The 212,688-nt window shown below is 68.4% G+C and carries 189 protein-coding genes, 1 tRNA gene and 7 pseudogenes; 123 read left to right on the plus strand and 74 right to left on the minus strand.

The window, feature by feature from the left end:
• Window positions 1–127 precede the first annotated feature (127 nt).
• From AWB92_RS12095 to AWB92_RS12115, 5 genes are all read left to right on the plus strand, one after another.
• Window positions 128–517 (plus strand): polyketide cyclase / dehydrase and lipid transport, encoded by a 390-nt coding sequence (locus AWB92_RS12095; protein WP_142282060.1) that lies wholly within the window; start codon window positions 128–130, stop codon window positions 515–517.
• A 101-nt stretch (window positions 518–618) separates the two neighbouring features.
• Entirely contained in the window at window positions 619–1,056 is a 438-nt protein-coding gene (locus AWB92_RS12100; RefSeq protein ID WP_068184891.1) for an SRPBCC family protein, read from the plus strand.
• Window positions 1,049–2,308 carry an ArsA family ATPase gene (locus AWB92_RS12105; protein WP_193376473.1) on the plus strand — a complete coding sequence of 420 codons (1,260 nt, stop codon included), beginning with the start codon at window positions 1,049–1,051 and terminating at the stop codon, window positions 2,306–2,308. The genes AWB92_RS12100 and AWB92_RS12105 overlap by 8 nt, the downstream gene beginning before the upstream one ends.
• Window positions 2,305–2,694: a hypothetical protein gene (locus AWB92_RS12110; protein WP_085185845.1), complete on the plus strand. Its 390-nt coding sequence runs from the start codon at window positions 2,305–2,307 to the stop codon at window positions 2,692–2,694. Before AWB92_RS12105 ends, AWB92_RS12110 begins: the two co-directional genes overlap by 4 nt.
• 87 nt (window positions 2,695–2,781) lie before the next feature.
• Complete coding sequence (locus AWB92_RS12115; protein WP_068184901.1) at window positions 2,782–3,510, plus strand: lysophospholipid acyltransferase family protein; 729 nt, start codon at window positions 2,782–2,784, stop codon at window positions 3,508–3,510.
• Here AWB92_RS12115 and AWB92_RS12120 read toward each other — a convergent pair.
• Window positions 3,507–4,802, minus strand: a complete 1,296-nt coding sequence (locus AWB92_RS12120; protein WP_085185847.1) for a glycosyltransferase 87 family protein — start codon at window positions 4,800–4,802, stop codon at window positions 3,507–3,509. The genes AWB92_RS12115 and AWB92_RS12120 overlap by 4 nt on opposite strands.
• 113 nt (window positions 4,803–4,915) lie before the next feature.
• On the opposite strand from AWB92_RS12120, the gene AWB92_RS12125 reads away from it, so the two are divergent.
• Genes AWB92_RS12125 through AWB92_RS12135 form a run of 3 tightly spaced genes read left to right on the plus strand, consistent with a single transcriptional unit; the run spans window position 4,916 to window position 7,745 of the window.
• The gene (locus AWB92_RS12125; protein ID WP_173817409.1) at window positions 4,916–5,776 is read left to right on the plus strand and encodes a hypothetical protein; all 861 of its coding nucleotides are present in this window, start codon (window positions 4,916–4,918) and stop codon (window positions 5,774–5,776) included.
• Between the two features lie 32 nt (window positions 5,777–5,808).
• A complete protein-coding gene (locus AWB92_RS12130) occupies window positions 5,809–6,312 on the plus strand; it encodes a polyadenylate-specific 3'-exoribonuclease AS (protein WP_085185851.1) in 504 nt (167 codons plus the stop codon).
• 44 nt (window positions 6,313–6,356) lie between these two features.
• Entirely contained in the window at window positions 6,357–7,745 is a 1,389-nt protein-coding gene (locus AWB92_RS12135; RefSeq protein WP_068184911.1) for a 3-deoxy-7-phosphoheptulonate synthase class II, read from the plus strand.
• Here the strand turns inward: AWB92_RS12135 and AWB92_RS12140 are convergent.
• Together AWB92_RS12140 and AWB92_RS12145 are read right to left on the minus strand one after the other, a co-directional pair.
• On the minus strand, window positions 7,742–8,713 hold the full coding sequence (locus AWB92_RS12140) for an alpha/beta hydrolase (RefSeq protein ID WP_241523436.1): 972 nt from the start codon (window positions 8,711–8,713) through the stop codon (window positions 7,742–7,744). The genes AWB92_RS12135 and AWB92_RS12140 overlap by 4 nt on opposite strands.
• Before the next feature lie 34 nt (window positions 8,714–8,747).
• The gene (locus tag AWB92_RS12145; RefSeq protein WP_142282061.1) at window positions 8,748–9,947 is read right to left on the minus strand and encodes a protein kinase; all 1,200 of its coding nucleotides are present in this window, start codon (window positions 9,945–9,947) and stop codon (window positions 8,748–8,750) included.
• Between the two features lie 68 nt (window positions 9,948–10,015).
• On the opposite strand from AWB92_RS12145, the gene AWB92_RS12150 reads away from it, so the two are divergent.
• Entirely contained in the window at window positions 10,016–10,420 is a 405-nt protein-coding gene (locus AWB92_RS12150; protein ID WP_068109517.1) for an Rv2175c family DNA-binding protein, read from the plus strand.
• Here the strand turns inward: AWB92_RS12150 and AWB92_RS12155 are convergent.
• Window positions 10,407–11,918 (minus strand): alpha-(1->6)-mannopyranosyltransferase A, encoded by a 1,512-nt coding sequence (locus tag AWB92_RS12155; RefSeq protein ID WP_085185853.1) that lies wholly within the window; start codon window positions 11,916–11,918, stop codon window positions 10,407–10,409. The two genes, AWB92_RS12150 and AWB92_RS12155, sit on opposite strands and share 14 nt — an antisense overlap.
• 4 nt (window positions 11,919–11,922) lie before the next feature.
• The gene (gene idsA2, locus AWB92_RS12160) at window positions 11,923–12,972 is read right to left on the minus strand and encodes a bifunctional (2E,6E)-farnesyl/geranyl diphosphate synthase (protein ID WP_085185855.1); all 1,050 of its coding nucleotides are present in this window, start codon (window positions 12,970–12,972) and stop codon (window positions 11,923–11,925) included.
• 188 nt (window positions 12,973–13,160) lie between these two features.
• On the opposite strand from idsA2, the gene AWB92_RS12165 reads away from it, so the two are divergent.
• Window positions 13,161–14,045 carry a mycobacterial-type methylenetetrahydrofolate reductase gene (locus AWB92_RS12165; RefSeq protein WP_085186104.1) on the plus strand — a complete coding sequence of 295 codons (885 nt, stop codon included), beginning with the start codon at window positions 13,161–13,163 and terminating at the stop codon, window positions 14,043–14,045.
• A gap of 55 nt (window positions 14,046–14,100) precedes the next feature.
• Here AWB92_RS12165 and AWB92_RS12170 read toward each other — a convergent pair whose 3' ends face one another.
• Together AWB92_RS12170 and AWB92_RS12175 are read right to left on the minus strand one after the other, a co-directional pair.
• A complete protein-coding gene (locus AWB92_RS12170; protein ID WP_068108890.1) occupies window positions 14,101–14,748 on the minus strand; it encodes a DUF3153 domain-containing protein in 648 nt (215 codons plus the stop codon).
• A gap of 125 nt (window positions 14,749–14,873) precedes the next feature.
• Window positions 14,874–15,482, minus strand: coding sequence for an N-acetyltransferase (locus tag AWB92_RS12175; RefSeq protein WP_085185857.1), 609 nt, complete (start codon window positions 15,480–15,482; stop codon window positions 14,874–14,876).
• A gap of 315 nt (window positions 15,483–15,797) precedes the next feature.
• Between AWB92_RS12175 and AWB92_RS12180 the strand changes: the two genes are divergently transcribed.
• The 20 genes from AWB92_RS12180 to AWB92_RS12275 all read left to right on the plus strand — a co-directional run bounded on the left by AWB92_RS12180 (window position 15,798) and on the right by AWB92_RS12275 (window position 37,925).
• The gene (locus AWB92_RS12180) at window positions 15,798–16,199 is read left to right on the plus strand and encodes a DUF3040 domain-containing protein (protein WP_068126470.1); all 402 of its coding nucleotides are present in this window, start codon (window positions 15,798–15,800) and stop codon (window positions 16,197–16,199) included.
• Window positions 16,200–16,589: 390 nt separating this feature from the next.
• Window positions 16,590–17,021: a division/cell wall cluster transcriptional repressor MraZ gene (gene mraZ, locus AWB92_RS12185; RefSeq protein WP_067159148.1), complete on the plus strand. Its 432-nt coding sequence runs from the start codon at window positions 16,590–16,592 to the stop codon at window positions 17,019–17,021.
• Window positions 16,996–18,192 (plus strand): 16S rRNA (cytosine(1402)-N(4))-methyltransferase RsmH, encoded by a 1,197-nt coding sequence (gene rsmH / locus AWB92_RS12190; protein ID WP_142282062.1) that lies wholly within the window; start codon window positions 16,996–16,998, stop codon window positions 18,190–18,192. Before mraZ ends, rsmH begins: the two co-directional genes overlap by 26 nt.
• A complete protein-coding gene (locus AWB92_RS12195) occupies window positions 18,192–19,364 on the plus strand; it encodes a hypothetical protein (protein WP_085185861.1) in 1,173 nt (390 codons plus the stop codon). Before rsmH ends, AWB92_RS12195 begins: the two co-directional genes overlap by 1 nt.
• Window positions 19,361–21,373: a penicillin-binding protein 2 gene (locus AWB92_RS12200; protein ID WP_142282063.1), complete on the plus strand. Its 2,013-nt coding sequence runs from the start codon at window positions 19,361–19,363 to the stop codon at window positions 21,371–21,373. The genes AWB92_RS12195 and AWB92_RS12200 overlap by 4 nt, the downstream gene beginning before the upstream one ends.
• A 175-nt stretch (window positions 21,374–21,548) precedes the next feature.
• Window positions 21,549–23,075 (plus strand): UDP-N-acetylmuramoyl-L-alanyl-D-glutamate--2,6-diaminopimelate ligase, encoded by a 1,527-nt coding sequence (locus tag AWB92_RS12205; protein WP_085185864.1) that lies wholly within the window; start codon window positions 21,549–21,551, stop codon window positions 23,073–23,075.
• A complete protein-coding gene (murF, locus tag AWB92_RS12210; protein WP_085185866.1) occupies window positions 23,072–24,577 on the plus strand; it encodes a UDP-N-acetylmuramoyl-tripeptide--D-alanyl-D-alanine ligase in 1,506 nt (501 codons plus the stop codon). The genes AWB92_RS12205 and murF overlap by 4 nt, the downstream gene beginning before the upstream one ends.
• The gene (gene mraY, locus AWB92_RS12215; protein ID WP_068184952.1) at window positions 24,574–25,653 is read left to right on the plus strand and encodes a phospho-N-acetylmuramoyl-pentapeptide-transferase; all 1,080 of its coding nucleotides are present in this window, start codon (window positions 24,574–24,576) and stop codon (window positions 25,651–25,653) included. The genes murF and mraY overlap by 4 nt, the downstream gene beginning before the upstream one ends.
• A 1-nt stretch (window position 25,654) precedes the next feature.
• Window positions 25,655–27,106 carry a UDP-N-acetylmuramoyl-L-alanine--D-glutamate ligase gene (gene murD, locus AWB92_RS12220; protein ID WP_085185868.1) on the plus strand — a complete coding sequence of 484 codons (1,452 nt, stop codon included), beginning with the start codon at window positions 25,655–25,657 and terminating at the stop codon, window positions 27,104–27,106.
• 5 nt (window positions 27,107–27,111) lie between these two features.
• On the plus strand, window positions 27,112–28,797 hold the full coding sequence (ftsW, locus tag AWB92_RS12225; RefSeq protein ID WP_085185870.1) for a putative lipid II flippase FtsW: 1,686 nt from the start codon (window positions 27,112–27,114) through the stop codon (window positions 28,795–28,797).
• Window positions 28,794–29,984 carry an undecaprenyldiphospho-muramoylpentapeptide beta-N-acetylglucosaminyltransferase gene (gene murG / locus AWB92_RS12230; RefSeq protein ID WP_085185872.1) on the plus strand — a complete coding sequence of 397 codons (1,191 nt, stop codon included), beginning with the start codon at window positions 28,794–28,796 and terminating at the stop codon, window positions 29,982–29,984. Before ftsW ends, murG begins: the two co-directional genes overlap by 4 nt.
• Entirely contained in the window at window positions 29,981–31,450 is a 1,470-nt protein-coding gene (gene murC / locus AWB92_RS12235; RefSeq protein ID WP_085185874.1) for a UDP-N-acetylmuramate--L-alanine ligase, read from the plus strand. Before murG ends, murC begins: the two co-directional genes overlap by 4 nt.
• Complete coding sequence (locus AWB92_RS12240; protein ID WP_085185876.1) at window positions 31,447–32,379, plus strand: cell division protein FtsQ/DivIB; 933 nt, start codon at window positions 31,447–31,449, stop codon at window positions 32,377–32,379. Before murC ends, AWB92_RS12240 begins: the two co-directional genes overlap by 4 nt.
• 260 nt (window positions 32,380–32,639) lie before the next feature.
• Window positions 32,640–33,785, plus strand: coding sequence for a cell division protein FtsZ (gene ftsZ / locus AWB92_RS12245; RefSeq protein WP_068108701.1), 1,146 nt, complete (start codon window positions 32,640–32,642; stop codon window positions 33,783–33,785).
• A gap of 49 nt (window positions 33,786–33,834) precedes the next feature.
• Window positions 33,835–34,542, plus strand: coding sequence for a peptidoglycan editing factor PgeF (pgeF, locus tag AWB92_RS12250; RefSeq protein ID WP_085185878.1), 708 nt, complete (start codon window positions 33,835–33,837; stop codon window positions 34,540–34,542).
• Window positions 34,543–34,547: 5 nt separating this feature from the next.
• Window positions 34,548–35,324, plus strand: a complete 777-nt coding sequence (locus tag AWB92_RS12255) for a YggS family pyridoxal phosphate-dependent enzyme (protein ID WP_085186107.1) — start codon at window positions 34,548–34,550, stop codon at window positions 35,322–35,324.
• A gap of 65 nt (window positions 35,325–35,389) precedes the next feature.
• On the plus strand, window positions 35,390–36,019 hold the full coding sequence (locus tag AWB92_RS12260) for a cell division protein SepF (protein WP_085185880.1): 630 nt from the start codon (window positions 35,390–35,392) through the stop codon (window positions 36,017–36,019).
• Window positions 36,020–36,138: 119 nt separating this feature from the next.
• Window positions 36,139–36,441 carry a YggT family protein gene (locus AWB92_RS12265; protein WP_067149893.1) on the plus strand — a complete coding sequence of 101 codons (303 nt, stop codon included), beginning with the start codon at window positions 36,139–36,141 and terminating at the stop codon, window positions 36,439–36,441.
• Between the two features lie 239 nt (window positions 36,442–36,680).
• A complete protein-coding gene (locus AWB92_RS12270) occupies window positions 36,681–37,484 on the plus strand; it encodes a DivIVA domain-containing protein (protein WP_085185882.1) in 804 nt (267 codons plus the stop codon).
• Window positions 37,485–37,565: 81 nt separating this feature from the next.
• Window positions 37,566–37,925, plus strand: coding sequence for a hypothetical protein (locus AWB92_RS12275; protein ID WP_085185885.1), 360 nt, complete (start codon window positions 37,566–37,568; stop codon window positions 37,923–37,925).
• A gap of 3 nt (window positions 37,926–37,928) precedes the next feature.
• On the opposite strand, the pseudogene AWB92_RS12280 reads toward AWB92_RS12275, so the two are convergent.
• Window positions 37,929–38,615: pseudogene (locus tag AWB92_RS12280) on the minus strand (phosphoribosyltransferase); the annotation flags it as partial.
• A gap of 144 nt (window positions 38,616–38,759) precedes the next feature.
• Here AWB92_RS12280 and AWB92_RS12285 point away from each other — a divergent pair.
• On the plus strand, window positions 38,760–38,960 hold the full coding sequence (locus AWB92_RS12285; RefSeq protein ID WP_085185889.1) for a hypothetical protein: 201 nt from the start codon (window positions 38,760–38,762) through the stop codon (window positions 38,958–38,960).
• Window positions 38,961–39,122: 162 nt separating this feature from the next.
• Here the strand turns inward: AWB92_RS12285 and AWB92_RS12290 are convergent.
• Window positions 39,123–39,208, minus strand: a tRNA-Leu gene (locus AWB92_RS12290).
• A gap of 123 nt (window positions 39,209–39,331) precedes the next feature.
• On the opposite strand from AWB92_RS12290, the gene AWB92_RS12295 reads away from it, so the two are divergent.
• Window positions 39,332–40,678: a M20/M25/M40 family metallo-hydrolase gene (locus AWB92_RS12295; protein WP_085186109.1), complete on the plus strand. Its 1,347-nt coding sequence runs from the start codon at window positions 39,332–39,334 to the stop codon at window positions 40,676–40,678.
• Between the two features lie 25 nt (window positions 40,679–40,703).
• Entirely contained in the window at window positions 40,704–41,234 is a 531-nt protein-coding gene (locus tag AWB92_RS12300; protein ID WP_085185891.1) for a YbhB/YbcL family Raf kinase inhibitor-like protein, read from the plus strand.
• 77 nt (window positions 41,235–41,311) lie between these two features.
• Here the strand turns inward: AWB92_RS12300 and AWB92_RS31040 are convergent, their stop codons facing one another.
• The 4 genes from AWB92_RS31040 to AWB92_RS12320 form a co-directional block, all read right to left on the minus strand.
• Window positions 41,312–43,309 (minus strand): PE family protein, encoded by a 1,998-nt coding sequence (locus tag AWB92_RS31040; protein WP_085185893.1) that lies wholly within the window; start codon window positions 43,307–43,309, stop codon window positions 41,312–41,314.
• A 183-nt stretch (window positions 43,310–43,492) separates the two neighbouring features.
• Window positions 43,493–44,611: a quinone-dependent dihydroorotate dehydrogenase gene (locus AWB92_RS12310; RefSeq protein ID WP_085185895.1), complete on the minus strand. Its 1,119-nt coding sequence runs from the start codon at window positions 44,609–44,611 to the stop codon at window positions 43,493–43,495.
• Complete coding sequence (locus AWB92_RS12315; protein WP_068108689.1) at window positions 44,611–44,817, minus strand: DUF5703 family protein; 207 nt, start codon at window positions 44,815–44,817, stop codon at window positions 44,611–44,613. Before AWB92_RS12315 ends, AWB92_RS12310 begins: the two co-directional genes overlap by 1 nt.
• Before the next feature lie 53 nt (window positions 44,818–44,870).
• On the minus strand, window positions 44,871–45,923 hold the full coding sequence (locus tag AWB92_RS12320) for a hypothetical protein (RefSeq protein WP_085185897.1): 1,053 nt from the start codon (window positions 45,921–45,923) through the stop codon (window positions 44,871–44,873).
• A gap of 125 nt (window positions 45,924–46,048) precedes the next feature.
• On the opposite strand from AWB92_RS12320, the gene AWB92_RS12325 reads away from it, so the two are divergent.
• The 7 genes from AWB92_RS12325 to AWB92_RS12355 all read left to right on the plus strand — a co-directional run bounded on the left by AWB92_RS12325 (window position 46,049) and on the right by AWB92_RS12355 (window position 51,671).
• Window positions 46,049–46,351: a hypothetical protein gene (locus AWB92_RS12325; protein WP_085185899.1), complete on the plus strand. Its 303-nt coding sequence runs from the start codon at window positions 46,049–46,051 to the stop codon at window positions 46,349–46,351.
• Between the two features lie 37 nt (window positions 46,352–46,388).
• Window positions 46,389–47,156, plus strand: coding sequence for a histidine phosphatase family protein (locus AWB92_RS12330; protein ID WP_085185901.1), 768 nt, complete (start codon window positions 46,389–46,391; stop codon window positions 47,154–47,156).
• 63 nt (window positions 47,157–47,219) lie between these two features.
• Window positions 47,220–47,807, plus strand: a complete 588-nt coding sequence (locus AWB92_RS12335) for a DUF3090 domain-containing protein (RefSeq protein WP_068108432.1) — start codon at window positions 47,220–47,222, stop codon at window positions 47,805–47,807.
• Window positions 47,791–48,615, plus strand: coding sequence for an SCO1664 family protein (locus tag AWB92_RS12340; protein WP_346962950.1), 825 nt, complete (start codon window positions 47,791–47,793; stop codon window positions 48,613–48,615). The genes AWB92_RS12335 and AWB92_RS12340 overlap by 17 nt, the downstream gene beginning before the upstream one ends.
• Window positions 48,616–48,723: 108 nt before the next feature.
• Complete coding sequence (locus AWB92_RS12345) at window positions 48,724–49,491, plus strand: inositol monophosphatase family protein (protein ID WP_085185903.1); 768 nt, start codon at window positions 48,724–48,726, stop codon at window positions 49,489–49,491.
• Window positions 49,492–49,517: 26 nt separating this feature from the next.
• Window positions 49,518–50,753 carry a cysteine--1-D-myo-inosityl 2-amino-2-deoxy-alpha-D-glucopyranoside ligase gene (gene mshC / locus AWB92_RS12350; RefSeq protein ID WP_085185905.1) on the plus strand — a complete coding sequence of 412 codons (1,236 nt, stop codon included), beginning with the start codon at window positions 49,518–49,520 and terminating at the stop codon, window positions 50,751–50,753.
• An 18-nt stretch (window positions 50,754–50,771) separates the two neighbouring features.
• Window positions 50,772–51,671, plus strand: a complete 900-nt coding sequence (locus AWB92_RS12355; RefSeq protein ID WP_085185907.1) for an SDR family oxidoreductase — start codon at window positions 50,772–50,774, stop codon at window positions 51,669–51,671.
• Between the two features lie 4 nt (window positions 51,672–51,675).
• Here the strand turns inward: AWB92_RS12355 and AWB92_RS12360 are convergent, their stop codons facing one another.
• Entirely contained in the window at window positions 51,676–52,545 is an 870-nt protein-coding gene (locus AWB92_RS12360; RefSeq protein WP_173817410.1) for a PAC2 family protein, read from the minus strand.
• 462 nt (window positions 52,546–53,007) lie between these two features.
• On the opposite strand from AWB92_RS12360, the gene metH reads away from it, so the two are divergent.
• Window positions 53,008–56,670: a methionine synthase gene (gene metH / locus AWB92_RS12365; RefSeq protein ID WP_241523441.1), complete on the plus strand. Its 3,663-nt coding sequence runs from the start codon at window positions 53,008–53,010 to the stop codon at window positions 56,668–56,670.
• A gap of 10 nt (window positions 56,671–56,680) precedes the next feature.
• On the opposite strand, the gene AWB92_RS12370 is transcribed toward metH, so the two are convergent.
• Window positions 56,681–57,106, minus strand: a complete 426-nt coding sequence (locus AWB92_RS12370; RefSeq protein WP_085185909.1) for a nuclear transport factor 2 family protein — start codon at window positions 57,104–57,106, stop codon at window positions 56,681–56,683.
• 104 nt (window positions 57,107–57,210) lie between these two features.
• Between AWB92_RS12370 and AWB92_RS12375 the strand changes: the two genes are divergently transcribed.
• The 4 genes from AWB92_RS12375 to AWB92_RS12390 all read left to right on the plus strand — a co-directional run bounded on the left by AWB92_RS12375 (window position 57,211) and on the right by AWB92_RS12390 (window position 60,352).
• On the plus strand, window positions 57,211–57,492 hold the full coding sequence (locus tag AWB92_RS12375) for a phosphoribosyl-ATP diphosphatase (RefSeq protein ID WP_068126071.1): 282 nt from the start codon (window positions 57,211–57,213) through the stop codon (window positions 57,490–57,492).
• Window positions 57,493–57,494: 2 nt separating this feature from the next.
• Window positions 57,495–58,352 carry an ATP phosphoribosyltransferase gene (hisG, locus tag AWB92_RS12380; RefSeq protein WP_085185911.1) on the plus strand — a complete coding sequence of 286 codons (858 nt, stop codon included), beginning with the start codon at window positions 57,495–57,497 and terminating at the stop codon, window positions 58,350–58,352.
• A 126-nt stretch (window positions 58,353–58,478) separates the two neighbouring features.
• Window positions 58,479–58,988, plus strand: coding sequence for a DUF4126 domain-containing protein (locus tag AWB92_RS12385; protein ID WP_085185913.1), 510 nt, complete (start codon window positions 58,479–58,481; stop codon window positions 58,986–58,988).
• Window positions 58,985–60,352, plus strand: a complete 1,368-nt coding sequence (locus tag AWB92_RS12390) for an FAD-containing oxidoreductase (RefSeq protein ID WP_085185915.1) — start codon at window positions 58,985–58,987, stop codon at window positions 60,350–60,352. Before AWB92_RS12385 ends, AWB92_RS12390 begins: the two co-directional genes overlap by 4 nt.
• Before the next feature lie 8 nt (window positions 60,353–60,360).
• Here the strand turns inward: AWB92_RS12390 and AWB92_RS12395 are convergent, their stop codons facing one another.
• The 3 genes from AWB92_RS12395 to AWB92_RS12405 all read right to left on the minus strand — a co-directional run bounded on the left by AWB92_RS12395 (window position 60,361) and on the right by AWB92_RS12405 (window position 62,975).
• Entirely contained in the window at window positions 60,361–60,576 is a 216-nt protein-coding gene (locus tag AWB92_RS12395) for a hypothetical protein (RefSeq protein ID WP_068126080.1), read from the minus strand.
• A 7-nt stretch (window positions 60,577–60,583) separates the two neighbouring features.
• Complete coding sequence (locus AWB92_RS12400) at window positions 60,584–61,861, minus strand: DEAD/DEAH box helicase (protein WP_085185917.1); 1,278 nt, start codon at window positions 61,859–61,861, stop codon at window positions 60,584–60,586.
• Between the two features lie 247 nt (window positions 61,862–62,108).
• Window positions 62,109–62,975, minus strand: a complete 867-nt coding sequence (locus AWB92_RS12405; protein ID WP_085185919.1) for a RecB family exonuclease — start codon at window positions 62,973–62,975, stop codon at window positions 62,109–62,111.
• A 74-nt stretch (window positions 62,976–63,049) separates the two neighbouring features.
• Here AWB92_RS12405 and trmI point away from each other — a divergent pair, with 74 nt between their 5' ends.
• Entirely contained in the window at window positions 63,050–63,892 is an 843-nt protein-coding gene (gene trmI / locus AWB92_RS12410) for a tRNA (adenine(58)-N(1))-methyltransferase TrmI (RefSeq protein ID WP_085185921.1), read from the plus strand.
• A 2-nt stretch (window positions 63,893–63,894) separates the two neighbouring features.
• On the opposite strand, the gene AWB92_RS12415 is transcribed toward trmI, so the two are convergent.
• Together AWB92_RS12415 and AWB92_RS12420 are read right to left on the minus strand one after the other, a co-directional pair.
• A complete protein-coding gene (locus tag AWB92_RS12415) occupies window positions 63,895–64,197 on the minus strand; it encodes a DUF503 family protein (protein WP_085185923.1) in 303 nt (100 codons plus the stop codon).
• Between the two features lie 5 nt (window positions 64,198–64,202).
• On the minus strand, window positions 64,203–64,793 hold the full coding sequence (locus tag AWB92_RS12420) for a hypothetical protein (RefSeq protein ID WP_085185925.1): 591 nt from the start codon (window positions 64,791–64,793) through the stop codon (window positions 64,203–64,205).
• A gap of 282 nt (window positions 64,794–65,075) precedes the next feature.
• On the opposite strand from AWB92_RS12420, the gene arc reads away from it, so the two are divergent.
• Entirely contained in the window at window positions 65,076–66,905 is a 1,830-nt protein-coding gene (gene arc, locus AWB92_RS12425) for a proteasome ATPase (protein WP_068178408.1), read from the plus strand.
• 40 nt (window positions 66,906–66,945) lie between these two features.
• Here the strand turns inward: arc and AWB92_RS12430 are convergent, their stop codons facing one another.
• The gene (locus AWB92_RS12430; RefSeq protein WP_142282074.1) at window positions 66,946–67,560 is read right to left on the minus strand and encodes a hypothetical protein; all 615 of its coding nucleotides are present in this window, start codon (window positions 67,558–67,560) and stop codon (window positions 66,946–66,948) included.
• A 36-nt stretch (window positions 67,561–67,596) separates the two neighbouring features.
• A complete protein-coding gene (locus AWB92_RS12435; protein WP_085185929.1) occupies window positions 67,597–68,778 on the minus strand; it encodes a hypothetical protein in 1,182 nt (393 codons plus the stop codon).
• Between the two features lie 146 nt (window positions 68,779–68,924).
• On the opposite strand from AWB92_RS12435, the gene dop reads away from it, so the two are divergent.
• From dop to AWB92_RS12490, 11 genes are all read left to right on the plus strand, one after another.
• Complete coding sequence (gene dop, locus AWB92_RS12440; RefSeq protein ID WP_068105196.1) at window positions 68,925–70,433, plus strand: pup deamidase/depupylase; 1,509 nt, start codon at window positions 68,925–68,927, stop codon at window positions 70,431–70,433.
• A gap of 103 nt (window positions 70,434–70,536) precedes the next feature.
• Entirely contained in the window at window positions 70,537–70,731 is a 195-nt protein-coding gene (locus tag AWB92_RS12445) for a ubiquitin-like protein Pup (protein WP_066913345.1), read from the plus strand.
• Window positions 70,728–71,618, plus strand: coding sequence for a proteasome subunit beta (gene prcB / locus AWB92_RS12450; protein WP_085185931.1), 891 nt, complete (start codon window positions 70,728–70,730; stop codon window positions 71,616–71,618). The genes AWB92_RS12445 and prcB overlap by 4 nt, the downstream gene beginning before the upstream one ends.
• Complete coding sequence (prcA, locus tag AWB92_RS12455; RefSeq protein WP_085185933.1) at window positions 71,615–72,397, plus strand: proteasome subunit alpha; 783 nt, start codon at window positions 71,615–71,617, stop codon at window positions 72,395–72,397. Before prcB ends, prcA begins: the two co-directional genes overlap by 4 nt.
• A 70-nt stretch (window positions 72,398–72,467) precedes the next feature.
• A complete protein-coding gene (pafA, locus tag AWB92_RS12460; protein WP_096866143.1) occupies window positions 72,468–73,826 on the plus strand; it encodes a Pup--protein ligase in 1,359 nt (452 codons plus the stop codon).
• A 209-nt stretch (window positions 73,827–74,035) separates the two neighbouring features.
• Window positions 74,036–75,028, plus strand: a complete 993-nt coding sequence (locus AWB92_RS12465; RefSeq protein ID WP_085185935.1) for a YafY family protein — start codon at window positions 74,036–74,038, stop codon at window positions 75,026–75,028.
• Window positions 75,025–76,002: a YafY family protein gene (locus AWB92_RS12470; RefSeq protein ID WP_085185937.1), complete on the plus strand. Its 978-nt coding sequence runs from the start codon at window positions 75,025–75,027 to the stop codon at window positions 76,000–76,002. The genes AWB92_RS12465 and AWB92_RS12470 overlap by 4 nt, the downstream gene beginning before the upstream one ends.
• A 50-nt stretch (window positions 76,003–76,052) precedes the next feature.
• Window positions 76,053–76,307: a Sec-independent protein translocase subunit TatA gene (gene tatA / locus AWB92_RS12475; RefSeq protein ID WP_068105216.1), complete on the plus strand. Its 255-nt coding sequence runs from the start codon at window positions 76,053–76,055 to the stop codon at window positions 76,305–76,307.
• Between the two features lie 49 nt (window positions 76,308–76,356).
• Window positions 76,357–77,325 (plus strand): twin-arginine translocase subunit TatC, encoded by a 969-nt coding sequence (gene tatC / locus AWB92_RS12480; protein ID WP_142282067.1) that lies wholly within the window; start codon window positions 76,357–76,359, stop codon window positions 77,323–77,325.
• A gap of 24 nt (window positions 77,326–77,349) precedes the next feature.
• Complete coding sequence (locus AWB92_RS12485; RefSeq protein ID WP_085186115.1) at window positions 77,350–80,115, plus strand: RNA helicase; 2,766 nt, start codon at window positions 77,350–77,352, stop codon at window positions 80,113–80,115.
• A 65-nt stretch (window positions 80,116–80,180) separates the two neighbouring features.
• Window positions 80,181–80,960, plus strand: coding sequence for a DUF4333 domain-containing protein (locus tag AWB92_RS12490; protein WP_085185939.1), 780 nt, complete (start codon window positions 80,181–80,183; stop codon window positions 80,958–80,960).
• A gap of 6 nt (window positions 80,961–80,966) precedes the next feature.
• Here the strand turns inward: AWB92_RS12490 and AWB92_RS12495 are convergent, their stop codons facing one another.
• The gene (locus AWB92_RS12495) at window positions 80,967–81,923 is read right to left on the minus strand and encodes a 5'-3' exonuclease (RefSeq protein ID WP_085185941.1); all 957 of its coding nucleotides are present in this window, start codon (window positions 81,921–81,923) and stop codon (window positions 80,967–80,969) included.
• 36 nt (window positions 81,924–81,959) lie between these two features.
• Here AWB92_RS12495 and AWB92_RS12500 point away from each other — a divergent pair, with 36 nt between their 5' ends.
• The 3 genes and pseudogenes from AWB92_RS12500 to AWB92_RS12510 all read left to right on the plus strand — a co-directional run bounded on the left by AWB92_RS12500 (window position 81,960) and on the right by AWB92_RS12510 (window position 88,567).
• A complete protein-coding gene (locus tag AWB92_RS12500; RefSeq protein WP_085185943.1) occupies window positions 81,960–83,087 on the plus strand; it encodes a Xaa-Pro peptidase family protein in 1,128 nt (375 codons plus the stop codon).
• Between the two features lie 35 nt (window positions 83,088–83,122).
• Window positions 83,123–85,369: pseudogene (locus tag AWB92_RS12505) on the plus strand (alpha/beta hydrolase-fold protein).
• A 63-nt stretch (window positions 85,370–85,432) separates the two neighbouring features.
• Window positions 85,433–88,567, plus strand: a complete 3,135-nt coding sequence (locus AWB92_RS12510; RefSeq protein WP_085185945.1) for a TNT domain-containing protein — start codon at window positions 85,433–85,435, stop codon at window positions 88,565–88,567.
• 762 nt (window positions 88,568–89,329) lie between these two features.
• On the opposite strand, the gene AWB92_RS12515 is transcribed toward AWB92_RS12510, so the two are convergent.
• Complete coding sequence (locus AWB92_RS12515; protein WP_066913250.1) at window positions 89,330–89,740, minus strand: F420-dependent biliverdin reductase; 411 nt, start codon at window positions 89,738–89,740, stop codon at window positions 89,330–89,332.
• Window positions 89,741–89,775: 35 nt separating this feature from the next.
• Between AWB92_RS12515 and AWB92_RS12520 the strand changes: the two genes are divergently transcribed.
• The 4 genes from AWB92_RS12520 to AWB92_RS12535 are packed head-to-tail and all read left to right on the plus strand — an operon-like array spanning window position 89,776 to window position 93,168.
• On the plus strand, window positions 89,776–90,525 hold the full coding sequence (locus AWB92_RS12520) for an SDR family NAD(P)-dependent oxidoreductase (protein WP_085185947.1): 750 nt from the start codon (window positions 89,776–89,778) through the stop codon (window positions 90,523–90,525).
• Entirely contained in the window at window positions 90,522–91,688 is a 1,167-nt protein-coding gene (gene cbiE / locus AWB92_RS12525) for a precorrin-6y C5,15-methyltransferase (decarboxylating) subunit CbiE (RefSeq protein ID WP_085185949.1), read from the plus strand. The genes AWB92_RS12520 and cbiE overlap by 4 nt, the downstream gene beginning before the upstream one ends.
• Complete coding sequence (gene cobM / locus AWB92_RS12530) at window positions 91,685–92,437, plus strand: precorrin-4 C(11)-methyltransferase (protein WP_085185951.1); 753 nt, start codon at window positions 91,685–91,687, stop codon at window positions 92,435–92,437. Before cbiE ends, cobM begins: the two co-directional genes overlap by 4 nt.
• Window positions 92,437–93,168 carry a cobalt-precorrin-6A reductase gene (locus tag AWB92_RS12535; protein ID WP_085185953.1) on the plus strand — a complete coding sequence of 244 codons (732 nt, stop codon included), beginning with the start codon at window positions 92,437–92,439 and terminating at the stop codon, window positions 93,166–93,168. The genes cobM and AWB92_RS12535 overlap by 1 nt, the downstream gene beginning before the upstream one ends.
• Here the strand turns inward: AWB92_RS12535 and sigC are convergent.
• Both sigC and AWB92_RS31045 read right to left on the minus strand, forming a co-directional pair.
• Entirely contained in the window at window positions 93,158–93,712 is a 555-nt protein-coding gene (gene sigC, locus AWB92_RS30500; RefSeq protein WP_241523442.1) for an RNA polymerase sigma factor SigC, read from the minus strand. The genes AWB92_RS12535 and sigC overlap by 11 nt on opposite strands.
• A gap of 168 nt (window positions 93,713–93,880) precedes the next feature.
• A pseudogene (locus AWB92_RS31045) lies at window positions 93,881–94,513 on the minus strand (DUF2275 domain-containing protein); the annotation flags it as partial.
• A 138-nt stretch (window positions 94,514–94,651) separates the two neighbouring features.
• On the opposite strand from AWB92_RS31045, the gene AWB92_RS12545 reads away from it, so the two are divergent.
• The gene (locus AWB92_RS12545; protein ID WP_085185955.1) at window positions 94,652–96,133 is read left to right on the plus strand and encodes a PPE family protein; all 1,482 of its coding nucleotides are present in this window, start codon (window positions 94,652–94,654) and stop codon (window positions 96,131–96,133) included.
• A gap of 3 nt (window positions 96,134–96,136) precedes the next feature.
• Here AWB92_RS12545 and AWB92_RS12550 read toward each other — a convergent pair whose 3' ends face one another.
• From AWB92_RS12550 to cobG, 3 genes are read right to left on the minus strand one after another with little or no spacing between them, the layout of a single operon-like run.
• Complete coding sequence (locus AWB92_RS12550; protein ID WP_085185956.1) at window positions 96,137–97,609, minus strand: precorrin-2 C(20)-methyltransferase; 1,473 nt, start codon at window positions 97,607–97,609, stop codon at window positions 96,137–96,139.
• Entirely contained in the window at window positions 97,606–98,232 is a 627-nt protein-coding gene (locus tag AWB92_RS12555) for a precorrin-8X methylmutase (RefSeq protein WP_085185958.1), read from the minus strand. The genes AWB92_RS12550 and AWB92_RS12555 overlap by 4 nt, the downstream gene beginning before the upstream one ends.
• 4 nt (window positions 98,233–98,236) lie before the next feature.
• A complete protein-coding gene (gene cobG, locus AWB92_RS12560; RefSeq protein WP_085185960.1) occupies window positions 98,237–99,346 on the minus strand; it encodes a precorrin-3B synthase in 1,110 nt (369 codons plus the stop codon).
• Between the two features lie 74 nt (window positions 99,347–99,420).
• On the opposite strand from cobG, the gene AWB92_RS12565 reads away from it, so the two are divergent.
• The 4 genes from AWB92_RS12565 (at window position 99,421) to AWB92_RS12580 (ending at window position 105,025) form a co-directional block, all read left to right on the plus strand.
• A complete protein-coding gene (locus AWB92_RS12565; protein WP_241523437.1) occupies window positions 99,421–100,092 on the plus strand; it encodes an alpha/beta fold hydrolase in 672 nt (223 codons plus the stop codon).
• Window positions 100,093–100,095: 3 nt separating this feature from the next.
• Window positions 100,096–103,671 carry a cobaltochelatase subunit CobN gene (gene cobN / locus AWB92_RS12570; protein WP_085185961.1) on the plus strand — a complete coding sequence of 1,192 codons (3,576 nt, stop codon included), beginning with the start codon at window positions 100,096–100,098 and terminating at the stop codon, window positions 103,669–103,671.
• A gap of 98 nt (window positions 103,672–103,769) precedes the next feature.
• Complete coding sequence (locus AWB92_RS12575; RefSeq protein ID WP_085185963.1) at window positions 103,770–104,165, plus strand: PPOX class F420-dependent oxidoreductase; 396 nt, start codon at window positions 103,770–103,772, stop codon at window positions 104,163–104,165.
• 5 nt (window positions 104,166–104,170) lie between these two features.
• A complete protein-coding gene (locus AWB92_RS12580; RefSeq protein WP_085185965.1) occupies window positions 104,171–105,025 on the plus strand; it encodes a type 1 glutamine amidotransferase domain-containing protein in 855 nt (284 codons plus the stop codon).
• Between the two features lie 11 nt (window positions 105,026–105,036).
• On the opposite strand, the gene AWB92_RS12585 is transcribed toward AWB92_RS12580, so the two are convergent.
• Window positions 105,037–105,735, minus strand: a complete 699-nt coding sequence (locus AWB92_RS12585; RefSeq protein ID WP_085185967.1) for a dienelactone hydrolase family protein — start codon at window positions 105,733–105,735, stop codon at window positions 105,037–105,039.
• Between the two features lie 73 nt (window positions 105,736–105,808).
• On the opposite strand from AWB92_RS12585, the gene AWB92_RS12590 reads away from it, so the two are divergent.
• From AWB92_RS12590 to lnt, 3 genes and pseudogenes are all read left to right on the plus strand, one after another.
• Window positions 105,809–106,330 (plus strand): FxsA family protein, encoded by a 522-nt coding sequence (locus AWB92_RS12590; RefSeq protein ID WP_085185969.1) that lies wholly within the window; start codon window positions 105,809–105,811, stop codon window positions 106,328–106,330.
• A 162-nt stretch (window positions 106,331–106,492) separates the two neighbouring features.
• Window positions 106,493–108,025 (plus strand): amidohydrolase, encoded by a 1,533-nt coding sequence (locus AWB92_RS12595; protein WP_142282075.1) that lies wholly within the window; start codon window positions 106,493–106,495, stop codon window positions 108,023–108,025.
• A gap of 187 nt (window positions 108,026–108,212) precedes the next feature.
• A pseudogene (gene lnt, locus AWB92_RS12600) lies at window positions 108,213–110,800 on the plus strand (apolipoprotein N-acyltransferase).
• Here lnt and rbpA read toward each other — a convergent pair.
• Window positions 110,797–111,132 carry an RNA polymerase-binding protein RbpA gene (rbpA, locus tag AWB92_RS12610; protein ID WP_067015244.1) on the minus strand — a complete coding sequence of 112 codons (336 nt, stop codon included), beginning with the start codon at window positions 111,130–111,132 and terminating at the stop codon, window positions 110,797–110,799. The pseudogene lnt and the gene rbpA sit on opposite strands and share 4 nt — an antisense overlap.
• Before the next feature lie 154 nt (window positions 111,133–111,286).
• On the opposite strand from rbpA, the gene AWB92_RS30175 reads away from it, so the two are divergent.
• The 4 genes from AWB92_RS30175 (at window position 111,287) to AWB92_RS12630 (ending at window position 128,582) form a co-directional block, all read left to right on the plus strand.
• Complete coding sequence (locus tag AWB92_RS30175) at window positions 111,287–111,637, plus strand: hypothetical protein (RefSeq protein WP_193791400.1); 351 nt, start codon at window positions 111,287–111,289, stop codon at window positions 111,635–111,637.
• 322 nt (window positions 111,638–111,959) lie between these two features.
• Complete coding sequence (locus tag AWB92_RS12620) at window positions 111,960–124,445, plus strand: type I polyketide synthase (protein WP_085185975.1); 12,486 nt, start codon at window positions 111,960–111,962, stop codon at window positions 124,443–124,445.
• Window positions 124,446–124,454: 9 nt separating this feature from the next.
• Window positions 124,455–127,028 (plus strand): sugar epimerase family protein, encoded by a 2,574-nt coding sequence (locus tag AWB92_RS12625; protein ID WP_085185977.1) that lies wholly within the window; start codon window positions 124,455–124,457, stop codon window positions 127,026–127,028.
• Window positions 127,029–127,274: 246 nt separating this feature from the next.
• Window positions 127,275–128,582, plus strand: coding sequence for a cytochrome P450 (locus AWB92_RS12630; protein WP_085185979.1), 1,308 nt, complete (start codon window positions 127,275–127,277; stop codon window positions 128,580–128,582).
• Between the two features lie 290 nt (window positions 128,583–128,872).
• Here the strand turns inward: AWB92_RS12630 and AWB92_RS12640 are convergent, their stop codons facing one another.
• The 9 genes from AWB92_RS12640 to AWB92_RS12675 all read right to left on the minus strand — a co-directional run bounded on the left by AWB92_RS12640 (window position 128,873) and on the right by AWB92_RS12675 (window position 136,055).
• The gene (locus AWB92_RS12640; RefSeq protein WP_085186123.1) at window positions 128,873–130,084 is read right to left on the minus strand and encodes a cytochrome P450; all 1,212 of its coding nucleotides are present in this window, start codon (window positions 130,082–130,084) and stop codon (window positions 128,873–128,875) included.
• Between the two features lie 26 nt (window positions 130,085–130,110).
• Window positions 130,111–130,527 carry a hypothetical protein gene (locus AWB92_RS12645; protein WP_085185983.1) on the minus strand — a complete coding sequence of 139 codons (417 nt, stop codon included), beginning with the start codon at window positions 130,525–130,527 and terminating at the stop codon, window positions 130,111–130,113.
• 20 nt (window positions 130,528–130,547) lie between these two features.
• Window positions 130,548–131,603, minus strand: coding sequence for a dihydrodipicolinate reductase (locus tag AWB92_RS12650; RefSeq protein WP_085185984.1), 1,056 nt, complete (start codon window positions 131,601–131,603; stop codon window positions 130,548–130,550).
• Window positions 131,600–132,031 carry a hypothetical protein gene (locus tag AWB92_RS12655; protein ID WP_085185986.1) on the minus strand — a complete coding sequence of 144 codons (432 nt, stop codon included), beginning with the start codon at window positions 132,029–132,031 and terminating at the stop codon, window positions 131,600–131,602. The genes AWB92_RS12650 and AWB92_RS12655 overlap by 4 nt, the downstream gene beginning before the upstream one ends.
• Before the next feature lie 21 nt (window positions 132,032–132,052).
• Window positions 132,053–132,760, minus strand: a complete 708-nt coding sequence (locus AWB92_RS12660; protein ID WP_142282068.1) for a hypothetical protein — start codon at window positions 132,758–132,760, stop codon at window positions 132,053–132,055.
• A complete protein-coding gene (locus AWB92_RS31050) occupies window positions 132,757–132,885 on the minus strand; it encodes a hypothetical protein (RefSeq protein ID WP_277622289.1) in 129 nt (42 codons plus the stop codon). Before AWB92_RS31050 ends, AWB92_RS12660 begins: the two co-directional genes overlap by 4 nt.
• Before the next feature lie 15 nt (window positions 132,886–132,900).
• Complete coding sequence (locus tag AWB92_RS12665) at window positions 132,901–133,683, minus strand: CbbQ/NirQ/NorQ/GpvN family protein (RefSeq protein ID WP_085185989.1); 783 nt, start codon at window positions 133,681–133,683, stop codon at window positions 132,901–132,903.
• The gene (locus AWB92_RS12670) at window positions 133,680–135,209 is read right to left on the minus strand and encodes a VWA domain-containing protein (RefSeq protein ID WP_085185991.1); all 1,530 of its coding nucleotides are present in this window, start codon (window positions 135,207–135,209) and stop codon (window positions 133,680–133,682) included. The genes AWB92_RS12665 and AWB92_RS12670 overlap by 4 nt, the downstream gene beginning before the upstream one ends.
• A 141-nt stretch (window positions 135,210–135,350) precedes the next feature.
• The gene (locus tag AWB92_RS12675) at window positions 135,351–136,055 is read right to left on the minus strand and encodes a hypothetical protein (RefSeq protein WP_085186125.1); all 705 of its coding nucleotides are present in this window, start codon (window positions 136,053–136,055) and stop codon (window positions 135,351–135,353) included.
• Window positions 136,056–136,334: 279 nt separating this feature from the next.
• On the opposite strand from AWB92_RS12675, the gene AWB92_RS12680 reads away from it, so the two are divergent.
• Window positions 136,335–137,438, plus strand: a complete 1,104-nt coding sequence (locus AWB92_RS12680; RefSeq protein WP_085185993.1) for a dihydrodipicolinate reductase — start codon at window positions 136,335–136,337, stop codon at window positions 137,436–137,438.
• Window positions 137,439–137,454: 16 nt separating this feature from the next.
• Here the strand turns inward: AWB92_RS12680 and AWB92_RS12685 are convergent, their stop codons facing one another.
• On the minus strand, window positions 137,455–138,054 hold the full coding sequence (locus AWB92_RS12685) for a TetR/AcrR family transcriptional regulator (RefSeq protein WP_085185995.1): 600 nt from the start codon (window positions 138,052–138,054) through the stop codon (window positions 137,455–137,457).
• A gap of 211 nt (window positions 138,055–138,265) precedes the next feature.
• Here AWB92_RS12685 and AWB92_RS12690 point away from each other — a divergent pair, with 211 nt between their 5' ends.
• From AWB92_RS12690 to AWB92_RS12700, 3 genes and pseudogenes are all read left to right on the plus strand, one after another.
• Complete coding sequence (locus tag AWB92_RS12690; protein WP_085185997.1) at window positions 138,266–139,054, plus strand: SDR family oxidoreductase; 789 nt, start codon at window positions 138,266–138,268, stop codon at window positions 139,052–139,054.
• Between the two features lie 53 nt (window positions 139,055–139,107).
• Window positions 139,108–140,190 (plus strand): dihydrodipicolinate reductase, encoded by a 1,083-nt coding sequence (locus AWB92_RS12695; protein WP_085185999.1) that lies wholly within the window; start codon window positions 139,108–139,110, stop codon window positions 140,188–140,190.
• Between the two features lie 48 nt (window positions 140,191–140,238).
• Window positions 140,239–141,023, plus strand: a pseudogene (locus tag AWB92_RS12700) (mycofactocin-coupled SDR family oxidoreductase).
• A gap of 6 nt (window positions 141,024–141,029) precedes the next feature.
• On the opposite strand, the gene AWB92_RS12705 reads toward AWB92_RS12700, so the two are convergent.
• On the minus strand, window positions 141,030–141,659 hold the full coding sequence (locus AWB92_RS12705; RefSeq protein ID WP_085186001.1) for a TetR/AcrR family transcriptional regulator: 630 nt from the start codon (window positions 141,657–141,659) through the stop codon (window positions 141,030–141,032).
• 93 nt (window positions 141,660–141,752) lie between these two features.
• Here AWB92_RS12705 and AWB92_RS12710 point away from each other — a divergent pair.
• A pseudogene (locus AWB92_RS12710) lies at window positions 141,753–142,965 on the plus strand (cytochrome P450).
• On the plus strand, window positions 142,962–143,936 hold the full coding sequence (locus AWB92_RS12715) for an SDR family NAD(P)-dependent oxidoreductase (protein ID WP_085186129.1): 975 nt from the start codon (window positions 142,962–142,964) through the stop codon (window positions 143,934–143,936). Before AWB92_RS12710 ends, AWB92_RS12715 begins: the two are co-directional and overlap by 4 nt.
• 3 nt (window positions 143,937–143,939) lie before the next feature.
• On the opposite strand, the gene AWB92_RS12720 is transcribed toward AWB92_RS12715, so the two are convergent.
• Together AWB92_RS12720 and AWB92_RS12725 are read right to left on the minus strand one after the other, a co-directional pair.
• The gene (locus AWB92_RS12720; protein WP_085186003.1) at window positions 143,940–144,794 is read right to left on the minus strand and encodes a hypothetical protein; all 855 of its coding nucleotides are present in this window, start codon (window positions 144,792–144,794) and stop codon (window positions 143,940–143,942) included.
• A gap of 40 nt (window positions 144,795–144,834) precedes the next feature.
• Window positions 144,835–145,512: a hypothetical protein gene (locus tag AWB92_RS12725; RefSeq protein ID WP_085186005.1), complete on the minus strand. Its 678-nt coding sequence runs from the start codon at window positions 145,510–145,512 to the stop codon at window positions 144,835–144,837.
• Window positions 145,513–145,592: 80 nt separating this feature from the next.
• Here AWB92_RS12725 and AWB92_RS12730 point away from each other — a divergent pair, with 80 nt between their 5' ends.
• From AWB92_RS12730 to AWB92_RS12750, 5 genes are all read left to right on the plus strand, one after another.
• Entirely contained in the window at window positions 145,593–147,098 is a 1,506-nt protein-coding gene (locus tag AWB92_RS12730) for a carboxylesterase/lipase family protein (protein WP_085186007.1), read from the plus strand.
• 19 nt (window positions 147,099–147,117) lie between these two features.
• Window positions 147,118–149,115, plus strand: coding sequence for a phosphotransferase (locus tag AWB92_RS12735; protein WP_085186008.1), 1,998 nt, complete (start codon window positions 147,118–147,120; stop codon window positions 149,113–149,115).
• Complete coding sequence (locus tag AWB92_RS12740; RefSeq protein ID WP_085186131.1) at window positions 149,112–149,603, plus strand: gluconokinase; 492 nt, start codon at window positions 149,112–149,114, stop codon at window positions 149,601–149,603. Before AWB92_RS12735 ends, AWB92_RS12740 begins: the two co-directional genes overlap by 4 nt.
• Before the next feature lie 86 nt (window positions 149,604–149,689).
• A complete protein-coding gene (locus AWB92_RS12745; protein ID WP_068187196.1) occupies window positions 149,690–150,079 on the plus strand; it encodes a hypothetical protein in 390 nt (129 codons plus the stop codon).
• Window positions 150,080–150,091: 12 nt separating this feature from the next.
• Entirely contained in the window at window positions 150,092–150,670 is a 579-nt protein-coding gene (locus tag AWB92_RS12750) for a zeta toxin family protein (protein WP_085186010.1), read from the plus strand.
• A 6-nt stretch (window positions 150,671–150,676) separates the two neighbouring features.
• On the opposite strand, the gene AWB92_RS12755 is transcribed toward AWB92_RS12750, so the two are convergent.
• Window positions 150,677–151,657: a DoxX family protein gene (locus AWB92_RS12755; RefSeq protein WP_085186011.1), complete on the minus strand. Its 981-nt coding sequence runs from the start codon at window positions 151,655–151,657 to the stop codon at window positions 150,677–150,679.
• A 107-nt stretch (window positions 151,658–151,764) separates the two neighbouring features.
• Here AWB92_RS12755 and pncA point away from each other — a divergent pair, with 107 nt between their 5' ends.
• From pncA to AWB92_RS29810, 3 genes and pseudogenes are all read left to right on the plus strand, one after another.
• Complete coding sequence (gene pncA, locus AWB92_RS12760; RefSeq protein WP_085186133.1) at window positions 151,765–152,325, plus strand: pyrazinamidase PncA; 561 nt, start codon at window positions 151,765–151,767, stop codon at window positions 152,323–152,325.
• Window positions 152,325–153,172, plus strand: a pseudogene (locus AWB92_RS12765) (ketosteroid isomerase family protein). The gene pncA and the pseudogene AWB92_RS12765 overlap by 1 nt, the downstream one beginning before the upstream one ends.
• A gap of 111 nt (window positions 153,173–153,283) precedes the next feature.
• Window positions 153,284–153,916: a hypothetical protein gene (locus AWB92_RS29810; RefSeq protein WP_085186013.1), complete on the plus strand. Its 633-nt coding sequence runs from the start codon at window positions 153,284–153,286 to the stop codon at window positions 153,914–153,916.
• 6 nt (window positions 153,917–153,922) lie between these two features.
• Here the strand turns inward: AWB92_RS29810 and AWB92_RS12775 are convergent, their stop codons facing one another.
• Complete coding sequence (locus AWB92_RS12775; protein WP_085186135.1) at window positions 153,923–154,273, minus strand: DoxX family protein; 351 nt, start codon at window positions 154,271–154,273, stop codon at window positions 153,923–153,925.
• A gap of 177 nt (window positions 154,274–154,450) precedes the next feature.
• Between AWB92_RS12775 and AWB92_RS12780 the strand changes: the two genes are divergently transcribed.
• The 5 genes from AWB92_RS12780 to ugpC are packed head-to-tail and all read left to right on the plus strand — an operon-like array spanning window position 154,451 to window position 159,577.
• Window positions 154,451–155,446: a sigma-70 family RNA polymerase sigma factor gene (locus AWB92_RS12780; RefSeq protein WP_085186015.1), complete on the plus strand. Its 996-nt coding sequence runs from the start codon at window positions 154,451–154,453 to the stop codon at window positions 155,444–155,446.
• Window positions 155,436–156,758 carry a sugar ABC transporter substrate-binding protein gene (locus AWB92_RS12785; RefSeq protein ID WP_085186017.1) on the plus strand — a complete coding sequence of 441 codons (1,323 nt, stop codon included), beginning with the start codon at window positions 155,436–155,438 and terminating at the stop codon, window positions 156,756–156,758. The genes AWB92_RS12780 and AWB92_RS12785 overlap by 11 nt, the downstream gene beginning before the upstream one ends.
• Window positions 156,755–157,666 (plus strand): sugar ABC transporter permease, encoded by a 912-nt coding sequence (locus tag AWB92_RS12790; protein WP_085186019.1) that lies wholly within the window; start codon window positions 156,755–156,757, stop codon window positions 157,664–157,666. Before AWB92_RS12785 ends, AWB92_RS12790 begins: the two co-directional genes overlap by 4 nt.
• Window positions 157,653–158,495, plus strand: a complete 843-nt coding sequence (locus AWB92_RS12795; protein WP_085186020.1) for a carbohydrate ABC transporter permease — start codon at window positions 157,653–157,655, stop codon at window positions 158,493–158,495. The genes AWB92_RS12790 and AWB92_RS12795 overlap by 14 nt, the downstream gene beginning before the upstream one ends.
• A 2-nt stretch (window positions 158,496–158,497) precedes the next feature.
• Complete coding sequence (ugpC, locus tag AWB92_RS12800; RefSeq protein WP_085186022.1) at window positions 158,498–159,577, plus strand: sn-glycerol-3-phosphate ABC transporter ATP-binding protein UgpC; 1,080 nt, start codon at window positions 158,498–158,500, stop codon at window positions 159,575–159,577.
• A 4-nt stretch (window positions 159,578–159,581) separates the two neighbouring features.
• Here the strand turns inward: ugpC and AWB92_RS12805 are convergent, their stop codons facing one another.
• Complete coding sequence (locus AWB92_RS12805; protein ID WP_085186137.1) at window positions 159,582–159,869, minus strand: DUF3349 domain-containing protein; 288 nt, start codon at window positions 159,867–159,869, stop codon at window positions 159,582–159,584.
• Window positions 159,870–160,141: 272 nt separating this feature from the next.
• Between AWB92_RS12805 and AWB92_RS29375 the strand changes: the two genes are divergently transcribed.
• From AWB92_RS29375 to AWB92_RS12845, 9 genes are all read left to right on the plus strand, one after another.
• Window positions 160,142–160,837: a rhomboid family intramembrane serine protease gene (locus AWB92_RS29375; protein WP_142282069.1), complete on the plus strand. Its 696-nt coding sequence runs from the start codon at window positions 160,142–160,144 to the stop codon at window positions 160,835–160,837.
• The gene (gene glgX / locus AWB92_RS12810; RefSeq protein WP_142282070.1) at window positions 160,837–162,933 is read left to right on the plus strand and encodes a glycogen debranching protein GlgX; all 2,097 of its coding nucleotides are present in this window, start codon (window positions 160,837–160,839) and stop codon (window positions 162,931–162,933) included. Before AWB92_RS29375 ends, glgX begins: the two co-directional genes overlap by 1 nt.
• Window positions 162,934–162,969: 36 nt before the next feature.
• Window positions 162,970–163,806 (plus strand): DUF3097 family protein, encoded by an 837-nt coding sequence (locus AWB92_RS12815; protein ID WP_085186023.1) that lies wholly within the window; start codon window positions 162,970–162,972, stop codon window positions 163,804–163,806.
• 326 nt (window positions 163,807–164,132) lie between these two features.
• Entirely contained in the window at window positions 164,133–164,657 is a 525-nt protein-coding gene (locus AWB92_RS12820; RefSeq protein ID WP_085186025.1) for an OsmC family protein, read from the plus strand.
• A gap of 41 nt (window positions 164,658–164,698) precedes the next feature.
• Window positions 164,699–165,775, plus strand: a complete 1,077-nt coding sequence (locus tag AWB92_RS12825) for an acyl-CoA dehydrogenase family protein (protein ID WP_085186027.1) — start codon at window positions 164,699–164,701, stop codon at window positions 165,773–165,775.
• 10 nt (window positions 165,776–165,785) lie between these two features.
• Entirely contained in the window at window positions 165,786–166,415 is a 630-nt protein-coding gene (locus AWB92_RS12830; protein WP_085186028.1) for a sigma-70 family RNA polymerase sigma factor, read from the plus strand.
• Window positions 166,412–166,681, plus strand: coding sequence for a hypothetical protein (locus AWB92_RS12835; RefSeq protein ID WP_085186029.1), 270 nt, complete (start codon window positions 166,412–166,414; stop codon window positions 166,679–166,681). Before AWB92_RS12830 ends, AWB92_RS12835 begins: the two co-directional genes overlap by 4 nt.
• The gene (locus AWB92_RS12840; protein ID WP_085186030.1) at window positions 166,678–167,601 is read left to right on the plus strand and encodes a formate/nitrite transporter family protein; all 924 of its coding nucleotides are present in this window, start codon (window positions 166,678–166,680) and stop codon (window positions 167,599–167,601) included. Before AWB92_RS12835 ends, AWB92_RS12840 begins: the two co-directional genes overlap by 4 nt.
• Before the next feature lie 180 nt (window positions 167,602–167,781).
• Window positions 167,782–168,657: a universal stress protein gene (locus AWB92_RS12845; protein ID WP_085186031.1), complete on the plus strand. Its 876-nt coding sequence runs from the start codon at window positions 167,782–167,784 to the stop codon at window positions 168,655–168,657.
• An 87-nt stretch (window positions 168,658–168,744) separates the two neighbouring features.
• Here the strand turns inward: AWB92_RS12845 and AWB92_RS12850 are convergent, their stop codons facing one another.
• From AWB92_RS12850 to AWB92_RS12860, 3 genes are read right to left on the minus strand one after another with little or no spacing between them, the layout of a single operon-like run.
• Complete coding sequence (locus AWB92_RS12850; protein WP_085186032.1) at window positions 168,745–170,271, minus strand: bifunctional 3-(3-hydroxy-phenyl)propionate/3-hydroxycinnamic acid hydroxylase; 1,527 nt, start codon at window positions 170,269–170,271, stop codon at window positions 168,745–168,747.
• Window positions 170,268–171,212, minus strand: coding sequence for a fumarylacetoacetate hydrolase family protein (locus AWB92_RS12855; protein ID WP_085186033.1), 945 nt, complete (start codon window positions 171,210–171,212; stop codon window positions 170,268–170,270). The genes AWB92_RS12850 and AWB92_RS12855 overlap by 4 nt, the downstream gene beginning before the upstream one ends.
• Window positions 171,209–172,339, minus strand: a complete 1,131-nt coding sequence (locus AWB92_RS12860; protein WP_085186139.1) for a VOC family protein — start codon at window positions 172,337–172,339, stop codon at window positions 171,209–171,211. Before AWB92_RS12860 ends, AWB92_RS12855 begins: the two co-directional genes overlap by 4 nt.
• 108 nt (window positions 172,340–172,447) lie before the next feature.
• Between AWB92_RS12860 and AWB92_RS12865 the strand changes: the two genes are divergently transcribed.
• Complete coding sequence (locus AWB92_RS12865) at window positions 172,448–173,092, plus strand: TetR family transcriptional regulator (protein WP_085186141.1); 645 nt, start codon at window positions 172,448–172,450, stop codon at window positions 173,090–173,092.
• Here the strand turns inward: AWB92_RS12865 and AWB92_RS12870 are convergent.
• The 13 genes from AWB92_RS12870 to AWB92_RS12930 all read right to left on the minus strand — a co-directional run bounded on the left by AWB92_RS12870 (window position 173,089) and on the right by AWB92_RS12930 (window position 187,150).
• Entirely contained in the window at window positions 173,089–173,310 is a 222-nt protein-coding gene (locus tag AWB92_RS12870; RefSeq protein WP_081665446.1) for a hypothetical protein, read from the minus strand. The two genes, AWB92_RS12865 and AWB92_RS12870, sit on opposite strands and share 4 nt — an antisense overlap.
• A 113-nt stretch (window positions 173,311–173,423) precedes the next feature.
• Entirely contained in the window at window positions 173,424–173,921 is a 498-nt protein-coding gene (locus AWB92_RS12875; protein WP_085186034.1) for a hypothetical protein, read from the minus strand.
• Between the two features lie 252 nt (window positions 173,922–174,173).
• Entirely contained in the window at window positions 174,174–175,724 is a 1,551-nt protein-coding gene (locus AWB92_RS12880) for an MlaD family protein (RefSeq protein WP_085186035.1), read from the minus strand.
• Complete coding sequence (locus AWB92_RS12885; protein WP_241523438.1) at window positions 175,718–176,896, minus strand: virulence factor Mce family protein; 1,179 nt, start codon at window positions 176,894–176,896, stop codon at window positions 175,718–175,720. Before AWB92_RS12885 ends, AWB92_RS12880 begins: the two co-directional genes overlap by 7 nt.
• Window positions 176,893–178,458: a virulence factor Mce family protein gene (locus tag AWB92_RS12890; RefSeq protein WP_085186036.1), complete on the minus strand. Its 1,566-nt coding sequence runs from the start codon at window positions 178,456–178,458 to the stop codon at window positions 176,893–176,895. The genes AWB92_RS12885 and AWB92_RS12890 overlap by 4 nt, the downstream gene beginning before the upstream one ends.
• Window positions 178,455–180,014: a virulence factor Mce family protein gene (locus AWB92_RS12895; RefSeq protein ID WP_085186038.1), complete on the minus strand. Its 1,560-nt coding sequence runs from the start codon at window positions 180,012–180,014 to the stop codon at window positions 178,455–178,457. Before AWB92_RS12895 ends, AWB92_RS12890 begins: the two co-directional genes overlap by 4 nt.
• Complete coding sequence (locus AWB92_RS12900; RefSeq protein WP_085186040.1) at window positions 180,011–181,051, minus strand: virulence factor Mce family protein; 1,041 nt, start codon at window positions 181,049–181,051, stop codon at window positions 180,011–180,013. The genes AWB92_RS12895 and AWB92_RS12900 overlap by 4 nt, the downstream gene beginning before the upstream one ends.
• Window positions 181,048–182,373 (minus strand): MCE family protein, encoded by a 1,326-nt coding sequence (locus AWB92_RS12905; RefSeq protein ID WP_085186042.1) that lies wholly within the window; start codon window positions 182,371–182,373, stop codon window positions 181,048–181,050. Before AWB92_RS12905 ends, AWB92_RS12900 begins: the two co-directional genes overlap by 4 nt.
• 6 nt (window positions 182,374–182,379) lie before the next feature.
• A complete protein-coding gene (locus tag AWB92_RS12910; RefSeq protein ID WP_068187061.1) occupies window positions 182,380–183,252 on the minus strand; it encodes an ABC transporter permease in 873 nt (290 codons plus the stop codon).
• Window positions 183,252–184,046: an ABC transporter permease gene (locus AWB92_RS12915; RefSeq protein WP_085186044.1), complete on the minus strand. Its 795-nt coding sequence runs from the start codon at window positions 184,044–184,046 to the stop codon at window positions 183,252–183,254. Before AWB92_RS12915 ends, AWB92_RS12910 begins: the two co-directional genes overlap by 1 nt.
• Before the next feature lie 570 nt (window positions 184,047–184,616).
• Window positions 184,617–185,288: a TetR/AcrR family transcriptional regulator gene (locus AWB92_RS12920; protein WP_085186046.1), complete on the minus strand. Its 672-nt coding sequence runs from the start codon at window positions 185,286–185,288 to the stop codon at window positions 184,617–184,619.
• 78 nt (window positions 185,289–185,366) lie between these two features.
• Entirely contained in the window at window positions 185,367–185,681 is a 315-nt protein-coding gene (locus tag AWB92_RS12925) for a hypothetical protein (RefSeq protein ID WP_085186048.1), read from the minus strand.
• Window positions 185,682–185,806: 125 nt separating this feature from the next.
• Window positions 185,807–187,150, minus strand: a complete 1,344-nt coding sequence (locus tag AWB92_RS12930; RefSeq protein ID WP_241523439.1) for an acyltransferase — start codon at window positions 187,148–187,150, stop codon at window positions 185,807–185,809.
• Window positions 187,151–187,205: 55 nt separating this feature from the next.
• Between AWB92_RS12930 and AWB92_RS12935 the strand changes: the two genes are divergently transcribed.
• Window positions 187,206–188,177 (plus strand): aldo/keto reductase, encoded by a 972-nt coding sequence (locus AWB92_RS12935; protein WP_085186052.1) that lies wholly within the window; start codon window positions 187,206–187,208, stop codon window positions 188,175–188,177.
• A complete protein-coding gene (locus tag AWB92_RS12940; protein ID WP_085186054.1) occupies window positions 188,162–189,160 on the plus strand; it encodes an NAD-dependent epimerase/dehydratase family protein in 999 nt (332 codons plus the stop codon). The genes AWB92_RS12935 and AWB92_RS12940 overlap by 16 nt, the downstream gene beginning before the upstream one ends.
• Before the next feature lie 3 nt (window positions 189,161–189,163).
• On the opposite strand, the gene AWB92_RS12945 is transcribed toward AWB92_RS12940, so the two are convergent.
• Genes AWB92_RS12945 through AWB92_RS12955 form a run of 3 tightly spaced genes read right to left on the minus strand, consistent with a single transcriptional unit; the run spans window position 189,164 to window position 191,634 of the window.
• Window positions 189,164–190,258, minus strand: coding sequence for an NAD(P)-dependent oxidoreductase (locus AWB92_RS12945; RefSeq protein WP_085186056.1), 1,095 nt, complete (start codon window positions 190,256–190,258; stop codon window positions 189,164–189,166).
• A gap of 7 nt (window positions 190,259–190,265) precedes the next feature.
• Window positions 190,266–190,784: a nuclear transport factor 2 family protein gene (locus AWB92_RS12950; RefSeq protein ID WP_085186058.1), complete on the minus strand. Its 519-nt coding sequence runs from the start codon at window positions 190,782–190,784 to the stop codon at window positions 190,266–190,268.
• Between the two features lie 40 nt (window positions 190,785–190,824).
• Entirely contained in the window at window positions 190,825–191,634 is an 810-nt protein-coding gene (locus AWB92_RS12955) for a thioesterase family protein (protein ID WP_085186060.1), read from the minus strand.
• A gap of 137 nt (window positions 191,635–191,771) precedes the next feature.
• On the opposite strand from AWB92_RS12955, the gene AWB92_RS12960 reads away from it, so the two are divergent.
• The 6 genes from AWB92_RS12960 to AWB92_RS12985 all read left to right on the plus strand — a co-directional run bounded on the left by AWB92_RS12960 (window position 191,772) and on the right by AWB92_RS12985 (window position 196,843).
• A complete protein-coding gene (locus tag AWB92_RS12960; protein ID WP_085186062.1) occupies window positions 191,772–192,794 on the plus strand; it encodes an NAD(P)-dependent alcohol dehydrogenase in 1,023 nt (340 codons plus the stop codon).
• 17 nt (window positions 192,795–192,811) lie between these two features.
• The gene (locus tag AWB92_RS12965; protein ID WP_085186064.1) at window positions 192,812–193,177 is read left to right on the plus strand and encodes a DUF1801 domain-containing protein; all 366 of its coding nucleotides are present in this window, start codon (window positions 192,812–192,814) and stop codon (window positions 193,175–193,177) included.
• A gap of 87 nt (window positions 193,178–193,264) precedes the next feature.
• Window positions 193,265–194,512 (plus strand): acyl-CoA dehydrogenase family protein, encoded by a 1,248-nt coding sequence (locus AWB92_RS12970; protein WP_085186066.1) that lies wholly within the window; start codon window positions 193,265–193,267, stop codon window positions 194,510–194,512.
• Window positions 194,509–195,384, plus strand: a complete 876-nt coding sequence (locus tag AWB92_RS12975; RefSeq protein WP_085186068.1) for a hypothetical protein — start codon at window positions 194,509–194,511, stop codon at window positions 195,382–195,384. The genes AWB92_RS12970 and AWB92_RS12975 overlap by 4 nt, the downstream gene beginning before the upstream one ends.
• Before the next feature lie 234 nt (window positions 195,385–195,618).
• Complete coding sequence (locus AWB92_RS12980) at window positions 195,619–195,948, plus strand: DUF732 domain-containing protein (RefSeq protein WP_158090376.1); 330 nt, start codon at window positions 195,619–195,621, stop codon at window positions 195,946–195,948.
• A 112-nt stretch (window positions 195,949–196,060) separates the two neighbouring features.
• Window positions 196,061–196,843: an SDR family oxidoreductase gene (locus AWB92_RS12985; RefSeq protein ID WP_085186070.1), complete on the plus strand. Its 783-nt coding sequence runs from the start codon at window positions 196,061–196,063 to the stop codon at window positions 196,841–196,843.
• A gap of 88 nt (window positions 196,844–196,931) precedes the next feature.
• Here AWB92_RS12985 and AWB92_RS12990 read toward each other — a convergent pair whose 3' ends face one another.
• The 4 genes from AWB92_RS12990 to AWB92_RS13005 all read right to left on the minus strand — a co-directional run bounded on the left by AWB92_RS12990 (window position 196,932) and on the right by AWB92_RS13005 (window position 202,082).
• Window positions 196,932–199,829 (minus strand): MMPL family transporter, encoded by a 2,898-nt coding sequence (locus tag AWB92_RS12990; RefSeq protein ID WP_085186072.1) that lies wholly within the window; start codon window positions 199,827–199,829, stop codon window positions 196,932–196,934.
• Complete coding sequence (locus AWB92_RS12995) at window positions 199,826–200,260, minus strand: MmpS family transport accessory protein (RefSeq protein ID WP_173817408.1); 435 nt, start codon at window positions 200,258–200,260, stop codon at window positions 199,826–199,828. The genes AWB92_RS12990 and AWB92_RS12995 overlap by 4 nt, the downstream gene beginning before the upstream one ends.
• Before the next feature lie 238 nt (window positions 200,261–200,498).
• Window positions 200,499–201,116 (minus strand): TetR family transcriptional regulator, encoded by a 618-nt coding sequence (locus AWB92_RS13000; RefSeq protein WP_085186074.1) that lies wholly within the window; start codon window positions 201,114–201,116, stop codon window positions 200,499–200,501.
• 39 nt (window positions 201,117–201,155) lie between these two features.
• Entirely contained in the window at window positions 201,156–202,082 is a 927-nt protein-coding gene (locus AWB92_RS13005; protein ID WP_085186076.1) for an alpha/beta hydrolase, read from the minus strand.
• Window positions 202,083–202,179: 97 nt separating this feature from the next.
• Here AWB92_RS13005 and AWB92_RS13010 point away from each other — a divergent pair, with 97 nt between their 5' ends.
• The gene (locus AWB92_RS13010) at window positions 202,180–203,529 is read left to right on the plus strand and encodes an aldehyde dehydrogenase family protein (RefSeq protein WP_173817412.1); all 1,350 of its coding nucleotides are present in this window, start codon (window positions 202,180–202,182) and stop codon (window positions 203,527–203,529) included.
• Window positions 203,530–203,595: 66 nt separating this feature from the next.
• On the opposite strand, the gene AWB92_RS13015 is transcribed toward AWB92_RS13010, so the two are convergent.
• Together AWB92_RS13015 and AWB92_RS13020 are read right to left on the minus strand one after the other, a co-directional pair.
• Window positions 203,596–204,201, minus strand: coding sequence for a methylated-DNA--[protein]-cysteine S-methyltransferase (locus AWB92_RS13015; RefSeq protein ID WP_085186078.1), 606 nt, complete (start codon window positions 204,199–204,201; stop codon window positions 203,596–203,598).
• The gene (locus AWB92_RS13020; RefSeq protein ID WP_085186080.1) at window positions 204,198–204,704 is read right to left on the minus strand and encodes an RNA polymerase sigma factor; all 507 of its coding nucleotides are present in this window, start codon (window positions 204,702–204,704) and stop codon (window positions 204,198–204,200) included. The genes AWB92_RS13015 and AWB92_RS13020 overlap by 4 nt, the downstream gene beginning before the upstream one ends.
• Before the next feature lie 133 nt (window positions 204,705–204,837).
• On the opposite strand from AWB92_RS13020, the gene AWB92_RS13025 reads away from it, so the two are divergent.
• The 3 genes from AWB92_RS13025 to AWB92_RS13035 are packed head-to-tail and all read left to right on the plus strand — an operon-like array spanning window position 204,838 to window position 206,752.
• Window positions 204,838–205,350 (plus strand): methylated-DNA--[protein]-cysteine S-methyltransferase, encoded by a 513-nt coding sequence (locus AWB92_RS13025; RefSeq protein ID WP_085186082.1) that lies wholly within the window; start codon window positions 204,838–204,840, stop codon window positions 205,348–205,350.
• Window positions 205,350–206,063 carry a 2OG-Fe(II) oxygenase gene (locus tag AWB92_RS13030; RefSeq protein WP_085186084.1) on the plus strand — a complete coding sequence of 238 codons (714 nt, stop codon included), beginning with the start codon at window positions 205,350–205,352 and terminating at the stop codon, window positions 206,061–206,063. Before AWB92_RS13025 ends, AWB92_RS13030 begins: the two co-directional genes overlap by 1 nt.
• A 23-nt stretch (window positions 206,064–206,086) precedes the next feature.
• A complete protein-coding gene (locus AWB92_RS13035) occupies window positions 206,087–206,752 on the plus strand; it encodes a nitroreductase family protein (RefSeq protein ID WP_085186149.1) in 666 nt (221 codons plus the stop codon).
• Window positions 206,753–206,755: 3 nt separating this feature from the next.
• Here AWB92_RS13035 and AWB92_RS13040 read toward each other — a convergent pair whose 3' ends face one another.
• Window positions 206,756–207,043, minus strand: coding sequence for a hypothetical protein (locus AWB92_RS13040; RefSeq protein WP_241523440.1), 288 nt, complete (start codon window positions 207,041–207,043; stop codon window positions 206,756–206,758).
• 172 nt (window positions 207,044–207,215) lie between these two features.
• Between AWB92_RS13040 and AWB92_RS13045 the strand changes: the two genes are divergently transcribed.
• From AWB92_RS13045 to AWB92_RS13060, 4 genes are all read left to right on the plus strand, one after another.
• Entirely contained in the window at window positions 207,216–207,836 is a 621-nt protein-coding gene (locus tag AWB92_RS13045; RefSeq protein WP_085186088.1) for a TetR/AcrR family transcriptional regulator, read from the plus strand.
• Window positions 207,837–207,891: 55 nt separating this feature from the next.
• Window positions 207,892–208,470, plus strand: a complete 579-nt coding sequence (locus AWB92_RS13050; RefSeq protein ID WP_085186090.1) for a carboxymuconolactone decarboxylase family protein — start codon at window positions 207,892–207,894, stop codon at window positions 208,468–208,470.
• Window positions 208,471–208,533: 63 nt separating this feature from the next.
• Window positions 208,534–208,731: an antitoxin Phd gene (locus AWB92_RS13055; protein ID WP_085186092.1), complete on the plus strand. Its 198-nt coding sequence runs from the start codon at window positions 208,534–208,536 to the stop codon at window positions 208,729–208,731.
• Entirely contained in the window at window positions 208,728–209,108 is a 381-nt protein-coding gene (locus AWB92_RS13060; protein ID WP_085186094.1) for a type II toxin-antitoxin system death-on-curing family toxin, read from the plus strand. The genes AWB92_RS13055 and AWB92_RS13060 overlap by 4 nt, the downstream gene beginning before the upstream one ends.
• A gap of 731 nt (window positions 209,109–209,839) precedes the next feature.
• Here AWB92_RS13060 and AWB92_RS13065 read toward each other — a convergent pair.
• On the minus strand, window positions 209,840–210,571 hold the full coding sequence (locus AWB92_RS13065) for an alpha/beta hydrolase (RefSeq protein WP_085186096.1): 732 nt from the start codon (window positions 210,569–210,571) through the stop codon (window positions 209,840–209,842).
• Window positions 210,572–211,193: 622 nt separating this feature from the next.
• On the opposite strand from AWB92_RS13065, the gene AWB92_RS13075 reads away from it, so the two are divergent.
• The gene (locus AWB92_RS13075; RefSeq protein ID WP_142282072.1) at window positions 211,194–212,288 is read left to right on the plus strand and encodes a cytochrome P450; all 1,095 of its coding nucleotides are present in this window, start codon (window positions 211,194–211,196) and stop codon (window positions 212,286–212,288) included.
• The last annotated feature ends 400 nt before the right edge of the window (window positions 212,289–212,688 follow it).

The raw sequence follows: 212,688 nt of genomic DNA on the forward strand, positions 1-212,688 counted from the left end.
TAGACAGCTCGCACTTCACTCGGAGGTCTTCGTCATGTCACCACGCCACGCCGTCACCAACGTCCGTGGTCAGTACACCTAGCCCCGCACGTCGGGCGTGACGGGATCGGTGTGTGAAGCTATGGCGGTGAACAGCATTCAGATCGCCGACCAGACGTTCGTCGCCGCCGACGGCGCTCGGGTGGGCGCCGTGGTCGCCGACCCGTCGTCGTGGCGCCGGTGGTGGCCGGACCTGCGGCTGCAGGTCGTCGAGGACCGCGCCGAGAAGGGGATCCGGTGGACGGTCACCGGCGCACTGACCGGCACCATGGAGATCTGGCTCGAGCCGTCGCTGGACGGGGTGGTACTGCACTACTTCCTGCATGCCGAACCGACCGGCGTGGCGGCCTGGCAGCTGGCAAAGTTGAATTTGGCGAAGATGACGCACCGCCGTCGGGTGGCGGGCAAAAAAATGGCCTTCGAGGTCAAACGGACGGCGGAACGGTCGCGTCCGGTCGGCGTTTCTCCGGTAGCTTAACCGGATCAAGGTTCCGCGGTAGGAGTACCGTTTCGCCCCGAAGGCCGGGGTAGTCCTGTACATGCGGGGTACTCGCTTGCGGGAGAGAGGGCATCAGCCAGGTGGCGGAGAAGACGACGCAGACCATCCACATCGACGCCGATCCGGGCACGGTCCTGGAGGTGATCGCCGACATCGATTCGTACCCCGAGTGGATCTCGGAATACAAGGAAGCCGAGGTGCAGGAGCGGGGCGCCGACGGCTACCCGAAGACGGTGCGATTCGTCATGGACGCCGGGGTCATCAAGGACACCATGGTGATGTCGTACAAGTGGCCCAAGGACCGCCAGTCGCTGAGTTGGACACTGGTCTCCAGCTCGCTGTTGCGCTCGCTCGAGGGCTCGTATCGCTTGGCGCCCAAGGGATCCGGCACCGACGTCACCTATGAGCTTTCGGTCGACCTGGCCATCCCGATGATCGGATTGCTCAAGCGAAAGGCCGAGCGGCGCCTGACCGACACCGCGTTGAAGGATCTAAAGAAACGAGTCGAGGCTGAGTGAGTCCAGCGCCACCCCGGCCCGGATCAGCCTGTTCGTTGGGAAGGGCGGGGTAGGAAAGTCCACCCTGGCAGCTGCCACCGCGGTCGGCGACGCGGGCACGGGGCAGCGGGTGCTGGTGGTGTCGACCGATCAGGCGCACTCGCTGGGCGACGTGCTCGGTGTCCCCGTCCCGCCCAGTGGCGAGGGCGAGCTGGTGCGGGTGCTCGCCGATGACGCGGAGGCCGGCGGCGGCTTCCTCGACGCGCTGGCGCTGGACACCCTGGCACTGCTGGAGGCCCGGTGGCACGACGTGGTCAGCACGTTGGACGGCCGGTTTCCCGACTCCGAGTTGAGCACCATTGCGCCCCAAGAGCTTTCGGCGTTGCCGGGCGTCCAGGAAGTGCTGGGCCTCTACGCGGTCGGGCAGCTGGCGGCCTCGGGGCGCTGGGATCGCATCGTCGTCGACTGCGCCTCGACCGCGGATGCGTTGCGCATGCTTACCCTGCCTGCCACCTTCGGGCTCTACGTGGAACGCGCGTGGCCACGGCATCGCCGGCTGTCCATCGCCGCCGACGACGCCCGCTCGGGCGCAATGGTCGAGCTGCTGGAGCGCATCAGCGCCAGCGTCGATCGCCTCAGCGAGTTGCTGACCGACGGGGAGCTCGTCACCGCGCATCTGGTGCTCACCCCCGAGCGGGTGGTGGCGGCCGAGGCGGTGCGCACGCTGGGTTCGCTGGCGCTGATGGGGGTGCGGGTCGAGGAGCTGATCGTCAACCAGGTCCTGACCGAGGACGAGTCCTACGAGTACCGCAACCTGCCCGAGCACCCGGCGTTCTATTGGTACGCCGAGCGCATCGCCGAACAACGCGTCGTGCTCGACGAGCTCGACGCCACCATCGGCGACGTGGCGCTGGTGCTGACCCCGCACCTTTCCGGCGAGCCGATCGGCCCCAAGGCCCTGGGTGCGCTGCTCGACAGTGCCCGTCGACGCGGCGGAGCGGCGCCGCCGGGGCCGCTGCGGCCCGTCGTGGACCTCGAATCCGGGTCGGGGCTTGGGTCGATATACCGTATGCGGCTAACGTTGCCCCAACTTGATCCCGGAGGGCTTTCGTTGGGCCGAGTCGATGACGACCTGATCATCAGCGCTGGAGGGTTGCGGCGCAGGGTTCGGTTGGCGTCGGTGCTGCGGCGTTGCACGGTGCTCGACGCGCATCTGCGGGGCGGTGAGCTGACTGTTCGTTTTCGACCGGATCCGGAGGTGTGGCCTAAGTGAGTGGGGCTCATTCCGAAGTCGGTCCTGAGTTGCGCAGGCTCGCCCAGGCGATCCTGGACGGGATCGACCCGGCGGTGCGAACGGCGGCGGCGTTGACGGCGGGCGCCGGCGTCGGGACCGGCAAGTGCCAGCAGGTGTGGTGCCCGGTGTGCGCGCTGGCCGCGTTGGCGACCGGTGAGCAGCACCCGTTGCTCACCGTGATCGCCGACCACAGCATCGCCCTGCTGGAGGTGATCCGCGGGATCGTCAACGACGTCAACGACATCGACCGTTCGCCGACGCCGCCACCCGACGGGTCGCCCGGCGGCCCCGGCGCGGAGCCCCCCGACGGTGACGGCACCGTCAAGACCCGATACCAGCCCATCCCGGTCACCGTCGAGGAGTGACCCGCCCGCGGACAAGGTGGTCCCTTGCGCCGGGGATCGGTACAGTTGGCCAGAACACTGCGGGTGGCGGGAGCGAGAGGGAGGGCCATGTGGTACTGGCTATTCAAGTACATCCTGCTGGGCCCGCTGCTGTCCCTGCTTGGCCGACCGAAAGTTGAAGGGCTGGAATACGTTCCGACTTCCGGGCCGGCGATCCTGGCGAGTAATCACCTCGCCGTGATGGACAGCTTCTTCCTGCCGCTGGTGGTCCGTCGCCGGATCACCTTCCTGGCGAAGTCCGAATATTTCACCGGCACCGGCCTGAAGGGCTGGTTCAGCCGGTGGTTCTTCACCGCCGTCGGGCAGGTGCCGATCGACCGCACAGACGCCGACGCCGCCCAGGCCGCGCTCAACACCGCCGAGCAGGTGCTGAAGCAGGGCAAGCTGCTGGGCATGTACCCCGAGGGCACCCGCTCGCCCGACGGCCGGCTGTACAAGGGCAAGACCGGGCTGGCGCGGCTCGCGCTGCACACCGGTGTCCCGGTGATCCCGGTGGCGATGATCGGCACCAATGTGGTCAACCCGCCGGGCACCACGATGCTGCGCTTCGGGCGCGTCACGGTCCGGTTCGGCAAACCGATGGACTTCTCCCGGTTCGAGGGAATGGCCGGCAACCGCTTCATCGAGCGGGCCGTCACCGACGAGGTGATCTACGAGCTGATGCGGCTCTCCGGGCAGGAGTACGTCGACATCTACGCGGCCAGCATCAAGGAGCGCAGCAACGGCGACGAACCGACCGGCGAGGCGGCGCGCATCCCCGAGACGGCCGTCGGCTAGCTCGCGGCTGACACCGGCGTCAGCGGGCGCGTCGCCGAATCCCGCGACGTCGCCCGCGCGGTGACCGTCAACCCGGCCACGACGATGACCGCCAGCGCCCACCACACGTAGGACGCCCCGACGAGTTGGCGCCACCAGTTGGCGGTGGTCTCGTGGTGCTTGGGCAGCAGGTCGATCGGCGTCCACCTCATCAGCGCCACCCCGACGGCGCTGAGCACGCCCAGCGCGACGTTGCGGCGCCGCCAGGCCAGCACCGCGGTCACCAGCACCGTCGGCAGCGCCCAGACCCAGTGGTGCGACCACGACACCGGGGAAACCACCAACCCGAACAGCGCGACGCAGATCACCGCCATGGTCGGCTCGCCGGCCCGCAGCACCCGCCGCATCGCCCAGATCGTCGCCGCCAGCACCAGCAGGCACGCGGCGACCCATAGCGGGAACCGCTCGTGCTCGTCGAGCCCCAGCCGGGCCAGGGTGCCCGCGATGTTTTGGTCGGTGTTCAGCGCGGCCTCACCGATCCGGTCGGTGTGGTGGACGGTGCGGGTCCAGTACTCCCACGAATCGCTCCAGGCCAGCGCGAAGCCCAGCAGGGTCATCGCCACGAACGACGCCATGGCGGTCAGGGCCGCGCGGTTGTCGCGGCGCAGCAGGAAGTAGAGCAGGAAAACCGCCGGGGTGAGTTTCAGCGCGATGCCCAGGCCCAGCAGCACTCCGCGCGGCCACGGCGTGCGGCGCGGCACGCAGTCGGCAATCACCAATGTCATCAGCACGACGTTGATCTGGCCGAACGCGAAATTGGAAACCACTGGCTCCAGCCAGGTGGCCGCCGCGGCTGTGATGAGCACCGCCAACCACAGCCTCCGCAGCCACGCCGGGCCGCCCAGCACGGCCGAGGTGCTCCAGACGTCCAGGCCGGTCAGCAGGATCGTGGTCGAGACGATCAGCAGCACCAGCGTCAACACCGTGATCGCCACGCTGGCTGCCGGCATGTGCAGCCAGGAGAACGGGCAAAACACGATGGCGGCCAGCGGGGGATAGGTGAACGGCAGATTCAGCCCGATCGGTGTGTGGAACTTCACGTCGCCGCGGTAGAGGGGATGGTTGTCCAGCCAGGCCTGCCCGCCCATCTGGTAGACGTCGATGTCGATGCGGTACGGGGTGTGCCCGAACAGGTCCAAGGCCACGTAATACATCGCCGCGGCCGCGACCAGCCAAGCCAGGCACCACAGCAGTACCCGCCCGGGGCCACGTTCCGTTACGAAGCCCGCGCCGGGCGCCCGCCATCTACTCATGTCGAAAACAGCGTAATGGGTGCGGGGCCCGGCAACGTGTCGCAGCGCGGCTCCCGCGTTGCCCGGAGCTGCAGGCGTACGTTTCTAGAGTGCTGCACTGGTTCGTGTTCGGGGTGGCCCACTGGTTCGCGCACGACATCATCGACCGTGGCCGGCTGCCGTTGCTGTGCTGCCTGGTCGCGTTCATCCTGACCTTTTTCGTCACGCGGACGTGCGTGCGGGTGATCCGCCACCGCGCCCAAACCGGTCGTCCGGCGCGGTGGTGGCAACCGCGCAATGTCCATATCGGGGAAGTGCACATCCACCACGTGGCGTTCGGGGTGGTTCTGGTGATGCTCTCCGGGTTGACGTTGGTGACCCTGTCCGTCAGCGGGCAGGAAACCGAATTCACGTTGGCGGCAACCCTTTTCGGGATCGGCGCCGCGCTGGTTCTCGACGAGTACGCGTTGATCCTGCACCTGTCCGACGTCTACTGGGAAGAGGACGGCCGCACGTCGGTGGACGCGGTGTTCGCGGCGGTGGCGGTGGCCGGGCTGTTGATGATGGGCCTGCACCCGCTGATGTTCTTCCTTCCGTTCTGGCACGGCGCCGACGCGGTGGTGCTGCGCGCCGGGGTGGCCGGTGAGCTGGTGTTCACGCTGCCCCTGGCCGTGGTGGTGGTGCTGAAGGGCAAGGTGTGGACCGGTTTGCTGGGCATGTTCATCGTCGTGCTGCTGGTCATCGGTGCGATCCGGTTGTCGCGTCCGCACGCCCCGTGGGCCCGGTGGCGCTACACCACCCAGCCGGACAAGATGCGGCGCGCCCTGCAGCGGGAACGGCGGCTGCGCCGCCCCGTGGTGCGGGTCAAGCTGTGGGTGCAGTGCGCAATCGCGGGGACCCCGCGGCTGCCCGACAAGCGCCTGGTCGACGCCACGCTCGACCACGACGTGCACGCCGCACCGCCGCCGACGGGGCCCATCCTGATCAGCCGATAGTTTCCGCCGGGGCTTGTCCTAGGCTTTCGCGGGTGCGGTACTTCTACGACACCGAATTCATCGAGGACGGCCGCACCATCGAGCTGATCTCCATCGGGGTGGTCGCCGAGGACGGCCGCGAGTACTACGCCGTGTCCACCGAATTCGATCCCGAGCGCGCCGGCAGCTGGGTGCGCGCCAACGTGCTGCCCAAGCTGCCGCCCCCGTCGTCGCAGTTGTGGCGCTCGCGCAAGCAGATCCGCCAGGACCTGGAGGAGTTCTTCGGCGTGGGCGGGACCGAGCCGATCGAACTGTGGGCCTGGGTGGGCGCCTACGACCACGTGGCGTTGTGCCAGCTATGGGGCGCGATGCCCGCGCTGCCCCAGGCGATACCCCGCTTCACCAGGGAAGTGCGGCAGCTGTGGGAGGAGCGGGGATCCCCCCGGATGCCGCCGCGGCCGCGGGACGCCCACGACGCCCTGGTCGATGCCCGCGATCAGCTCCGCCGATTCCGGCTGATCACCTCCGGCGAGGGCGCGGGGGGACGTTCGCCCTGATCAGTCGTGATCAGGCACTGTTCGGACCCGGTTACCATGGACCGATGAACTGGACCGTCGACATACCGATCGACCAGCTGCCGCCGCTGCCGCCGCTCTCGACCGAGCTGCGTACGCGGCTGGACGCCGCGCTGGCCAAGCCGGCCGCCCAGCAGCCCAGCTGGGACGCGGAACAGGCCGCCGCGATGCGCACGGTCCTCGAGAGCGTGCCGCCGGTGACGGTGCCGTCCGAGATCGTGCGGCTGCAGGACCAGCTGGCCCAGGTCGCGCGGGGCGAGGCGTTCCTGCTGCAGGGCGGCGACTGCGCCGAGACCTTCGTCGACAACACCGAACCCCACATCCGCGGCAACATCCGCACCCTGCTGCAGATGGCCGTCGTGCTGACCTACGGCGCCAGCATGCCGGTGGTCAAGGTGGCCCGCATCGCCGGCCAGTACGCCAAGCCCCGGTCGGCCGACATCGACGCGCTGGGCCTGAGGTCCTACCGCGGCGACATGATCAACGGCTTCGCCCCGGACGCCGCCGCGCGCGAGCACGACCCGTCACGGCTGGTGCGCGCCTACGCCAACGCCAGCGCGGCGATGAACCTGGTGCGGGCGCTGACGTCGTCGGGGCTGGCGTCGCTGCACCTGGTGCATGACTGGAACCGCGAATTCGTCCGGACCTCGCCGGCCGGCGCGCGGTACGAGGCGCTGGCCAGCGAGATCGACCGGGGCCTGAAGTTCATGAGCGCCTGCGGGGTCGCCGACCGCAACCTGCAGACCGCCGAAATCTACGCCAGCCATGAGGCTTTGGTGCTCGACTACGAGCGGGCGATGCTGCGCCTGTCCGACGTCGAGGGCGGCGAGCCGCAGCTGTATGACCTGTCGGCGCATACCGTGTGGATCGGCGAACGGACCCGCCAACTCGACGGCGCGCACATCGCGTTCGCCGAGGTGATCGCCAACCCGATCGGTGTCAAGATCGGCCCGACGATGACCCCCGAGCTGGCCGTCGAATACGTGGAGCGCCTCGACCCGCACAACAAGCCGGGACGGCTGACGCTGGTGAGCAGGCTGGGCAACAACAAGGTGCGCGACCTGCTGCCGCCGATCGTCGAGAAGGTGCAGGCCGCCGGGCACCAGGTGATCTGGCAGTGCGACCCGATGCACGGCAACACGCACGAGTCGTCCAACGGCTACAAGACCCGCCATTTCGACCGCATCGTGGACGAGGTGCAGGGGTTCTTCGAGGTGCACCGCGCGTTGGGCACCCATCCCGGCGGCATCCACGTCGAGATCACCGGCGAGAACGTCACCGAGTGTTTGGGTGGGGCGCAAGACATTTCGGACACCGACCTGGTGGGGCGCTACGAGACCGCCTGTGACCCGCGGCTGAACACCCAGCAGTCGCTGGAGTTGGCGTTCCTCGTCGCCGAGATGCTGCGCGACTAGTCCCCCGCGGGGGGCTCCAGCGCGTCCACCCACTCGCTGACTGTCGCGACGTACGTTCGCGGGTCGGCGCCGTGCATGGCGTGGGGCATTTCAGGAAAGGTGCGCAGGGTGAAGGAGTTCCCTGCGCCTTCGATCAGCTTGCGGGCGTGCTGGACCTGCCGATCGGAAATCGCTCCCAGCAGGTTGCCGGTCTCGGGATCCTCGAAGTGGAAGTGGTGGGTGAAAAGAACCGGCACCTTGACGTGGCTCAGCATGGACTCGTGGTCGCAGTTGAGCGCGACCCGACCGGAGAAGAACGCATCGCCCCATTCGGGGTCGTATTCGCGGAGGTTTTGCGGTGGTTCGGCCGAACTGTCGGGCGCGTCAGCGCCGGCCTGCAGCTGCCGAAGCCATTCGGGCAATTCGCGGGCCATGGCGGCCTGCAAGCCGGCGTAGTCGCCGATGGACCATTGCGGGCCCAACCATTTGTGCCACAGCCGGAAGATCGCCCCGATACATTGCCGGATCGATTGCCCGACAGCCGGATTGGTTTCCGAGGTAAACAGCGGTGGGTCTTCGTAGACGGCCGCGCGGACCTGACCCGGCGCGGCGAAGGCCGACAACCATGCCGCGATCACCCCACCGGATGACAACCCACTGACCACCACCGGCCGGCCGATGACGCGGTCGATGAACCGGACCAGGTCACCACCGAAAAGGTCCAGGCTGTATCGGCCCGGCGTCCAGGTGGAGCGCCCCTGCCCGCGCAAGTCGACGGCATATACCTGGTACCGATCGGCCAAGAGCTTCATCGCCTTTTCGTAACCCCACCAGGATTCGCTCTGACCCGGTATGAGCAGCAGGGCGGGGTTGTCGGGCGAACCGGCGACCGCATAGTTCATCCGGATCTCACCGAGGTCCACCAGGTGTTCCGGGTAGTCGTGCTCGACGAAGATCTCCGGATGGTCGCTGTATTCGAGATAGGCCACGAGGCTTTACTCCTTGGGTGCCGTTCGCCGTTACCTAGAGCAGTCCGCTGAGGTTGCTGCCGATCGTCCAGGCCACGGTGGCGACCAGCCCGGTGAACGCGATCACGACGGCCACCCACACCAGCACCATTCGCCGCGCGTGCTGGCGGGCCCAGACGAACTCGCTCATCGCGATGCCCGCGAATTCGCCTGCGACCGGCTGGTATTCGTTCTCCTGGTCATCGGGTTGGCGGGGGAGCTGCCGGGTGGGGTTGCGGACCGGTGCCGCGGCCGGCGGGCGTGATTGCGGGGCGACGGACGGGCGCTGGGTCATCCGGCTTCGGTGCAGCGCCGCCGACCGATGCTGGGCGGAGTTGCTTGGCGCGGGCACCCGGAAGTCCGGCAGCGCGAGTTCTTCGGCGATCGCCGCGAGGTCGGCGCCCATCTCGATGGCGTCGGCGTAGCGATCGGCGGGGTCGCGCGCAGTCGCCCGTGCCACCAATTCGTCGAATTGCACTGGCACGCCGTCGATTGCGGTGCTGGGTGGCGGCACGTCGGCGTCCAGGCGCCGGTAGGCAATCGACAACGCCGAGTCGCCGGTGAACGGCGTGCGCCCGGTCAGCAGCTCGTAGGTGAGGATCCCGGCGGAGTAGACGTCGCTGCGGGGCCCGGCGTTGCCGTCGCGCACCTGCTCGGGCGACAGGTAGGCGGCGGTGCCGAGAATGACGCTGGTGGAGGTGATTCCGGCGGCGGCGACGGCGCGGACCAGCCCGAAGTCGGCGATCTTGACGTCGCCGTCGTCGGAGATCAGGACGTTCTCGGGCTTGACGTCACGGTGCACCAGGCCGGCGCGGTGCGCGGCGGCCAGGCCGCCCAGCACCGGGCGAAGCACCGCCGCCACGGCGTGCGGCGGCATCGGCCCGCGCTCGGCCAGCAGCTCGCGCAGCGTCCCGCCCTCGATGAGCTCCATCACCAAAAACGGATGCCGGGCGTCCATGCCCTGGTCATAGACCGCGACCAGGCCCGGATTTTTCAGGCGGGCGACCGTGCGCGCCTCGAGCTGGAAGCGGGTCAGGAACTGGTCGTCGCCGGCGTAGCGCGAGTCCATCACCTTGACCGCGACCGGGCGGTCCAGTCGGACGTCGAGGCCGCGGTACACCGTCGAGGTGCCGCCGCTGGCAATCCTGGACTCGACCAGGTAGCGGCCGTCCAGCAGCGTGCCCTCCAAGGGGTCGCGGATCCCGGCTTCGCTCACCGGGCCATCGTAGGTGCGGGTCGCGAAAACCTGGGTCCAAGGCGCTAAGCAGGGCCTACACTGGCGCCGTGAGCAGTATTCCGGCCGGCGACGACGTCCTGGATCCCGACGAGCCGACCTACGATCTGCCGGGGGTGGCCGAGGTGCTCGGCGTACCGGTCAGCAAGGTGGCCCAGCAGCTGCGCGAGGGCCACCTGGTCGCGGTCAAGCGCGGCGGCGGTGTGGTGGTGCCTCAGGTGTTCTTCACCAAGTCCGGTGAGGTGGTCAAGAGCCTGCCCGGGCTGCTGACGATCCTGCACGACGGCGGCTATCACGAGACGGAGATCGTGCGCTGGCTGTTCACCCCCGATCCGTCGCTGACGATCACGCGCGACGGCAGCCGCGATGCCGTCACGAACGCCCGGCCCGTCGACGCCCTGCATTGCCACCAGGCGCGCGAAGTGGTGCGGCGCGCGCAGGCTATGGCGTACTAGTAGCCGATTCCGGCGCCCGGTACAGCGCGTACCAGGCGGCCAGCGCGCAGGCGGTGGCCAGCGAGAAATGCAGCCACGAGTACATGCCGTGCGACCCGTCGGGTTTGAAGATCACCATCACCCAGGTCGACAGGCCGGCGATGGTCGCGACCGCCCGCCGCGACTGGGCCAGCGGGGCCGCCACCGCCAGGGGCCAGGAGTAGTACCAAGGCAGTGCGGCCGGGACGAACAAGACCACGATCAGCATCGACCACGCGATCCCGGCCAGCGCGGCGCGGTCGTCGCGGCGGAACCGCCACCACAACAGCGGCAGCGACACCGCGATGATCGCGATGCCGATGAACCGGGTGATTCGCAGCGTGGCGTAGAAGTCGACCGGGAAAAAGCCGCTGCCCAGAGCGTGGATCAGGTTGGCGACCGCGGTGGGCACGGTCAGCCAGTTGATGATCTTCACCGACCCCGCCAGCGCGGTCAGCCATCCCAGCCCGACGCCGGCCGCCGCGGACAGGATCGCGAACACGACGGCGAAAACCGCGAGAGACATCGCGGTGGCCGCCAGAAACGCCGGCACCGCCCGATATCCCCGCCGGTCGCGGAGATGCCGCATCCACACCCACACCATGAAGGGCAACGAGATTCCGGCGGTGGCTTTGACCGCGATCGCCGCCGTGATCAGCACGACGCCCAGGACGTGGCGACCCTGCAAGGTGAGCGCGATGCCGGCGGCCATCAGGCCGACCATCAGCATCTCGTTGTGCACGCCGCCCATCAGATGGATGAGCACGAGAGGGTTGAGCACGCAGATCCATAGCGCCAGCGCGCCGTTGGTGCCCAGATGATGGGCGAGCCGGGGAGTGGCCCAGATCAGCAGCGCCAAGCCGGGCAGCATACACAGGCGCAGCAGCATCGTCCCGGCGATCACGTGGTTGCCCACCACCATCGTGACCAGCTTGGCGATCAGGATGAATGCCGGCCCATAGGGCGCCGTGGTGATCGTCCAGATCGGACTCACGTTGTCCAGCAAGGGGTTTGGATTGGCGACCGGGCCGACGGCGTAGGGGTCGAAGCCGTCGCGCAGCAGCGCGCCCTGCGCCAGGTAGGAGTAGGTGTCGCGGCTGAAGACGGGCACCGACAACAGCAGCGGCGCCAGCCAGAAGGCGGTGGTCGCCCGCATGGTGAACTCGGTGGCGTGCCCGCCCAGCGCGCGCCGGCCCAGCACCACCCACGCGATCAGCATGAGGCCCACGCCCGTCCACAACACGATCGAGGACAGCACCAGTCCGTGGCCGAAGCGCAACCAGGACAGGTGCAGCGCCTCCAGCAGCGGGTCCTGCGGTTTGGTGCTGCCGGCGCCCAGCCCGCCCAGGGTGATCAGCACCGAGCCTAGGAAGCCCAGCTTCGCCGGCCCGGCCTGTGGCGTGGCGGCGAACGCGACAAGCCGCGAAAGATGCTGCGCGACAGGTTGTTTGGCGGCCGTGGCCTGGGCGGGACTCGTCATCGGCTCAGGCGGACCGATTCGTGGCCATCCTGGCGAGCTCGGCCAGCCCCGCCTTGGCCGCCGCATTGATGGGGGCAGCCGCGAGCGTGGCCAGCGCTCGTTCGGTCAGCGCGGCGATGCGTTGCTCCGCCGCGGCCAGCGCGCCCACCGACTCGATGACGTCGCGCAGTTCGGCAACCTGCGCATCGGTGAGCTGCGCACCGATCGAGCCGCGTAACCGGTTGGCCGCCAAGGGGTCCGACTTGTCCGCCAGCTCCACCGCCTCGGCCAGCAGCACGGTTCGCTTGCCGGACCTCAGGTCGTCGCCGGACGGCTTGCCCGTCACCGCGGGGTCGCCGAACACGCCCAGTACGTCGTCGCGCAGCTGGAACGCGACGCCGATGTCGGTCCCGAATTCTTTGAAGGCTGCCTGCACTTCGGGCTGGTCGGCGGCGGCGGCCACGCCCAGCTGCAGCGGCCGCGCCACCGTGTAGCAGGCGGTCTTGAAGGTGTCGACGTTCATCGCCGACGCGATCGACTCGGCGCCGCTGTTCTCGGCGACGATGTCGAGGTATTGCCCGCCCAGCACCTCGGTGCGGATGTCGGCCCACACCCGCTGGACCCGGCCGCGCGCGTCGGGCGCCAGTGTGGCCCCGAAGACGATGTCGTCGGCCCAGGCCAGCGCGAGGTCGCCGAGCAGGATGGCCGCCGACGTCCCGAACTGCTCGGGTGAGCCGCGCCAGCCCCGGTCGCGGTGCAGCGCGGCGAAGCGCACGTGCGCGGTCGGCTTGCCGCGGCGGGTGGAGGAGGCGTCGATCACGTCGTCGTGCACCAGCGCGCAGGCGTGCAGCAGTTCGAGCGCGGAAAACAGCAGCAACACTTCGGGTTCGGGCTCCCCGCTTGCCACCGACCGCCAGCCCCAGTAGGCGAACGCGGGCCGCAGCCGCTTGCCCCCGTTGAGCACGAAGTCCTCCAGGGCGGCGACCAGGACGTCGTAGTCGGCGCCGATGTAGGCCGTCCGCTCGCGCCGGTCGCGCAGGTACCGCCGGAGTTGCTCGGTGATCGCGCCGGTCAACTCGCCGGTTGCCGCTGCCTCTGAAGCATTCAGGCTCAGCGCGGCGCCCCTTTCTGCTCGGCCTGTCCCTGGGCCGACAGTGTATGTCGCTTCCGGGACCCCAGTTGCTTCGACTGCCTCACTATTCCGCCCCTATGCTGGCGATCTGGGAAGCAAGTCGTCTGGTGGATCTGATCGATAGGAGCCGCGTGACCCTCAACACCATCGCGCTCGAGTTGGTGCCCCCCAACGTCGAAGACGGTAAGGAACGGGCCCTCGAAGACGCGCGAAAAGTGGTGCGGTATTCGGGTGAATTCGGCCTCGACGGCCGGATCCGGCACGTGATGATTCCCGGGATGATCGCCGAGGACGACGATCGGCCCGTCGCCATGAAGCAGAAGCTCGACGTCCTGGACTTCTGGTCGATCATCAAACCCGAATTGCCGGGCCTCCAGGGCCTGTGCACCCAGGTGACCGCGTTCATGGACGAGGTGTCGCTGCGCGGCCGGCTGACCGACCTGTGCGCCGCCGGCATGGAGGGCGTCGTCTTCGTCGGCGTCCCGCGCACCATGAACGACGGCGAGGGCTCCGGCGTCGCGCCGACCGATGCCCTGTCGATCTACCGCGACCTGGTGACCAACCGCGGCGTGATCGTGATCCCCACCCGCGAGGGCGAGCAGGGCCGGCTGAACTTCAAGTGCAACCAGGGCGCGACGTACGGCATGACCCAGCTGCTGTACTCCGACGCCATCGTCGGCTTTTTGACCGATTTCGCCAACAACACCGATCACCGGCCCGAGCTCCTGCTGTCCTTCGGATTCGTTCCAAAGGTGGAGAGCCGCGTCGGCCTGATCAACTGGCTGATTCAGGACCCGGGCAACGCCGCGGTGGCGCGCGAGCAGGAGTTCGTCCAACGGTTGGCCGGCAGCGAACCGGACCAAAAGCGCCGGCTGATGGTCGACCTGTACAAGCGCGTGATCGACGGGGTCGCCGAGCTCGGCTTTCCGCTGAGCATCCACTTTGAGGCGACCTACGGGGTTTCCGGGCCCGCGTTCCAGACCTTCGCGGAGATGCTCGACTACTGGTCGCCCTAGGCTGCCCACGGGCGACCCGCAGCGCCCGGCGAAATACGCCGCGCTTGCGATCGCCCTAGCTGGGCGGCTGGTCGCGCGGCGCGGTGAGCCGCGGCGAGCGGTCGCGGCTCATCCAGGCCAGCACCGCCACCACCCCGGCCGCCGCGAAGGACGCGATGCCCAGCCACACACCCGCGCCGGTGAAGTTGCGGGTGTTCGGGTCGGTGTAGCGGGCGTTGGCGCTCATGGTGGTCACTACGCCCGGTTTGAGCTTCCACGACACCACGTCGGACTCAACGCGATCGCCGTTGGTTGACGTCACGACGCCGGGGAAGGCGACCGTCAGCTCGACGTCGGCGTCGTTGTCGGTCACCGAAGTCAGGTCGGCCCGGCCCTCGAGGATCACCAGGTTGCCGTTGCGGCGCAGCGACAGGTTCACTCCTTGGGCGTCGGAGTTCATGTTCGCCAGCTGCGGCAACTCGGCGAAGGTCAGATCGGAGAACACCGCCTGCGAGCCCACGTAGCCGTCGCTGTCGTAGTTCGACACCGCCACCTTCTGGCCGAACGGCAGGTTATTGGTGTCGAGCTGCGGGCCGGTGTCCTTAGGTGTCTTCGGCTTGGCCGCCGCGATGATCTCGCCGGACACCAGGTCGTCGGGCGAGACGGTGAGCGACGCCCGGACCCGCAGGCACCCGCTCGCCAGGGGCACGATCAACAGCAGCATCGCGATGGCCAGGGCGCGGCGCCGCCGGGGCGTGAAGCCGCGGGGCCGAACCGGGGCGGGGCTGGCGTGCACGAGGTCATCGTGCCAGATCCGGCGCGTCGGGTGTGGCGCCCCGGGCGGTGTCGCTACAGCGGAAGGGTGCGGCCCAGGATCGCGAACGCCCGTGGGTCCCCGGCGAAGTGGTAGCGGCGGATGACGTCGGTGAAACCCAGCCGCCGGTACAGCCGCCAGGCCCGGTTCGGTTCCCCGTTGATTTCCGGGGTGGAGAGCAGGACGTTCTCCTCGGAGCGCCCGGCCAGCAGCCGGCGGGCCAGCGCCTCGCCCAGGCCGCGGCCCTGAGCGCGGGGGTGGATGTGCAGCTCGGTCAGCTCGAAGTAACTGTTCATCAGCCGCGCGATCTCCTGGGGCGGCGAGCCGCCGCGTTGCAGGCCCAAGACCACCTGCTGCTGCCACCACTGCCCGGGCGCCCCGGGGTACCCGTAGGCCACGCCGAGCAGCGGGGCGTCGCTCAGTTCGGCGGCCGACGGCGGCTGGGCGCCGGGACCCTCGGGCGCCTCGGCCTCGACGGCGGCCACCCCTTGCCAGCCGTGCCGGCGGATGTGTTCGAGCCACATGGCGGCGCGCTGGTTCTCGGTGCCCCGCGGGTATCGCATCGCTTCGACGTAGACGCCGAGGGCGTCGGACAGGCGGCGCTCCATATCGCTCGGCGGCAGATCGATGAGGAATATCGCCAACTCGCGGTGTCCTCCTCATCGGTGGCTTCAGGTGTGAGTTCGGTCCCGTGGCGCTGTCGCCATTATCCGACCCCCGCGGCCCGGCGCGCCCGGCGGCTGTGGGTAGCAGCGGGGCGAAACGAGCCGGTTTGGCAAGCGGGTTGCGGCGCACCGTCGTTGCGAGGTCGACCGGCGCGCGAACCCGCCCAGGATAGAATCGCTGCCGAACCAGTGGTACGCCACAGATTGACCTCGTATCATTTGTGGTAGTTGCCCTTAACGGGCATCCGCGTGCTATCGATAGTTACGTGCCAAACTGTCGGCAAGGAGGGACGAATGCCACTCTCCGATCATGAACAGCGGATGCTCGATCAGATCGAGAGCGCCCTCTACGCGGAGGACCCTAAATTCGCGTCGAGCGTCCGTGGCGGAGGGTTGCGCGCGCCGACCGCGCGGCGGCGCCTGCAGGGCGCGGCGCTGTTCGTCATCGGCCTGGCGATGTTGGTCTCCGGGGTGGCGTTCAAAGCCACGATGATCGGAAGCTTCCCAATTCTGAGCGTCTTTGGCTTCATCGTGATGTTCGGCGGCGTGGTCTATGCGATCACCGGTCCACGGCTGGCGGGCAGGCCGGACCGTTCCGGATCGGCGCCCGGATCGGCGCGCCAGCGGCGCAACAAGAGCGGCGGCTCGTTCACCAGCCGCATGGAGGATCGCTTCCGCCGGCGCTTCGACGAGTAGCCGGCACAGCGCTTAGTAAGAGGTAGCCATCACGGCTACCTCTTTTTTGCGCTCGAGCGAGCGATGCGCGGTGCGTAGTTCATTTCGTCTCCCAATCGAGCCCAAATCGAGCCCGGCACGCGCGATACGCCCCACCCGGCCCCACCGGAAAGCCCCACTGCGCCCCACCCGGCGATTTCACGACCCTGAAGTGCGGTTTTCCGGCCCGACGACAGGGCCGCAATGCGATGTCCGGAGCCGTCGGCCAGCGGCCGGACCCCGCATGGTGGCGGAAGAGCGGGAAAACTCGGCCACGACACTCTAGAAATGGGGCGAAGTGGGGGATGGTGGGGTATGGTGGCTGAAGCGTTTGGGTGAGGCGAGAGCCGGGTCTCCACGGGAGGTGAGCTGGTGTTTCTCGGCACCTACACGCCCAAGCTTGACGACAAGGGGCGGCTGACGTTGCCCGCCAAGTTCCGCGACACGTTGGCAGGGGGGTTGATGGTCACCAAGAGCCAGGACCACAGCCTCGCGGTCTACCCGCGGACGGAATTCGAGGCGCTGGCGCGCCGGGCCAGCAAGACCTCACGCAGCAACCCCGAAGCCCGAGCCTTCCTGCGCAATCTCGCCGCCGGCACCGACGAGCAGCATCCCGATGCGCAGGGCCGCATCACCCTGTCGGCCGACCACCGCCGCTACGCGAACCTGACCAAGGACTGCGTGGTGATCGGGGCGGTCGACTACCTCGAGATCTGGGATGCGCAGGCCTGGCACGACTACCAGCAGACCCACGAAGAGAACTTCTCCGCGGCCAGCGATGAAGCACTCGGCGACATTATCTGAGGCGCGTGCCCGTGCATCGTGGCCTCTGCCCGAACCGACCCTGGCGTACTTCCCCAACGCCAGGTTCGTATCTTCGGACAGAGACCTGGGTGCAAGGGCGGCCCTTCGGGCCGACGGGGCTGCAAGGGCGGCCCTCCGGAGAGGCGTTGCGGTGGCTGAGAATTCGGACGACTTCGGGCATGTGCCCGTCCTGCTGGATCGCTGCGTCGAGCTGCTCACCCCCGCACTGACGCGCCGGCACCCCGACGGCAGCGGAGCGGTCCTCCTCGACGCCACGCTGGGCGCCGGCGGTCACGCCGAGCGATTCCTGACCGACCTGCCCGGCCTGCGGCTGATCGGGCTCGACCGCGATCCCAGCGCCCTCGACATCGCCCGAGGCCGACTGGGCCGGTTCGCCGACCGGGTCACCCTGGTGCACGCCCGATACGACGACCTCGCCGACGCGCTGGCCGAATCCGGCTGTGCCGCAGCCGAATCCGTCGACGGGATGCTGTTCGACCTCGGCGTGTCCTCCATGCAGCTCGACCGCGCCGAACGGGGCTTCGCCTACGCCCAGGACGCGCCGCTGGACATGCGGATGGACCCGTCGTCACCGTTGACCGCGGCCGACATCGTCAACACCTACGACGAGGCCTCGCTGGCGGACATCCTGCACCGCTACGGCGAGGAGCGTTTCGCCCGCCGCATCGCCAAGCAGATCGTCGCCCGGCGCGCCCGCGCCCCGTTCACCTCGACCGCGGAGTTGGTAGAGCTGCTGTACCAAGCGATTCCGGCGCCCGCCCGGCGCACCGGCGGGCATCCGGCCAAGCGGACGTTCCAGGCGCTGCGGATCGCCGTCAACGACGAACTGACCTCGTTGCGCGACGCTCTCCCCGCCGCGCTGGACGCGTTGACGGTCGACGGCCGCATCGCGGTGATGGCCTACCAATCGCTGGAGGACCGGATCGTCAAGCGCGTGTTCGCCGACGCGGTCGCGTCGCGCACGCCGGTGGATCTTCCGTTCGAACTTCCCGGCCACGAGCCGAGATTCCGGTCGTTGACGCGCGGCGCCGAACGCGCGGACGCCGCCGAGGTCGAACGCAATCCGCGCAGCGCCGCGGTGCGCCTACGGGCGGTGCAACGGCTGGGGACAGACGGGCAATCACGGCAGGCTAGCGGGAAAGGCGGCTGATGAAGGTAAAGCGCGAGACGCCCAAGCGGCGGGGCGGACGCGACGGATCCGCCCGCAAAGGCCGGCGCGCCGCGGCCGACTCGCCGTCGGCTCGCCGCACCCGGCCCGGGAGCGCCTCGGCCAATGCCCGCGAGGGTCGGACGCATCACTCCGGGCCGCAAACCAGCCCGATCGCCCGGCCGGTCGAGCGGTCGGGCCGGCCCAAGAATGCGAGCCAGGCCAAGGCGCGGGCCAAGGCACGAAAAGCTAAGGCGCCCAAGGCTATCCGGCCTCGGTTGACCGAACGGCTGGCCACCCGGCTGGCGTCGATCGACCTGCGGCCGCGGACGCTGGCGAGCAAGGTTCCGTTCGTCGTGCTGATCATCGGCGCGCTCGGCCTGGGGCTGGGCCTGACGCTGTGGTTGTCCACCGACTCGGCCGAGCGTTCCTATCAGTTGAGCCACGCCCGCGAGAAGAACCGGATGCTGCAGCAGCAGAAGGAGTCGCTGGAACGTGATGTGCGCGAGGCGGAATCCGCACCCGCGCTGGCCGAAGCGGCCCGCAAACAGGGCATGATCCCGACGAGGGACACCGCGCACCTGGTCCAGGACCCGACCGGTAACTGGGTGGTCGTCGGCAGCCCGAAGCCCGCCGACGGCGTTCCGCCGCCGCCGCTGAACAGCAAGATCTCCGACGCGCCCCCACCGGTCCCACCGCCTCCGCCGCTTCCGCCGGAGGTCCCGGTCCGGGTGATGCCGGCGCCCGGGGCGCCACCGGTGCCGGCGCGGTCGGGACCTGAGGCGCTGTTGCGGGCCCCAGACGGCTCGTCGACCGTGGGCGGCCAGCACCTGCCCGCGCAGCTGCCCGTCGGGCCGCTGCCGGGGATGCCGGGCGGCCCCGCAATCGGGCACTTCCAGGGTGTGGTGCCGGTGCTGCCGACGCCGGGACTGCCGTCCCCGGCGGGCCCGGCACAGCCTCCGGTGCCCGCCGAGGTCTCGATTCCCATGGGCGGCCTGCCGATCCCGGCCCCCGCACCGGTGCCCGCTCCGCTGCCCGCGGAGGTGCCGGTTCCGGTGCGGCCGGCAATGCCCGGTCCGGCCGCGCAAACCCCTCAGGCCCCGCAACCTGGCGCGCCGGCTAACGGCCAACAGTTCGGGCCGCCCACCGCCGCGACGCCGGGTGGCGCCCGGTGAGCCGCGGCGAGGACAGGCGGGCACGCCGGTCGCCGTCGGTGCGGCCGACGCGCCGGCCCCGTAAACCGCAGGAGCCCAAGGACCTCCGGCAACCGAAGAATCCCCGTAAAGCCAAGCAGGCCAAGCAAACCCGTCCGGCCGAGGCGGCGGGCGTCGGACACTCGGCGCGCGAGCGGCGCACCCGCCAGATCGTGGAGGTGGGGACGCGCGGCGCGTCGTTCGTCTTCCGGCATCGGGCCGGCAACATCGTGATCGTGCTGCTGATGGCGGTCGCCGCGGCGCAGCTGTTCGTCCTGCAGGTCACCGACGCCCCGAAGCTGCGCGCCCAGGCGGCCGGACAGCTGAAGGTCACCGACGTGGAGAAGGCGGTCCGCGGCAGCATCGTGGACCGCAACAACCAACAGCTGGCCTTCACCATCGAGTCCCGCGCATTGACGTTCCAGCCCAAGCGGATTCACCAGCAGCTGGAAGAGGCGAAGAAGAAGAACCCCGCCGCCCCCGACCCGCAGGAGCGGCTGCGCGACATGGCCAAAGAGGTCTCCACCCGGCTGAACAACAAGCCGGACTACGCGACCGTGCTGAAGAAACTGCAAAGCAACGAAAACTTCGTGTACCTTGCGCGCGCCGTCGACCCCGCCGTCGCCAGCGCCATCTCGGACAAGTTTCCCGAGGTCGGTTCCGAACGCCAGGATCTGCGCCAGTATCCGGGCGGGTCGCTGGCGGCCAACATCGTCGGCGGCATCGACTGGGACGGCCATGGGCTGCTCGGGCTGGAGGACTCGCTGGATTCCGTCCTTTCCGGCACCGACGGCTCGGTCACCTATGACCGCGGATCCGACGGCGTCGTCATCCCGGGCAGTTACCGCAACCGGCACCGGGCCGTCAACGGTTCGACCGTCCAGCTGACCCTCGACGACGACATCCAGTTCTACGTCCAGCAGCAGGTCCAGCAGGCAAAGAATTTGTCTGGGGCGCACAACGTTTCGGCGGTCGTCCTGGACTCGAAGACGGGCGAGGTGCTGGCGATGGCCAACGACAACACCTTCGATCCCTCCCAGGACATCGGAAAGCAGGGCGACCGGCAGCTGGGCAACCTGGCGGTGTCCTCGCCCTTCGAACCGGGATCGGTGAACAAGGTGATCACCGCGTCGTCGGTCATCGAGTACGGCCTGTCCAACCCCGACGAGGTGTTGCACGTGCCCGGCTCGATCCAGATGGGCGGGGTCAGCATCCACGACGCCTGGGACCACGGCGTGATGCCCTACACCACCACCGGCGTGTTCGGAAAGTCGTCGAACGTCGGCACTTTGATGCTGGCGCAGCGCGTCGGCCCCGAACGCTTCTACGACATGGTCCGCAAGTTCGGGCTGGGCCAGCGCACCAACGTCGGGCTGCCCGGTGAGAGCGCGGGCCTGGTGCCGCCCATCGACCAGTGGTCGGGCAGCACCTTCTCGAACCTGCCTATCGGCCAAGGGCTTTCGATGACCCTGCTGCAGATGACCGACATGTACCAGACGATCGCCAACGACGGGCTGCGGGTCCCGCCGCGGATCATCAAGGCCACCATCGCACCCGACGGCACCCGGACCGAAGAACCGCACCCGGACGGTGTCCGGGTGGTGTCGCCGCAGACCGCGCAGACCGTTCGCGGCATGCTGCGCGCCGTCGTGCAAAGCGACCCGATGGGCTACCAGCAGGGCACCGGGCCGTCGGCCGCAGTGTCCGGCTATCAGATGGCCGGCAAGACCGGGACCGCCCAGCAGATCAACCCGGGCTGCGGCTGCTACTTCGACGACGTCTACTGGATCACCTTCGCCGGCATGGCCACCGTCGACAATCCCCGCTACATCATCGGCATCATGATGGACAACCCGCAGCGCAACGCGGACGGCACGCCCGGGCACTCGGCGGCCCCGCTGTTCCACAACATCGCGGGCTGGCTGATGCAACGCGAGAACGTGCCGCTGTCACCCGATCCGGGGCCGCCGCTCACCCTGCAGGCCACGTAGGTGATCGCAAGGGCAACCGGAGTGAACGCAGGGCGGAATCCGGGTCCGAATCACGCCCTCGGCGCAGACTGAAGGCCCCCAACGCACACTCAATTGACGAGCCCACCCGGTCGGCCGCTGCCCCTCGGTAGGGTGTCATGGCCGATCAAAAGGACCACGCGGGTGGACGGGAGGTGTGTCGGTGCCCACTGGTTTGCGCCCCAGCGCCGGCGCGGGTGCCCGATTGCCCCAGTTGGCGGCCCAGGTCGGCGCGGTGATGGCCGACGGGGTAGCGGTGCCCGACGTCCCGGTCACCGGCGTGACGCTGCGCGCGCAGGACGTGCGGCCCGGTGACCTGTTCGCCGCGCTGCCCGGCTCGACCACGCACGGCGCCCGGTACGCCGCCGACGCGATCGACGGCGGCGCCGTCGCGGTGCTCACCGACGCCGCCGGGGTCGCCGAGATGGGCGAGGCGGCCGCGACCGTGGCCACCCTGCTGCACCCCACGCCCCGCGGCGTGCTGGGCGGCCTGGCCGCCACCGTGTACGGCAACCCGTCGGAGAAGGTCACGGTCATCGGGATCACCGGAACGTCCGGCAAGACCACCACCACCTACCTGGTCGAGTCCGGCCTGCGTGCCGGCGGGCGGACGGCCGGGCTCATCGGCACCATCGGCATCCGCGTCGACGGCGCCGACATCCCCAGCGCGCTGACCACCCCGGAGGCCCCCGCGCTGCAGGCGATGCTCGCCGCGATGGCCGAACAGGGGGTGGACACGGTGGTCATGGAGGTGTCCAGCCACGCGCTGGCCCTGGGGCGCGTGGACGGCACCGGGTTCGCGGTGGGCGCGTTCACCAACCTGTCCCGCGACCACCTCGACTTCCACCCCACCATGGCCGACTACTTCGAGGCCAAGGCCGCGCTGTTCGACCCCGAGTCGCCGCTGCGGGCCCGCCGGGCCGTCGTGTGCATCGACGACGACGCCGGTCGCGCGATGGCCGCCCGCGCTGAGGAACCGATTACCGTCAGCGCCGCCGGCGAACCCGCCAACTGGCGCGCCGTGGACGTGGCACCGATGGGCCCGGGGGCCCAAGAGTTCACCGCGGTGGACCCCGCCGGCGTGCACCACCGCGTCGGCATCCGGCTGCCCGGCCACTACAACGTCGCGAATGCCCTTGTGGCGCTGGCGATCCTGGACGCGGTGGGCGTCTCTCCGGAGCAGGCGGCCCCGGGGTTGCTGCAAACCCGCGTCCCGGGGCGGCTGGAAGAGATCGACCGCGGCCAGGATTTCCTCGCGCTGGTCGACTACGCCCACAAGCCCGAGGCGCTGCGCGCGGTGCTGACCGCGCTGGCGGGTCCGGGGCGCCGGCTGGCGGTGGTGTTCGGCGCCGGCGGCGACCGCGACCCGGGCAAGCGGGCGCCGATGGGCGAAATCGCCGCGGAGCTGGCCGATTTGGTCGTCGTCACCGACGACAACCCGCGCCGGGAGGATCCGGCGGCCATCCGCGGGGAGATCCTGTCCGGGACGGCGGGCGGCTCGGCGCAGGTCGTCGAGATCGGCGACCGCCGGGCCGCGATCGAACATGCGGTGGCCTGGGCCGGCCCCGGCGACGTTGTGCTGGTAGCGGGCAAGGGCCACGAAACCGGGCAGCAGGGGGCCACCGAGACCCGCCCGTTCGACGACCGGGTGGAGCTGGCCCGCGCGTTGGAGGCCCGCCGGTGATCGACCTGACCGTCGCGCAAATCGCCGAAATCGTCGGCGGCACACTGGCGGACATCACACCGGAGGACGCCGCCGAACTGCGCGTCACCGGGACCGTCGAGTTCGACTCGCGCGCCGTCGGCCCGGGCGGGCTGTTCCTGGCGCTGCCCGGCGCGCGATCCGACGGCCACGATCACGCACCCTCGGCCGTAGTGGCCGGGGCGGTGGCGGTGCTGGCCGCGCGTCCGGTCGGGGTGCCCGCCATCGTCGTGACCCCGACCGGAGCGGACGACACCCGGGCCGGGGTGCTCGAGCACGACGCCGACGGCTCGGGCGCCGCGGTCCTGGCCGCGCTGGCCAAGCTGGCCCAGACGGTGGCGGCCGAACTGGTCGCCGGCGGGCTGACCATCATCGGGATCACCGGCTCGTCGGGCAAGACCTCGACCAAGGACTTGGTGGCCGCCGTGCTGGCGCCCCTCGGCGAGGTGGTCGCCCCGCCGGGGTCTTTCAACAACGAGCTGGGCCACCCCTGGACGGTGTTGCGCGCGACGCGGCGCACCGACTACCTCGTTCTCGAGATGTCGGCGCGGCACCCCGGCAACATCGCCGCGCTGGCCGAGATCGCCACCCCGGCGATCGGCGTGGTCCTCAACGTCGGCACCGCCCATCTGGGCGAATTCGGCTCGCGGGAAGCCATCGCGCGAACCAAATCCGAGCTGCCCCAAGCCGTTCCGTCGTCCGGCGTCGTCATCCTCAACGTCGACGACCCGGCCGTGGCGGCGATGGCCGACGTCACCACCGCCCGGGTTGTCCGGGTCAGCCGCGCGAGCCAGACGGACGCCGGTCCGAGCGACGTGTGGGCGGATGGAGTGTCGCTGGACGAACTGGCCCGGCCGCGCTTTACCCTGCACGCGATGGACAGCGCCGCGCCGGTACAACTCAGCGTGTTGGGCGACCACCAGGTCACCAACGCGCTGTGCGCCGGTGCGGTCGCCTTGCAATGCGGCGCCGGCGTCGAGCAGGTCGCCGACGCCCTGGCCGGGGCGGGGCCGGTGTCGCGCCACCGCATGCAGCTGACCACCCGCGCCGACGGCGTCACGGTGATCGACGACGCCTACAACGCCAACCCCGACTCGATGCGGGCCGGGCTGCAGGCGCTGGCCTGGATCGCCCACGGGGCGGGCGAAAAGCGCCGGAGCTGGGCCGTGCTGGGCGAGATGGCCGAGCTCGGCGACGACGCGATCACCGAGCACGACCGTATCGGCCGGCTCGCCGTGCGCTTAGATGTGTCTCGACTCGTTGTCGTCGGAACCGGGAGGTCGATGAGCGCCATGCACCATGCGGCGGTCATGGAAGGCTCGTGGGGTTCCGAGGCGGTCAACGTGCCCGACGGCGACGCCGCGCTGGCCCTGTTGCGCGCGGAGCTGCGGCCCGGTGACGTCGTCCTGGTCAAGGCGTCCAACGCCGCCGGCCTGGGCGCGCTCGCGGACGCGCTGGCGGCCGACACCGGGGCGCGCCCGTGAGACAGATCCTCATCGCGGTCGCGATCGCGCTGACCGTGTCCATCCTGCTGACCCCGGCGCTGATCCGGCTGTTCACCCGCCAGGGCTTCGGCCACCAGATCCGCGAGGACGGGCCGCCGACCCACCACACCAAGCGCGGCACCCCGTCGATGGGCGGCGTGGCGATCCTGGCCGGGATCTGGGCCGGGTACCTGGGCACCCACCTGGCGGGTCTGGCGTTCGACGGCGAGGGCATCTCCGCGTCGGGCCTGCTGGTGCTGGGCCTGGCCACCGTGCTGGGCTTCGTCGGCTTCCTCGACGACCTGATCAAGATCCGCCGGTCGCGCAACCTCGGGCTGAACAAGACGGCCAAGACGGTCGGGCAGATCGTCGCCGCCGTGCTCTTCGGCGTGCTGGTGTTGCAGTTCCGCAATCCCAACGGCCTCACACCGGCCAGCGCGAACCTGTCCTACGTGCGCGAAATCGCCACCGTCACACTGGCTCCCGGGCTGTTCGTGCTGTTCTGCGTCATCGTCGTCAGCGCCTGGTCCAACGCGGTCAACTTCACCGACGGCCTGGACGGGCTGGCCGCCGGGTGCATGGCCATGGTCACCGCCGCCTACGTGCTGATCACCTTCTGGCAATACCGCAACGCCTGCGTCACCGCGCCCGGCCTCGGCTGCTACAACGTGCGCGACCCCCTGGACCTGGCGATCGTCGCGGCTGCCACCGCCGGCGCGTGCATCGGCTTCCTGTGGTGGAACGCCGCGCCGGCCAAGATCTTTATGGGCGACACCGGCTCGCTGGCGCTGGGTGGCATCATCGCGGGCCTCTCGGTCACCAGCCGCACCGAGATTCTGGCCGTCGTGCTGGGCTCGCTGTTCGTCGCCGAGGTCACTTCCGTCGTCCTGCAGATCCTGGCCTTTCGCACCACCGGGCGCCGGGTGTTCCGGATGGCGCCCTTCCACCACCATTTCGAACTGGTCGGCTGGGCCGAGACCACGGTGATCATCCGCTTCTGGCTGCTCACCGCGATCACCTGCGGGCTGGGCGTGGCCCTGTTCTACGGTGAGTGGCTGGCCACGATCGGAGCCTGACGTGCTTGACCCGCTCGCGCCGGGCGCGCCCGTGCTGGTGGCCGGCGGTGGCGTCACCGGCAAGGCCGTGCTCGCGGCCCTGACCCGGTTCGGTGCCGTCCCCACCCTGTGCGACGACGACCCCGAAACGCTGCGCCGGTTCGCCGACGGCGGGGTCGCGACCGCGACGACGTCGACGGCCGCCGAAAGGGTCTCCGACTACGCCCTATTGGTGACCAGCCCCGGCTTCTCGCCGTCCACGCCGCTGCCGGCCGCCGCCGCGACGGCGGGCGTGCCCATCTGGGGCGACGTCGAGCTCGCCTGGCGGCTCGACGCCGCCGGCCACTACGGGCCGCCGCGCCGGTGGCTGGTGGTCACCGGGACCAACGGCAAGACCACGACGACGTCGATGCTGCACGCGATGCTGGTCGCCGGCGGGAAGAGCAGCGTGCTGTGCGGCAACATCGGTGACCCGGTCCTCGACGTGCTGGACCGGCCCGCCGACCTGCTGGCCGTCGAGGCGTCCAGCTTCCAGCTGCACTGGGCGCCCTCGCTGCGGCCCGAGGCCGGCGTCGTGCTCAACATCGCCGAGGATCACCTGGACTGGCACGCCACCATGGCCGAATACACCGCGGCGAAGGCCCGGGTGCTGGATGGCCGGGTGGCCGTGGCCGGGCTGGACGACGCCCGGGCCGCCGCGCTGCTGGACACCGCGGCCGCGCCGGTGCGGACCGGTTTCCGGCTCGGCGAACCGGCCGCGGGCGAACTCGGCGTGCGCGGCGGAATGCTGGTCGACCGCGCCTTCGCCGACGACCTGGCGCTGCTGCCGGCCGAATCGATCCCGGTGCCCGGCCCGGTCGGGGTGCTGGACGCCCTGGCCGCCGCGGCCCTGGCCCGCAGCGTCGGCGTGCCGGCCGAGGCGATCGCCGGCGCCGTCGCGTCGTTCCGGCTCGGCCGGCACCGCGCCGAGGTGGTGGCCGTCGCCGACGGGATCACCTACGTCGACGACTCCAAGGCGACCAACCCGCACGCCGCGCAGGCGTCGGTGCTGGCCTACCCGCGGGTGGTGTGGCTGGCCGGCGGTTTGCTGAAAGGCGCATCGGTGGACGCCGAGGTCGCCATCGTCGCATCGCGGCTGGTCGGCGCCGTGCTCATCGGCCGAGATCGCGCGGAGGTTGCACAGGCGTTATCGCGACACGCGCCGGATGTCCCCGTCGTCCACGTTGTGACAGGCGAGGATGCTGATATGGATGCGACTGCTGTGGTTCCTGATGCTTCTGTGACAGAAGTGAGACCTTCCGACGGCGACCTCGGCGCTCGCGTGATGACCGCGGCCGTGGCCGCCGCGCGGGACCTCGCCAAGCCGGGCGACACGGTGCTGCTGGCACCGGCCGGCGCGTCGTTCGACCAGTTCGCCGGTTACGCCGCCCGCGGCGACGCGTTCGCCGCCGCCGTCCGCGCGGCGATCCGGTAGCCGCTGTGGGAAACGCGCTGACCCGGCGGCTGCGCCGGGGCAAGGGCAGTAACCAGGCCGCCACCCCCGAGCGGGACGAGGCGGCTGCCGACGACGCTGCCGACGCCTCGATCGACGAGGACGCGACGGACGCCTTCGAAACCGCCGATCCGCCGAACGCCAGGGCCGGGGGCGGCGCAGCAGGCGTGAAGGCCCGGGTCGCGGCCCTGCCGGCCGGCCTGCGCGGCCGGTTCGGCGCTTGGCTGGGCCGGCCGATGACGTCGTTTCACCTGATCATCGCCGTCACCGGGCTGCTGACCACGCTCGGTCTGATCATGGTGCTGTCCGCCTCGGGGGTGCGCTCGTACGGCGCCGACGGGTCGGCGTGGGTGATCTTCGGCAAGCAGGTGCTGTGGACGATCATCGGGCTGGTCGCCGCCTACGTCGCGATGCGGGTGTCGGTGCGCTTCATCCGGCGCGTGGCCTTCACCGGTTACCTCGTCACGATCATCTTGCTAGTCCTCGTGCTGGTTCCCGGGATCGGCAACCTGGCCAACGGCTCGCGTAAGTGGTTCGTGATCGCGGGCTTCTCGATGCAGCCGTCCGAGCTGGCCAAGATCGCGTTCGCCATCTGGGGCGCCCACCTGCTCGCGGCGCGGCGAATGGAGCGGGCCTCGCTGCGCGAGATGCTGATCCCGCTGGTCCCGGCCGCGGTCATCGCGCTGGCGCTCATCGTCGCCCAGCCCGACCTGGGGCAGACGGTGTCGCTGGGCATCATCCTGCTGGCCCTGCTGTGGTACGCGGGCCTGCCGCTGCGGGTCTTCGTCACCTCGCTGCTGGCCGTCTTCATGGCCGGCGCGGTCCTCGCAATGTCCGCGGGGTACCGCTCGGACCGGGTGCGGTCCTGGATCAACCCCGAAAACGACCCGCAGGACACCGGCTATCAGGCCCGGCAGGCCAAGTTCGCGCTGGCCCACGGCGGCATCTTCGGCGACGGCCTCGGTCAGGGCGTCGCCAAGTGGAATTACCTGCCCAACGCCCACAACGACTTCATATTCGCGATCATCGGCGAGGAGCTCGGCTTCATCGGCGCGTTCGGGTTGCTGGCGCTCTTCGGGGTGTTCGCCTACACCGGGATGCGGATCGCGCGCCGCTCTGCCGACCCGTTCCTGCGGCTGCTGACCGCCACCACGACCATGTGGATCCTCGGGCAGGCGTTTATCAACATCGGCTACGTGATCGGCGTGCTGCCCGTCACCGGCCTGCAGCTGCCGCTCATCTCCGCCGGCGGAACATCCACGGCCGCAACACTTTTCATGATCGGGATTATGACCAACGCGGCCCGGCACGAACCGGAGGCGGTGGCCGCGCTGAGGGCCGGTCGCGACGACAAGGTGACCCGGCTGTTGCGGCTGCCGCTGCCCCAGCCGTACGTGCCCAGCCGCATCGAGGCGTTCCGCGACCGCAAGAAGGTGGGACCGCAGGCCGCCGGCAAGGGGCCGAAGGCGCCCGCACGCAAGGCGCCCCGCGCCGCCGACGCCCCGGTGCGGGGGGCCGCGGGACGAAAGGCCGCCCGCCCGACGCGCCAGTCTGGGGGCGGCGCCCGCGGGCGGGGAGGGCATCATGGATCTGGCCAGCGCTACGCCAGTCAGGGCGCCGGCCAGCGTAAGGCACGGCGAACTCGCGCATTGGAAGGTCAGCGTTACGGGTGAACGGCACGATCAAACAGCCGGCCGGCGGGCTGGGGGCAAGCCCCTCGCCCGCCGGTGCTGCATCATCGGCCCTTGATTCCGTGTCGGTCGTGCTGGCCGGTGGTGGGACGGCCGGGCACGTTGAGCCCGCCATGGCCGTCGCCGACGCCCTGCGCGCCCTCGACCCGAGCGTCCGGATCACCGCCCTGGGCACCCGCCGTGGGCTGGAGACGAGGCTGGTGCCCGAGCGCGGCTATCACCTGGAGCTGATCACGCCGGTCCCGCTGCCGCGCAAGCCCAGCGGCGACCTGGCCCGGCTGCCGCCGCGGGTGTGGCGCGCCGTGCGCGAGACCCGCGCGGTGCTCGACGCCGTCGACGCCGACGTGGTGATCGGCTTCGGCGGCTATGTGGCGGTACCGGCCTACCTGGCCGCCCGCGGCATCCCCGGCATTCGGCGCCGGGTGCCGGTGGTGATCCACGAGGCCAACGCCAGGGCCGGCATTGCCAACCGCGTCGGCGCGCGCACGGCCGACCGGATCCTTTCCGCGGTGCCGGATTCTGGGCTGCGCGGCGCCGAGGTGGTCGGGGTGCCGGTCCGGGCGACCATCACCACGCTGGACCGCGCCGCGCTGCGCGCCGAGGCCCGCAAGCACTTCGGCTTCGCCGACGACGCGCGGGTGCTGCTGGTGTTCGGCGGCTCGCAGGGCGCGGTCTCGCTGAACCGGGCGGTGTCGGCGGCCGCCGCCGACCTCGCCGCCGCCGGCGTCTCCGTGCTGCATGCCCACGGTCCCAAGAACACCCTCGAGCTGCGCACGCCCGCGCCGGGCGATCCGCCCTATGTGGCGGTGCCCTACCTGGACCGGATGGACCTGGCCTACGCCGCGGCCGACCTGGCCATCTGCCGATCTGGGGCGATGACGGTCGCCGAGGTGTCGGCCGTCGGCCTGCCGGCCATCTACGTGCCCCTGCCGATCGGCAACGGCGAGCAGCGGCTCAACGCGCTGCCGGTGGTCAACGCCGGCGGCGGCATGATCGTCGCCGACGCCGACCTGACCCCGGCCCTGGTGGCCCGCGAGGCCGGCGGGTTGCTCAACGACCCGGCGCGGGTGGCGGCCATGACGACGGCCGCCGCGCGGGTGGGACACCCGGACGCGGCGCGACGGGTGGCCCAGGCGGCGCTGGACATCGCGGCGCGGAGGCGAGGGTGACCGCCGAGCAGCTGCCGCCCGAGCTGCGGCGCGTGCACATGGTCGGCATCGGGGGAGCCGGCATGTCGGGCATCGCCCGCATCCTGCTGGACCGGGGCGCGCTGGTCTCCGGGTCCGACGCCAAGGAGTCGCGCGGCCTGCACGCCCTGCGCGCCCGGGGCGCGCTGATCCGCGTCGGCCACGATGCGTCGTCGCTGGATCAGTTGCCGGGCGGCGTGACGGCGGTCATCACCACCCACGCCGCCATCCCGAAGACCAACCCCGAGCTCGTCGAGGCGCGCCGGCGCGGCATCCCGGTGGTCCTGCGGCCCGTCGTGCTGGCCAAGCTGATGGCCGGGCGCACCACGCTGATGGTCACCGGCACGCACGGCAAGACGACGACGACGTCGATGCTGATCGTGGCCCTGCAGCATTGCGGGCGCGACCCGTCGTTCGCGGTCGGCGGCGAGCTCGGCGAGGCCGGCACCAACGCCCATCACGGCAGCGGCGACTGCTTCGTCGCCGAGGCCGACGAGAGCGACGGCTCGCTGCTCGAGTACACGCCCAACGTCGCGGTGGTCACCAACATCGAGACCGATCACCTGGACTTCTACGGCAGCGCCGACGCGTACGTCGAGGTGTTCGACGCGTTCGTGGAGCGACTCGCGCCCGGGGGAGCGCTGGTCGTGTGCACCGACGACCCGGGGGCGGCGGCGCTGGCCGAGCGCACCGCCGAGCTGGGCATCCGGGTGCTGCGCTACGGCTCCGCGGGGGAAGGCCTGGCCGCCAGGCTGTTGTCGTGGGAGCAGCAGGGGATCGAGGCGGTCGCGCACATCCAGCTCGCGGGCGAGGAGCATCCGCGCGTGATGCGGCTGTCGGTGCCCGGGCGGCACATGGCGCTCAACGCGCTGGGCGCGCTGCTGGCGGCGCTCGAGATCGGGGCGTCGGCCGACGAGGTGCTCGACGGGCTGGCCGGATTCGAGGGCGTGCGGCGCCGCTTCGAACTGGTCGGGACCTCGGGAACCGGCCCGGAGGCGGTGCGGGTGTTTGACGACTACGCCCACCATCCCACCGAGATCGCCGCCACGCTTGCGGCGGTCCGCACCGTCCTCGAGCAGAGCGGGGACGGCCGCTCCATCGTGGTGTTCCAGCCCCATTTATATTCGCGCACAAAGGCTTTCGCCGCCGAGTTCGGCCGGGCGCTGGACGCCGCCGACGAGGTGTTCGTGCTCGACGTCTACGGCGCGCGCGAACAACCGCTCACCGGCGTCAGCGGGGCCAGCGTCGCCGAGCACGTCAGCGTGCCGGTGCGCTACCTGCCGGATTTCTCCGCGGTCGCCGGGGAGGTCGCCGAGGCCGCGGGCCCCGGCGACGTCGTCGTCACGATGGGTGCGGGCGACGTGACGCTGCTGGGTCCGGAGATCGTGACCGCGCTGCGGCTGCGGGCCAACCGCAGCGCGCCGGGCCGGCCGGGGATACCGCGATGACCGAGCCGAACGAGGCCAGCCCGCCCGAGCCCGGCTCCGACACCGCCGACGGCGTGATCACCGAACCGCTCGCGACGGGGCAGCAAGGCGAGGCCGCAGCCGAGGATCAGGCCGAGTTCGAGGGGCCGCGCCGGCGGGCGCGCCGCGAGCGGGCCGAGCGCCGCGCGGCGCAGGCGCGCGCCCGGGCCATCGAGGAGGCCCGCCGCGAGGCCAAGCGCCAGGCCAGCGGGCGCATCGTCAACCAACCCATACCTGCCCGCGGCGTGGTGCGGGGGCTGAAGATGCTGCTGATCAGCGTGGTGGTGGCCGTCGTCGGTGTAGGGCTGGGGCTGGTGCTGTACTTCACGCCCGCGATGTCGGCGCGCGAGATCGTCGTCACCGGAACCGGCACGGTGACGCGCGAGCAGGTGCTGGACGCGGCGCGGGTGCGGCCCGGGACGCCGCTGCTGCAGATCAACACCAACCAGGTCGCCGAGCGGGTGGCCGCGATCCGGCGGGTGGCCAGCGCGCGCGTGCAGCGGCAGTACCCGTCGGCCCTGCGCATTACGATCGTGGAGCGGGTGCCGTTGGTGGTGAAGGACTTTCCGGACGGCCCGCACCTATTCGACCGCGACGGCGTCGACTTCGCGACCGCCCCGCCGCCCCCCGCGCTGCCCTACATCGACGTCGCCGACCCCGGCCCGAGCGACCCGGCGACCAAGGCCGCGCTGCAGGTGCTGATCGCGCTGCGCCCAGAGGTCTCGGGCCAGGTGGGCCGGATCGCGGCGCCGTCGGTCGCCTCGATCACGCTGACGCTCAACGACGGGCGGGTGGTGATCTGGGGGACCACCGACCGCACCGAGGAGAAGGCCGAGAAACTGGCCGCGCTGCTGACCCAGCCCGGCCGGACCTACGACGTGTCCAGCCCCGATCTGCCGACCGTGAAGTAGCCGCGCCTAGCCCATCGAGCGTCACGCCAGCGTGGCGCCCGGCGGCGAATGCCGCGCTGGCGTGACGCTCGGCGGACACACAGCGCCGCGCTAGCCAAAAATTTGCGTGCCGCGCGTCGGCGCGCCTGCGGGATTAGCGCCCGCCTGACCCATACCGTTCTGTTTGCGCGGAACTACTTGACATAACTCTAACTCTATGGTTGAGGTTGAGGGTTTGCCAAGCGGACACACCGAGTCCCACCAGGGAGGAAGAAGTAATGATGACCCCCCCGCACAACTACCTGGCCGTCATCAAGGTTGTGGGTATCGGTGGCGGCGGCGTCAACGCCGTCAACCGGATGATCGAGCAGGGCCTCAAGGGCGTGGAGTTCATCGCCATCAACACCGACGCCCAGGCGCTGTTGATGAGCGACGCCGACGTCAAGCTCGACGTCGGACGCGACTCCACCCGCGGGCTGGGCGCCGGAGCCGACCCGGAGGTCGGGCGCCGGGCCGCCGAGGACGCCAAGGACGAGATCGAAGAGCTGCTGCGCGGGGCCGATATGGTCTTCGTCACCGCCGGCGAGGGCGGCGGCACCGGCACCGGCGGGGCGCCCGTCGTGGCCAGCATCGCCCGCAAGCTGGGCGCGCTGACCGTCGGCGTGGTCACCCGGCCGTTCTCCTTCGAGGGCAAACGGCGCGGCAATCAGGCCGAAAGCGGCATCGCCGCGCTGCGGGAAAGCTGCGACACGCTCATCGTTATCCCCAACGACCGGCTGCTGCAGATGGGCGACGCCGCGGTATCGCTGATGGACGCGTTCCGCAGCGCCGACGAGGTGCTGCTCAACGGCGTCCAGGGCATCACCGACCTGATCACCACGCCCGGCCTGATCAACGTCGACTTCGCCGACGTCAAGGGCATCATGTCCGGCGCGGGCACCGCCTTGATGGGCATCGGCTCCGCCCGCGGCGAGGGCCGCTCGCTCAAGGCCGCCGAGATCGCGATCAACTCGCCGCTGCTGGAGGCGTCGATGGAGGGCGCCCAGGGCGTGCTGATGTCGATCGCCGGCGGCAGCGACCTGGGCCTGTTCGAAATCAACGAGGCGGCCTCGCTGGTGCAGGACGCCGCCCACCAGGACGCCAACATCATCTTCGGCACCGTCATCGACGACTCGCTGGGCGACGAGGTGCGCGTCACCGTGATTGCCGCCGGGTTCGAGGCCAGCGGACCGGGCCGCAAGCCGGTGATCGGCGCCGGGGAGAAAGCCGGCGCGCACCGGATCGAGTCGGCGAAGGCCGGCAAGCTCACGTCGACGCTGTTCGAACCCGTCGACGCGGTGAGCGTGCCGGTGCACACCAACGGCGCGACGTTGAGTATTGGCGGTGACGACGACGACGTCGACGTGCCGCCGTTCATGCGCCGCTGACGTCGTGCGCGTGACACGGGAACGGCCCGGCCGTCCGGATACTGGTCACGTGAGCGTTCGCATCCGGCGGGTGACCACCACCCGCGCGGGCGGTGTCTCGGCGCCGCCGTTCGACACCTTCAACCTGGGTGACCACGTCGGTGACGACCCGGCCGCGGTGGCCGCCAACCGATCCCGGCTGGCCGCGGCCCTCGGACTGGGCACCGACCGGGTCGTGTGGATGAACCAAATCCATGGCGATCGGGTCGAGGTGGTCGACGCGCCGCAGCAAGCGGCAGTCGACGGCACCGACGCGCTGGTGACCAGCACCCCGCGATTGGCGCTGGCGGTGGTGACCGCCGACTGCGTCCCGGTGCTGATGGCCGACGCGCGCGCCGGCGTGGTCGCCGCCGTGCACGCCGGTCGCGTCGGCGCGCAGCGTGGGGTGGTGGCGCGCGCGGTGGAGGCGATGCTCGGGCTCGGCGCGCAGGCCGGCGACATCTCGGCGCTGCTCGGGCCGGCGGTCAGCGGCCGCAACTACGAGGTGCCCGCCGCGATGGCCGACGAGGTCGAGGCGGCGCTGCCGGGCAGCCGGACCACCACCTCGGCGGGCACGCCCGGACTGGATCTTCGGGCCGGAATCGCTTGCCAGCTAAGGGATTTGGGTGTCACGGCGATCGACGTCGACCCCCGCTGCACGGTGGCCGACCCGACCCTGTTCAGTCATCGCCGGGACGCGCCGACCGGTCGGCTGGCGTCGCTGATCTGGATGGAGTGACCTCGATGGCGGGGGACATGCCGGCCGGGCAAGACCGCGAAACGGAATTGACGCACGCATTGGCCGCGGTGCGTTCGCGACTTGCGGCGGCCGCGGAAGCGGCGGGCCGCAATGTCAGCGAAATTGAACTTCTCCCCATTACCAAATTCTTTCCAGCAACCGATGTCGCGATTTTGTCTCGATTGGGTTGTCGGTGCGTTGGCGAATCCCGCGACCAGGAAGCCGCGGCGAAGGTCGCCGAAGTCGCGCGGTTGGCCGGTAGTTCAGCGCTTGCGGACTTGCCGAATATGCACTGGCACATGGTCGGCCGCATTCAGCGCAATAAGGCGCGGTCGCTGGCCAACTGGGCGCACACCGCCCACTCGGTCGACAGCACCCGGCTGGTGACCGCGCTCGATCGGGCGGTGTCGACGGCGCTGTCGGAGGGACGCCGGTCCGAGCCGCTGCACGTCTACGTCGAAGTCAGCCTCGACGGCGACGTCTCCCGCGGCGGCGTCGACATCACCGGGCCCGGCGCCCTCGATCAGGTCTGCGCGCAGGTCGCGGACTCCAAAAGCCTGAAGCTGCTCGGCCTGATGGGCATCCCGCCGCTCGACTGGGACCCCGAGCGGGCCTTCGACCTGCTGCGATCGGAGCACCGCCGGGTGCTCGAATCGCACCCGGATGCGGTGGGCTTGTCCGCCGGCATGTCCAGCGACTTCGAAATCGCCGTCAAACATGGTTCGACATGTGTGCGTGTCGGTACCGCGCTATTGGGTCCGCGGCGGCTACCGTCACCGTAATTAGTCACTGTAGTCACACCTTCATCACAGACACCAATAATCCCAGGGGCTAGAAGGGTTAAGCGATGAGCACACTGCACAAAGTCAAGGCCTACTTCGGTATGGCTCCGATGGAGGACTACGACGACGAGTACTACGACGACCGCGCGCCCTCTCGCGGATTCCCCCGCCCGCGCTTCGACGACGGCTACGGGCGCTATGACGGGCGCGACTTCGACGACCCGCGCGGCGAGCCCGCCGACTACCCGCCGAGCTACCGCGGCGGCTACCCGGAGGAGCGGGGTTACACCCCCCGCGAATTCGACCGTCCCGAGATGGGCCGCCCGCGCCTCGGGACGTGGCTGCGGAACTCCACCCGCGGCGCGCTGGCGATGGACCCGCGCCGGATGGCGATGCTGTTCGAAGAGGGCAGCCCGATGTCGAAGATCACCACGCTGCGGCCCAAGGACTACAGCGAGGCGCGCACCATCGGCGAACGTTTCCGCGACGGCACCCCGGTCATCATGGACCTGGTGTCAATGGACAACGCCGACGCGAAGCGGCTCGTCGACTTCGCGGCCGGCCTGGCCTTCGCGCTGCGCGGCTCGTTCGACAAGGTCGCGACCAAGGTGTTCCTGCTGTCGCCCGCCGACGTCGACGTGTCACCCGAAGAGCGTCGCCGGATCGCCGAAACCGGCTTTTACGCTTACCAATAGGCGCGCCCGTGCCGCCGCCTAGCAGGTCGGCGGCCGTGAGGTGTGTGCCCGCACCGTTGACTCGGTACGCTGGCGGCTGATATTCGGGTCATCTCATCGGTTAGGTCGGGGCGTCGGAGTTGGTGCTGTTCTTTCAGATCCTTGGGTTCGCGCTGTTCATCTTCTGGCTGCTGCTGATCGCCCGGGTCGTCGTCGAGTTCATCCGTTCGTTCAGCCGTGACTGGCATCCGACCGGCATCACTGTCGTGGTTCTCGAGATCATCATGTCGATCACCGACCCGCCGGTGAAACTGCTGCGGCGGCTGATCCCGCAGCTCACCATCGGGGCGGTCCGCTTCGACCTGTCGATCATGGTGCTGTTGCTGGTCGCGTTCATCGGCATGCAACTGGCGTTCGGCGCCGCCGCGGGAGCCGCGCCGTGAGCGCGCCGACGGAGCCGGGAGACGGTTCGGCCACGTTTTAGCGTCGGTTCGGCGGCCGCGATTTAAAAACTTTAAGGGTTTGGATTTTATTGGTCTTAGTGTTTGAAATTGGTTCTTAATTATTGGGCTAATCGGCTACCGCCGGGTCTGGTGTGACAGGATGGACGGCAGTTGCACGACGGCAACCACTCCGTTCTACACTTTCCAGATCGTTTGACAGGAACTCGAGGGGACGAACAATGCCGCTTACACCAGCCGACGTCCACAATGTGGCGTTCAGTAAGCCGCCGATCGGCAAGCGCGGTTACAACGAAGACGAGGTCGACGCCTTCCTCGACCTGGTGGAAAACGAGCTGACGCGGCTCATCGAGGAGAACTCCGATCTGCGTCAACGCATCGAGGAGCTGGACCGCGAGCTGGCCGCCGGGGGTGGCGGCGGCGCCGCTCAGCCCACCCAGGCGATCCCCACCTACGAGCCCGAACCCGAGCCGGTCAAACCGGCGCCCGTCGTGGCGCCTCCGCCGCCTGCGGCCCCCACGGGAACCAACGAGGAGCAGGCCCTCAAGGCCGCCCGGGTGCTGAGCCTGGCCCAGGACACCGCCGATCGGCTCACCAGCACCGCCAAGGCCGAGTCCGACAAGATGCTTGCCGACGCGCGCGCCAACGCCGACCAGATCCTCAGCGAGGCCAAGCACACCGCCGAGACCACCGTCGCGGAGGCCCGGCAACGCGCCGACGCGATGTTGGCCGACGCCCAGAGCCGCTCGGAGACCCAGTTGCGGCAGGCCCAGGAGAAGGCCGACGCCCTGCAGGCCGACGCGGAACGCAAGCACTCCGAAATCATGGGAACCATCAACCAGCAGCGCACCGTGCTGGAGGGCCGCCTCGAGCAGCTGCGCACGTTCGAGCGCGAGTACCGCACCCGCCTCAAGACCTACCTCGAATCTCAGCTCGAGGAACTCGGCCAGCGCGGCTCGGCGGCACCCGTCGACTCCAGCGCCGATGCCGGCGGGTTCGACCAGTTCAATCGGGGTAATAACTAGCCTGGCAGCCGCGCCAAGCCACGACGCGGCACTAACCTGCACTGGACCTGGCAGTCCCGCTCGTCGCCTGGAGGATGGCCGATGCTGATCATTGCGCTGGTACTCGCCCTGATCGGGCTCGTCGCGTTGGTGTTCGCGGTCGTCACCAGCAACGAGTTGGTCGCCTGGGTGTGCATCGGCGCCAGCGTCCTGGGCGTGGTGCTGCTGATCATCGACGCCCTGCGGGAACGCCAGCGGCGCGACGCCGGCGGCGAAGTCGCCGAAGACGCTGCAGCAGCGGGGGACGGCGAGGACGCGACGGTCGATTACCCCGAGGAAGTCCCGGAGGAGGGCGAACGACCCGCCGAGGACACCACCGTCGGCGAGTCTTCACAGGGGCTCGAAACCAGCGAGGAGTCGGCGGTGCCCGCCGACGGCCGCGGCGAGAACCGCACCACGTAGCCGTCAGCGGGTCGGCGTATTCAGCAGCTCGCGGACCTCATCGTCACTGACCTGATGGAAGTCGGCGTACACCTGCCCGACGGCTTCGAAACCCGGGGGCATGGTCGCGCACACCACGTCGTCGGCTTCCTGCCCGATCTCGCGGCACGTCGACGGGGGGCCGACCGGAACCGCGACGACGATCGACCGCGGGCCCGCGGCCCGCAGGGCGCGGACGGCGACCAGCATGCTGGCCCCCGTGGCGATGCCGTCGTCGACCAGGATCACGATCTTGCCCCGCGGGTCGGCCACGGGTCGGCCGCCCCGGTACGCCTGCTCGCGCCGGTGGAGTTCGGCCGTTTCGCTGGCGATCACCTCGCGGACCTGCTCGTCGGTGATGTGCAGGCTCGAAACCACGTTGTCGTTCATCACCACCGCACCGCCGCTGGCCAGCGCGCCCATCGCGAGCTCCGGCCAGCGCGGCACCCCGAGCTTGCGGACCAGGAACACGTCGAGCGGGGCGTGCAGCGCCGCCGCGATTTCCCACGCCACCGGGACGCCGCCGCGGGCGAGCCCGAAAACCAGTAGATCGTCCTTGCCCCGGTAGGACGCCAACTGCTCGGCGAGCACGCGGCCGGCCTCGCGACGGTCGCGGAACGTGCGCGTCGCTGTTCGCCGAAGAAAGCCGCTCGGTGGGTTCATTGGTCGCATTCGCCAGGCTTGGCCTTTATCTAGCCTACGTGCGGCGTCCAGGTGCGCGAAGAAGGCCAGAGGGCCGGATTCTCGCGGTGAGTTTCATCACGCAGTAGCCTTGTGCGCGAGGGGAATTCGCGGCGGCACGAGAGGAATGGCGAAATGGGTCGGCGCACTTACACGTCCTACAGCATCGCCTGCGCGGTGGTGTGGGCTGTGATCTTGGTCGGGGTTTCGGCGGTGGCGGGCGCCGACACCCGGCGCACGTTCCTGCTGGTCGGCCTTGGATGGGGGATCGGCTGGCTGTCGGCGACGATCGCTCGGGCCGTGTACCCGCCGCCCAAGCGGCATGCCGGGCCGTAAAACCGGTGTGTGATCGCGGCTTCGCCGCTCAACACACTCCATCGGCTCGGACGTGAATGCGAGCATTCACGTCGCCGGATGTGTGCTCGCGGCTTCGCCGCTCAACACACTCCGTCGCCTCAGGAATGAATGCGAGCATTCATTCCATTCGGCTCGGTCGTGTGTCCGAGGGGGGACTTGAACCCCCACGCCCATTAGTAGGGCACTAGCACCTCAAGCTAGCGCGTCTGCCATTCCGCCACTCGGACAAGACCAACGAGAGTTGGCAGCTAAGGCTATCGGATCGGCCCGCGCGGACCCAAGTTAGCTCGCCGCGCGCCGGGGGTTCCGGCCCGAGCCCGGCGGCGCCGGCAGTGGTAGGAAGGGTGGTTGTGACCGAGCGCACCGAGCTGTCGTCCAATCGCTTCGATGACGTGGTCGAGGTCGTCAGCAGGTTGATCCGGTTCGACACCACCAACACCGGCGATCCCGAGACCACGCGGGGCGAGGCCGAGTGCGCGCAATGGGTCGCCGAGCAGCTGCAAGAGGTGGGCTACCTGCCGCAGTACATCGAGTCCGGCGCGCCCGGCCGCGGCAACGTGTTCGCCCGCCTACCGGGCGCGGACAGCTCGCGCGGCGCCCTGCTGATCCACGGGCATCTCGACGTGGTCCCGGCCGAGCCCGCCGATTGGACCGTGCACCCGTTCTCGGGCGCGATCCGGGACGGCTTCGTCTGGGGCCGCGGCGCGGTCGACATGAAGGACATGGTCGGCATGATGATCGTGGTCGCCCGGCAGTTGAAGCGGGCGGGCATCGTGCCGCCCCGCGATCTGGTGTTCGCGTTCGTCGCCGACGAGGAGCATGGCGGTCACTATGGGGCGCAATGGCTGGTCAACAACCGGCCGGAGCTGTTCGACGGCGTCACCGAGGCGATCGGCGAAGTGGGCGGGTTCTCCCTGACCGTGCCGCGCCGCGACGGGGGAGAGCGCCGGCTCTACCTGATCGAGACGGCCGAGAAGGCGATGTCGTGGATGCGGCTGAGCGCCCAGGGCCCGGCCGGACACGGGTCGATGGTGCACGACCAGAACGCCGTCACCGCCGTCGCCGAGGCGGTCGCCCGGCTGGGCAGGCACCAGTTTCCACTCGTGGTGACCGACACCGTCCAGCAGTTCCTGGCCGCCGTGAGCGAGGAGACCGGGCTGAGCTTCGACATCGATGCGCCCGACCTGGCGGGGACGATCGACAAGCTCGGCCCGATGGCCCGCATGCTCAAGGCGGTCCTGCACGACACCGCCAACCCGACGATGCTCAAGGCCGGGTACAAGGCCAACGTGATCCCCGCGACGGCGGAGGCGGTGGTGGACTGCCGCATCCTGCCGGGTCGCAAGGCGGCATTCGAGGCCGAGGTGGACCAGCTGATCGGCCCCAACGTGGCCCGCGAATGGATCAGGGACCTCCCGTCGTACGAGACCAGCTTCGACGGTGAGCTAGTCGATGCCATGAACGCCGCCGTGCTGGCGGTCGACCCCGACGGCCGGACGGTGCCCTACATGCTTTCCGGTGGCACCGACGCAAAATCCTTTGCGTGCTTGGGGATTCGCTGTTTCGGCTTCAGCCCGCTGCGGCTGCCGCCGGACCTGGACTTCGCCGCGCTGTTCCACGGGGTCGACGAGCGGGTACCCATCGAGGCGCTGAGGTTCGGCACCGAGGTGCTGGAACACTTCCTGACACACTGCTAGTAGACAACCAAAGAGAGGATCGCCCATGAGCCTGCCGCCCGACCCCTACGACGCGCTGCCGAAACTGCCGTCGTTCGGCCTGAATTCGAACTCGATCACCAACGGGCAGCCGCTGGCCACCCCGCAAGTCAGCGGGATCATGGGCGCCGGCGGGGAGGACGTCAGCCCGCAGCTGAGCTGGTCGGGCTTCCCCGAGGAGACCCGCAGCTTCGCGGTCACCGTCTACGACCCCGACGCCCCGACACTGTCCGGATTCTGGCACTGGGCGGTGGCCAACCTGCCCGTCGACGTCACCGACCTACCCGACAACGCCGGCGACGGCAGCGATTTGCCCGGCGGCGCACTGACTTTGGTGAACGACGCCGGCATGCGCCGGTACGTCGGCGCCGCGCCGCCGCCGGGGCACGGCCCGCATCGTTACTATGTCGCGGTGCACGCCGTGGACGTCGAGAAGCTCGACCTGCCCGAAGACGCCAGCCCGGCGTTCCTCGGGTTTAACCTGTTCCAGCACGCGATCGCGCGCGCCTACATCTACGGGACTTACGAGCAGAAGTAGCCCGCACGTTCGCGAAAGTGCAACTGCCGACAGGCCACTCGGGCAACGCGTCGCCAGTTGCACTTTCGCGACAGGGACTAGCCGGTCGGTGTGATTGCCGCGGCGATCGCTTCCGGAATGGTGTTGAACAGCGTCGGGAACAGGCCCCCGAATTCCGTGCCGCCGAGGGTCTGGTTGATGGGGATACTGATGCCGAGCAGGTTCAACGGAATCGTGACCGACAGCGGTTCCGGCGGAGTAAGAAGCCCGTCGAACGGCACGTGGGCCGTGGCCGGCAGGATGATGACGCCCACCCCCGGTTCCGACACGGCCACCGGCAGCGGCAGGTCCACCAGCAGTTGGCCGTTGAGGAAGCCGTTCATCGCGTAGGCGGGCATGTCGCCGACCGCGTTGAGCATTCCCAGGACGTTGCCGGTCTGCGCCGCAGTACCGAACGCCGTCGCGCCCTGCGCGACCCCGTTCGCCATCGCGAATGGCGGACCCAATATCGCGAAGCCCAGCTGCAATGGCAGCCCGAATATGGCCTGGCCGGCCAGCGTGCCGCCCGGAGGCAAAGCCGCCAGGGTCACCGTGAAGTTCGCCGAGACGCCGGCGTTGGTGAGTACGCCGACCGCGTTGGCCAAGTTGTGCAGCATCTGCCCTGGGACAGAGCCGGCAGGGACCAGGCTGGCGACACCCTGAACCTGCTGTCCGGTGGCGGTCAGGATGGGAAGCAGCGCTGCCGCCGGGCCTTCCAACCCGACCGGGCCCACGATGGAGATCGTGGCGTTGAGGTTCGCAATGGAACCACTGACATTGGTCGTCAGGTGGCTGGTATCGAATCCGGTGATGAACAGGTCGATCGGCGCGTGCGCTGCGTCCTGCACCGCCGCGTAGTAGTTGCCGGCGGCTACTGCTGCCTGGGCCGCCGCGATGTCGCGGGTCGCGGCGGGCAAAGTGCCCTGGATGCCGGAGCCGATTTGCTGCAGCGACGTGCTCACCGTCCACCCATAGCCGGTCACGCCGTTGACGAACGTCTGCCCCAGGGCCACCGGGTTGAAGGTCGCGGCGCCCTGAACGGCCAGTTGAATGTTCGTCGGAACGTTCGCGGGGAAACCCTGCAGGTCGCTCGCGACCCCACTCGCGATGAGCTGCGCGTAGTGACTCTGGTTGGCGATGATCTGGCTCAGGATCGGGAACGGATGGCTCGCGAACTGCGCGCCCATCAGGCTCAGATTCGTCGCCGTGTTCTCAAAGAGGACCGTGTACGGGTTGGGATAGGGCGCCGGGCTGCCGGATGGCACCGGCCCGAACAGCCCGGGCAGCAACGAGTTCAGCAGGGGTTGAAGTCCCTGGAGCAGCGGCACGTCCTGGAAGAGCCCGGTGACGGTTCCGCCCACGTCGCTCAGGGTTATGCCGTGGGTCAGCTCGTTGGACAAGAAGGTGCCCAGGTCCAGTCCGACGCCGTTGAGGGTCGGCCCCAGCAGGGCGCCGAGGGGTCCCGAGGTGAGGCTCAGGCCTGGGGTCAAATTGCCGAGGTTGAACGGCCCGAAGAAGTCGCTCAGGGTCGGGAAGCCACTAAGAATCGCCGGGAAGGCGCCCAAGCCGTTGGCGAATGCGCCGCCGATGCTGTTGAAGATGCCGTTGAAGGGGCTGAGGAGTTGGTTTAGCCCGCTGCCCAAACCACCGAGCAGCCCGGTGCCCGGGGCACCCAGGCCGAGCAGTCCGTCGCCCCCGCCGAGCAGTCCGCCGAGCAGCGGGGCGGACGCAGCCGCACCGTTGGCGGTGAATTCGCCGATCATGGCCTGCTGGGCATTGGCGAGCTCGGTGCCGAGGTAGGCCGCCGCCCCACCGTTCAGCAGGTTCACAAACTCGTTGTGAAATGCCGCCGCCTGGGCGGTCATCGCCTGGAATTGCTGCCCGTACGCACCGAATAGCTCCGAGACGGCCAGCGACACGTCATCGGCGGCAGCGGTGGTGATGGCGGTCGTCTGGCCCGCTGCGGCCGCGGTGGCCTCTCGCAGCGCGGAACCGATGCCCGCCAAATCCCCGGCGGCGGCCCCGACCGTTTCCGGCGCAGCAACGACAAATGACATGGCAGTCTCCCCTCGAAGGCTCTCCCGATTAGCCTGCTGAGATACCGGTCACAATGTTCACCAAATTGTGACGGGCTAAACCCGTTTCTAGCAGCTAGTTATACAAATGCACAACCCGCAACGCGCGGCGTCGTATTGGCAAGGCGTTCAACCGTTTTAATTGACACACGCCAAATAGGACGGCTATCCCGGCTCCCCAAGCCGTTCCGAGCCCCCCGTCGGTCGGCCCGGGTCGATGGCCGCGGACCCCACCGCGTCGCCGAGTGACGCGAACCCGCCGTCATGCAGGCGGCGGGCAATGCCGTCGTGAATGTGCTTGGGCCACAAGCCTCCTCCGTAGATGAAGCCGGTGTAGCCCTGCAGCAGCGACGCGCCCGCGGTGATCCGCTCCCACGCGTCGTCGGCCGTCTCGATGCCGCCCACGCTGATGAGCACCAGGCGGTCACCCACCCGGCCGTAGAGCCGACGCAGCACCTCGACGGCCCTGCGCGCCACCGGCGGCCCCGAGATACCGCCCGCGCCAAGCTTTTTCACCCCCGGCGTGTTCAGTCCCTCCCGCGACACGGTGGTGTTGGTCGCGACGATGCCGGCCAGGCCCAGCTCGATGGCCAGGTCGGCGATGTCATCGACGTCGGAATCGGAAAGGTCGGGTGCGATCTTGACCAGCACCGGCGTCGACGTCGTCGAGGCCTCCAGCAGGACGCCCTGCAGGATCGGCCGCAGCGATTCCACGGCCTGCAGGTCGCGCAGCCCCGGCGTGTTGGGCGAGCTGACGTTGACCACCAGATACGACGCGAGCGGTCCCACCAGCCGGGCGCTGGCCCGATAGTCGCCGATGGCGTCGGCGGCCGCGACCGCCTTCGTCTTGCCGATGTTGACCCCGATCGGCACGTCGGGGCGGCGGTGGGTGAGGCGGATCGCCAGCGCGCCGGCGCCGCGATTGTTGAACCCCATCCGGTTCAGCAGGGCCCGGTCGGCGGGCAGCCGGAACAGGCGGGGGCCGGGGTTGCCGGGCTGGGGTTGCGCCGTGACGGTGCCCACCTCGGCGTACCCGAAACCCAACGCGCCCCAGGTGAGCAGGCCCTTGCCGTCCTTGTCGAAGCCGGCGGCCAGGCCCAGCGGTCCGGGGAAACGCACCCCGAACACCGTGCTGGCCAGCACCGGGTCGGTCGGGCCGAGCCGTCGGTGCAGCGACCGCCGCGCGACGGGCAGGGCCGTGACGGCGCGCAGCAGTGCGAACACCAGCGTGTGAATGCGTTCGGGCGGGAACAGGAATAACAGCCGGCGGGTAAGCCGGTACATCACAATTCCGGTTGGTCGGGCCGTCGGCTGTCGAGACGAGTTTTCTTGCGGCGCAACAACACCCGTCGGCTGCCGTCGGTGTAGAGGCGCACCCGGGTGAGCTCCCAGCCGCGATATTCGGCCTCGATGGACAGCCGGATGGACGCGCTGAGCCGCGTCACTTCCGGCGGCAGGCGCAGCGGGATCCATTCGTATTCGTCGGACATCTCCGCTTCCCAGCCCGCCGGCAGCCGACTCCACCGCGGTTCTTGACGGCTCGTCACGGCGTGCCCGCCGCGTGCTCGATGACCTGGACACCCGCACCCGACCCCGACACCACGTACAAGGTGCCCGACGCTTCGTCAAAAGCCAGCGAGTTGGGTTGCTGCACGGTTGGGTATCGCACCCTTTCGACGGGAATTCCGGTTGACAGATCGTAACCAATGACGACGTTCGCCGCGGTGAGGGACACCCAGGCCAGCCCCCGGGAACCGGCCAGGCCGTAGGGGGACTGCCGCACCGGGTAGGCCTGCCGCAGGATCAGCGGATCGGCTCCGTAGACCAGCAGCTGCCCGCCGCGGGTGTCGGCGACCAGGACGCGGCCCAGCGAGTCGGCGGCCAGGGTGGTGGCGCCCTCCCCGGCACGCAGCGCCTGCTCGGCGCGTCCGTCGGCGCCGATCGTCGTCACCGAGGTCTGGCCCCGATCCAGCACCACTATCGTATTCCCTTGTGCCACAATCGCATCCACACGCGCGAAGATCTTGTTGCGGGTACTGATGGTGGCGCTGCGTACGGAAGTCGGTGTCCGGGACGCGAAGGTGTAGAGGGCGCCGTCCGCGCTGCCCAGCACCAGCGTTCCGTCGGCTCGCTCGGCGACGGCGGTGAAGTCGACCTGCTGGGCGTTGGCGACGGGCACGCGGGTCGCGCGTCCGGCGGACAGGTCGACCACGAAGTAGCCCCCCCGGGTGGCCAGGAAGGCCGTGCCGCGGCCGTCGCCGGTCAACGCGGTCGCCGGGCCCGGCAGGTCGACCACCCGCGGCGCGGACTGCGGGTCGCCGAATTCGGTGAGACTGGCGGGCGCCTCCGGGTCGGGGCCGGGGACCAGGACGGCCAGTTGACGGGTGGCCGCGTCGAAGATTGCCGCGGCGCCGTGGCCGGCCAGCTGTCGCACCGTGCCGGCCGGGGGTTGCGACGCCGGCGGGGAGACGGCCGGCTGGGCCGGTTCGATCGTGGGCGGCGCGCTAGCGAGCGGATCGCCCGAGCAACCCGCGACCGCTACCAGCAAAAACGCCAGCGCAAGGAAGGCGCCCTGGGCTGCCGGTTTGTCGACCATATGTCGTCGCAGCAATTATTTTCCCTCGCGTCACCAACGTGAAATTCAAATTTTAGGGAACGGTTTCGCATCCAATATGGCCATGTTGCCTGCATGGGGTCGGACTGGAGAGGTATGGTCGCGTCATGACCGTCATCGTTGACCGGCATGTCGCAGACAAAGAGTTTGCTGTCGAGGACATCTCGACGGGAATCTTTGCCAGCGGGTACGGACAACTCGGTGATGGGCGCAGCTTCTCCTTCCACATCGAGCACCGCTCGCTCGTCGTCGAAATTTACCGCCCACGCCTCTCCGGCCCCGTTCCGCAGGCCGAGGACGTGGTCGCGCGGGCTGTCCGCGGCCTGGTCGACATCGACCTCACCGACGAGCGCAGCCTGACCGCCGCGGTACGCGACTCGATCGCGCATGCGGTGCCGGTCTCCCGCTAACGAACCACCCACGCCCTTACCGAGTACGGTCGTCGTCGTGACCGTCATCCTGCTCAGGCACGGCCGCTCCACCTCGAACACCGCCGGTGTGCTGGCCGGGCGCTCGGAGGGCGTCGACCTCGACGACAAGGGCCGCGAGCAGGCCGCCGGGCTGATCGACCGGATCGGCGACCTGCCGATCCGCGCGGTGGTCACCTCCCCGCTGCTGCGCTGCCGGCGCACCGTCGAGCCGCTGGCCGAGGCGCTGTGCCTCGAGCCGCTCATCGACGAGGAACTCGCCGAGGTGGACTACGGCGACTGGACCGGCCGCAAGATCGGCGAGTTGACGAAGGAGCCGTTGTGGCGGGTGGTCCAGGCCCACCCCAGCGCGGCGGTGTTCCCGGGCGGTGAGGGCCTGGCGCAGGTGCAGGCTCGCGCCGTCGCGGCCATCCGAGCGCACGACCGCCGGTTGGCCGCAGAACTTGGCGGAGCAGACGGCGCCGACGCGCTCTGGGTGGCCTGCACCCACGGTGACGTCATCAAGTCCGTCGTCGCCGACGCATACGGCATGCACCTGGACGGGTTTCAGCGCGTCACCGCCGATCCCGGGTCGGTAACGGTGATCCGCTACACCCCGCTGCGGCCATTCGTGTTGCACGTCAACCACACGGGCGGCCGGCTGTCCGCCGCGTTGCGGGCGGGGCCCCCGCCGAAGGACGAGACCAAGGGTGATGAGGCTCACGATGAGTCGAAAGGGGAGTCGCAAACCGGGCCGGCCGAAGCGGTGCCGACGAGCGACGCGGTGGTCGGCGGGTCGACTGATTAGTTTCGCTGCGGCGGGGCAATCGAATCGCACGGCGACGGCAACAGCCGGTATTTTGGAGGTGCCATGGCCCGCGCAATTCACGTCTTCCGCACGCCCGACCGCTTCGTGGCCGGGACCGTCGGCCAGCCCGGAAATCGCACGTTTTACATACAGGCCGTGGGCGATTCGCGGGTGGTGTCGGTGGTCTTGGAGAAGCAACAGGTCGCGGTGCTCGCGGAGCGCATCGGCGCGCTGCTGCTCGAGGTGAACCGCAGGTTCGGCACGCCGGTTCCGCCGGAGCCCGCCGAGATCGACGACCTCAGCCCGTTGATCACGCCCGTCGACGCGGAGTTCCGGGTCGGGACCATGGGCCTCGGCTGGGACTCGGAGGCGCAGACGGTGGTGGTCGAGTTGCTGGCCGTCACCGACGCCGAGTTCGACGCCTCGGTCGTGCTCGACGACACCGAGGAAGGCCCCGACGCGGTGCGGGTCTTCCTGACGCCGGAGTCGGCACGCCAGTTCGCCACCCGTTCCAACCGCGTCATCTCGGCCGGCCGTCCGCCGTGCCCGCTGTGCGACGAACCGCTGGACCCCGAGGGCCACATCTGCGCGCGCACCAACGGCTACAAGCGCAGCGCGCTTCTCGGGCCCGACGATGACGCCGAGGAATAACGAGGCGCACGAGCGGGAGGTGCTGCGGGACGGCGAACTGACGGTCCTCGGACGCATCCGCTCCGCCAGCAACGCCACCTTCCTGTGCGAGTCGACACTCGGCGACGCCAGCGTGCACTGCGTCTACAAACCGATCTCCGGTGAGGCGCCGCTGTGGGATTTCCCGGACGGGACCCTGGCCGGGCGCGAACTCGGGGCGTACCTGGTATCGGTGCAGCTGGGCTGGAACATCGTGCCCTACACCATCATTCGGCATGGGCCCGCGGGGCCGGGCATGCTGCAGCTGTGGATACAGCAGCCCGGTGACGCGGTGGATTCGCCCCCCACGAACCTGCCCGATCTGGTCGACTTGTTTCCCGCCGACAAACACGAGCCGGGTTATCTGCCGGTGCTGCGGGCCTACGACTACGCCGGCGACGAGGTGGTCCTGATGCACGCCGACGACATCCGGTTGTGGCGGATGGCGGTGTTCGACGTGCTGATCAACAACGCCGACCGCAAGGGCGGCCACGTCCTGCGCGACCTCGAGGGCCACATCTACGGCGTCGACCACGGGGTGTCCCTGCACGTGGAGAACAAGCTGCGGACCGTGCTGTGGGGCTGGGCCGGCAAGCCGATCGACGACAACACGTGCGAGGCGATCGCCGGGCTCGCCGATTCCCTGGCTGGCTCGTTCGCCGACGAGCTGGCCGAGCACATCACCAGCGCGGAAATCGCGGCGCTGCGCCGGCGCGTGTGCCGGCTGCTGGACAACCCGGTCATGCCGGCGCCCAACCGGCACCGCCCCATTCCCTGGCCGGCGTTCTAGTGCGCCGATCGCAAGCGCGGCGAAGCCGGGCGCTGCGGGTCGCCGCCACAAGTTAAAGCGGGCCAGGTCGTCGGCGATACTGAACCGGTGACTTCCGCGCCGGGTGAGATGACGGACGCCGCCCTCGCCGCCGATCTCGCCGCGGACGCGGGGGAGCTGCTGCTCAAGGTGCGCGAGGAGGTTGGTTTCGGCCATCCCTGGGCGCTCGGCGACGCGGGGGACAGCCTGGCGAACGCGTTGATCCTGCGCCGGCTGCGGGACGAGCGGCCCGGCGACGCGGTGCTCAGCGAGGAGGCCTACGACGACCTTTCCCGGGTCAATCACGATCGGGTGTGGATCATCGACCCGCTGGACGGCACCCGGGAGTTCTCTACGCCGGGCCGCGACGACTGGGCGGTCCACATCGCGCTGTGGCAGCGCCCGACCGACGGGCAGCGCGAGATCACCGACGCCGCCGTCTCGCTGCCCGCGCGCGGCAACACGGTGTATCGCAGCGACACCGTGACCGCCGGCGCCGCGCGCACCGGCATTCCGGGCACCATCCGGATCGCCGTCAGCGCCACCCGCCCGCCCGCGGTCCTGTACCGCATGCGCCAGACGCTGCACATTCAGCCCGTGGCGATCGGCTCGGCGGGCGCCAAGGCGATGGCCGTCGTCGACGGCGACGTCGACGCCTACGTGCACGCCGGGGGCCAGTGGGAATGGGACTCGGCGGCCCCGGCCGGGGTGGTGATGGCCGCCGGCATGCACGCCTCGCGGCTCGACGGTTCGCCGCTGCGCTACAACCAGCTCGACCCGTACCTGCCCGACTTCGTCATGTGCCGCGCCGAGCTGGCTCCGGTCCTGCTCGGCGCGATCCGCCAGGAATTTCGCTGATCCCGTGCGCGTTTAGAGTCGACGTTATGCAGACGTGGTCTTCCGCACAGGTCCCGGTGGTGCCGGGGCGTGGCCCGGAGCTGCGGCTGTACGACACCTCCGACCGGCAGGTGCGCCCGGTGGCGGCCGGGTCGAAAGCCACCATGTATGTCTGCGGCATCACGCCCTACGACGCGACCCACCTGGGACACGCGGCCACCTACCTGGCCTTCGACCTGGTGCACCGGCAGTGGGTGGACCTCGGCCACGACGTGCATTACGTGCAGAACGTCACCGACATCGACGATCCGCTGCTCGAGCGCGCCGAGCGCGACGGCGTCGACTGGCGCGAGCTGGGCGATCGGGAGGTGGCCCTGTTTCGCGAGGACATGACGGCGCTGCGGATCCTGCCGCCGCGGGAGTACGTCGGGGCGACCGAGGCGATCGCCGAGGTGGTCGAACTCGTCGAAAAGATGCTGGCGTCGGGCGCGGCCTACGTCCTCGACGACGAATACCCCGACGTCTACTACCGGGCGGACGCCACCATGCAGTTCGGCTACGAGTCGGGCTATGACCGCGACACCATGCTGGCGCTGTTCGCCGAGCGCGGCGGCGACCCGGGCCGCCCCGGCAAGAGCGACGAGCTCGACGCGCTGTTGTGGCGCGCCGCGCGGCCCGGCGAGCCCAGCTGGCCCTCGCCGTTCGGGGACGGCCGGCCCGGCTGGCACGTGGAGTGCGCGGCGATCGCGCTCAGCCGCATCGGCAGCGGCCTGGACATCCAGGGCGGCGGCAGCGACCTGATCTTTCCGCACCACGAATTCACCGCCGCCCACGCCGAATGTGTGCGCGGCGAACGGCGATTCGCCCGCCATTACGTGCACGCCGGGATGATCGGCTGGGACGGCCACAAGATGTCCAAGAGCCGCGGCAACCTGGTACTGGTGTCGGCCCTGCGCGAACAGGGCATCGAGCCGGCGGCCATCCGGCTGGGCCTGATGGCGGGGCACTACCGCGCGGACCGGTTCTGGAGCCCGCAGGTGCTCGACGAGGCGACGGCCCGGCTGCAGCGCTGGCGAACGGCGATCGCGCTGCCCGCGGCGCCGGACGCCGCCGACGTCATCGCCCGGGTGCGGCGCTACCTGGCCGACGACCTCGATACCCCGAAAGCCCTTGCGGCGCTTGATGGTTGGGCCACCGACGCGCTCGAGTACGGCGGCCACGACGCCGGGGCGCCGGCGTTGGTGGCGACGGCGGTCGACGCGCTGCTGGGCGTGCAGCTGTAAAGAGGGTACGTTTCGGCCATGATGTCGCTGCACGGCAAGGTCGTCTTCATCACCGGGGGCGCTCGCGGAATCGGGGCCGAGGTCGCCCGCCGGCTGCGCGACAAGGGCGCCAGGCTGGTGCTGACCGACCTCGACAAGGCCGAACTGGCCGCGGTCGCCGCCGAACTCGGCGAAGAGCGGGTGCTCACCGCCGTCGCCGACGTGCGTGATCTCGCCGCCATGCAGGCCGCGGCCGCCAAGGCCGTCGAACGCTTCGGCGGCATCGACGTCGTCGTGGCCAACGCCGGCATCGCCAGCTACGGCTCCCTGTTGCACGTCGATCCGGAGGCGGTCAAGCGGGTGCTGGACGTCAACCTGCTCGGCGTCTTCCATACCGTGCGCGCGACGCTGCCGGCCGTGATCGACCGGCGCGGCTACATGTTGGTGGTTTCGTCGCTAGCCGCATACGCGGCGGCCCCGGGGCTGGCGCCCTACAACGCGACGAAGGCCGGCAACGAGATCCTCGCCAACGCGCTGCGGCTGGAGGTCGCCAACCTTGGCGTGAGCGTCGGCTCGGCACACATGTCCTGGATCGACACCGCCCTGGTCCGCGACAGCAAGGCCGACATTCCCGCCTTCGGCGAGATGATCGCGAAGCTGCCGTGGCCCCTCAACAAGACCACCACCGTCGACGAGTGCGCGGACGCGCTCGTCAAGGGCATCGAGGGCCGTCGGCGCCGGGTCTTTTGCCCGCCGTGGGTCGGGCTGCTGCGCTGGCTCAAGCCGGTGCTGTCCAGCCCGGCCGGCGAATTCCCCGTCCGCAGCGTCACCGACAAGCTGTTGCCCCGGATGGACGCCGAGGCCGCCGCGCTCGGCCGCTCGCTGTCGGCGTTCAACGTCGAGTCATTGCGCGAAACGCGCGGGCTCGCAGGCGATTAGGCGATTATTTGCGACGCCGGCGCAGGTAACGCTCGAACTCGGCGGCCAGCGCGTCGCCGTCGATCTTGCCCAGGGCCTCGTTCATGTCGACCTCGGCGTCGCCGCGCTGCTCGAGCGACGACACGTATTCGGCCAGGTCCTCGTCCTCGGCGGCCATCTCGGTGATGGCCTGCTCCCACTCCTCGGCCTGCATCGGCAGGTCACCCAGCGGCACCTCGATGTCGAGGACGTCCTCCACTCGGCGCAGCAGCGCCACGGTCGCCTTCGGGTTCGGCGGGTTCGACACGTAGTGCGGCACCGCGGCCCAGAACGTCACCGCCGGGATCCCGGCGGCCACGCAGGCGTCCTGGAACACCCCGGCGATCCCGGTCGGGCCCTCGTAGCGGGTCTCCTCGAGGCCGAAACGTTTCGCCGACTCGGGGGAGTACGCCGCGCCCGACACCGGAACCGGGCGGGTGTGTGGGGTGTCGGCCAGCAGGGCCCCGAGGATGACGACGGTGTCGACGTTGAGCTTGTCGGCGATCGCCAGCAGCTCGGCGCAGAACGTGCGCCAGCGCATGTTGGGCTCCACGCCGTGCATCAAGACGACGTCGCGGTCGCTGCCCGGTGGCCGGCAGTGGGTAATCCGCATCGCCGGCCACACCAGCTCGCGGGTGACCCCGTCGATCTGCCGGATGACCGGGCGATTCACCTGGTAGTCGTAGTAGGCCTCGTCATCGATCTCCACGATCGGGTCGGCCTCCCAGATGGCGTCCAGGTGTTCGAGCGCGTCGCTGGCCGCGTCGCCGGCGTCGTTCCAGCCCTCGAACGCCGCCACGACGATGGTGTTGTGCAGTTCGGGCAGCGCACGGGCTTCCGGGCCACGATCCGGCAGGGTCACAGAATCAGCGTACGGCCTGCCGCAAACCGCCCGCGCCGTTCCGCGAGCCTTGCCTGGCAGGGATCTGCCAACCGCCGGGCCTATTCCATAGGCCGACTATCCTTGTGGCGTGATTGCCGCCAACGAACACCGCTGGGAAATTCGTTCGGCTGCAAACTGGTTAACCTTGGTAACTACCACGTCGCCGGCACGATCCGCGAGCTGTCGATCACGGCGACGAGTTGGGCGTCCAGACGTCGATCGGGGAGCGACGTAGACTTTTCTGGTCGAGAGGCGTTGCAACGGTTGTCCGGCCCACGCCGATAACCGCCACGCTCGGCAGAGTCGACGTTGTTGACGAGAAGGACGCCTTCCGCTACGGAAGGAACGTACGTGAACGCCGTGAAGACAGACTTCGCACCGAACATCCGGCCCGACTGCACCGAGGCACTGACGGCTGCTCTCCGCCAGCGGATCATGGTGATCGACGGCGCGATGGGCACGGCGATCCAGCGGGACCGGCCGGACGAGGCCGGCTATCGCGGCGACCGGTTCACGGAGTGGCCGACCGCCCTGCAGGGCAACAACGACCTGCTCAACCTGACTCAGCCGCAGATCATCGAGGGGATCCACCGTGAGTACCTCGACGCGGGCGCCGACATCCTGGAGACCAACACGTTCAACGCGAACGCGATCTCGCTCTCCGACTACGGCATGCAGGAACTGGCCTACGAGCTGAACTACGCCGGCGCCGCCCTGGCCCGCAAGGCCGCCGACGAGTACAGCACCCCGGAGAAGCCCCGCTACGTCGCCGGCGCCATCGGGCCTACCACGCGGACCGCATCGATCTCGCCGGACGTGAACGACCCCGGCGCCCGCAACGTTTCCTACGACCAGCTGGTCGCCGCCTACCTCGAAGCCGCCAACGGCCTGGTCGACGGCGGCGTTGACCTCCTCATCATCGAGACCATCTTCGACTCGCTCAACGCCAAGGCGGCGGTGTTCGCCGTCGAGACGCTGTTCGAGGAGCGCGGGCGCCGCTGGCCGGTCATCATCTCGGGCACCATCACCGACGCGTCGGGGCGCACGTTGTCCGGTCAGGTGACCGAGGCCTTCTGGAACTCGATCAGGCACGCGAAACCGATTGCGGTGGGCCTCAACTGCGCGCTGGGCGCGCCGGAGATGCGGCCCTACATCGCCGAGATGTCGCGGATCGCGGACACCTTCGTCTCCTGCTACCCGAACGCCGGCCTGCCCAACGCCTTCGGCGAGTACGACGAGACCCCGGAGCGTCAGGCCGGCTACATCGCCGACTTCGCCGAGGCCGGCCTGGTCAACCTGGTCGGCGGCTGCTGCGGGACGGCGCCGCCGCACATCGCCGAGATCGCCAAGGTCGTCGAGGGCAAGGCGCCGCGCCAGGTGCCGCAGATCCCGGTGGCCACCCGGCTGTCCGGCCTGGAGCCGCTCAACATCACCGACGACTCCCTGTTCGTGAACATCGGTGAGCGCACCAACATCACCGGCTCCGCCCGGTTCCGCAACCTGATCAAGGCCGAGGACTACGACACCGCGCTGTCGGTCGCCCTGCAGCAGGTCGAGGTCGGCGCGCAGGTCATCGACATCAACATGGACGAGGGCATGATCGACGGCGTCGCCGCGATGGACCGCTTCACCAAGCTGATCGCGGCCGAGCCGGACATCAGCCGCGTTCCGGTAATGATCGACTCCTCCAAGTGGGAGGTCATCGAGGCGGGCCTGAAGAACGTGCAGGGCAAGCCGATCGTCAACTCGATCTCCATGAAGGAGGGCGAGGAGAAGTTCATCCGCGAGGCGCGGCTGTGCCGCAAGTACGGCGCCGCCGTGGTCGTGATGGCCTTCGACGAGCAGGGACAGGCCGACAACCTGGAGCGCCGCAAGGAGATCTGCGGGCGCGCGTACCGGATTCTGACCGAAGAGGTTGGCTTCCCGCCCGAGGACATCATCTTCGACCCGAACTGCTTCGCACTGGCCACCGGCATCGAGGAGCACGCGACCTACGGGATCGACTTCATCGAGGCCTGCGCCTGGATCAAGGAGAACCTGCCCGGGGTGCACATCTCCGGCGGCATCTCGAACGTGTCGTTCTCGTTCCGGGGCAACAACCCCGTGCGCGAGGCGATCCACTCGGTGTTCCTGTTCCACGCCATCAAGGCCGGCCTGGACATGGGCATCGTCAACGCGGGCGCGCTGGTGCCCTACGACTCGATCGACCCCGAGCTGCGGGACCGCATCGAGGACGTCGTCCTGAACCGTCGCGAGGACGCGGCCGAACGGCTCCTGGAGATCGCGGAACGATTCAACAAATCAGAGAAGACCGACGACGCCGCGGCGGCCGAGTGGCGATCCTTGCCGGTCCGCGAGCGGATCACCCACGCCCTGGTGAAGGGGATCGACGCCCACGTCGACGAGGACACCGAGGAGCTGCGGGCCGAGATCGCCGCCGCGGGGGGCCGCCCCATCGAGGTGATCGAGGGCCCGCTGATGGACGGCATGAATGTCGTCGGTGACCTATTCGGCTCGGGCAAGATGTTCCTGCCCCAGGTGGTGAAATCGGCCCGGGTGATGAAGAAGGCCGTGGCGTACCTGCTGCCGTTCATCGAGGCGGAGAAAGAGCAGAACGGCGCCGCCTCATCGAAGGACACCAACGGCACGATCGTGATGGCGACCGTCAAGGGCGACGTCCACGACATCGGCAAGAACATCGTCGGAGTTGTGTTGCAGTGCAACAACTTCGAAGTGATCGACCTCGGCGTGATGGTGCCCGCCGAGAAGATCCTCAATGCGGCCAAGGAGCACGACGCCGACATCATCGGGCTGTCCGGGCTGATCACGCCGTCGCTGGATGAGATGGTCAACTTCGCCGTCGAGATGGAACGCCAGGGGCTGGAGATCCCGCTGCTGATCGGCGGCGCGACCACGTCGCGCGCCCACACGGCCGTGAAGGTGGCGCCGCGCCGCAGCGGTCCGGTGGTCTGGGTCAAGGACGCGTCCCGCTCGGTGCCGGTCGCCGCGGCGCTCCTCGACGACAAGCAGCGTCCGGCGCTGCTGGAGGCCACCGAGAAGGATTACGCATCGCTGCGCGAACGGCACGCTCAGAAGAACGAGCGGCCGATGCTGACGCTGGAGAAGGCCCGCGCGAACCGGACGCCGATCGAGTGGGACGGCTACATGCCACCGGTGCCCGCACAGGGCTTGGGCGTGCGGGAGTTTCACGACTACGACCTGGCCGAGTTGCGCGAGTACATCGACTGGCAGCCGTTCTTCAACGCCTGGGAGATGAAGGGCCGCTTCCCGGACATCCTCAACAACCCGGCCTCGGGCGAGGCCGCCCGCAAGCTGTACGACGACGCCCAGGAGATGCTCGACACCCTGATCAAGGAGAAGTGGCTGACGGCCAACGGGGTGATCGGGTTCTTCCCGGCGAACGCGGTCGGTGACGACATCGAGGTCTACACCGACGACACCCGCACCGAGGTGCTGACCACGCTGCACAACCTGCGCCAGCAGGGCGAGCACCGGGACGGCATCCCCAACCGGTCGCTGGGCGACTACATCGCGCCCAAGGACACCGGTCTGGCCGATTACGTGGGCGCCTTCGCCGTCACCGCGGGGCTGGGCAGCCAGGAGAAGATCGCGGAGTTCAAGGCGGCCGTGGACGACTACAGCGCGATCCTGCTGGAGTCGCTCGCCGACCGGCTGGCCGAGGCGTTCGCCGAGCGCATGCACCAACGGGTCCGCAAGGAGTTCTGGGGATTCCAGCCCGACGAGCAGCTCGACAACGAGGCGCTCATCGAGGAGAAGTACGTGGGAATCCGCCCCGCCCCGGGCTACCCGGCGTGCCCGGAGCACACCGAGAAGGTGACGCTCTGGAACTTGTTGGACGTCAAGGAGCGGACCGGCATCGAATTGACCGAGTCGATGGCGATGTGGCCCGGTGCCGCCGTCAGCGGCTGGTATTTCTCGCACCCGGACTCGCAGTACTTCGTGGTCGGGCGGATCGCCCAGGACCAGGTCGCCGACTACGCGAAGCGCAAGGGCTGGACCCTGCGGGAGGCCGAGCGCTGGCTCGCCCCCAACCTCGGCTACAACCCGGAGGACTGACCCACAACTTTCAGGACGGCCGCCCCGGCGGCCGACCGGAAGTCCAGGTGACGTGCATGGCGGTGCGGGCGATGCGCCAGCCCGCGGGGGCACGGACGAACTCGGCCTCACACCAGGTGCCGCTGGTGAACAGATCGCCATCGGGGTGGACGTGATGGTTGACCTGGTTCCAGCGCACCGACGCTCCACTGCTGCCGGGGTCCGCGTCGACAAGGTAGTTCAACCCGAGGTGTTGGGTGCGGGCGAACTGCAGCACGCCGCGGCGTGTGTTGGCCACGATCGAATCAATCCCCTCGGCGTTCCCGATGGGAAACGTGACGACCGCGTCCTCGGTGAAAAATTCACGCGCCCATTCGTCGTCGAATTTGCGTTCGTCCAGTGAGCACAGGTATCGGTCCACCAGTTCGGCGACCTCGCTCTTGATGCCAATGTCCATGGGCCCGAGGCTAAAACTTCGACAGCGCTTTAGGTCAAGTCGATATTAGGGGCCTAGCTTGTCGTCCGGTCCCGCGAAACCGCCGTGACTTTGCTGGCCGGCACGTGGAACAATCGCTGGCCGTGAAGACCTTCGAGGATCTGTTCGCCGAACTCGGCGATCGCGCGCGTACCCGGCCGGCCGGTAGCGCCACGGTCGCGGCGCTGGACGGCGGCATACACGGGCTGGGCAAGAAGATCCTGGAGGAGGCCGGCGAGGTGTGGCTGGCCGCCGAACACGAACCCGACGACGCGCTGGCCGAAGAGATCAGCCAGTTGCTGTACTGGACGCAGGTGCTGATGATCGCGCGCGGACTGTCCCTCGACGATGTCTACCGGAAGCTGTGAGCATGCTGCGCGTTGCGGTTCCCAACAAAGGCACGCTGAGCGAGCCGGCCAGCGAGATCCTCTCGGAGGCCGGCTACCGTCGCCGCACGGATTCCAAGGACCTCACCGTCGTCGACCCCGTCAACCAGGTCGAGTTCTTCTTCCTGCGGCCCAAAGACATTGCGATCTACGTGGGTTCGGGGGAGCTGGATTTCGGCATCACCGGTCGGGACCTGGTGCGCGATTCCGACGCGCCGGTGCGCGAGCGCCTGGCGTTGGGTTTCGGGTCGTCGAGCTTCCGCTATGCGGGCCCGGCCGGGCGGGACTGGTCGACGGCCGACCTGGCCGGCAAGCGGATCGCCACCGCCTACCCGAACCTGGTCCGAAAAGACTTGGCAGAAAAGGGCATTGACGCGACGGTCATCCGGCTCGACGGCGCGGTGGAGATCTCGGTGCAGCTCGGGGTGGCCGACGCCATCGCCGACGTCGTCGGGTCCGGGCGCACCCTGAGCCTGCACGACCTGGTGGCGTTCGGTGAGCCACTGTGCGATTCGGAGGCGGTGCTGATCGAGCGGGCCGACGACCACGGCCACGGCGAGACCAAGGCCGTGCGCGATCAACTCGTCGCGCGGGTCCAGGGCGTGGTGTTCGGCCAGCAATACCTGATGCTCGATTACGACTGCCCGCGTTCGGTGCTGGACAAGGCCACGTCGATCACGCCGGGATTGGAATCGCCCACGATCGCGCCGCTCGCCGATCCGGATTGGGTGGCGATCCGCGCGCTGGTGCCCCGCCGCGGCGTCAACGAGATCATGGACGAGCTCGCCGCCATCGGCGCCAAGGCGATTCTGGCTTCGGACATCAGGTTCTGCCGGTTCTGATCATCGTGCCGCGCCCGCGGCTGTGTTAACGTCCGCCTTGGGGCTGATGAAAAACCAACGCCCATTTTCTCCGCGGGCTGTCATCCCTTGCCCTTGCCGCGCTGTTCGTCCCCCAGGAGGGTCCTCGTGACACACGCGCTTATTCTGCTGCTGGCTCTAGCAATTGGTGTCGTCGCCGGGTTGCGTTCGCTGACGGCCCCCGCCGTCGTCGCCTGGGGCGCCTATCTCGGCTGGCTCGACCTGCACGGCACGTGGGCGTCCTGGATGGGCAACATCATCACGGCCATCGTGTTCACGGTGCTCGCCGTCGGGGAATTGGTCAACGACAAGCTGCCCAAGACGCCGGCCCGCACGGCCCCACCGATCTTCGCCGCCCGGATCATCACGGGCGGGCTGGCGGGCGCCGCGTTGGGCGCGTGGCCGCACTGGACCTTCTCGGCGCTCGGCGCCGGCATCATCGGGGCGGTGCTCGGCACCTTCGGCGGCTATCAGGCGCGCAAACGTCTGGCCGCGGTGGCCGGCAAGGACCTGCCGATCGCGTTGCTCGAGGACGCCGTCGCGATCTTGGGTGGGTTCGCCGTCGTTGCGGTGACGGGTCACGTGCTGACGGAATACATCCTGTCGGCCGTTAAGTGACGGAGCATTTCGACGCCATCATCGTCGGTGCCGGGCAGGCCGGCCCTCCACTGGCGGGCCGGCTGACCGCGGCCGGGCAGCGCGTCGCGATCATCGAGCGCAAGCTCGTCGGCGGCACCTGCGTCAACACCGGATGCATCCCGACCAAGACCCTGGTGGCCAGCGCGCACGCCGCCCATTTGGCCAGGCGCGGCGCCGAATACGGCGTGGGGACCGGGTCGGTCAGCGTCGACATGGCAAAAGTCAAGGCGCGCAAAGACGACATCATGCTCAGCGACCGCAAGGGCGTTGAAAGCTGGCTCGAGGGCATGGACGGCTGCACCCTGATTCGCGGTCACGCCCGCTTCACCGACCCGCACACGATCTCCGTTAACGGCGAACTGCTGCACGGCGAGCGAATCTTCCTCAACGTCGGCGGCCGCGCCGTGGTGCCCGACATCCCGGGACTGTCCGACATCGACTACCTCACCAACGTCTCGATCCTCGAACTCGACACGCTGCCATCGCATCTCGTCATCGTCGGTGGCAGCTATATCGCGCTGGAGTTTGCGCAGATGTACCGGCGCTTCGGGGCCCGGGTGACCGTGGTCGAGCGCGGCCCGCGGCTGGCGTCCCGCGAGGACGAGGACGTCTCCGCCACGGTCAAGGAGATCCTGGAGGCCGAGGGCATCGACATCGTCGTCGGCGCCGACGACGTGCGAATCACCAAGATCGCCAACGGGTTTGAACTGACGCCGCGAGCCGGTGCCGAGCCCATCGCCGGGAGCCATCTGCTGATGGCGGTGGGACGGCGCCCCAACACCGACGACCTCGGTCTCGAGGCCGCCGGGGTGCAGACCGAACGCGGCTACATCGTCGTCGACGATCAGCTCAAGACCAGCGTCGACCACATCTGGGCGATGGGCGACTGCAACGGCAAGGGCGCCTTCACCCACACGTCGTACAACGATTTCGAGATCGTCGCCGCGAACCTGCTTGACGACGACCCCCGCCGGGTAAGCGACCGCATCACCACCTACGCGCTCTACATCGACCCGCCGCTGGGGCGCGCGGGCATGACCGTGAGCCAGGTTCGCGCGTCCGGCCGCAAGGCATTGGTCGGCAAGCGGCCGATGACGCGCGTCGGCCGGGCGGTGGAAAAGGGTGAGACGCAAGGCTTTATGAAGGTGGTCGTGGACGCCGAAACCGACGAGATCCTGGGGGCCGCCATCCTCGGCGTCGGCGGCGACGAGGCGATCCACGCCATTCTGGACGTCATGTCGGCCAAGGCGCCGTACACGACGCTCTCGCGCACGATGCACATCCACCCGACCGTCAGCGAGCTGATTCCCACGATGCTGCAGGAGATGTCGCCGCTCGAATGACCCGGTGACTATGGCGCTTTGGCGTACCTGCGAACGACGTCGTCCTCGCCGAACGAGCTTGTGTGCTGTTGGCCCTGAGCGTCGCGGCCGAAAAATGTCCACCGCTGCGGGCTTGTCTGCGGCCCGCTGATGATCTTGACCGTATACCGAAGCTCGGTGCGGTTCGCCGTGCCGATGACGTCACCGACACGAACCTTCGAAGGATGAATCTGCTGTTCGGCCATGAGTCCCCTAGTGGTGGGTAGTCGTTGCGGGGCGTCGAGATCGGCGGCGTCTGCTACGCGCGCCGGAGGGGCGATGGGAGGGCACCGTGACGGCGCTGCGGGGCCTGTCCTCGCCGACGGGCCTGTCCTCGCCGACGAGGGCGTGGATGGCGGGGGAGGCCGCGCTGACCGTTTGGGGCACCGCGCGAATGGCCGCCTTGCGCATCATCGACTCGGTTTCCCGGCGCTGCTCGGGCAGCACGATGGTGACGACGTCGCCGGAGGCGCCTGCGCGGGCCGTGCGGCCGGACCTGTGCAGGTAGGCCTTGTGTTCGGCGGGCGGGTCGACGTGCACCACCAGTTCGATGTTGTCCACGTGCACGCCGCGCGCGGCGATGTCGGTTGCCACCAGCACCCGGGCGTGTCCGGCGGCGAAGGCCGCCAGGTTTCGGTCGCGCGCGGGTTGCGACAGGTTGCCGTGCAGTTCCACCGACGCGATACCGGACTGGGTGAGCTGGCGGGCCAGCTTTCGCGCCTGATGCTTGGTCCTCATGAAGAGGATTCGCCGGGAGTCTCCCGCGGCCAGCCGGTGCACCAACTCCTTCTTGGCTTGGACCCCGTCGACGCAGAAGAGGTGATGCGTCATCTCCGGAGCCGACGACGTCGCTTCGACCACCGACCGCGTCACCGGATCGGTGAGGAATCGCTTGACCAACGTGTCGACGGCGCCGTCCAGGGTGGCCGAAAACAGCATCCGCTGGCCGACGGCAGGGGTGGCCGCCAGGATGCGGGTGACGGTCGGCAGAAAACCGAGGTCGGCCATGTGGTCGGCTTCGTCGATGACCGTGACCTGAACGGCGTCCAGGCTGACCACGCGTTGTTTCATCAGGTCGTCGAGGCGGCCCGGGCAGGCCACGACGATGTCGATGCCCGCCCTCAGCGCCGCGGCTTGCCTGTTCTGCGAGACCCCGCCGAAGATCGTGGCAACGCGCAGGCCTCGCACCTTGGCGAGGGGCTGGATGGTCGCGGCGATCTGGGTCGCCAGCTCGCGGGTGGGTGCCAGCACCAGCCCCGTCGGCCGGCCCGGTTGCCGGTTCGCTGGATCAAGCCGAGTGACAAGGGGAATCGAGAACGCGAGCGTCTTGCCGCTACCGGTCTTGCCGCGGCCCAGGACGTCGCGGCCGGCGAGCGTGTCCGGCAGCGTCTGCACTTGTATCGGAAACGGGTGGTGGACGCCCCGCGCGGCGAGCGCGTCGACCAGTGGCGGGCTCACGCCGAGGTGAGCAAAGGTGTTGTCTTCCAGCATGTTTTGGTGTCCCTAAAGCTTCGATGGAGGCGAGATTGCCGGTGTGGCAATATCGGTCGCCGCGACTCGAGCTTCCGCAGGTGCGCCTGGTCGTCTTGGACTCGGCGCCCCGGAGGGGATCTGAGCAAAGAAAACAAAGAATCGATCACGACTCGCCGGCAACCCAGTGGGTCGCCGACGCTTTAGACAGGGTACCGCACTTGCGGGCGAATCCGCGTTTCGGACGGTTTCTCGTCCGCCCGACGCCTCAAGCGGCCGGTTCGGTCGGATGCGAGATTGGTTGCGCCGCAGCAACGTCCGGCCAACCCGGGTAGGGCGGTGGTGTTCCGCCGAAGGTCGGGCAGAGTTGCTGGTGGGGGCACCACTCGCACAACCGCGACGGGCTGGGGCGGAAGTCGCCCGTCGGCGCCGCGGACTGGATGGCGCGCCAGATCGCCATCAGCGTCTTCTCGAAGCGCAGCAGCTCGTCGTGGTCGGGCGCGTAGTCCAGCACCTGGCCGTCGGCCAGGTAGATGAGGCGGAGCCGGGTGGGCAGCACGCCGCGGGAACGCAGCAGGGCCACCGCGTAAAACTTCATCTGGAACATCGCCTTGAACTCGGCCAGCGCCCGCGCTTCGGGCGGCGCCTTGCCGGTCTTGTAGTCCACCACCCGCAGCTCGCCGGTGGCCGCGACGTCGATCCGGTCAATGAAGCCGCGCAGCAGCGTGCCGTCGGCGAGTTCGACCTCGACGCGCTCCTCGCAGCTTTGCGGGTCGAACCGGGTCGGGTCCTCCAGCCGGTAATAGCCGGTGAGCAACGCGCGGGCCTCCGCCAGCAGTTCGGTGCGCTGTTCGGGGTGCAGGTCGCCGGCCAGATCGGGCTCCGCGCCCACGACCCGGTCCCACGCGGGTACCACCAGCGACGTGGCGGTGTCGGGGCCGCGCAGCTCGGCGGGCAGGCCATAAAGCTGCTCCAGCGCCGCGTGCACCACCGAACCGCGCAGCTGCGCCGTCGACGGCGCCTCGGGCAGCCGGTCGATCGCCCGGAAGCGATACAGCAACGGGCATTGCTTGAAGTCCGCGGCGCGCGACGGTGACAGCGCAGGTCGGCTGCGCTCCTCCGGCTGGTCCGTCATGTCCGCAGCCTAGAACCGGGCGCCGACAACCCCCAAGCACCGGCCGCGGCGCGTCGGCTGGCACGCTGGACGGCGTGTCCGCGACCGGCCCATTCAGCGTTGGCGAACGGGTCCAACTCACCGACGCCAAGGGCCGGCACTACACGATGACGCTCACCCCGGGCGCGGAGTTCCACACCCACCGCGGGTCGATCCCACACGACGCCGTGATCGGCCTGGAGCAGGGCAGCGTGGTCAAATCCAGCAACGGCGCCGACTACCTGGTGCTGCGCCCGCTGCTCATCGACTACCTGATGTCGATGCCCCGCGGTCCGCAGGTGATCTACCCCAAGGACGCCGCCCAGATCCTGCACGAGGGCGACATCTTCCCGGGTGCCCGGGTGCTGGAGGCGGGGGCCGGATCCGGTGCGCTAACCTGCTCGCTGCTGCGCGCCGTCGGGCCCGAGGGGCGGGTGGTCTCCTACGAGCAGCGCGCCGACCACGCCGAACACGCCCGCCGCAACGTCTCGGTGTTCTTTGACGGGGAGCCCGACAACTGGCAACTGATCGTCAGCGACCTGGTGGACTCCGACCTGCCCGACGGCTCCTTCGACCGCGCCGTGCTCGACATGCTCGCGCCGTGGGAGGTGCTCGACGCGGCGGCGCGCCTGTTGATCGCCGGCGGGGTGTTGATGATCTACGTCGCCACCGTCACCCAGCTGTCGCGAACCGTGGAGGCACTGCGGGCCCAGCAGTGCTGGACCGAGCCCCGGGCGTGGGAGACGCTGCAACGCGGCTGGAACGTCATCGGGCTGGCCGTCCGGCCGCAGCACTCGATGCGCGGGCACACGGCGTTCCTGATATTCACCCGACGGCTCGCGCCGGGCGTCGTCGCCCCGGCACCGCTGGGCCGCAAGCGCCCGGGCCGCGACGGTTAGGACTAGTCGTCACTCCTGGTCAGGCCCCGCCGCACCGACAGCAGCTCGAACTCGGGACGCGACGCCACCAGGCGTTCGGCCGCGTCCAGCACGTCGACCGCGTGGCGGCGGTCACCGGACACCAAGGCCACGCCGATGCCCGCCCGTCGGTACAGCTCCTGCGCGCCGGTTTCGGCGGCCGACACGGCGAACTTGCGCTGCAGCTCCGCCACGACGGGCCGAATGACCGACCGCTTCTGCTTGAGTGATCGCACTCCAAGCTCCGGGCCCAGCAACACGTCGAACTCGAGCCAGCCGATCCACATCGCGGCTAGCCCGCGGGAGTCGGCGGGGGCGGGGCCGGAGGGGGCGCCGGGCTGGGGGCAGGCGCGGTCGGCGTCGTCCCGGTAGCCGAGTTGCCCAATGCCAGCAGCGTTTCCGCGGTAGGGCGGGAGAGCTGCCATCCGCCTTGGAACGGGGTGAACTCCATCGGGAAGGTGAAGTTGCCGTTGTTCGACTGGGCGGTTTTGACGGTCACGGTGGCCGTCACGTGCGACGGGTTCTTGTCCGACCAGGCGACGTCGTTGGCCGCGAAGGTCATCGGCAGGTAGCCGTTGTCCCGCAGCGCGTTGGTGAACTTGTCCAGGGTGCCCGCGCTGTCCGGGGTCGCGCCGTCGACAAGGTTCACCTTGTTGACGCCCGGCACGTTCGGGTCGGCGAGCCGGTTCAGGACGTCGATCAGGGCGTCGGGCGGGGGCAGCGGCGCGGTCGGGGGAGCCGCGACGATCAGCGGGGTCGACGTCACCGGAACCGCCGACGAGGACGACGACACGACCTTGGTTCCGGTGTGCGCGCAGCCGGCCAGCCCGACCGCCGCCACCGCCGCGACGGCACTCAGCGCAACGGTCAAGCGTCGGTGCATAAGGTTCGTTCTGTGTCTAGGCGATCGGGCCCGCCGTCGGGCCAACGGGTGCAATGGAAGTCACACCGGGCCCGGCCCGCCGGAGAAGACGGTGCCGGCGGAGCCGGTGGCAAGGGCTTTTAGGGCCACGGCTGTCCTTTCGCTCGGCAAGATTCGTGGCAGAGATTACCAGTGGAACCAAAGTCTTAACTTTTCGTGAGCATTTGACTCCGCACATCAACCGGCAATCGCCGGTAGCGTTGAAGTACCACCGCACATTTCGGGGCGGGAAAGGAGCGCAACATGGGTGACTCAGAGCGTTCTGAAGCATTCGGCAATGCCCGTGAAACTGGCATGTCCAGCGGCGATGCTGCCGAATTGGAACAGTTACGCCGTGAGGCAGCGGTGCTGCGCGAGCAACTGGACCATGCGGTCGGGTCGGCAGGCGGCACACGATCCGCACGCGACGTGCATCAACTCGAGGCTCGCATCGACTCCCTCGCGGCGCGAAACTCAAAGTTAATGGAAACCCTCAAAGAGGCCCGTCAGCAACTGTTGGCGCTGCGCGAAGAGGTCGACCGGCTGGGTCAGCCGCCCAGTGGCTACGGCGTTCTGTTGGGGGCACATGACGACGACACGGTCGACGTGTTCACCTCGGGTCGCAAGATGCGTTTGACGTGCTCGCCCAACATCGAGGTCGGTTCGCTGCGCAAGGGCCAGACGGTCCGGCTCAACGAGGCCCTGACCGTCGTCGAGGCCGGCACGTTCGAATCGGTCGGCGAGATCTCGACATTGCGCGAGGTGCTGAACGACGGTCACCGCGCGTTGGTCGTCGGCCACGCCGACGAGGAGCGCATCGTGTGGCTGGCCGAGCCGCTGGTCGCCGAGGACCTGCCGGAGGGCCACCCCGACGCGCTCAACGACGACAGCCGCCCGCGCAAGCTGCGGCCGGGTGACTCGCTGCTGGTCGACACCAAAGCCGGTTACGCGTTCGAGCGCATCCCCAAGGCCGAGGTCGAAGACCTGGTGCTGGAAGAGGTGCCCGACGTCAGCTACCAGGACATCGGCGGCCTGACGCGCCAGATCGAGCAGATCCGCGACGCCGTCGAGCTGCCGTTCCTGCACAAGGAGCTCTACCGCGAGTACGCGCTGCGCCCGCCCAAGGGTGTGTTGCTCTACGGCCCGCCCGGTTGCGGTAAGACCCTGATCGCCAAGGCGGTCGCGAACTCGTTGGCCAAGAAGATGGCCGAGGTGCGCGGCGACGATGCCCGCGAGGCGAAGTCGTACTTCCTCAACATCAAGGGCCCCGAGCTGCTCAACAAGTTCGTCGGCGAGACCGAGCGGCACATCCGCCTGATCTTCCAGCGGGCCCGCGAGAAGGCCTCGGAAGGCACGCCGGTGATCGTCTTCTTCGACGAGATGGATTCGATCTTCCGCACCCGCGGCACCGGGGTCTCCTCGGACGTCGAGACGACGGTGGTGCCGCAGCTGCTCAGCGAGATCGACGGCGTGGAAGGCCTCGAGAACGTCATCGTCATCGGCGCGTCCAACCGCGAGGACATGATCGACCCCGCGATCCTGCGGCCCGGGCGCCTCGACGTGAAGATCAAGATCGAGCGCCCGGATGCCGAAGCGGCGCAAGACATCTTCTCGAAGTACCTGACCGAGACGCTGCCGCTGCACGCCGACGACCTCGCCGAGTTCGAGGGCGACCGCACCGCCTGCATCAAGGCGATGATCGAGAAGGTCGTCGAGCGGATGTACGCCGAGATCGACGACAACCGGTTCCTGGAGGTCACCTACGCCAACGGTGACAAAGAAGTCATGTACTTCAAGGACTTCAACTCCGGGGCCATGATTCAGAACGTCGTCGACCGGGCGAAGAAGAACGCGATCAAGTCGGTGCTGGAGACCGGTCAACCCGGCCTGCGCATTCAGCACCTGCTCGACTCGATCGTCGACGAGTTCGCCGAGAACGAGGACCTGCCCAACACCACCAACCCCGATGACTGGGCGCGGATTTCGGGCAAGAAGGGCGAGCGGATCGTCTACATCCGCACCCTGGTCACCGGCAAGTCGTCGAGCGCGTCCCGGGCCATCGACACCGAGTCGAACCTGGGCCAGTACCTGTAGCGAGCCGCCGCGCCCTGGCGCACGTCTCGGCGCGGCGGGCCTACGTCTCGAGCGAGTAGCTGTTGGTCAGGTTGTCCTGCAGCACCTGCGCGGCCTCGGTTCGGGTGTCCACCCGCAGCTCCTCGGTTAGCACACGCGGCTTGTAGCTCCACCCGTCGGGCAACTCGAGCCGGCTCGCCAGCCCGGGCAGGTCTTCCCGCTTGAGGTTGGGGTCGGTGACCTGGCTCCAGGTCTGCATCACCCAGCGTTTCCCGTGCGGATCGATGAGTTCGTAGACCTCCTCGCCGGCGTTGAACACGAAAACCGTGTGGCGGCTCACCTTGTTCACGCTGAAGGGCGCGGGGTTCATCGACGACAGCAGGACGGTGGCCTGCAGGATCATCTCGATGCCCCCGAAGGTCTTCGTCACTTGCGGGCCCTGCCGCTCTTTTTCGATGGAGTTCATCAGCCAATAGCGGGGGCCGTTGAGCAGGGCCGCGGCCGCGCCGTTCTCGGCGGCGATCGCGTGGGGGTCCAACGCCGACCATAGCTCGGCGGGACAGTCGTTGAGCGGGAAGCTGTTGTAAACCGACGCCTGCGGGCCGGCCTCGCCGGGAGTCACGAGAAGCACTTCCCCGTAACGCTTCCCGGCCAGGTCGCCTACCGGTTCGTCCACTTCCTCTTCGGCGCGGTGGCGAGACACCCTGTGAAATTAATCACTGCCCTGGTTGGCGTCAACTTCACACGCCGGTGCGGCAACGGCCCCGCGGTAGCGGTTGCGCGCGATCAGGGTCGTGTGCAAGTCGTCGATGAGCGGGTCGAGGAACGTCGACCGGTATTCGGCGTCGCCCGCCGCGCGGGCGCTGATGTACATGAACGTCAACGCGCCGAGGAACAGCGTCATGTGGATCAGCGAATCGGGCACCGGCAGCGTGAATCCCAGCACCGTCGCGGTGCTCGTGTAAGTGTGGGTCCATTCGTTGAGCAGCGACGGGCTGAGCACGATCAGCCCCAGGATCAGGTAGATGGTGGCCGTGACCACCGCGACCACCAGAATCTGCGCCAGCTGCGACGCGGCCAGCACGAAGATGACGTTGAGGCGTTCGGATCGCTTCAGCGGTGCGCAGTCGGGCGTATCCGGCATGGCCGCGAAGGGGGTATCGGCAAGCCCCGTGGTGTCGGTGGGCAGCGCCGCCGTCGACCGCAGCATCGGCCGGGCCCGATCGCGGGTGGCGGAGACGACAAAGGCCGCGGCGATCGAGACGAGGAATGCCATTGCCAACCCCAGACGTTCCCCGCTGATCGTCGCCGCCATCAGCCAGACGTAGGTGTTGAAGAACACCAAGGCGGTCAGCAGCACGACGGGCAGCGCCCGCACCGCCAGGGCCCCGACCGTCGTCAGGTGCGACAGCATCATGCGCACCGCCCACCCGACGACCGACCCGACACCGCAGCCGGTCAGGACCAGTACCGCGGCCACCACGACGGTTTCCTGCGCCAGTTGCGCGGGCCCGCCCACGACGGTTCCGACGCACGCCACGACGGCCACGGCGACCGTCGACACGGCCGCGCGGGTGCGGCCGATGTGTGACCGCGAGACCAGCCAGCCAACGACGGCCATCAGCGGAAGGGCGAGCCCGATGATCGTCAGCAGGATCACCTCGGAGGTCGTCGGCTCCCCGTTTATATGGACGTCGCGGCCACCCGTGATCAGGTAGATGGGCAGGACGCAGGCCTGCAACGTCGCGTACGCCGCCAGCATCGGGGCCGACCGCGGCCAGAGCCGCCGCCAGCGCGACCGCCTCGTCAGCACCGACGGCAAACCCCGGTTCAGGAACCAGCTTTCGGCCGCGGCATTCGCCGTCCCGCGCGAGGGGCGAAGGGAAAGCTCCATGCGGGCCAACCTAGCGGCACCGCGCCGCCAGCTGGCGCTTATCGCACCCGATTTCGGGCTTCATCGTCGCTGGCCGGGGGTCGGTCGCCCGGCCGGTCACAACCCCGCCTCGGGGTCTACATCCTCACCCGGCCTATCTTGAAGTAATGCAAAGGATTATCGGGACGGAGGTCGAGTACGGCATCTCGTCGCCGTCGGACCCGACCGCCAACCCGATCCTGACTTCGACGCAGGCGGTCCTGGCCTACGCGGCCGCCGCCGGCATCCAGCGCGCCAAGCGCACCCGCTGGGACTACGAGGTGGAATCGCCGCTGCGCGACGCCCGCGGCTTCGACCTGAGCCGCTCGGCCGGGCCCCCGCCGGTGGTCGACGCCGACGAGGTGGGCGCGGCCAACATGATCCTGACCAACGGGGCGCGGCTCTACGTCGACCACGCGCACCCGGAATACTCCGCCCCCGAGTGCACCGATCCGCTGGACGCGGTGATCTGGGACAAGGCCGGTGAGCGGGTGATGGAGGCCGCCGCGCGGCACGTCGCCAGCGTGCCCGGCGCCGCGAAACTGCAGCTCTACAAGAACAACGTCGACGGCAAGGGCGCCTCCTACGGGTCCCACGAGAACTACCTGATGTCGCGGCAGACACCGTTCTCGGCGATCATCGCCGGCCTGACCCCCTTTCTGGTGTCGCGGCAGGTGGTCACCGGTTCCGGCCGGGTCGGCATCGGGCCCGCCGGCGACGAGCCGGGCTTCCAGCTGTCGCAGCGCTCCGACTACATCGAGGTCGAGGTCGGGCTGGAGACTACGCTCAAGCGCGGCATCATCAACACCCGCGACGAGCCGCACGCCGACGCCGACCGGTATCGCCGGCTGCACGTGATCATCGGCGACGCCAACCTGGCCGAGACGTCGACGTATTTGAAGCTGGGCACCACGGCACTGGTGCTCGATCTGATCGAGGACGGCCCCGCCCACGGGATCGACCTGAGCGACCTGGCATTGGCGCGGCCGGTGCACGCGGTCCACGCCATCAGCCGCGATCCGTCGCTGCGGGTGGCTGTGGCCCTGGCCGACGGGCGCGAGCTGACCGCCCTTGCGCTGCAACGGATTTACCTCGACCGGGTGGCGAAGCTGGTCGACAGCCGCGACCCCGATCCGCGCGCGGCCGACGTCGTCGAAACGTGGGCGGACGTGCTGGACAAGCTCGAGCGCGACCCGATGGACTGCGCCGAGCTGCTGGACTGGCCGGCCAAGCTGCGGCTGCTCGAGGGCTTCCGGCAACGCGAGAACCTGAACTGGTCGGCGCCGCGGCTGCACCTGGTCGACCTGCAGTACTCCGACGTGCGGCTGGACAAGGGGTTGTACAACCGGCTGGTCGCGCGCGGTTCGATGAAGCGCCTTGTGAGCGAACACCAGGTGCTCGATGCCGTCGACAATCCGCCCACGGACACGCGCGCGTACTTCCGCGGCGAATGCCTGCGCAGGTTCGGCGCCGACATCGCCGCGGCCAGCTGGGACTCGGTGATTTTCGATCTCGGCGGTGATTCGCTGGTCCGCATCCCGACGCTGGAGCCGTTGCGCGGCAGCAAGGCCCACGTCGGAGCTTTGCTGGACTCCGTCGACAGCGCGGTCGAACTGGTGGAACAACTGACCAGCTAAGTGGCGTTGGACCGGGCAACGTCGGCGTTGACCGGTACTGTAGAGAGACCGGCGGGCGTGTGACGCCGGTTAACACGAGCCGATTACAAAGCAGGAGGCGGCGATGGCTCAGGAGCAGACCAAGCGTGGTGGTGGCGGCGGCGACGAAGACGATTTCGCCGACGGCACGGCCGCGGGCCAGGAGCGTCGCGAGAAGCTTGCCGAAGACACCGACGACCTGCTTGACGAGATTGACGACGTCCTTGAGGAAAACGCCGAGGATTTTGTCCGCGCGTATGTCCAAAAGGGCGGACAGTGACCTGGCCGTTTGCCGATCGACTGTCCTTTAACTCCCCACTTCCCGGGAATCCGGCCGTAGACCTGTCCTCGTTTGCTGACCACCTCCGCCGCCACGCGCCGGAACTGCTGCCGGCGAGTTTTGGCGGCGGCGCGCAAACCGTTGCAGCGGGCGACCAGCTGCCGCACGGGACCACGATCGTCGCGTTGAAGTACCCGGGCGGCGTCGTCATGGCGGGTGACCGGCGCTCGACGCAGGGCAACATGATCGCCGGGCGCGACGTGAAGAAGGTGTACATCACCGACGACTACACGGCCACCGGCATCGCCGGGACCGCCGCGATCGCCGTCGAGTTCGCCCGGCTTTACGCCGTGGAACTCGAGCACTACGAGAAGCTCGAAGGCGTGCCGCTCACGTTTGCCGGCAAGGTCAATCGGCTCGCGATCATGGTGCGCGGCAACCTGGCCGCGGCGATGCAGGGGCTGGTCGCCCTACCGCTGCTGGCCGGGTACGACATCCAGGCGGCCGACCCGGAAAGCGCCGGCCGCATCGTGTCTTTCGATGCCGCCGGCGGGTGGAACATCGAGGAAGAGGGCTACCAGGCGGTGGGATCGGGCTCGATCTTTGCCAAGTCGTCGATGAAGAAGCTGTATTCGCAAGTGTCCGATGCCGATTCCGCGTTGCGGGTGATCGTGGAGGCGCTCTACGACGCCGCCGACGACGATTCCGCCACCGGCGGCCCGGACCTGGTCCGCGGCATCTACCCCACGGCGGTCACCATCGGTGCCGAGGGTGCGGCCGAGGTGCCGGAGAGCCGCATCGCCGAACTGGCCCGGGAAGTCATCGAAAGCCGCTCGCGGGCGGACACTTTCGGGCCCGACGCCGAACCGCGGGGTAAGAAGAAGTGAGCTTCCCGTATTTTATCTCGCCCGAACAGGCGATGCGCGAGCGCAGCGAGCTCGCGCGCAAGGGCATCGCGCGGGGCAAGAGCGTGGTGGCGCTGGCCTACGCCGACGGCGTGCTGTTCGTCGCGGAGAACCCGTCGCGGTCCTTGCAGAAGATCAGCGAACTCTACGACCGCGTCGGCTTTGCGGCCGCGGGCAAGTTCAACGAGTTCGACAATCTGCGGCGCGGCGGCATCCAGTTCGCCGACACCCGGGGCTACGCCTACGACCGCCGCGACGTGACCGGGCGGCAGCTGGCCAACGTCTACGCGCAGACCCTCGGCAGCATCTTCACCGAGCAGGCCAAGCCCTACGAGGTCGAGCTGTGCGTCGCCGAGGTCGCCCACTACGGCGAGTCGAAACCGCCTGAGCTGTACCGCATTACCTATGACGGGTCGATCGCCGACGAGCCGCATTTCGTGGTGATGGGCGGGACCACCGAGCCGATCGTCACCGCGCTCAAGGACTCCTACGCCGAAAACGCCCACCTGCGTGAGGCTTTGGGCATCGCGGTTGCGGCGCTGCGGGCGGGCAGCTCTGACGCGTCCAACGGCGATCAGCCCGGACTCGACGTGGGGAGCCTCGAGGTGGCCATCCTGGATGCCAACCGGCCGCGCCGGGCGTTCCGGCGGATCAATCGCCCCACCCTGGAAAACTTGCTGAAGAAGTCGGACGGCCCGAAGTCCAAGGACGCAAAATCCGGCGGGGAAGAGTCGGAAACGAAGGGCGAGTCCCCGGACTAGATCCGCCCGATAACATCCCCGGGCGCGGCTTCTGCACCTTTGCGGCGCGACAACCAGTACCCTCGATTACGTGCAGCGACGAATTATGGGCATCGAGACCGAGTTCGGTGTCACCTGCACGTTCCACGGCCATCGCCGGCTGTCTCCGGACGAGGTCGCCCGGTACCTGTTCCGGCGGGTGGTGTCGTGGGGCCGCAGCTCCAACGTCTTCTTGCGAAACGGCGCGCGTCTCTACCTGGACGTGGGCAGCCATCCCGAGTACGCCACGGCCGAGTGCGACAGCTTGGTGCAGCTGGTCACCCACGACCGGGCCGGCGAATGGGTGCTGGAAGACCTGCTGGTAGACGCCGAGCAGCGGCTCGCCGACGAGGGCATCGGCGGCGACATCTACCTGTTCAAGAACAACACCGACTCCGCGGGCAACTCCTATGGCTGCCACGAGAACTACCTGATCGTGCGGGCCGGCGAGTTCTCCCGGATCTCCGACGTGCTGCTGCCCTTCCTGGTCACCCGCCAGCTGATCTGCGGGGCCGGCAAGGTCCTGCAGACCCCCAAGGCCGCGACGTTCTGCCTTTCCCAACGCGCCGAGCACATCTGGGAGGGCGTCTCCTCGGCCACCACGCGCAGCCGCCCGATCATCAACACCCGCGACGAGCCGCACGCCGACGCCGAGAAGTACCGGCGCCTGCACGTCATCGTCGGCGACTCCAACATGTGCGAAACGACCACCATGCTCAAGGTGGGCACCGCGGCGCTGGTGCTGGAGATGATCGAGGCCGGCGTCCCGTTCCGTGACTTCTCGCTGGACAACCCCATCCGCGCGATTCGCGAGGTGAGCCACGACGTCACGGGCCGGCGGCCGGTGCGACTGGCGGGTGGGCGGCAGGCCAGCGCCCTGGACATCCAGCGCGAGTACTACAGCCGCGCCGTCGAGCACCTGCAGACCCGGGAGCCCAACGCGCAGATCGAGCAGGTCGTCGACCTGTGGGGCCGGCAGCTGGACGCAGTCGAGAGCCAGGACTTCGCGAAAGTGGACACCGAGATCGACTGGGTGATCAAGCGCAAGCTGTTCCAGCGCTACCAGGACCGCTACAACATGGAGCTGTCCGACCCCAAGATCGCCCAGCTGGACCTGGCGTACCACGACATCAAGCGCGGTCGCGGCGTCTTCGACCTGCTGCAGCGCAAGGGGCTGGCCGCGCGCGTGACCACCGACGAGGACATCGCGGAGGCGGTCGACCACCCGCCGCAGACCACTCGTGCGCGGCTGCGCGGTGAGTTCATCAGCGCCGCCCAGGCGGCGGGCCGCGACTTCACCGTCGACTGGGTGCACCTGAAGCTCAACGACCAGGCGCAGCGCACCGTGCTGTGCAAGGACCCGTTCCGGGCGGTCGACGAGCGGGTCAAGCGACTCATCGCAAGCATGTAGCCGGGTGGTCGGTTCACGGCCAGTCACATCAGTCACATCGGCGCCGTCGTGGCACCCCATGTTGAACCCCAAACGTGATAGCGCAGGCGCCATCAAGTTTCAGCGGCAGTGCCCCCGGCCAGCTCGCGACCGGTATGGCCGCCGTGAATCGTGCGACGCGGCCCGCCGGCGTAAGCGCCGCGCGGGGACCATCGAATAACCTGGGACAAATGGCGACCTCGAAAGTCGAGCGGCTGGTTAATCTCGTGATCGCCCTGCTCTCCACCCGCGGCTACGTCACCGCCGAAAAGATCAGGTCCAGCGTCGCCGGCTATTCCGACAGCCCAAGCGCCGAGGCGTTTTCGCGGATGTTCGAGCGCGACAAGAACGAACTGCGCGACCTCGGCATCCCGCTGGAGGTCGGCCGGGTGTCGGCCATGGATCCCACCGAGGGCTACCGGATCAACCGCGACGCCTACGCGCTGGCGCCGGTCGACCTCACCCCGGACGAGGCGGCCGCGGTGGCCGTCGCCACGCAGCTGTGGGAGTCGCCCGAACTGATCACCGCCACCCAGGGCGCCCTGCTCAAGCTGCGCGCCGCCGGCGTGGACGTCGACCCGGACGCGCCGGTGGCCATCGCATCCCCGGCGGGCGTGCCGGGCCTGCGCGGGTCGGAGGAGGTGCTCGGAATCCTATTGTCCGCCATCGCTTCCCGTCAGGCGGTGCAGTTTCCGCACCGGCCATCGCGGGCCGAGCCCTACACGACGCGCACCGTCGAGCCCTGGGGTGTGGTCACCGAGAAGGGCCGCTGGTACCTCGTCGGCCACGACCGCGACCGCGATGCCACCCGCACCTTCCGGCTGTCCCGGATCGGGGCCGAGGTCGCGCCGATCGGCCCGCCCGGCGCGATCACCATGCCCGACGGCGTCGATCTGCGCAAGCTCGTGGCCCAGACGGTCAGCGAGTGGCCGGCCGTCGGGCAGGCCCGGGTGTGGGTCGCCGACGGGCGGGCCACCGCGCTGCGCCGCGCCGGCAGGTCGACCGGGCCGCAGCGGCTGGCTGGCCGCGACGGCGAGGTGATCGAGCTCGGCATCGGTTCCGGCGACCAGCTGGCCCGCGACATCGCCGGCTACGGGGCCGACGCCGTGGTGCTCGAGCCGCAATCGCTGCGCGACGAGGTGCTGGCGCGGCTGCGAGCGCATGCGGAGGTGCACAGCTCATGACTCCCGTGTCCACCCGGCTCGTTCGGCTGCTCAACATGGTCCCGTATTTCCAGGCCAACCCGAAGGTCACCCGGGCCAAGGCCGCGGCCGACCTCGGGGTGTCGGAGAAGCAGCTGGAGGAGGACCTCAACCAGCTGTGGATGTGCGGTCTTCCCGGCTACTACCCGGGCGACCTCATCGACTTCGAGTTCTCCGGCGACACCATCGAGGTGACGTTCTCGGCGGGCATCGACCGGCCGCTCAAGCTCACGTCGCCGGAGGCGACCGGCCTGCTGGTGGCGCTGCGGGCGCTGGCCGACATCCCGGGCGTCGTCGACCCGGAGGCCGCGCGCAGCGCGATCGCCAAGATCGAGGCCGCCGCCGGCGCCGTCGGGCACGATGCTTCGGCGGCCGTGGCAGCGGTCGACGAGCCCGCACCCGTCGAAAGCCGCGCGGCCGCGGCCGTCCGCACCGCGGTGCAGTACAAGCGCGCGCTGGCCATCGACTACTACTCCGCCTCGCACGACACCCTGACCAGCCGGGTCGTCGACCCCATCCGGGTCCTGCTGATCGGCGGCCAAAGTTACCTGGAGGCCTGGTCGCGCGAAGCCGAAGGCGTAAGGTTGTTCCGCTTCGACCGGATCGTGGACGCCACCGAGCTGGGCGAGCCGGCGGCCCCGCCGGAACCGGTGCTGCACGCGCCGCCGGACACATCGCTGTTCGACGGCGACCCGTCGCTGCCGTCGGCGCGGCTGTGGGTGGCGCCCGCGGCCTCGTGGATGTTCGAGTACTACCCGATGCGCGAGGTGCTCGAGCTGGCCGACGGCTCGTGCGAGGCCGTCATGACCTACGCCTCGGAGGACTGGATGACGCGGCTGGTGCTGGGCTTCGGGTCGGCGGTGCGGGTGCTCGAACCGGAGTCGCTGGCCCGTCGTGTACGGGATGCCGCCGCGGCCGCCCTGGAGTCCTACCAGGTCGCGGCGCGGCCACAATAGCCGCGACCGTTGCTGCGGTAGCATCGGGTGGACGTCTGGAGGTAATCAAAGTGGGCAGTCTTAGTCCGTGGCACTGGGCGATCCTCGCTGTCGTAGTGATCCTGTTGTTCGGTGCCAAGAAGCTCCCCGATGCCGCGCGCTCGCTGGGCAAGTCGATGCGCATTTTCAAGTCCGAGATGCGGGAAATGCAGACCGAAGGCAAGTCCGAGGCGCCTTCCATCGAGACCCCCCAGCCCGTGCAGTCGCAGCGAGTCGACCCGCCGGCGACCACCGAGCAGGGGCACACCGAAGCGCGCCCGGCCTAGCCGCGCCGCCGCGGTGCCCGAGCGCCCCTGATCGACCGCAAAGACCACCGTGAAAGGTTTCAAGGTTTCAGCGCGCACCGCGGGCCTGCTGAAACGGCTCAACCCGCGCAACAGGCGCAGCCGCACCAACCCCGACGCGACGATGTCGCTGGTCGACCACCTGACTGAGCTGCGCACCCGGCTGCTGATCTCGCTGGCCGCCATCCTGGTCACGACGATTTTCGGGTTCTTCTGGTACTCGCACGGGATCTTCGGGCTGGAGAGCCTCGGCGAATGGCTGCGCCACCCGTACTGTTCGCTGCCGCAATCGGCGCGCGCGAGCATCAGCGCCGACGGGCAGTGCCGGCTGCTGGCCACCGCGCCGTTCGACCAGTTCATGTTGCGCCTCAAGGTCGGGCTGACGGCCGGGCTCGTGCTGGCCTGCCCGGTCTGGCTCTACGAGCTGTGGGCGTTCATCACGCCCGGGCTCTATCAGAAGGAGCGCCGCTTCGCGGTCGGGTTCGTGGTGCCCGCCGCGGTGCTGTTCGTCGTCGGCGCCGTGCTGGCCTACTTCGTGCTGTCCAAGGCGCTGGGGTTCCTGTTGACCGTCGGCAGCGACGTGCAGGTGACCGCGCTGTCCGGGGACCGGTATTTCGGCTTTCTGATCAACCTGCTGGTGGTCTTCGGGGTCAGCTTCGAGTTCCCGCTGCTGATCGTCATGCTCAACGCGGTGGGGGTGCTGAGCTACGAGCGGCTCAAGTCCTGGCGGCGCGGGCTGATCTTCGGCATGTTCGCCTTCGCGGCCATCTTCACGCCCGGATCGGACCCGTTCTCGATGACGGCGCTGGGGATCGCGCTGTCGGTGCTGCTCGAGTTCGCCATCCAGATCTCCCGATTGCACGACCGGCGCAAGGCCAAGCGCGAAGCCCAGGTCACGATTCCCGACGACGAGGCATCGGTCATCGAGCCGCCCGAGCCGATACCGGGGCCCATACCGGAGCCGTCGTTCACGGCCGGGCAGCATGACGACGTCACGTAGATGCCGCCGTCGCATGGCAGCGGCGTGACCGAGCTGCCCGAGCTGGCGCGGTTCGCCACGGAACTCAGCTTCACGCTGGACGACTTTCAGCGGCGCGCGTGCGAGGCGCTGGAACGCGGCCACGGCGTGCTGGTGTGCGCGCCGACCGGGGCCGGCAAGACCGTGGTCGGCGAATTCGCCGTGCACCTGGCGTTGGCGTCGGGCGGCAAATGCTTTTACACGACTCCGCTGAAGGCGCTGAGCAACCAGAAGCACACCGACCTGAGCGAGCGCTACGGCCGCGACCGGATCGGGCTGCTGACGGGCGACATGTCGGTGAACGGCGACGCGCCCGTCGTGGTGATGACCACCGAAGTGCTGCGCAACATGCTCTACTCCGATTCGCCTGCGCTGCAAGGCCTTTCGTATGTGGTGATGGACGAGGTGCATTTCCTGGCCGACCGGATGCGCGGCCCGGTGTGGGAGGAGGTGATCCTGCACCTGCCCGACGAGGTTCGCTTGGTCAGCCTCTCGGCGACGGTGAGCAACGCCGAGGAGTTCGGCGGCTGGATCCAGACTGTGCGCGGCGACACCACCGTCGTCGTCGACGAACACCGGCCCGTTCCGCTGTGGCAGCACGTGCTGGTCGGCAAGCGGCTGTTCGACCTGTTCGACTACTCGCACGCCGTGCCGGACGCCGGCGGCAAGCCGCGCGTCGACCCGGACCTGGTGCGCCACATCGCCCATCGCCGCGAGGCGGACCGGATGTCGGACTGGCAACCGCGGCGCGGGCGGTCGGCGCGACCGTCCCGCCCGCGCTTCTACCGGCCGCCCCCGCGGCCGGACGTGATCGGGATCCTGGATTCGCAGGGCCTGCTACCGACGATCACGTTCGTGTTCTCCCGGGCCGGCTGTGACGCCGCCGTCCAGCAGTGCCTGCGATCGCCGCTGCGGCTGACCAGCGAGGAGGAGCGCGCGCAGATCGCCGAGGTGATCGAGCACCGCTGCGGCGACCTGGCCGACGCCGACCTGGCGGTGCTCGGCTACTACGAGTGGCGCGAGGGGTTGCTGCGCGGGTTGGCGGCCCACCACGCGGGGATGTTGCCGGCGTTCCGCCATACGGTCGAGGAGCTTTTCACCGCGGGCCTGGTCAAGGCGGTGTTCGCCACCGAAACGCTGGCGCTGGGCATCAACATGCCCGCCCGCACGGTGGTGCTCGAGCGGCTGGTCAAGTTCAACGGCGAGCAGCACGTGCCGCTCACGCCGGGGGAGTACACGCAGCTGACCGGGCGCGCCGGGCGGCGGGGCATCGACGTCGAGGGCCACGCGGTGGTGCTGTGGAATCCCAGCGAGGAAACCACCGAACCGTCCGCGGTGGCCGGGCTGGCGTCGACCCGGACCTTTCCGCTGCGCAGCTCGTTCGCGCCGTCGTACAACATGACGATCAACCTGGTGCAGCAGATGGGCCCCGAGCAAGCGCACCAATTGCTCGAGCAATCGTTCGCCCAGTATCAGGCAGACCGTTCCGTCGTCGGCCTGGTCCGCGGCATCGAGCGCGGCCAGCGGATGCTTGACGAGATCGCCGCCGAACTCGGCGGACACGACGCGCCGGTCTTCGAATACGCGCGGATGCGTGCGCGGATCTCCGAGATGGAGCGTGCGCAGTCCCGCGCGTCGCGGCTGCACCGACGGCAGGCCGCCAGCGATGCGCTGGCCGCGCTGCGCCGTGGCGACATCATCACGATCACCCACGGCCGGCGCGGCGGGCTGGCGGTGGTGCTGGAGTCGGCGCGCGACAGCTCCGACCCGCGCCCGCTGGTCCTCACCGAAAACCGTTGGGCGGGAAGGATTTCCTCGGCGGACTATTCGGGCGCGACGGCACCCGTCGGCTCGATGCCGTTGCCCAAGCGCGTCGAACACCGTCAGCCGCGGGTGCGCCGCGACCTGGCCTCGGCCCTGCGGTCGGCGGCCGACGGGCTGGCCGTTCCTACAGCGCGCCGCGGCGGTCGCGGCGACGGGGACGGGGCGTTCCACGACCCGGAGCTGGCATCGCTGCGCACCGAACTGCGCCGGCATCCCGCGCACAACGCCCCCAACCTCGAGCCCCAGATGCGCCAGGCCGAGCGGTACCTGCGCATCGAACGCGACAACGCACAGCTGGAGAAGAAGGTCGGCGCGGCCACCAACTCGTTGGCGAGCACGTTTGACCGGATCGTCGGGCTGCTCACCGAGCGCGGCTTCATCCAGGGCCCGGCCACCGATCCGCACGTCACCGACGACGGCCGGCTGCTGGCGCGGATCTACAGCGAGAGCGACCTCCTGGTCGCCGAATGCCTGCGCACCGGCGCGTGGGCGGGTTTGAAACCGGCCGAGTTGGCGGCGGTGGTGTCGGCCGTCCTGTACGAGTCCCGCGGCGGTGACGGTGCCGGCGCCGCCTTGGCCGCCGAGGTGCCCACCCAGCGGCTGCGGCAGGCGCTGCAGCAGACCTCGCGGCTGTCGATGGCGCTGCGCGCCGACGAGCAGGCACACCGGATCGCCCCGAGCCGCGAACCCGACGACGGCTTCGTCAACGTCATCTACCGGTGGGCCCGGACGGGAGACCTGGCCGCGGCGCTGGCCGTCGCCGATGTGGCCGGCGGCGGCTCGCTCCAACAGGGAATGTCGGCGGGGGACTTCGTGCGGTGGTGCCGCCAGGTGCTCGACCTGTTGGACCAGGTTCGCAACGCTGCGCCCGATCCGGAGCTCCGGGCGGCCGCCAAGCGGGCCATCATTGACGTCCGGCGCGGCGTCGTCGCAGTTGACGCCGGGTAGGCTGGGCGCGAGCTACCGTTACATGGCGCTAATGGCGCGAGACACAAGGGAACTGAGGAGAAGCAATGAGCGGACCGCAGGGGTCGGACCCGGGTCACCAGTGGCAACCGCCCGGTCAGAGCGGCGATCAGTCCTCGGAGCCCACCCAGGTGGCGCCAACGCACTGGCAGCCGCCGCAGCAGCAGCCCGGCCAGGAGCAGACGTGGCAGGCCCCGGCCTACACGCCGCCCGCCGACTACCCGCAATACCAGCAACCGGCCGAGCAGGCATACCCGCAGCAGTACCCCCAGCAGCCGGGCTACGGCCAACCCCCGCAGTACGGCGAACAGCCCCAGCAATACGCCCAGCCCGGCCAGTACACCCCATACGGCCAACCGGGCCAGTACGGCCAGCCGGCGCAGCCGGGCCAGCCCGGCCAGTACGGCCAATACGGTCAGCCGGGTCAGTACGGTCAGCCCGGCCAATACCCGCAGCAGTACGCGCCCTACGACCAGCAGCCCGCGAAGAAGCGCTCGATGGCGCTGATCGGGGGCGTGGTCGGCGTGATCGCGTTCCTGGTGATCGCCGTGGTGCTGGTGCTCGGCTTCTGGCAGCCCGGGTTTTTCGTCACCACCAAGCTGGACGTCAACAAGGCGCAGGCCGGTGTGCAGCAGGTACTGACCGACGAGACCAACGGCTACGGCGCCAAGAACGTCAAGGACGTCTCCTGCAACCACGGCCAGGACCCCGTCGTCAAGAAGGGCGCCACGTTCGACTGCGACGTCAGCATCGACGGCGCCAAGAAGCACGTGACGGTGACCTTCCAGGACAACAAGGGCACCTACGAGGTCGGCCGGCCCCAGTAGGGGCCGTCAGCCGGGCAGGCCGTCGAGCGCCTTTTGCAACCGGGCCACCGGCGACCCGACCCCCAGCTCGGTCGCCAGCTTGGCGGTGCGTCGCGGGTGGGCGGCGGCCAACGGCAGCGCGTCGGTGGGTGTCGACAGTGTGACCGGCGCATCGGTAGCCACCCGCACCACCTTGCCGGCGGCCTCGATGTAGTCGGTCGCGCCCAGCAGCTTCGCCCGTAAACCCTTGGCCATCTTTGACTTTGGGTCGTGGGCGGCGGCCAGGATTGATTCCAGTGAGCCGTGCTGGGCCAGCAGCGTGGCCGCCGTCTTCTCGCCGACACCCGGGACGCCGGGCAGCCCGTCGGACGGATCGCCGCGCAACAGCGCGAGCTCGGCGTAGGCCGGCCCGGCCCGTTCCCGCGGCACGCCATAGTGCTCGGCCACCTCGGCCGGCCCGAACAACGTGGCCTTGGTCAGCCCGCGGCCCAGGTAGAGCACCCGAACCGGGATGGGGTCGTCCGCGACCACCTGCAACAGGTCGCGGTCCCCGCTGACCACGACGACCGGGTCGGTGCGTTCCCGCGCCGCCAGCGTGCCCAACACGTCGTCGGCCTCGAAACCCTCCGCGCCCGCCGTCGGGATCCCGAACGCGTCGAGCAGCTCCATGATCATGTCGATCTGCGGCGTCAGGTCGTCGGGCACTTCCTCGATGTCGGGCTGGCCCTGCGGCTCGGGCTCGGCGACCCGGTGCGCCTTGTACGACGGGATGAGGTCGACCCGGAACTGTGGCCGCCAATCCAGGTCCAGGCACACCACCAGCCGGCCGGGCCGCTGCTGGCTGATCACCACGGCCATCGAGTCGAGGAAGCCGCGCACGGCGTTGACAGGCCGGCCGTCGGGCGCTTTGATCGACGACGGTACGCCGAAGTACGAGCGGAACCACATGCTGGCGCCGTCGAGGAGCACGAGCGGTTCGGGCATGCGGGCTATCCTGCCAGCGCCGTTAATCTGGCTGCCATGGACTCGCATCGATTCGACGCGGGGGTGTACGCGCGCCGGCTCGCCGCGGCGGCTGCGGCGACCGCCGACGCCGGGCTCGCCGGCCTGGTGATCACCCCAGGCTACGACCTGCGTTACCTCGTCGGCTCGCGGGCGCAGACCCTCGAGCGGCTCACTGCGCTGGTCCTGCCGGCCACCGGCGACGCGACGATCGTGGTGCCCCGACTGGAGCTGGCTTCCCTCAAGGAGTCCGCCGTCGCGGAACTGGGCCTGGCGGTACGGGATTGGGTGGACGGCGACGACCCCTACCGGCTGGTGAGCGAGGCGTTGGGCGGCGCACCCGCCGCGACCGCCGTCACCGATTCCATGCCCGCGCTGCACCTGTTGCCGCTGGCCGAGGTCCTGGGCGTGCTGCCGGTGCTGGCCACCGACCTGCTGCGCGAGTTGCGGATGGTCAAGGAGGAATGCGAGGTCGACGCGCTGCGCAAGGCCGGTGCGGCCATCGACCGGGTGCACGCCCGGGTCCCGGAGTTCCTGCGGCCGGGCCGCACCGAGGCCGACGTCGCCGCGGATATCGCCGAAGCGATCGTCGCCGAAGGACATTCGGAGGTGGCGTTCATCATCGTCGGCTCGGGCCCACACGCGGCCGACCCGCACCACGGCTATTCGGATCGGGAATTGCAGGTGGGCGACGTCGTCGTCGTGGACATCGGCGGAGCCTACGAGCCGGGCTACCACTCCGACTCGACCCGCACCTACAGCATCGGCGAGCCGAGATCCGATGTGGCACAACAGTATTCGGTGCTGCAACGAGCTCAGCGCGCCGCGCTTGACGCGGTCCATCCCGGCGTCACCGCCGAACAGGTCGACGCCGCCGCCCGCGACGTGCTGGCCGAGGCCGGGCTCGCGGAGTTCTTCGTGCACCGCACCGGACACGGCATCGGGCTGTCGGTGCACGAGGAGCCTTACATCGTCGCCGGCAACGACCTGCCGTTGGCGGCGGGCATGGCCTTCTCCGTCGAACCCGGCATCTACTTTCCCGGGCGGTGGGGCGCCCGGATCGAGGACATCGTCGTCGTCACCGAGGACGGCGCCCTGGCCGTCAACAACCGGCCGCACGAACTGATCGTGGTGCCCGCGTCCTAGCTGGCATGACGGTGGCGCCGCGTAGGTTGGGCGACGTGTCGATCCTGGACCTCACGCTGCTTCCGCTGCGCATCGCGCGGCACGTCGCCGACGCACTGCTGCACCCCGCGGCGCCCGCGCCGGCGCCGCCGGGCGAGCTCGTCGTCGTCGACGGGATGCCCGAGGGCGTGCCGCCGGCCGCCCGCCGTCCCGAGCCGCGGCTGCCCGTGCCGTCGAATTGGCCGTTCGGAGAGGAGTTTCCGCGCACCTGCGGCGCGGGCCGGCTGGCCGGCGGTGCCCTGTTCTGGACGGACTTTCTCTACGACGACCACGGCGCGACGGGCATCCCGGTCGGGGACCTGAAAATCCAGGCGCCGCCGCGCGGCACCTACATCTACCCCGACGGGCCCGCCGCCCGCAACGGCGCCGACATCTTCCGCGTCGCCGTCGGGCTCACCGACACCCACACCTGGTGGCGGGTCGACTGGAACACCCTGCTGGACGCCTCGGTGCCCGTCGCGCTGTTCACCTTCGACACCGACCCCGCCCGCACGGCCGCCGCCGACTGGCCGGCCGGGGCGGGCGTGCGCTCGGCGGGCATCGACATGGCGCTGCTGCTGTCGGGGCGGGGCGCCACGTTGATCGAGCTGACCACCCAGGCGACGACGGCGGTCGAGCACAGCGTGGATATGCAGTCGCGGTCGTTTATTGCGCAAGTCCCGCGGTCGCTGGTGGAACCGGAAGGGAGCTGGACGGTCCGGCTGGCCGCCGGGCTGGCCAACCCGGCGGGGGACGGGTTCGCCGACGTTCCCGCCGAACACGGTGCGCTGCCCGGGCAGCCCAACGTCTACAACGTCGCGTTTCGCACCAACCAGCAGGAGCCGCCGCACCTGAACTTCTGGTCGGATTCGGCCCAGGCCGCGGCTTTGACGCATGGCGACGTGTCGGCGTTCGCGGTGACGGTGCCGTGGGCCCGGCTGGCGGTCCGCGAAACCGAGCCCGAGCCGGTGCTCACCGGCCCGTCGACCCGCTGGTACGTGTCCTCGGTGGAACTCGGCCAGGGCTTGTCGGGCGACGACATCTTGAGCACCAAGCCGCAATTCCTCGGGCGCGTGCAGCCGTATTCGGTCTGCCTGCCGTCCACCTAAACCCCGGGTCGTGCGCTGCCGCTGACACTCTTGTTGCACTCGCTTGCCTTGGGCCAGAGCCAGTTCGCGGCGATCGACCCGCGGCTGCTGCACGAGGTGTGTGAGGGCCGCGACTCGGTGGTGGTCACCCCGCTGGCCCGCGGCCCGTCGACCTGGTACTTCGACACCGGGGAACTCGACGTGTGGGAGGTGTGGGCCCGGGTCGCCGAACAGCTGGGCACGGACCCGAATCGCACTGTCGTATCCGGCTATTCGATGGGCGGGTATGCGGCCTACAAGCTCGGGCTGAGCTATCCGCAGGTCTTCTCGCAGGCGGTGGTCCTGGCCGGGCCGCCGGCGTGCGGGGTGCGGCTGCTTCCCGACGTTGACATCCCGGCCGACCTCGACCTGGACTCGCCGTGCGCCCGGGAGGGTGACAGCTGGAAGTTGCTGGTGAATGCCCGCTGGCTGCCGTACGTCATCGCCCACGGGCTGGTCGACGAACTGGTGCCGTTCGCGTCGGCGGCCGAGCAGGTGCTCGAACTCGACCGGCTGGGCTACCGCCACCGTTTTACGGTGTATCCGCTCGAGGATCACCTCGCCTGGGTGTTGCAGGACAAGTTCGAGGACCCGATCGCCCACATGGGAACCGGTCTGCGCCAAGCGGATCCGGGACACATCACGTTCGCGTGGTATCCGCAATTGGTGCGCGCGGATCTGGGTATCGGGCCGCACCAGGTGTGGTGGCTCTCGGAGCTGGCCGCCGATCCCTCGGTAACCGCGCGGCGTGGGGCCGTCGCCGAGGTCGACGCGCGGTCGTATGCCCGTCCGGATCCGACGCACACGATTCGCCACCACCGCGGCGTGCTTTTGAACTTCGAGCCGACGCCGGGGTTGTACAGCGAGCTGGACTGGCAGGTGGGACGTCCCGTCGGCCCGCTGCCGTACCTGACGCTGCGCCTCAGCGGGGTCGCCGGCCTCACGGTCGACGTTGCGCGCGCCGGGCTGGCCGCGTTGCCGTCGTCGACGATCACGGTCACCACCGACAAGGCCGCGCGGATCACGCTCGGCGGGCTGCCCGACGGCGCATCGGCGCAGCTCGACGGTGAGCCGGCCGGGGCGACCGTCGCTGTGCCGGCGGGGCGCCACCGCATCACGTTGCGTGTCGCTAGGTGAGTCTTCCGGCCCTGCCACCTGGGTGAATAGCGTCGCGCAGGGCGGTCCGCGAGAATTTCGCGCGTGGGCCCGTTGGCGGTTGATCCTGAGGCGCTGTTCGCAGCCGGCAGCGCCGTGGCTGCCGCAGGTGATGGTCTGGCCGCGAATCTGACCGTGTTGACGGCGGGTTTTGCGGCCCACACCGGCATGGATCCCGCCGGCGAGGTGTTCGGCCTCGGGTACCAGGACGCGGCCGGGTCGCTGTTGAAGGCCGCGGCTGCTGCGGTCAACGCCTGCCGGCAGAGCGGGGCCCTGATACAGCAGGGCGCGTCGAACTATTCCAAGGCCGAAGCAGCCTCCACGCTGGGTGGCGGTGACGGTGCGCTGCCGACCCCGGCAGAGCCGGCCAAGATCTCGGCGCCCGGCCCGCCGGGGACCTGGGGGAAAGGAGAGCCGCCGCCGCTGCTGTGGGCGGTAGTGCAGTCTTTCGTCGACTCTGTGTGGCCGGACGGCGACGTGGCCGGGATGCACGCGGCCGCGGCAAGTTGGCGGGGCTTCGCCACGTCGGTCATTGGGATGCAGGGCGCACTCAACGCATCGAAGACGCTGCTGGCTGGGCAGCAGATACCCGAGGGCGGCAAGATCGACGAGGCGTTGTCGCACATCGCCACCGGGATGGGGCAAATCTTCGAGGCGTACTCCAAGATTGCGACCGCGCTCGACAATTTTGCCAACGACGTGGGTCGTGCACAGAACGCGATCCGCGACCTGCTGAACCGGCTGGGGTCATTGACCGACCTCGGACATGACCTGATGTTGATCGTCAAAGGCGATGCGCTCGACGAGATCAAGAAGATCGCCAGGGACGTCAACGACGTGCTTCACAACTTGGGGCGGGAAGCCCGGGCCTCCGAACAGGCGGTCAAGCTGGGTTTGGGGGTCGTCGACGGCCTGGTCGTCAAGCTGGAGAAATACGTGCGCGGCGAGCTCAAAGAGTTTCTCGGCGACGCGGTCGGAAACCAGCTGGCAACGGTTTTCGATGTCTTTGCCAATGCCAACGAGGGAGTTCTAAAGGGCGCCGTCGGGATGGCGACGTCCATGGCGGATCTCGACCCGCGCTGGTTCGTCATAGATCCCCAAGGTGCGGCGGCGACCTGGTCCGGGCTTGGTAAAGGCCTCTGGAAGGGAAGCCTCTTCAACGCCCTGATTAACCCGCAGGAGGCTGGCGAAGCTCAATTGCAGCAGCTGAAAGGCCTTCTGCACCTTGATGATTGGAGTACAGCTCGCCCAGGATTGGGGCTCGGGGAGAACGCTTTCGACGTTGCGACGCTATTCATCCCGGGAGGCGGTGAAGCGGCTGCCGCGGCCGATGGTGCGGGGGCGGCTGCGCGCGGCGCCGAGGCGGCAGTGCAGGCGGAGCGTGCCGCCGGCAGAGCGGCCGACGGGCTCGCGGGTGTCGTGGGTTCCCGCGGTGCACTGGCCGATATCACCGGGAAGGGCAGCAGCCTGACCAAAGACCTCGAAGGCGTGACTGGAGAGCTGCCCAAGATCGAGCCTCCGGTCGGTGGCCAGCCTGTCGCGTTGCCTCCGAAGCCGATTGACGCGCCGGTCGGGCCGGCGCCTCGTGTGCCTGATGTGGCGCCGGGTGCACCTCATGAGCCGACCTCCGCGCCAGGCCCAGCATCACCGGAGCCGCCCGGGCCGCCGGGGGGTCATCCAGCACCCGCGGTAGGCGGTCCACACGATCCGGGGGGCGGCCCACCTGCTTCAGCACCCGCGCCCGCGGGTGGGGCTCATGAGCCTCCGCCTGAGCCGGCGCCCGCTGCGCCTGCCCCGGCATCGCAGCCGGGTGGTCCGCATGAGCCGGGATTCGACCCGCCAGCCGCCGCGGCTCCGGCGTCCGCTGGGCCCCACGGTGCGGGGTCGGTACCCGAGAGCCATTCGCCGACACGAGCGTTGCCGGTTGGGGAGGGTCCGCATGAACCGGGGTTTGAGCCGGAGTCGGCACCTGCGCAGGCGGGAGCTACGTCAGGTGGTCCGCACGATCCCGGTTCGATGCCGAGTGGCGGTCCCCATGAGTCGGTTTCAGAACCGGCCGGTGGTCCCCGTGAACCGGCGTCTCTACCGAGTGGAGGCCCCCACGAACCGGTACCCTCGACGGCACCCGTTTCCGCTCCGGCCGCGGTGCCTGCCGCAGTGGGTGATCGTCTGCCATCGGCTGTTCCTACAGCCGCCGAATCGGCGCCGGCTCGTGTGCCCTTAACACCGGGCGGGTCTATGGCCGAGCTGACGCCGGCCGCCGCGCACCCAGCGCAGCCGACGCCATCGTTGTCGGCTGCGTCGCCTCATTCCGCGCCGCCGGGTGGTCGCCCAACCGAACTGCCGACACCGGGCCGCGGCAGCGGGCACTTGACCGGTGAAGGGGGTCCTGCAGGTGGGCCGCCACACGGGAAGCCACCGCATGGTGGCGGTCCGCCCAAGCCTGGTGGCGGTCCCGTGGGCGGTAGTAGTTCACACGGGCGTCCTGGGGACGGCTCTGGTGGTTCGCATGGGACTGGTGACGGCGACCCGCCGGGCGGTGACTCACAAGGACCACACGGTGATGATGGAGAACGTTCAGACGATGGTTCGCAGAATCCGGGAGACCACGGTAGCAAACCGGTTCCCGGCCGCGACTATCCATTTCCCGCTGACCAGGCGCTGGAAGTTCTATCGCATCCAGGGGCTGAGGTCGAGCGGTTGGCTAAGGGCGGGGTGCCCGCGCATGTGTTGCAGGATTATGACCCCTTAGCGGGACGGACACCGGAAGAGTTTGCGCACGATTTTACGATTCGCGATACGGACGGACAATTAAAATGGGATTGGGAAACCCAGGCGCCGAATGACGGTTTCGCTGGAATTCCAGAAGAGATGGATCACATTCCCGCCGGGCTTCGTCTCGACCGTGTCGGTCCGAACGGGGGTGCCTTTATGTCCGCTGAAGGTGCACCCCTAGGGAGCCGTGCCACACCACCCGGCCTTGCGTCGCAGTACCACACGATGTCAGGGAGTGGGCGGACAGTTCCTGACAACTGGGTAGTTAGGCACGGTCCTGCCAAGCCAGCCTTCGGCCAGCCCGGAGGCGCAGAGCAGTGGGTGGTGATCGATAGAATTACGAAACAAACAGTATCTGTTGAAGAGTTAGACCTTGCCGGCATTATCACCGGCCTTACGCGGTAGGGGACCCATGAGCGGCCTTCATAATCGAGGCTTTTCGGATGATCCTGGCTTCCAAACCTTGGTTGACCGTTATGAATCTTGGCGGGGCCGTTGGGCTTCCGTGACGGGAAATGAGCCATCGCGAAACTCCGCAGAATTATCGGACGGTCGTCTCTGGTTCTGTGATGGGTACCCGTATCCCGACTGGACCGGTCGCGCTATCGAACCGAATGGCATCGGATACCTGGTCACGAGGGTAACCACCGAGCGCACCAACACCCCACGAATGAGCGTAGAGGCAATTTACTCGCGGTTCGATGATGCGGGAAAGCACCTGATCGTGGGTATAGGCGATGCGTTGAGAATGGCTAGTGGGCTCGAACCGCTCTACCGTCGGTGGCAACAATTAGGAATAAGTGACGACGTGGAAAAAGGGTCCGCAGACCTAAGGGTGGCCCAGTTTATTGCCCAATATAATGACGTTTCACCCGATGCAGTGCAACGGTTTGTGCATAAGTACTCCGCCAGATCGGAGCCCGAGCGGCGTGCGCATCTCACTAGTTCAGACGAACCGATTAGCCGAGTACTCACGCTTTCGTACGACGAACTCGACAGCCTTCTAACCGAAGGACTTGTCGCGATATAAGCTCCTATCTCATACCACGGGGTGCGGGCGACCGCTGTGCCCAAATTCTGGGACGACACCTCGGGTACCGAGTATGAAAACTGGAACCAAGAGTAGCCCCGGTTCGGTGCGGGAAGCTGACCTATCGTTCCGCGGAACTACTCGCCCCTGTCCAGCAAATCCGACGACCCCAGCACGCGCTCCACTTGCACCTCGATGACCACTCGCCTCGGGTTGGGCCTCGGAGTTCGATACCGCTGGGCGTAGCGCAGCTCGGCGTCGCGGACCGCGTCCGCGTCGCTGTTCACCTTCGACCGGCCCTCCAGGGACAGCCACCGCGCGCCGTCGACCTGGCTCAGCACAGCCACCCCGGCGCGGTCGGCGTTGACGGCCTTCTGCGAGCCGCCGGTCGTGATCACCCGCGCGATGTGCGTCTTGGGATCGAAGGTGAAACCGACGGCGACCACATGCGGGGAATTGTCGGCTCGCAGCGTGGTCAGCATGGCCAGGTGACGTTCTGACAGGAAGGCCAGCGCATCGTCGGTCAGCCGCGTAGTGGTATTCGCCATCACCGCCCACGCTAGCGCAGGTCATAATCGCAGCCGTGGACGACACGGGCGCAGGTCCGGTACTAATCCTGGGCGGCCGCAGCGAGATCGGCATCGAGCTCGCGCGGCGCCTGGCCCCCGGGGCGACGGTGGTGCTTGCCGCGCGCAGGTCCGATCAGCTCGACGACCAGATCGCCACCCTCAAAGCCGCCGGCGCCGCGGCGGTGCACACCGCGGAATTCGACGCCGACGACCTGGCTTCGCACGGACCGCTGGTCGCGTCGATCGTCGCCGACCACGGACCGATCGACACCGCGGTGCTGGCCTTCGGGATCCTCGGCGACCAAGCACGCGCCGAGACCGACGCCGCCCACGCGGTCGCCATCGTGCATACGGACTACGTCGCCGAAGTCAGCATGCTCACGCACCTGGCGGCCGCCATGCGCACCGCCGGCCGCGGCTCGCTGGTGGTGTTCTCCTCGGTCGCCGGGGTGCGCGTGCGCCGCGCGAACTACGTCTACGGCTCGGCGAAGGCCGGCCTGGACGGATTCGCCAGCGGTCTGGCCGATGCGCTGCACGGGACCGGCGTCAAACTGCTGATCGCGCGCCCGGGCTTCGTCATTGGACGCATGACCGAGGGCATGCGGCCCGCGCCGCTGTCGAGCACCCCGGAGCAAGTGGCCGCCGCAACCGCACGGGCCCTGGCCAAGGGCCGACGCACCGTGTGGATCCCGTGGTCGCTGCGGCCGGTGTTCTTCGTGATGCGGCTGCTGCCGCAGTTCATCTGGCGCAGGATGCCGCGATGATCATCGTTGTCGGTATCGGCGCCGACGGCATGGCCGGCCTCGCGGCATCTTCACGCGCCGAATTACACAGGGCCACGGTCATTTACGGGTCAAGGCGGCAGCTCGACCTGCTCGACGAAACGGTGGCCGCGCCCCGTCGGGAGTGGCCGTCACCGATGCTGCCCGCCCTGCAGGCACTTCCCCTAGACGACGAAATCCACATCGTCGCCAGTGGAGACCCGCTCCTGCACGGCATCGGCGGCACTCTGATCCGGTTGTACGGTGCCCAGAAAGTCAAAGTGCTGCCGCACGTGTCCTCCGTGACGTTGGCATGCGCGCGGATGGGTTGGACCGCACACGACACCGAGGTCATCAGCCTGGTGACCGCCCCGGCACACACCGCCGTGCGCCGTGGCGGCCGGGCGATCGTGCTGTCGAAAAACGCGGCCACACCCAAGGAGTTGGCGGCACTGCTGACCGCGCATGGGCGCGGCGACTCCGAGATTACTGTGCTCGAAAACCTCGGCGCCCCAACCGAACGCCGCCGCGACGGCAGCGCGCGCCAATGGGCCGACGACCCACCGCAACACGTCGACGACCTCAATCTGGTCGCCGTCCGCTACCTGCCCGACGAACGCATGTCGCCGTATCCCGATGACGCGTTCGTCCACGACGGCCAGTTCACCAAACTTGGGGTCCGGGCGGCGACGCTGGCCGCACTGGCGCCGCGACCGGGGGAGCGGCTGTGGGATATCGGCGCGGGCTCGGGCAGCATCAGTGTCGAGTGGTGCCTGAGCTGGCCGGGTTGCAGCGCGGTGGCGTTCGAGCGCGACGAACGGCGCCGCCGCAACATCGCGGCCAACGCCGCGTCCTTCGGCGTCGGCATCGACGTCCTCGGCGAGGCGCCGGAGGCGTTCGACGGCGCCGCAGCGCCCGCGGCCATCTTCATCGGCGGCGGCCTGACCCAACCCGGCCTGCTCGACGCCTGCCTGGACAACCTGCCCCGAGACGGACGGCTGGTGGCCAACGCGGTCACAGCTGAATCAGAATCGCTTCTCGCACAGTCATATTCGCGCTATGGCGGCCAATTGCGGCGCCTCCAGCACTACCAGGGCGAGCCGCTGGGTGGCTTCACTGGTTGGCGCCCGCAAATGCCGGTCACCCAATGGGCGGTGACCAGGTGACGGTGTATTTCATCGGCGCGGGACCCGGCGCCGCCGACCTCATCACGGTCCGCGGCCAGCGCCTCCTCGAAAGCTGCCTGACGTGCCTGTATGCCGGCTCTATCATGCCGGAAGACCTGCTGGCGCTCTGCCCCGAAGACGCGAAAATCATTGACACCGGACCGCTTACGCTCGATCAGATCGTCACCGAAATGGCCGACGCCGACGCGGCGGGCCATGACGTGGCACGGCTACACTCCGGTGATCCGTCGCTGTACAGTGCGCTGGCCGAGCAGTGCCGGCGACTCGACGCGCTGGGCATCGACTACGAAATCGTGCCGGGCGTTCCGGCTTTCGCGGCCGCCGCGGCCGCGTTGAAGCGCGAGCTCACCGTCCCCGGGGTGGCGCAGACGGTGACGTTGACCCGGGTGGCCACCCTCTCGACACCCATGCCGCCCGGTGAAGAGCTACAAACCCTCGCTCAAACCGGCGGCACTCTTGTACTGCATCTAGCGGCCGCCCAGATCGACGCCATCGTCCCGCAGCTCCTCGAGGGCTATCGGCCCGAAACACCCGCTGCGGTCGTGGCTTTCGCCAGTTGGCCGCAACAGGTGCTGCTGCGCGGCACGCTGGCCGACATCGCCGATCAGATGCACGACGCCAACATCACGAAGACCGCCGTGATCATCGTCGGCGATGTCCTGGCCGCCGAGGGGTTCACCGACAGCTACCTATATTCCACCCGGCGGATCCGGGGGAGCCGGCACTGATGCGGGTCCTGCTGCTCGGCGGCACCGGCGAGGCTCGCGAACTGGCCAAGGCCCTGCACCCGCGCGTCGACATCGTCAGCTCGCTGGCAGGCCGGGTACCGGATCCGGCCCTCCCGGTCGGTCCGGTACGTATCGGCGGCTTTGGCGGTGTGGACGGACTAAAACGCTGGTTGCAAGAGGAACACGTCGACGCCGTCGTCGACGCCACCCACCCGTTCGCCGCGACCATGACCGCGCACGCCGCCGAAGCATGCGCCGCACTGCGGATACCGCACTTGGTGCTGGCGCGCCCCGCGTGGACGCCCGGCGACGCTATCGTCGTCGCATCAGACGTGGAGGCGGCGAAAACCGTTGCCATGCAAGGCTACTCACGCGTTTTCCTCACCACCGGGCGTTCGGGTGTCAACCCCTTCGCCGACAGCGACGCGTGGTTTCTGATCCGCGCGGTCACCACGCCGGACCCCGCGTCGCTGCCGCGTCACCACCAGCTGCTGTTGTCGCGCGGCCCGTATCACTACGACGACGAATTGACGCTGCTGCGCGAACACCGCATCGACGCGCTGGTTACCAAGAACAGCGGCGGCGACATGACCCGCGGCAAGCTGGACGCGGCGGCCGCGCTGTCGATTCCGGTGGTGATGGTCGCGAGACCGAAACTTCCGGCCGGCGTCGCAGCCGTCGGCACCACCGAAGAGGCCGCCGAATGGGTTGCGCGGCTGGTTAGCCGGTGAGGTCTTCGCGTTCCGCGTCGGCTAGCAGCGCATCGCGGGCGCGCGCGACGCGGGATCGGATGGTGCCCACCGGGCAGCCGCAGACCGCCGCGGCGTCGGCGTAGGGCAGCCCGAGCAATTGCGTGAGCAACAGCGCCTCCCGCTGCTCGGTGGTGAGGTTCGCGATCATCGTGGTCACCTCGACCAGGTCTTCGAATCCCCGGGCGCGGCGATCGCCGCTCACGAAGTGGGTGGGATCGGCGCCGGAGGCGGTACGCGGCCGCGACTGGGCGTAACGGATGTGATCGGCCACGACACGGCGCGCGATCGCCAGCAGCCAGGTTCGGGCACTGGATCGTCCGGAGAACCGCTCGATCGCGCCGATCGCTCGCAGGAAGGTCTCCTGCGTCAGGTCGTCCGCGGTGTTCGCGTCGGAAAGATAGGCGACGAAACGCCAAACGTCTTGCTGGGTCGCTTTGATGAAAGCCTCGAGCGCTCGCGCGTTCCCGCGTGCGGCTGCCAACGCGAGGTCGGTGACGGCCTCGTCGTCGCTTGACGCGGTCATAGCCAACCACCTTAGTTGGACGGGTGCGATCGGTCTACGACGGGTCGTCGTAGAGGCCGAGCGGTTGATCGGCCAAAGATGCCGGTGTCGCCGACCCGCGGGCGCCTCCGACGGCGAGCCAGGGTCGTCGGCGTCCTTGCCGGAGGTGCCCCGCCCCCGGGTCCGCACATGTTCGCGCGCCACCAGGAACGCGAACGCCAGCCCCAACAGCAGGGGCATGTGGCTGGCGATGCGTGTCGCGGTCACCTCGCCGGCGAAGGCGTCGACGACGACGTAGCTCAACAGCGCGACGGAATACACGCCGGTAATCGCGGCCACCCCAATCGCGGTAGCGGGCCAAACCCCCGCGGCGATCATGGCCAGACCCAACGCCAGCAACCACGCGGTGGACTCGTGCATCAGGTGCTCGCCTGACATGGCGCCGTGCATGTGGCTCGACACCATGCCGAAGTTGATCCCGCTGATCTGGGCGGCCGCAATCGCCACCTGGAACAGGCCAACAGCGATCAGACCCCAGCGCCGGTAGCGCGAGCGCAACCAGCGCATCGAGCGGTGATACGCGGGGGACTGCTGATCGAGGCTCGCCATGATCTTGTCGACCAGGTCCGGTCCCTCGCCGGGCGCAATGGAGGACAGCCGGCGCGACTGGACCGCCGCGCCGATCAGCCAGGTGCGGCAACCGCGGCACGACTCCAAGTGGGCATCGACCTGTTGCGCGAGCACCTGCGGACGCTCGCCGTCCAGTCGCGCAGAAAGCGCCTCACGCGCAACGTCACACCGCATCCCTGCATCGTTGCGCATGCTCGGTTCGCGCGCAAAGGCGTCCACGTGCGGGGGACGGGAACCAAACCGTCGGGCAAACCGACCACTAAAGACAAGCGCTCCCCCCACTACGCCGACCGAAGAGGTATTCGTGTTCCTGCCCGAAGGCCCCCGACCATGACCGCCCCGATCTGGATGTCCTTTCCGCCCGAAGTGCACTCCACGTTGCTCAGCAGCGGTCCGGGTTCCGGGCCGCTGCTCGCCGCTGCGGAGGCGTCGTCGTCGCTGAGCGCCGAATACACTGCAGCCGCAGACGAACTCCTCGAACTGCTGGGCGCGGTCCAGGGCACGTGGGACGGTCCCAGCGCCGAACGCTACGTCGCCGCCCACGCGCCGTACCTGAGCTGGTTAGTCGAGAGCGCGGCCCGCGGCGCGCTCGCCGCGGCTTCGCACCGAACGGCCGCGGGCGCCTACACCACCGCACTGGCCACCATGCCGACGCTCGCCGAGCTCGCCGCAAACCACGCCACGCACGCGGCTCTGCTGGCGACCAATTTCTTCGGCATCAACACCATCCCCATCGCGGTCAACGAAGCCGACTATGTGCGCATGTGGCTGCAGGCCGCCGAAACCATGACCACCTACCAAGCCGTCACCGACTCGGCCCTGGCGGCGGTCCCGACGGCCACGCCGGCGCCGCAGATCGTCGCGACGGGCGGAGAGGCCAGCGCGGCCGCGGCGCGATCTGCCAGCGTCTCTTGGCAGGATCAGCTCGCGGCGCTTCTGCAGCAGTACACCAAGAATTTCGCGTGGCCGGTGTCGAAAGATCTCAACCCCGCGGGATGGCCCATTCCCGCCGTCCCATTTGCCAACGGCCTCACCTCGGCGCTGATGCAGATCCCCGGAATGTCCCCAGCCCTCGCCAGCGCCCTGGCGTGGGCCACCTTCCACACGTTGATGATCTTCTGGCCGTTCGGTCAACAGGCGGTCCAGTTGGCGGTGTCGCTTGCCCCGGCGCTGGCCGCCGTCGTTCCGGCCGCCGGCGCCGCGGGTGTGGCGGCGGGAGCCGCGGCCGCGGCAGGCATCGCGATCCCGGTGTCCGTGACGACGGCCCTACCGGCGGAAGCTGTCGCGTCGGCACCGGCGGGCGCGGTGCCGGCTCCCGCAAGCACGGGCGCGACGGCAACTAGCGCCGGCGCCACGCCCAGCCCCTCGGCGCCGAGCCCCGCGGCCGCCAACGGCGGGGGACCGGTCGGTGGCGGGCCGGGGGTGGGCTTCGGTCCGACGGCTTCAGCGGCGATCGCCGACGTCTTGTATGCCGTGGGCCTGTCCGGATTCTCGGCGCGCGACAAAGTCAGCGGTAGCGCACGTCGCAAGCCCGGGGAACCGGTTCCCGACGACGTCGACGCACCCTCGGCTGCCGGGGCATCGGCGCGCGAGCGGGGCCGTCGGCGCGCCCGGGCCACAGCGAAGGACCACGCCCACCGTCACGAATACCTGGACCTGGAGTCGGACCGCGGCGCGGGGCAGATCGGATTCGCGGGAGCCACAACCAAATCCGGCGTTGCCCCGGCGGGATTGATGAGGCTGACCGCCGAGGAGCTGAGCGATAGCGCGGCCCTACCGATGCTGCCGAGCAGCTGGGGCCGGGCCGAATGAACGTCAGGCGGGGTATCGCCGAGGGGTGAACACCCTGTCACCGAAATCGTCTGAGTGCCACTGGGTTTGCGACGAGCCGACGATCAGCAGGCAGCGCATGTCCACGTCGGCGGGATCGAGATCGGCCAGCCGCACCACGCGGACGTCCTCGTCCGGACCGGACACGTTACGGCCGATCACCACCGGCGTGCCGGGTTCGCGGTGGGCCATCAGCACGTCGCGCATCGCGCCGACCTGCCAGGTCCGCGCCTTCGATGCCGGGTTGTAAATGGCCAGCACCAGATCGGCGGCTGCGGCGGCGGCCAGTCGCTCGGAAATCACGGCCCACGGTTTGAGCCGGTCCGACAACGAGATCACCGCATAGTCATGACCCAACGGAGCGCCGACCCGGCTGGCGACCGCCTGCGCCGCTGTCATCGCCGGAATGACCCGAATCCGCACTCCCGGCCACTGTTTGGCTTCCTCCAGCACCGCGGTCGCCATCGCGAATACGCCCGGGTCGCCCGACGACACCACGGCGACGGCGTGGCCTTGTTCGGCCAGCGCGCAGGCCAGCCGCGCCCGCGCCGGTTCGTCGGTGTTGTCGCTGGGATGGCGCCGCTGGCCGTCGCGGACCGGCACGCGGTCCAGGTAGCCGGCGTAGCCGATCAGGTCGGTCGCGGCGGCCAGTTCCCGGCGGCTCTGCGGCGTCATCCAGTCGAGGTCACCGGGCCCCAGTCCGACGACCGCGACTGTGCCCGATAGCGTTTCGCGCCGGCGGCCGCCGGGCAGCATGGCCAGCGAAAAGTAGGGCACGCCGGCCTCGTCGACGTCCGCGGCGGGAAGGATCCGCTGTCCCGACGTGCTGGCCCGCTCGACGTAGAACGCGTCGTCAAGCTGCCCGGAGGCCGAAAGCGCTTCCCGCACAGCGTGATACGAACGACCCAGCTTGAGCACCACCGCGGCGTCGGCGTCGGCGAGGCGTCGGGTCAGCTCGGCCACCGGCAGGGTGCCGGGCAGCACCGACAGCACCTCGTCGCCGGCCACCAGCGGGGTCGCGATGGCCGCCGAGGCGGCGCTCACCGACGTCACACCCGGGACGATGACGGCGTCGAACCGCTGCGTCAGCCGGGTGTGCAAATGCATGTAGGAGCTGTAGAACAGCGGGTCGCCCTCGGCGAGCAGCGCCACGTCGCGACCGGCATCGAGGTGCGCGGCGATGCGCCGCGTCGAGTCGGCGTAGAAGTCTTCGATCGCACCGGCGTAGCCGCCGGGATGCTCGGTCGCCTCGGTGGTCACCGGGTAGATCAGGTGCTCCTCGATCTGCCCGGGCCGCAGATACGGCTCGGCGATTCCGCGGGCGATGCTGCGGCCGTGCCGGGCGCTGTGGTAGGCCACCACGTCGGCCTCGCCGATCACCCGGGCGGCCTTCACCGTCACCAACTCCGGATCGCCGGGCCCCAACCCGACTCCCCATAGGGTGCCGCGGGCGCTCATTCGATGTCGCTCGCGATTGCGTTGACGGCGGCCGCGGCCATCGCGCTGCCCCCGCGACGTCCCCGCACCACCAGATACGACATGCCCCGCGGACGCTCGATGAGCTCCTGCTTGGATTGCGCGGAACCGACGAATCCGACGGGTCCGCCGAGCACCGCAGCCGGCGCGGAGGCGCCCTCGTCGATCAGCTCCAGCAGCCGGAACAGCGCGGTGGGGGCGTTGCCGATCGCGAGCACGGCGCCGGCCAGGCGCCCCGCCCACAGTTCGACGGCGGCCGCCGAACGGGTGGTCTGCCGGCGCGCGGCCAGCTCGGAAGCGCGCGGATCGGCCACCAGCGACACGACCTCGTTGCCCGCGGGCAGCCGCGCGGTGGTGATCCCGGCGGCCACCATCGACGAATCGCACAACACCGGCGCGCCGCCGCGCAGCGCTTCGCCCGCCCGAGCGACCACGTCGTCGGTGTAGGCGATGTGGTCGGCGACATCGACCTGGCCGCAGGTGTGGATCAACCGGACGACCACCCGCGCGACGTCGTCGGGAAACCGCGTCAGGTCGGCTTCGGCGCGGATCGCCGCGAACGACTGGCGATAGATCTCGGCCGCGTCGCGGATGTAGTCGAGCACCCGCTCACCTTAAGTGCTGGTCGCGCAACAGCCGATAGCCCTGTCCGCTCGCGACCAGAACCTGCCCGACGGGCGGGCTGCCGCACGCGCGTTCGCACCCGACGAAGTGCCGGTGCACCGGCGAATCCGGCTCCAACGACATCGCCGCGTCGGCCCGCACGTCGGCCGCCGAGTGCTGACAGCCGGGGCTGCCGGTGCAGGCGCTGACGGTCAGCCAGGGGGAGTGTTCGTCGAAAACCAGGCCCAGCGGCGCCAGCACGCGCAGCGCGACGTCGGCCACCTCCTCTTTGAGATCGCAGACCAGCACCGATCGCCACGGCGTGACCACCAGCGGGGCTTCGATGGCGGCCAGGTATTCCGCGACCCGGGCGGGCAGCACGCCCAGCGGCACCGCGGCGCCCAGCGCCACCCGGCCATCATCCTGGCCGATCCAGCCCACCTGCGGCCGGATCACGGGCGGAAAAGCCGCGCCGAGTTCGGCGCCGGGCCACAGCGCCGCAGCATCAGCTAATTCGCTTACGCGCCAAGCCTTCCCGCGTACCTCGATGAACCGCATTGCGAGCGCGACCAGCGACTGTGCCACGTCGGCGACGGCCAGCCGGACGCCGGTGTCCCGCCCCGCTAACACAAGCGCGACGCCGTCGTCCAGGGCGTGCACGCCGACGTCGGCGCCCAGCCCGGAGACGTCGGCGCGGCCGTCATCGACGCTGAACCAGAACCGGCCGCCCAAGTCCGCGAGCCTGGGCTCGGCGCAAATCGCCGCGTCCAGCTCGCTCACCCACCCACTGACGTCGGCGAGCCCGCCCACCCGGCCGGTCAGCGGCGACGCGACGATGTTGCGCGCCCGCTCATGCGTCGGCGACGGCAGCAAGCCGGCTTGCGCGAGCGCCTCGGCGACGGCCGCCACGTCGGTGACCGCGCGCAGCTGCACGTTGCCCCTTGCGGTCAGCTCGATCGTTCCCGAACCGCACCGTCCCGTGAGGTCCGCCAGCGTCGCCAGCTGGGCGGCGCTGATCCGGCCGCCAGGTAAGCGCACCCGCACCAGCGCGCCGTCGGCCGCCTGATGCACCTGCAGCGCACCTGGGCAGGCGTCGGTTTCACGCGCGCGGACCATTCGCCTACGGTACGACTCCGCGCATCCGTTTCGCGCAGGTTCGGCGCGGGCCTGGTGTGGGCACTCTGTTGCCCGTGAGGACGGTGGAGTACGCCCCCGGACGCTTGGTCGATGTCTTCGGCGATTCGGCGCGTCCCATGATCCTGCTGTGGCACGGCATGCAGACCGACGCCCGCGCGGCCGTTAGGCCACTGGCAGGCCTGCTCGCCGAACGCGGCGCCGCGGTGGTGGCGCCGGATTGGAACTCCCACGCCGACGACGGCGGCCGCGCGGACCTGTTGCGATCGCTCGAGTTCGCCCGCGACCACGCCGACGGCCCGCTGGTCCTGGTCGGGTGGTCCTTGGGGGGCTCCGCCGCCGCGGGCCTGACGCTCGACGCGGCGCGCTTCGACGTCGCCCTCGCACACACCGTCTGCCTGGCCGGGGCCTTCGTGGCTCCGGACCCGATCTCCGGTTGCCCGCCGACGGACATGCTGTCGCCCGACCGCGCCCGCTCGCCGTTCACGCTGCTGCACGGGCTCGCCGACGACGCGGTGCCGGTGGCGGCCAGCAGGGCGTTCGCCGCCGACCTGCAGCAGGCCGGTTGGCCGGTGGAGCTGGTGGAGCTGGCGGCCGATCACGGCTCGATCGCCGGCGCCGACTACGACCCGGTCGCGGATCGCTATGTTCCCGCGACGGGCGGGCCGGCGCTCGAGGTGGCCGGTGAGGTCGCCGCGCGCATCGCGGCGACGCTGCGGTACGAATGACGGGTGGCTGAGCCGAGGATCCTGCTGCTGTCGACGTCCGACACGGACCTGATCAGCGCCCGGTCCAGCGGCAAAAACTATCGGTGGGCCAACCCGTCGCGGCTCTTGGACGAGGAGCTGTCGGACCTGCTGGCCGACGCCGACATCGTGGTCGTCCGGATCCTCGGCGGGTATCGCGCCTGGCAGGACGGCATCGACGCGGTGATCGCCAGCGGCGTCCCGACGGTGCTCGTCAGTGGCGAGCAGGCCGCCGACGCCGAGCTGACCGGCCTGTCCACGCTGGCGGCCGGCATCGCGGTGCAGGCGCACATCTATTTGGCCCACGGCGGCGTGGAGAACCTGCGCCAGTTGCACGCCTTCCTCTCCGACACGGTGCTGATGACCGGCTTCGGATTTACCCCGCCGGTGGTGACGCCGACGTGGGGAGAGCTGCCGCGCCCGGACGCCGCCAACGGCGACGGCCCCACCGTCGCGGTGCTCTACTATCGCGCGCAGCAGCTGGCCGGCAACACCGCCTATATCGAATCGCTGTGCCGGGCCATCGAAGACGCCGGCGGCCGAGCGCTGCCCGTCTACTGCGCCTCGCTGCGCACCGCCGAACCCGAACTGCTGCAACGGCTCAGCGCCGCCGACGCAATGGTGGTCACCGTGCTGGCTGCCGGGGGGCTGAGGCCCGCCGAGGCGGCGGCTGGTGGTTCCGATGACAGCTGGAACGTCGAACACCTTGCCGCGCTGGATATCCCGATCCTGCAAGGCTTGTGCCTGACCAGCCCCCGCAACCAATGGCGCGACAACGACGACGGCCTGAGCCCGCTCGACGTCGCCAGCCAGGTCGCGGTGCCCGAGTTCGACGGGCGCATCATCACCGTCCCGTTCTCGTTCAAGGAGATCGACGACGACGGGCTGATCTCATACGTCGCCGATCCGGAACGCTGCGGTCGCGTCGCGGGCCTGGCCATCCGGCACGCCCGGCTGCGGCGCGTTCCGGCGGCGGAAAAGCGCGTGGCCCTGGTGTTTTCGGCGTACCCGACCAAGCACGCCCGCATCGGCAACGCGGTCGGGCTCGACACCCCGGCCAGCGCGGTCGCGCTGCTGCGCGCGATGAGCGAACGCGGGTATCAGGTGGGCGAGCTGCCCGGCGTCGAGGCCAACGACGGCGACGCCCTGATCCACGCGCTGATCGAACGCGGGGGACAGGACCCCGACTGGCTCACCGAAGGGCAGCTCGCCGGCAACCCGATTCGGGTGTCCGCCAAGGACTATCGTGCGTGGTTCGCGACGCTGCCCACCGAGCTCGCCGACGCCGTGGTCGAACACTGGGGCCCACCGCCCGGGGACCTCTTCGTCGACCGCACGGCAGACCCCGACGGCGAGATCGTCATCGCCGCCATCCAAGCCGGCAACCTCGTCCTGATGGTCCAGCCGCCCCGCGGCTTCGGGGAAAACCCGGTCGCCATCTACCACGACCCGGACCTGCCGCCCAGTCACCATTACCTGGCCGCGTACCGCTGGCTCGACACCGGATTTCACGCCGACGCGATAGTCCACCTGGGCAAGCACGGCAACCTGGAGTGGCTGCCGGGGAAGACCCTCGGCATGTCGGCGGCCTGCGGATCCGACGCCGCGCTGGGCAACCTGCCGCTGATCTACCCGTTCCTCGTCAACGACCCCGGCGAGGGCACCCAGGCCAAACGGCGGGCGCACGCCGTGCTCGTCGACCATCTGATCCCGCCGATGGCGCGCGCCGAAACCTATGGCGACATCGCGCGTTTGGAGCAACTGCTCGACGAGCACGCCAACGTCGCGGCGCTGGATCCCGGCAAGCTGCCCGCCATCCGCCAGCAGATCTGGACGCTGATCCGGGCCGCCAAGATGGACCACGACCTGGGGCTGACCGAACGGCCCGCCGAGGACGCGTTCGACGAGATGATCCTGCACGTCGACGGGTGGCTCTGTGAGATCAAGGACGTCCAGATTCGCGACGGGCTGCACGTGCTGGGCCAAAAGCCCACGGGGGAGGCCGAACTCGACCTGGTGCTGGCTATCCTGCGGGCGCGCCAGCTATTCGGCGGCGAGCATGCCATTCCCGGCTTGCGGCAGGCACTCGGCCTCGCCGAGGACGGCACGGACGAGCGCGCAACGGTCGACCAAACCGAGGCCGCGGCGCGCGAATTGGTCGCGGCGCTGCAGGCCAGTGGCTGGGATCCCGGTGCCGCCGAGCGCCTCACCGACGACGCCGACGTCGCGGCGGTGCTACGGTTCGCGGCCACCGAGGTGGTGCCCCGCCTGGCCGGCACGTCATCCGAAATCGACCAGGTGCTCAGGGCGTTGGACGGCCGGTTCATTCCCGCCGGCCCGTCGGGGTCGCCGCTGCGCGGCCTGGTCAACGTGCTGCCGACCGGGCGCAACTTCTACTCGGTCGACCCGAAAGCGGTGCCGTCCCGGCTGGCGTGGGAGGCCGGTGTGGCGCTGGCGGATTCGCTGCTGGCCCGGTACCGGACCGACCACGGGCAATGGCCGCAATCGGTCGGGCTGTCGGTGTGGGGCACGTCGGCGATGCGCACCGCCGGCGACGACATCGCCGAAGTCCTTGCGCTGCTTGGCGTTCGACCGGTGTGGGACGCCGCGTCGCGGCGCGTCACCGGCCTGACCCCCATTCCGCTGGCCGAACTGGGCCGCCCCCGCATCGACGTGACCGTGCGGATTTCGGGCTTCTTCCGGGACGCCTTCCCGCACGTCGTGACCATGCTCGACGACGCGGTGCAATTGGTCGCCGAGCTCGACGAGCCCGCCGAGGACAACTACGTGCGCGCCCACGCCCAAGCAGACCTCGCTCAGCACGGTGACCAACGCCGTTCCACCACACGGATATTCGGATCCAAGCCCGGAACCTACGGCGCCGGGCTGCTGCAGCTGATCGACAGCCGCAACTGGCGCGACGACGCCGACCTCGCGCAGGTGTACACCGCGTGGGGCGGGTTCGCCTACGGGCGCGGCCTGGACGGTCGCCCCGCAACCGACGACATGAACCGCCAGTACCGGCGCATCGCGGTGGCCGCCAAGAACACCGACACCCGCGAGCACGACATCGCCGACTCCGACGACTACTTCCAGTACCACGGCGGCATGGTCGCCACGGTGCGCGCGCTGACCGGGCAGGCGCCCGCCGCCTACATCGGCGACAACACCCGGCCCGACGCGATCCGCACCCGGACCCTGTCGGAGGAGACCACCCGGGTCTTCCGCGCCCGCGTGGTCAACCCGCGTTGGATGGCGGCGATGCGCCGGCACGGTTACAAGGGCGCGTTCGAGATGGCCGCGACGGTGGACTACTTGTTCGGCTACGACGCCACCGCGGGCGTCATGGCCGACTGGATGTACGAGCAACTGACCGAGCGCTACGTGCTGGACCCCGAAAACCGCAAGTTCATGGCCGAATCCAACCCGTGGGCGCTGCACGGCATGGCCGAGCGACTGCTCGAGGCCGCGGGCCGCGGCATGTGGGCGCAGCCACAGCCGGAAACCCTCGACGGGCTGCGCCAGGCGCTGCTGGAAACCGAGGGCGACCTGGAGGGCTGACCCCGCCGCGACTGTGCGGCTGGCCGCACACTCGGGACCGAACGTGCGGCTGGCCGCACGCTCGGCACGAGCGGGCCGACGGGCGTAGGTTGACACCCGTGACCCCCACTTTCGCCGATCTCGCCAAGGCGCAATACCTCCTGCTGACCACCTTCACCAAGGACGGCCGGCCCAAGCCGGTGCCAGTCTGGGCTGCCTTGGACGAGCAGCGCGGCGACCGGCTGCTGGTCATCACTCAGGAAAAGTCGTGGAAGGTCAAGCGGATCCGCAACACCCCGCGGGTCACGCTGGCCACCTGCACCATGCAGGGCCGGCCGACCAGCGAGGCGGTCGAGGGCACCGCGGCGATCCTCGACAAGTCGCAGACCGCCGCGGTCTACGACGCCATCGGCAAGCGGTACGGCATCGTCGGCAAGGTCTTCAACTTCTTCAGCAAGCTGCGCGGTGGCATGGACAACAACATCGGCCTCGAGCTGAAAGTGGCGCCAGGCTAAGGCAAATGGGGACCGTCCTCATCCCGATCCCGGACCGCGACTTCGACCCCACCGAGGTCGCCGTCAGCTGGCGGGTCCTCACCGACAACGGACACCGGGTGGTGTTCGCCACCGAAAGCGGCGCGCCCGGCGTCGCCGACGACATTATGGTCACCGGCCGCGGGTTGGACATCTGGTCCGCGCTGCCGGTACTGGGCAGCCTCCCGGTCGTCGGGCTGATGCTGCGGGCCAACAAGGACGGCCGCGAGGCGTACCGGGACATGCTGCGCTCGGCGGAATTCCAGCGCCCGGTCACGTGGTCACAAGCCTGCCTCGACGGCATCGACGCGCTGCTGCTGCCCGGCGGCCATCGCGCCCGGGGAATGCGTAGTTACATCGACAGCGACATCCTGCAGCGGCTCGTCGTAGACGCGTTCGCGCGAGGGCTGATCGTCGCCGCGATCTGTCACGGCGTCCTGCTCGCCGCCCGCAGCATCGATCCCGCCACGGGGCGCTCGGTGCTCTACGGAAGCAAGACCACCGCGCTGACGTGGGCGATGGAAGGCCTGGCCTGGCGGCTCACGCGGTTGACTCGATTGTGGGATCGCGACTACTACCGAACCTACACCGAGGAGCCCGGTCAGCCCGTCGGGTACATGTCTGTTCAGTCGGAAGTCACTCGCGCGCTTAAGGATCCGTCGGATTTCCAAGACGTCGGCAGCGGAACGCCGCACCGGTGGCTGAAGTCCTCGGGCGTGGTGCGTGACACCGCCACCGATTCGCGGGCCGCCTTCGTCGTCGACGACGGCCGCTACGTGTCGGCGCGCTGGCCCGGCGACACGCACACGTTCGCGACCGTGCTGTCGCAGAAGCTGAAGTGACCCAACGTGTTTCAGCCCGCCTTCAGGTGCTCGCCGAAGAAGGCGAAGACGCGGCTCCACGCGTCGTCGGTGGCGGCCTGGTCGTAGCCGAAACCCGCGATGCGAAGCAGCGGCTGCGCGGGCAGCGTGTTCGCGAAGCTGTGCCCGACGCCGGGATAGTCCTTGATATCGGTGGTTATCTGCTTCGCGGCGGTCACCTCGCGAAACTTGTCGGCGGCGCCCCTGCCCAGTGGGTCACGGGCGCCGAAGCTCGCGACGATCGGGCACGCCCCCTCCAGAGTGCGGCCGAGGTCGCGGCGCAGGGGAGTGCCGTAGAAGGGCGCGGAGGCCTCGAAACCCCTGGGCGACATGACGATCGCGAACTGCCCGCCCATGCAGAAGCCCGCGATGCCGACAGGCCCGGAGCACTCGGGCATCGCCTTGAGATGATCGCGGGCCGCCAAGATGTCGTCGACGGCCCGACCCCGCTTCGTCTGCAGGTCCCGCATGACCCTGGTGATGCAGCGGACGCGGCCGCCCCGCGAGTACAGGTTCGGCGTCAGGGCCAGGTAGCCGGCCTGGGCGATGCGCTCGTTGGTCGCCTGCTTGTCCCGGCCGTAGCCGAAGGCGTCGTGGATCACCACCACCCCTGGCCACGGGCCGTCGCCCGGGGGAAGGTTCAACAGCGCATCAATCGATCCGTCCGGGGTGTCGATCTGAATCGTTGCCATAGCGTCATCTAACTGCAGCCGTGTCGGGCGCCACCAGGGGAACTCCCCGGTGGGCCGCGGACGTTGGCCTCACATGATGTCGCGGCTGTTTCTGATCTACGCCGTCGTCGAGCTCGCGGCGGTCATCGCGCTGGTCTCGTCGGTCGGGTGGGGCTGGACGCTGCTGGCGCTGCTGGGCACGTTCATGCTCGGGTGGGTCGTGCTGGCCCCGATGGCGGGATCACAGCTCATCCGACAAATCGGGCAATTGCGGCGCGGGCTGACCGAGCCGCGCACCGCGGCGAGCGAAGGGGCGCTGGTCACGCTGGCCATCGCCCTGGTCCTGGTCCCCGGCCTGGTCACTACCGCCGTCGGGCTGCTGTTGCTGGTGCCGCCGATACGGAAGGTCGCCGGGCCGGGACTGACCGCGCTGGGCATGCGCGGCCTGCGGCGGCGGGCGCCGTTGATCACCGACGCGACGCTTTTCGGAACCGACACCCGCGATACTCAGCGCGACTACATCGACGGCGAGGTTGTTGACGTGCGGGACTTTCGCGCGCCGGCCTTGCCCAGCGAGGCGCGCGGTGGATATCCCGGAAACCCCGCGTGGGATTAATTTGCCCGGCTCCTCAGCCCGCCGCTGCGCGGCGCGCATCGTCGCCGGGCTGGGATTGATTGCCCTAGGCACAGCCACACGTAGTTTTGGCCTGTGACCGACGACATCACGCTGCTGGTCAACGGGAGGGTCCACAGCCGGACCCACCCCGACGCCACCGCTATGGCGGTCCGCGGCGACGTCATCGCCTGGCTGGGCAGCGACGACGTCGGTCGCAGCCAGTTCCCGGGCGCCGACATCGAGGACCTGGACGGCGGCTTCGTGGCGCCGGCGTTCGTGGACAGCCACATCCACCTCACCGCGACCGGCCTGACGCTCAGCGGCCTGAATCTGCAACCCGCCGAGTCGCGCGCCCAGTGCCTGCAGATGGTTGCCGACTACGCGGCCGCCCACCCGGGCCGGCCGGTGTGGGGGCACGGCTGGGACGAATCGTCGTGGCCGGAGAACACGCCGCCGAGCACCGCCGATCTGGACGCCGTCCTCGGTGACCGGCCCGCCTACCTGACCCGCATCGACGTCCACTCCGCGCTGGCCTCCACGGCGCTGCGGCGTCACGTCGCGGATCTCCCCGCGGCGACCGGCTTCGACCCGGAGCGCCCGCTGGTGGGCGACGCGCACCACCTGGTCCGCGCCGTCGCCCGCGACCTGCTGACGCCCCAGCAGCTGACCGAGGCCCGCACGGCCGCGCTGCGGGCCGTCGCCGCGGCCGGCATCGTCGCGGTGCACGAATGCGCGGGTCCCGAGATCGGCGGCCTCGACGACTGGCTGGGCCTGCGTGACCTCGGCGGCGGCGTCGAGATCGTCGGCTACTGGGGCCAGGCGGTGACCACGGCCGCCGAGGCGCGGGCGCTGCGGGACGAGACCGGCGCCCGCGGGCTGGCCGGCGACCTGTTCGTCGACGGCGCACTGGGGTCTCGCACCGCCTGGCTGCACCAGCCCTATACCGACGCACCGGACCGCCACGGCACCTGCTACCTGGACCCCGACGCCATCGAAGCCCATCTGCGGGCGTGCACCGAGGCGGGGGTGACGGCCGGTTTCCACGTCATCGGCGATGCCGCCGTCTCGGCGGCGGTCGCGGCGTTGGAACGGGTGGTCGCCGACCTCGGGGTGGCCGCCGTCGCCCGCTGCGGGCACCGCCTCGAGCACGTGGAGATGGTCACCGCCGAGCAGGCCGCCAAACTCGGTGCGTGGGGCGTCATCGCCAGCGTGCAGCCCAATTTCGACGCGCTGTGGGGTGGCGCGGACGGCATGTACGCCCGGCGGCTGGGCGCCGAACGAGGCAGCCGGCTCAACCCCCTTGCGCTGTTAGCATCCCAAGGCGTGCCCCTCGCGCTCGGTTCCGACGCCCCCGTCACGGGCATCGACCCCTGGGCGAGCGTGCGGGCGGCGGTCAATCACCGCACCCCGGGCAGCGCGGTGTCGGCGCGGGCCGCGTTCGCGGCCGCCACCCGCGGCGGCTGGCGGGCGAGTGGCGCCCGCGATGGCCTGGCGGGAACGCTCGCGCCCGGCGCGCCCGCGTCCTACGCCGTGTGGGACGCCGGGCCCCTCGACGTCCACGCGCCCCGCGACGCAGTCCAGCGCTGGTCCACCGATCCCCGCTCCCGGGTGCCGGCGTTGCCGCGCCTGGGCCCCACCGACGCGCTGCCGCGTTGCCGCCGGACCGTGCATCGAGGCGCTGTCATCCATGGCTAGGGAGTGGTTCGGCGCCCCCCAGCCTCCCGACCAGGACCCGATCAGCGACGAGGCCGAATCGGAGAGGGATGAGGACGCCGCCGAGATCGAACCGGCCAGGACCGACGAACCCGAATCCGAACCGGAATCTCCTGACGCTGCCGGCACGGCCACCCGAAAGGGCAGGGCGGCGGGGCTTGGCGCGGCGGTGATCGCAAAGCTCCCCGGTGTGTGGGCCGCGCTGCGACCGCGCCTGCCGCGGCTGGCGCTCGCCATCGTGGGTGGCTTGCTGCTGTTCGCCAGCTTCCCGGCCGTGAACTGGTGGTGGGCCGCCGTCGTCGCCGCCGCGCTGCTGGCCTGGGTGCTGCAGCATCCGGCCACGACGCCGGCGGGCGGTCTCGGCTACGGGTTCCTGTTCGGGCTGGCCTTCTATGTGCCGCTGTTGCCGTGGATCAGCACTCTGGTGGGCGCCGTGCCGTGGCTGGTGCTGGCGGCCGTCTGCGCACTGTTTCCCGCGCTCTTCGGCCTGTGCGCGGTCATCGTGCGGCGGCTGCCGGGCTGGCCGATCTGGTTCGCGCTGGTGTGGGTGGCCCAGGAGTGGCTGAAGTCGATCTTCCCGTTCGGCGGCTTTCCCTGGGGCGTCGTCGCGTTCGGTCAAGCGCAGGGCCCGTTGCTGCCGGTGGTCCAGCTCGGCGGGGTCGCGCTGCTGTCCCTGGCGGTCGTGCTGGTGGGATTCAGCGCGACCGCGATCGCGCTGGAGATCGTCAAGTGGTGGAAAACCGGCCACCCGGACGGCGCAGCGGCCGCGAAAGAGCCCGCGCCGCCGCCGGCCGTCGTGCTGCCGGGTATCTGCATCTGCCTGGTGTTGTTCGCCGCCGTCATCATCTGGCCGCAGGTGCGCCACGCCGGCGCCGGAGCGGGCGGCGAACCCTCGGTCACGGTCGCCGTGGTGCAGGGCAACGTGCCCCGGCTGGGTTTGGACTTCAACGCGCAACGGCGAGCGGTGCTGGACAACCACGTGCGCGAGACCCAGCAGCTGGCCGAGGACGTGCGCGCCGGCCTGGCCCCGCAACCGCAGTTCGTCATCTGGCCGGAGGACTCTTCCGACATCGACCCCCTGGCCAACCCCGACGCCGCCGAGCAGGTCGCGCGGGCCGTCGCGGCGATCGGCGCGCCGATACTCGTCGGCACGGTGCTCGACGTGCCCGGCCGCCCGCCGGACAACGCGCAGTACACCAACACGGTGATCGTGTGGAACCCGGTCAGCGGACCGGCCGACCGCCACGATAAGGAAATCGTGCAGCCGTTCGGGGAGTACCTGCCGATGCCGTGGCTGTTCAAGCACCTCTCCGGCTATGCCGACCGGGCCGGACACATGGTGCCCGGCCGAAGCAGCGGTGTGGTGCACATCGCCGGGGTGCCGGTAGGGGTATCCACCTGCTGGGAAGTCATCTTCGACCGGGCCCCGCGCAAGGCCGTGCTGAACGGCGCCCAGCTGCTGGCGGTGCCCGCCAACAACGCGACCTTCAACAAGACGATGAGCGAACAACAGCTGGCGTTCGCCAAGGTCCGGGCGGTGGAGCACGACCGCTACGTCGTGGTCGCCGGGACCACCGGGATCAGCGCGGTGATCGCCCCGGACGGCGCCGAGCTGGTCCGCACCGACTTCTTCGAGCCCGCCTACCTGGATATCCAGGTGCGCCTCAAGACCAAGCTGACGCCGGCGACCCGGTGGGGCCCGATAGTGCAGTGGGTTTTGGTCGTAGCGGCCGGATCGGTCATTCTGGTCGGGATACGGCACAATGGATGGTTCGCGCGTCCGATTCTTCGGAGGTCCAGGCCTCCCGGTGAATCGGAAGACGCCGGTACGCCCCCGGGCGGACCCCCGCCCGACGAGGGCGACGCGGAGAGAGCGCAAGGCACCGCGCCGGACGCGGGCGATGACGACAATCCGCCCGAGGATGGCGGCCTACCTGATTTCGGGCGACACAGAGGAGCTACATGACCACCGGCCAGCCGGCGCCCCGGGTCCCGGGTAACCGTCCCAGCGAGCGCGTCCTGGTGATCATCCCGACGTTCAACGAACGGGAGAACCTCCCGGTGATCCACCGGCGGTTAAAGGCGGCGTGCCCGAACGTGCACCTGCTGATCGTCGACGACAACAGCCCCGACGGCACCGGGCAGCTCGCCGACGACCTCGCGGCGGCCGACCCCGACCGCGTCCACGTGATGCACCGCACCGCCAAGGACGGCCTGGGCGCGGCCTACCTGGCGGGTTTCGCCTGGGGTCTAAGCCGGGACTACTCGGTGCTCGTCGAGATGGACGCCGACGGCAGCCACGCGCCCGAACAGCTGCACCTGCTACTGGACGCGGTCGATGCCGGCGCCGATCTGGCGATCGGCTCGCGCTACGTCGAGGGCGGAGCGGTGCGGAACTGGCCGTGGCGGCGCTGGGCGCTGTCCTGGACGGCCAACACCTACGCGCGGGTCGCCCTCGGTATCGGCGTGCACGACATCACCGCCGGCTACCGCGCCTACCGCCGGGAAGTCCTCGAGACGATCGGCCTGGACGGCGTGGACTCCAAGGGCTACTGCTTCCAGATCGACCTGACGTGGCGCACCGTCTGCAATGGGTTCGTCATTGCCGAAGTGCCGATCACCTTCACCGAGCGCGAACTCGGCGTCTCCAAGATGAGCGGATCGAACATCCGCGAGGCGCTGGTCAAGGTCACCCGGTGGGGCATCGAGGGGCGAACCACCCATCCCCGCGCGATCCGCGCCGACAACCGCGGTTAGCCGCGGCGGCGCGACCGGATCAGCTCGAGGCGCTCCTTGAGCAGTTCTTCCAGCTCTTCGACGGAGCGGCGCTCCAGCAGCATGTCCCAGTGCGTCCGCGGCGGCTTGACCTTCTTCGGCTCGGGCAGGTCGCCCTCGATCAGGGTGCCTTCCATGCCGTTGCGGCACAGCCAGGTGCCGGGGATGTCGGCGTCGTCGGCGAAGGGAACCTCGAACTCCTCGCCGTTCTCGGTGCGGTACCGCGCGATCTGACGCGGCGCGAGGTCGTGGTTGCGGTCGGTCTCGTAGCTCACGGCTCCAAGGCGACTGCCTCTCAGGACGCGATCGGCCATGGCTGCTACTCCTTTAGATCCTGTGGGCTGTGTGCAATTTCCGTTTAGCAAACGTAATGACGGCCCGCGTAGTTCCCAGGCCGACACGCGGCATACGCGACGCGACCTTCAATGATACGGGATTGCCGACAACGGCCGACTATCCTCGGCAGGCGTGACCCGCCGTGCCCGCCCCCACCCGTGCCGGTGGTGCGGTCGCGACGTGACAGACGCCGGGATGGGCCGTCGCCGCCAGTACTGCCGACAGTCCTGCCGGCAACGCGCCTACGAGCAACGCGCCTCTTTGAATCGGGGTGATGCGGGAGCCGTGCCGGCGGACGCGGTGGTGCTGTCCGCCGAGGACGCCGCCGACCTCTCGGATCGTGTCTACCAGGTGCGATGCGCGGCGGAGGACGTCGCCACGGCGCTCGACGAGGGGGCCCCACCGGCGGAGCTGCGTGAGCTCTGTGACGTGCTGATCCGGGCCGCCCGGGCCGCCGACGGTTGGCGCCGAGCGGGGGTCTAACCCGGCTTGACCACCACTGATGGGTTGCCGAGTACAGTCGCGCCATGGGCGGCGGGCCGTTTTTGCTCGGGTTTAGAGGTCGACGCCGTTCCTCTTTTAGCAGCCGGGAGTATCGGACGTTTTGAAATCCTGCCGGAGTTGGCCATACTCACGAGCGACATTCTTGGGTCGGAGAGCAGCACGAAGCTTGTCGGGGCTGGTCGAAAAATCCACGAGACCGATTCGTGCAGCAACTTCTGTGACTCGGCAAGGACGCTCGGCACACGCCGCGTCCGGCGGTTACCAGACGGCCCACCTGCCAGGTGAGGGTTAGGCGAGGTTAGTGATGGATCAACTCCAGCATGCGACCGAAGCGCTGCGCAAAGCGCTGGTCCAGGTGGAACGCCTGAAGCGCACCAACCGTGCGTTGCTGGAGCGGTCGAGCGAGCCGATCGCCATCGTCGGGATGTCGTGCCGCTTCCCCGGCGGGGTCGAGACCCCGGAGGACCTGTGGCAAATGGTCGCGGACGGTCGCGACGTGATCACGGACTTTCCCACCGATCGCGGCTGGGACGTGGCGGCGTTGTTCGACCCCGATCCCGACGCGCGTCACAAGACCTACGCCCGCACCGGCGGCTTCGTGGACGGCGTCGCGGACTTCGACGCCGCGTTCTTCGGCATCGCGCCCAGCGAGGCGCTGGCGATGGACCCCCAGCACCGGATGTTGCTGGAGTTGTCCTGGGAGGCGTTGGAGCGGGCCGGGATCGATCCCAGTGGGCTGCGCGGCAGCGCCACCGGCGTCTTCGCCGGGCTCATCGTTCAGGGCTACGGGATGTTGGCCGAGGAGATCGAGGGCTACCGGCTCACCGGCATGACCTCCAGCGTGGCCTCCGGCCGGGTGTCGTATGTGCTCGGGCTGGAGGGCCCGGCGGTGTCGGTGGACACGGCGTGCTCGTCGTCGTTGGTCGCCCTGCACATGGCCGTGCAGTCGCTGCGAACGGGCGAATGCGACCTGGCCCTGGCCGGCGGCGCGACCGTCAACGCCACGCCCACGGTCTTCGTCGAGTTCAGCCGGCACCGCGGCCTGGCGCCGGACGGCCGCTGCAAGGCCTATGCGGGCGCCGCCGACGGCGTCGGCTGGTCCGAGGGCGGGGCCATGCTGGTCGTCGAGCGGTTGTCGGATGCGCGACGGCTCGGGCATCCGGTGTTGGCGGTGGTGCGCGGTTCGGCCGTCAATCAGGACGGCGCGTCGAATGGGCTGACCGCGCCCAACGGGCCGTCGCAGCAGCGGGTGGTGCGCGCCGCCCTGGCCAATGCCGGGCTTTCGGCCGCCGACGTGGACGTCGTCGAGGGTCACGGCACCGGGACCACGCTGGGTGATCCGATCGAGGCGCAGGCGTTGTTGGCCACGTACGGTCAAGACCGCGACGCCCCGCTGTGGCTGGGATCGATCAAGTCGAACATGGGCCACACGCAGGCCGGCGCCGGGGTCGCCGGGGTGATCAAGATGGTGCAGGCAATGCGCCACGAGACGCTGCCCGCGACGCTGCACGTCGATGTGCCCAGCCCGCACGTGGATTGGTCGGCGGGCGCGGTGTCGCTGCTCACCGAGAACCAGCCCTGGCCGGCGAGCCGCGCGCGCCGCGCGGGTGTGTCGTCGTTCGGGATCAGCGGCACCAACGCGCACGTGATCGTCGAGGCGGTGCCCGAGGCCCCGCAACGTGAGCCCGGCCCGGCGCCGGCGGCGCTGCCGTGGGCGGTGTCGGCAAAGTCGGCCTCGGCGTTGCGATCTCAGGCCGCCCGCTTGGCGGCGCACGTGCGCGCCCATGCCGATCTCGATGCCGCCGATGTGGCGTGGACGCTGGCGGGCCGGTCGGACTTCGAGCATCGTGCCGTGGTAGTCGGCGGTGACCGGGACCGGTTGCTGGCCGGGCTGGATCAGCTGGCAGCAGACGAACCCGTATCGGCGATCCGGGGAACCGCCGCCGCCGCGGGCAAGACCGTCTTCGTCTTCCCCGGCCAGGGCTCCCAATGGCTGGGCATGGGCGTCGAATTGCTGGACACCGCACCGGTTTTCGCGCGCCAGATCCAGGCATGCGAGCAGGCCTTCGCCGAGTTCGTCGACTGGTCGCTGACCGACGTTCTGCGCGGCGCGCCCGACGCGCCGGGCCTGGACCGGGTGGACGTGGTGCAGCCGGTGCTGTTTGCGGTGATGGTGTCACTGGCGGAGCTGTGGAAGTCGGTTGGCGTCTGTCCGGACGCTGTGATCGGGCACTCGCAGGGCGAGATCGCCGCGGCCTATGTCGCCGGTGCGCTGTCGCTGGCCGACGCCGCCCGTGTCGTCGCGTTGCGCAGCAAGCTGCTGAGGTCGCTGGCCGGCCCCGGCGGCATGCTGTCCATCGCGTGCAGCACCGAGCGGGCACGGGAACTGTTGGCGCCCTATGGAAATCGCGTCAGCATCGCCGCCGTCAACGGCCGATCGGCCGTCGTGGTGTCCGGCGACGGGGCCGCGCTGGACGAACTCGTCGGGTTCTGCGCCGACCTGGAGCTGCGCACCCGGCGGATCGACGTCGACTATGCGTCGCATTCGGTCGAGGTCGAGGCGATCCGAAACGAGCTCGCCGAGGTGTTGGCCGGCATCGAGCCGCGGTCCACGCGCACGGCGTTCTTTTCCACGGTCACCGGAAACCGGTTCGACACTGCGGGATTGGACGCCGAGTACTGGTATCGCAATATCCGGCAGACCGTCCAGTTCGACCAGGCGGTGCGCAGCGCGTGCGAGCACGGATTCCGAACCTTCATCGAGTCCAGCCCGCACCCGGCGCTGATTGCCGGGATCGAAGACACCGCCAACAGCTGCGCCGGCGACGCCGACCCGATCGTCGTGCCCACGCTGGGTCGCGACGACGGCGGCCTCGAGAGGTTCCTGACCTCGGCCGCCACCGCGTTCGTCGCGGGAGTGAGCGTCGACTGGCGCGGCGCGTTGGACGGGGCGGCCTTCGTGGAGCTGCCGACCTACGCCTTTGACCGACGCCGGTTTTGGCTGTCCGGGGAGGGCGTCGCGGCCGACGCCACGGGCTTGGGTCTGGGAACCAGCGAGCACCCGCTGCTGAGCGCGGTCGTCGAGCTGCCGGCTTCCGGCGGCGTGCTGCTGACGGGCCGGTTGTCGCCCGGCCTGCAGGGCTGGCTGGCCGACCACGCGGTATCCGGTGTGGCCGTGTTCCCCGGCGCGGGGTTCGTCGAGTTGGCGATCCGCGCCGGCGACGAAGTCGGTTGCTCGACGGTCGACGAACTGACGCTGCAGGCGCCATTGATGTTGCCCGCCAAGGATTCCGGCTCAGGCTCGGTCGCCGTGCAAGTGGTGGTGGGAGCCGAGGACGAGGGCGGTCGGCGCAGCGTGTCGATTTTCTCGCGCCACGACGCGGGCTCCGGCTGGATGTGCCACGCCGAGGGCACGCTCAGCAAGGGGTCGGTCGAGCCGACGGCGGACCTGTCGGTGTGGCCGCCGGCGGGGGCGGTCGCGGCCGACCCCGTCGAGGGCTATGAACGGCTGGCGGCGCGCGGTTACGGCTACGGGCCCGCGTTCCAGGGCCTGACCGCGGCGTGGGTTCGCGGCGACGAAGTGTTCGCCGAGGTGCGGCTGCCGGACGCCGCCGGGGGCGTCAACGGGTTCGGCGTGCACCCGGCGTTGCTTGACGCGGCGATGCACGCGCTGGTGGTGGGCCATCAAATCGCCGGCGGGACAGACGAAGTCGTGTTGCCGTTCTCCTGGGAGGGTGTGTCGCTGCACGCGGCGGGCGCGTTGGCGGTGCGCGCGCGCATCGCGCCGGCCGGTACGTCGGCGACCAAGGCGGTTTCCAAGGCGGTTTCCATCGAGCTCGCCGACGGTCTCGGGTTGCCGGTGCTGTCGGTGCGGGCGATGGCGGCCCGGCCGGTCAGCGAGCAGCAGCTGCGCGCGGCGGTGTCCGGTGCGGGTCCGGACCGGCTCTTCGAGGTGAACTGGTCGCCGGCGACGGCGACCGCCTCGGCCGGGGATACGCCGTCGTACCGGTTGTTCGAATCCCTTGCCGCCGAGCATGATCCGGTGACGCAGACCCATGAGCGCACGCATCAGGCGCTGGCCGCCGTGCAGTCGTGGTTGTCCGAGCATGACTCCGGTGTGTTGGTGGTGGCCACCCGCGGCGCGATGGCATTGCCGGGGGAGGACGTCACCGACTTGGCCGGCGCCGCGGTGTGGGGGCTGGCACGGTCGGCGCAGACCGAGCACCCCGGCCGGATCGTCCTCGTGGATACCGATGCGCCGCTGGATGATCGGGCGATCGCCGCCGTTCTCGCGCTCGGCGAGCCGCAGGTGTTGGTGCGCGGCGGAACGCATTACCGCCCGCGGGTGCAGGGCAGCCGCGCGGTCGACGGTCTCCTGGTACCTCCGGCCGACGGCCCATGGCGGCTGGGCATCAGCAGCGCCGGCACGTTCGAAAACCTGCGCCTGGAGCCGGTGCCCGACGCCGAGGCGCCGCTGCAGCCGGGGCAGGTGCGAGTGGCCCTGCGCGCGATCGCCGCGAACTTCCGCGACGTCATGATCACCCTGGGCATGTTCACCCACGACGCGCTGCTCGGCGGTGAAGGGGCCGGCGTAGTGGTCGAAGTCGCCCCAGGCGTCACCGATTTCGCGGTGGGCGATTCGGTGTACGGATTCTTCCCCGACGGCAGCGGCACCCTGGTCGCCGGCGACGTCCGCCTGCTGGTGCACAAGCCCGAAGACTGGTCCTACCCCGAAGCCGCCGCCGTCTCCGCCGTTTTCACCACCGCATACATGGCGTTCATCCACCTTGCCGACGCCAAACCGGGCCAGCGGGTGCTGGTGCACGCCGCGGCCGGCGGAGTCGGGATGGCCGCCGTCCAGCTGGCCCGGCATTTGGGCCTGGAGGTGTACGGGACCGCCAGCCGCGGCAAGTGGGACACCCTGCGCGCCATGGGCCTTGACGACGACCACATCGCGGACTCCCGCAGCCTGGAATTCGAGGAGAAGTTCCGGGCGGCCACCGGCGGGGCCGGGATGGACATCGTGCTGGACTCGCTGGCCGGCAAATTCGTCGACGCCTCACTGCGGTTGGTCGCCCCCGGTGGCATGTTCCTCGAGATGGGCAAGACCGACATCCGCGACCCCGGCGCGATCGCGCAGGAATATCCGGGCGTGCGCTACCGCGCCTTCGACCTCTTCGAACCGGGCCGCCCCCGAATGCATCAGTGGATGCTCGAGCTCGCCGGGCTCTTCGACGCCGGCGTGCTGAAGCCGTTGCCGGTGACGACTTTTGACGTGCGACGCGCGCGCGCCGCGTTGCGCTACCTGAGCCAGGCCCGCCATGTCGGCAAGGTCGTCATGACCATGCCTTTTGGGCCTGGTGCCGGGCTGGCCTCGGGCACCGTGCTGATCACCGGCGGCACCGGCATGGCGGGCGCGACCCTGGCCCGCCACCTGGTGGCGCACCACGGCGTCCGGGACCTGGCGCTGCTGAGCCGCCGCGGACCGGGCGCGCCGGGTGCGGCGGAACTGGTCGCCGAGCTGGAGGCCGCGGGGGCCACGGTCCGGGTCGTCGCGTGCGATGCGGCCGACCGGGCCGCGCTGGCGGCGGTGATCGGCACTGTGCCAACGCTTTCGGCCGTCATTCATGCGGCCGGCGTACTCGACGACGCGATGGTCACCTCGCTGACGCCGGAGCGCGTCGATGCGGTGTTGCAGGCCAAGGTCGACGCGGCGTGGAACCTGCACGAACTGACCCGCGACCGGGATCTGTCGGCGTTCGTGATGTTCTCCTCGATGGCCGGGCTGGTGGGCTCGTCGGGCCAGGGCAACTACGCGGCGGCCAACTCGTTTATGGACGGACTGGCCGCGCACCGGCGCGCACACGGGCTGCCGGCGATATCGCTGGCGTGGGGGCTGTGGGATCAGGCCAGCGCGATGACCGGTGGGCTCGACGAGGCCGACCTCGCCCGGCTTGGCCGCGACGGAATCCTGGCCTTGTCGTCGGCCGAGGCGATGGAGTTGTTCGACACCGCGCTGATCGTCGACGAAGCGTTCATGGCGCCCGCCCGCATCGATCTCGGCGCGCTGCGCGCCCACGCCCTCGCGGTGCCGCCGATGTTCAGCGACCTCGTCAACGCACCGGCTCGCCGCCGAGTCGACGACTCGCTGGCTGCCGCGAAGTCGAAATCGGCGCTGGCGCATCGTCTGCAGGGGCTGCCCGAGGCCGAGCAGCAAGCGGTGTTACTGGACCTGGTCCGCTCGCACATCGCCACCGTGCTGGGCAACACGAGCCCCGAGTCGGTCGACCCGGACAAGGCGTTCCAGGAGTTGGGCTTTGACTCGCTGACCGCGGTCGAAATGCGCAACCGGCTCAAAACCGCCACGGGACTGGCGCTTTCGCCCACGCTGATCTTCGACTACCCGACGCCCAACGGCCTGGCCAGCTACATGCGCACTGAGCTCGCCGGAGCGCCGCAAGAGGTCGGCCACGCCCCGGTGGTCCGCGCCACCGACGACGACCCGATCGTCATCGTCGGCATGTCGTGCCGGTATCCCGGTGGGGTGAATTCCCCCGAGGACCTGTGGGACATGCTGACCGAGGGCCGCGACGTGCTCTCGGAATTCCCGACCGATCGCGGTTGGAACCTCGACGGGCTGTACAACCCGGACCCCGACGTTCCGGGCACCTGCTACACCCGCACCGGCGGCTTCGTCGACGATGTCGCCGGCTTCGACCCCGCCTTCTTCGGCATCACGCCCAGCGAGGCGCTGGCCATGGACCCGCAGCAGCGGCTGTTCCTCGAGCTGTCCTGGGAAGCGTTGGAGCGCGCGGGAATCGAGCCCGGCGCGTTGCGCGGCAGCGCCGCCGGCGTGTTCGCCGGGGTGTACACGCAGGGCTACGGAATCGGCGCCCCGGCGGCCGCCGAGGGCTTCCGGCTGACCGGGCAGTCGTCCAGTGTGGCGTCGGGCCGCATTTCGTACGCGCTGGGCCTGGAGGGCCCCGCGGTCTCGGTGGACACGGCGTGCTCGTCGTCGTTGGTGGCCTTGCACATGGCGGTGCAGTCGCTGCGCTCGGGTGAATCCGATCTGGCGCTGGCCGGCGGCGTCACGGTCAACGCCACCCCGGACATCTTCGTCGAGTTCAGCCGCATGCGCGGGTTGTCCGCCGACGGCCGGTGCAAGGCCTACGCCGGCGCGGCCGACGGCACCGGATTCTCCGAGGGCGGCGGCATGCTCGTGGTGGAGCGGCTGTCCGACGCTGAGCGCCTCGGGCACCGGGTGCTGGCGGTGGTGCGGGGTTCGGCGATCAACCAGGACGGCGCCTCGAACGGTTTGACCGCGCCCAACGGTCCGTCGCAGCAGCGGGTGGTGCGGGCGGCGCTCGCCAACGCCGGGCTGTCCGCGGCCGAGGTTGACGCGGTCGAAGGTCACGGCACCGGAACGATGTTGGGCGATCCCATTGAGGCCCAAGCGTTGTTGGCCACCTATGGACGCGACCGGGCCGAACCGCTATGGCTGGGGTCGATCAAGTCGAACATGGGTCACACGCAGGCCGCGGCCGGCGTCGCCGGTGTCATCAAGATGGTGCTGGCGATGCGCCACGAGATGTTGCCGGCCACGTTGCACGTCGACGAGCCCAGCCCCCATGTGGATTGGTCGCTGGGGGCCGTGTCGTTGCTGACCGAAGCCCGGCCCTGGCCCGCACACGGCAAGACCCTGCGCGCCGGGGTGTCCTCGTTCGGCATCAGCGGTACCAACGCCCACGTGATCATCGAAGCCGCGCCCGCCGGGTCGGAGCGCGTCGTGCCGCGCCCCGAGCTGCCGGCGGTGCCGTGGGTGGTGTCGGCGAAATCGGCGACGGCCCTGGCGTCGCAGGCCACCCGGCTGGCGACGCACCTGCGCACCCGCGCCGAACTCGACGTCGCCGATGTGGCGTGGTCGCTGGCGGGCCGGTCGAACTTCGAGCATCGGGCCGTCGTCGTCGGCGGTGACCGCGACGACCTGCTGGCCGGGCTGGACGAGTTGGCCCGCGACGAGCTGGCCGGCTCGGTGATAAGTGGCGTGGCAACGTCCGGCAAGACCGTCTTCGTCTTCCCGGGCCAGGGCTCCCAAATCCTCGGCATGGGAAGGGAGTTGCACGCGGCGTACCCGGTGTTCGCCGAGGCGTTCGACGCCGTGCTGGGCGAGTTGGACCAGCACCTGCTGCGGCCCCTGCGCGACGTCATGTGGGGCGAAGACGAAAACCTGCTGAACACCACCGAATTCGCGCAGCCGGCCCTGTTCGCCGTGGAAGTCGCGCTGTTCCGGCTGCTCGAATCCTGGGGTGTACGGCCCGATTTCGTGATGGGCCACTCGGTCGGTGAGATCACCGCCGCACACGTCGCCGATGTCCTGTCGCTACAGAACGCGGCGGTACTGGTCGCCGCCCGGGGCCGGTTCATGCAGGCGCTGCCGGCTGGCGGCGCGATGATCGCCGTGCAGGCAACCGAAGACGAGGTGCGGCCCCTGCTGACGCCCGGCGTTGGCATCGCGGCGGTCAACGGGCCTGCCTCCGTGGTGATTTCCGGCCCCGACGACGCGGTGACCGCAATCGCCGACCGGCTGCGCGCCGACGGCCGCCGCGTCCACCGACTCGCCGTCTCCCACGCGTTCCACTCCCCGCTGATGGATCCGATGATCGACGAATTCGGCACCGTCGCGGGCGGGCTCGTCGTCGGCAAGCCCACCATCCCGGTCGTGTCGAACCTGACCGGGCAACCGGCCGGCGACGACTTCGGTTCGGCGGCGTACTGGAAGCGGCACGTCCGCGAGGCCGTGCGATTCGCCGACAGCGTCCGCTTCGCGCACTCCGCCGGCGCCACCCGCTTCCTCGAAGTCGGGCCGAGCGGCGGGCTGACGGCTTCGATCGAGGAGTCGCTGCCGGACGCCGTCGTGACCACAATGTCGGCCCTGCGCAAGGACCGCCCGGAGCCGGCGTCGCTGATCAACGCCATCGCGCAGGGGTTCGTCGCCGGCATGGACGTGGACTGGCGCGGCGCGCTCGGCGCGGCCAACTTCGTCGAGCTGCCCACGTATGCCTTTGAACGGCGGCGCTTTTGGCTCGCCGGTGACGGCACCCCCGCGGACGCGGCCGGGCTGGGGCTGGCCGCCGGCGAACACGCCCTGCTGGGCGCGGTGGTGGAGCTGCCCGCCTCGGGTGGCGTGGTGCTGACCGGTCGGTTGTCGCCGAGTGCGCAAGGCTGGCTGGCCGATCACGCCGTCGGTGGTGTCGTGCTGTTCCCCGGCGCGGGATTCGTCGAGTTGGCGATCCGGGCCGGCGACGAGGTGGGCTGCGGAGTCGTCGACGAGCTGAATCTGGCGGCGCCGCTGGTGTTGCCGGCCGGTGGGTCGGTCGCGGTTCAGGTCGTCGTCGGCGGGGCGGACGATTCGGGCGCCCGCTCGGTGTCCGTGTTCTCGCGTGCCGAAGCGGGCTCCGGCTGGTCGTTGCACGCCGGGGGCGTGCTGCGCGCCGGGTCCGTGCAACCGGACGCGGATCTGTCGGCGTGGCCGCCGGTCGGTGCGGTATCGGTGGATATCGGCGACGGGTACGAGCGGCTGGCCGAGCGGGGCTACGGGTACGGGCCCGCGTTCCGCGGCCTGACGTCCATGTGGCGCCGCGGCGACGAGGTGTTCGCCGAAGTCGCGCTGCCGGAGGACGCCGGGCTGTCGGTGGCCGGATTCGGTGTCCACCCCGCGATTCTCGACGCCGCGTTGCACGCGGTAATCCTGGCGTCGGACGGCGGCGAGCTCCCCGAAGGTTCGATGCTGGTGCCGTTCTCGTGGCAGCGGGTGTCGCTGCACGCGGCGGGCGCGGCGTCGGTACGGGCGCGGATCGTGCCGGTGGGGGAGTCGGCCGTGTCGATCGAATTGGCCGACGGCTTGGGGTTGCCGGTGCTCTCGGTGGCGTCGATGGTGGCCCGGCCGGTGACCGATCGGCAGCTGCTGGCCGCGGTGTCGAGTTCGGGACCCGACCGGCTCTTCGAGGTCGTCTGGTCCGCCCAGCCACTGTCCGCGGTGCAGCCGGTCGAGGTGTGCGCCTGGGGTGCAACGGAATTCGAGGACACCTCGGCTGTGCTTTTCGAATCGGCACCCGTCGCCGGGGACGTCGTCACCGAGGTACACGCGGCCACGCGCGCGGTGCTGCCGGTGCTGCAGTCGTGGCTCTCGCGCGACGGGGCGGGAACGCTGGTGGTGTCGACCCGCGGCGCCATGGCATTGGCGGGGGAGAACGTGACCGACCTGGCGGGCGCGGCGGTGTGGGGCCTGGTGCGCTCGGCGCAGACGGAGCACCCTGGCCGCATCGTGCTCGTCGACACCGATGCGCCGCTGGATTCCGACGCGGTGGCGGCCGTTTTGGCGCCGGCCGAGCCGCAGGTGTTGCTGCGCAACGGGACGGTATACACCGCGCGGGTGCACGGCAGCCGCGCCGTCGGCGGCCTGTTGGTGCCGCCCGACGACGGTCCGTGGCGGCTGGGCATGAGCAGCTACGGCACCATCGAGAACCTGCGGCTCGAGCGGATCCCCGACGCGGACGCGCCGCTCGGTCCCGGCCAGGTCCGGGTGGCCCTGTCGGCCATCGCCGCCAACTTCCGCGACGTGATGATCGCGCTCGGCCTCTACCCCGACCCCGACGCGGTGATGGGCATCGAGGCCGCCGGCGTCGTGGTCGAAACCGCCCCGGACAGTGGTCGTTTCGCCGTCGGCGACCGGGTCATGGGTCTGTTCCCGGACGGGACCGGGACTGTCGCCACCACCGACCAGCGGCTGCTGGTCAAGGTGCCGGCCGGCTGGTCACACACCGCGGCCGCGACCACGTCGGTGGTGTTCGCCACCGCCCGCTACGCGCTGGTCGACCTCGCGGGCGTCAAGCCGCGCCAGCGCGTCCTCGTGCACGCCGCGGCCGGCGGGGTGGGCATGGCCGCCGTGCAGCTGGCCCGCCACCTCGGCCTCGAGGTGTTCGCGACGGCCAGCCGGGGCAAGTGGGACACGTTGCGGGCCATGGGCTTTGACGACGACCACATCGCCGACTCCCGCAGCCTCGATTTCGAGGAGAAGTTCCGCACGATCACCGGGGGCCGCGGCGTCGACGTGGTGCTCGACTCGCTATCCGGCGATTTCGTCGACGCGTCGCTACGGGTGGTCGCCCCCGGCGGAGTGTTCCTGGAGATGGGCAAGACCGACATTCGCGACCCGGAGGTCGTCGCCCGCGACCACCCGGGTGTGCGCTACCGCGCCTTCGACCTCTTCGAGGCCGGACCCGAGCGCATCCAGGAGATGCTCGACGAGCTGGCCGCGCTGTTCGGCGACGACGTGCTGCAACCGTTGCCGGTCACCAGGTTTGACGTGCGGCGCGCGCCGGCGGCGTTGCGGTACCTGAGCCAAGCCCGCCACGTCGGCAAGGTCGTGATGACCATGCCCGACGCCTGGGTGGCGGGCACCGTGCTGATCACCGGCGCGACCGGCATGGCGGGTTCAGCCCTGGCACGTCACGTCGTGACCCGCCACGGCGCGCGCCACCTGGTGCTGATGAGCCGGCGCGGCCTGGATGCACCGGGCGCGGCGGAGCTGATGACCGAGCTGTCCGCGGCCGGGGCCCAGGTACAGGTGGTCGCCTGCGACGCGGCGGACCGCGAGGCCGTCGCCAAGGTGCTGGCCGATATCCCGGTGCAGCGACCGCTGTCCGGTGTGATTCATGCGGCCGGCGTGCTCGACGACGCGGTGATCTCGTCGCTGACGCCGGAGCGCATCGATGCGGTGCTTCGCGCCAAGGTCGACGCGGCATGGAACCTGCACGAGCTCACCCGCGAGCTGGACGTCTCCGCGTTCGTGCTGTTCTCGTCGATGGCCGGGCTGGCCGGTGCATCGGGCCAGGCCAACTACGCGGCGGCCAACTCGTTCCTGGACGGGCTGGCGGTGCACCGGCGCAACCTCGGGTTGCCGGCGATCTCGCTGGCATGGGGCCTGTGGGACCAGGCCAGCGCCATGACCGGCGCCCTGGGCGCCGCCGACCGCGCCCGGTTCGGCCGGGACGGCATCGTCGCGATGTCCTCCGACGAGGCACTGGAATTGATGGACACCGCCCTGATCGTCGACGAGCCGTTCATGTTGCCCGCCCACATCGACCTCGCGGCGCTGCGCGTCAAGTTCGACAACGGCACGCTGCCGCCCATGTTCGTCGATTTGATCAACGCGCCCAGCCGGCGTCAGGTCGACGACTCGCTGGCCGCGGCGAAGTCGAAATCGGCTCTGCTGCAGCGCCTCGAGGGGCTGCCCGAGGACGAACAGCAGGCGGTGGTCCTCGACTTGGTCCGCTCCAACATCGCCACGGTGCTGGGCAACTCCAGCCCCGAGTCCATCGATCCGGATCGGGCGTTCCAAGAGTTGGGCTTCGACTCGCTGACCGCCGTCGAGATGCGCAACCGCCTCAAATCGGCCACTGGGCTGGGGCTTTCGCCGACGCTGATCTTCGACTACCCGAACTCCGCGGCGCTGGCCGGCTACATCTACCGCGAACTCGTCGGCACGGCGGAGCAAACCGCGCCGGCCGCCGCGCCCGGTGAGGCCGAGATCCAACGCGTGGTCGGGTCCATTCCGGTCAAGCGCCTGCGCCAGGCGGGGGTGCTGGAGCTGCTGCTCGCGTTGGCGAACGAGGCCGACGGCAGCGGTCCGTCGGCGCCCGCGGCGACGAGCGAAAAGGATATCGCCGACATGGATCTCGACGCGCTGGTCAACGCGGCCTTGAGCGACGATGACGACGATGAGTAAGGGCGCTCCGTGAGAGTTGCGGTCACCGGGGCCAGTGGTGTGCTCGGCCGCGGCGTCGCCGCCCGATTGCTCAGCCAGGGCCACGATGTCGTCGGCATCGCCCGACGCCGCCCCGAAAGCTGCTCGAGCGCAGCGGAATTCGTCGAGGCGGACATCCGCGACGCGGAAGCGGTCAAGCGCGCCGTCGCCGGTGCCGACGTGGTCGCGCACTGTGCGTGGGCGACCGGGAGCGAGCAGGTCAACATCGGTGGAACGCTCAACGTTCTCGAGGCGATCGCTGAAACCGGAACCCGGCGCATCGTTTTCCCGTCGTCGGCGCACGTCTACGGCGGCGGGGACGCGCCCAAGACCGAGCACGACGCGAGAACCCCCGTCAGTGCCGACGGCCGGCACAAGGCCCGCGTCGAACAGCTGCTCGAGGATTCGGGCCTGGAATGGGTCGTCATCCGCTCCGCGCCGATCCTCGGCCGGAGCGTCGACAATTGGGTGCGCCGGGTGTTGGCATTGCCGGCGTTTCCGGTCGCGGCGGCCGATCGTCGCATCCAGGTCGTCCACCTCGACGACGCGCTCCGCCTGTTTAACCGGGCGATCGTGGACACCGAAGTCGGCAGTGGCCCAATCAATCTCGCCGCACCGGGGGAGCTGACCTTCCGGCGGGTGGCCGCGGCGCTCGGACGCCCGATCGTGCGGCCGGGCATCCGACCCGGCGAGCTGCAACTCGTGCAGAGTGCCCCGTTCATGGACACCGCGCGGTTGCGGCAACAGTGGGAGTTCCGGCCGGCGTGGAACTCCGTCGAGTGTGTCGAGGATTTCGCGGTCGCGGTCCGCGGCCGGATCAGCGTGGGGAACCGGGTGGTATCGCTGCCCTGGCGGATGACCAACATCCAGGACCTGCCCACCGTCGACGCCCCGAGCGAGGATGGCGTGAAGCCCAATTGGGCCGGCCCGGCAGGAGATAACGGGGAGTTCGACACCCCGATCGACCCGCGCTTTCCCACCTTCCTGGCCACCAATTTGTCGGAGGCATTGCCCGGCCCGTTCTCCCCGGCATCGGCCTCGGTGACCGTGCGCGGGCTGCGCGCCGGCGGCGTGGCCATCGCCGAGCGGCTGCGGCCCGGAGGGGTGATCCAGCGCGAAATCGCGATGCGCACCGTCGCGGTGTTCGCCCACCGGCTCTACGGCGCCATCACCTCGGCGCACTTCATGGCGGAAACCGTGCCCTTCGCCAAACCCGCGACAATCGTCAGCAACAGCGGATTCTTCGGCCCAAGTATGGCGTCGCTGCCGATCTTCGGTGCGGAGCGCCCACGCTCCGAAACCAGCCGTCTGCGAAGGCAACTGCGGACCGTCCGCAATATCGGGGTGTTCGGCGTCAACTTGATCGGACTGTCCGCCGGGTCGGCCGACGACACCCACGAGTTCGTCGCCGATGTCGATCGCCTGGAACGGCTGGCCGGCGACGACGTCACCCGGCTCGACGATCGCCGGCTGCTGAGCCTGATCGCTTTGGCGCGGGACGAGGTGGTGCACGGGTGGGTGCTGGCCTCGGCTTCGTTCATGCTGTGCGCCGCGTTCAACGTGTTGTTGCGCGGTTTATGTGGGCGAGATACCGCCGCGCCGGCGGGACCGGAACTGGTAAGCGCTCGCTCGGTCGAAGCGATGCAGCGGTTGGTGTTCGCCGCCCAGCGCGACCCGAAAGTGACGGCGCTGCTTGCCGAACCGGGGGAGCGACTGGGCAAGCTGGCGGTCGAGGCGCCGGAGTTTCACGCCGCGGTGCTGGCCGAGCTGGCACTGATCGGGCATCGCGGCCCGGCCGAACTCGAGATGCGCTCGACCAGCTACGCCGACGACCCCGAGTTGCTCGTGCGCATGGTGGCCAGGGCGATGAGCGCGCCGCCCACACCGCAGCCACAACCTACCCGGATTCCACTGCGGGCCAGGCCGATTGCCCGCCTGGCCGGACACCAACTTCGTGATCGCGAGGTCCGTCGCGACAAAGTGGTGCGGGCCAACTGGGTGTTGCGCAGCCTGATGCGCGAGTACGGGCGCCGGTTGGTCGAGGCCGGAATCTTCCAGACCGCCGACGATGTGTTCTATCTGCTGGTCGACGAGCTCGATGCACTCCCGGCCGACGTCGGGGGCCTGGTGGCCCGGCGCCGAGCCGAACAGCGCAGGTTGGCCACCGTCGTTCCGCCGACGGTGTTCAGCGGCAGCTGGCAGCCAACCGAGACGACCTCGGCGGCCCTCACCAGCGGGGATACCCTGCACGGGGTCGGTGTCTGCGGCGGCCGGGTGCGCGGCCGCGTTCGGATCGTGCGGCCCGAGACCATCGACGACCTACAGCCCGGCGAGATCCTCGTCGCCGAGGTGACCGACGTCGGTTACACCGCCGCCTTCCTTTACGCCGCTGCCGTGGTCACCGAACTCGGCGGCCCCATGTCGCACGCGGCGGTGGTGGCCCGGGAATTTGGATTCCCGTGTGTGGTGGACGTTGCGGGCGCCACCAAGGCGTTGCCGCCGGGCGCGCTTGTCGAGGTCGACGGCACGACAGGCGAAATACAAGTGCTCCAATTGACCACTTAGCAGGCTGGGGTCTCCTTGGCGTACCGGAAATGGTCTACGTCAGGCGGGGTCACAACAAATCCGTTCTCTCACTGCGAGACATATTGGGCTCGATGTCTCATAGGCAAGCGCAGCTCCTGGTGATTTTGCGGACAGAAGTGCTTCTCAGACGTGTGCGGGGCCTTCTCAACTTCGCTGCCAGGTATTGACCGCCTCCCGGCCGGGACTGACTCTAAAGCCACTGCTGTCGGGAAAGGTGCGCTCATCTTGAAGCTCGGAAAGGCCGCTGACGGTTCCATCGCATTGTTGTCGCCGATCATTGCAGCGGGGCGATTAAACGTCGCCGCGGCGATCCGCACGCGCAGTCGGGGCTACACGGGCTGGACGGGTGCGATCAATACCGACTATGACCCGTTGGACCCGGCCGTCGCGGCGCAGCCCCACGCTGCCTACGACGCCCTGCACCGCAGCGGACGTGTTCACTACAACCCCCGGCGTGCCACATGGATTCTGCACAGACTCGACGACGTCCGCGCAGCCCTACGCGACACAGATCAGGTGACCAGCAGCCATGGAGTGACCCGAGTACGGATGATCGCCGATCTTGTTGTGGTCACCGACGGTGAACGGCACAGCCGCCTGCGCAAACAAGTCCAGCCGGCATTTACCAAAGGTGCACTGGAGAGTTGGCGCAGCATCATCGATGAGCTGGCCGCCGAACTCGTCGATGACATGATCGCTGCTGGCGACTGCGATGCCGTGCAGCGGCTAACAATCCCGATGCCTCTTCGCGTCATCGCCGCCATCCTCGGCGTCCCCGAGAGCGACATCGCCGACTTCCGCCGCTGGTCAGACGAAGCCACCCAAATCATCAACTTCACCCCTTCGGTGAAAGGCGTTGCGAGTACGGCCCGATCGATGCTGGCCGCAGTAGCGCTACGCCGCTATTTCTTGAAACATCTGGCGGAGGGGCACCTTAAGGGATCGGATACCGTCCTCGGCCGCCTGTTGGCGCACAGCGCCGATGGTGCGATGACCGACAACCAGTTGTTCTACATCGCAATTTTGCTTTTGATCGCCGGCAATGAGACCACAACCAACCTTCTCGGGGGGATGCTCCACACCTACGCCCACTACCCCGATCAATACGACATGGTCCGCGCCAACCCCGACCTCATCCCTCAGGCCATCGAAGAACACGTGCGCTACACCAGTCCCATTCAAAACCTCTACCGATACACTCGTGCCGACTATCAAGTAGGCGATGTCACCATCCCATCGGGTTCACGCGTGCTGATGTCATTTGGAGCGGCCAACCGCGATCCCCTTGCCTTCGACGACCCAAACACCTTCCGCGCGGACCGAAATCCACGCACCCACGTCGGCTTTGGTTACGGTCCACACCTGTGTCTGGGAGCGCCGCTGGCACGGATGGAGGCACAAGCCGTTCTCCGTGAACTGGTCAACCGCGTGTCCCGAATTTCGCTCACCGGACCGACAACGTGGTCCACCAACAGCTCGCTGCGTGGCCCCACCCACCTTCCCGTCGTTCTCCACGAGAGGTCGACCCCATGAAGCCTGGACGCATACGATCCGAAAGATGGGCATTGCTAGGGGGACTGGGACTCATGGCGTCCGGTATCGCGCACCTTCTTTGCCCGCGTGCGTTCGAATCGGTCAATCGAATGGCCTTCACGGACCGCATTCGGGCCCACGTTCTCATCAACGGGAGCATCGAAGCGGGCCTGGGCCTAGCGCTTTTCAATTCTCGCACTCGTCGAGCCGCCGTGGCCGCCACAGTTGTTTACCTGACCTATTTCAACGCGAGCCTGCTGTACCGGCAACGTGTCGTGCGACGCGGCGGATCACGTATCGAACTCGAGTGGTAGGCGCGTGGGCCCACTCATGCCGAGAAGTGGCCGCCACGGCGGATTTTCGATGCTCCGCGGATGCGGCAGGCGATGGGACAGAATCTTGAGCGCTTCGGAGAGTTCGCGCCTGGCGAGGTTGGCCCCCAGGCAGTAGTGAGCACCGCCTCCGAAGGTGAGGATGGGCGGTGGCTCGTCGCGAGTGATGTCGAAGCGGGTGGGGTCTTCGTAGATCGACGGATCACGGTTGGCGGCATAGGTGTTCACGATGATGAAGGTGCCGGCCGGGAAGGTGTAGTCACCGACTGTGACGTCATCAGTGACGCTGCGCAAGGTGCTGCACATCGACGGCGAGTGCCGCATGGTTTCTTCCACGGCTCTCATACCGAGATCGGGACGGTCGCGAAGTAACGCCCACTGGTCGGGATGTTCGCAAAGGACTTCCATCGAGGCTGCCAGTTGCGTACGTGTGGTGTCGGTCCCGGCGACCAGGATGCTGAATGCCAGCATGCGGACTTCGCCGGTGTCGAGCCGGTCGCCGCGATCTTCGGCCCGGATGAGTTCGGACAGCAAGTCGTCGGTCAGCGTCTGGCGCCGTTCGGCGATCATCCGGTCGATGTAGTCGTCGAAAGCATCCCAGGCCCTGAGGACCTTGGGCTCCTCCTCGGCGAGATTGCAGTCGAAGCTGACGATCTTGAAGATGTCCTCTGCCCATTTCGAGAACAGCTGCCAGTCTTGCCGCGGCGCGCCCAGCAGGGCGCAGATGACCGGGATCGGGTACGGTCGTGCGATCTCCTCGACAAACTCGCAACTCCCTTTCGTTGCAACGGCATCGGCGAGTTCGTTGATGACCGTGTGGATCGTTTCATCCATGCGCGCGGTTGCCCGCGGCGTGAAAGCCTTCGACACCAGCCTGCGCAACCGACGGTGTTCGGCGCCTTCCATACAGAGGATGCTGCGGACGACCCGGTCCCACAGCTCACCTGACGTCACGCCATGCGCGGTGAGGTGAATGCCCGGGGGAATCCCGAATCGCGGGTCACCCAGCACAGTTCTGGCGAGTTCGTAGGACAGCACTTCGGGTCCCACGGGGCCCAACGCGATCGGTGCGATCTGCTGGGCGGCGCGAAACTGTGGGTAGATCTCCTGAGGTGTGTCGGTGACATCGTAGTCCAGCACCGGCAGATCGGCGTCGAAGACGTTCGGCATCGCCGCGCCGAGGGGTTGCTGGGCTGTCACGGGATGTCCGTGGCCAGAAATGTCAGTGGCAGGCCGCAGATCGACAAGTCGATCTCGTCGAGATAGGAGCCGTCACCCTCGAAGTGCTGCCGGAATCGCGTTGTCGCGCCGTATCGCTCGGCGACGGCTTCGGCGGCGGAGGCCGCCGCAACCCCAACTACCACCGTGTACACCCCGTCGCCGTTGCGCTCGAGGAACTCGTTCACCGAAGCGGCGACCTCCCCGGGCGATCCCGGGACGGGGCTGATCAGCTCGATACCGCGATTCCAGTCGAGGTGGATGTCCAACCCGAGTTCTGGCAGCTGAAAATTCTCGAAGGCAAACCCCAGGTCGGTGAACATTTGCGCGGCGGCTGCATGCCGCTCGGGCGCCACGGCGAACACGACGTGATGAAGCAGCGGCGATTCAGGCATGGACGTCTCCCAATCGACAGTTATGCATCCGCGCAAAGTACTCCGCGCGGAAGGAGTAGCGGCAGGTCGTTGTACGTAGCGATCCCGGGTGCCGCCGCCACGACGGCGGGTATGGCGGCGATCGCCGGCATCGCGGTGATGGTGAGACCCAACATGATGTAGTCGTCCAGCGTCTCGCCCTGAAAGTCCGCGGGCGGAAGGAAGCTCAGCGTGGTCTTGATCGTCGGTCGACCCTGAACCTCGATTGTGTAACCCATGTCCATTGGCCAATCCGGGTCCAGCGATTGACCCTTGCGCCACCGCCCGCGGATCTCGATGACCTCGCGGTCAGCGACGATCCCCTTCCAGCGGACGTCCACACCGGCGACGCAGCCCTTCGCGATCGTCCAGTCGCCGGGTAGCTGAAGATCCTCGGTGGTCTGGGCGTATTCCGCGTGGCAACGCACCTCGTCGAGCTCCGCGCCCAGAGCGTCGGCGAGCAGCAACACGGCGTCCCGGAAAACCCCCGACCCCTTCTCGGTGATCGCCGGCAGATCCGCCTGGTCGATGGGATAGCCGAAGCCCATTGGTATTTCGGTGGCTGGGGAGTTGTAGATCGTCGTGTCGACGGATTCCAGCATTGACACCTTGTCGACTCGGTCCGAAAGCCCCGCCGACACGATGGCGAACAGTTGAATGAAACCGGGGTTTATGCCGCTGCCGAAGATGGTCGACCCGCCCTGCTCGCAGGCCTGCACGATGCGATCACGTCCAGCACCGAGGAAGTGGCCGGTGACGAAGCCGGCCGTACCTACCACATTGATGCCCGCGCCGAGGATGCGGACCAGCTCGTCGACGTTGGCGAACATCGGGTTGTAGACCACGCAGTCCGGCTTCAGCGCGAGCAGGACCTCAATGTCGTTGGTGGCCTTCACGTTGAGGGGCTCGATCCCGCACAGCTCGCCGACGTCGCGCCCAGCCTTCTCCGGCGACCAGGCATAGCACCCGACGAGGTCCAACGTCGGATTGGCGGCGATCGCCCGCACCGAACTCTTGCCGACATTGCCGGTCGTCCACTGAACCACCCGATATGTCACGGGTGGGGTGCCGCGTGCTGTTGGGCGGCTTGGCGCGCGAGCCGTTCGTCGTGAATCCTGACGAGTTCGCGGAACCCTAGCCTGTGGTACTTCGGAATCGGCTGGATGCCCCACACGTCTTGCGCTGTCGCCTTGCCCTCCGCGCCCTCCGGCGGCCCGAAGGGCGGGTACGGGTACTTGCACTCCAGGGTGTCGTTCGAGTACCGAATCTTCAACAGCTCACTGCAGATCTCGGTCAGGCTCAGCGTCGGGTAGCCGTAATAGACCGCCATGAACGGCAACGTGAACGCACCCTCGATGACCAGCGCCACCAGGCACACCAACACGGCGCGCTTGATCCATTTGTGCATTCGGGCGTAATACGGAGTCGTTCCCGGCTCCAGATCCGGCGTCGGGTCCTTTTCCTCGGCGGGTGACGGTGTTGTCATCGCAGCGCTCCTTAAAGTTGTTCAGTCGGAGAAGATTTCGCGGTTGACCGTGTGCAGGTAGGGGATCGCGAGGAAGGGGGTGATGTAGAAGATGTCGTAGAGCCACCAGCCGATGACCGGAAACACCACGCCGGCGTAGCGCACGTCGGCGAACATCGTCATGTTGAACACGTAGGCGGACCAGATCACCACGCCCATCCAGCAGGTGACGACCATCCACTGATGACCCCACCGCTTCATCTGCAAGAACCCGATCGCCGCGGCCACCCGCATCGAGAAGACCGTGAGGATGAGCCCCGCGACATAGGCCTTCTCGCCCGGCCCGGCCGCGCCGCCCACCCACAGTTCGTTGTAATGCCAGAAGTAGCCGGCGTCGAACATGTTGCCCCACCCGACCATGAGCACCCGGTTGATCAGCGTGTGGTTGGCGACCAGATCCAGGGCCCAGCCCAAGCTGTTGAGCATCCCGTCGATCAGCACCAGATAACCGATCAGGGTCACGATCATGGGCCGCACCGACAGGCCCGCGCGCAGGGCCTGGCGCTGCAGCCACACCCCGCGCATGAAAATCGGGAACCCGATCAGGCCCGGCGCCCAACAACCCATCAACGCCGCGCCGACGATCATCCACTTGTCGGCCCGGCGCTGAGCCAGCCGGGACTCGTCATGGTGGTCCTCGAGGCTTAACGAGCCGTTGCCCGAAAGCGTATGGGCGAGGCGAACATTCACAGATCCCACCAGCCCCGGGCAAACGACATGTAAAGCTGGATTCCGAACATCACGGCCAAATAGCCGTAGATGACGATCTGGAAGACGATGAGCGCCCGCTTGCGCTTCTCCTCCTGTCGGTCCATGCCGGTTGCTCCTTTCTAGGGCGAGGTGGCCAGGCTGGCTGCCGCGACTTCACGTAGACCGTCGGTGATGGCGCCGTCGGTGCTCAGTGGCGCGAGTATGCAAGCATCGGCCGCGTCCAATTCGGTTGCGCCGGCTGCGATCAGCTGGGCGGCGGTGACCAGCACCCTGGTGGACGGCGGTTCGAAGTGAAAGGCTTCATCGGCGGTGCGGATCGCGACCGCGCATGCGACCAGCCGCTGCGCGGTGGCCAGGGGAATCCCGGCTTCGCCGACGATCACCTCGGCCTCGCGGTGGGGCGGCAAGTACGTCATCGCAAGCGTGACGAACCGCTGGCGGAACGAGGGTTTGAGTTCCTTCAGCGAGCTGCGATATGCCGGGTTGTATGAACAGACAAGCATGAAGGTGTCGGGCGCCCGCACGACTTCGCCGGCACGGTCGAGGTATAGCGATCGCCGGTGATCGGTCAGCGAATGCAGGATGGCCAACGAGTCGTGGCGAGCCTCGACGACTTCGTCGAGGTAGCAGATCGCTCCGGCTTTGACGGCTCGGGTCAACGGTCCATCGGTCCAAACCACATCGCCGCCGGTCACCATGAAGCGCCCGACGAGATCGGAGCTGGTGAGATCGTCGTGGCAACTGATGGTGACCACCGGCCGCTCCAACAGCAGGCCCATGTGCTCGACGAACCGCGTTTTGCCACACCCGGTCGGACCGGTGAGCATCACCGGTATCCGTTGGCGGAAGGCTTGTTCGAACAGCTGGACTTCGTTGCCGTTTGCAAGGTAGGTATCCGTCATGCGGCGACCAGCTCTCGATGTACGTGGGCCAGCACGCGCGGCAGCTCCTCGACGCGCCGGATTCGTTGAGAACGACGGGGACCGAACACCTCCGGGAGGGGATCGACTCGTGTCGGTCCAACGCCGACGTAGTACATCGAAACCCCCGCGTCGCTGGCCTCCTCGACCGCGTGCGCGGCGTCAGCCCAGGCATAACGGCCCTCGTAACCCTCATCGGAGATCAGTCCGTCGCCGATGACGATGAGCAGGCGCCGCTCGGAGGACTGCTCCAGAAGGCGGTTCGTCAAATGGCGAAGTGACGCGCCGAGTCGCGTGTAACCACTGGTCTGAAGTCCGAGGCCGCTCGGCGGCACAAATCGGGGGTCATCGAAGTCCTTGAGGCAGCGAACTTCGACGCGGTGTCGGGTGTTTCCGGTGAACGTGAAGATTCCGTGACGCTCGCGAGCACGGTTCATCGCGCGCGAAAGCGCATCGGCACAAGCCAATTCCAATCGGAAGATCCGGCCGCCGTGCACTCCCAGCGATGAACTGCCGTCGAGAAGCAGCGCAGTGGTGACGTCTCGGCCGCTGGGTAGCAGTTGGCGGAAGATGCGGGGTTCGCTCGCCTCGCCGGTCGCCGTGTCGACGTAGTAGCTAACGTATTGTTCGACATCCAGGTCGGAGCCATCTTCGAGGCGATTCTGCATCGCGCGATGCGTGTGTTCTTCGAACCATTTTCGAAGGTCGGCGGAAATGGAGCCGGGTTGGCGATCGCGGCTGGTATGTGGCCGCTCGAGAACCGCCACGTGGTCTCGCATAAAACTCTTCGTCCACGCATTCCACTCCGGATAGGGAATGCCGGGTCGATGGTCGGGGGTGATGTCGAAGTCGTTGTCCTGCGGTCGGCTCGGCGGCGGCAGGTTGGGATTGCGGACACCCCCGTCGCCGCCGACGGGAACCGAGTACGGCCGCGGAAGGCGCTTCTGCGTTGTCGTCCACGGCATCCTGCCAAAGCTGCGCCGCAACTTGTCGGCCAAACCCTGCGGCATCGTGTAGGCCAGTGGCAGGTTACCCAGCAGCGGGTGCACCGCCAGCGCCTGACCTGTCGCTGCCAACGCAACCGCTCGGTTGAGCATCTCGGGGGCGTCCATGTCACCGGCTTCGGTAGGGAGCTCGGGTAGCACTCGTCTGACCTCGGGCAGCAGCCCCGGCCAGCGCGACGCGATCCAGCCGAGGGCGACGCGGGCTTCGACAAGCGTGAGCGCCCGCAATTCGCGGGCGGACAGCTCGTTCAGCCGATATCCGGTGATGCGTTCTTTCGACGGCGAACATTGCAGGGCCACACCGCACGTGAGGGTCCTGCGTGTCCAGTCGGACAGGGCGGGGTAGGGGACATGAACGAAGGTGAGCTTCCCGTTAAGCCCGAAGGCGCGCCGGTCACCGGTCACGAGCCGCACACCTTCGCGGCGTTGCTCACTGAGCGCCACTGCCGTCACGGCGCAACTTCGCTCGAGCGCCAGCGCGTGGGCATCGGCGAGTTCAACCATGGTGACCCGAACCGCTTAGAACGTACCGATGTTGGAGAAGAGCCAATACCAGAACCAAATGATCAGGCCGGTGCCGCCCCAGGCGGCGACGTAGCGAAGGATCTCCCAGAGATAACCCACAATCTGTCCTCCGTATCGCTTTCAGTCGGTAAAGATTTCGCGGTTGACGGTGTGGAGATACGGGATGGCGAGGAACGGCGTGATGTAGAAGATGTCGTAGAGCCACCAGCCGACGACCGGCAGCACGACACCGGCGAAGCGGACGTCGGCGAACATCGTCATGTTGAACACGTAGCCGATCCAGATCACGACCCCCATCCAGCAAGTGACGACCATCCATTGATGGCCCCACCGCTTCATCTGCAGGAAGCCGATGGCCGCGGCGATCCGCATCGTGAAAACGGTCAGGATTAGCCCGACCTCCCAGGCCTTTTCGCCGGGGCCCGCCGCGCCGCCGATCCACAGCTCGTTGTAGTGCCAGAAGTAGCCGGCGTCGAACATGTTGCCCCAGCCGTTCAGCAGAACGCGGGCCAGCAGGGTGTGGTTCGCCACCAGGTCAAGCGCCCAACCCACTGTGTTGATTGCGGCGTCGATGATGACGAGATAACCGAGCAACGTGACGAGCATCGGCCGGACGGAGAGCCCATCGGTTTGCGCCCGGCGCAACAACCGCACACCCCAGAGGAACAGCGGCAGCCCGAAGACGCCCAGGGCCGCGGTTCCGATCAACAGGCTGCCGGGGATGAGCCACTTGTCGGCCTGACGCTGCGCGAGCTGCGATTGCTCCGTGTGCTCGTCGAACGTCAGCCCCGGTAGGGTCGGGCCGCGCTGTTGCAGGTTCGGCAGGTTCACAGACCCTCCCCGTCGTCAACGCCGAGTGAGCAGATAGGTGCACTATAACAGGCTGACTTTAGTCAGCAAAAGAGTGTGGCGGTTCGAGCGAGGTCGGCGTGCATGGCGCGGCAGCAACACCACAACCACATCCATATCCGGCATACCGGCTGGGCAGCTCAAGTGGAATGCTGCGCCAATTACTGACATTAGTCAGGCCTATGCCGTTGACATGGTGTCGGCGAAACGCCTACGCTCAGCGAGCGCTCAGCCGTTGAGGCCAAAGGGGTTGCAATGACGCACAAATCGCCGGCCGAGAAGAAATATCGCGTAATCCAGTGGGGCATGGGCAATGTCGGGACGGTCGCGTTGCGTCATTTTGCCCACAATCCCGCGTACGAGGTGGTCGGGGTGCTCTGCAATCGCCAGGAGAAGGTGGGCAGGGACGCCGGCGAACTCGTTGGCGTCGCGCCGATCGGGGTGCTCGCCACCACCGACAAGGCCGCGATCGAAGCGCTTGATGCAGATTGTGTTTTCTACGCGCCGCTTTGGTCGGATCCCGACGAGGTCTGCAGGCTGCTGCGCGCGGGCAAGAACGTCGTCGCCTCGGGCGGCGCGTGGTGGTATCGAACCGAGCACAGCCAGGCCGACATCGACAAGATCGACGCGGCGTGTCACGAGGGCGGTACGTCATTCCACGCCGGTGGTGTCAACCCTGGTTTCGCCGGGGACCTGCTCGTGCTGACGCTGGCTCGTATCGTGAGCCGCATCGAATCCATCCACATCTACGAGGTGGTGAATTTCGGCAAGGACACCTTGAAGTACCTGCACGAGATGGGGATGGGCAACACTCCCGAAGAGTTCATGGCCGGCCCGAATCTGCTGGGCAACGCCTGGCCGCTGTTCGCGCAATCGATGGCCATGGTGGTCGACGGCCTCGGGAAGACGGTCGACAGGTACACGACGGACGTCAAGCTGGGCACGGCAATTCGCGACATTCCGTACGAAGGCGGGCCGACCAGTGACATGCCGGGCTTTAAGGGTTCGATCAAGAAGGGCACCGTCGCCTCCCAGCATCACAAGTGGACGACGTGGGTCGATGGCAAGCCGCTCATCACCTTTCATGAGATGTACACCATGGACGAATACGATGCCATTGAGCCGCAACCTGATTGGGGTGGACACTACCACTACCGCATCGTCATCGATGGCGACGAGCCCACCGAGTTGATCCTCCAAGCGCCGGCCGATCCGCAGGGCAATTACCCCAAGCCGGGTTACACCTGGACGGCGATGGGCCCGGCGAATACGGTGCCGGCCGTGTGCGAGGCCGCACCTGGATTCCTCACCCATAAGGAACTCGGGCTGGTACCGTTGCGCGGTCTGGTGCGCTCGTAGCCGCTCGGGGAGTGGATCAAGGCCGCAAGCTGCGCAACGTCCTCGCCACGTAGTCTTCCACCAGATCGTGGCCAGTCGGCCAGTGGTTGGTGGTGATCAAGAGCGAGTAGAGACCCAGCAGGAAGAACACCGCACTGTTCATGGGGTTGACCTCAGGATCCGTCTCGCCACGTTGCTGAGCAAGCGCGATCTCCTGGGCGACCAAGACGACCAGCGGGTGGTCCCTGCCGTCTTCGGTGGGCGGACGGGTTTGGGAGAAGTGCAGCGCGAGAAAGTCATTGAAGAGCAGGTAGCCCAGCCGGCGTTCCAGTCCGACTACGACGCGGACCGCCTCGTTAAGCGCGCCCGCAAGATCGTGCTCGTTCTTCAAGAATTGCGCGAACTGCTTGGCGATGCGGTCCTCTTCGCGGCGTTCCAGCTCCAGCAGCACGTGCTCTTTGGTGGGAAAGTGAAAGAAGAAGGTGCCGTGGGCGACTCCCGCGGCGGCCACGATGGCGCTGACGTCGGCCTCTGCCATTCCCGCGCGGGCGAACTCTGCGATCGCGGCGCCCATCAACCGCTCTCGCGTCTGCAAGCGCTTGGCTTCTCGCGCAGACACCCGGTCCGTCACAGCCATTTCTTTCCTCACGGTTGACCCGACTCATACCAGAGCAGCGAGGCTAACAGATCATTATGCCGTGTTTCCGTCAAAAAGGCTTGCACAACTTGATCACTGTGGGTGCAGCGGCACCGTGACGGATACCGATCCGCCCAAAGTCGTTGACTTTAGTCAGTTAGATTCATAGATTGAACGACGCACACCTCACGCGCGGCCAAAGGAGCCCGGGATGGCGTTGGAACAGTTCCGGCTGAACGGACAGGTCGCGATCGTCACGGGCGCCGGGAAGGGCGTCGGGGCGGGCATTGCCCGCGTCTTGGCGGAGGCCGGGGCCACGATTGTCGGGACCGCACGTACCGAGGCGGATATCGTTGGCACAATTGAGGGTATCGAGGCCGCGGGCGGCAAGGGGCTGGCACTGGTCGCGGACGCGATGAGCCGTCCCGACGGTGAGCGTGTGGTGAACACGGCCATGGAGCGCTTCGGACGCATCGACATTCTCGTCAACAATGTCGGAGGATCCACCTATGCGCGGTTTCTGGACATCACCGACGAAGATTTCCGGCACACTTTCGACTGGTGTGTGACCTCGGCCTTCATCATGAGTCAGCTCACGGCACCGCACATGCTCACCGCCGGACACGGTTCCATCATCAATATCTCCTCGGGCTCGGCGCGGTTCGGCATACGCGCGCTGACCGCCTATTGCGTCGCGAAGGGCGGCCTCGAAGCGCTCACCCGCGCCATGGCTCAGGAACTCGCGCCGAAGATTCGCGTCAACGCCATCGCGCTCGGTTCGTTCGCCACGGATGGCCTGAAGGGCAGCTTGGACTTGATGCCCGGGTCGCTGGAGAAGATGCAAGAGGCCACCCCGCTGCATCGGCTGGGTGACGTCGAGGACCTCGGACGGCTGACCGTGTATCTGTGCACGCGCGATTGCTATGCGACGAACGCGATCTTCCACGTCGACGGCGGCATCGATTCGAACAATTCGCCACTACCGATACCCGACTACTGACCTTCGCCTGACATGATCGGTCAGCATCCATCGTTGGAAGGATCGGGCTAACTGTGCGCAGAGTGATTCAATTCTCGACCGGCAACGTGGGGCGACATTCGTTGCGAGCGATCATCGGCAGACCGGATCTGGAACTGGTCGGAGTGCACGCCGCCGGCGCCGAAAAGATCGGTCGGGATGCCGCCGAGCTCTGCGGACTCGACAAGCCGACCGGCATCGTCGCCACCGACGACATCGACGCCCTCGTCGCCCTGGGCGCCGATTGCCTCGTGTACACGGCGCAAGGAGAGACCCGGCCGACGGAGGCCATCGAACAGATGGCCAAGTTTCTGGCGGCGGGCATCAACGTCGTCGGCACGTCACTGGTCTGGCTGGTGACACCGCATCACGCAGACGACTGGCTGCGGGTTCCTTTGGAGCGCGCCTGTGCGGCCGGCAACACCTCGCTATACGTCAACGGCATCGACCCCGGCTTCTCCGGCGACACGTTGGTGCATTCGGCGGTCAGCCTGACCACCCGCGTCTCGTCGATCACCGTGCAGGAGATATTCGACTACGGCAATTACGACGATGCCGAGTTCACCGGCGCCGCAATGGGTTTCGGATCCGCCCCGGACGACGAGCCGGCGATGATGTTCCTGCCCGGGGTGATCGTCGCGATGTGGGGAGGTCAGGTGCGGAGTCTGGCAGACCATCTCGACATCAAGCTCGACGACGTGCGCCAGCGCGTCGAACCGTGGTACACACCCGAGCGCATCGACTGCACGATGATGACGGTGGAACCGGGTCAGATGGCTGCGGTTCGGTTCGCCACCGAGGGCGTGCTGGACGGCGAACCGGTGATCACCCTCGAGCACGTGACGAGGCTTACGGCCGCCGCCGCGCCCGACTGGGAGTTCCCACCGGAGGGTCATACGGGCGTACACCGAGTCGTCGTCGAGGGCGAGCCGCGGGTGGAAATCAACACCCACGTTTCCCATCCTCTTTTCGATGCCACCGATGCCGGCTGCATCGCGACCGCGGGCCGCGCCGTCAATGCGATCGACTGGGTGTGCCGCGCGCCGCAAGGGCTGATCGCCGTGGAGGACATCCCGCTGTCCGCGACAATGCGCGGCCTGATGTGGAACGAGCGTTAGGTGCGGGTTGCCGGTAAATGCATTCTGATCACCGGAGCGGCCCGCGGCATGGGGCGCAGCCATGCGCTGCGGCTCGCCGAGGAGGGCGCAGCCATGCGCTGCGGCTCGCCGAGGAGGGCGCAGACCTCATCCTGGTCGACATCTGCCAATCGCTGCCGCAGATCGAATACCCCTTGGCCACAAAGGAAGACCTCGACGAAACGGTACGGCTGGTTCGGGAGTTGGGCCGGCGCTGCGTCAGCCATATCGTCGACGTCCGCAACGATGAGGCGCTGCGCGAGGCGGTCGATGCCGGCGTTGGCGAACTCGGGGGTCTGGATGGTGCGCTGGCCAACGCCGGCGTGTTGACGGTGGCGGCGTGGGACAAGACCACCGCGGAGCAATGGCGCACGGTGGTCGACGTGAACCTGATCGGCGTGTGGAATACCTGCGCTGCCGCGATACCGCACCTGCTCGAACAAGGCGGTGGCAGCGTGGTCAACATCAGCTCGGCCGGCGCTCTCAAGGGATTTCCGCTGCAGACGCCCTACACCGCGGCGAAGTACGGTGTCGTCGGCCTGACGCTGGCCCTGGCCAATGAACTGGCGGCGCAGAACATCCGGGTGAATACCGTGCTTCCCACCGGTGTCCCGACCGGGATGGTTCCGCCATCGTTCGGGCCGCTCCTGGGCGAGCAGCGCTCCGACCTGATCCCGATCTTCGTCAACGCGATGCCGACGCCGGCCGTCGAGCCGGCCGACGTCAGCAACGCGGTGTTGTATCTGCTATCCGATGAATCCAGGTACGTGACGGGGTTGCAGTTCAAGGTCGACGCGGGCGTGACCATCAACTGAATTTGCTCACAGCGGCCAGCTGTTCGGGCCGACGTCATAGCGCAGCGCAGCGGCGGGAGGCAATGGCTTGCGTTCGTCCACCGAAATCGCGTCGATGACGAGGGCGACATAGCGTCGCCAGCCGTCGCTGCCAGCATCCATCGTCGACAGCACGCTGAAGAGCATCGCGACAAGCCGCGGCAGGTCGTCGGCGACCAGGTCGGCGCGGACGCTGCCGACGCGCTGGCCTTCCCGGGCGAGCTCGCCGAGCGCCTCGTTGAGCGAGACCGAGATGTCGGACGTGAGCGATCCGGCCCGTCGCGCGGCGGTCAGCAGGTTGTGTTCGCGGGCCCCCAGCGATATCGCCGCTTCGATCAGTTCGGTAAGACCGAGTAGCGGGTTTTCGGCACGCCGGGCGCTGTCGATCACCGGCGTCAGGTCCTCGGCGATGCTCTGATCGAGGGCGGCCCGGACCAGATCGGCCTTGGCCGGAAACCTGCGGTAGAGGGTTCGTTCACCCACTCCGGCGCGACGGGCGACGGCTTCGACGGGTGCATCCGGTCCGAGCTCGCCGTATACGGCTCGCGCGGCGCGCAGTATGCGCGCGGCGTTGCGGGCGGCATCCGCCCGCAACGGCCGGTCCTCAACTGCGGTCACCCCGACAGCTTAACTGACGGTTGACTGCCAGTTAGGTGTAGCTCTAGGCTCACAAATTGACAGCTCCCTGCCACTTACCAGGAAACGCCGGTGATGCCAAGAACTTCCGAGTCCCGCCCTGACGTCGACCTTCCGGTGCTACCTGCGGCCCGGGCCGCGAGCTGCCCCCTCGCGCCGCCGCCCGAATTCGCGGGCTGGCGCGAAGAGCCGGGCCTCCGCCGGGCGATGTTCCAGGGCAACCCGGTCTGGGTGGTCAGCCGCTACCGGACATCAGAGAGGCGCTGGTCGATCCCCGCCTGTCCGCGAAGACCATTCCCGACGCCATCATGCCCAAGGACGCCGACAACAAGGTGCCGGTGATGTTCGCGCGGACCGACGATCCCGAGCATCAGCGATTGCGGCGCATGATGACCAGCAACTTCACGTTCAGGCGTTGCGAATCGATGCGGCCACAAATTCAGGAAACGGTTGACCACTATCTCGGCCGAATGGTCGAGGGGGGAGCGCCGGCCGACCTGGTCCGTGAATTTGCCTTGCCGGTGCCATCTTTGGTGATCGCGTTGCTGTTGGGGGTGCCGCCCGAAGACCTCGAGATTTTCCAACGCCACACCACGACTGGGCTCGACCACAGGTCCACCGACGAGCAAAAAGGCCAAGCCTTCGGGGCGATGTACGCCTACATCGAGGAGCTTGTGCAGCGCAAGGAGCGCGAACCCGGCGACGATTTGATCAGCCGTCTGGTCACCGAATACGTGGCGACGGGCCAACTCGACCATGCCACCACGGCCATGAACAGTGTGATCATGATGCAGGCCGGCCACGAAACCACGGCCAACATGATCTCGCTGGGAACGGTTGCGCTGCTGCAACATCCCGACGTATTCGAGCGACTCGGACACACCGACGACGCCGCCGTCGTCGCCAACATCGTCGAAGAGCTGATGCGCTACCTCACCATCGTGCACAGCCAGGTCGACCGTGTCGCGACCGAAGATCTGATCATCGGCGGTCAGCTGATCCGTGCGGGGGAGTTCGTCCTGATGAACCTGCCCGCGGGGAACTGGGATACCGAGTTCGTCGACAATCCGGAATCATTCGACCCCGACCGAAACCCTCCGGGGCACTTGGGTTTCGGGTACGGCGTGCATCAATGCATCGGGGCGAATCTTGCCCGCGTCGAGATGCAGGTCGCGTTCGCCGCGCTGGCACGCCGCCTACCCGGGCTTCAATTGGCGTACCACCGGAGGAACTGAGGTTCAAAGACGCCAATATCTACGGCATGAAAGAACTTCCGGTCAGGTGGTGACCAACGAGCTGCGGTTCGACGAGCGGGTCGCCGTGATCACCGGCGCCGGCGGCGGCCTGGGGAGGCAATACGCGCTGCTGCTCGCGTCACGCGGCGCGCGCGTCGTCATCAACGACACCGGTGGGTCGGTGACCGGTGATGGCTCCAACGGCGAGGCCGCGCAAGCCGTCGTCGACGAGATCCGCGGGCTGGGTGGCGAGGCCGTCGCCGACACCCACAGCGTGACGACTCCCGAAGGCGGACAGGCGATCATCGACACCGCGTTGCGCGCCTGGGGGCGGGTGGACATCGTGATCAACAATGCCGGGATCGTCGGCGACGCGCCATTCGAGGACATGACCGCCGATCGGCTCGAACCGCTCGTCGACGTACACCTGAAGGGCGCGTTCCACGTGACGCGACCCGCGTGGACGGTAATGCGCGAACGGCGCTACGGCCGGATACTCAACACCTGCTCGGCGGCCGGAATCCTTGGCGCCGAACGCATGAGCAACTACGGCGCGGCGAAGACCGGACTGATCGGATTCACCCGAGTGCTCGCGGCCGAAGGGGCGGCCCACGACATCAAGGTCAACGCCATCGCGCCGATCGCCTACACCCGGATGCTGGCGCGCGAAGTCGAGCACGCGACCGGACAGCAGCCCGCCGAGCACGACGCGGCCCAGGCCGTGTTGGATGACCTTGTCGGCCAATACCTTCAGAAACTGGACCCCGCGCTGGTGGCGCCGGTGGCGGCCTTCCTGGTGCACCGCGAGTGCCCGGTCTCCGGCGAGATCTACACGGTCGGCGCCGGGCACGTCGCCCGCTTCTTCATCGGCAGGACACGGGGTTTCTACCGGTCCGGGCTGTCCGTCGAGGACGTGCGCGATCACCTCGCCGAGATTCGCGACGAGGCCGGCTACACCGTCCCGGGCGGGCCTGCGGACGAGATGACGGAGCTGTTCGCGGTCGTCAGCGACCGCTCGGGCTAATAGTCACGCGGGCTTCCGGAACTGGCGCCAGATCACAAAACCGATGGCCACCACCACGCCCGCGATCAGAGCGAACAGCACGGTCTGCAGGGCATCGATCGCGAACCAATTAGGGTCGTACGAGTCGGCGCCCTGGACACACTCGAAGTCCACATCGGTTCCCGACTGGCCGGGCTTGTAGCTGTAATGCGAGGTGTTGTACGTCAGCTGGTAGCCGCTGTCACACACGATGGAGCTCGTCCACAACGCGGTCGACGGCATCGACGCGGTCAGCGCCGCGGCGCCGCCGACGCAGAGGCCGATGGTCCCGGCGATCGCCCCGAAACGGTTGGCCCAAACGAGGCCGCGACGTTCGCGCCGGCCGCCGAAAGTGGCTTGGCGCCTCGAGCCGACCTGTTGCGCAAAGCCCGGCGGCGGTCCCATGAAGGCCGGCGGGGTGTATTCCGGCGCGGCGCCCTGCCCGGAGTACACCACCGAGTGCCCCACCTTGAACGTCGCTTTGCCGTGCTTGAAGATGTTGTCGATCTGCTCCTCCGACAGGCCCGCCTGGGCCGCGGCTTGCATGAACGCCGCGCGATGCTGAGCCATCTCGGGCCCGGAAGGCCCGCCGGGGCGCGCCGGCCCGCCGGAGCGCAAACCCTCCCACAACGACTCCGCGTACTGGCGGGCGCGGTCGTCGGCACCCTGGCTCGCACCCGACTGCACCGAGAAAAACGATGGCGGCCGCCCCTCGCCGGGGTTCTGGCCGGCGGCGGCCCTGGCCTCGGCCAGTTGACGTTCCAGCTCAGCGATGCGCTTTTGCTCCGCGAGCTGACGCTCCAGGTCGGCGATGCGCTTTTCGGGATCGTCGGCGTCCATCGGCAAATGGTCCCACGCCGAAACCTCAGGTGCAGCAAATTCAGCAGCCGAACGCGGCGGCGACCCCGTCCGGCGGTGGCACCGGCTTCAGACACCCGAACGGCTGGATGCCGGCGGCGGCGAACCGCACCGCCGACTGATGGGCGTAGTTCACGCAGACGAGGCCCGAATCGTCTGCGCGGCAGCGGTAGTCGCCGAACGACAACGAATCCCCGTTCGCCAGTTCGGGGCCGTTGCCGTTGAGGAACGGACCCGGATCGGCGCGGGCCGACCCGACCTGGAGGTTCGTCCCGTCGAAGTCCACCCAGCCGCCCTTCCAGTCGCCGTAGGCCGTGTCCGGGCGGGGCGGGGGATTGGTCAGGGCCACCAGACACGCCAGCGCGGCGCCGGTGTGCTTGGAATCGGTCATGCACGACACCTCGCCCCCTTGAACGGTCAGGGCGATGTCGTTGCCGAGCGGAGTGGTGGCGCCCTCCCGGGCGGCGCTGTGATAGCGGCCGGGATCCGCCGGGTGAGCTGCCTCGATCCAGGCGATGACGGCGGAGATCGCGGCGCCGGCGGCCGGTGCGCCGGACGGTGCCGGTGGTTTGCTGCTCGACGCTCCGGCCGACGTGGTCGCGGGGGTCTGCGCGCTGGTCTGCGGCTGCCCCGAGTTGCCGCCGAGATGCGAGCATCCGGCGACCAGCAATGGCACGGCGACCAGCGCGGCGATCCGCATCCAGCCAGGCTAGCCGCCACACCCGGCGATTCGATCGCTAGCCGCGCACTACCGGCGCGGTGTCGGCTACCGTCACTGGTATGCATGAGCGCATCGTTCGCGCCCGCACCACCGCCGGCATCGTCGAAGGCTTTACCCGAGACGGCGTAAACCGCTGGCGGTCCATCCCTTACGCCCGCCCGCCGGTGGGAGCCCTGCGATTCCGGGCGCCGCAGCCCGCGCCGCAGTGGTCGGGCGTGCGGCACTGCCACGGCTTCGGCAACTGCGCGCCCCAGCAGCGCCGCTACACCTTGCTCGGTGTCGGCCGCTACCAGCCGATGAGCGAGGACTGCCTCACACTCAACGTCGTCACGCCCGAGGTGGCCACGGACGAGCCGCTGCCAGTCATGGTCTTTGTCCACGGTGGCGGCTACATCATGGGCAGCTCGGCCACCCCGCTCTACGACGGCGCCGCGCTCGCGCGCCGCGGTTGCGTGTACGTGTCGGTCAACTACCGCTTGGGCGCGCTGGGGTGCCTGGACCTGTCGTCGCTGTCGACGCGCGACACCAAAATCGACAGCAACCTGTACCTGCGCGACCTGGTGATGGCGCTGCAGTGGATCCGGGACAACATCGCCGAATTCGGCGGAGACCCCGGCAATGTCACGATCTTCGGCGAGAGCGCGGGCGCCTGCATCACCTCCACGTTGTTGGCCGTGCCCGCCGCCGAAGGCCTTTTCGCGCAGGCGATCTCGGAAAGCCCGGCGTCGGGGTTGGTGCGTTCGCGGGAGGTCGCCGTCGAGTTCGCCAAGCGCTTCGCCGGGCTGCTCGGCGTGCGCCCGCAGGACGGCGCGCACGCGGTGATGCAGGCGTCCGCGGCGCAACTGGTGGAAACGCAGCACCGGCTGATCGACCAGGGCATGGAAAGCCGGTTGGGCGCGTTCCCGATCGGCCCGGTCGTCGGCGACGACGTCCTGCCCGTCGACCCCGTCGAGGCGATGCGGTCCGGCCGGGCGCACAAGGTGCCGCTCATCGTGGGCACCAACGCCGAAGAGGGCCGCCTGTTCACCCGCTTCCTCAAGATGTTGCCGACGAACCAATCGATGATCGAGGAGCTGCTGGCCGACACGGAACCGGCTGCCCGCGAACGCATTACCGCCGCCTACCCCGACTACCCGTCGCCGTCGGCGTGCATCCAGCTCGGCGGCGACTTCGCGTTCAGCTCGGCGGCCTGGCAGATCGCCGAGGCCCACGGCAACCACGCGCCCACCTACCTCTACCGCTACGACTACGCCCCGCGGACGCTGCGCTGGTCGGGTCTGGGCGCCACGCACGCCACCGAGCTGCTGGCCGTCTTCGACGTCTACCGCACCCGGTTCGGTGCGCTGCTGACCGCCGCCGCCGACCGGCGCGCGGCGCTGAAGGTCAGCAACCATGTGCAGCGGCGGTGGCGGTCCTTCAGCCGCACGGGTTCGCCGGGCGACGACTGGCCCGCATATACCCCCGCCGAGCGCGCCGTGATGGTGTTCGACCGCAAGAGCCGGATCGAGTTCGATCCGCACCCGCACCGCCGGATCGCCTGGGACGGCTTCTCACTTGCGAACTGACCTGGCACGCTAGACCCTCATGCACGCCGACACCGAGCAAGTCATCGAGCGACCCGAGAACCTCACCGCCTCCTGGCTGGCCGCGGCGATCGGCTCCGGACCCATTGCCGACTTCGCCGTGGAGCGCATCGGCACCGGACAGATGAGCGAGTGTTACCGCGTCCGGCTCAGCTATGCGGATCCCGACGACGCGGGGCCCGAGTCGGTGGTGCTGAAGGTCGCGGCCTCCGATCCGGTGAGCCGGCAGACGGGGTCGGCGCTGGGCCTCTACGAGCGTGAAGTCCGCTTCTACGGCGACGTCGCGCCGCGCCTGGGCGGGCCGATAGCGCCGTGCTATCACGCGGCCGTCGACACCGCCACGGGCGTGTTCGACCTGCTGCTCGGGGACGCCGGGCCCGCCGTCGTGGGTGACGAAATCGCCGGTGCCACACTGGAACAGGCGCGCATCGGCGTCGTCGAACTGGGGCGGCTGCACGGCCCGCTGCTCGGCGACCCGGCGCTGGCCGACGCGCCGTGGCTCAACCGCGAAACGCCGCTGAACCAGGCGATGATCGCGTCGCTGTACGCCGGATTCGTCGACCGGTACGGCGACCAGATCGCGCCCGAGCACCGCGTCGTGTGCGAGCACCTGGTCGCCGCGTTCGACGGTTACATCGCGGCCGAGTCGGAGCCCGACCGGATCCGGGGCCTGGTGCACGGCGACTACCGGCTGGACAACATGTTGTTCGGCACCGAAGGGGCCGACCGCGCGCTGACCGTCGTCGATTGGCAGACGGTTTCCTGGGGACCGGCATTCACGGACCTGGCGTACTTCCTCGGCTGTGCGCTGCGGGCGCAGGATCGTCGCGACCACTACGACGAATTCCTGCGCGCCTACCACGACGCGCTGGGCCCGCAGCCGCCCGTCAGCCTGGCCGAGGTCGCCGAAGGGGTTCGGCGCCAAAGCTTTTTCGGCGTGATGATGGCCATCATCTCGTCGATGCTCGTGGAGCGCACCGATCGCGGCGACCGGATGTTCATGACGATGTTGCAACGCAACTGCGCACACGTGCTCGACACCGACGCGCTGGCGACCCTGCCCGCCGCGACCAAGCCGGAGCCGCTGCGGCCGTCGGAGGACGACGAGCTCGCCCACGACCCGACCGACGAGCCGTTGTGGAGCGAGAGCTGGTACGCCGACTTCGCCGACGCGGCACAGGGATTGGGCGGCTGGTTTCGCCTCGGCCTGATCGCCAACCAGCAGCACGCCCTGGTGCACGTCCTGCTGTGCGGCGCCGACATAGCGACCGTCGCCGTCGACGCCGAGATCCCGCTGCCCGCGGACCCGTGGGTGTTGCGGACCGACGCCTTCGAGCTGGGCCACTCCGCCAGCGTCCCGCTGCAGGCCTATCGGGTCGACGTGCGCGCACGGGCCCAGGCCTACCCGGACCCGTCGGCCTTGCTGCGCGGCGAGCCGGGCACTGAAGTCGAAATGACGATGAATTTGGAGTGGGCCACCGACGGCGCACCGTACAAATACCGGCTGACGACCCGCTACGAAATCCCTTGCCGCGTCTCGGGAACCGTCACGATCGGCGGAACGAGCTACCGCGTCGACTCGGTTCCCGGGCAGCGCGACCACTCGTGGGGCGTGCGCGACTGGTGGAGCATGGACTGGATCTGGAGCGCGCTGCACCTCGACGACGGCACCCACCTGCACGGCGTGAACATCCGCATCCCGGGCGCGCCCACGTTCAGCATCGGCTACGTGCAGGACGCCGCACACAACGTCACCGAACTGGACACCGTCGCATCGCGGGAATCCTTCGGGGACAACGGGTTACCGCTGAACGCGACCGTGGACCTCCGCCCCGGTGACATCACCGCGGACATCGAGGTGCGCGGGCACGCCCCGGTGCGCATGCTCGCCAAGGATGGGCGCGCGAGCCAGTTCCCGCGCGCCTGGGTCGGTGTCAAGACCGCGGACGGACGCAGCGGTGTCGGTTGGGTGGAATGGAACCGCAACCTCGCCGAATAGCGGCCGGGCCACCCGTCGTGGTGATGGGTGTCTCGGGATCGGGCAAGTCGACGGTGGGGGCGGCGCTGGCCCGACGGTTGGGGGTGCCCTTCATCGACGCCGACACCCTGCACCCGCCGGCGAACATCGCGAAAATGACCGCCGGTGAACCGCTCGACGACGACGATCGCCGGCCCTGGCTCGAACGCGTCGGGAAGTGGTTGGCCGGCCACCGCGACGGCGCCGTGGCGAGCTGCTCGGCGCTCAAACGCAAATACCGCGACCAGCTCCGCGCCCACTGCCCCGAGGTCGAGTTCCTGCATCTGGCGGGTTCACCCGAACTAATCGGCGGCCGGCTGGCCGCGAGGTCGGGCCATTTCATGCCGGCCGCTCTGCTGCGATCCCAGTTCGACGCGCTCGAACCCCTCGGCCCCGACGAGCCGGGCAAAACCGTCGACGCAAGCCAGCAAGTCGAGGCGATCGTCGACGACTTCGTCGCGGGTGGCTGACCCAGGTCCGCGATCGCGGCGTCCGCGCCTCTGTGTAGCATTGTGCTACAGTCCGTAACGGAATGCTGCAGGAGCGGAGGACGGTCATGGCAGAGGCTCTCGATCGCGTCACGCGCGTGGCCGCGGACCTGATGGACAGCGCGGCGTCCGAGGGCGCCCGCCAGAGCCGTTCGGCCAAGCAGCAACTCGACCATTGGGCGCGGGTCGGGCGGGCGGTATCCAGTCAACACACCAGCTCTCGGCGGCGGGTGGAGGCGGCGTTGGCCGGTCATTTGGCGACCGGCGACCTCACCGTCGAGGAGGGTGTGGTGTTCAACGCCGAGATCTCCGCCGCCATCGAGGAAAGCCTGGCGCGCACCAATTACGGGGCGGCGCTGGCCGGGCAGGGGATCACCACGGTGGCCCTCAACGACGCCGGTGAGATCGTCGAGCACCGGCCCGACGGCACCGAGGTGGTGCTTTCGGGCAGGCGCTGACCGCGCGGGACGATGAACCGCCTGGACCTGGTGGTCGGGCCGAACGGCGCCGGCAAGTCGACGTTCATCGCGTTCACCCTCTCGTCGCTGCTGCCCCGAAGCCTCGTCGTCAACGCCGACGAGATCGCCCGCCAGCGCTGGCCCGAGGACCCCGCCTCGCACGCGTATGACGCCGCGGGAATCGCCGCCGGCACGCGCGCCAAGCTGATCGAGCTGGGCAGGTCTTTCATCGCGGAGACCGTCTTTTCCCATCCCTCGAAGCTGGACCTGATCCGCAGCGCGCACCGCGAGGGCTTCACCGTCGTCCTGCACGCGCTGCTCGTCCCGGAAAACCTTGCGGTCGAAAGGGTTAGGCACCGGGTGGCGGCGGGCGGCCACCACGTGCCCGAGGACAAGATCCGTCAGCGGCACCGCCGGTTGGGGGCACTCGTCGCGGGCGCCATCGCCTTATCGGACATCGCGACCGTCTACGACAGCACTCGCCTGCGCGGGCCGCGCATCGTCGCCCAATTCAGCGGCGGCGAGGTGGTCGGCTCGCCCGACTGGCCGCAGTGGGCACCGAAGGAACTGTCGGCCCGCTGGCCGGACTGAACACGGTTACCAAAGGCGACGGCGGCGACGAGTCGGGAGCCCGTCGCCCACCCGGTCGCGGGCGGTGTCGGCCAGTTCGCTGCCACGCGCGGCCGCCGTGTTGGCCAACTCGATGCCGCGCAACCGCGCGATCTCGGCGAGCTCGACCCCGCGGTCCCGCGCCTCTTCGGCGAGTTCTTCGCCGCGTTTGCGTGCCTTCTTCGCCAGCGGTGCGCTCTTTTCGGCGGCCGTGCTGGCGAGTTCTTCGCCGCGCTTGCGGGCCTTCTTCGCCAGCGGGGCGCCCTTCTCCGCGGCGGTGCTGGCCAGTTCCCGGCCGCGCTCCAAGGCGGCCTCGGCGTACGGGGCGCTCCGTTCGGCGGCGGTGCTGGCCAGTTCGCGACCGCGTTCGAGGGCGGCCTCGGCGTACGGGGCGCTCCGTTCGGCGGCGGTGCTGGCCAGTTCGCGCCCGCGCTCGGCGCCGACTTGGAGGCCGTGCACGATCTTTTCGCCAAGTTCGCCGTCGTCAGACCCGGGCAGCGCCGACGACACCCGCTCGGAGAGCCGTTCCGCGGCCCGACGGCCGCGCCAGCCCAGGGACGGCTTGCCCGCCGTATCGGCGGACGCGATGATCAGCCCGCCCACCAGACTGAGGTCGGTCAGAAAGTCCTTGCGTTTCTGGGCTTTCAGCTGCGGGTCGCTCTCGCTCCAGAACATGTGCGCGCCGAGGTTGGCCGGCAGCACCGTGAACGCAAGCGCAGCCGAGGCGACGCGGGGCGCCTTGCCGATGGCAAGCAGCAAGCCGCCGCCGATCTGGACGGCCGCATTGATCTGAGCGAACGTCTGGGGGTCGCTGGGGATGCTGCTCCCCACCGGATCCGGCAGGGCGCGAAGACCGTCGACCGCCGGCGCCGCGGCTTCGGCCGCCGGCTTGGGATTGAGCAGCGAGTCGATTCCCTGGCCGATGAACACCGCCGACAACAGGGGCCTCGCGATTCTGCGGATCAACATGGCAGCTGGGTTACCCGGCCGACCGGGCGGCAAACCGCCGGGAGCCACGCCCAGTCAAAGGCCCTGCTCGCGGCCGTCGCGTTCGGCCCGGCGATAGGGTGGAGCGCGTGCGGGCGTTGATCGTCGTCGACGTGCAAAACGACTTCTGCGAGGGCGGCTCGCTGGCGGTGGACGGCGGTGCGGCGTTGGCTTCCGCCATCACCGGGTACCTCGCCGGCGAGCCCGGTTACGACCACGTCGTCGCGACCGCGGACTTCCACATCGATCCCGGCGACCATTTCTCCGACCGCCCGGACTACCGGTCGTCGTGGCCCCCGCATTGCGTCGCGGACAGCCGCGGCGCGCAGTTTCACCCCGGCCTCGACACTGGCCGCATCGAGGCGGTGTTCCGCAAGGGCGACTACGCCGCGGCGTACAGCGGCTTCGAGGGCGTCGACGACGAGGGGACCCCGCTACTCGAGTGGCTGCGCCGGCGCGGGGTCGACGAGGTCGACGTGGTCGGCATCGCCACCGACCACTGCGTGAGGCGGACCGCCGAGGACGCGGCGAGGGCCGGCCTGACCACCCGGGTGCTGGTGGATCTGACCGCGGCCGTGGCGCCCGACTCGGCCGCGGAAGCGTTGGGGGAGATGCGAACCCTCGGCATCGAGCTGGTGGGCGGCCCTTAATGGTGGTGCCACTGGATCGCCAGCACCTGCTCGCCGCGGTGGAACGCTCGCCGCAGGCCGCCGCGGCGCACGACCGCGCCGAATGGGTGGGGCTGTTCACCGGCGACGGCCGCATCGAAGACCCGGTGGGAGCGCGCCCGCACGTGGGGCATTCGCAGATCGGCCGCTTCTACGACACCTTCATCGGCCCCCGCGACATCAAGTTCCACCGCGACCTCGACGTCGTGGTGGGCACCGCGGTGCTACGCGACCTCGAGCTCGAGGTGTCGATGGGCTCGCGGTGACCTCGAACGTGACCTCGAACGTGACCTCGAACGTGACCTCGAAAGTGACGATGTACATACCCGCCTTCCTCCGTTACGACCTACGAGAAGACAACGGCCAGTGGAAGATTGCGCATTTGCGGGCTTACTGGGAATTGCCGGCGATGATGCTGCAGTTCCTGCGGGCCGGGTCGCGGGCGGCGTCGCCCGCCGTGGCGCTGTCGCGTGATTTGTTGGCCAATCAGGGATTCGGGGGGACCGCGGGCTTCCTGGCCGGATTCCGCCGCCCCGGTGCGCGGCGCAAGCGACTGGCGGAGAACTTCCTCGGCGCGGTCGCCCGGAAGGAGGCATCCGCGGCTCTGCGTGCGCTGTCGCCAACGGCCGCAATAACTTTGGGCGAGAACGATCGGCTCGATCTCGCCGAACTCTCCGAACAGCTCGACGGGGCCGCCTGGGCCAAGGTGATCGGCGCCGGGACCACCGTCGCGGTCTCGGTCAGCTCGGCCCACGGGCGCGGCGTCGTGCTCGCGGACGTGGCCTGGCCGGGAAACGCGATCGACCGGATCCGGTACTTTCCCGCCTGAGGACTCCGACCTTCCCCGGACCGTTGAAGTTAGCCAGTGCCGGATGCTTCTATGTCTTGCCAGGCAAGTGATACTGCCGTAGAAATAGCTGTCACTGAATGGAGGCGGGCAATGGGTGTGGTGCGGATCGTCGGCGTGGGAGTTGCATTCACCGCCGTCCTGACGGTGGGAACGGCCTGCACGGTCACCACCACGACATCTTCCTCGTCGAGCTCCAAGCCGACGTCGTCCACCACGACGTCGTCGAGTTCGGCGACATCGACCACCACGTCGAGCACGCCGTCCGGCGTTGCACCGCTGGGCGACTACACCTACCTGCTGCTGCAGGCGAGCGACATCGGACCCGACACCGCGACCACCGCACCCCCCGTGCAGAACCCCGGCGGTATCGCCGGAGCCGGCGTGACGTACGCCAACCCGGATCGGACGCGCAGCATCGACGACCTCGTCGTGGTGTTCACCGATCCGGCGACCGCCGCGCAGCAGGCGAAGGAGCGCGCGTCGTCCTACGGCAAATACGTGACCGGGGCCCCGCAGCCGTTCGAGGTCGGGACCAACGGCCTGATCGCGGTGGGGACGTCGCCCGACAACTCCAAATCGGTGACGTATGTGACGTTCGCCGAGGGGAGGGTGGGCGTCGACCTGGAGTTCGACAGCGCGCCCAACGATCCCGCCCCGCGCGACGTCGTGCTCGACATGGCCCGCAGGCAAGACCAGCTCATCAAGGACCGGTTGCCCGCCTAGCAGGGTTCAGCGCGCCACCATCAACGCCAGCGTGGCCGCCGACAGGCACAGGTAGGCGCCGGGAAACGCGATGTTGTAGAAGACGCGCGCCCGCAGGTGAGTAACCACCGCGCCGACGAAGAACAGCACCAGGCCGATGGCGGCCGCAATCCCCAACGCGCGCAGGCCCACCAGCCCGACAACCAGCCCGGCGGCCCCGGCCAGCTTGATCGCCGCCAGTGGCCGCAGCCACGAGCGCGGCACCCCCACCTCGGCCGAGTTCGCCAGGACGAATCCGGCGGGAATCAGGTCGGCCACCGCTACTGCGGCGGTGACGACGGCGGTTGTCAGCGTGATCACGATGTACGTGGTATGGATGTTCGTCATCTGCTCCAACCCCTTGTCCTACATGGTTTTCCGCGGCGGCGGGCCGGATGGCCGCACCGCGCGTCGCGGCGCACAATCGGTAGGGTCATAGTGCTGGTCTCCTTTGCGACAGAGAGTTCGATGGATGCGTTCACCGTCTTGACGACTCCCACGCGGAAAAGGTGACCCATGAGCGCACCAAAGGATCTGGCGGATCTCGCCCAGCGGTTCGACGCGGACCGACGACACCTGAGGTCGGTCGCGTTTCAGCTGCTCGGCTCCGTGGCCGACGCCGATGACGCCGTCCAGTCGGCGTGGCTGAAGGCCAGCGGCACGGCTTTTGACGGCATCCGCAACCTCACCGGCTGGTTCACCACGATCACCGCCCATGCGGCCATCGACCAGCTCCGGTCACGGGGGCGGCGCGCCGAGCGACCGCTCGGAGATCCCACCGAGCTCGACCGGCTTAACGGGGCAGCGGCGGCCCCGGCGGACGAGGACGCGCTGCTCGCGGACTCGGTCGGCAGCGCCATGCTCGTCGTGCTCGACCGGCTCTCACCCGCGGAGCGGGCGGCGTTCGTGCTGCACGACGTGTTCGCCATGCCGTTCGAGGAGGTCGCCGGTCTCCTGGACCGCTCGCCGGCCGCGGCGAAGAAGCTGGCAAGCCGGGCCCGGGCCCGCCTGCACGCCCGTCCGGCGATCGAACCGGCCCGTGCGGCCGAGCACCAAGCGGTCGTCGAGGCGTTTCTGGCGGCGTCCCGTGGCGGCGATATCGCCGCCCTGCTCGAGCTGCTGGCGCCCGACGTGATGCGCCGGGTCGATGCGGCGCTGGTCCCCGCTGACGTGCCCACCGAAGTGCGCGGGGCGAGGGAGGTCGCCGAGGAGACCCGCCGCTTCACCCGCCGCGCGCGGACGGGCGTGGTGCTGCTCATCGACGGCGTCCCCGGGATCGTCCTCGCACCCCGCGGTCGTGCGCTGGCCATGCTTCGGATCGGCATCGGCCCCGACAACCGCATCCACACCATCGACATCACCGGCGACCCCGACCGGCTGCGCCGGGCCGTTCTCGCGCTGCCGGGTGAGCCGCCGCGCCAACACCTCAGCCCGATCTGGCGCCACGGCGATCCCAAACGGCCCGCGCCGGGGGCCGCTAACGGGCAACATCGGGAGCACCATGCTCGATAAGCCGTTCGGCCGGCGAAGCCTGCTGCGGGGAGCCGGTGCGCTCACCGCGGTCTCGCTGGCGCCGTCGGCGGCCGGCTGCGCCCCCGACGACGACGCGCTGACCTTCTTCTTCGCGGCGAACCCGGACGAGCGAGATCGCAGGATGCGCATCGTCGAGGAGTTTCAGCGCCGCCACCCCGACATCAAGGTTCGGGCGGTGTTATCGGCGCCGGGCGTGATGCAGCAGCTATCAACCTTTTGCGCGGGCGGCAAGTGTCCGGATGTGATGATGGCGTGGGAATTGACCTACGCTGAACTGGCCGCCCGGGGCGTTTTGCTCGACCTCAACACCATGCTGACTCGCGATCCAAGTTTCGCGGCGGAACTGAAGTCGGACAGCATCCCGTCGCTATATGACACCTTCGCGTTCGAGGGTGGCCAGTACGCGCTCCCGGAACAGTGGTCCGGAAACTACCTCTTCTACAACAAACGGCTTTTCGCCGAGGCCGGGCTGCCGGCGCCGCCCGGGACCTGGGAGCGGGCGTGGAGTTTCGAAGAATTTCTGAATACCGCGACCGCTCTCACCAAGCGGGGTGGTTCCGGGCGCGCCACGCAGTGGGGCTTCGTCAACATGTGGTTCTCGTACTACTCGGCCGGGCTGTTCGCCATGAACAACGGCGTGCCGTGGGCCACCCCGCTGAAGAACCCGACCCACTTCAACTTCGGCGATGAGGCTTTCATCGAGGCGGTGCAGTTCTATGCCGACCTGTCAAACAAACACCGGGTCGCGCCGGACGCATCCGAGGTGCAATCGATGTCCACCCCGGACCTGTTCGCGGCGGGCAAAGCGGCGATCGGGCTGGGTGGCCACTGGCGATACCAGACGTTTCTTCGAGCCGACGGCCTGGATTTCGACGTCACCCCGTTGCCAGTGGGGCCGTGCCGGCAGGGGCAGTCGGCGCGCTCCAACATCGGTTCCACCGGGCTGGCCATCTCCGCGAGCAGTCCGCGCAAGGAGCAGGCATGGGAGTTCGTGAAATTCGCGACCGGTCCGGTTGGCCAGGCGTTGACCGGTGAATCCACATTGTTCGTGCCGGTGCTGCGCTCGGCGCTCAACTCAACCGGATTCGCCGAATCACACCACAGAATCGACAATCTCGCCGTGCTCACCCAGGGGCCGGCGCATTCCGACGGGTTGCCCGTGACCCCAGCGTGGGAAAAGATCGTTGCCCTGATGGACCGCGACTTCGGGCCCGTGCTGCGAGGATCCCGGCCAGCGACGTCGCTGACCGCGCTGCCGCCCGCGCTCGACGAGGTGCTGCGCACCTCATGACATCGGCGTCCGGTCCCTCCCAGCGACGCGCCCGCGCCGGTCGCCTGTTTGTCGCGCCCAACCTCGCCGCGGTCGCGGTGTTCATGCTGTTTCCGCTCGGCTTCTCGCTCTACATGAGCTTTCAACAGTGGGACGTCTTCAGGCCGCCGAAATTCGTGGGCCTCAAGAACTTCCGAGAGCTGTTCACCTCTGATCCGCTGTTTCTGATCGCCATCCGCAACACCGTGATCTTCACCCTCGGCACCGTCGTGCCGACCGTCCTGGTCAGCCTCGTCGTGGCCGGCGTGCTGAACCGAAAGGTCAAGGGCATCGGTGTTTTCCGCACGATCGTCTTTCTGCCGCTGGCCATCTCGTCGGTGGTGATGGCGGTCGTGTGGCAGTTCGTCTTCAACACCGACAACGGGTTGCTCAACATCATGCTCGGCTGGGTCGGGATCGGGCCGATCCCGTGGCTCGTCGACCCCAAGTGGGCCATGGCCTCGTTGTGCATCGTCAGCGTCTGGCGCAGCGTGCCGTTCGCCACCGTCATCCTGCTCGCGGCGATGCAGGGGGTTCCCGAAAGCGTCTACGAGGCGGCCAGGATCGACGGCGCGGGCGAGGTACGGCAATTCGTGTTCATCACGGTGCCGCTGATCCGCGGGGCGATCTCTTTCGTGGTGGTCATCTCGGTCATCCACGCGTTCCAGGCGTTTGACATGGTCTACGTCCTCAACGGCGCGAACGGTGGGCCCGAAAGCGCCACCTATGTGCTGGGCATCATGCTGTTCCAGCACGCGTTCTCGTTCCTGGAATTCGGCTACGCGTCGGCGCTGGCCTGGGTGATGTTCGCGATCCTGCTGGTGCTGACCGTGGTGCAGTTGCGCCTGGCGCGGCAGCGTTCTTTGGAGGCTTCCGGTGGTCTTGGCTGAGCGGGTGTTCAAGCGCAACGTGTTTCGCGCCGTCCTCGTGTACACGGCGCTGACCGCGATCGCCTGGTGCTGGCTGTTCCCGATCGCGTGGGCCGTGTCCGGCTCGCTGAAAAGGGAAGGCGAGGTGACCGAGCCCAGGCTGTTGCCGGCCCATCCGCGGTGGTCCAACTACACTGAGGTGTTCTCGCTGATGCCGTTCTGGCGCATGTTTTTCAACACCGTGCTGTACGCCGGGTGCGTCACGGCCGGGCAGGTCTTCTTCTGCTCGCTGGCCGGATACGCGTTCGCGCGACTGCAGTTTCGCGGTCGGGAGGCGTTGTTCGTCCTATACCTGGGCACGCTGATGGTGCCGCTGACCGTGACGGTGATCCCGCAGTTCATTCTGATGCGGAGCCTGGGTTGGGTGGACACGCCGTGGGCGATGATCGTGCCGGGCTTGTTCGGCAGCGCCTTCGGCACTTATCTCATGCGGCAGTTCTTCCGCACGCTGCCAACCGATCTCGAGGAGGCCGCGATCCTGGACGGTTGTTCCCCATGGCAGATCTACTGGCGCATCCTGCTGCCGCACGCGCGACCGGCGGTGCTGGTGCTCGCGGTGCTCACCTGGGTCAACGTGTGGAACGACTTCCTGTGGCCGCTGCTGATGCTCCAGCGCAACAGCCTGGCGACGCTGACGCTCGGCCTGGTCAGGCTGCGCGGCGAATACGTGGCCCGCTGGCCGGTGATCATGGCCACCTCCATGCTGATCATGGTGCCGCTGGTCGTCATCTACGCCTTCGCCCAACGCTCCTTCGTCCGGGGCATCGCCGTCACCGGAATGAACGGATAGCCATGGCATCGGTCAGTTTCGAACAGGCGACACGGCGCTATCCGGGCACGGATCGACCCGCCCTGGACGGCCTCGATCTCGACGTCGGGGACGGCGAATTCGTTGTCCTGGTCGGACCGTCCGGCTGCGGCAAGACGACCTCGCTGCGGATGGTGGCCGGACTGGAAACGCTGGACGCCGGGCGCATCCGGATCGGGGACCGCGACGTCACCAACGTCGACCCCAAGGATCGCGACGTGGCGATGGTCTTTCAGAATTACGCGCTCTACCCGCACATGACGGTGGCGCAGAACATGGGCTTCGCGCTCAAGATCGCCAAAACCCCGAAAACCGAGATCAGCGAGCGGGTGCTGGCCGCAGCGAAACTGCTTGACCTGCAGCCGTATCTGGATCGCAAGCCCAAAGACCTGTCCGGCGGGCAGCGCCAGCGGGTCGCGATGGGCCGTGCGATCGTGCGGCGCCCGCAGGTCTTCCTGATGGACGAGCCGTTGAGCAACCTGGACGCCAAACTGCGCGTGCAGACCCGCAACCAGATCGCCGCGCTGCAGCGGCGGCTCGGCACCACCACCGTGTACGTCACCCACGACCAGGTGGAGGCCATGACCATGGGGGATCGGGTGGCCGTCCTGTGCGACGGGGTGCTGCAACAGTTTGCGACACCGCGCGAGCTCTACCGCAACCCCGAGAACGTCTTCGTCGCGGGATTCATCGGGTCCCCGGCGATGAACCTGTTCACCCTCCCCGTCGTCGACTCCTCGGTGTCGCTGGGGGACTGGCCGATCCGGGTGCCGCGCGAAATCGACGGCGCCGCAGACGAGGTCGGCCAGATCGTCGTCGGCGTCCGCCCCGAACACTTCGAACTGGGCGGCCTCGGCGTCGAGATGGAAGTGGACGTGGTCGAGGAGCTCGGCGCCGACGCCTATCTCTACGGCCGAATCACGGGTTCCGGCAAGGTGATCAGCCAGCCTGTCGTCGCGCGCGCCGACGGGCGTCACCCACCGGAAAAGGGCAGCCGCGTGCGCCTACACCCCGAGCCCGGGCACTTGCACTTCTTCGGCACCGATGGCCGAAGGATTTGTTGAGCGGCTATGCGCTGGCGCACCCGATCGCGTGCAGCCGACGCTGCACGCGATCGATGTCGTCGTCTGAGGGCATCGCGTTGGTGACGTGCGTGATCGCCACCCCGACGTCGGCGCTGCTGATCGGCGCACATCTACGCATGATGAGTTCTCTTGTGATGGTGTTGATCTCGTCGTTCGAGACGCGCCGGTGCGACAACGCCGCCAGCGGCGCGTAACCGGTCGCCGGCATGCCGGTGGGGTACCCGGCGCGCAAAAAAGCGACAATGCTCGACACCCAATGGGACAGGTCCATAACGTCCACCTCGCTCACCGCCACACGCTGTGCATTAGCGGCACTTAACAACCTAGCAGCGGCAACGCAATCAGCCCGGTAAGGCCACGCAGTTACTTACGACAATTTATGGATTTCTCATGCTTACGGCCGAATCCTTAACGCTTTGGCCGTTATGGACCAATACAGGCGCGAGGCGCGGATGCTGTTATTCATAACAGTGACTATCGAGCGCCCGAGCGCGACGATTGTCTCGCCAGCACCCGCGCCGAATGCCAAAGGGAGTCGCCCGGATGATCCCCTATTCCGACGGTATCCCGGCCCGCAGGTTTCCCATCGTGAACTCCACCCTGATCGCGATCAACTTCGCGGTGTTTCTGTTCTACGAATTGCCGAACGGGGATGCCGCGATTGACCGGGCGTCGTTTTATCCGTGCAACGTCGACGGTGCCTGCCACGTCGGCGTCCCCTGGGGGTTCGGCTGGATCACGGCGATGTTCCTGCATGCCGGCTGGGATCACATCCTCGGCAACATGCTGTTCCTGCTGATCTTCGGCAAGAACGTCGAGGATGCTTTCGGACGGCTCGGCTACCTACTCCTGTACTTCGCCGGGGGGTTCGTCGCCACCATGACGCAGACGGCCATGACCCTGTTCTTCGGCTCGGCCTCCGACGCGCGAGTACCCACACTCGGTGCCAGCGGCGCGATCGCGGCCGTGCTGGGCGCTTATCTGGTCCTCTACCCGAGCTCGCGTATCAGCACCTTCATCGGGTGGATCCCGGTCGGCATCCCCGCCTGGGTGTTCCTGGGCGGCTGGTTTTTCTACCAGTTTTTCGAGGGCAACTCCTCCCTCGTCCAACCCAAGGCCGGCGGCAGCGGCGTCGCTTTCTTCGCCCACGTCGGCGGATTCGTCTTCGGTTTCCTGGTAACGCGAGTGCTGATCGGTGCCGATCGACTCGGGGTTCGGCAACCCCAGGGGAGTGGATGATGACACCGAAAATCGTGCCGGGCCGGCCCGACGCGCTCGGCGCCACACCCGATGCCGGGGGCACCAATTTTGCGGTCGCCTCCGGCGGTAACGAGGTGACACTGTGCCTGTTCGACGCTGACGGAGCCGAAACACAGCTGGTGATGCCCGACCGCGACGGCGACGTCTGGCACGGCTTCGTGCCGGGCATCGGGCCGGGACAGGCCTACGGGTTTCGGGTCGGCGGCCCCTTCGACCCCGGCCGCGGGCTGCGCTACAACCCGGCCAAACTACTGCTGGACCCCTACGCACGCGCAATCGCGGGCGATGTGCGCTTCGGACCGGAGGTCGTCGGTCACTCGCTGGAAAACCCCGCGGCGCCAAGCCCTCTGGACTCGGCACAGCACGTGCCGCGCAGCCTGGTTTGTGCGGCGCTCCCGCCCTTAACCGCACCCAAGCCCCAGCATGCGCTCGCCGACAGCATTCTCTACGAGGTTCACGTTCGCGGATTCACCGCAAGCCATCCCGGCGTTCCCGAAGAACTTCGCGGTACCTATGCGGGCCTTGCCCATGATGCAGCGCTTCAGCACCTGACCGACCTTGGCGTCACCGCGGTGGAACTGTTGCCGGTCCACCGCTGCGTGCCCGAGCAGTTCCTGGTCGAGCGGGGCCTGACGAACTACTGGGGGTACAACACGATCGGGTTCTTCGCGCCGCAGGCAAACTACTCCGCCGCGGCGCGCGCCGGCCAATCGGGCGCGGAAGCCGCGGAATTCCGCGCCATGGTCGACGCGCTGCACGCCGCCGATTTGGAAGTGATCCTCGACGTGGTGTTCAACCACACGGCCGAGGGCGGAGCCGGCGGCCCCACCCTGTCCTTCCGCGGGCTCTACAACCCCGCCTACTACCGGCTCGTTCCGGGCGAGGAGAGCAGCTACTACGACACGACCGGGACCGGCAATTCGTTGAACACCGGCAACCCCACGACGCTGCGGTTGATCATGGACTCCCTTCGCTATTGGCTGTCGCAGATGGGCGTCGACGGCTTTCGGTTCGACCTGGCGGCCACCCTCGGCCGCGGGGGTGGCGCCTTCGACCCGGTGTCCGCCTTCTTCGATGTGATCGGTCAAGACCCGGTGATTTCGCGGGCAAAGCTGATCGCCGAACCCTGGGACGTCGGTCAGATGGACAGCTATGCGGTGGGCCGATTTCCGCCGCTGTGGAGCGAATGGAACGGACGCTTCCGCGACACCGTTCGCGACTGGTGGCGCAGCCACGACGGGCTGCTCGCGGACTTCGCGTCCCGGCTGTGTGCGTCGTCGGACATCTACGGCGATCGTGCCGAGGGGCGACGCCCGAGCGCATCGGTCAACTTCGTCACCGTGCACGACGGATTCACGCTGCGCGACCTCGTCTCCTACGACCAGAAACACAACGAGGCGAACGGCGAAAACAACCGCGACGGCACCGACGACAACCGGTCATGGAACTGCGGGGTGGAGGGGCCGACCGACGATCCCGATGTATTGGCCCTGCGCGCACGCCAACAGCGCGCGTTCCTGCTGACCCTGTTGCTGTCCGGCGGGGTCCCGATGCTGCTGGGCGGCGACGAACTCGGCCGCACCCAACGCGGCAACAACAACGCCTACTGCCAGGACAACGAGATCACCTGGTTCGACTGGTCCGCGCGCGACGACGACCTCATCGGGTTCACCACCGACCTCATCGCGCTGCGCCGCCGTCACCCCGTGTTCCGCCGGCGCCGCTTCCTCATCGGCCCCGCCGCCGCGGACCTGCGCTGGTTCACGCCGGCCGGCGCCGATATGACCCCCCAGGACTGGACGGATCCCCTCGCACGCAGCATCGCGTTGTTCATCGACGGCACAACGGATCCCGACGTCGCCCCCGATGGCACCCCGATGGTCGACGATGACTTCCTGGTATTCCTCAATGCCTGGTGGGAGCCGTTGACCTTCTCCATTCCGGCAGATCTTGCGCTCCTGCCGTGGGACATCGCGTGCGACTCCTTCGACCCCGGGCGAACCGGACGCGCCGGGCAACAGCTGGAGGTCGGGCCGCGGTCCGCGGTGGTCCTGCGATCCGCTGGCGCGCCGTAACCCCGGTTTCGCCGCAACGCTTCCTAGGATTGCCGGGTGGTCGATCGCTACGGAACGGATGTCCTCGCCTCGGGACGGCGCAAACCCCGCTCTACGGAGCACCCGGCCGAGCCCGGCCTGGTGGTCGAGGACGTCGAAACCGGCTACGTCGGGGCGGTGGTGCGGGTCGAATACGGCCGCGTCTACCTGGAGGACCGGCACGGTCACACCCGCGGCTTTCCGCTCGGCCCAGGCTTTTTGATCGAGGGACGCCCGGTGATCCTCACCGCGCCGCGCCGCGCGGCGCCCGCTGCAGCGGGCAGGACGGCGTCCGGCTCCGTCGCGGTGCCCGGCGCGCGTGCCCGGGTCGCCCGGGCCGGCCGGATCTACGTCGAGGGCCGCCACGACGCCGAACTGATCGCACAGGTGTGGGGCGACGACCTGCGCATCGAGGGCGTCGTCATCGAGCATCTCGGTGGCATAGACGATCTGGTGGGCATCGTGGCCGAGTTCGCGCCCGGCCCCGGACGCCGGCTCGGCGTGCTCGTCGATCACCTCGTCGCGGGTTCGAAGGAGACCCGGATCGCCGAGGCGGTACGCCGGGGACCGGGCGGCCGCGACACCCTGGTCGTCGGACACCCCTACGTCGACATCTGGCAGGCCGTGAAGCCGCAGCGGCTCGGCCTGGCGGCCTGGCCCGAGGTTCCGCGGAACATCGAATGGAAGCACGGCGCCTGCGCGGCGCTCGGCCTGCCGCACAACAACCAGGCCGACATCGCCCGGGCGTGGCGGCGCATCCGCTCGACCGTGCGCGACTGGAACGACCTGGAACCGGCGCTCATTGGCCGCGTCGAGGAGCTCATCGACTTCGTCACGCAACCGCCCGGGCCCTGAACCTTCCGACGGAAAAGATCCGCGGGATTTTATTCGCGCGCCGAACCAGCCCGGCGGGCCCGACCTGCTCGACGCATGCCGGCGGGCCCACCGACTAGCTACCTCCGAGCGGCGATGTCCGGCCGAGGAAGCCCACGACATCGGGCAGAGTCGGTTCATCCGGGCAACACCCGCGCCGGTGCGCGCGATCGTCGGCGGCCGCGCTGTTTCGGGCAAGTGACGTGCCGCCTCGCCTGCGCGGGGCGAGCGCGCCCGCCGTCACGCATCGCTTCCGGAGAGCACTAAATCCGTGGAGACCCAAACACCGCGGGAAACGGAGGACGTTCATGACCGACGCGCTCGTCATCGATGCCGAAGGGCTCGACCGGCTGTCGTGTAATGCCAAGGCCAACCCCGACACCGGCAAGAAGACGCTGAAGGCGAAGACGGTCTGTGAAGCGGGGTTCCGCAACATGACCTACGTGCGCGGTCTCGCGCCGATGCTGGTGGGCGAACCGCCGGCGCTGCTGGGTGACGACTCGGCGCCCAACCCGTCAGAAACGGCCCTGGCCGCCCTGGGGTCGTGCGTGTCGGTTGGCCTGCTCGCCAACGCCACCCACCGCGGCGTGACCTTGACCAAGATCGAGGTCGAGATGGAGGGCGACATCGACATCTCCGCGGTGTGGGGGGTGGGCGACACCCCGGAGGGCAAACGCCTCGGCTTCAGCGCGGTTCGCTGCAAAGTCACCCTCGCCGGCGATGCCGACGACGCGATCCTCAAACAGATCCACGACAACGCGATCGCCTGGTCGCCGGTGGTCAGCACGTTCCGCAACCCGGTGACCGTGGACTCGACACTGGTCACCGAATAGGCATCCGACGGGAAGTTTACTGTGGCAAAGGTATTGACGAAATGACGGCGACGTTGGGGCCTACGGTCGGCCGGCTGGAGGTCGAACTGCTGGAAGACATCCGCGCCCACGCCGGGGCGTTGGACGCCGGCGAGCATCACGCGCGCCGCAGTTTCACCGCGCTCGGCGCGGCCGGCCTGCTGGGGATCGGCGCACCGGGCAATGCCGACGGCAGGCTGCCCGAGATGGCGGACGTCGTGCGGCGGATCTCCGGGGAGTGCATGAGCACCGGTTTCTCGGTGTGGGCGCATCGAATGGCGCTGGAGTACTTGCTCAGCGCCGCAACCCCTTTCAGCATCGTGGCGGCGCGGCCGCTGCTCGCCGGAACCGCGCCGGGGGTCACCGCCATGGCATCGGCCTTCAAGGAAGCGGCGGGCTGCGGCAGCCTGGAACTTACGGCCGCACCGGTCGGCGGCGGTTACGAATTGTCCGGTCCGATCAGGTGGGCCAGCAACCTCTACCCGGACGCGACGATGGTCACCGCCGCGCGGACCGACGCCGGCGAAAAACTCATCGTGGCAATGCCGTTGGACACACCCGGGGTGGTCGTGGGGGAGCACTTCGACCTGTTGGCCCTGGGTAGCACGGCGTCGTCGCATCTGAATCTGCGGTCCGCGCACGTTCCCGTGGAACAGGTGTTGTCGCGCGACGTCGATGAGTTTCTGCGTACCGTGCGCCCGACATTCCTTGTCCTGCAGTCGGCCATGTGCCTGGGGCTGACGCGAGCCGCGATGGAGCACAGCAGGCTGGGGCTGACGGGAGTCAACGCCGTATTCGCCGCAGACGTCGAACGCATCGCGGACAAGCTCGTCTCGGCGGAGGCGACGTTGGCAAGGTTGGCGGCCGCGGTCGGCGGGGCTGAGAAGTCACGGACGCCGACGAAGAAAGAGCTGCTGTCGCTGCGGCTCGCCGCTGCCGAACTTGCCGGCGCCAGCGCCGATCTGGAGATCCGGACCGCCGGGGGCAAGGGCTACGCCAGTAGGACCTCGGCGAGTCGGCGATACCGGGAAGCAGCGTTCATTCCCGTGCAGTCCCCGTCGGAAGCGCAACTGCGCTGGGAACTCGCCAGATGCTCCTGAGTGAGGGTCGATGGTGACTCCAGTCGCGCTGCCCCCCGAGGGCACCGAGTCTGAACACCTGGTCGGCGGAATTCCGCTGGCCAGTTTGGTGCGCGACTTCCACCGGCCGATGGTGAACTTCGCTCGCACCATGGTCAATTCGACGACGGTGGCCGAAGAAGCGGTCCAGGAAGCATGGGTGCAGGTCCTGCAGTCGTCCGATTCGTTCGAGGGACGTTCCTCGGTGCGCACCTGGTTGTTCGGGATCGTCAAGAACACCGCATCGCGGTACCGGCGGCGTGAGTCGCGGATCCGCGACTACGAGGTCCTCGCGGTCACCGACGCTGAAGCCGTCGATCCACTGGCGGGTCGCATGCACCCCGTCGGCCACCCCGACGCCGGGCACTGGAGCTCGCCGCCGTCACATCGCTTCCTGCCCGAGGACCAAACGGTGGCAGGCGAACTCGTCGGGCTGGTGCGCGCCGCGCTGGATGCGTTGCCGGAGCGGCAGAAACAGCTGATCATCCTGCGCGACCTCGTCGGCGCATCGGCCGAAGAGGCGGCCGGCATCCTTCAGCTGTCCGCCGAGGCACAGCGCGCCCTGCTCTACCGCGCCCGTGGAAACCTCCGAAATGAATTGGAAAGGCGGTATCAACGATGACCGTCTACGACCATACGGTCCCCGCCATCGACTGCGTCGACTTCGTGCGGCTGGTCGACGAACTCGTCGATTCCGATCCCGCGGGATGGGGACCGATCGTCGCCAAGCACCTCGAGGACTGCCCTCCGTGCCTGGTCTACCTGCAGCAGATGCTCGACCTCAAGATCCTGCTCAACCACGTTTTCGAGGGGGAGAAGCTCAGCGACGAGCACGTTGCCGGGGTCATCAACGCGATCCACGACTTTCCGAAAGGCCGACACGAATGACGATCGACACGCAAGCGCCGCAGTTGGAAAGGCAAGTCACGGCGGGAAGCACGCTGGTCTCCTTGTCTTCCGGCACGCCCGGCGCCGCGACCAAGGGCCCCACCGAGGATCCGTTCGAGCCGCTGAGCGTGGGCGCGATGGTGGACCGGGTGGCCGCCATGGCGGTGGAAAAGGCCGCACATCCGTTGGCGTTCTTCGTCCGTTCCGTGGTCGGCGGCGCAATGGTGGCCTTCGGGGTGCTGCTCGCGCTGGTCGTGAGCACCGGCGTGAAGACCCCGGGGGTGGCGAGCCTGCTGATGGGCCTGGCGTTCGGCATGTCCTTCGTGCTGATCCTGGTGTCGGGCATGTCGCTGATCACCGCGGACATGGCCGCGGGGCTGCTTGCCGTGCTGGAACGCACCATGAGCGTTCGCGGCTACGCGTGGCTGGTTGGCGTCGGCCTCATCGGCAATATCGCCGGTGCGTTTGTGTTCGTCACGCTCTGCGGTGCCGCCGGCGGCCCGTATCTGGGTGCCTTCGCCGAGCGCGCGGCAACCGTCAGCGCCCTGAAGGCCAGCCAGCCGGTCGGCACCGCGCTGTTGCTGGCCGTGGTGTGCACCTGGTTCCTGCAGACCGCCATGTGCATGTTCTTCAAGGCCCGCAGCGACGTCGCGCGGATGGCATTCGCGTTCTACGGGCCGTTCGCGTTTGTGATCGGCGGCACCCAGCACGTGATCGCGAACGTGGGCTTTCTCGGGCTTCCCTTGTTGCTCAACCTGTTTCATCACCCCGCACCGCGCGCCGGCATCAGCTGGGGCTTCGGCCACGACGGCTTGCTCACCAACATCGGTGTCACCACCGTGGGCAATCTGATCGGCGGCACCGTCTTCGTGGCGTTGCCCTTCTGGATCATCGCGCGGCTTCAGCGTCGCCAAACCTGAACGGCCCCCGATTAACGAATGAATGGGCGGTTACCGCTGGACGACTTGCGTCGACTGAGTCAGCCAACGGCCCCAATGGGTTTCACTGACTGTCCTCCGTCCCAGGTTGTTGAGGACTAAAGCCTCACGACCGACACCCCCGCCTCCCGATAGCGTCGCTGGTGACGAAGGGAGAACCAAGTGTCTGAATCCGTGAAACGCCTGGGCATTGTCGTCGCGGTCGACGGCTCGCCCGCAGCGAACACCGCCGCGTGCTGGGCAGCACGCGAGGCGACGATGAGGAACGTTCCGCTGACCGTCGTCCACGCGGTGGCGACGCCCACCGCGACCTGGCCGCCGGTCCCGTACCCGGAGTCCCTGGCGATAAGGCTGGAGGACGACGGCAAGAAGGCCATCATGCACGCCATCAAGATCGCCGAGGACGCGATGCCGGAGGACGGAAAGGTCGCCATCGGCCGGGAATTGGTCTACGCCGCCCCGGCGACCACCCTGATCGAAATGTCCAATGACGCCGAAATGGTCGTTGTGGGCACCTCCGGGCGGGGCTTGCTGGCCCGCGGCGTGCTCGGTTCGGTCAGCTCGACCGTGGTGCGGCATGCCAGTTGTCCGGTGGCGGTCGTCCGTGACGAAGAGCTACCGGGCCAGGACGCTCCCGTCCTGGTCGGCATCGACGGCTCTCGGACGTCCGAACACGCAACCGAGCTGGCTTTCGACGAGGCGTCTCGTCGGGGCGTTGACCTGGTCGCGTTGCACGCATGGAGTGACGTCACGACCGAGGTGCCGTTCTTGGATTGGGCGACCGTGGAGGAGGAGGGGCAGCGCAGCCTCGGCGAAGCCCTGGCGGGCTGGGGCGAACGCTATCCGGACGTGACGGTCCGACGCGTGATCGTGCGCGACCGGCCGGCGCACCACCTCATCGAAGCGGCCGAATCCGCGCAGCTTGTCGTCGTGGGCAGCCACGGCCGAGGCGGTCTCACCGGGATGCTGCTGGGCTCCGTCAGCAACACGCTCCTGCACTCGGTTCGCATTCCGGTGATCGTCGCCAAGCCGGCATAGCTGTCGCGGCGCATTCCCTACCGCGAGAAGACGCAGACTCGCACGCGGAACCCGCTCGCAGTGCGATTCTGCGTCTGCTCGGCAGTTTCAGCCGGCGTGCAGGACGGTGGCGGCCCACGCACATATCGCCGCCTGGTCGCGGCCCGCGCGCATGACGGTCCGGTCCGGGCGCACCAACGCCGCCGTGGCTCGGCCACCGCGCAGCCACGAGTCGAGCCCCCCGCCGGGCTCGGCAACCACGACGGCGACGCCGCGGCGCGCGAGGAGCGCTTGCTCCTCGGCGCCGGGGAGGCTCGTGGTGATCAGTGCGAATCCGGCGCCGATGACGTCGTCGAGCCGCTGACCGTTGGGCAGCAACGGGTTCGGGCACAGGGCGCCGGCGAGCTGGCCCGGCCGACGGGATTTGCGCACCAGCGCGGAAGCCCGCAGCGGCGGGGTGGTCGAGTCGACCACCTTGTCGCGCAGGCCGGGGATCAGCCGCAGCCTGGGCAGCACCAGGCGACGCGCGAGATCGCCGGCGCGGCCGCCGCCGGTCATCGCCCAGCCGACGCCCAGCGCGAGGTGGATCATGTGCCGGGTATGCGGCTTGCGTTCCTGCTCATAGGAATCGAGAACGCTTGCATCGAGGGTGCCATTGTGGACCGCGGCGATCTTCCAGGCCAGGTTGGCGGCGTCCCGCATTCCGGCGCACAAGCCCTGTCCGATGAACGGGGGAGTGAGATGTGCCGCGTCACCGAGGATGAAGACGTTGCCGCGGCGCCACCGATCCGCGATCTGCGCTCGGAACGTGTACTCCGTGACCCGCAAGAGCGTCATCTCGGAGTCGGCAACCTCGGCGATCCAGGACGCGATCAATGGTCGCAATGACTCCAACGTGCCGAACTGCTCGGCGCTTTCGCCGTCCAGCAATCGGAACTCCCACCGGTAGCGGCCCGCTCCGATGCGCATGTAGGTCCCGGCGCGCACCGGGTCGCACACCTGGTGGACGCCGTCCCATTGGTGCAGGTCGGAGTCGCTGGCGATGTCGACCACGAGCCACCGCTGCTCAAACTTCAAATCCCGCATGGCCGAGCCGATTTCGGTGCGTACGATGCTCTTGGCGCCGTCGCAGCCCAACACGTAGTCCGCGTCGACGTGGTGTACCCGGCCGTCGGTTATGTCCGTGAACGTGACTCGGGCTCCCGATCCGCTGTCGCTCACTGCGGTGACCTCGACGTTCCCGCGCAACTGGGCGTTCGGATACCGCTTGAGGTTCGCGCGGAGCAGCGCCTCGAACTCCGGTTGGTCGAACATGTTGGCCTGCGGGAAACCGTTCCGGCTCTGGGAGGGCTCGCGGTGGAACTCGCCGAGCACCCGGAACCGGTTGTCCACCAAGCGTAATCCGAGGGTGGGCCGCGAAATCGTGGCGAACTCGTCGGCCATGCCGAGCCGTGCGATGATGCGATAGATCTCGTCGTCCAAGTGCACGGCGCGCGGTTGCGGGTACACGTCGGGCCAGCGGTCGAGGACAAGGCTGTCGACCCCGCCCTGCGCCAGCAGGGTGGCGGCCGTGATCCCGGTCGGTCCGGCGCCGACGATCACCACCGGAACATGCGGAACAACGTTGTCGCTCATTTGAATCGAACCTCGTTGCGCTGTGCGCCGAGGTCGATGGCCCCGTCGTCGGTGGCCACCGAAGCCTCCACGACGTCGCCGTCGTTGAGGTACTTGGGGTTGCCGGCCTGACCTTTGAAGAACATCTTCCATTTCACCGCGGGCGGCAACAGGTTCGAGATGATCTGCACCGGCTTCGGCGGGGCGCTGAGCGCGGTGCCGACCGGGGTGCCGGTGAGCACCAGGTCGCCGGGAGCGAGTTCCTGAAACTGGGTGAGCGATTGCAGCGCTTCCAGCGGCCGATACAGCATGTCGCCCTCGACGAGCGCGTTTTGCCGCTCCTGGCCGTTGACATTCAGCCGCAGCCGCAGGTCGCCGAACCGGTTGAGCTCCTCGGCGGTCAGCAGCACCAGCTCCGGACCGACCGGCGTGAACGTCGGGTACGACTTGGCCTCGTAGAACTGTGTTTGGGGAAGCTGGATGTCGCGCGCGGAAACATCGTTCGTCACCACCAGCCCGGCAATGAATTCGGCGAGGTTGTCCTCGGAAATGGTTGCGCCGATGGGGACTTCGCGGCCAATGACCAGCCCGATCTCCACCTCGTAGTCGAGGAACCTGACGTGCGGGGGTTTGACGATCTCGTCGAACGGACCGGTGATCGACGCCGACGCCTTGCGGAAGAAGGTCAGCGGAATGGACGCCGGGTCCATGCCGGCATCCTTGACGTGCGACGCGAAGTTGGTCATCTGCGCGATCACCCGGCACGGGCGGGTGATGGGGGAGACCAATGCCAGGCTGTCCAGCGCGACGGGCTCGCCGCCGGCGGCCGCGATGGCGGCGCGGTCGGCCAGCAGGGCCGCGGTACTGGTGGCGTCGGTGTCGATCTTCACGGCGCCGTCCGGGGTCTTGAGCCACCAGGCGGGGCCGGCTTCAGAGGCGGTGCGCAGCACGGAAATTGTCATGAGGTGGGTACTTTCAGTAGGCCGGCGAGGCGGTTGACATCGAATTCGTTGCGTGCGCGTAGCGCGGTGATCATCGAAATCACTTCGTGACGCGCGGATTTCAGGTCCGTTCCAAGGAAGTCCTTGGTCGCCGGCGGCCCCCACTGGGCCAGTCCGGACGCGGTGAAGGCCGCCCAGCCCGGGTCCAGGGTGTTGTCAAAGAGGTCGCCGTCGGTGAAGTGCTCGACCAGGAATCCGTCGGGATCGCGCCAGTAGTCGAAGATTTGACTGCCCTGGATGTGCCTGCCGATTCCCCAGGATCGGACATAGCCACGGTCTTTCAGGTATTCGCCGCCGGCGGCCAGCGCGTCCAGGTCGCTGACCTGGTAGGCCGAGTGCACGTAACGGTTGGCCGGCCCGAGCGCCAGCGCCAGCGTGTGGTGATCGGCGGGGGTCGATCCTCGATCGCAGCGGATGAAGCTCATGGTCGGTCCGCGGCGGCGCTGGCCCGGGAAGTACAGAAAGTCGCTGACGATCATCCCCAGGTTGTCGAGGTACCAGTTCAGCGTCTCGAGATACTTCGTCGACTGCAGCACCAGGTGCCCCAGCCGCTCGATGCGTGCGGGCACGCGCGGGGGACGCTGGCCGGCGTTGGTCCGCCGCACGCCGCAGCCGAAGTTGAAAGCGTGTACCGGCTGGCCGGGCAGCTCGGGCAACTCGTGCATGCCGGCGACGACGCGCACCGGCATGCCGCTGGGATCGACGAGGTCGGCCGACAGGCCGCCGATGGTCTCCGGTAGCGCCCGTACGGGAGCACCGGATGTGTCGGCGAGCCGCAGCACGTCGGCCTCGTCGCAGGCCCGGAAGGCCACGCCGGTGAAGCGCGTGCGCGGGCCCCGGCGCAGGATCACGCACGGTCCGCCCGCGCGGGTGCCGCGCAGGTGTAGCTCGTCGGGGTCGTTCCGCGCGGTCTGGAAGCCAAAGGCCCGGGCGAACGCCTCGGCGCGGGTCAGGTCGGGCTTGTCGAACTCCAACCAGGCGATGTCGGCGACCTTGATCACCGGATTGCTGGACCGGCCCGGGTGCTCGCCGCGCAGCGCGCCTTTCTCGCTGTGCAGATTTCGGTGGGGGTTTTTCGTCAGGTTCATCGCCATCTCCAAGGTAACTGACGAAATCGTCACATACTCGGGTGCGCGCCGTCAAGCCCTATCTGACGAAATCCTCAAAAGTGATGCATAATCCTAAACATGAGCGCGATGCCCGAAGCCCAGGACCAGCCCAGCCGCTTGGAACGGCGCAAACAGCGCACCAGGGCGGCGCTGATCGGCGCGGCCCAGCGCCTGATCGCCGAGGGCAAGACCAACGTGGCCGTTCTGGAGATCACCCAGGCCGCCGACGTGGGGATGGGTTCCTTTTATAACCACTTCGAGAGCAAGGAGCAGCTGTTTGAGGCCGCGGTCGCCGACGTGCTCGACGCGCACGGTGCGCTGCTGGACCGGCTGACCGAGTCGATCGACGACCCGGCCGAAACCTTTGCCACCTGCTTCCGGTTGATCGGCCGGCTATTCCGCCGGCGGCCGCGGGAGAGCGACATCCTGCTGGCCAACGGGCTGGCGCTGCTGTCGTCCGATCGAGGCCTGGCCCCGCGGGCGCTGCGTGACATCAAGGCCGGCGTCGACATGGGCAGGTTCACGGTCGACGATCCCGAACTTGCCCTTTTTATTGCCGGCGGCGCCCTGCTCGGCCTGGGAAAGCTGTTGCGGGACAATCCGGATCGCGACGACGCACAGGCCGCCGACAGCGTGACCGAAAGCGTTCTGCGTCTTTTCGGGCTCAGCGCCGAGGATGCCCGCGCGGTGTGCCAACGCCCCCTGCCCGACGACGCGCTCGTCGAGGCCTAGCGGTGTCGGGTGTCGGTCGACCACAGGTTCGCGCAGCCCGGGCATTGCAGGTTGACCACCGTCGCGCGGTTGCTCAGCAGGTACTGCCAGTGCGCGCCGCAGTTGCGCTGGCTGCGGCACTCCGAGCACTTGTCGCGGCCCCAGCCGCAATTCGGGCAGGGCAGCCAGGCGCGGCGGGACGCATCGGCGTGTGGGTGAAACGGGAACCTGACCGGCACAGTAAGTAAGCCTTCCTATCTAAATCGGTTAGGGTAGCCTACCCACATTGCCGACGGCAAAACGCGCCGCAATTGCCGATCAGATAAGGGGCAACCAGCCTCGTAGGCGGCGATCAGGCCCCTTTGCGGGCGTCGTCCCCGGCGGCCGACACGATGTGGGCCACCAGCTTGCCGCCGCGCACGACCTCAATCGTGTGGCCCGCCGCGACCTTGTCGAAGTAGCGTCCCGCGCGTTTACGCAGCTCGTCCAGCTCGATCCGGCGACCAGCGTCCGCCGGCGGCGGGAACGTCGCGCCGTCACCGGCCGACACGATTCGGGCCAATATCCGCCCGCCGCGGACGACGTAGACCGTCTCGCCGGCCGCGACCCGGTCGAAGCACCGCCCGGCGCGGGTTCGCAATTCCTCGAGCCCGACCCAGCCGCCCGCGTCGGAGGCCGGGGCTTTGACGGATCGCGCCGGGATGGGAGCCACCCGCCAGTCGCCGACCGGCAGGATTTGCGCCACCAGCTTGCCCCGACGGACAACATCGATCGCCTCTCCGGCGGCAACCCGCTCGAGATATGCGCACGCGTCACTGCGGAGCTGGCCCAGGCCAATCACTTCCGGCATTGCGCTCCGATCTCCGACCTTCACCGACTGGAGCGTGGGGGATGCGCCAATCCGACGATGGCCCAGTATATGACTGTACGTGCGGTCAGTGTCAATGGCCTGGTCAGGACGCTGGGTCCGCCCGGAGGAGCCGCGTGACGCGCCTCCGGACGTGCGGTGCGGTTAGGTGGGGGAGGGCGATCCTCCCGTCGCCCAGAACCTTGGGGCATAGCCAAAAGCCTTGCAAATCAACGAGATCCACGGGGCCGAAGCTTATCGGGGCGGCGCCAGCATGTCCTTCCACCCGTCGTCCCCGGTTTTGGCCGAATTTTCGACCGCGTACTTCACGCCGTCGGGCCCCACAAATTCGCCGCTCTGCGGGCTGTAAACCGCCGCGGGAGGGCCGCCCGGCGTGTACACGCAGGGGTTCGGCTGCTGCCCGTTGCATTGGACGGTGCCCGACCCCGGGCGCTGCAACGGATCGCTGACGGGGGGCGGTGTCCCCGGAATCCGGTCGGAGGGCGCGGGATTCATGCCGTTGTTGACGGACGGCGCGGGTATCACCAGGCCCGGCTTGACCGGCTGATCACAGCGCGCCGCGGGCGCGGGGCAGGTCAGGATCTGGTTGGGGTCGCCGTACCACGGGTTGGTGCCCGCGGGGACGTACGGTTTGGAGTCGCGGCATTCGCGCGGCGTGGCGGCGCGTTTGCCGGGCACATCGACACACGGCAGATTGCGCGCGCCGCGCACCGCGTTAGCCGGAGCGTCCTGCGGGATCTTGCAATAGGTCCCGGACGGCATCGGCGCCAGGCTGGTGTCCGCCGGCGAGCGCCACTGCGGTGCGGGGAGGAACCCCGTCAGACACGGCGGCGGCTGGTTGATCGTCAGCGAGGTGCCGAGCGACGCGTAGCCCGGGAACGGCGTCGTCACGGTCTGGCCTTCCGAGGCGCCCTGCGGGTAGGAGACGAGCAACTGCTCGACGCCCTTGTGGTAGCGCTTGAGCATGTCCAGCACGATCTCGAGATTCGCCAGCGTCTGCGGCAGCGATTCACGGACGTCGCCGAACACCGCGTTGACCTGATCGGCGGTCGGCGCGCCCTGGGTCAGGATGCTTTGCACGTGCTGGTCGTTTTCCGCGCTCTGCGCGGCGAGGATGTCCAGGTTGTGCGACCACCGCTCGATCGAGTCGCCCGAGTCGACCTGGCTGTCGATGATCGGCCCCGAGTTTTGGATGATGTCGTTGACGTCACCGATGTTGGTCTTGAAGTCGCCGGCGATCGCCTGGGTCGCGTCGACCAGTCGTTGCAGCGCGGGCCCCAATCCGCCTACCGCTTGGGCGGTTTCGTCGAGCAGCGAGGAGATCTTGTCCTTCGGTAGCGCGGCGAGTCCGCGGTTCGCGGCGTCCAGCGCCGGACCGATGTCAGTGGGTATGGTGCCCTTGGTGATGGTCTGTCCCGGCTGGAAGTACTTGCCCGGGTTGCCGAGCGACACCAGATCGATGTACTGCTCACCGACCGCCGACACCGAATGGACGTTCGCCGTCGCGTCGATCGGGATCTTGAAGCGGTTGGCGATGCTCATGGTCACCCGTGCGCCCGACTTGGTCGGCTCGACGTCGGTGACCCTGCCGATGGTTTCGCCGCGATAGGCCACGTTGGCCGTCTCGTACAGACCGCCCGACGCCGGCAGGTCCGCGTGCAGCGTGTACTGGCCGATCCCCGCCGCGGTGGGGATCCGCAGGTAATACCCGCCGAGTGCGACTGCGGTGACGAGGCTTAGGAGGGCGAACAGGATCAGCTGACGCTTGATGAAGGGGGTCAGCATTGGCCTCGATCCGCCCTTTCCACCAGCGGCCCGCCCGGGGCGTCGTTCGGGTTCGGCGTGTAGCGGACATCGGGGATCATCGTTTCGGGGTCGCGGCCCCACGATTGCTCGAGCGCGCGCAGCGCTCCGGAGAATCCGGTCCCGGTCAGGATCGCGTTGTCGACGGAGCTCATGGTCAGGTCGAGCGTCAGTGACAGATTGAAGTAGTCGCCGCGGAACGACTTCGGGACAGCGTCGACGTCGAACGGCCGCACCAGGATCAGCTTGAGCGCGCGGATCAGATAGGGCGCGCCACGGCCCAGTTCCCGCAACGGGCATTGCAGCGCCAGCAGGTCCTTGTGCAGGTCGCCCCGGGAGGCGGACAGGTATTGGTCGGCGACCTGGCTGAGCCGGCCCGTCGCGTCGACCGCGTTGATCAACAGGTTCTGTTTGTCGGAGAAATGCTTGAGCAGGGGCGGGAATTCGGTGAGGACCCGATCGATGACGTCCGAGCGGGGACCCACGTACGCCAGCAGCCGGTTGGTGGAGTCGATGGCTCGGGTGATGTCATCGGTCTGCTCGTTGAGCCGGGCGGTGAAGGTGTCCAGCTTGCCGAGGAAGGCCCGGATCTGGTCGGCCCGCCCGTGCACGATGTTGTAGACCTCGTTCTGCAGCGTTTCGAGGTTCGGGATGCCGCCGCCGCGCAAGATCAGGGCGAGACTGGCCAGGGTCTGCTCGGTCGTGGGGTAAGCCGACGCGTTTTGCAGCGGGATGGTGTCGCCCGGCCTCAGCGGCTCCGGCGAGGGGTTGGGTGGCGCGGCCAGCTCGATGTGCTGGGAGCCCAGCAGGCTGGTCTGCCCGATCTTGGCGGTCGCGTTCCGCGGCAGCTTGACGCTCTTGTCCACCCGCAGCGTCAGCGTGGCCACCCAGTTCTTCAGGGCGATCGCGCGCACCGTGCCGACGAAGACATCGGCCACCCGCACCCGGCTGTTGTCGTTCAGGGCCAGCGTGTCGGGCATCTGCACGTAGATGATGTACGAGCCGGGCCCGCTGCCCGGCCCGCCCGGCATCGGCACGTTCGCGATTCCGTGCCACTTCGCGCAGGACGTCAGCGCCGCGGCGGCGACCAGCAGGGCCACCGCCTGCCGCGTCCGGTACCGGACGCGAATGCCGAAGGCGCGCAGCGTGTTCACGATCCCAGTCCCGCCGAAACGGCCGCCACGGGCGGGGGTGTCGGTGCGACCGGCCCCGGGATCACCCCCGGTCCGGGCGCCGGCGGCGGGATCGGCACCTGCGGGGCGCGCACGCCGATGGGTGGCAGCACCGGGTTCTCGTCGTAGGCATTCGGTGGTCCCGGCGGCGTCTGCAGCCCCGATTGTGGGGGCGCGATGTCCGGGCCGCCCATCAGTTCGGCCAGCGAGTCGGGGGTCAACAGGCCGGCGGTGATCGGCCCCACCTGCTGCCCCTGCATCCCCGGGGCGACGACCCAGCCGGGCTGGGTGTTGCGGTGCGACAACGGGGTGTCGGGCACCCAGATCCCGGGCACCGTCGTGTCCTTGTACCCGTTCGGCGGTTGCAGCCGGGGCTCCGAGTAGGCGACTTCCTTGGGCAGCGTCTCGGCGGTGGAAAACAGGTTCAGCCCGAAAGGCAGGTAGTTGAACTTGATCGCGTCGAGGACCGGCGCCAGGTATTGCGCACACAGTTCGGCGGAATCTTGGTAGCCCAGCCGGCTGCCGGCCTGAATCATGCTGCAGACGAACTGCATTGGGTTCGCGAAGTTCGGGATCGCCGGGATGGACATGACCGCGCCGTGCGTCGGGTGATAGATCTGGCTGAGGTTCGTCTCCAGTGTGGGCAGCACGTGCAGGGCGGTCTCCAAACCGTTCAGCGGATCGGGCTGCACCAGCGTGTTGGTCAGGGTGGCGAGGTTGTCGATATCGCTCGTCAGCACCCCGCGGTTCTTGTCCAAGAACGGCCGCAGCGTGGACAGGAGGGAGTCGAACTGCTGTATCGCCGTGGCCAGCTCGCGATCGGACCCGGTCAGCTTGTCGGTGAACTGGGCCAGGTTTTGGTTCAGCGCGACGAACTGCTGGTCGTCTTTGTGCAGGGCGTTGACGAACTGCGCCAGGCTGTGTACCACCGCGAAGAAGTCCCCGCGGCCCTCATTCAGCGCGGTCAACGCCCGCGACAGGCTGTTCAGCGTGGTGTTGATCTGCTTGCCCTTGCCGGCCAGCCCGTCCGCGAAGGACTCGATGGCGTCACCGAACGGGCCCTTCGGCTGCTCGGGTGTCGGGCCCAACTTGTTGATGACGTTGGCGACGCTCTGGCTCAGTTGGTCCCACTCCGTCGGGACCTGCGTGCGCTCGATGGGGATCACCGCGTTGTCGCCCATCACCGGGCCGCCCTTGTAGGGCGGCTCCAACTGAATGTTGCGTGACGCCACCAGGGTTGGGTTGACGATCACGGCGGACGCGTTGGCGGGCACCTTGTATTTGTTCTCGTAGTGAAACGTCACCATCATCTTGTCGCCGGCCGGCTCGATCTTGTCGACCGCACCCACGCGGACGCCCATGATCTGCACCTTGTCCCCGGCATAGAGGGCGTTCGCCTCCGGGAAGTACGCGACCACCGTGTTGGTCGTCAGCTTGTTGTAGAGCTGCAACCCGAGGTATCCGGCCAGCACCGCCAGCGCCACCACCAGCACCCCGATGACCCTCCGGGCCCGCAGGTTACGAAATGTGTTGACGGCACTCAATTCTGGTTACCTCCCGTGATGCCGCTGCCTCCCGTGCCGTCGGGATTGATGAACGGGGCCGGCAGTTGATTCCCCGGTCCGGGCGGTGCGGGTGGCCCGGGAGGCAGGGCGGGTGCGAACGTCGACGGTGGCGGCAGCGGGCCGGCGGGCTGCAGGTTCTCGGTGCGCGCGCCCGGCGGTGCCTGGGTTGGCAGCGGCACAGGTGTGCCCGGCACGTCCGGGGGCGGATCGCCCGGCCGCCCGGCGATCGCGACACCGGGAGTCGGGGGCAGACCGTTCGGGTTCGGTGGCGAGGCCTGCACGTCGATCGGCGCCGGGAAGCTGCCGCCGAACGGGCCGACGTTTACGCCCGTGCACGGCAACGGGTTCCACGGCCGCGGCAGCGCGTCGGCCGGTGGTGTGTACGAGCACGCCGTTCCCGGCGGGACGGCCGGTCCCGGATGATCGGGCGTGCCCTCCAGCACCGGGGGTGCCGGCGGTGGCGCCCCGTTGGGGAACCGGGTCCCGTTCGGGTCGGGCCAGCGGAACTCGGGCAGCCCGGCGCTGCGCCAGAAGTCCTCCGGATCGATACCTCGCTTCTTGAAGGCGGCGTCGACGAACGGCTGCAGGATCCAGTACGGCAACAGGTTGGACAGCACGATCTTGAAGTACGGTCCCGACGCGACGGATTCGCCCAGCGATGCGGCGAATTGGCTGACATAGGTGAGGGTTTGGGCCAGGTCGTCCTTGCGCGCCACCAGCACGTCGGTGATGGCGTGCAACTGCTCCAGCACGGGGTTGAGGTTGGGGTTGTCGTTGATGAACCCCTGCACCTGCGTCGAGAAGGCCGAAACGTTTTGCAGCAGGGCGTCGATGGCCCGGCCGCGCTCGTTGAACGCGACCAGCAGCGTCTTGGCGTTGACCAGCAGTCGATTGACCTGTTCGCTGCGGTCACCGAGCACGCCGGCCACCTGGTGGGCCTGCGCGAGCAGGTGCTTGATCTGTTCGTCGCGCTTGCCGATGGTGTCGGAGAACTTGGTCAACCCGTCGAGCGTGGCGCTCAGGTGCGGATAGGTCTGGTCGATGGTCTGCGACAAGACGTTCAGCGAGCGCTTGACGGTGTCGATATCCCAGCCGGCGGCGGCCCTGGTGATGTCGAAGTTCGCGTCGTAGAGCTGATAGGGGGTGGTGCTTTGGCTCAGCGGCAAGACGCTGCCCGGCTTCAACGTCTGGTTTCCGCGCGGCTCGATCTCGAGAACTTTCTTGCCGAGGATGGTGTCGGTCTTGATCGCGAGCCGGCTCTCGGTGCCGATGGTGTTGGCGCCGATGTTGAACTTGATCAGGACATGGTCGCCGTCGATCGCAAAGGACTCCACCTTGCCGACATTCACACCGGAGATGCGTACCTTGTCGCCCTTGTTCAGTTGGCCGGTGTCGGTGAACTGACCGTAGAAGCTCGGAGTGGCGAAGATCATCGGGACGCTGGTGAAGCTTTGGCCGACCACGACGCCGAGAATCAACACCGTGATGCCCATGAGACCCACCCGGCTGCGGTTGAATTCGGTCAGCGTCCTCATTGCGGCGAGCACCTGCCGGTGGGCTGCTGCCAGATTCTGACCGTCCGGACCGGGCCGCCGGCCTGCAGCCCGTTCCACTTGATCGTCAGGTCGCAGAGATAGAAGTTCACCCAGTCGCCGTAGAGGCCGATGCTGCGCCCGATCAGGTTGAGCGCGGTCGGCGTCTTGTGGATCAGATCGCTGAGCTGATCGCGTTGGTCCACGAGCGGCTGCTGGAGCGCCTGCAGGTAGTCGATCTCCTTGTGCAGCAGAGCGCGGTTGTCGGCCAGCAGGTTGGCCACGGTTCCGGCGGCGTTGCTGATGTTCGCGGTGCCGGCGGCAAGCGGGTCGGCGTGGTTTTCCAGCCCGCTGATCAACCGCTCGAAGTTGTCGACCGTCTGGTCGAATTCCTTGCGATGCCGAACCGTGGTGTCCAGCACCACATTCAGGTTCTTGACCACCTCGCCGATCGCCTCGTCACGCTCCGCGAGGTGCGAGGTCAGCTGCGCGGTCTGGTCGAGGATGTCGTTGATGGTGCCGCCCTGACCCTGAAACACGGTGATGATCGCCGACGCGATGGTGTTGACCTTTTCCGGATCCAGCGCACGGAACAGGGGTTTGAAGCCACCGATCAGGGCGTCGAGATCTAAGGCCGGTGAGGTGCGGGACAGCGGGATGAATCCGCCCGGCGGCAACACGCGGTCGGCGCCCGCACCGTCGCCGCGCTTGAGTTCCAGGAAGCGGTTCGCGAACAGGTCGAGGTAGCGGATCTGGGCGGTCGTCGATTGGTAGAGCGGAATCGAGCGGTCGACGGCGAAGTCCACCTGCGCCTTGCGGCCACCGTCGACCAGGCGCACCTTCTTGACCTTGCCGACCTCCACTCCCGAGGCGCGAACGAACTGGCCGTCTTTGAGGCCGCTGGCATTGCTGAACTCCGCGGTATAGCTGTTGGTCCGGTTGAACCGCAGCTGTGCGAACACGACCACGATCGAGACGGTGATCAGCGCCAGCACCAACGAGACGATGCCGAGCTTGATGGCGGAGCCGGTGATCTTCATGGGTTGATCGTGTTGTCCCCGACTTGGCGGCCCCACACGTACTCGATGGCGTACGGCGAACCGGTGTCCAGATGGTTGTAGGGCGCGAGGCTGGCGCCGGTGTCCAGCACCAGCTCGGGCGCGGGCCACAGGTCATGGGTGATGCCTTGCCAGCAACCCGGCGCACCCCCGGGCCCGCCGCGAGCGTTCACCCGCGGCAGATTGTCCGGGTACACATAGGGATTCGGCGCGCCGCCCACCAGCCCGGCCAACCCGAGGAGCCCCATGGTGGCCACCGTGCCGGCCAGCGCCGGAAGCGTCAGGATGCCGCCCAACCCCGACGTCAGCTCGGTCATCGTCCTCAGCGCGTAGCCGTTGCCGCCGCCCGTCGTCGCGAACGCCGCGGGTTCTTCGTCGTAGTAATTGCGGATGGTGCAGAAGAATTCGGGGCTGTAGGTGTCGAGCAGCTGGGCAGTGGGCACCAGATCCGCGGCACCCCGCTGGAAGTAAGGGCCGCCGCGTCGGAAGATGTCTTCGCCCGTGTTGCCCAACCCGGCCGCGGCCAGCAACGCGGCGTCCAGGTCGGCCTCCTGCCGGTGCAGGGTGCGCGCCGTGACCACCGCGTGGTTGAGGGCGTCCAACAGATCCGGTGCGGCGTTCGCGTAGGTGTCGCCGAGGGCCGCCAACCGCGCAATGTCGTGGCGAATCTGCGGCATCTGCGGATTGATGTCGTCAAGGATGGTGTTGCCGTTGACGATCGATTGCCCGAACTTGTCGCCCAGCCCGGTCAATGCCTGCGCGGCGGCGGCCAGCGTGAGGTTCACCTTGACCGGGTCCACCTTGTCCGCGATCGAGGTGATCGTCCCGAACAACGTGTTGAACTCCGTCGTCACCGACCGCGCCTCGATCACCTGACTCGTGGTAACGCGTTGCGGCGTCGGGTTTTTCGGAGAGGTCAGCGACACATACTTGTTGCCGAACACCGTGGTCGCCTTGATATTGGCCTCCACGTTGGCCGGGATCAGGTCGATGTACTTGGGCTGGACGTCCAAGACGAACTTGGCCGCCGGCACGCCATCGCGCTGGATCTGCGAAATGCTGGCCACCCGGCCGATTTCCACCCCGTTGTAGGTGACCTTCGAATTCGGATCCATCACCAAACCGGACCGGGGGGCCACCATCGTCAGGGGCGTCTTCGGCGTGAGCCGGCCCCGGAACTGCAGCCACACGAACGACAACACCACCGCGGCGATCACCAAGAACACCACGGCCGCCGTCTTGTACGGCGGGATCCGTGGCGGGTGGTCCTTGATTTGCGGCGCCGGGGCGGTCGGGGTCGTCATGGGCGGCTACACCGTGAGGTTGAAGTTCGGGCTTTTGCCGTAGACCGCCATCGCGGTCAGCACGACGACGACAACGATCGTGATCAACGACAGCCGCATCGACCGGCCGACGGCTTCACCGACGCCGACCGGCCCGCCGCTGGCGGTGTAGCCGTAGTAGCAGTGAGTGGTCATCACGACCACCGCGACCAGGATCACCTCGGCGAACGACCAGCCCACGTCGTTGAGGCGCAGGAATGTGTGGAAGTAGTGGTTGTAGGTGCCGGCGGACTGCCCGTAGAAAAACACGGTGGTGACCTGCTGGGACACGAAGGCCAGGGTGATCGCCAACCCGTACAGCGGGATGATGACGACGAGACCCGCCACCACCCGGGTGGACGCCAGGAAGGCGACCGACCGGATGCTCATCACCTCCAGCGCGTCGATCTCCTCGCTGATGCGCATGGCGCCCAGTTCCGCGGTGGCGCCGGCACCGACCGTCGCGGCCAACGCCTGACCGGCGGCCACGGGCGCCACGAACCGCACGTTGACCAGCGCGGCCAAGAACCCGGTGAACGCCTCGACACCGATGTTGCCCAGCGTCGCGTAGCCCTGGATGGCGACCAGCGAGCCCGCGGACAGAGTGATGAAGCCGACGATGGCGGCGGTGCCGCCGACCACGGCCATGGCGCCGGTGCCCATGCCCATCTGGGCGACCATCCGCAACATTTCTTTGCGGTAGCGGCGCATGGCGAAGGGGATCTGGCCGACGGCGGTCATCGCGAACCAGACCATTTGCCCTATCTCAACCAGTGCCCGGGCCGGGGCCTCGCCGTATCGGCTGAGGCTGGCCCAGGAGAATCGGGCGGGCGCCGTGGAATCCGCTGCGGTGACGGTCATCAGCGCCCCGTCCCGAACCGGACGCCGATGGTGGTCAGCGCCGCGTTGACCGCGAACAGCGCGATGAAGCACAGCACCACCGTCTCGTTGACCGCGGTGCCGAGACCCTTGGACCCGCCGCGGACGATGAGCCCGCGGTAACAGCCGACGAGGCCGGCGATCAGCCCGAACGTCGCTGCCTTGATGAACGCGATCACCACCTCGGGCAGGCCGGTCAGCGCCGTCAACGTGGACAGGTAGGCACCGCTCGAGACGTTCTGCAGGTAGACGCTGAAGAGGTAGCCGCCCCCGAGGCCGACGGCGACCACGAGGCCGTTGAGCAGCACCGCGACCATCGTCGAGGCGACGACGCGCGGCACCACCAGCCGATGGATCGGGTCGATGCCGAGTACCTCGAGGGCGTCGATCTCCTCGCGGATGGTGCGGGCGCCCAGGTCGGCGCAGATGGCGGTGCCCCCGGCGCCGGCGACCACCAGCACGGTCACGATCGGGCCGAGCTGGGTGACCGCGCCGATCGCGGCGCCCGCACCGGACACGTCGGCGGCACCGATCTCGGCGAGCAGCAGGTTGAGCGTGAAGATGAGCAGCACGGTCTCGGGGATGGACACCGCGATCGTCGGCAGCAGCGACACCCGCATGAGGAACCAGCCGGTCCAGATGAACTCGCGCCACTCGAACGGCTGCCTGAGGGCCCTGCCGGTCAGAACGCACATTCGGAAGAATCCGCCGGCCACTTCCGTGCCCGGCCGGATCCGTTGGCCCACTTTGCCCGCAAACGAGTGCGTGGTGGTCATCGGCGCGGCCCCCGAGGCAAATGCGTAAGGGATTGCGGCTCTTTTGTCGGCCTTTCAGGTGAGTGTCGGGGCGGCGCGGGGGAGAGGCGGAGACGTCGGGCGTGGTTCCGCTTCGCGGCCTTGCCCGTCGGGTGGGTACGCCCCGAAAACCGGCGCGGCAGAATGCATTTCGATGGCGGCTGCAGTGATGACGCCTGCCGGCTGCCGCGCGTCACGATCCGGCCCAGCGGTGCTCGGTACGACCCCCGGCGTCGCGCATCATGTCGTTCGAGGTGCTGGCCCACTCCGTGGTCCTCCCAGGCGGCGGCCCGGGTCCCCGCCCTCCGGCCCCACGCCGCCATCGTTTGCGCCACGCTGCAACTATCGCATTAGACCGTACGTGCGGTCAATAAGTCGCAAATCTCGCCCGCTTTCGCCCAAAACGTGGTGGGCGATCCGCGGAACGCCCGGTTTTATCAGGGGTTTTTGTGTCTCGTTGGCGACTGCCGGCGCAGGCCGGCTCAGCGGTACGTATGCACGCCGACTATCGACGAATTCGGCTCCCGCGCAGAGTGTTTCGGCGATCAGCCGTCAGCGTCGCCCGGCCGTGACCGCGGCGAGGCACTCACGCACCACCGTGACGACGCCGGCGGCCGGGTCTGCCCACTTGGCGAGCCCGAGGCGGTCGAGCAGGAGCCCGCCGAGAAACACGTCGACGAAAGCGGCGCCGACTTCTTCAGGCGTCCGGGAATCGGCCGGATCGAACCACACCCACATCCACTCCAGCGATCCCCACAGCTGCAGCGCCGCCAATTCGACGTCCACGCTTCGGAACACGCCCAGGTCGATCCCGTTGCGGATTTCGTCAACCGCGTGTGTCTGCAACTGATCGCGCAGCTTGCGCACGTGCTGCATCGCCGGGTCGTCGGACAGTTGAACCACCTCGCGCTGGCTCGCGACCGTCGCGTGGCGCGCGCTCACCTGCAGCAGCGCTGAGGCGTAAATGATTGCCGCGATGCGCTCGTGCGGGGCGGCCAGGCGATCCCAGGCCATCCGCAGCACGTCGAGCTGGAGGGCCAGGTGGGTCTCTTCCAGCTCCCGCAGCATCTGGGCCTTGGTGCCGAAGTGATGGACGATCGTGCCCTTCGACATGCCGAGTTCGTCGGCGATGTCACCGATATTCGTTCTGTCATAGCCACGTTCGGCGACGTAGCGGACGAACGCGTCCAGAATCTCGCCACGCCTGCCAGGCGACCTGGGCATCTTCAACCCTTCGGCATAACTAACCGTACGAACGGTCTATCATAACGTTCGGCGCCGCGAATGCACGTAACGGTTTGGTCAGCGGGGCCCGCGGCGTGCCGCACCCGGCCCGTCCGGCGCCGTCACGACATACATGTTCTCGCCGGGCGCGGAGTTGATCTCGCCTGCGGCGTACACGGTCAGAAGTTCAGCGCCATCACGATCGGCGACGCACACGTAGGCGTCCGTCTCGGCGTCGTATTCGAAACTCTCCCAAGCCAATACGAATGCCAAGCAGTTGCCGTCGCGGTCCAGAAAGACGAGCTTGTGCACCCCGGATTCCTTCAATACTTCGGCATCCTGGGCGCGCCCTCGAGGGCCGTGGTTGTTGGTGACCGCTAGGCTGTCTAACATCTGCGTACTCCCTTGGCGAGGGCGTTGGGACCTGCCAGAGACGTTTCCCCCAGATAGGGCCTCCGACCAGGGCATTACGGCCCCTCTCAAGGGGCCGTAAGTCGCTTGCCAAACAGGCCGGGCCGTTATCCCCGGGGCGCCTGAGTCCGCCCTGGCGCCGGTGCCGGATCGACCGCGCCCCGGTCGGCCTTGGTCGGGCGAAGCGCCACTAGCAGCACGCCGCCGGCGAACAGCGCGGCGGTCACCCATGGTAGGCGGCCGTCCGGCGCGAACCCCGCGTAGGCGAAGAAATGCAGGCCAGCGGCGGCCAGCGCGGCACCGACCAGCATGGACACTTCCCCCCAGCGTTCGCTGACGGGCACACCCAGCATGGGCAGCGGGGCCGCGAAAAGACGCCGCAACGACCACAACAAGACGAGCTCGACCGCGGTCACGACGCCGAGGACGACCACCCACTCCAGCCGGGCCAGCCACCACAGCCCCGTTCCCTCCGGCGGTTGGGGCAGCAGACCCGCCGGATACGCGACGATTGCAACGATAACGACCGGGATCATGTGCCAGAGGTAAAGCGCCATCACGTTGTTGTTGCCGACGGCCAGCGCCCGCTTGACCCTGTCGGCGCGCAGCACGCGGTTCAGCGCGGGGGCGAGCGTTATCGCCAATCCACCCTGCGCGCATCCGAACGCCAGCAGCGCCGCGGTGGGTGGCGTCGTGTTGTCGATCGTCTGCCCAGGAACGCCGATCATGCTCACCGGATACATCCCCAGCCCGATCAGCAGCCCGAGCGCGATCGCCGAGCAGGCGGCCAGCACCACCGCTCTGCGGCCGCCCAGTAGCCCTCCGCGCCAAGCGATCCCGAGCTGGTAGAACGCCCCCCAGCACAGCAGGTAGTTAACCCAGCCAAGGTTGTGCACGTGGGCGCCGATCGAGAGCGCGTCGACCGCCACGACCGCAACCCCCAGCGCCGCCGGCGCCAGGAGCCCCCAACGCCGGTGTGCCGCAACCGCAATCGGGGTCAGCGATACGACGATCAGGTAGACGGCCAGGAACCACAGGTGCATGGCCACGGCCCAACCCGCGTACTCCATCGTCGTACGGGCCACGTGGCCGACGTCGAGAACCGCCACCACCACCAACACCAGCGCCACATAGACCGCGGTCGGGCCCAGCACGCGGGCCAGCCGGTGCCGAAGCCAGGTCTGGCGCGACACACCGCCGGTTTCGCGCCGATGCGTCCAGGACAACGCGCCGGCGTAGCCGGCGACCAGAAAGAACGTCGGGACGGCCTGGAAAGGCCAGGTCAGCCACTGGGTCCAAGGTATGTCGACGAGCGGGTTCTGCCGACCGAAAGATCCGTCGTGATAGGTCACCGAGCCGGCCAGCCAATGCCCCAGCACGATCAGGATCACACCCGACACGCGGTAGAAGTCGACCGCCAGATTGCGGGCCGGTCGCGCTGTGTCCTGCACGAGCGCAACGGTACCCGCCCGGTGGCCCGGAGGCGCCGGGCGCACAATGGGGGCCATGAAACGGGCTCATCTCGCGCAACTCGAAGTCGGACGGCTCGGCCTGGGCGCGATGGGCATGTCCGTGGCCTATGCCGGCGCCGGCACCGACGACGCCGAATCCATTCGCACCATTCATCGCGCCATCGACCTCGGCGTCACGTTGATCGACACCGCCGAGGTCTATGGGCCCTACGTGAACGAGGAACTCGTCGCCCGCGCCCTGCAGGGCCGCCGCGACCGGGTGGTGCTGGCGACAAAGTTCGGCCTGATCTCGCACACCGGCCGTAATGGCCTCGACAGCAGTCCAGCCAGCATCCGCACCGCGGTGGAGGGGTCCCTGAAGAGGCTCGCGACCGATCACATCGACCTCTACTACCAACACCGCCTCGATCGCGATACCCCGATCGAAGACACGGTCGGAGCCCTGGCCGAGCTGGTGGCAGCCGGAAAGATCCGGTACATCGGTCTTTCCGAAGTGGGCGTCAACACCATTCGCCGGGCCCAGGCCGTGCATCCCATCACCGCGGTGCAGTCGGAATACTCCGTGTGGACCCGCGACCCCGAGGACGGGGTGCTCGACGTGCTACGCGAACTCGGCATCGGGTTCGTCGCCTACTCGCCGCTGGGCCGCGGGTTCCTCACCGGCGCCATCCGCTCCAACGAGGAGCTTCCCGACAGCGACTACCGCAAGACCAACCCCCGCTTCTTCGACGAGAACTTTCAGCACAACCTGCGCAGCGCGGACGAGCTCCGCGACATCGCCGCCGATGTGGGGGCCACCCCGGCCCAGGTGGCGTTGGCCTGGCTGCTGGCGAAAGGTCCTGACATCGTGCCGATTCCGGGAACCAAGCGCGTCGCCCGCCTGGAAGAGAACGTCGCCGCCGACGCGGTCGAGCTCACCCCCGACCAGCTGGCGAGGATCGACCGACTCACCCCACCCGTCGGCGGTCACCACGCCGAGGCGCAAATGGGATGGATCGACCGCTAGTGGTCGCCAAGAAGAAGCTGGTGATCGGGGCCAGCGGTTTCCTCGGGTCCCATGTCACGCGGCAGCTCGTCGCCTCGGGCGCCGATGTGCGAGTCATGTTGCGCCGCACCAGTTCCATCCAGGGGATCGACGACCTCCCCGTCGAGCGCTGCTACGGCGACGTCTTCGACGACGACGCCCTGCGCGCCGCGATGGCCGGCTGTGACGTCGTGTACTACTGCGTGGTCGACGCCCGGATGTGGCTGCGCGATCCGGCGCCGTTATTTCGCACCAACGTCGAAGGGCTGCGGCACGTTCTGGACGCCGCCCTGGATGCCGACCTGCAGAAGTTCGTATACACCAGCACCGCGGGCTCTTTGGCGATCAGCGACAGCCGGCCGGTCACCGAAGACGACCCGCACAACTGGGACCAGGGCGGCCCCTACATCGAGGCCCGGGTGGCCGGCGAGAACCTGCTGCTGTCGTACGCCCGCGAGCGGGGGCTGCCCGCCGTGGTGCTGTGCATCTCCACCACCTACGGTCCCGGTGATTGGGCGCCGACGCCGCACGGCTCCCTGATCGCCCTCGTCGCCAGGGGCCGTTTCCCGTTCTATTTCGGCTACTCGTCGGAGGTCGTGGGCATCGAGGACGCCGCCAGGGCAATGCTTTTGGCGGCGGAACGCGGACGAAACGGCGAGCGCTACATCGTGTCCGACCGATACATGAGCGGCCGGGAGCTGCACCAGATCGCCGCCACCGCCATCGGCAGGCGCGCGCCGCGCATCGGCATCCCGATTTCGGTGCTGCGCGCCGGTGCGCGCGTCAACGATTTGGCGGCGCGGCTACTGCGCCGAGACCTTCCGTTCGCCTACGCGGGAATTCGCATGGCGGAGCTGATGTCGCCGCTCGACCACGGCAAGGCCGAACGCGAACTGGGGTGGAAACCGGAGCCCGTCGAAGACTCGATTCGCAAGGCCGCGGTCTTCTTCGCTTCCCGGCAGTAGCCCTTACTCGGCGGCGGCCAGCGCCGCCGGGCCGTACTTCTTCTCGATCAGCGCCCACGGGTCGGCGTACGGGCCCCGGCCCTCGGCGCGGCGCTGCAGCTTGAGCAGGGCGCGCAGCACCGGTCGCAGGATCGGGCCCAGCACGCGCAGGACGATGCGCATGCGGCCCTGGGATTCGGCGATCCAGGCGGTCGACTCGTGCCAATCGTGCTCCTGAAAGTCAAGCAGCGCTTGGGCTTCGGTGGTGTCGAACCATCCGGTGAAACTCCAGCCGCGGTCGTCGCCGGGGTCGCCGGGCAGGCTCGCCGAGGGGCCGAGCCGCCCGAGGCCCGCAGCGGTCATCAGGTCGTCCTCGAGGTCGCGCTGCAGCATCACGTACGATTCGTTGCCGCCAATCAGCAGCACCTTGCCGGCAATGCTGGCACCCCGATCAACGGCGTTGGCGAACGCCAGCGCCACGTCGCGCGCGTCCACCATGTGGATGCGGTTGTCGCTGGGTAGCGAACGCATCAGGGTCAGGTGGTCGCCGCTGATGCCCGCCTGGGTGTCCGGCGAGATCACCCCGCCCAGCCGGAACATCGCATACGGCAGGCCGCTGGCCCGGATCGCGGCCTCGGCCAGCACCTTGTCCTCGCCGTACTGGTCGATCGGCTGCACCGGCGTCTCCGGGGTGATGCGCTCGGGGTAGCGGTACGGATTGCGTGACCCGTAGACGGCGGCGCTGGAGGCCATCAGGAACAGCGGGGGCTCGGGCAGCTGGGCGGCCGCCGCCAGCAGGGTCTTAGTGCCCCCGACGTTGACTCGTCGGGCCAGCGCGGGATTGCGATACGACGGCGGCGAGATGACGGCGGCGAGGTGAATGATCGCTTCGGGCCGGTGGGTCGCGATGAGATCGCCGACCGCCTCGGCGTCCAGCAGGTCGATGTAGGCCGGGATCAGCTTGCCGGGCCCCTGGGACAACTCGGCCGCGGCGGCGGCGGTTTTGTCGGTCCGCAGGTCCGTGGCGACGACGGTGCGTCCCCGGTCGAGCAGGATTTGCGCGCATCGCCTGCCGACCTGGCCGAACGCGCCGGTGATCAAAATGGTGCCAGCACTCATCGGCGTATCACTGCTCCATCATTCGGCCGGCGAGCCTGGTCGCGACCCGCCGGATGCGGTCGGAGATATAGATCGAGAACAGCGGGGTGACGATGTCCTCCCGCAGCCGAGTCAGCTTGGAGCTCTTGATGAGCCAGCGCCCGTCGATGCTCTCGTAGGTCTCGTGGTAGTGGCCGTACCCGACCAGCGTCACCCCCGGCCCGAAGCGGACCACATCTTGCAGCGCCCACACCCCGTGCGCCGTCGTCGCCGACGTCAGCTCGATCTCGGGCGCGTGCACCTGGTGCGCCGTCGCCTGCGTGGGGCGTCCGATGCCTTTGCGGGTGAACGCCACGAACTCGTCGGCGCCGACGATCAGCTTGCCGCCGGCCTCGGACGTGTCGCTGACGAAGTCGTCGGCGAACAGCGCCCGCCACGCCGCCCAGTCCTTCGTGTCGAGGAACCGGCAGTAGCGGGCTTTGAGCTGTTTGATGGCCTCGATCGACAGGAGCGCGGTGGCGTGATCTTCTACGGCGCCCCCCGTCATCGCGGCCCAGCGTGACACTTCACCCCGAAACTGTAACCCTTCAGCCTTTGAAGTAGACGATCTGGTGGGTGGTGGCCAGCAGTACACCGTCCCGGCTCCATACCTGGGCGCTCTGGTCGAAGTAACCGCCGGAGAAGCGGTTGGCGTGGGCAGTGGCCAAGACGAAGTCACCCCTTACGGCATCAAGCTGGTCCTGAGCGGCAAGGAAATAGGTCGTCAACGAGATCGTCCCCGCCGGCGCGACGCCGCCGCGGCGCAGGAAGACCCGCGGGTAGAAGACGTCGCTGAGGGCGGCGAGTGCCGGATAGTCGACGGGGCGTTGCGCTCTGTCACGCACCCACAACGTGGTCGTCGACGACGGACTGGGTCGCTCGTCGGCGCCCGGGAGCGGGCCTTCGGCGAACCGCATGTCGTAGAGGTCCGCCCAACGGACGACGTGACCCATGCTCCTGGGTTCGATCTCTTCCGGCGGCGGCGCGCTCGGCGGGCGGGCTTCGGTGTCCGCCCAGCTCTCGCGGATCGTCGCGAACACCGCCGTCGCCGTGGCCTTGGCCTCGCCGTCCTGGCCGAGTTCGACGTTCCAGTGCTGATTGGTGCGGTTTGTGCGAACGACCTGAAGTGACAGGTCAAAGCTGCCGTCGGCGACCGGCGCGGCGAAGTTGACGGTCAACGCCAACGGCTCACCGATCCGGTCGGGGTGCGTGTCGATGGCCCGCACCATGGCGGCCGCGGTGATTCCGCCGAACGGGCCCACCATGTTGGCCCACTCCGGATGGGTCGCGCCCCGCCTGACGTCGGCATCGATCACGCTGAGGTCGAGCGCGGTGTCAAAAGGGTGTCTACCCGTCACGCGGATTCCTTGATCGCCATAGCATCAGGCGGTGGTCGCACGCCGATGCGAGTCGTCGGCAGACTACTTCCCGTCGGGCTTGGCCGCCGGGTTGGGGTCACGGCTGGTGCCACGCCGAACATAAGGAGCCGAATCGCATGAGCATCCTCGATCGTCAGCGTGCGGTGGTGATGCCGGGGCCCGGTGCGCCCCTCGAGACCGTGGACAGGCCGGTCGATGAACCGGGCCCGGGCCAGGCGCTGGTCAGGGTGAGGGCGTCGAGCCTGAACTTTCACGACAACATCAACCTCATGGGGCTGCTCCCGGGCCCGTGGCCGCGCGTGCCGATGAGCGACGGCGCGGGAGAGGTCGTCGCGGTCGGGCCCGAGGTGGACGGGCTGCAAGTGGGCCACCGCGTCATGGGGGCTTTCCACCCCGGTTGGCTCGATGGGCCCCCCACGCCGGAATCGAAACGGGAGCTGCCCGGCGACACCGAAGACGGGTGGTTGCAGCAGTACCGCGTCGCCGCCGTGTCGGGTCTGGTCCGCACGCCCGCGCACCTCAGCGACGTCGAAGCCGCCACCGTGCCGTGTGCGGGCGTGACGGCCTTCAGTGCGCTGACGGAGGCCAACATCGGTGCCGGCGACGTCGTCGTCACCCAGGGAACCGGCGGCGTCTCGCTGTTCACGGTGCAGCTCGCCCGGGCGCTCGGCGCCACGGTGATTTTGACGTCGTCGTCCGACGAGAAGCTGAAAATTGGATCCGATTTGGGCGCAACGCATCTCATCAACTACCGCGCGACCCCGGACTGGGAGACCGAGGTGAAGCGACTGACCGCCGGAAGGGGCGCCGACCTGATCGTCGACCTCGGCGGTCCCGCCACTCTGGCGAAGTCGGTGCACTCGGCGCGGGTCGGAGGCACCGTCGCGGTGATCGGCGTCCTCAGCGGATTCGACACGGCGCCCATCTCGGTCGCGGAAGTGATGCTCAACAACCTGCGGATCGTCGGAATCACGGTGGGCAGCGTGCAGTCGCAACGGTCCCTCTGCGATTTGATATCGGCCACCGGCATCAAACCCCACATCAGCCACGTTTTCGACTGGCAGCAGCTGGACGAGGCGCTGGCGGTGATGCGTGCCGGCGAACACCTCGGCAAGATCGCGATCACCATTCCCGACTAAGCCACCGGAAAGGCAACATGACGGACTCTCCCTCGAAGCTCATCGACGCCAGGATCAAAGAGCTGGGCGATTGGCGCGGCGAAATGCTCGCTCGGATACGGGAATTGATCAAGCAGGCCGAGCCCGACGTGGTCGAGGAGTGGAAGTGGCGAGGTGTCCCGGTGTGGTACCACGACGGGATGATCTGCACCGGCGAGACCTACACGAGCGTGGTCAAGGTGACGTTCGCCAAGGGCGCCTCGCTGGCGGACCCGTCGGGTCTCTTCAATTCCAGCCTCGACGGCAACACCCGGCGCGCCATCGATTTCCACGAGGGCGACGAGGTCGACGAGAAGGCGTTCAAGGCGCTCGTTCGCGCCGCGGTGGAGCTGAACGCGTCCTAGGCGACCTGTACAGTCGTCAAGCGGTGCTGTACAGTCGCCCAGCACAAGCCCGAGGAGGCCATCGGCGATGACGCACAGGCGAATTCGGTGACCGCCGAGGCGGTCGAAGAATTCCGCGGCCGCGCCAAAGCGTGGCTGGCCGCGAACCTGCCAAGGCTCGACTCCGAAGACGCGGTGGTCCTCCAGCGCGACGAACTGGCGTCCTGGCGGCGCGCCCGCGAATTGCAAAGGAAGTTGTACGAGGGCGGATTTGCCGGCATCTGCTTTCCCCGCGAGTACGGCGGCCTCGGGCTGAGCTACCAGTACAAGAAGGCGTTCGACGCCGAGGCGGCCGCCTACGAAACGCCCTTGCTGCTCAACGTCCCGTCGTTCGCCATTTGTTGCGCGACGATCCTGGACATGGGCACCGAGGAGCAGAAACGCACGCACATCGGCGCGGCGCTGCGCGGCGACGAAGTGCTCGTCCAGCTGCTCTCCGAACCCAGCGGCGGTTCGGACCTCGCCGGGGTGATCACCCGCGCCGACCGCCGAGACGGGCGATGGGTCATCAACGGCGCCAAGACGTGGAGCACCTGGGCGTTCGCCGCCGACTACGGGCTATGCCTGGCCCGAACCGACTGGGACGCACCCAAGCACAACGGCCTGACGATGTTTTTGCTGCCGCTTCGACACCCCGGCGTGACGATCAACCGCATCCGTCAGGTCAACGGCTCGGTCGAGTTCTGCGAGGAGTTTTTCGACGACGTCGACGTGGGCGACGACGCCGTCGTCGGGGAACCGGGCAAGGGGTGGGACGTCGCGTCACGGCAGCTTTACCACGAGCGCCGCACCATGGGCGACGGCTCGGAGTACACCAGCGGACCCGGAATCGCTGAGGCCGAGGACATTTCGATCGACCTGATGTCGTTGGTCGACAGCACCGGGCAGGGGGACAGCGAACGCGTTCGCGAGATGGTGGGCCGCGTCCTGGTCCACCGGGCCGTGCACGGGCAACTGAGCGAGCACGTCTACCACGCCGTCGTCGACGGATCGCTGCCTCCCGCCGGGGGATCGATCATCAGGCTCGACATGGCCGAGGTGCACGACGTCGAGAACGACACCGCCCTCGCCATTGCCGGTTCGGCCGGCGTGGTCGACGATGACGCGGGACTGCTCGGCATCGGCACGCGATATCTGGGCCGTCAGATCGCCAGCATCGGGGGCGGCACGACGGAGATGGCGCGCAACGTCATTGGCGAACGGGTCCTGAACTTTCCGCGCGAGTACGCCGCCGACCGCAGTGTGCCGTTCAACCAGGTGCGCCGGGGCAAAGCGGCGAAAGGGAACCAACAATGAGCGACCAACTTCGCGACATCCGAGAGCTGGCCAACGACGCCGGCGCCTACCGCGACGAGTTGTACCGACGCTGGACCGGGCTGCTCAGCTATCGCTACATCGGCCGCAACCACTCGGCGATGAACATCGGCGAGACCGACGACACCGTCACCATTCGCCGCGACATGCGCAACGAGGCCGGCGGACTCATGGTGGCGCCGTTGGCGATCTCGTCGCCGGAGGGATGCCAGACCGACATGGTCGCGGTGCCGAACCCGGTCATCGCGTCGGTACAGATCATCGACCCCGGCTTCGACGTCACGCGGATCGAGATCGTCGGATCCGGCGTCGTGCACCAGGGCCGGGCCATGGGCTACGGACGGTGCAAGATCGTCGACGCCGACAACCCCGACCGGGTAATCGCGTTCAACGAGGGCCAGGGAGCCGTCATCGGTGTCCCGCCGGAAGGCCTTGGCAAGATGGACGTTTCGGGCACTGAGCTGGTGATCGAGGATTCGCCCGACCTGCCCCCGCTATGGCAGGCCTTCGGGGCCGCCAAGCGCGACGACGGCCATTGGGTGCTGCCCGCGCTGAGCGCTGAGCTCGCCTCACCGGACGCCGCGCTGCACATCGGGCCTCAGCACGTGGTCCTCGAGACCGCCGCGATCGACCTGGCCGCTGAGGTCGCCGGCACCCGGAAGCTTCAGGTCATCAGCTGGCACGTCATGTTCATGTCCCGCGGCAAGGTGGGCCCCTTCCGTGTCGAGGGCACGGCGCATGCCGGCGGGCCCGGACGCATCGGCGTGCGCATGCTCCTGCACGACGAAGGAAACGCGGACAAGGCCGTCACTTCCGCCGCGGCGATCTTCGAAACGGTGACCCGCGGCATTTAATTCAGCCGGAATTAACGGCCAACGGCCGGTAAAGCTTTCGCCGGCCTCGGCCTTTGCGTCCATGGGCGCTTGACGTGTGCGACCTGGCCAGCAACGATCATTGCTATAGACAATGATCGACATTAGACACGGTAGATGCTAGAAACAGTCCGATGTGTAATTTCGGCGGTTCGGGTCAATCCGAACTACGTGTCGAACCTTGAAAGTGATGGGGGAACGATGATGCAGCACAGAATGGCAAGGAAGGTTTCTGCCTGCGCGCTCGGCGCGCTGGCGACTCTGATGCTGGCGCCGTCGACCGTCGCGCGCGCCGACCAGACGGACCAGGACTTCACCAGCTACCTGCAGGCGCATGGCGTCGACCTCGGTAGCCCGGCGCTGGACGTGAAGGCCGCGCAGATGATGTGCAAAGACCTCAACGCCGGCTACAGCCAGAAGGACGAGATAGACCAACTGACGGGCTCGCATCGGTTGAACGAGGCCCAAGCCCAAATGTTCGTCGCCGCGGCTACCGCGGATTACTGCCCCGCAAAGCACCCGCCGAGCAAGCCGAGCAGCAGCTAACGGCGGACGTCGGGTCGCGACTGCGGGGATCGCGACGCGTCGAAGCCCTGGTCATACATCTGTGTGCGTCTGTATGGTGCAAAAAACGCACCGGCACGACGGGAGACGCACAGTGGCAGAACGGTTGGCGGGGAAGGTCGCGCTCGTCAGTGGCGGGGCTCGGGGGATGGGCGCTTCGCATGTGCGGACCCTGGTCGCTGAGTCGGCCAAGGTGGTGTTCGGCGACATCCTCGACGACGAGGGCAAGGCCGTCGCGGCCGAGCTCGGCGACACCGTGCGCTACGTGCATCTGGACGTCACCAAACCCGAACAGTGGGAAGCCGCGGCGGCCACCGCCATGACCGAGTTCGGCGGCGTCGACGTCCTGGTGAACAACGCCGGCATCATCAACATCGGCACGTTTGAGGACTACGAGCTCTCGGAGTGGCAGCGCATCCTCGACATCAACCTGACGGGAGTGTTCCTCGGCATCCGCGCCGTGGTGAAACCCATGAAGGAAGCGGGACGGGGATCGATCATCAACATCTCCTCGATCGAAGGCATGGCCGGCACCATCGGTTGCCACGGGTACACCGCAACCAAATTCGCGGTCCGCGGGTTGACGAAGTCGGCCGCGCTGGAACTGGGTCCCAGCGGAATCCGGGTCAACTCGATTCATCCCGGGCTCATCAAGACGCCGATGACCGAATGGGTTCCCGAAGACATCTTCAATACCGCGGTGGGCCGGATCGGCGAGCCGAAGGAGGTCTCCAGCCTCGTGGTGTATCTGGCCAGCGACGAGTCCAGCTACTCGACCGGCTCGGAGTTCGTGGTCGACGGCGGCACCACCGCGGGCCTGGCGCACAAGGACTTCTCCGTGGTCGACGCCAGCCAGCAGCCCGAGTGGGTGACGTAGCCTCAAACCCACATCGAAACTGCGTCCAGCGCTACAAAAGTGGGGTCCGGCACGCGCTGTGCGCAGGCTCGGCGACTCGCTCCCTAGTTCAGGGCGCCACCGCGAACGATTCGCGCTCCTTCGCCGGCGTGGGCCACGGCGAAGGCAGCGGCCGCTGCCGCACCCGTTGCGGCCACCAGAACCACTTGCCCAGCAGCGCCGCGATCGATGGCATCATCAGCGACCGCACGATCAGCGTGTCGAAGAGCAGGCCGAGGCCGATCGTGGTGCCGACCTGGCCGATGACCGTGAGTTCACTGACCGCCATCGTCATCATCGTGAAGGCGAACACCAGGCCCGCCGAGGTGACCACCGATCCCGTTCCCCCCATCGCGCGGATGATGCCGGTGTTCAGACCCGCGTGGATCTCTTCCTTGAACCGGGCCACCAGCAGCAGGTTGTAGTCGGCGCCGACGGCCAGCAGGATGATGACCGACATCGCCAGCACCATCCAGTGCAGCTCGATGCCGATCAGGTGTTGCCAGATGAGCACCGAGAGTCCGAAGGACGCCCCCAGGGAGATCAACACGGTGCCCACGATCACCGCCGAGCCGACGACGCTGCGCGTGATGATCAGCATGATGATGAAAATCAGGCACAGCGAGGCGATTCCGGCGATCAGCAGGTCATAGTTGCTGCCGTCCTGCATGTCCTTGAAGGTCGCCGCGGTGCCGCCGAGGTAGATCTTGGAGCCCTCCAGGGGCGTGCCCTTGAGCGATTCGTAGGCGGCCTTCTTGATCGCGTCGATGTGCGAAATGCCCTCTGGCGTCATGGGATCGCCGTCGTGGCTGATGATGAACCGCACGGCGTGGCCGTCCGGCGAGAGGAAGTTCTTCATGCCCTTCTTGAACTCGGCGTTGTTGAACGTCTCCGGGGGCAGGTAGAACGAGTCGTCGTTTTTGGACGCGTCGAACGCCTTGCCCATGGCGTTCGAGTTCTTCTGCGCCTCGTTCTGCTGATCCTGCAGGCCCTTCTGGGTCGAATACATCGTCAGCATGGTCGTTTTCATGGCCCGCATGTTCTCGATCATTGAGGGCATCAGCGCCACCATCTGCGGCATCAGGGTGTCGAGATGATCCATGATGGGCAGCAAGCTCTGGATGTCGTCGGTCATCGTGTCGATGCCGTCGAGGGCGTCGAACACGGACCGTAGCGACCAGCACACCGGGATGTCGTAGCAGTGCTTTTCCCAGTAGAAGTAGCTGCGGATCGGCCGGAAGAAGTCCTCGAAATCGGCCATGTGCTGGCGCAATTCGTCGATGTCGATGGTCATCTCGTGCATCTTCTTGACCATCAGATGCATGTCGTTGGCCATCTGCGCGGTGATGCTCTGCATCTTTTCCATGCTGTCGATGGTGGTCTGCATCATGTCGGCCTGGTGCAACATGTCGGCCATCTGATCCGCTTGGTACTTCTGGTTCATCTGCTGGGTGACGCCCTGCATGCTGATCTGGAACGGGATCGAGGTGTGCTCGATCGGCGTGCCCTGCGGACGCGTAATCGCCTGCACGCGCGAAATTCCGGGCACCCGGAAGATCGACTTGGCGATCTTGTCGATAACCAGGAAGTCGGCGGAATTGCGTAGATCGTGGTCACTTTCGATCATCAGCAGCTCGGGGTTCATCCGGGCGTTCGAGAAGTGCCGGTCTGCCGCCGCGTAACCGGCGTTCGCCGGCAGATCGGCAGGCAGGTATTTGCGGTCGTTGTAGTTGGTCCGGTAGCCGGGCAGGGTCAGCAGGCCGACGAGCGCGATCGCGATCGTCACGATCAGAACGGGCCCGGGCCACCGGACGACGAGGGCGCCGACCTTGCGCCAGCCGCGGGTCCGCTGCGCCCGCCTGGGCTCGAGTGTCTGGCGGAACCGCGACGCCACCGAGATGACCGCCGGGCCAAGCGTCAGGGCCGCCGCGACGACGACCACCATACCGATGGCCAATGGGATGCCCAGCGTCTGGAAGTACGGCAGGTTGGTGAAGTGCAGGCAGAACGTCGCGCCGGCGATGGTCAGGCCGGAGCCGGCCACCACGTGCGCGGTGCCGCCAAACATGGTGTAGTAGGCGTCTTCTCGCGATTCGCCGACCGACCGGGCCTCCTGATATCGGCCGATCAGGAAGATCGCATAGTCGGTCGCGGCCGCGATCGCCAGCGTCACCAACAGGTTCGTCGCGAACGTGGACAGGCCGATGATGTTGTAGTAGCCCAGGAACGCCACCATGCCGCGCGCCGCGGAGAGTTCAAGCACCACCATCACCAACGTGAGCAGCACCGTGATGATGGAGCGGTAGACCAAGAGCAGCATCGCGATGATGACGACGAACGTGACGGTCGTGATCACCTGCAGGCTGCGGTCGCCGGCGATGTGCTGATCCGCTTGCACGGCGGCGGGCCCGGTGACGTAGGCCTTGACCCCGTTGGGCGCCGGCAGGCTCTTGACGATGTTCTGCACGGCCTCGACCGACTCGTTGGCCAGGGACTCGCCCTGGTTGCCCGCGAGGTAGACCTGGACATAGGCGGCCTTGCCGTCGTTGCTCTGGACGCCGGCCCCACTCAGGGGATCGCTCCACATGTCCTGGACGTGTTCGACGTGTTTGGTGTCGGCGTCCAGCTTTTTGACCATCTGGTCGTAGTAGGCGTGCGCGTCGTTGCCCAACGGGTTTTGGCCCTCGAGGACGATCATCACCGAGCTGTTGGACTTGTACTCGCGGAACACGTCACCCATGTGTTTGGTCGCGATGACCGACTGCGCGTCGTCCGGGCTCATCGAGACCGAGCGCATCTTCCCGACCTCGTCCAGCTGCGGGACGATCGTGTTGAGCACCGCGATGATCGCGATCCAGCCGAGGACGATGGGTAGGGCGAACTTTCGGATGATTCGCGGGATCGCCGGGCGCTCGGCGTGTTTGGCGACGGGCAGGGTATCGGTCGGGTGTTCGGTGCTTGCGCTCATGCGGATTTCACCAAGCAAAAGGTCAGGGCGTGCACGCCGTTGGTTATGTTCTCGTCCTTGACTTCGTCGTCGATCGTGATGCGACAACCGAGGCGGTCACCGTCGCTTTGGGCGGAGAGGTTCGGAAACACCGACGGGGCCGTCGTGCTCAGGACCAGCGTCCAGGGCAGCGGCGCATCGTCGACGCGTTTCGGGTCGGCGGACAGATCGAGGTAGTTGACGTTGGCGTGGCTGGCCGAGCCGAAGATCTCGTATTTGACGACCTTGGGCTTGAACGGCTTGGAATCGTCCTGCCGAGGGCTGGTCATGACGCCGGTGTCGTTGGCCGTGAAGAACGTCTTGACCCGGGCCACGGTGAACCCGCCGATCACCACCACCGCGACGATCAACAGCGGCAACCACGCATTGCGCACGATCCTGGATAGCTGCACCTACGTGGATTCCTCTCCTGGTCAATCAACGGTGCTGCGTCGCCGCTAGGTGATCACCGCATTACGTTGCGCCACAACGAAGTTCATGATCCGCCGCGATCTGTACGGTCTGAGCCGTCGGGCCCTTAGAAATCTGCCCCGCATCGTCGAACCCCCGCCTGATGCCACCAAAGCATAGTACATCGCCTGCAGAGTTTGCAGACAGTGCAAAAAAGTGATCTAGCTAACTATCCGGCGTTCACTTCGCGAAGATGCTGTTGACCAGAGCGGCCGCGCGCTCGACGTAAGGCATCGGGGTGTCGTCGGAATCTTTCGGCACGCCACTGGCCCAGCGTTCGATGCCCGAACGCACGGCGGTCAACGCCAGCGCGGCGATCAAGGCGGGTATCTCGTCGTCCGGCCGCATCGCCTGGCGGCGCGCGACGATGTCGGTCAGCTGGTTCTGGAACCGCTCCAGCTCGGCGAGAAATGCGGCCATCACGGCGGGGCTGGTCTTGGCGAGCTCGAGCATGCCGACGGCCTGTTCGCGTCGTGGGGGCACGTCGCGGAGATGATGCGCCGCCAGCGTGATCAGCTCCGCCAGGATCACCCGATACGGGGCCGGACCGGCCGCGACGAAATCTTCGGCCAGCTCCGGGGGCAGGTCGGAGGGGCCGTAGGCGATTGCCGATTCCTTGGTGGGGAAGTAGTTGAAGAATGTCCTCGTCGAGATTCCCGCCTCGATGCAGATCTCCTCGATGGTCACCTTGTCGAAACCACGGCTGGTCGTCAGGCGCACCGCGGCGTCGCGGATGTCCGCGCTCGTCTGGCGACGACGTCGCTCGCGAAGACCCATAGGGTGGCACTGGTTGCGCATGACACTCATCGTTGCACGATACGCAAACTTTGCAGTCAACTAGCCGTGCGGAGCGAGGGCCGCGCGCAGGTGAGCGCACTGACTGGTGAAGAACTTCACCGAAATCGGCGCCTTGTCCGCGATCTGATCGAACGCGTGAAACGCGCCCGGGACGACCTCTTCATGAACGGGCACCCCGGCCTCCCGCAGCCGCCGCCCATAGTCCAAGCACTCCTCGTAGAACAGGTCCAGCGTCCCGACGCCGATCCAGGCCGGCGGCAGGCCCGACAGGTCTTCCCGGCGGGCCGGCGCCGCCTCCCGGGGATCCGCGCCGTTGAGGTACCACCGCCACGCCAGCTGATTGTCGGTTTCGGTCCACATGAGCCTCCTGTGGCCGTCGCGATTGGCGCCGGTGCGGTCGTCGAGCATCGGGTAGACCAGCATCTGGAACGCGACGTTGACGTCGTCGCGATCGTGGGCCCGTTGTGCCACCGCTGCCGCGAAATGTCCACCGGCACTGGCCCCGCCGACCGCGACGCGATCCGGGTCGACCCACGGCTGGCGCGCCAGCCACCGCAGCGCCGCGTAGCAATCCTCGACCGGGATCGGATAGGGGTGCTCCGGCGCCAGCCGGTGTTCGACAGCGGCCACCGCGACACCGGTGCGGTGTGACAGCTTGCGCAGAAACTTGTCGTCGTGGGCGGCGTGTCCCATGATCGTGCCGCCACCGTGGATCCAGAGCATCGCCGGCGCCGGATGGGGAAGGCCGACGGGACGGTGCAGGCGAACCGTGACGTGCTCGTTGACGGTGGCCACCGGGACATTTCGCAGCCGGCCCGCGTTGCCCATCAGGTTCATCAGCGCGCGCTGCATCCGGTAGCCGCGCTGCAGGGCGTATCCGCGGGGCAAGAAGCGGGCCGCCTTGCGCAGGCCGGGGTCCAACAAATGCCGCGACGTGAAGGCGTTGCCGGCGTGGGTTTTTGCCATCGCGTGCCTTCCGCTCCAGTGCGCCGACCATACACGACGTGGTAATGAGCTGATTGGCCCGCGCACCGAGAGGGTAAACGGGGTCGTGGCTTCGACCATGACCAAGGTCATCAACGTCCTGGATCCCCGCACCGGCGACCAAGTGACGCAGGTGCCCGTCACCGAGCCGTCGGACTGTGACGATGCGGTCCGGCGCGCCGCGGACGCCGCCGCCGGCTGGGCGCGCACGGCGCCCGCCGAACGGGCCGAGGCGATCGCGGCGGCCGCGGCCGACGTCCGCGCCGCCGCCGACGAACTCGCCGAACTGAACGAGCGGGAAACCGGGAAACTGCGCGACGACGCTCGCGGCGGCGTGGAGGCCGGGGTCGGCACCCTGTTGCAGTACGCCCAACTTGGCCCGTTGCATCGCGGGCGCAGCCTGCAGGGCGATTGGTCGGCAACCGATCTGATGGTTCCGCAGCCGCGCGGTGTCGTCGCGGTGCTCACGCCCTGGAACGACCCCGTCGCGGTGGCCGCCGGACTGCTCGGCGCGGCGCTCGTCGCCGGAAACACCGTGGTCCACAAGCCCAGTGAGCGCTGCCCGGGGACCGGTCGGCGGTTCGCCGAGCTGCTGGCCGCGCGTCTGCCCGTGGGCGTGCTCGAAATCGTTGACGGCGACGGCACGGTCGGTGCTCGGTTGGCCGAGTCGGAGCGTGTCGACGTGGTCGCGCACGTCGGCAGCAGCGCGACCGGCCGGGAGATCGCCCGGGCTTGCGTGGAACGCGGCGCCAAGGCGCTGCTGGAGAACGGCGGAAACGACGCCCTGATCGTCGACGCGGACGTCGATCCCCGCTGGGCGGCCGGCCAGGCGGCACTTGGCGCCTTCGCCAATGCGGGTCAGATCTGTGTGTCGGTCGAGCGCGTGTACGTGGTCCAGCCGATCGCCGAGGCGTTCGTCGATGCGTTGGTCGACGAGGCCTTGGCGTTGGCCGAAAGGATCGGGCCGTTGGTGGACCAGGCCCACCGCGAGCACGTGCACGCCCACGTCGAGGACGCGGTGCGGCGCGGCGCTCACCTTCTAGCCGGGGGCGAGCCCCAGCCGGGACCGGGTTCGTTCTATCCGCCGACCGTGCTGACGGATTGCGCGCCGGACATGCTGGTGCTGCGCGAGGAGACGTTCGGTCCTATCGCGCCGGTGCGCATGGTGCCGGATTTCGCCGCGGCCCTGGCCGAGGCCGCCGACGACCGCTTCGGCCTCGCCGCCACGGTACTGACCGGCGACATGGCGCACGCGCAGGAGGCGTGGCGCAGCCTCCCGGTCGGGACCGTAAAGATCAACAACGTGTTCGGGGGAGCCCCCGGGGGAGCGTCAGAGCCGCGCCGGGCCAGCGGCACCGGCTTCGGCTTCGGTCCCGAGCTCCTCGACGAGATGACCACCATGAAGGTGGTGCACTGGTCGCCGCTTTGATTCGCCGCGAGAGTGCAACTACCGGCGCTCCACTCGAGAAACGTGTCACCAGTTGCACTTTCGCGACTAGGCTTGGTTCCGCTCGAGGTTGAGCAGGACGCGCTTGGCGGCCGGGCCGCCGCGGTAGGCGCCCACCGTTCCGTCGGAACGGATCACCCGATGACACGGCACGAAGATCGGGATCGGGTTGGTCGCGCATGCGGTGCCGACGGCGCGAACGGCCTTGGGGGAACCGGACAGTCGGGCCAAAGTGGCGTAGCTCGCGGTGTTGCCGTAACTGATGTCGGCGTTGAGGTGTTCCAGTACGGTGCGCCGGAAGCCCTGCGACAGCGACCAGTCCAGCGCCACGTCAAAGCTGTGACGGCGGCCGGTGAAGTATTCGTCGAGTTGTCGCGCAAAAGGGTCCAGCCGTGTGCGCGATTCGAGCACGCGCGGGCTGATGCGCTCCGAGAGGTACTGCAGCACGCTGTCACGGTCTTCGTTGGCGAACGCCACCCGTAGCAGCCCCAGTGGGGTGGCCGCCAACAGCAGCGGTCCGACGGCGGAGTCAATTGTGCGATAGGCGATGTCGAGGAGATCGCCGGCCTCGGCATCCCGTTCCAGGCGAGCGTGCAGGCGCTGCAGCCGATCGCGGTCGACCGGATAGTGCTGGGTGAGATCCGTTGCGGTCATTGGTGATTCCTTGTCGTATCGATGCGGGGATAGGTGCGGCGGAGAGTGGCGATGCCGTCGGCGGCGGCCCGGCGGGCGGCGTCGACGCTGCTGTCGAGGATTACCGCGATCTCGGCGTAGGGCAGGCCGGCCAGGTAGTGGTAGGCAACGGCCTGGCGCTGTTTGGGTGGCAGCGCGCCCACCGCGGCGTCTAGGTCCAGATCGTGCGCGTCGGCCCGCTCGCAAGCGGGGGAGTCGGGGGGATCAGCGACGGGGACGGCCCGCCGCGCAGCCCCGCGCGCGACGTCGATTGCCTTACGGTGGGCGATGGTCACCAGCCACGCTTCGACGTTGGCGTCGGCCGGCAGCTGCGGGTAGGCCTTCAACGCGGCCAGGAACGTGTCCGACCAGGCGTCGTCGGCGTCGACGTGGCCGATCACCGCGCGAACGACCCGCCACACCGTGGCGCCGTGTCGAGCCACGACCGCCTCGAAAGGCGGCTTGACGTGCCGATCGACATTCATCCTGGCTCAATTTCCTCCGTGGCAATCCGCACTCTCATTGTGAAGACGTCGGCGCGGCCCCAAATGTGAGACACCGAGATGCGGTCTCACGTTTTCCAACCGCCCGTCGTCTACCAGGAAAGGAGGTTGAACGATGCAGACACGACACACGGTGATCGATAGCCCACTCGGGGAGCTGACACTGGTCGCCGACGGCGACGCCCTCACCGGCGTGTACTTCCGCCATCATTGGCACCCACCCGCTGCCGACGCTCTCGGCCGGTCCGTGCAGCCCGTCGTCGACGAACTCTTCCGGTGCGCGGCAGATCAGCTGCACGAATACTTCTCCGGAAAGCGAACCCAGTTCGATGTCCCCATCGCCCTGCATGGCGATCCGCGTCAGAGAAGAGTCTGGGATCTCCTACCCGGCATCGGCTACGGCGAGACCACTACCTACGGCGAGCTGGCCGCGACGCTGGGGGACGGCTACACGGCCTACGAAGTCGGTCAGGCGGTGGGCCGCAACCCGCTGAGCATCATCGTTCCGTGCCATCGCGTCCTCGGGAAGGATGGCGCGCTCACGGGTTACGCTGGCGGCCTGAATCGAAAACGATTCCTGCTAGACCTGGAGGCGCCGGTGCCCGCGGCGGCCGGCAGATTGTTCTGATGCCGTCGAAATGGGATCGGAGGGTGAACGCCGCGGACTGGGACGCGGTGACCGCCGACATGAACGATGTTGGCGGCGCACTGCTTCCGCGGCTGCTCACGCCAACGGAGTGTGCAGCCCTGCTGGATCACTACCCCGACGACAGCCTGTTCCGCGCCACCGTCGACATGGCTCGCCATCGTTACGGGCAAGGCGAGTACCGCTATTTCAAGCGGCCCTACCCCCACCCCATCGACGAGCTGAAGCAGGCGCTCTATCCCCGGTTGTTGCCGATCGCCCGGGACTGGTGGACGAAGCTGCGACGCGACCCGCCCTGGCCCGACGCACTCGACGAATGGCTCGACATGTGCCATCGCGCCGGCCAAACCAAACCCACCGCGTTGTTGCTCAAATACGGGCCCGGCGATTGGAACGCGCTGCACCGAGACCTGTACGGGGACCTCGTCTTTCCGCTTCAGGTCGTCATCAACCTAACGGAGCCGGGCGTGACGCACAGCGGCGGCGAGTTCCTACTCGTCGAGCAGCGGCCCCGCGCGCAGTCGCGCGGAACCGCCACCACGCTGCCGCACGGGCACGGCTACATCTTCACCACCAGGGAACGGCCGGTCCGCTCGACGCGGGGATGGTCGGCTGCGCCCGTGCGACACGGCGTGTCGGTGGTCCGCACCGGTCACCGTTGCACGCTCGGGTTGATCTTTCACGACGCCGCCTGACCGCATGCGGCACGATGGCTTGCATGGAGCTCTACGACGTCATGCGGTCTACGCTCGCGGTGCGCGAATACACCGACGACCCACTTCCCGACGACGTGCTGGCACGGATTCTCGACAACGCCCGCTTCGCGCCGTCCGGCGGCAATCGGCAGGGCGTGCGCGTCATCGTGGTGCGAGACAAGGACACCCGGGCCGCGCTGGCCGACCTCGGACTTCCCGCCGCACGCCGGTACACCGCGCAACTCGCCAACGGCGAGACGCCGTGGAATCCGTTGCAACCGACCGGCGTCGACGCGTTGACCATCGAGGCGACGGAGCCGCCCGCGCAGATGTCGGCCCCGCTTCGCGACGCTCCGGTGGTGCTCGTGATTTGTCTGGATCTTTCGGTCGTCGCGGCCACCGATCAGAACCTCGATCGCATCGGCGTGGTGCCCGGCGCCTCGGTCTACCCGTTCGTGTGGAACGTGTTGCTGGCCGCGCGCAGCGAGGGCTACGGCGGCGTGCTGACCACGATGGCCGTCGCCGAGGAGCCGCGTGTCAAAGAGCTTCTTGGCGTGCCCGATTCGTACGCCATCGCCGCGATGGTCCCGCTGGGTAAGCCGGTGCGTCGGATGACGAAGCTGCGACGACGGCCGGTTTCCGAGTTCGTCACCCGCGAGCGCTTCGACGGGGAACCGTTCGATGCCTAGGTGTCACCGGATCCGTTGCGCCCCATACCAGACGCCGTCGGGCGCTCCGATCGCGCCGGCCCGTTCGCGGGCCGCCGCCAGTTCCGGCGACGTAGCGAATTGACGTGCCTTGTCCACGTCGTGCATGTCCATGACCACGACGACGGTGTTGGCGTCGTCGGCGTCGACGTAGGTTCCGGTGACCACCAGTCCGTGCTCGCGGCGCACCGCGTCAAGCTCCGGATTGCGGAACACGGTGTTCCATTGCTCGACGCTGATGACTCGTTGTTTGACGAGCATTACTCCGGCCACGATGGATTCTCCTGACAATGCGTGTTTTTCAGGGCACGGTCTTTGTGAGCGGTTAGCAACCAGGCGCGGCCTGATTACGCCCGATATTATGTCTACAATCGTAGACATTACCGAGTCTAGTCCGGCGGCTGGAACATGTCTACAGTTGTAGATAAATTCGGATGGAGGTGGGATGAAGCCCGCTGTCGACGACGTGAAATCCGGCGCGAACCCGCCGCGGCGCAATGCCGCGGCCACCCGGGCGCGGCTGCTGACGGCGGCACGTGAACAGTTCTTGCGCAACGGATATCGGGCGACCTCGCTCCGGGCGATCGCGGCCCAAGCCGGCGTTGACGTGATGCTGATCAGGCGATACTTCGGCTCCAAGGACCAGCTCTTCGCGGAAGCCACCGACATCTCGGACAATGTTGAAGCGGTGCGGCGCGCCCCGGACGACGTGATTGGTCGCGCCATGATCGAACGGGTGCTGCGCGCACGCCGAGACGTCGACGCCCCCCTGTTTGCGCTGCTGCGCTCCAGCGGTGACCCTGACGTCGTCGCGCGCCTGAACGAACAGCTGGAGACCGGCCTGACCCGCAATCTGTCCCGAAGAATCAAGGCCGACCGACCCCGACTTCGCGCCGACATGGTCGCCGCCCTGCTGCTGGGAATCGGGGTGCAGCGTGCGCTGCTGAACAAGGATCCCATCGCCACCGCCGACGACCGGGATATCGCCGCGATCTTCACCGAAGCCTTTGAGGCGCTGACGAAATTGCCCCAAGGAGCGCAAGGGGAGTGGCATCCGGAATCGTAGGCGGCCATACTCCAGGAGATCCGGCCAGACCGCTCGGTGAACGGGAGACGATGACGTGACACGAATCGAGCCTTCGAGCGCGTTCGCCGCGGTGCCGATCCAAGATCTCGGTCAAGGGGATCGGATCAATCTCGGCGTCGCCAGCATCATGGGTCGCCTGCCTGCGGTGGCCGAGGCGCTGGGCGCATTGACCACGGCGCTGCGCGGCAACGGCACGCTGCCGCCCCGGCTGCTCGAACTGGTGCGGCTGCGCATCGCGTTCTTCAATCAGTGCCGAAGCTGCATCGCGGTGCGTTACCAAAGCGCCATCGACGATGGCCTCGATCAGGATGCGGTCTGCTCGCTCGAACGGCCGGCGGAGGCCGAAAACTTTTCGGCGGCCGAGCGATCCGCCCTGCGCTTCGCGGAGCTGTTCGCCACCGACCACCTCGCGATCGACGACGCGGTTTACGACGAGCTGCGCGAGCACTTCAGCGAAGACCAGCTCGTTGAACTCGGTGTGCACTGCGCGATTGCTCTGGGTGTCGGCCGACTTTCGGCGACTTGGGACGTCAGCGGCGACCTTCCGGAGACGACGGCCCCGTCGGAACGCGTGGCGCCATGGAGCTCCGCCTCGGTGGTGGCGTCAGGTTAGGCGCAACGCGCACACAGCGATCGTTGGTACTGAAATTAGTACCAAATACAGTACCATAGGCGTATGCCTTCGTTGAATATCCCGTTTACCGAGGAAGAACTCGAGGCCATCCGCATTGCGGCCGCGGGCGATGACCTGTCGCTCCGCGCGTTTGCCCACCAGGCGATTCTGTCGGCGGCCAGTGAGCACAAGCGCCGGGTCGCTGAGGCCGCGAAAATCGTCGCGACGAGGTCGGCCGAACTCAACCAGCGTTTGGCGTGACCGAATTTCTCGACCGCGATGACGTCCTTACCGCCGGCGCGGCGGCTGTCGGAGAGGTCCTCACGGTGAGCGATTACGGCCTTCTCGACGCGGCCGTTGCGAGGCCGCGAGCGACGGTCTTCGGCATTGACGCGTATCCCGACCACCTATCCAAGGCGGCCGCGCTGATGCAATCGCTTGCGCGCAACCACGCGCTCGCCGATGGCAACAAGCGCACCGCTTGGGCGGCCGCATGGACTTTCTTATACATCAACGGAATCCAACTGGGTGATTTTGACCTCGACGACGCCGAGCAGTTCGTGAACGCGGTCGCGACCGATGGGACCATGTCGGTCAACATCATCGCTGAAAAGCTGGCTTCGTACACCGCTTCGTAATCGCGGCATTTCTTCAGATGCTCATCCGCACCAAAGAGCCTGTGCGACAGAGCAATTCGTCACAGTGACGTATTGTCCATGGCTGAGCGGACCGGGCCTGGTCGCCGCGGGAATGGTGGTGAACGGGGAATCCGTGATATGGGGAGCGGGCTCCGGCCTGCCGACGACGGTGGTGGGAGGTCCGCTAGCAGGACGGCGAATGTTGTCGCTGCGAGGGCGTTGAGCGTGGCGGCGAAAGGTCGGGTTCGTCGGCGGCTTCGTAGCAGCGATGGTTCTGGGCAGTGGTCGGCGCGTGTAGCGTGGCGCGTTAATAGCGCTGCGCCACTGATCATTTCGTCACGGTGACGTATTGCTGCGGTTGTGGCGGGAAGGCGGCCTTGGCGGAGCGCGGGAGGTTGGCTAGCTACGTTCCGTCGATTGAGCCATCGGCTCTGGCCCCGATGTGCCGAGAACCTGCGGGCAAGATGCGGTGTCCGGGTGATTGCGCGAGCAGCGCCGGGTACGGACGCTCGAGGCTTAATCGTGAGTACGGGCGCGCCGTCTCGAAGTCTCCTGGTGAGTCATTTACCGATAAGCGACATTATGTCAAATAACGCTTGTGGGTGCCCGCCTCCAGACTCGCGTGCATGACACTGATCCCCGAGCGAGGACTTCTCCCACCAATGGCTGGTCAACCCAAGCCACGGACAAGGATGACGCGCTGTGGCTAAGCGAAGTCCGGACTGGTCCCCTCATTTCAGGTGCCGGTTGAAGAATCGGTCGGCGTCTTCGCCCGCGAACTGCGGGACGCCGGTGTGCCCGCCCATGTTGGCGTGCAGTGTCTTCTCCTGGGAGCCGAAGGCGTCGAACAGGTCTAGTGCCCGCTGCCGGTCGTTTGCTTCGTCGTCCCACTGCAGCAGAACGTGCAGCGGAATCGTGAGCTGACGGGCCTCGTCGAACATGGAGCGGGGCACGAAGCTTCCGGCGAACAGACCCGCGGCCGCGATGCGTGGTTCGACCACCGCGAGGCGGATGCCGATGGCGATCACGCCGCCCGAGTACCCCACCGGGCCGCTGATCTCGGACAGTGAAAGCAGTGCATCGAGGGTGGCCTGCCATTCCGGGACCGCCTTCTCGACCAGGGGGACGACGAGCCGGTCGACGATCTCGTCGACCGGCTCTCCTGCCGTCAACGCTCGTTGTAAATCGGCGCGGGCCTGCTCGGCGTCGGCCAACCGGGGACGGTCACCGCTACCGGGGAGCTCGATGGTGGTCGCGGCGAAGCCCGTCGCCAAGCAGCGCCGGGCTCGGCTCGCCAACCGGGGGTACATACTGCGCAATCCGCCCCGTCCGCCGGGGTGGCCGAGCAGGATTAGTGGCGCAGGTGAGGATTTCGGCGTCCACAGGATGCCGGGGATGGCGCCGACGGTGAATTCGCGTTCTAGGCTGCCATCATCGAGGCGCTGTTCAGAAGTGAAGTGCATGGTCGTGCCTTTCGGGAGTGCTCGTTAAACGGCGCTCCCGGACGACCTATCGCCCGACCGTGACCCCGAACAGGAGCACCCACGTCGATACGTTCACGGGTACCACCTCCTCGTTCTCTCGCACAGTCTCCCGGAAACTACCAGCAGTCGTCGTGGCCTGCCAACCGGTTTTGCGGCCTCAGTGGGCCGAAATCTATTCAGTCACTCAGCTCAATGCCGAACGCGTCTAGTCAAGGACCGCGAGCCTGTTGGCCAGGATTTGCGCTCGATTGGATCAGCGCAGGCACCAATCCATGATTTGCTGCGGGGGCGATCGGCGAAAGCCCGGCTATGGCGGGTTCGTGCACTGCCAGGCCTGATCGGTCATTCGGCACGCCGAATGCAGCCATGCCCGATACTTCGGGATCAACCAGACGTTGACGCGGATCAAGACCGATGTTGCGGAGGCGTCGGGTATGGTGAGTGGCGCAAATCAGGGCCGCCGTGCGGCGGAGGGGGCGTGCGCGGGAGCGGCTGTACTTTTTGGACGAATTCGACCAGATCCGCGAGTACTTCGGCGATGTGTGAGTGTGCCGGCGCGGGTGCGGCCTGGGATAGATCACTCTCACCGATCGGTGACAAGTTGCTGCCTGATTTCTTCACAGAGGATCGCAGCGAGCTTTGGGACGCGCTGCGCAAGCGCGGGCCGGTCGTGTTTATCGAGGACAGCGTGTTTATGAATGGCTATTGCCTCACACGGGCCGATGACGTGCTCGCAGCGCTGCGTAACCCGGAAGTGTTTTCGCTTAACCCCGTTTTGGATCGGCCGGACCATGCACGTTGGCGCGCAATCTTGCAGCCGTTATTGAATTCCCGCGCGGTGAAACAGATGCGGCCCGCGTTGCAAGATCAGGCCGCGGCGGTGGTCGAAGCGGTCGCCCCGCAGGGTAGTTGTGAGGCGATCGCCGATGTTGCGGAGCCATTCGCGGCTCAGGTTCTTCTCACAGTGTTGGGGTTGCCGCCGCAAGACTGGGATAGGTTGCTGCGCTGGGAGAAAGCGCTTTGGGCGATCCAGCGGGCGCCTCTGGCCGCGGTCAAAGATGTCCGTTTCGAGGATTTGGCGAAAAAATTTGAGCTGCTCGCCTATTTGGCGGAGGCTTTCGCGCAGCGTCGCGCCAGCCCTGATATTGCGGGTGTTATGTCCGGGTTGGTTGCCGGTGACGATGGGTTCGACGAAGCTGACGCGTGCGCGGTAGTTGAGATGCTGATCGCTGCGGGCATTACGCCGTTTAGGAGCGCGGTGGGTTTCGTGTTTCTTGACCTTGCCCGCGACCCGCGGCTATGCGCTTCGCTCCGCGAAAACCCCGCAGGGATTGAGGGATTCGTCGAAGACGTGCTGCGCCGCGAGCCGCCGGCCCCGGTGATTATCCGCAGGGCCGCGCAGAACGTCACCGTGGCGGGTGTCGAGATACCGGCAGGGGCCCGGGTCGTGCTGTGCGTAGGGGCGGCCATCCAAGAAGACATGGCGGACGGCAACGGGTCCCGGGCGGACTACTGGGCGTTCGGCGGGGGCCCGCACCGCTGTGTGGCCGTCAGTCTGGCGAAAACAGCGTTGACTGTGTTGGTCAGCGAATGGTTACGCACTATCCCCGCGTTCGGGTTAGATGGTGAGTCCGTGCCGCCAGTTATCCTCGACGACGCGGTCCGGCTGTCGAGTTTGCCGCTGCGCTGGCATTAGGTCAGACCGCGGGCGGGTAATTGCCGTAGGTGCCGTGCCTGGTCGCCAGTTTCAGCTCAGCACCGCGCGACCACACAGTCGGGATTCCGACGTTCCGCTGGCGGCATAGCAAGTTTTCTTGCGCGGCTTGGTACACGGTGCCGTGTCCTCTGCATCGCGGCCAGCTCGTCGCACGCGAACGAGCGGCTCCTCTAAGTCCCTGAGGGCCCGGTGTTTAGCTGTCGGCGTCGCGATAGCAGCCGGTCTAGGGAGTATTTGTTATCGCCGCGGAACGCAATGACCGCAGCGAGGAAGATCGTGTGAACGAGCTGATCGCCGATAAGGGGGCTGTCAAGATAACTGTGTAAGATGTTGCGGCCGTTCATCTTTGGGTCATAGTGGGAGTCGGTCGGGGAATTGG

It is taken from the genome of Mycobacterium sp. IEC1808 (assembly GCF_002101935.1).
Classification (GTDB): Bacteria; Actinomycetota; Actinomycetes; order Mycobacteriales; family Mycobacteriaceae; genus Mycobacterium.

Excerpts from the sequence above, each read along its gene's own strand:
- AWB92_RS12195 (WP_085185861.1), top strand. The coding sequence starts at position 18,192 with ATGAAGGTAAAGCGCGAGACGCCCAAGCGGCGGGGCGGACGCGACGGA.
- AWB92_RS12665 (WP_085185989.1), bottom strand. The coding sequence starts at position 133,683 with ATGACGGATACCTACCTTGCAAACGGCAACGAAGTCCAGCTGTTCGAA.
- AWB92_RS12550 (WP_085185956.1), bottom strand. The coding sequence starts at position 97,609 with ATGAGCGCCCGCGGCACCCTATGGGGAGTCGGGTTGGGGCCCGGCGAT.
- AWB92_RS12690 (WP_085185997.1), top strand. The coding sequence starts at position 138,266 with ATGGCGTTGGAACAGTTCCGGCTGAACGGACAGGTCGCGATCGTCACG.
- AWB92_RS12865 (WP_085186141.1), top strand. The coding sequence starts at position 172,448 with ATGCCCGAAGCCCAGGACCAGCCCAGCCGCTTGGAACGGCGCAAACAG.
- AWB92_RS12680 (WP_085185993.1), top strand. The coding sequence starts at position 136,335 with ATGACGCACAAATCGCCGGCCGAGAAGAAATATCGCGTAATCCAGTGG.
- AWB92_RS31050 (WP_277622289.1), bottom strand. The coding sequence starts at position 132,885 with ATGGACCGACAGGAGGAGAAGCGCAAGCGGGCGCTCATCGTCTTCCAG.
- AWB92_RS12640 (WP_085186123.1), bottom strand. The coding sequence starts at position 130,084 with ATGCCGAACGTCTTCGACGCCGATCTGCCGGTGCTGGACTACGATGTC.
- AWB92_RS12880 (WP_085186035.1), bottom strand. The coding sequence starts at position 175,724 with ATGCTGACCCCCTTCATCAAGCGTCAGCTGATCCTGTTCGCCCTCCTA.
- AWB92_RS12805 (WP_085186137.1), bottom strand. The coding sequence starts at position 159,869 with ATGGACCTGTCCCATTGGGTGTCGAGCATTGTCGCTTTTTTGCGCGCC.
- AWB92_RS12170 (WP_068108890.1), bottom strand. The coding sequence starts at position 14,748 with ATGCTGCTGTTGATCGTGCCCCTGGCGAGCGGGTGCCTGCGGGTCCGG.
- AWB92_RS12745 (WP_068187196.1), top strand. The coding sequence starts at position 149,690 with ATGGCAGAGGCTCTCGATCGCGTCACGCGCGTGGCCGCGGACCTGATG.
- AWB92_RS12790 (WP_085186019.1), top strand. The coding sequence starts at position 156,755 with ATGACATCGGCGTCCGGTCCCTCCCAGCGACGCGCCCGCGCCGGTCGC.
- AWB92_RS13045 (WP_085186088.1), top strand. The coding sequence starts at position 207,216 with ATGAAGCCCGCTGTCGACGACGTGAAATCCGGCGCGAACCCGCCGCGG.
- AWB92_RS12840 (WP_085186030.1), top strand. The coding sequence starts at position 166,678 with ATGACGATCGACACGCAAGCGCCGCAGTTGGAAAGGCAAGTCACGGCG.
- AWB92_RS13010 (WP_173817412.1), top strand. The coding sequence starts at position 202,180 with ATGACCAAGGTCATCAACGTCCTGGATCCCCGCACCGGCGACCAAGTG.
- AWB92_RS13000 (WP_085186074.1), bottom strand. The coding sequence starts at position 201,116 with ATGCGCAACCAGTGCCACCCTATGGGTCTTCGCGAGCGACGTCGTCGC.
- AWB92_RS12960 (WP_085186062.1), top strand. The coding sequence starts at position 191,772 with ATGAGCATCCTCGATCGTCAGCGTGCGGTGGTGATGCCGGGGCCCGGT.
- AWB92_RS12655 (WP_085185986.1), bottom strand. The coding sequence starts at position 132,031 with ATGACAACACCGTCACCCGCCGAGGAAAAGGACCCGACGCCGGATCTG.
- AWB92_RS29810 (WP_085186013.1), top strand. The coding sequence starts at position 153,284 with ATGGGTGTGGTGCGGATCGTCGGCGTGGGAGTTGCATTCACCGCCGTC.
- AWB92_RS12785 (WP_085186017.1), top strand. The coding sequence starts at position 155,436 with ATGCTCGATAAGCCGTTCGGCCGGCGAAGCCTGCTGCGGGGAGCCGGT.
- AWB92_RS12325 (WP_085185899.1), top strand. The coding sequence starts at position 46,049 with ATGACCGTCATCGTTGACCGGCATGTCGCAGACAAAGAGTTTGCTGTC.
- AWB92_RS12940 (WP_085186054.1), top strand. The coding sequence starts at position 188,162 with ATGGATCGACCGCTAGTGGTCGCCAAGAAGAAGCTGGTGATCGGGGCC.
- AWB92_RS12685 (WP_085185995.1), bottom strand. The coding sequence starts at position 138,054 with ATGGCTGTGACGGACCGGGTGTCTGCGCGAGAAGCCAAGCGCTTGCAG.
- AWB92_RS12590 (WP_085185969.1), top strand. The coding sequence starts at position 105,809 with ATGATGTCGCGGCTGTTTCTGATCTACGCCGTCGTCGAGCTCGCGGCG.
- hisG (WP_085185911.1), top strand. The coding sequence starts at position 57,495 with ATGCTGCGCGTTGCGGTTCCCAACAAAGGCACGCTGAGCGAGCCGGCC.
- AWB92_RS12780 (WP_085186015.1), top strand. The coding sequence starts at position 154,451 with ATGAGCGCACCAAAGGATCTGGCGGATCTCGCCCAGCGGTTCGACGCG.
- AWB92_RS12920 (WP_085186046.1), bottom strand. The coding sequence starts at position 185,288 with ATGCCCAGGTCGCCTGGCAGGCGTGGCGAGATTCTGGACGCGTTCGTC.
- AWB92_RS12595 (WP_142282075.1), top strand. The coding sequence starts at position 106,493 with ATGGCGGTCCGCGGCGACGTCATCGCCTGGCTGGGCAGCGACGACGTC.
- AWB92_RS12875 (WP_085186034.1), bottom strand. The coding sequence starts at position 173,921 with ATGCCGGAAGTGATTGGCCTGGGCCAGCTCCGCAGTGACGCGTGCGCA.
- AWB92_RS12950 (WP_085186058.1), bottom strand. The coding sequence starts at position 190,784 with ATGACGGGGGGCGCCGTAGAAGATCACGCCACCGCGCTCCTGTCGATC.
- AWB92_RS12310 (WP_085185895.1), bottom strand. The coding sequence starts at position 44,611 with ATGTACCGGCTTACCCGCCGGCTGTTATTCCTGTTCCCGCCCGAACGC.
- AWB92_RS12905 (WP_085186042.1), bottom strand. The coding sequence starts at position 182,373 with ATGACGACCCCGACCGCCCCGGCGCCGCAAATCAAGGACCACCCGCCA.
- AWB92_RS12275 (WP_085185885.1), top strand. The coding sequence starts at position 37,566 with ATGCTGATCATTGCGCTGGTACTCGCCCTGATCGGGCTCGTCGCGTTG.
- AWB92_RS12495 (WP_085185941.1), bottom strand. The coding sequence starts at position 81,923 with ATGCCCGAACCGCTCGTGCTCCTCGACGGCGCCAGCATGTGGTTCCGC.
- AWB92_RS12915 (WP_085186044.1), bottom strand. The coding sequence starts at position 184,046 with ATGACCACCACGCACTCGTTTGCGGGCAAAGTGGGCCAACGGATCCGG.
- AWB92_RS12370 (WP_085185909.1), bottom strand. The coding sequence starts at position 57,106 with ATGGACATTGGCATCAAGAGCGAGGTCGCCGAACTGGTGGACCGATAC.
- AWB92_RS13035 (WP_085186149.1), top strand. The coding sequence starts at position 206,087 with ATGGAGCTCTACGACGTCATGCGGTCTACGCTCGCGGTGCGCGAATAC.
- AWB92_RS12925 (WP_085186048.1), bottom strand. The coding sequence starts at position 185,681 with ATGTTAGACAGCCTAGCGGTCACCAACAACCACGGCCCTCGAGGGCGC.
- AWB92_RS12835 (WP_085186029.1), top strand. The coding sequence starts at position 166,412 with ATGACCGTCTACGACCATACGGTCCCCGCCATCGACTGCGTCGACTTC.
- AWB92_RS12465 (WP_085185935.1), top strand. The coding sequence starts at position 74,036 with ATGGCGACCTCGAAAGTCGAGCGGCTGGTTAATCTCGTGATCGCCCTG.
- AWB92_RS12335 (WP_068108432.1), top strand. The coding sequence starts at position 47,220 with ATGGCCCGCGCAATTCACGTCTTCCGCACGCCCGACCGCTTCGTGGCC.
- AWB92_RS12850 (WP_085186032.1), bottom strand. The coding sequence starts at position 170,271 with ATGAGCGACAACGTTGTTCCGCATGTTCCGGTGGTGATCGTCGGCGCC.
- arc (WP_068178408.1), top strand. The coding sequence starts at position 65,076 with ATGGGTGACTCAGAGCGTTCTGAAGCATTCGGCAATGCCCGTGAAACT.
- AWB92_RS12470 (WP_085185937.1), top strand. The coding sequence starts at position 75,025 with ATGACTCCCGTGTCCACCCGGCTCGTTCGGCTGCTCAACATGGTCCCG.
- AWB92_RS12315 (WP_068108689.1), bottom strand. The coding sequence starts at position 44,817 with ATGTCCGACGAATACGAATGGATCCCGCTGCGCCTGCCGCCGGAAGTG.
- AWB92_RS12415 (WP_085185923.1), bottom strand. The coding sequence starts at position 64,197 with ATGTGGATCGGCTGGCTCGAGTTCGACGTGTTGCTGGGCCCGGAGCTT.
- AWB92_RS12580 (WP_085185965.1), top strand. The coding sequence starts at position 104,171 with ATGGGGACCGTCCTCATCCCGATCCCGGACCGCGACTTCGACCCCACC.
- AWB92_RS12355 (WP_085185907.1), top strand. The coding sequence starts at position 50,772 with ATGATGTCGCTGCACGGCAAGGTCGTCTTCATCACCGGGGGCGCTCGC.
- AWB92_RS12255 (WP_085186107.1), top strand. The coding sequence starts at position 34,548 with ATGGCGGGGGACATGCCGGCCGGGCAAGACCGCGAAACGGAATTGACG.
- AWB92_RS12135 (WP_068184911.1), top strand. The coding sequence starts at position 6,357 with ATGAACTGGACCGTCGACATACCGATCGACCAGCTGCCGCCGCTGCCG.
- AWB92_RS12990 (WP_085186072.1), bottom strand. The coding sequence starts at position 199,829 with ATGAGCGCAAGCACCGAACACCCGACCGATACCCTGCCCGTCGCCAAA.
- AWB92_RS13015 (WP_085186078.1), bottom strand. The coding sequence starts at position 204,201 with ATGACCGCAACGGATCTCACCCAGCACTATCCGGTCGACCGCGATCGG.
- AWB92_RS12240 (WP_085185876.1), top strand. The coding sequence starts at position 31,447 with ATGACCGAGCCGAACGAGGCCAGCCCGCCCGAGCCCGGCTCCGACACC.
- AWB92_RS12405 (WP_085185919.1), bottom strand. The coding sequence starts at position 62,975 with ATGACGGACCAGCCGGAGGAGCGCAGCCGACCTGCGCTGTCACCGTCG.
- AWB92_RS12445 (WP_066913345.1), top strand. The coding sequence starts at position 70,537 with ATGGCTCAGGAGCAGACCAAGCGTGGTGGTGGCGGCGGCGACGAAGAC.
- AWB92_RS12855 (WP_085186033.1), bottom strand. The coding sequence starts at position 171,212 with ATGACAATTTCCGTGCTGCGCACCGCCTCTGAAGCCGGCCCCGCCTGG.
- cobG (WP_085185960.1), bottom strand. The coding sequence starts at position 99,346 with ATGGTCCGCGCGCGTGAAACCGACGCCTGCCCAGGTGCGCTGCAGGTG.
- ftsZ (WP_068108701.1), top strand. The coding sequence starts at position 32,640 with ATGACCCCCCCGCACAACTACCTGGCCGTCATCAAGGTTGTGGGTATC.
- AWB92_RS12285 (WP_085185889.1), top strand. The coding sequence starts at position 38,760 with ATGGGTCGGCGCACTTACACGTCCTACAGCATCGCCTGCGCGGTGGTG.
- AWB92_RS12490 (WP_085185939.1), top strand. The coding sequence starts at position 80,181 with ATGAGCGGACCGCAGGGGTCGGACCCGGGTCACCAGTGGCAACCGCCC.
- AWB92_RS12180 (WP_068126470.1), top strand. The coding sequence starts at position 15,798 with ATGCCACTCTCCGATCATGAACAGCGGATGCTCGATCAGATCGAGAGC.
- rsmH (WP_142282062.1), top strand. The coding sequence starts at position 16,996 with ATGAAGCACTCGGCGACATTATCTGAGGCGCGTGCCCGTGCATCGTGG.
- AWB92_RS12935 (WP_085186052.1), top strand. The coding sequence starts at position 187,206 with ATGAAACGGGCTCATCTCGCGCAACTCGAAGTCGGACGGCTCGGCCTG.
- AWB92_RS12115 (WP_068184901.1), top strand. The coding sequence starts at position 2,782 with ATGTGGTACTGGCTATTCAAGTACATCCTGCTGGGCCCGCTGCTGTCC.
- AWB92_RS12965 (WP_085186064.1), top strand. The coding sequence starts at position 192,812 with ATGACGGACTCTCCCTCGAAGCTCATCGACGCCAGGATCAAAGAGCTG.
- AWB92_RS12645 (WP_085185983.1), bottom strand. The coding sequence starts at position 130,527 with ATGCCTGAATCGCCGCTGCTTCATCACGTCGTGTTCGCCGTGGCGCCC.
- AWB92_RS12830 (WP_085186028.1), top strand. The coding sequence starts at position 165,786 with ATGGTGACTCCAGTCGCGCTGCCCCCCGAGGGCACCGAGTCTGAACAC.
- AWB92_RS13005 (WP_085186076.1), bottom strand. The coding sequence starts at position 202,082 with ATGGCAAAAACCCACGCCGGCAACGCCTTCACGTCGCGGCATTTGTTG.
- AWB92_RS12670 (WP_085185991.1), bottom strand. The coding sequence starts at position 135,209 with ATGGTTGAACTCGCCGATGCCCACGCGCTGGCGCTCGAGCGAAGTTGC.
- AWB92_RS12420 (WP_085185925.1), bottom strand. The coding sequence starts at position 64,793 with ATGCACCGACGCTTGACCGTTGCGCTGAGTGCCGTCGCGGCGGTGGCG.
- AWB92_RS29375 (WP_142282069.1), top strand. The coding sequence starts at position 160,142 with ATGATCCCCTATTCCGACGGTATCCCGGCCCGCAGGTTTCCCATCGTG.
- cbiE (WP_085185949.1), top strand. The coding sequence starts at position 90,522 with ATGATCATCGTTGTCGGTATCGGCGCCGACGGCATGGCCGGCCTCGCG.
- dop (WP_068105196.1), top strand. The coding sequence starts at position 68,925 with ATGCAAAGGATTATCGGGACGGAGGTCGAGTACGGCATCTCGTCGCCG.
- AWB92_RS12825 (WP_085186027.1), top strand. The coding sequence starts at position 164,699 with ATGACGGCGACGTTGGGGCCTACGGTCGGCCGGCTGGAGGTCGAACTG.
- AWB92_RS12860 (WP_085186139.1), bottom strand. The coding sequence starts at position 172,339 with ATGAACCTGACGAAAAACCCCCACCGAAATCTGCACAGCGAGAAAGGC.
- AWB92_RS12975 (WP_085186068.1), top strand. The coding sequence starts at position 194,509 with ATGAGCGACCAACTTCGCGACATCCGAGAGCTGGCCAACGACGCCGGC.
- AWB92_RS12120 (WP_085185847.1), bottom strand. The coding sequence starts at position 4,802 with ATGAGTAGATGGCGGGCGCCCGGCGCGGGCTTCGTAACGGAACGTGGC.
- AWB92_RS31040 (WP_085185893.1), bottom strand. The coding sequence starts at position 43,309 with ATGTCATTTGTCGTTGCTGCGCCGGAAACGGTCGGGGCCGCCGCCGGG.
- AWB92_RS12400 (WP_085185917.1), bottom strand. The coding sequence starts at position 61,861 with ATGCTGGAAGACAACACCTTTGCTCACCTCGGCGTGAGCCCGCCACTG.
- metH (WP_241523441.1), top strand. The coding sequence starts at position 53,008 with ATGGTGATCGACGGCGCGATGGGCACGGCGATCCAGCGGGACCGGCCG.
- AWB92_RS13065 (WP_085186096.1), bottom strand. The coding sequence starts at position 210,571 with ATGCACTTCACTTCTGAACAGCGCCTCGATGATGGCAGCCTAGAACGC.
- AWB92_RS12535 (WP_085185953.1), top strand. The coding sequence starts at position 92,437 with ATGCGGGTCCTGCTGCTCGGCGGCACCGGCGAGGCTCGCGAACTGGCC.
- AWB92_RS12585 (WP_085185967.1), bottom strand. The coding sequence starts at position 105,735 with ATGGCAACGATTCAGATCGACACCCCGGACGGATCGATTGATGCGCTG.
- AWB92_RS12345 (WP_085185903.1), top strand. The coding sequence starts at position 48,724 with ATGACGGACGCCGCCCTCGCCGCCGATCTCGCCGCGGACGCGGGGGAG.
- AWB92_RS12500 (WP_085185943.1), top strand. The coding sequence starts at position 81,960 with ATGGACTCGCATCGATTCGACGCGGGGGTGTACGCGCGCCGGCTCGCC.
- sigC (WP_241523442.1), bottom strand. The coding sequence starts at position 93,712 with ATGACCGCGTCAAGCGACGACGAGGCCGTCACCGACCTCGCGTTGGCA.
- AWB92_RS12435 (WP_085185929.1), bottom strand. The coding sequence starts at position 68,778 with ATGGAGCTTTCCCTTCGCCCCTCGCGCGGGACGGCGAATGCCGCGGCC.
- AWB92_RS12260 (WP_085185880.1), top strand. The coding sequence starts at position 35,390 with ATGAGCACACTGCACAAAGTCAAGGCCTACTTCGGTATGGCTCCGATG.
- AWB92_RS12945 (WP_085186056.1), bottom strand. The coding sequence starts at position 190,258 with ATGAGTGCTGGCACCATTTTGATCACCGGCGCGTTCGGCCAGGTCGGC.
- ugpC (WP_085186022.1), top strand. The coding sequence starts at position 158,498 with ATGGCATCGGTCAGTTTCGAACAGGCGACACGGCGCTATCCGGGCACG.
- AWB92_RS12515 (WP_066913250.1), bottom strand. The coding sequence starts at position 89,740 with ATGGCGAATACCACTACGCGGCTGACCGACGATGCGCTGGCCTTCCTG.
- mshC (WP_085185905.1), top strand. The coding sequence starts at position 49,518 with ATGCAGACGTGGTCTTCCGCACAGGTCCCGGTGGTGCCGGGGCGTGGC.
- AWB92_RS12980 (WP_158090376.1), top strand. The coding sequence starts at position 195,619 with ATGGCAAGGAAGGTTTCTGCCTGCGCGCTCGGCGCGCTGGCGACTCTG.
- AWB92_RS12545 (WP_085185955.1), top strand. The coding sequence starts at position 94,652 with ATGACCGCCCCGATCTGGATGTCCTTTCCGCCCGAAGTGCACTCCACG.
- AWB92_RS12155 (WP_085185853.1), bottom strand. The coding sequence starts at position 11,918 with ATGACGAGTCCCGCCCAGGCCACGGCCGCCAAACAACCTGTCGCGCAG.
- AWB92_RS12755 (WP_085186011.1), bottom strand. The coding sequence starts at position 151,657 with ATGTTGATCCGCAGAATCGCGAGGCCCCTGTTGTCGGCGGTGTTCATC.
- AWB92_RS12720 (WP_085186003.1), bottom strand. The coding sequence starts at position 144,794 with ATGGACGCCGACGATCCCGAAAAGCGCATCGCCGACCTGGAGCGTCAG.
- AWB92_RS12895 (WP_085186038.1), bottom strand. The coding sequence starts at position 180,014 with ATGAGGACGCTGACCGAATTCAACCGCAGCCGGGTGGGTCTCATGGGC.
- AWB92_RS12820 (WP_085186025.1), top strand. The coding sequence starts at position 164,133 with ATGACCGACGCGCTCGTCATCGATGCCGAAGGGCTCGACCGGCTGTCG.
- AWB92_RS12270 (WP_085185882.1), top strand. The coding sequence starts at position 36,681 with ATGCCGCTTACACCAGCCGACGTCCACAATGTGGCGTTCAGTAAGCCG.
- AWB92_RS13055 (WP_085186092.1), top strand. The coding sequence starts at position 208,534 with ATGCCTTCGTTGAATATCCCGTTTACCGAGGAAGAACTCGAGGCCATC.
- AWB92_RS12725 (WP_085186005.1), bottom strand. The coding sequence starts at position 145,512 with ATGCGGATCGCCGCGCTGGTCGCCGTGCCATTGCTGGTCGCCGGATGC.
- AWB92_RS12340 (WP_346962950.1), top strand. The coding sequence starts at position 47,791 with ATGACGCCGAGGAATAACGAGGCGCACGAGCGGGAGGTGCTGCGGGAC.
- glgX (WP_142282070.1), top strand. The coding sequence starts at position 160,837 with ATGACACCGAAAATCGTGCCGGGCCGGCCCGACGCGCTCGGCGCCACA.
- rbpA (WP_067015244.1), bottom strand. The coding sequence starts at position 111,132 with ATGGCCGATCGCGTCCTGAGAGGCAGTCGCCTTGGAGCCGTGAGCTAC.
- AWB92_RS12300 (WP_085185891.1), top strand. The coding sequence starts at position 40,704 with ATGAGCCTGCCGCCCGACCCCTACGACGCGCTGCCGAAACTGCCGTCG.
- AWB92_RS12910 (WP_068187061.1), bottom strand. The coding sequence starts at position 183,252 with ATGACCGTCACCGCAGCGGATTCCACGGCGCCCGCCCGATTCTCCTGG.
- AWB92_RS13030 (WP_085186084.1), top strand. The coding sequence starts at position 205,350 with ATGCCGTCGAAATGGGATCGGAGGGTGAACGCCGCGGACTGGGACGCG.
- AWB92_RS13020 (WP_085186080.1), bottom strand. The coding sequence starts at position 204,704 with ATGAATGTCGATCGGCACGTCAAGCCGCCTTTCGAGGCGGTCGTGGCT.
- AWB92_RS12730 (WP_085186007.1), top strand. The coding sequence starts at position 145,593 with ATGCATGAGCGCATCGTTCGCGCCCGCACCACCGCCGGCATCGTCGAA.
- AWB92_RS13025 (WP_085186082.1), top strand. The coding sequence starts at position 204,838 with ATGCAGACACGACACACGGTGATCGATAGCCCACTCGGGGAGCTGACA.
- AWB92_RS12395 (WP_068126080.1), bottom strand. The coding sequence starts at position 60,576 with ATGGCCGAACAGCAGATTCATCCTTCGAAGGTTCGTGTCGGTGACGTC.
- AWB92_RS12750 (WP_085186010.1), top strand. The coding sequence starts at position 150,092 with ATGAACCGCCTGGACCTGGTGGTCGGGCCGAACGGCGCCGGCAAGTCG.
- AWB92_RS12900 (WP_085186040.1), bottom strand. The coding sequence starts at position 181,051 with ATGAAGATCACCGGCTCCGCCATCAAGCTCGGCATCGTCTCGTTGGTG.
- AWB92_RS12735 (WP_085186008.1), top strand. The coding sequence starts at position 147,118 with ATGCACGCCGACACCGAGCAAGTCATCGAGCGACCCGAGAACCTCACC.
- AWB92_RS12320 (WP_085185897.1), bottom strand. The coding sequence starts at position 45,923 with ATGGTCGACAAACCGGCAGCCCAGGGCGCCTTCCTTGCGCTGGCGTTT.